Here is a 230,686-nt window from a genome sequence, read left to right as displayed (position 1 = left end):
ATTAATCACCGTGGTGAACTATTGAAAGGAGAAGAGACGCGCCTTGCGGGGCAGATAACCACACTCGCGCTAACGCTTTCATTTTTGACAGGACATTAACCAGAGGTAACCGATGACTAATCCACCTGCCAGTGAAAAAAACAGAATTAATGGGGTAGTGTTTTACACCTCAGCCGCGCTGATTCTGACTTTTTCACTGGTCACCATTTTCTTCAGCGAGCTGTCCGCCGCCTGGATCCAGATCGCGGTCAACTGGGTCTCGGCGACGTTTGGCTGGTATTACATGCTGGCCGCCACGCTCTATATCGTTTTCGTCATTTACATGGCCTGTTCGCGCTACGGTGATATTAAACTCGGGCCGGAGCAGTCAAAACCGGAATTCAGCCTGCTGAGCTGGTCGGCGATGCTGTTTGCCGCAGGCATCGGCATCGACCTGATGTTTTTCTCGGTGGCGGAGCCGGTCACGCAGTATATGCAGCCGCCGACGGGGGCAGGGCAGACTATCGAGGCCGCGCGCCAGGCGATGGTCTGGACGCTGTTTCACTATGGGCTGACGGGCTGGTCGATGTACGCGCTGATGGGGATTGCGCTGGGTTACTTCAGCTATCGCTATAATCTGCCGCTGACCATTCGGTCCGCGCTGTACCCGATTTTCGGCAAGCGCATTAACGGGCCTATCGGCCACACGGTCGATATCGCGGCGGTGATCGGCACCATTTTCGGCATCGCCACTACCCTTGGCATCGGCGTCGTGCAGCTTAACTATGGCCTGAAAGTGCTGTTCGATATTCCGGAAGGGCTGACGGCGCAGATGGCGCTGATTGTGTTATCGGTAGTGATTGCCACCATTTCTGTCACCTCGGGCGTTGATAAAGGCATTCGTTTCCTCTCTGAGCTGAACGTCATCCTGGCGCTGGGGCTTATCCTGTTTGTGCTGTTTATGGGCAAAACGGATTTCCTGCTGAATGCGCTGGTGCTCAACATTGGCGATTACATCAACCGCTTTATGGGGATGACGCTCAATACCTTCGCCTTTGATATGCCGCGCCAGTGGATGAATAGCTGGACGCTGTTTTTCTGGGCCTGGTGGGTGGCGTGGTCGCCGTTTGTCGGGCTGTTCCTGGCGCGTATTTCGCGCGGGCGCACCATTCGCCAGTTCGTGCTCGGCACGCTGATTATTCCGTTTACCTTTACGCTGCTGTGGCTCTCCGTGTTCGGCAACGCGGCGCTGTATGAGATCATTCACGGCGACGCAGGCTTTGCGCAGGAAGTTATCGCCCATGCCGAACGCGGCTTTTACAGCCTGCTGGCGGAGTATCCGGCGTTTAAACTGAGCGCCTCCGTCGCGACTATTACCGGTATGCTGTTCTATGTGACGTCCGCCGATTCCGGCTCGCTGGTGCTGGCGAACTTCACCTCGAAACTGAAAGACATCAACAGCGACGCCGCCAACTGGCTGCGTATTTTCTGGTCGGTCGCCATCGGCGTGCTGACCATGGGGATGCTGATGACCAACGGCATCTCGGCGCTTCAGAACACCACGGTGATCATGGGGCTGCCGTTCAGCTTCGTCATTTTCTTCATCATGGCCGGGCTGTATAAATCGCTGAAGGTGGAAGATCACCGTCGCGCCAGCGCCAGCCGCGATACGGCGCCTTATATTCCGTCGGGTAATGACCGCCTGAGCTGGAAAAAACGGCTGTCACGCCTGATGAACTATCCGGGAACACGCTATACCCAGCAGATGATGGAAACGGTCATTTTCCCGGCGATGGAAGACGTTGCCAAAGAGCTGGAACTGCGCGGCGGCCGCGTGACGCTGAAAAAGGTGGAGCCGGATGAAGAGACGCCGCTGGGGTATCTGGATCTGCGCGTGCATCTGGGCGAGGAGCAGGATTTCGTCTATCAGGTGTGGCCGCAGCAATATTCAGTGCCGGGCTTTACCTACCGCGCCCGCCGTGGGAAATCGCACTATTTCCGCCTGGAAACCTTCCTGCTGGAGGGCAGCCAGGGCAATGATCTGATGGATTACAACAAAGAGCAGGTGATCATCGATATTCTCGATCAGTACGAGCGCCACCTGAACTTTATTCATCTTCATCGCGAGGCGCCGGGGAATAACCTGGTGTTCCCGGAGGTGTAATATTAAAAAGGCCGCGCGAGTGGCCTTTTTTAATTCCGGCTCTGGGAGGAGAAGCCGCAATGAAACACTGGACGCTGCACTGGCTGGAGGCGCAGGGCGATTTACGCGATGTTTGCGACCGGATCGCACAAGAAACGGACGCGGCGTGTCAGACGCTGGCAAACGCCGTAACCCCGCCGCGACTCGATATGCTTGTGTACCGCGCGCCGGGTCAGGTTATCCCGGAAATCGGTATCGCGGGCCGCGCGTACCACGGCGCGTTATTCAGCATGGGCGTTGACCCGGATAACCCGCAGCTCTGTTCATCGCTGACTGACGGGACGTTCCGGCGGCAGATCCTGCATGAGGTGCATCACTGCATGCGCATGGCGGGACCCGGCTATGGCTGGACGCTCGGTGAAGCGCTGGTGAGCGAAGGGCTCGCCGGGCATTTCGTCACCTGGCTGATGCACAGCGCGCCGGAGCCCTGGGAATGCGCGGTTGAACGTGCCGCGTTAACCGCCGCGGGCGTCAGCAGCGCCGCGCTCAATGACACGCATTATGACCATGCGGCCTGGTTTTTTGGCAGCGGCGCGCTGCCGCGCTGGTACGGCTATACGCTCGGCTTTGAAATGGCGGCGGCGTGGCTGAGCGAGGCGGGCGCCCCGGATGCTGAAAAGCGGATTAGCGTGCCCGCAGAAGAGGTGATTGCCGCCGCGCGGCGTTGCGGCTTACTCAGGGAATAGGCGCGTCAACAGTACTGGCCGTGTTTACCGCGCATGAACCTGGCAGGGCAAAAGCAGTCAGGATTGCCCCTGGCTCTGCTGACGCGCAGAGCGTTTGTCGTTATCAATTCGCGCGCCCGTAAAGGGTTAGCGCTCGCCTGCAAAACCGCTCTCCGCCATCATGAGGATTTTCCGAAACCGCCATCCAGCCGCATCGTTAAAACATTTTGCGGCACGCGTTCAGGCAAAAATCAGCGATACAGGCAATACTGAAAGTCTTTTTATTATATTCGTCAGCGGGATGGGCCGCTGATGAATAAAACAGATGAGGGACGTCTGATGCTGAAACCCAGCGATTATTCTAAAGCCGACGGTTACAACGAACTGGTTCACGCCATTGGCACCGTACCTGCCAGCAATCTTATTACGCATACCGTCCGCGCGCTGGATGTGCAGGACAAAGCGATGCTGGGCGTGCTGCTGACGCTTGAATGCAAGAAGCTGGCCCGGCTGACGGGACACTTCGCGCGGCTCGCCCCTGCGCATCCGGGGACGCCCATGCAGATAACCGAAGAAGAGGCTATCGAAGAAGCGGCGCAGTGGATTGCCGGGGCCTCGACGTCATCGGCAGGGACCGCGCCGCTGATTAAGAGCTATCTTTCGCATTACCTGAACTTTGGGTTTTCGATTTCATCGATTGCGGATGTCGAAGAGCTGCATCGCCGGGTCGCGCCAGGCGCCAGTTCGACGCCTCGCGGTATCGTGCCTAATGATACGCCGGTGCCTTCCTCCTTTTCCGGACGTGAGTTGTTCAGCCACCAGCTCGGGATGAGCGCGGTCTCGGCCGGTTCGCCGCACTACCCACAATGCCTCTTCGCCTGGATAACCGGCTGGCACCCATTCCCTGACGGCAACGGCAGAACGGCGCGCGCGGCCTACGCGATCACTTCCATCAGGAACGGGACCTGGCGGCCGCTCAGCAAATCGGATGAAGATCTCTTGAGCGGGTTGTAACAGGCTGTACGAACGCATGCTTTGAAAATATAAAACATCATTTTTCTTCGCCGGTGACGGATGCTCTCCGGCGCGACACGGCGTTAATGCCAGTTTCAGGAGCCACGTGATGAAACTGACTCCATCTCGCGTGTTAATCGGCTGTGTAATGTTCAGCGTTCCTGAGCTTGATGGCTTCCTGATGGGGGCGTTGAATCCACCTCTATTCAGCGTAATAAATCAATAATGCTGCTTTGTTGTTTTGATTATTGCTTGTCGGCAAGAAGATATTTCAAATATAAATAATAATTAGGCGTGTATTAATATTTAAAATGTATTTCTGTTATGAATTTAATTTTATAAAAAGAGTGCTGCTTTCACACTAAATCTGCGTCTACAGAAATGAGATTTTGGCTGGGGAGGTTTTCTCATGTCCGGAACTGGATGTTTTTTGCAATGATATGTGGTTATTATTGATTATTAATAGACAGAGTATGGTTTTTTAAATGTAGTATTGGGTGATACATGTAATTTTTATTTGTCTTTGAAATGCGGTGTAACATATATAGATAGTGAGCCCCTTGTTAACGTCAGCGCCGGGCGTAACATATTCAAGTAATTGTTTTTTAACTGCCGTAAAGGATACGGCAGAGAACGCGGCAGGGATTGTCGCTGACGCTCCCTGTTCTTTCCGTCAACGTCAAACTGCCTTTATGAAGGAACATGTCATGTCTGGTTCATTTCAGGAAGAAATTCCTAAAGCCCGTATTAATCTCAAATTAAACCTGCACACTGGCGGCGCTCAGAAAAAAGTAGAGCTTCCGCTGAAATTATTAGTCACCGGCGATTTCAGTAACGGCCAGGAAACAGACCCGCTTTCCGAACGTAAAAAAATCGACGTCAATAAGAATAATTTTGACAGTGTGCTTTGCGAATTTGCGCCTGTCGTGAATCTGGCCGTGGAAAATACGTTGGCGGGTAACGGGTGCGAAGAAAACGTGCGCCTGACATTCCGCCAGATGAAAGATTTTGAACCGGAGCAGGTGGCGCGGCAAATTCCCCAGCTTAAAGCCATGCTCGCGATGCGCAATTTACTGCGCGACCTTAAATCGAATCTGCTTGATAACGCCACCTTCCGAAAAGAGCTGGAAACCATCTTAAAAGATCCGGCGCTGAGCGATGGCTTACGCGCGGAACTGGCTTCGCTGGCCCCGAAAAACGCCTGAGGCGGACCGGGTTTATTACGGATTAATGAGAGAAATGCTGATGTCTGTTCAGAATACCCCTTCTTCTGCCGGCGAAACGCAGGTGCTGGAAACCACTGGCGGCGTGTACGCCTCGCTGTTTGAAAAAATCAACCTGCATCCGGTCGCCGCGCTTGGCGATATCGATACCTGGCAGGACAGCCAGAGCCTGGCGGACGCCTCTGCCGATGAGCGCGTGACCGCCGCGGTACAGGTCTTTCTGGAGCGCCTGAAACAGTCTGGCCAGAAAGTCGAAAAGCTCGATAAAACGCTGCTCGATCACCATATCGCCGATCTGGACTGGCAAATCAGTCGCCAGCTGGATGCGGTGATGCACCACAGTGAATTTCAGAAAGTGGAATCGCTGTGGCGCGGTCTGAAGCATCTGGTGGACCGTACCGATTACCGCCAGAACGTGCGCACCGAAATTCTGGATATTTCCAAAGAAGATCTGCGTCAGGATTTCGAGGATGCCCCGGAAATTGTGCAGAGCGGCCTCTACTGGCACACCTACACGGCGGAATATGACACGCCCGGCGGCGAGCCGGTGGGGGCGGTGATTTCATCCTATGAATTCGACGCCAGCGCGCAGGACATGGCCCTGCTGCGCAATATTTCCAAAGTTTCCGCCGCGGCGCACATGCCGTTTATCGGCGCCGTCGGCCCGACATTCTTCCTGAAAGACACGATGGAAGAGGTGGCGGCCATCAAGGATATCGGCAACTACTTTGATCGCGCGGAATACATCAAATGGAAATCCTTCCGCGATACCGACGATGCCCGCTATATCGGCCTGACCATGCCGCGTGTGCTGGGCCGTCTGCCGTATGGCCCGGATACCGTGCCGGTGCGCAGCTTTAACTACGTGGAAGAAGTGAAAGGCCCGGACCATGAGAAATACCTCTGGACCAACGCCTCGTTCGCCTTCGCCGCCAATATGGTGCGCAGCTTTATTAATAACGGCTGGTGCGTGCAGATCCGCGGCCCGCAGGCGGGCGGCGCGGTGCAGGACTTGCCGATCCATCTCTACGATCTTGGCACCGGCAATCAGGTGAAAATCCCGTCGGAAGTGATGATCCCGGAGACCCGCGAATTTGAATTCGCCAACCTCGGCTTTATTCCGCTCTCGTATTACAAAAACCGCGATTACGCCTGCTTCTTCTCGGCGAACTCCGCGCAGAAACCGGCGCTGTACGATACCCCGGACGCTACCGCTAACAGCCGCATCAACGCGCGCCTGCCGTATATCTTCCTGCTGTCGCGTATTGCGCATTACCTGAAGCTTATCCAGCGCGAAAACATCGGCACCACCAAAGATCGCCGCCTGCTGGAGCTTGAGCTGAATAACTGGGTGCGTGGGCTGGTCACGGAGATGACCGATCCGGGCGATGAGCTTCAGGCGTCACACCCGCTGCGCGATGCAAAAGTGGTGGTGGAAGACATCGAAGACAATCCGGGCTTTTTCCGCGTCAGGCTCTATGCCGTGCCGCATTTCCAGGTGGAAGGCATGGATGTCAACCTGTCGCTGGTGTCGCAGATGCCGAAAGCGAAAGCCTGACGCGCGGAGAGGTAATGAAGATATATCGACCATTATGGAACGAGGGGGCACTGCTGTCCCCTCAGCAGTTCCAGCAACAGTCTGCCTGGGAAGCCTTCACGAACGCCGGGGTGTCGGCCCTGTCATCGCCTTTTCCCTGGGGTGTGGAGAAAGTTGAACTGGATGACGAGCTGCTGTCATCCGGCCGCATTCAGGTGCGCGCGCTGCGTTTATGGCTACCCGATGGCACGCTGGTAGATACGCTGAATAGCGATCTTGCGCCGCCGCCGCGCGAACTTAACCCGAGTGAGCTGGCGGGTCAGGACACCCTTACTTTGCTGCTGGCGTTGCCGCTGATGCAGCCAGGCATCGTTAATGTGCAGAAGGCGTCCGCAGCCTCTGAGCGGCCGTTACGTTACCGCGAGGAGTGGGTTTCTCTGCCCGATGTGTTCGGGACAGAAGAGGAATCAGTGGCCGTGGCTCACTTTAATCTCTCTTTACGCTTTGGGCACGAAAGCAATGCATTCTGGCAGAGTTGTCCTGTCAGCCGACTTGTCCGTGACGGACAGGGCGGCTGGCGGCAAGATGCAGCTTTTATTCCGCCGATGGCGCTGTTTTCCTCGAACGCGATGTTGCAGGAGCGCCTGGTCTTGCTTAACCGTCAGTTGCGTTCCCGACGCCAGCGACTGATGTCTATGCGTCGCGAAAGTAACGAACGGCTGGCCGATTTTGCCGTCGCGGATGTGTCGTTATTCTGGCTGCTCAATGCGCTTAACTCTCATGCGCGTGTGCTTAGCGAATATGAGCGCTTTCCGGCTCGTCATCCTGAGCAAGTCTGGGCTGAACTGGCAAGGCTGGCAGGCAGTATGCTGACGTTTTCCCTGGAACACGACCTGGACACTATTCCTGGTTATGACCATGACGAGCCGGAGCACACTTTCCCCCCGCTGTTCGATCTGATAACCGAATTGCTGGAAGCAAGCCTGCCTTCACGGGTTATCGCGCTGCCCATGTCCCGCATTGACGAACTGACATGGAAAACCTCGCTGCATGATATGCGGCTGCGTGAAGAAGCGGATTTCTATCTTTCGGTACGCTCCGATATTCCCGCCTGGGAGATTGCTGAGCGTTTCCCTGGCCTGTGTAAAGCCGGCTCCCCGGATGAGGTGAACTCCATTTCTATCAATGCGCTAAACGGGATACCGCTTATTCCTGTCACGCGCGTGCCTGCCGCGCTGCCGGTGCGTCTGGAAAATCACTATTTTGCGCTGGATATGGAAAGCGCGGCGGCGCGCGACATGCTGGAGCAGGGCGTCTGTATGTTCTATGTGCCCTCGCTGCTGGGGGCGCTGGAGATTGAACTGTTTGCGGTACTGCGCTCATGAGAGAAGAAATCGACATAGATAAATTGATGGCCGATACCTGGCTTACGGTCACGCTGTTGCGATATGGCTCTTCGGTTCCTGACGGCAAATCGCTGTATCAACGCTGCTGCGATCAGGTAGAAAGCGTCCGCGACGCGCTTCAAAAGGCGGGTTATGACGACACCAGCATAGACCATATCTCTTATGCCCAGTGCGCGCTGCTTGATGAAACCGTCATGAGCCGTAAACCAGCGTTGGGAGAGGGCGGTGAAGATCCTGTTACGGATGAAGGGCAGAAAGAATGGCGTACGGCGCCGCTGCAGGCCCGTTACTTTGGTTCCTTACGCGCCGGGGAAGCTATCTGGGATCGCATCGCGGAAGTGTTACGCCAGCCTGCTCCATCACAGGCGGTACTGACCTGCTATCACCGCGTCCTCTCGCTCGGTTTCCAGGGACTGTATGGTGTGAAAACGGTCAGTACCACTCAGCGTGAGGAGACGCTGAAAGCGCTTAGCGCACGGGTTTCACCGATCAATACGGATATTTCACTGGTGGTCCGCAGAACTAAGAAACGTCGCTATAGTCTGTTGCGATCCGTTGGATTCTGGATCCTGTTTTCGGTCGTCGTCACGGGCGCTGTCTGGTGGTGCGGACACCTCTGGCTCCAGGCGCTGCTGTCTGCTCAACTTCCGGAGCAGCATTGATATGCGTAAACCGCTCATTGTCTCCGGCATCCTGCCTGTCCTTATTAGCCTTATGGCACTGCTGTGGTTACTGTGGTGTTTTTTTCCACTGCCAGTGGTGATGAAGTGGCTGATCACAGTAGTGATGTTGGCTGTCGCCTGCCGCCTGCTGTGGATGGCGTGCAGGCGTAAAACCTCACCATCAGAGGCCGCAACGGTCATTGCTTTACTACCTGACTCGCACCAGGGGCCGGTTGTGCTGGTCTGCGGCGATGGGCTGGATGAGCTGTTTTCCGGGCAACCGGTTCGCCATACCGCACAAGGGTACTGGCTGCGTGTCGATAATGTCAGCGAACTGCACACTCTTATCCGTAGGTTTCAGGCTCACCAGCCCGCGCTGACAGGGCAGCTTTCGGTGATGTACTGCTGCCTTCCGGATAAGCACCAGGATGAAGCGGTATTACGCGCGGGGCTTAAAACATTACGTCAGGCGATCCGGCAGTTAACCGCGCTTACGGGATCCCTGCTTCCGGTCGTGCTCAGCTGCCGGTTTTCCGGGCCGGATACGCCATGGGTCATTGTGCGCGGCGATAAGCCCTTCGTGTGTCCTGAGAATGCACCGCAGGCGTCGCTGGATGAATGGCAGCAGGACGAAAATAACATCATGGCGATTCCTGTACTGAATGAGGCTTTTGCTTTTATTCGCCAGGTTGTCATGAGTGAGTTGATTAACCCTGACCGTTTGTTTCCACCTTTGCACCCGTTTGCAGTGGCATTCCGCACTGGCGCCTGCACCGGTAATCGTTCAGCTCTGTGGCCGCAGTGGTTATATCAGCGAACCCGGTTGCAGTTGCCTGACGTTACAACGCATACGGCGCCAGCCTCACGGTTTGCCGATCCGTTGCTTCCGCTTCTGGCACCCTATGCGGCACCGATTCCAGGCGGGAAAACAGGCTGTCGTGTCACCGTCCTTCTGCTGGGTTGCGCACTGGCTGCAATTGCTTTTTCTGTTGCCAACAATCACCGGTTGATTCAGCGAATAGGCGGCGATCTCGCACGCTGGAACGCCATCCCCATGACGCATTACGCCCCCAAAGCGCATTCGCTTGGCATTCTTAAGCGTGACGCGCTGCTACTGGAACGCTGGCAGCGGCAGGGTGAACCCCAGCGTTATGGGTTGGGCCTGTACAACGGGCAGCGCCTCTGGCTCGCTTTACAACAGGCGATCGACTCGTATGTCTCTCAGCCAACACCGCGGGATTCCATACCCCACACCGTTCGTCTCGATAGCCTCTCACTGTTCGATACCGGCCAGTGGCGGCTGAAGCCCGGCTCCACGAAGGTACTGGTCAATGCGCTGGTAGGCATTAAGGCCAAACCAGGCTGGCTGATTGTGGTTGCCGGGCACACCGACGATGTGGGCGACGAGCGCGCCAACCAGCAACTGTCGCTTAAGCGCGCCGAATCGGTGCGCGACTGGATGCGCGACACCGGCGATGTGCCGGAGAGCTGCTTTGCCGTGCAGGGCTACGGCGAAAGCCGTCCGGCAGCCCCCAATACCACCACACAGGGACGGGCGCTGAACCGTCGCGTTGAAATCAGTCTGGTGCCGCAGGCCGACGCCTGCCGGCTGCCGGACATCCCCCTGCCGCCCTCACAGGATGAGAGCGGTACTCAACCTTAAATGGAGACAATCCAATGGCAATTCCTGTTTATCTTTGGCTGAAGGACGATGGCGGCGCGGACATCAAGGGTTCCGTTGACGTGAAGGATCGCGAAGGCAGCATCGAGGTGGTGGCGCAGGAGCACACCCTGTACATCCCGACCGACAACAACACCGGCAAGCTGACGGGTACCCGTATTCACACGCCGTTCCTGTTCACTAAGGAGATCGACGCGTCCAGCCCGTACCTCTACAAGGCGGTGACCACCGGCCAGACCCTGAAATCGGCAGAGTTCAAATGGTACCGCATTAACGACGCGGGCCAGGAAGTGGAGTACTTCAACACGAAACTGGAGAACGTGAAGCTGGTGAAAGTGGCGCCACTGATGCACGACATCAAGGACCCGTCCAAGGAGAAGCACAACCATCTTGAGCGCATTGAACTGCGCTACGAAAAAATCACCTGGACCTACAAGGACGGCAACATCATTCATTCCGACTCCTGGAACGAACGTACCACCGCCTGATTACCCGTCACACTTCGCGCCGCAGGTGCGTTGGCTGCATGTGCTCGCCCGGTCACATAGTTCACTGTGCTCCCGGAGACTCACACTTTTGCCGCCTTCCTGCAGCGCGAATTATTTAGGGTAATCCGCCCGTGCGGGCAGGACTCTCTGCCCGCAGTTTTTGTTTCCTGAGTGGCCGGTAGTCGGCGGCTGAGCAAACAAAAACACAATTCGGTACTGACCTGATGCGCTTTGGTAAATAAACAGCGAGGGGCGGTAGCGTGTCTGCAATCAGAGGGAAGATGAATATGGAACACCAGTCAGCCGTATTACTGCGCCGTTTAAATCCTTACTGCGCCCGCGCGCTGGAAGCGGCGGCCACGCTGTGTCAGACCCGCGCTCACGCCTCTATTGCGCCTGAGCACTGGTTGCTCAAGCTGCTGGAACTGGGCGAAGGGGATATCACGGTGATCGCCCGTCGCTACGAATGGGATATGGATGGGCTGTGGCAGAATTTACTCGCGCATCTGGACAGGCTGCCTCGCTCGGTGCGCGGACGCCCGGAGCTTGCTGATCATCTGCAAAGCCTGCTGCAACAGGCCTGGCTGTATGCCTCGCTGGAAGATAACAGCCAGATACGCGGCGTACATCTGCTGATGGCGATAACCGAAAAACCGTCGCTGATTCAATGCGACGGCATATGGCCGCTACAGAGCCTTTCACGCGCGCAACTTGAGCGTCTGCGCCCGATGCTGGATGCGCAGTCGGATGAACGTCCCGAGGCGCAGCAGGAAGCGCAACTCACCCGCGACTCTGGCGACGGCGTGGCGTTTGCCGGTCATGCGGAAAAAGAGCCGGTAAAAGAGGGCGGACTCAACCCGGCGCTTCAGGCTGTGCTGGATAAGTTCACTCTTGATATCACGGCGAAAGCGAAAGCCGGAGACATCGACCCGGTCTTTGGCCGTGACAACGAAATCCGCCAGATGGTGGATATTCTCTCACGGCGTCGCAAGAACAACCCGATACTGGTCGGCGAGCCGGGGGTCGGCAAAACCGCGCTGGTGGAAGGTCTGGCGCTCAGAATCGCGGAGGGCAACGTGCCGGATAACCTGAAACCGGTATCGGTACGCACGCTTGACCTCGGCCTGTTACAGGCGGGCGCGGGTGTGAAAGGCGAATTTGAGCAGCGGCTGAAAACCATCATTGACGCGGTGCGTCACTCCTCTGCGCCGGTACTGCTGTTTATCGACGAGGCGCATACCCTCATTGGCGCGGGCAACCAGGCGGGCGGCGCAGACGCGGCCAACCTGCTGAAACCGGCGCTGGCGCGCGGCGAACTCAGAACCATCGCGGCCACCACCTGGAGCGAGTACAAGCAATACTTTGAGCGTGACGCCGCGCTGGAGCGCCGCTTCCAGAGGGTGAAAGTCGATGAGCCGGACGACGACACCGCCTGCCTGATGCTCCGCGGCCTGAAACCCCGCTACGCGCAGCACCATGGCGTGTACATTACCGATGAGGCTGTCCGGGCCGCCGTCACGCTCTCACGGCGTTATCTCACCGGGCGCCAGCTACCGGACAAAGCGGTGGACCTGCTGGATACGGCGTCAGCCCGTGTGCGCATGAGTCTCGATACCGTACCGGAGCCGCTGACGCAGCGGCGCGCCCGCATTACCGCCCTCGAACTCGAAAAGCAGGCGCTGCTGGAAGAGATCGCGCTGGGCAGTACCGCGCATGGCGAGCGACTGGCGGCGATTGAACAGGAAGAAGTCTGCATTATTCTTGATCTTGATTCGCTGGAAACGCAGTACGATCAGGAGCTCGCCGCAACGGAGCGGTTGCTGGCCTGCCGGCGCGATATTTCCCGCCAGGCGGAGCGTGCGGCAGTGCAAGAAGAACTGGCGATCGCTCAGCAGGGCAACCCGCTGCTGGGGCTGGATGTGGATGCGCGTACCGTGGCGACGGTGATTGCCGACTGGACCGGCGTGCCGCTCTCATCCCTGATGAAGGATGAACAGACAGAGCTGCTGAGCCTTGAGCAGAAGCTGGGCGCGCGCGTGGTTGGTCAGACGGCGGCTCTGGAGGCGGTCGCGCAGCGGCTGCGCGCGTCGAAAACCGGGCTCACGCCAGAAAATGGCCCACAGGGTGTGTTCCTGCTCACCGGCCCGAGCGGCACAGGCAAAACCGAAACGGCGCTGGCGCTGGCGGATGCGCTGTTCGGCGGCGAAAAATCGCTGATAACCATCAACCTTTCAGAATATCAGGAGCCGCACACCGTTTCGCAGCTTAAGGGGTCGCCGCCGGGCTATGTCGGTTACGGCCAGGGCGGCATTCTCACCGAAGCGGTGCGCAAACGTCCCTACAGCGTGGTGCTGCTCGATGAAGTGGAAAAGGCGCACCGCGACGTCATGAACCTCTTCTATCAGGTGTTTGACCGCGGCTTTATGCGCGACGGCGAAGGATGCGAAATCGATTTTCGCAATACGGTTATTTTGATGACTTCCAACCTTGGCAGCGACCACATCATGCAGTTGCTGGAAGAAAAGCCGGATGCCACCGATACCGACCTGCATGAACTGCTGCGCCCGATATTGCGCGACCATTTCCAGCCTGCCTTACTCGCTCGCTTCCAGACGGTGATTTACCGCCCGCTGCACCCACAGGCGATGCGTGCCATCGTGGAAATGAAGCTGTCGCAGGTAAGCCTGCGCCTGCATCGTCATTACGGCCTGACGACAGAAATCAGAGAAAGCCTGTACGACGCCCTGACGGCGGCTTGCCTGCTGCCGGACACCGGCGCGCGCAATATCGACAGCCTGCTGGCGCAGCAGATCCTGCCGGTGCTGAGTCAGCAGCTATTAAGCCACATGGCGGCGAAGCAGAAGCCGCTCTCTCTGACGCTGGGGTGGAGTGAGGAAGAGGGTGTGGTGATGGAGTTTGATGTGGCGATAAAGGAGCGCGGAAATGAGTGATGTTACGCTGGATACAACCGTCGCTCAGGCGGCGCAGCTTCTGGGCCAGTCCCGATATCGGGTCGATATTCATGGCTGCAGTGACTTTCTGGACGTGCTGAGTTTCAGCGCGGAAGAAGCGCTTAGCGCACCCTGGTATTACGACATCGCGCTCACCTGTGCGAACCCCGATATCGCCTGCGACACGCTGCTGCTCAAACCCGGTTCCTTTACTTTCCAGACGCCGCTGTTTACCGGCGCGCCCGCAACAGAAGTGCGCAGCGTTTATGGCGTGGTGCAGTCGTTCCGGCGTGTTTCAACCTCGGCAGACGAAACGCGGTACACCCTGCGCCTGGTGCCGCGTATCGCCCTGATGCAGCATACCCGACGCAGTGAAATTTACCTTAATCAGTCGGTGGTTGAGGTGGTGGAGAAAGTACTGCGTGAGCATGAGCTGGAAGGCGCTGATTTCGAGTTTCGCCTGTCGCGTGAATACCCGCAGCGTGAACTGATCACGCAGTGGCGCGAAACCGATCTGGCGTTCATCCAGCGCCTGCTGGCAGAAGTGGGTATTTTCTGGCGTTTCGAGATGGACAGCCGGCTTGGTCAGGATGTCGTGATCTTTCAGGACTCCCAGGCGCAGTACCAGTTTGGCGTGACGATGCCGTTGCGACATCCGTCGGGCATGAGCGACAGCGGACAGGAAAGCGTCTGGGATCTCCAGACCGCGTTTGATGTGGTGAGCGGCAGCGTCGCCACTCGCGACTATAACTACCGCGAGGCGCTGACGCCGCAGGACAGCACGCAGTCCGTCAGCAGCACAGACGGCATTACCACCGGTGAGGTATATCACTATGCCGAACCGTTTCTGACCGAAGGCGACAGCGACAGCCCGGAGACCGGCGCGTATTACGCCAGGCTTCGTCATGAGCGACTTCTCAACGGGCAGTCGCTGATAACCGGTCGCAGCACCAGCCCGCATCTGTTACCCGGCCAGGTGCTCGAGGCGGATGGCAGCCTGCCGGAGACGCTGAAAGCGGGCATCGTCATTACCCGTATCCGCAGCCGCGGTTCGCGCCGGGCCAGTTTCCTACTGGATTTTGACGGCATTCCCTACAGCGAAACAGTCTGCTTTCGCCCGCCGCTGCGCAGGCGACCGGTGATATCCGGCACGCTGCCTGCCCGGGTGGAGAGCACGCAGAAGGGTGACATTTACGCCTGGCTGGACGAGACCGGGCGCTACCGGGTGAAGCTGGATGTTGACCGCACCGGCCGCGAGCCGGGTTATGCGTACCTCTGGTTGCGGCTGGCGAAACCCTATGCGGGCGATAATTACGGCTGGCACGCCCCGCTGCTGGACGGCACGGAGGTGTCGGTGGCCTTTGACAGTGGCGACCCGGACCGTCCATATATCGCCCACGCGCAGCATGACTCCGCACACCCGGACCACGTCACCCGCGACAACCACACCCGCAACGTGCTGCGCACGCCCGCGAACAACAAATTACGGCTGGAAGACCAGCGGCAGCAGGAGCACATCAAGCTCGCCACGGAGTACGGCAAGACGCAGCTGAACATGGGGCACCTGGTGGATGCCCGGCGACAGGCGCGCGGCACCGGTTTTGAGCTGCGCACGGATGAGTACGGCGCGGTGCGGGCGGCGAAGGGGATATACCTGTCGGCGCATGAACAGATGAAAGCGCAGGGACCGGTGCTGGAAATGACGCAGGCGCTGGGCCAGATACATCAGGCGAACCGTGAGATGCAGGCGCTGAATAACGCGGCGAAGGTGGCGCAGGCGCTGACCTGCGATATCGGCACGCAGCTGTCTCTGGTGCAGGACCGGCTGGCGCAGCTGCATTCCGCCGTGGTGCTGGCAAGCGCGCCACGGGGGATGGCGCTCAGCTCCGGGGAACATCTCCAGCTGACCAGCGCCGGAAACACCATGATAAACGCCGGTCAGCATCTGGATGTGGGGGCGATGAAAAACCTGTCGGTGACGGTGGAGAAAGCGCTGGGGCTGTTTGTGCATAAGGACGGCGCGAAGGTGGTGGCGAATCAGGGTGAGGTGGAGATACAGGCGCAGCACAACACGATGTCGCTGTTCGCGCGTGACCGTTTCACCGTCACGAGTAATGAGGATGAGATTGTCATCAGCACGCCGGAGACGCTGACGCTGAACGGCGGCGGGTCGTATCTGAAGCTGAGCAAAAGCGGCATTGAGCACGGCTCACAGGGTGACATGCTGATGAAGGTGGCGACGTATCTGGTAACGGGGACGGGGGCAACGCTTCCCCATGAAGCGCCTGAATTCAGCATGAAAGATATTACTCAGGAAAACACCATGAGCAGCAAAGCTTTTAACGACTGAGGGAGGCTGAATAGTGCCTGTATTACCCAAAATTGCCTGGCCTGTTCCTTCCGGTAAGAGCGGGAATGAATTTGCCAGTCTGGACGATATTCTTTCGCATCTCGCGGGCGAATCAACCGGTCAGTATACGATTGGCCGCAACGGGATGTGGCATGGCGGGATTCATATCACTCATGCCACAACGCCCTGGTGCGCCCTGAGTGGCAAAGCGACATCAGAAATGATCGACTTCCCGGTCGCTTATAAAGGTGAGCAGGCGATTCGCTGTATGGCCGACGGGGAAGTGGTTGCGTATCGTATCTGTAGGGACTACCTGACGCTGGGCTGGGAATCCGGTCCGCTGTATTTTTCGGGTTCATTTGTACTGGTAAAACACTATATCCAGCCGGGCGAGAAAAAAACGAGCGGGCTGCATTTCTGTACCCTGTATATGCATCTGGCACCGTACTCGGCCTATGAAAGCGCTAAAAATGTCCACTGGATCACCCAGGACACTCTCTCCGGTTATTCTGAAGCTGACTGGTTAATCATGAGCCTGAGTCGCAGTGACCAGAAACCTGCGAGTGCTGGTACGGTCAAAAAGGAAATGCCTGTGACCTGGGATCCCTCTGATCAGTCACTGATATCCACTCATGGAGGGCGCACTTACGGGCTGGCAACTCTCAATGCTGACAGCGGAAAGCTGAAAGCCGGGCAACGGGTATGGATGCTGGTCGATAATAACAACATAAAACCCGCGCCGGGCAGTGGCCCCGGGTGGTGGGCGCATCTGCTTCCTCCCTCGAAAGAGATCATGGTATTTGATAAAACGGTCAGCCTCAGTAAACCGTTTGCCATAAAGGCTGGCGACCCCGTCGGGCATATGGGGTATTTTCAGGCGCCCACAGAGGGCGGCTATGAGGCACGTTATCAGGTACATATCGAATGCACGAGCATGGATGATAATCTGGAAAAATTCCTGACCAATCCAGAAAAATCGGGGGAGAAAAATCCCCTCTGGCTGAAGTATTCACCGGGGCTTGCGCTGTACACAAAAGATGTCGCGAAAGGCACCTTTGCAAAAGGGACGACGTCGGCAACGCGGACAGGGATCCTGCCACTGAGTAAAGTCACTACTGAAACGGATAAATCCACAAAGCAGGAATACTGGCAGCTTTTGCCGGAAAATGCCTACGCGCCCAAAGGGCAGGCGGAGCCGCAGCTTTTGTCACAGTATGATCTGGCAAAGCTGGGCTTCAGAACGGAAATTGTGCAGTCAACCAGTTTTGATTACCTGGATGGAGAAAACCAGCCTGTCGGCTTCTTCCGCAGCCTTATCAACGCACTCTGCGAGGCGGCGACCGGTGATACCCGCACAAGCCATGCGCTGGTGAGGCATAATTATCAGCGGCTGCTGGATAAAATTGACAGCGGAAGCGATCGTTATTCTCCGGTGGAATACAGGAGTGCGCTGCATAATCCCGACTACCGGGACGTCATTCAGAAAACAATCGTCAGACATCCAAGCGACTGGTATTTCAAAAAAGATGACGCCATCTGGAAACCGTTCCTGAACGCGCTGGAGAAAGAAGCACCGGAATGGAAGCAATACAGTGAAGATTTTCTCGATAAGATGGTCTGGATGCAGGATGTGACCACAGAAAAACTGGGGCCAGCGCTGTGGCATATGCATCCGATATTTTTTCTTGGCTCTTTGAAAATTCAATCAGTTTCTATATATAGACATTATACCCCCTCAGATGCTAAAGAAGCATTAAAAACTATTTATGAAGAATACGGCTACGATATGGCTAAAACAATCGAGCAGCTATATAGGGATGAAACAGGTCATTTTCTATCAACGCAGTACAAACGATGTGGTGCAGGTGGCATGGAGGTATCTGGGAAAAATCCTCAACCGCCAGGGTATGGTTGGAATGAGTCTCTATTTTTACGCCACCCTGAATATTCACCTATTGGAGTTTGGTGGGCCTTCGAAAATAAAGGGTTAAGTGGCCAAGGGGGTAATCAGCAAATCACAAGCAGAAAAAAGGGATATATTATATTCCCATCTGTCTTGGCTGCAATGGAATATAAGGTTGATTACATAAAAAGGAATGGGGGTAATTGGGCGAATTGGCACTCACGAAACCCAACAGTACAAGAGCACTATAGATCTGCCATTTCGAAAATGAGGCATACTTTTGTTGATGAAATCAAAGGGGAGAGCAAATGAAAGCTCATAAAAGTATAATGATTCTGTTATTTTATGTGTTGCCGTTACCTATGTCATTTGCTGCAAGCCCAGAGCAATGTTACTCATATTTTACTGAATTAGTGAGGAGTAGTAGTTATCCGTTTAACGAATGGAATGTTAAACCCAAAGAAGTAAATTTGATGATTGATGATGATAACGATTCTATTATTAGAGCAAAACTAGTTATTGATACTAATGGCACGGGGACGATAGGGTGGGTTTTGTTTAAAAAAAGCAAGGCAGAATTGTTTGATATAACTGTCGATCCCAAAAAACCAATAAAGCTGTCCTACAATAATGAGTATAATAAAGCTCAGATATACTGTCTTTCAGGTGAGGTCGTTTATCAGGTTCGTAGCAAAAAGCGTGTGTATTTTTTTGATAAATCTAACTCTGGAATGAAAAAAACAAAGGCATTCATTGTGAATGGGGATTATGTGCAGCGGTTAGAAACGCAGGGCAATTATACCAAAGTTATTTATCAAACAAAGTCAGGTGGTAAAGTTACTGGCTGGGTTGAATTGGCATCACTGAGTCAAATAGATTTTAAAAATAATTGGTAAAAATGGTTATTGCAAAGGTATGTCTTAGATATATTTCCAAGGAACACACAGATAAAAGGTAAATTTTTGCTTAAAATCCTTCATGAGTTATGAACCCATCTTCGGCGACTCGATACTGTTTAATTCTGAAACAATAAAATTCATTGGTATCAGAAGGTGACCCCGACAGCCCGGAGGCCGGCGCGTATTACGACTGCGCAGGCTATATTAGAAACGGGATATGGAAAATCTGTACCTACTGACATAAATTCAAAAAAATACAGTTACAATATATTTTGAATAAAAGCACATGGAAATCCTGATTAGTTGAAGATTATACCCATGAAGTTGAAAATGGAGTAAGAGCTAGGATTGTTGATAAATTTCAAGCGTACGACTCTTATGAGACGAGTATTAATGGACGAGCGGAATTTTTCCAAAAAAATCCGAGATACCATTTTTTATTTAACAGTAACGACCCCATGGAATGGGCCAGAGATTTGCAAAGAGCCGGATATGCAACTTCTGGCTGCGGCTGGCAAAACCCTACGCGGGGGATAATTACGGCTGGCACGCCCCGCTGCTGGACGGCACGGAGGTGTCGGTGGCCTTTGACAGTGGCGACCCGGACCGTCCATATATCGCCCACGCGCAGCATGACTCCGCACACCCGGACCACGTCACCCGCGACAACCACACCCGCAACGTGCTGCGCACGCCCGCTAACAACAAATTACGGCTGGAAGACCAGCGGCAGCAGGAGCACATCAAGCTCGCCACGGAGTACGGCAAGACACAGCTGAACCTGGGGCATCTGGTGGATGCCCGGCGACAGGCGCGCGGCACCGGTTTTGAGCTGCGCACGGATGAGTACGGCGCGGTGCGGGCGGCAAAGGGGATATACCTGTCGGCGCATGAGCAGCTGAAAGCGCAGGGACCGGTGCTGGCGATGACAGAGGCGCTGGGCCAGATAAATCAGGCGAACCGTGAGATGCAGGCGCTGAATAACGCGGCGAAGGTGGCGCAGGCGCTGACCTGCGATATCGGCACGCAGCTGTCTCTGGTGCAGGACCGGCTGGCGCAGCTGCATTCCGCCGTGGTGCTGGCAAGCGCGCCACGGGGGATGGCGCTCAGCTCCGGGGAACATCTCCAGCTGACCAGCGCCGGAAACACCATGATAAACGCCGGTCAGCATCTGGATGTGGGGGCGATGAAAAACCTGTCGGTGACGGTGGAGAAAGCGCTGGGGCTGTTTGTGCATAAGGACGGCGCGAAGGTGGTGGCGAATCAGGGTGAGGTGGAGATACAGGCGCAGCACAACACGATGTCGCTGTTCGCGCGTGACCGTTTCACCGTCACGAGTAATGAGGATGAGATTGTCATCAGCACGCCGGAGACGCTGACGCTGAACGGCGGCGGGTCGTATCTGAAGCTGAGCAAAAGCGGCATTGAGCACGGCTCGCAGGGTGACATGCTGATGAAGGTGGCGACCTATCTGGTGACGGGGACGGGGGCTGACATGCCAAATGAAACCGTGAATTTCAGAAAAGGCGATATTTCGGTACAGGATGATTTCAGCAGTAAATCGAGGAATGACTAGGGGTGAAAAACATGCACTATATCGCAGTGATAGCTACATTAGTTTGTCATGTAAACAGGATGTGCAGGACTTTGAAAATTAATAATTCCATTTCAAGGTTAGCTACCGTTTTAATGATGGCTGCCTGCTTTTCTTCTGTTTCATTTGGACAGGAATCTGAGGTTGCCGGGAGTAGCATTTCATCCCCGGAGGAGACGGTTAAGCAATTTTATTTCGCATATCTTACTGCCTGGGGTGACCCAGATATTAAACGTAGTCTGGCAGACAGTGAAAAGGCTGTAAGTGAATATACGACGCAACATCTCAGAAATCTTATGCAAGATAACGACACTGGTGCGGATTATTTCACCAGCGCTCAGGAAGCATGCCGGGACTGGGCTTATAACATATTCACGAATAATCTGGAGCTCAAAAAAAACACAGCGGATATAAATCTCATCCTTGGTTATAACAGAAGTAAGTCAGTCTATCAGATACACCTGATAAAGAAACAGGGGCGATGGTTAATGGATTCAGTGAAACTTTACTCAAGGGTTAGTGAAACTTGTAACCAGCAGTAATGGTGGTGAAATGATCGATATAGAAAGAGCTATTGCCACGTTAAATAAAAACGCAGAAATCCTTGCCAGGAAATATAAATATGGTAACGGACAGTGTGCAAGATATGTTAAAGCTGCATTAATTTCAGGAGGAGCATCGTCTGCTGGTTCTGATATTAATGCCGCTAAAGATTATGGAGCATGGCTGGAGTCAATCGGTTTTGAAGCGGATAAGTCAGCCACGACGGTTAATACGGGTGGCGTGTATTCAGTTTCATCCCAGAGAGCAGGGGACGTTGTCGTTATCCAAAACGCGCCCGGTCATCCGCATGGTCATATGACCATGTTTAATGGCACAAGTTGGGTGTCAGATTATGTTCAGGACAAGGGATTTTATCCAGCTCAGGTTTATCGTGACCAGAATACAAAATATGTACTTTATCATTATAAAGATTCTGGCTCAGAGAATATGCCGGAGAACTCTTCGCAGAAAAGCATAATTAACATTTGCTACCCCATCCGTAAGGAAAGCGGACAGGAATTTAATCATACCGATGAAATTCTGGCGCATCTGGAGGGCGAATCAACCGGGTTCTTTCTGATTGGTCGTAACGGGATGTGGCACGGCGGCATTCACATCACGGATGCAACGACACCGTGGTGCGCGCTCAGCGGTAATGGCGCGGGCGAAACCGCACAGTATAACGGCCAGCATGCGGTACGCTGTATGGCAGACGGTGAGGTGGTGGCTTACCGGCTTTGTAAGAATTATATCCCGGTCAGCGGGATAACCGGGCCGCTCAGCGTTTCGGGTTCTTTTGTACTGGTCCGGCACTATATCCAGCCGGGTAAAACGGAAAAAAGTGGCCTGCATTTTTACACGCTGTACATGCATCTGGCGCCGTATTGCGCTTACCCGCAGGACAGTAAACTCATGAAAGTGGCGGACGGTCAGCACATTAACGCGTATATCGATGACACGCTACTGTGGTGTGTGCGCTTGCTGCCCGGCGGAACGCGGGTGTCATGGGATAAAACCGATGCGGCGGCCACCCAAAAGGCCAAAAACGGCCGTCAGTATGCCCGCGTCACGCTGGTTGACGGGCTGGAGGGTAATCCGGCGCTGAGCGCAGGCGACAGCGTCTGGGTGGTGTGCGACCGGGGAAATCTGGTGCCTGAATATGAGGGGCCTGTGCGTCCGGCGTGGTGGGCGCCCCTGATGGCATCAGCGAAGGATAAAATGCAGTTTGACGATGTGGTGTGTGTGAATGAACCGTTTGCCATTGCAGCCGGTGCCCCGGTCGGACATCTGGGGTTTGTGCAGGCACCGACAGACGCGGGGAAGGAATCCCGTTATCAGGTGCATATCGAATGCCTGAGCGCGGATGACAATCTGGAAACCTTCCTGACTAACCCGGAGGCGGCAGGGAAAGATAATCCGCTGTACATCAGATGCACGCCCGGTCTCGCGCTGTATCAGCACGACGTGAACACGGGTTTTATTAAAACCGCCGACAACACAAAAGAAGACACCCTCCTGTTGCTGTCACAGGTGCCGGTGGAAACAGGCGGCACCAGGGATAAACCGGAGCAGTACTATCATTTCCCGGAAGGGTTTGTGCTTAAAGGCGAGACATCACCGGAGCAGCTGTCGCAGTATGACCTCGGAAAACTGGGCTTCACTGTAATGAAAGACACGCCGGAGAGCTTTGTTCATCTCGACGGAAAAAAGCAGCCGAAAGGGCTGGTAAGGCAGCTTTACGAAAAGCTGCTTGAGGTGTCGCAGAAGGACCGGCGGGTCAGCAATGCACTGGATCCCCATAACTACCGGCGGCTGCTGAATAAAATAGACAGTAACCGTGACGGCTTATATTCACCGGATGAATACCGGCGTGCGGTTCACAATCCGTCTTACCGGGATACGCTGTATAAAACCATCGTCATGCATCCGAGTGACTGGTATTACAGAAGTGACGAGGATATGTGGGCAGGTTTTATTAAAACGCTGGAAAAGTATGCACCGGACTGGGTGCCGTACACGCAGCAGTTCACTGACAGGCTCTGCTGGATGCAGGAACTGAAGAAATTAAAACTGGGGCCGGTGTTATGGCATATGCATCCGCTGATGTTTCTGGGTTCATTTATTAAAAGAGATAAAATTATATGGATGAAAAAATTTACAGAAAAATTTGGGGTAATCAAAGCAGAGGCATTTAGGTCTAAACTATTAGAAGTTTCCAAAGAGTTAAATATTGATCCTAATTACATAATGGCCTGTATAGCACTCGAAACGGGGAAAACATTCAGAACAGATATCAAGAATCCTGGCTCATCTGCAACGGGTCTAATTCAGTTTATGGATGATACGGCTAAAGATCTTGGAACTTCAACCCATAAACTCAGGTTGATGAACCATGTAGAGCAAATGGAATATGTTAAGAAATACTTTAAAATGCAGGCAGACAATGTTGGAGTTCCAACAGAAAAATGGACTCTTGAAGATGTTTATTACTCTATTTTTAGACCTAAGACGATATTGCTTGGACCAAATGACATTGTTTATGAAACAAGCGATGGAGACTATTATAGCAAAAACCTTTATCACGATAGAAACAATGACGGTAAAATCACTAAAAATGAAATAGCTGAGAATATCAGAATTAATTACAAATTAGGCATTCCTGAGGCTGGATGATATGGACTTACGATTAAAATATTTTACAAGAGCATTGTGCATGTTAGTTATATCTACAAAAGCATATTGCATTAATAGGAATGATATATTAGTTAGCGCCAGTGGATTAAAAGACACAGGTTTTGTGGATGGGCAAATGGGAACAGTAAATGTTGACCTGAATGGTGATGGATATAAAGATGTTATTAAATATATATTTTCAAATACAACTCCACCTGGTACTTGTGAGCAATTAGATTGTATGTCCAGCCTCGATAGCTCGCCAATCTTAACGTTTGATATAAATATGCATGATGGAAAATCTATTGACGGAACATATATGTGTACTTTTTTAGGGGTGACCAAGCACTTTCATAATGGAATGAAAGATATATTTTGCGGACCTAAGTATATACTACGTTGGAACGGTGAAGAATACGATGCAGACTAGAGATAAGTCCTAATTACGGCCAAGGCTATATTAACATCAAAGGTTTGCCATGACAACCTTTACAAATGATATAAAGCTATGATTTAAAAATAAACAACTTATATTTCAAGAAAGTTAAAGCTAGTCGAAATCGTTTTTTAATTTACTAAAAATCTCTGGAACAGAAGAAATAAAGTGAACATTTTCTAGACATGATAGCCTGGATCAAGCAAGCACTTGTATCAGGATTATAAACGCCGGTCAGCATCTGGATGTGGGGGCGATGAAAAACCTGTCGGTGACGGTGGAGAAAGCGCTGGGGCTGTTTGTGCATAAGGACGGCGCGAAGGTGGTGGCGAATCAGGGCGAGGTGGAGATACAGGCGCAGCACAACACGATGTCGCTGTTCGCGCGTGACCGTTTCACCGTCACGAGTAATGAGGATGAGATTGTCTCAGCACGCCGGAGACGCTGACGCTGAACGGCGGCGGATCGTACCTGAAGCTGAGCAAAAGCGGCATCGAGCACGGCTCGCAGGGCGACATGCTGATGAAGGTGGCGACGTATCTGGTGACGGGGACGGGGACGGGGGCGTCGATGAAAGGTGAGTCACCTGATTTTCAAAAGTCTGATGTCAGCGTGGTGTCATCTGACTCGCAGAAGTCTGACACCAGCGTGGATGAAAAGAATACCGGGAAATGGGCCAGTAACTAACACGGAGCACGGATGCAATGTCAGTCTTACCAGCAATCACTTTCCCTGTTCCGTCAGATGGTCAGGGTAAAGCGTTTAACAGCCAGGAAGAAATACTGACTCACCTGGATGGTGAAAATTCCGGCCCCTATCTGGTGGGAACGCAGGGAATGTGGCACGGGGGCATACATATCACCAACCTCACAACACCCTGGTGCGCCCTTAGCGGTAACAACAGTTCCGAAGTGAAGTACGTGGCGGGTGAGCCCTGTAAAGGGGAGCAGTCTGTCAGATGCATGGCGGATGGCGAGATAATTACGTACCGGGTATGTAAGGACTATGCATCCGTTCAATGGCACGGCAGTCCGCTCTTTTTTCCGGCTCCTTTGTGCTGGTCAGACATTACGTGCAGCCCGGAGAGAAAAAAGAAAGCGGGCTGACATTCTTTACGCTGTACATGAACATGGCGCCTTTCAGCGTTTACCGGCAAGGTGATGAAAATGAAAGGGTGACGGCCAGCGCACTGACCTATTACGCCAGTGCTGAGGATGTGATAGCGGGAAAAAAGCAGGCTCACTTCCCGCCGGAAGCCATGTAACACTGGGAAATGAGGTCATCAGCGCGTCACGTAATCAGCAAAACCGTCAGTACAGTGAGGTCACGCTGGTGAACGTGCCTGAAGGGTCGCCTCTGGCATCCGGTACGGCAGATACACCGTCATGGTGGACTAACTGCACTCCGGCCTACAGTCCGGCGGGCGGCTCACTGACACGTTACAGAACGGCAAAAAACTGGCGCTACTATCTGAGCCGGGACGATGTGCTGGCAAACCATAGCGCCGGCACGCTGCAGGCCGGTTTTCCGGTATCAGCTGACCTGAGCAATACAGCATTCCAGGTGATACGCAGCAGCGACAGTCACACCTTCAGTCTGGTCACGCTCGGTCAGGTCGCGGGAAAGGAGGCAAAAGGTAACCGGGTCTGGATGGTATCTGATGGTGACAGCCTGACAGCAGAAAACGAAAGTACGTCAGACGGTCAACCTGTGTTTGACAGGGTGGTCAGTCTGAGCACGCCGTTGAAGATTATGGCGGGAGACAGTATCGGGCACCTGGGGTTTTTTGAGCTGCCAACGGATAACGGCAAGCTGTCGCGCTATCAGGTGCATATTGAGTGCCTGAGCACGGATGAAAACCTGGAGAACTTCCTGACCATCCCGGAAAAGGTGGGGGAAGACGATCCTGTCTGTCTGAAATATGACAAGGATGTGCCGCTGATGATGCCGGACGCAAAGGGCGTCATGGTGGATGCGCAGCGGAAAACCACGGCGCCGGGAGTGGTCGAGATGTCACAGGTGACAGGCGTGGACCGGGACGGCCACAGTGTGACGGATAAAAAGCGCGCGGCCTATTATGAAATCGAGCCGGAAGCAGGCTGGCTTGCAGCAGAAAAGGCAGAAAAAATTTCGCGGTATGCCTTCGCGGCGCTGGGTTTTACAACGCTGAAGAGTACAACAGACAATTTTGACCTGATAGACGGCATACATCACCCGGCGGGCGTGGTGAAGAGTATTCTGGAGCAGTTATATGCGGCCGCGCAGGCGGAAACGCGCAGTGAATATGCGCTGAATGCGTTTAACTACCGGCGGCTTCTGGAGCAGGTGGACAGTAACCGGGATGGGTATTATTCAGAAGAGGAATATGTACAGGCGATACATAACCCCTCTTACCGGAATCAGTTATTCCGGTTAATCGTGAAACATCCGGGAGAGTGGTACTACAGCAAAGGTGATGCGCCGTGGAAGAATTACCTGGATTCGCTGGGCGAAGATGCTCAGGCGTGGCGGGATTATACCGAAGCCTTTCTGGATAAGATCGTCTGGATGAAACAGGTGCCGGAAATGGTGGCGGAGCCATGGCATATGCATCCGGTAATGTTTCTTGGGGCTTTACGTGTTGAGTTGGATTGTGCCAAGCTCATCTGGGGTCAAATAGTTGATAATGTACATGGCAAAGAAAAAGGCTGTAGGTTTAGAAAGAAAACTCTTCAAATTTGCAACGAACTTTGGGGGAGAGAGAAAGGTAAGGATTATGCGGATGTACTAATGGGGTGCATGTCTGTTGAAACAAGTCGAATGTTTTCTTCTTCAGTAATAGGATACAGGGAAGTCAAAGATAAAAATGGTGATGTAATATATGTGCAAGGTGCTAATGGGCCAAGACCAAAAATAGAACTTCACGCATATAGCAATTCAGAGATAAACCGTAACGATGATTTGGTTTCTAATCACGCGGTTGGCTTAATACAATTTACACAAGCCGCCGTAGATCAAATAAATCAAACGCATGGCTGTAATGTTACAAAAAAAGATCTGGCATTAATGGATGAGATTGAGCAACTAGAATACGTTAAATTTTATTTTACTTCTAATAAAGATAAATTTGATCTCATTAAGAAACCTGAGGATGTTTATACATATATATTTTGCCCGGAAGGTGTAGGGAAACCAGATGATGCAGCATTGTATTCCCAGCGTGATAACCAAAGATCCTATAACAGTAATGCCAGTTTGGATACATCTGTGAATGGAAATCATGGTAATAATGATGGCATCATACAAAAAAGAGAACTCTTGTCTCGTCTACATGCTTTAATAAAAGAGGGTGAAGTTTATCGTAATCAATGTAATTGTTTGAAAAAATTCAAAGCCGGACCTGACTGGATGCCAATTGCTATTGAAGAATATCAAGCTTATAAAGCATTGATTGAAACAGATGATGTCTTAAATGATAGAATTAAAATATATCATAATACCACAAATGCGAGCGGAAATGATGGTTCAACTTCATGGTGTTCATCCTTTGTAAATTGGTGCATGATCCAGGCTGGATATTCTTATTGTGCAACTAATAGTGCCTTAGCTAATTCATGGAGTGCAATAAACTGGCAAGGCGGTGAGCAGGTCGACAAACCCTTTTATGGTGCAATAGTTGTGATGAATTACAGTCACGTTGCTTTCGTCTATGGTATTAATAAGAGAGGATATTTGTTGCTTTTAGGCGGCAATCAGGGAGGGGGAAGAATCGGAACAGCAAATTGCATGTCCATTAGGCCTAATAGTCTATCTGATGTTTCTTATATCATGAAGCCTAAAGGATATGAAATATCTGATGATGATTATAAGTTGCAAGTTATTGATATGGATGCGCCTGAATTGAATTTTTCTAGTACACATTAAGGATGTTATAGTGAAAAATGTTTTTTTATAATGCTCTTATTTTCGACAAGTTTACTTGCTGATGATAATTGTTTTAATGATTATTTTCTAAAATTTTCATCTGTTTTTTCATCGAAAAAAATTAGTGAAAAAGATTACATGAGTCTTGTCAATTATTTTCCGGATGTAAATATGTTTATAAACTATGGAACCAAACCACCACGAGCATACATTCAAAGAGATGGGGTGTCCTTGGCGTTGCAAAACCCTGGGGTTATCTTTAATGGAGATGATTCAAAAAATTATTTTTTGGAATATATAAATGCAGAAATCATAAACAACCAAGATATTATACTTGATAAGCCTGTTGTATACAAAAGGAAAAGTGTAACTTATACGTTTCGTGTAAAGGAAGCTAATGGCAAAAGAATTGTTTTAACGGAGGATATTTTGGCTTCTGTAGATAATGAGACTTTCTCTGAGCATGACTGTTCATACTTTTTTTCGAAAACGTTGGGTGGGGTAATAAAGCTGACAAATATTAATTGTGCTGGATAAGGAAGAGTAATGCTGCGAATCATTTTTTTTGTCGTACTTAATCTTTTCTCACCTTTCTGTATCTCGAATGAAGTTAGCATGCCTGAATCGGAATGGGTGGGAAAATATTTTTTTGAAGAGCAAGGGGAGATGCTTATAAATGGAAGTCGGGTTTATTTACGATATGATATAACCATTTCCAATGAAATGATTGCTAATATTAGATTAACTACGTGGCATGCACCTCTTTCATGTGTCGGTGATTATAGAATGGTTCACAAAGAAAATAAGTTTTTTTTGAGTTACATAGATGGGGTAGAAAATTGCCCTTATCCTGCGCCACAGTATGAAATAAAAAAAGAAAATGGGCAGTATTTTATTAAAGGTATTATCATTGCCTATGCGAACAATAAATGGGTGAAAATGGTTAAATTTTAGGGGGCTAATGCAAATTACAGGATATGAAAAATATAATGGTTTTTTCGAAGATTATAATACTTATTGGGAGGGATCGGCTCCAGATGTAGTAAATTCACCCGAAATGATAAACGAGATGCCGTCTGCTATTCGAAGTGCTATTTGGTTTTGGGTGAAATACAAGCCGTACATGGCTGATTTAGGCAAAGGTTATGATGATGTTGCAGGGGTTACTAGAATGGTGAATGGTGGCGCTATGGGGCTTGCTGAGAGAAGAGATGCTTACAAATTATGTGAAAAGGTTTTTTTATGAAATTTATATTTTTTATTTTTTCATTATGTTTTTTTATAATTGCCATGCTGCTGGATGCAACGTTGAAGAAAATCTTGTGGCGTCATGTGACCTTCCGGGTCAAATAAAACGGACCGCTGCATTTTGTGCTGATAAAAATAACAAAATTAAATATTATTTTAAAGAGTCTCATGCTATCAAATTTAAAATAGAATTCAACTCTGAAAGGAAGTTAAAAAGATGGTTGGATCTTGGAACTTATACCACATACTTTGGTTTTAATAATGCATCTTATACTTATGTTCTTGGGGTTCCTGAAGAAAAACCCGGAGCCTTGGCATTTCTTGAAATCAAAAAAAACGGGAAGACTATAAGCTCTAAAGAATGCTCTTCTAATTCATTTGGTGAGAAAAATATTGAAAGTGACAGTATTGAGGATGTACCAGATTCAGTGGTGAGGGGTGATTTTTTTAAATTTCCTTAATTAAAAATCAAAACAACTCTTTGGTTTTGAACGGGCCAATTTTATATCACCCGCTAAGTGTTTAATTACTCGGATGCAGGGGCGGCAATGAGGGGCGTCACGCAGACATTCGGGAAGGCTGACACGGAGCTGGTTTCGCCCCCGCAGCGCGGCCGGTTTTCACGCTAGGGAGGCCGTATGAAAATCAGTTACCCCGTCAGGAACACGGACGGTCAGGTGTTTCGTTCATGTGATGACGTGATGCGGCTTGTTGATGGCGAGGCGCACGGTACCTGGCTGCTGGGCGCAAACACCCTGTGGCACGGTGGCATTCATATCAGCGATGTCACTAATCCTTTCTCGGCCCTGAACCCGGAGGCACAGAATACCGGCGAGCCGGTCCCGCTTCAGTTTATGGCCGACGGGACGGTGGTGGCGTACCGGCTGAACAATACGTACCTGACCGCCCCGTACTGCGGAAAGCCGCTGCGTTACAGCAGCAGCTTTGTGCTGGTGAAATCGGTCTGTCAGCCCGACCCGCAGAAGGAAAAAAGCTGGCTGGAATTTTACTGTCTCTACATGCATCTGGCAGCGGTGGAGGATTATCCGGTGTCGCCCTGTTATAAAGTGCGTGAAGGGCACAGCGGGATACGGCTGCGTAAATATACCCCCGGACAGAACGGTCTGCCGGAGGGCGCTGCGGAAAACGGGGCCGCCGGAGATTATGCCGCGCCGCCGAAAACGAAGCGGAGTCTGAAGGCCGGCGACCGGTTCTTGGTGTCGCGGACGGGACGCTTTTATATCACGACAAAAGGCAAAGCCACCCTGGCCACCTTCGGGCTGGCCCGTCTGCTGAACGGGGATGTGCCGGGAGCGGAGCAGTACTGGGTGACGCTGGACGCCACGCTGACGGAGCCGGACGGCGACCTGCAGTTACTGATGCCGGAGTGGATGCGCCGGGCCGTACAACAGGGTGTTTACGATACCGTGGTGGTGACAGGGGAAAAGGAAGCGTGGACCGTCAGCGCGGGCACGCCGGTCGGGTTTATGGGGTGTACGGAGTCGCCCTCAGAGAGCCGCACGCTGGTGGACAAAGAGTGGTATGTGCATCTGGAAGTGCTGAGTACCGACAGCCGGATGCCGGCGTTCCTGGCCAACCCGGAAAGGGTGGAGGGGGAGAAGCGCTGGCTCCTGGTCGGCAAGGGAAAGACGCTGTATGTCCGCCAGGACACAGAAGGGCAGCCGGTCTTTACTGCCACCACCGTCAGCGCTGGCGCGCAACGTCTTCTGTCGCGGGAGGCGGCGACGCCAGTGGCGGATGCGTCACAGACCTGGTGGTACAACATCACCGGCGAGGGCTGGCTGCCCCAGAGCGATGTGGAAGAGATAAACCAGTACGAACTGGTGAGGCAGGGGTTTCAGCCGCTGGAGGAAACGGGCGGTGGCGACGTGATGAACAGCCCGTATGAGGGCTGGGTGCCGGCAGCATTCGGGGAGATAAGCCGGTCTGCGGAGCAGGAGACGGAGCATCAGTACAGTCAGGTACCGGCGTTTTACGGGGACCTGATGACAGAGATGGACGGCAACCGTGACGGGAAGGTGACGGCGGAGGAAGTGCGGCAGGCGCTGACGGTGCGCGATCCGCTGGTCAGGACGGTGGTGAACCGCCTGGTGGTGAAACATCACAGCGAGTGGTGCAAGGGACGTTCAACGGGTCGCTGGGAAGGATTTTATAAGGATCTGGATCCGCTGGAAGTGGATTACTGCGAGAAATGGCAGGCAGATCTGGAGTGGATGAGTCAGGTGCCGCCTTTTGATAAGGATGAGGCGGTGTGGCATTTTCATCCGGTGATGTTTTTGGAGGAATTAAGTGATGATGAGATGGCTCTTAAATGGCTCACGGTTCCTTTTGGCCAATTAACATTTGATTCAGAGGGTAACGATATAGAAGATAGCATATACTTTTCCAGGCATCCACATGTGCCTAATAACAGAGGAATTGTTATTGGTAGATCTGGCGTTACGTTTGGAAGAGGCCTTGATCTTGGTCAGCAAACAACTACGTATATAAAAAGTCTTCTACAAGAAATGGAAAAAGACTCAAGGCCATTGTCGGAAGCGTTAAAGATTTGGCTATTAGGAAGTGTTGGCAAACAAGGTTCTGAAGCTCTTATATATTGTAATGACATTAACAAAACAGTTCCGCTGAATGAGCAATCTCTTACACGAAAACAGCAGCACTTTCTTTTTAAAGCAGTATATAAACATCAGTACGAGGTAACTAAGAGAGTGCTTTCAAAAGGTGTTGATATTGACAATGTTAGGGTGACAGCCGATCTCGATAGCTTTGACCAAAAAACTCAAGATGTTTTGGTGGATTTAACTTTCAGAGGAGATAATTCCCCCTCAACCAGAAGGTATTTCATGAGTGACTTGAATGAAGGCGCACAAGCTTTCAAAAATAACATATCCAATACGCACTGGCGAACTGCTTTCGGTGTTCCACTAGAGAGATTTAATGCAAGGAAGAGGTATTTGTAATGAAAGCTTTATTAAGTGTAGTGTTTCACTTTTTTTTAATAATGTGTAATGCAGCGCAAGCTGCGTCCTCTCATGATGAAGATATGTATTATAGTGAAATTAGCCGGGACTATTCAAAAGCAGATAAAGAGCTTAATCAGGTTTATACGATTCAAGTTCAGCAATACAGAAAAGAAGGTGCTGATTTTTATGGGCAAGTACAGTCGCGTGACGTTTTTCTAAAAAAATCTCAGCAGGCTTGGATAAAAATGAGAGATGCTAGTTGTGACTACGAAACTTATGAGTCAAGAACAGGGACGGGTTTTTCAGGTATATATATAAAATGCCTGCTTGATAAAACAAATGAGCGGATAAAATATTTAAAATCATATAATTAGCGTATATTCTTAACGGGGTGAAAAAGTGCCTCTGATATTTATTGTATAATTTTCTTTTCTAATAGCGGTGGTGAACCGTCTGGTGGGGTAACATCACAGCGAGTGGTGGAAGCGGCGTTAAATGGGGCGCTGGGAAGGGTTTTATCGGAATCTGGAGCGGCTTGAGTTGAGCTACTGCGGGAAATGGCAGGCGGATCTGGAGTGGATGAGTAAGGTGCCGTCTTGACGGTATCACCACCAGTGAGGTGTATCACTTGTGGTGATACCGTTTCTGACCGAAGGCGACAGCGACAGCCCGGAGACCGGCGCGTATTACGCCAGGCTTCGTCATGAGCGACTTCTCAACGGGCAGTCGCTGATAACCGGTCGCAGCACCAGTCCGCATCTGTTACCCGGCCAGGTGCTGGAGGCGGATGGCAGCCTGCCGGAGGCCCTTACCGCGGGCATCGTCATTACCCGTGTCCGCAGCCGCGGTTCGCGCCGGGCCAGTTTCCTACTGGATTTTGACGGCATTCCCTACAGCGAAACGGTCTGCTTTCGCCCGCCGCTGCGCAGGCGACTGGTGATATCCGGCACGCTGCCTGCCCGGGTGGAGAGCACGCAGAAGGGCGACATTTACGCCTGGCTGGACGAGACCGGGCGCTACCGGGTGAAGCTGGACGTTGGGCCGCGAGCCGGGTTATGCGTACCTCTGGTTGCGGCTGGCGAAACCCTATGCGGGCGATAATTACGGCTGGCACGCCCCGCTGCTGGACGGCACGGAGGTGTCGGTGGCCTTTGACAGCGGCGACCCGGACCGTCCGTACATCGCCCACGCGCAGCTTGACTCCGCACACCCGGACCACGTTACCCGCGACAACCACACCCGCAACGTGCTGCGCACGCCCGCGAACAACAAATTACGGCTGGAAGACCAGCGGCAGCAGGAGCACATCAAGCTCGCCACGGAGTATGGCAAGATCCAGCTCAATCTCGGGCACCTGATGTGGGTGAAAAGTTAAACAGGTAGAATTCATTAATAAATAATCTTTTTTAGCCTCAATCTTTAAAATGCTAAGGGGCTAAGATTAATAATTAAAAATAATAAATGCACATGCCACCTGTTTTTATTGTTATAGGTTTTTATAAATAAATTCCGAATTAAAACGATCTGCATCGGACAGCAATCAAAAAATCATTCAACATCATAATCTTCCTGTTCTCACAAACCCGTTCAACGCAATTGAGGCCATTAATTCTATGCTACCCATTATTCGTAAAGGCGATAAAACCACTCACGGTGGATTTGTTATGACATGCTCTTCAGCAATGAAATTCGGCGGGATTGGGGTTGCCAGAAAAGGGGATGAGGTCTCATGCCCTATTCCCGGGCACGGTATAACCCTCATTATAGAAGGCAACCCCAATTATCTGGATAACGGTATACCGGTTGCTTTCCATGGTCATAAATGTGCTTGCGGTTGCAGCCTGATCAGTTCATTTGTTCCCGCGAAGGTTGCCTAATCATGCCCGTCTGGCTGGACGCTGTGCCGGAAAAAGCGCCTTTAGCTAAACGCCCCGTGACGCGACGATGGCTGCTGTTGCTGGTCATTTTTATCCTGGCAGGATCGGCGTTCACATTCTGGAACTGGCCGACAGCGCGTACCGGTTTTGTATTCTGGTTTACCGCGTTGGGTCTGCCTTTCTGTCTCTGGGGGGTAATGTTCAGCCTGCGCCGTCTTGGTTACAAGGCTGAACAGAGGGCGACGGAATCCAGAAATGTGGAGCGTGACATTCTGCTGGCTAACGAAATTCGGCGTGGGCAACGGTGCGCCTGGATCCTGGGAAGTACCGTACAGACCCCGGCGGGAAGAGAAGCCTCAAGGCTGGTTCATGCCATTGCCGACGCAACGCCGGTTCCTGCGCTGATAATGCCGCGGGGTGGCAGGAGGATGATTCGCTACGCCGAGCTTTCCGGCTTTCAGGATAATTTCGCAGAGGCGCTGGAGAGCGCCGTCGTCAAAATCTTAGCCTGCATCACGCGTGTCGCAGAGAAATTACCGTCAGGCATTCCCTGTTGGTTAATCATTGACGGCGACGATCAAGTCGCGCTTCAGGCAGGCGAATCCATCAAGCGCGACTTTACCGCAAGAACGGGACTGCAGTTTTGTAAGTTTTCGGGTTCCGGTATGGAAGCGTTCGATAGCTGGCTGGACCGGTACTGGGATATCCCGTCATTACTGATTGTGATTACGCTGTCATTTCCACCTGTGCCAGAGGAAGGAGGAACGGATGCTATTACCGCCGTCATCCTCTGCAATCGCCAGTCCATGGAATTTCCTCAGGCGATCCAGCTGCACCGCCCGGAAAAGGGGCACGCTGCCACGCTCACCAGCACACTGGCAAAAGCGCTGCTGTGGTCCCGGCTTTCTGCTCAATACCTCCGTGGAGCCTGGGTTACTGGCCCATTATTACTTGCAGGCTCTGAATGGAACACTGCCTGCGAACAAAACGGCGTCACGTTCAGCCTGACTGAAAATAACTCTTGTCTGGATCCGGTGCTCGGTTATGCCGGAAAAGCCTCTGTGTGGCTGGCTGTCACGATGGCGGCCGCCGCGTTCGATGAACGCGGTGAACAGGTAGTCGCGGCACAGACGGTTGCCGACAAAGATGAGATTTGGGTTGTGGTTCTTTCCCGTCAACATGGATTAAAGGAAACGCCAGGGAATGTCTAAGGTAAAGAAAAAATCGCTTATTGGCGCGACGGTGGCCGCGTTGTTTTTTCTGGAGGTACTCGTCGCTTTTTTGCTGTACGCCTGTCCGCAGTGGGTGGCGAGAAATATCGGGCTCGGGCCCTTTGATGGCCCAAGGATCCTGACGGTCTGCTCAGTGCTGGCTTTTTTCATGCTTCTTATGGGGTGGTTGATAGATAAAGCCTTTGAATATGCGGGTAAATCGGGGCTCTATCTGGAGTGGGGAAGGAATAAAACACAGGCTTCCGGGAATGATGAAGAAATACTACGCGGCCCGGAAGATAAAAGCGGAGCCGTGTTCAATGAAACGCCCGTTATAGAGCATCTTCGCCTGCGCTATGGTCGATTCTGGCAGCATAACGTCCGCATCTTGCTGGTGATTGGCAAGGCGGACGATACGGAAAAAGCGGCGCCGGGGCTTTGCAGCGTATGCTGGCAGGAGGGCGATGGCAATGTGCTGATTTACGGTGGCGACGGGCAATCGCCACAGGATGAGGCTCTACTTCATGCCCTGAAACGTTTGCGCGCACGCCGTCCGCTGGATGGCATTGTTCATGTGCTCGACAGCCAAAAAATGCCAACTGACATAGAGCGTGATGCTTTTGTCCGCTGTCGTCAGCAAGCCGCGCAATGGCTGGGCTGGCAGGCGCCGGTCTGGTTATGGCTAACGGATAATGCGCGCTGGTCACAGGAGACGCGCGAAGATATGGCAACGGGAATACTCTTTGGGCCGGATGCCACGACAGACGACGCGATGAACGTTCTCGATGCGCTTACGCCTCGCCTGCGTCGGGCAGGTATCGCGCAGATGCTGGCGGAGCCGCGACATGACGCCTTACTGCATCTGGCTTCCCGATTACAGGGGGAGCTGAAATCACAGCTCAACGTATTGATCGAAGGCTTAATGCGCGGGCCTGCGGCTTACCGGTTACGTGGCGTAATGTTCAGCCCGGCAGCGGCACACCATCCCGTTATTCCTCATACTCGCCTGAATACGCCTAACTGGCAGGCGGTAGCGGAGGACTGCGTGCAGGTACTTCCCCAAAAAATGGGTCTTGACGGGGTCAGGATACTATCACTTTTTCTGCTGGCTTTTGCGGTTTGCTGGGGAGCGGGGACGCTGCTGTCGCTCGGCATTAACCGTACCGATATTTATCTGGCGCAGGAGACAAGCCGCCTCGCTGCGGATAGCACGCAGCCGCTTTCAGAACGCCTGAAACACCAGATGGGGCTCCAGCAGACTATGGCGCGTTTGCAACACAGGGAAGCAACCGGCGCCCCCTGGTATACCCGCTTTGGGCTGAATCAGGATCATGACATGCTCGCGGCGCTGTGGCCGCTGTATGGCAGGAATAATACCCAGTTGATGCGTGACGCCGCCGCCGCGCAACTCCAGCAGCAACTGGAAGCGTTTGTTCGACTTCCGCCGCTCAGCAGAGCCAGAGTTGAAGGGACGCAACGGGCCTATGATGTACTGAAAGGGTATCTGATGCTGGCGCAACCGGATAACGCAGATGCAAGCTGGCTTGCCAGAACACTTGTGAATATCTGGCCGAAGCGTCAGGGCGTACCGGATGGTCTCTGGCGCGAGCTGTCGCCAAAATTAGTGGCGTTTTATGCGCAAAACCTTCCGGCGCATCCGGAATGGAAAATCAAACCTGATGTTGAACTTATCAGCACCGTTCGCCAGATCCTGCTTAAACAGATAGGCCAGCGTAACGCAGAAACCGGGCTCTATCAGGCGATGCTGAAGCGCATTGCCAGTAACTGGCCAGACTTACAGCTGGCGGATATGACGGGCGACACCGATGCGTCCACGCTGTTTACCACAGATGAGGTAGTGCCGGGCATGTTCACCCGTCAGGCCTGGGAAGAGCAGGTCCAGGGCGCCATTGATGAGGTGGTGAAATCCCGTAACGATGCCATTGACTGGGTACTCACCGATAAAGCCCACCAGCCCGATGCCGACATTTCGCCAGAGGCGCTCAAAGCACGCCTGACAGAACGCTACTTTACCGATTTCGGCAATGCCTGGCTCAATATGCTCAACAGCATCCAGTGGATTGAAGCGGATTCGTTATCTGATTCCATCGCGCAATTGAATCTGCTGGCAGATGTGCGTCAGTCTCCGCTAGTCGCGTTGATGAATACCCTGAACTATCAGGGGAAAACGGGTCAGCAGAGTGAGGCGCTGGCGGATTCACTGGTGGATTCTGCTAAAAAATTGATGGGGAGTAAAAAAAGGGCAAAGCAATTCCTTAAACAGGCGCAGGGGCCGGAAGGACCGCTCGAGAGCGTGTTCGGCCCGTTAAACGGATTAATGGAAGGCAAAGACGGTGCCGGGGCGAGCGGCAATCTGAGCTTTCAGTCCTGGCTTTCCCGCGTTACGCAGGTACGCCTTAAGCTTCAGCAGGTGACCAGCGCACCTGATCCGCAAGCCATGGCGCAGAAGCTGGCGCAAACGGTCTTTGAGGGCAAAGCCATCGATCTGACTGATACCCGCGATTACGGCAGCCTTGTCGCGGCCAGTCTTGGCCAGGAGTGGAGCGGTTTTGGGCAGGCCTTGTTTGTCCAGCCGCTGGATCTGGCCTGGCGTCAGGTTCTGGCCCCGGCAGCCAATGGCCTGAATGATCGCTGGAAGACCACCATTGTTGAGCAATGGAACAACGCATTTGCCGGGCGTTATCCGTTTAAATCTACCGGTAGCGATGCCTCGTTGCCGATACTGGCGCAATTCCTGCGCGCTGACTCCGGGCGTATCGCCACCTTCCTGAAAAATAATCTCGGGGGAATTTTACATCAGGAGGGTAACCGCTGGGTGGTGGACCCCTCTGCCAGCCAGGGAATGACGGTGAATCCGGCGTTTCTTACAGCAATCAATCAACTGGCGGCTATTGCCGATACGGTTTTCGCGCAGGGAGACGCCAGTGCGCGTTTTGAGCTGATGGCGCGTCCCTCGCGCGATGTCGCCCGCGTGCAGTTGACGCTTGACGGACAAAAGCTCGATTACTTCAACCAGATGGAGAGCTGGCGAAGCTTTGTCTGGCCGGGAGAGACCTGGTATCCGGGCGTTGATCTTAGCTGGCGTACCGTAACCAGCGGTATGCAGCTTTACAGCAACCAGTCCGGGAAGTGGGGATTTATTCGTCTGCTGAGCAAGGCGCAGATTACGCCAATTGACAGCAGCCGGATTCAGCTGGTGTGGCTTACGCCAGACGGCAGCCCACTGAAATTTATCATGCGAACCGAAATGGGCGACGGGCCGCTCGCACTACTGAAACTGCAGGATTTTCATCTGCCTGAAACGATTTTCAACACGGAAGAATTAACGCCTGTCGAGAATGCATTGGAGCAAGGGGCGGAATAAATAACCCCCATGTTGCTGACGATCTCCGCCTGTGTATCCGTCTTGATCCGCACGACGAAAGGATAACAGCGGCGCCTTAGGGCCGTGCAGGCAAGGCCGGGCGTCAATCACTCTTTCTGCATGCCGCGTCGCGTCGTGCAGCTTTTTTCCAAATCTAATGACATTCAGGAATTTGTGCATGGATGATTTAACCTTGCGCTACTACGAGGCTGAAATGCGCTATTTGCGCGAAGCCGGAAAGGAATTTTCCCGCACCCACCCTGACCGGGCGGCGATGCTGAATCTTGATAAACCCGGCGCCCGGGATCCGTACGTCGAGCGCCTTTTTGAAGGGTTTGCGTTTTTAATGGGGCGGCTTCGCGAGAAGCTTGACGACGATCTTCCCGAACTTACAGAAGGGCTGGTAAGCCTGCTCTGGCCGCACTACATGCGCACCATTCCTTCACTGTCGATTGTTGAGTTTTCGCCCGACTGGCGCGGGCTTCGGCAGGCCGAATCGCTGCCGGAGAGCTTTTCCGTATTATCCCGCCCGGTCGGACCGCACAAAACGGCCTGCCAGTATCGCACCACTCGCGAAGTAACGTTGCAACCGCTGAGTCTGACTGAGGCGCGTCTGCATACTGAATCTGACGGGCGCTCCGCCATTCGTCTGCGCTTTACGTGCAGCCAGAAAGTTGACTGGGCCAAAGCCGGAATAGATAACGTGGCGATTTTCCTCAATGCGGAAAGCCCGGTGAGCTCGGCGCTGCACCTGGCGTTGACCCGCCAGGTGCATGCCATCTATGCGCGCCATAGCGGAACCCACGCCGAGCGCCTGCGTTTTGATGGCTGGTTTCGCCCGATGGGTTTCGACGATACAGACCGGCTATGGCCGAAAGGGGATTCTGCGTTCAGCGGTTATCAGTTGCTGCTGGAGTATTTCAGCTTCAGGTCGAAATTTCTGTTTGTTGAATTGCGCGGTCTTGACACCATCGGTCTGACGGCTGAAAGCGACTGGTTTGAAATTGATATCGTACTCACCGAGGCATGGTCTGCCGACCTGCCGTTCGAAACCGAAAACTTCCGTCTGCACTGCGCGCCTGTGATCAACCTCTTTACGCTGGAGGCCGATCCTCTGACGCTCAATCCCCTGGAAAATGAGTACCTGCTGCGGCCATTACGCCTTCAGGATGGTCACACTGAAATCTACAGTGTCGATAACCTTCACGGTGCCGTGAAAAACGGCAAACACGCTTATGTCCCCTTTACCAGTTTTCGACACCGTGGCGGCATGATGCGGTTCGATGCGCCTGAGCGCTATTTTCATACCCGCGTGAAGCGAGGCCCTTCCGGCTTGCACGATACGTGGCTGATTCTCGGTGGTCGCTCATTTGAAATGGAACAACTGGCCGAAAAACCAGAATCGCTGTCGATGCGTATCACCGGCACCAATGGTCAACTGCCCCGTAAAGCGCTGCAAAGCACCCTGATTGACAGGGTAGTGAAAATCGGCAAAGTGCCGGTCAGCGTGCTCAACCTTACCGCGCCCACCCAGCCGCTTTATCCTCCGGCCAGCGATCGTTTTCACTGGCGCGTAATGAGCCATCTGGGCTCGAATTTTCTTAGCATGATGGATAACCCGGAAGTGCTGCGCGGCACGCTGGCGCTATACGACTGGACCGATGATGAGATGAACCGTCGTCGTCTGGACGCGATCGTCGCGGTTAAACACACCCTTATACGCCGCTTTGAACAGGGTTTTATGCAAAGAGGCGTGGATATAGAGGTGACGCTGGACACTCAGCATTTTGCGGGTGAAGGCGATGTCAATCTCTTTGGTGAAATGCTGCATCGCTTCTTTGCGCTTTACGCGGATATTCATCTTTTTAACCAGCTCACGCTGGTGTTGCAACCGACAGGGAAACGACTGAGATGGCGCGAGAACCACAGTCAGCGCATACCGGGCTGACAGAGCAATTAGGCGATGATATCTGGCGTGTTAATTTCTACCGTTTCTGCCAGTTGCTGGAGCAAGAACATCCCGCAAGGCCGCTCCTGGGAAGCACCAGCCACCCGGGTAATGATCCGGTACGTTTTCGTCCCTGGCCGGGGATGGGGTTTCCAGCCAGCGAACTGCGCAAGGGAGAAATTGATGCGGAACATCCCGACGTTCCGCCCACGGTGCGCACAACGTTTCTTGGCATGTACGGTGTCGATTCGCCGCTGGCAGGAGGCTATCTCGATGATGTCGCCCAGCGACGTGAAGGTTATGAAGCGGTTTCTTCGTTTCTGGATATCTTCAGCCACCGCGTCGTCACGCAGTATTACCGCATCTGGCGCAAATATGCATACCCGGCGACATTTGAACCTGGTGCCACGGATGCCACCTCCCAGTGCCTGCTGGGGCTGGTTGGGCTTGGCATTCCCGGTACGGCGCAGCATGTCGCTACGCCAGTTTCGCGTTTTCTGGCTCTGCTGGGCGCCATGCGCTTACCGACGCGCAATGCCGAAGGGATCCGCGCGCTGGTGAGCCTGCTGGCGCCAGATACACATGCTGATATCAATGACCATGATCCCGTGCAAGTGCGGGTGACGAACCGCTGCGGGCTGGGGGCTGGTCGTCGCGTTCATCTAAGGCAGCGGGCTACGCTTGGGAAAACCGCTCGCGAAGCAAACAGTCGGGTGCTTATTACATTATCCACCCACCATGCGCAGGAGGCGACAGACTGGCTACCGGGCGGTCAGTTGTACATGGATCTGCTGGCACTGATGCGTGTGTATCTCGGTTATCGCAGCGACGCACGATTACGTCTGACGGTGCCGGTACATTTGCTACCGGATCCTGCGCTCACTAAACACCGCCGCATCCAGCTGGGTCGAACTGGCCTGCTGGGGTTGAAAAACGGGAAACTCAGCGATAACCGTCAGCTCATCACGGTCAGCCTGGGGTGTTACGAAAGCCTGAACTGCGCTGCATTACCATTGGCTATGAAAGGCAACTACCGCTTCGATTAATCACTTTTCATAAAGGAATAAGTCTATGCCAAATAAAGGATGGCATGCGCTCCCCCTGGTGTTCTGCTGCCTCATGGCCGGTTGTGGTCTTACCCAGGCGGTGAAAGACGGTACGGTCAGTATGGCGAAATCTGTGTTTTACAAAAAAATCAAAACGCTGCACCTCGATTTTGCGCCTCGCTCGGCGCTTAACGTGGATGGCGATCAGACGCCGCTGGCAACCATGGTAAGGATTTACCAGCTCAAGGATCGTAAAAACATGGATGCAGCCGATTACGGCACGGTGTTGCAAAACGCAGACACCGTGCTGAAAGACGAACTGCTGGCTTCACGCGAGGTGCTCATCATGCCCAACGGCAACGTCTCGCTGGATATGCCAATGGATGAAAACGCGCAATTCGTGGCAGTGGTGGGGCTGTTTAACCACCCGGAGATGAAAGACAACCGCTGGCGGCTGGTGCTGTCCCGCGACGATCTTGACCCGGATAAACCTCGCCGGGTGGAGCTGGGCGATGGCTGGCTGAAGCTGGTAGAGAGAAAGGAGTGAGCAATGGATAAGGATAACGAGGTTAAGCCGCCTGAGGGGCTGTCGCGGTACGTGCTTACGATCCATCACAGCACGATCTCTCCCGACGTGCTGCGCTTTCGCGGGCGCGAGGCGTTAAGCGAACCGTTCTGCTGGAACATTGAATTCACCACACCACAGGCGAACATCCTGCCGGAACAGGTGCTGATGAAGTATGCCAGTCTGCAGATGCAGGGCGGCCGGACAGTTTACGGCATCATTACTCGCCTGGAGTGGTTCTCCACCAGTGCGGACCAGTCGCACTACAGCGTGACGCTATCCTCCCGGCTGGCGCTGTTGTCGCACGCGCGCCAGTGTCGCGTATTTCTCAACCAGTCGGTGCCGGAAGTGGTGGAGCAGGTGTTGCGCGAGCATGGCTTCGAACGCGCGGATTTTGATTTCCGGCTGGAACGGGAATATCCGGAGCGCGAGTTAATCACCCAGTGGCGCGAATCCGACCTTACGTTTATTCAGCGCATCCTTGCCGGAGTGGGGATCTGGTGGCGTACGGAAATGGACGGTGCCCGTGGGCTGGATGTCACCCTCTTTGCCGACAGTCAGCTTAACTATCATTTTGACGTCCGTCTGCCGTACCGCGAGCCGTCTGGCCTGCATGACGACGCGCAGGAGGCAGTCTGGGGCGTGCGCACCTGGCATAACGCCGTTACCGGTGGCGTGCAGACGCGCGACTATCACTATCCCGCCGCCACGACACCGCTGGACGCCACCGTCAGGGTGCGCAGCCCGGCGGTCACCACCGGTGAGCACTATCGCTACGCGGAGCCGTACCGGGAGCAGGGCGATGACACTGACCCGGAGCCTGCTGGTGAGACCGGGGCGTTTTATGCCCGGATCCATCACGAGCGGGAACTTAATAATTCGCTGCGTGTACATCTCTTCAGCAACGCCTGCTCGCTCACGCCGGGAATCGTGCTGGAGCCGCAAGGCGACGTCATCCGCGCGCTGAAAGAGGGGGTGATTATCACGCTCACCACTTTTCGCGCCTCGCGCGATTCGCGTCTGCACGTGTCGGTGTGGGGGATGCCCTACAGCGAACGCTACTGCTACCGTCCGCCTGAAATCCCGCGCCCGGAAATTCACGGCACCGTGCCGGCGCGGGTGGAAAGCCGTGACCCGAAAGACACCTATGCCTGGCTGGATGACGCAGGACGCTACCGGGTGAAACTGGACATGGACCGCGAGGGCGGCGACAGCGGTTACAGCTACCTGTGGGTTCGCCAGGCGAAGCCGTATGCCGGGGAGACGTACGGCTGGCACACGCCGCTACTGACGGGTACGGAAGTAGCCATCGCCTTTGATGGCGGCGACCCGGACCGGCCTTATATCGCGCACGCGTTTCATGATTCCGCGCACCCGGATGTGGTCAACCGCGACAACCGCAGCCGGAATATTCTGCGCACGCCCGCGCAGAATGAACTGCGCATGGAAGATAAACGGGGTGAAGAGCACATCCACCTGACCACCGAATACGGGAAAACGCAGCTTGGCGAAGGCCGGCTGGTGGACGCACAGAATAAAGCACGCGGGGCGGGCTTTGAACTGCGCACCGACGAATACGGCGTCATCCGGGTGGCGAAGGGGCTGTTGATCAGCGCCGACGGGCAGCAGAAGGCGGCGGGTGAGGTACTGGACCGGGAAACGGCGCTGAAGGAAATTGACCTCTGCCTGCAGCAGATAGCGCAACTCTCCGCTGCGGCAGACGCGGCGAACGCGCTGCAGGCGGACATCGCGAGCCAGAGCGCGATGTTCAGCGAGCGGCTCAAACCGCTGAACGAGATGATTCACGTGTCGGCGCCGGAAGGGATAGCGTTCACCAGCAGTGAGCACATGCAGCTTGCGGCCGCGAAGAACCTGGCGGTGAGTGCGGGTGGCGACATCAGCGTGGGCGTAATGGGCAACATGACCGCACTGGCGGGTGAGAAACTGGGGCTGTTTGCCCACAGCGGGCCGCTGAGCCTGAAATCAGGCGAAGGCCCGGTGGATGTGCAGGCACAGAACGGCGGCATGCAGCTGGCGGCAGAGAAGAAGCTCACCCTTACTTCACTGAAAGACATTTCCTTTGCGGGCAAAAAGCGCATCACGCTTATCGGCGGAGGAAGTTACCTGAAGCTGGAAGCCGGGAAAATAGAGTACGGAACGCCACAGGTGTATCTGAGGAAGGTGGAGAAGACGTTTGCGGCGAAGGCGGCGACCATGCCGATCACGAGTAAAAGGTTATGTCTGAGCTGCCTGATTCATGCCGCGCTGAATGGAACACCTGTTGTATTGAGAGGAAACTAACATGACAGATCAGCACTATGCTTTCCGGGAACTATTGAAAATCAGGGAATCGTCAGAATTAGCAAGGTTATATGCCCTGGTTGACGGTATTCAGTACGAGCGGGCTACCTGTGCAGAGCTTCATGAAGAGGGGGGCGTTTGTTCCCTTTTCAGTTTACCGGAAGATAAAGTACTGGCTTTTGCAGGACCGTGGTTGATGGATATGTCTGCTTTAACAGAGGATGTTTTTGTAAAGATCTGCCAGCTGGAAAAAGAATATCCGGCTGTCTCATGGATTATCAGCGCCCAGCCTCTTTTATCACTGTCTCAACATTTGCAGTCATGCCTGATGATTTCGTTCCCTTCGAAACAAACAGGTGTTTTTCGTTTTTATGATTGTCGGGTTTTGAAAGCACTTCCTGAACTATTGTCACAAGAGCAGAGCACACATTTGATGAAATATACAATGCGATGGCTTTTCCTTAGTGACAATAAAATAAATATATACCAGAGTGATAAAGATGCGCTGAATGTGAGTATTTCGGCTAACAATATCGGGAGCAAAGAGGTGCTGTAATGACTGTGAACTCATTAGATCCGACAACTATGTCTGACTGTACTGGTGAAGCAGGCGAACCTGTTGCAAGTTGCAATAAGGAATTTACACATCAGATTAAACTTGTATCTGTTAATGGAGAGCCAGTTGATCTCAGGCATATTCCATGGTCCGTCCATTTTGATGATGAGAAACTTAATAATCATGGTAATACAAACGAAGCTGGAAAGACTGCTAGAGTGAAAACTCCACAGCCTAAGGAGTTTTTTGCAATGGTTGGGAAATTGGCTGAGGGATATAGACGGCGAGGAAATAGCTTTGGTTCATTAAAGGAGATCGCAGAAAGAAAAATATCACTAGTGACTGCTCCGAATTATCCTGAAAAAGAGGTCCCTTATTGTAATGGTTATGATTATATCGCGGTAGTGGCTGCGAGAACTGCCCCAAGAGACTGGCGCTGGCAGGGAGGCTTTGGTTTGACCGAAGACAGTCCGGGTAACCAGTACCGTTTCATAAACTGTGGTATAAGGCAGCTAAGAGATTTTCCTGCTGCCAGTGAAGGGAATACAACGATACAACGCATTCTGGTGGTTTTTCAGGCTGGTTACACAAGCTATGATATTGGAAAAATTAATGAATATGCGCATGAACAACAAAGTCGTGTTGTGTATGTGAAAAACAAAAATGAATTTATTGATTTTCTTAATCAGCGTAAGGTAAAAAAGAGACTTATTAAAAAAATGGTCTTCTTTTGTCATGGTGTAATAAATATCGCTTCTTTTCATTATGCAGGGGATGATGAAAGTGCGGGGGGATTTGATATCACAGATATTCAATGTGTATATGAATCAGTCTTTGATTATGATGCGGAAATTACAACTTATGCCTGTCGGGCTGGGATATCAGTTGATGGAGATGATTTTACAGGAAAAGATGCCGGGCAAAAGAATAGTCCAGCACAGAAAATGGCTGATGCCTGGGACGTGAAGATACACGCATTTGAAAAGCGTTCCAGTTATGTAGGGATTTATGGAACGCAGGAGGAAATAATACAGGCGGGTAATTATTATAAAGTAATAAAAGACTATACAGAAAAAATTAAAAGACATGCAGAAGAAGTTGCGAAAGGCAATAAGAATATGACTCAACCCCAGAAGCCAGATGATTATGAGGAAAACATAAAGAGAATGCAGGACTTAATTGAGAGGACCAAGAATGAAAAAAATGAGGGGGGGCCACTATCGCCAAATGGAGCCTGGCGATATCCGAGAACAGGAAACACTCCAACAGGACTGAAGCGAGGACTGCAGCAATATACGCCATGCGAGTGGGATAATGATAAAGTCAAAGGATAAATTCAATTCTTGCGCCATTATGTTAATTTGTATACTTATTTTGGTTATTAGAGGTTGTCATATGTATCAGCAACAATATAAAATGGCCGTTATCGTTTCAACAGGTAATGAAAATGATCCACAATGGCCAAGCAAGCGGATATGGTTTGATGCCAGTGATTGGCTTAGAGATCCTCAATATATAAAAATAAATGATTTTTATTTGCTAATATTAAAATACCATCCCATTGATAATTTGAATGATTTTGGAATAACCCTCAGCCTACAGGAGGCAATAAAAAATTCAGTGGGCACTCAACCGCAATTGAAAAGCTTAAATAACATGAATAACCAAGATTTTTTTCATTGCGTAAAAAATAAACTTTCATATGAGTATTTAAGGTCTGAGTTCAATAGTGAAAATTTTAAGCCAACGGAAGATTATTTTCTTATTTTCTTTTCTTACGACGGAGTTAAGTATGAGGTGGAATTGTTAAGGACGTTTTATAAAGGTGATTTTTTATTCATGACTTATGGTCTTGCTATGGTAAACAAAGCGGGATATTGGCATGCAGTATCACCGGCACAATATTCTTATCGAGATTACATAAAAGAAAACTCAATTAAATAAATTTTGCATATCAATAATCATAAGCGTTATTGCACCAGCAGGAGATTTGTAATTATGGAGTTTAGTCAAAGCCAAGTTGACTTACTAAAAAGAATGTCATTCGATAGTTATGTAAGTGAGTTGACTGAACACGCTCAGAGTGTGCTTCCAGGACTGATTTCCTCTGTGAGATTGGAAGACGTCCGCACTTATATAGAACAGGGTATTTTATTTGCGCAAAAGATGGGTTATACCCAAAGAGGACCTGTTCGGTTGTATATTGATATGATGTTGATGTTCGGTGCTAATTTCGGAAAAGATCCACTATATCAATGGTTGACAGGTGAATGTAGAGAAAACCATTTAACCCAAATTGAAAAAAGTATGATTCTTTATTCACGATTAGATAAATATATTAAAGTGGTTTATGGTGACGATGGTTTTTTCTTTAAGGAGAGTTATGATAGATTCCGTTTTTTTAGCATGGAAAGGTTTTCTGTTAGTTCAAAATATAATCATGCTTTACTGCGTAATATATTAAGAGAAATTTACCCTCAACGTTTTGACTTTATTGGCATTAATTCGATTAGTAAATTTACAGATCTTGCGGAACAGCACTGTGATTTTTTAAAATTAAAGCGATGCAAGCAAAAAATTTATTTTATTATAGTCATGTTTTTATTTGGTTGCTCGTTTGGAAATGATTTTATTCGTGATCGTCTGATTAAGGCACATTTGCTCAATTATCTACATAATGAAAATGAAAGAAGTCGCCATTCTATTGCCTCATGTTACGCATCTTTTCAAATTAAAAATAATTAGTATTTAAGTGAGGGCGAAGGCTGGCTAAATCTGGTGCAGGTAAAGGAGTGACGTAATGTTCGACATGCATGCGCTTTCAACAGCGAGAAACGTTATCGGCTGCCAACTACTCTCTGGCAATATGTTACCGGACGCGAGGCGTTAAGCGAGCCGTTTTGCTGGAATATCGAATTTACCACCCCGCAGGCAGACATCCGGCCAGAACAGGCGCTGATGAAATACGCAAGCCTCGGAATGCAGGGCGGCAGAACGGTTTACGGCATCCTTACCCGACTGGCGCTGCTGTCGCTTACGCGCCAGTGTCGGATCTTTCTCAACTATTCCAGAACTCGAAATACCTAATATATCGTCCGAAAAAAAGGATCCTGTCAGGTACAGGTATTGCGCAGTGCTTCGCTGAATATGCGCCGTGACGAATATAAAAATAACCCTGGAGTTATGGCTGAGCCGAAACTCAAACAAGATGATATCTTACGCAGCCTTCTTCTGCTCATCAGTAAAGCAGAACATTATATTTATATTGAAAATCAATTTTTTGTATCGGCATTTGGGACATCATCAATTGGTGAAGATACCCCTCTGAGTCCAGTAGCCAGGAATATTAATCCGTCAATAAGTGCATGGGCTACCCGACTCTTTCCGGATAAAGATATGCCCCAAAACCCGATAGCCGAATGGCTTGGTGAACGTATTAAGCGTGCAATTTTGAGCCACATGGTACAGCCATTTCATGTTTACATCGTATTGCCGGTTCATCCCGAAGGTCGGCTTGATGATCCGTCAATAGTTGCACAGATACATCTGACACGCCAGTCACTGATATTCGGTTCTCGCAGCCTTTTAAATCTTGTTCGACGTAGCCTGTGGGTCAGACAGCAACTTGAATTACAGGCGACACCCCGTAAAGAATGGGCCAAAAAAATAAAAGAACTCGAGGGGCAAAGTGAAAATTATTATACCGATATTCCAATGGATGCGTGTAATCAATATGTTACATTGTTAAATCTGCGTGACCATGCACAAATAAACGGAATGGTAGTGACGGAGCAGATATATGTGCACAGCAAGCTGACCATTGTGGACGATAGATATGTTCTGATAGGAAGCGCGAATATTAATGACCGTAGTCTGGATGGCGACAGGGATTCTGAACTTGCAGTGCTAATATCAGATACAGAACACGGTTATACCGACCTTGATGGAAGTGGTAATTCAGTGCCGTATCGCAACTTTGCCCGTGAATTGCGAAAAAAGGCGTGGCATAAGTGGCTGGGGAGCGCGGCAGATGAATGTACAGAAGTAATGAATAAGCCTGCTTCACCCAGCACCTGGAAAAAGATACAGGAGTTAGCGATTTATAATACAAAAATTTATGAAGATATTTTTGATTTCATACCGAGAAACACGTGTCAAGACGGCGATATGCATAATGAAAGTTACCACGAAGATAACGGTTCAGAAACTACAGTTCAAGGCTCAGTAAAAATGGCATCGATCTGGCCATAGCAACGGTTAATAATATAGCTAAAGAAGAAAAAATGCCGTTTTCGATAACCTTTTGGGAAGGATATAAAAATTCTGGCCTTATTAATACCAAAGACTTTATTCATCAACTACCTTTACATTGGACGGAAGGAGAAAATAATTTAATACCATATAATATGAGGCTTATTGCCGATAATAATTTAAACGATAACGATCAAACCTTGATTGTACAAAATGAAGAACAAAAACTGGATGGCTTGATTTAAATGAAAAAAATTATGTTGCTTTTTTTTTATACTGTCATCGGTTATTCAAAGGTAATTCCAAATTCTATTTGGAAGGATGAGTGTGTTGGGTATTATACCTTTTCATTGCCGAGCGCTGCGGACGTTGCATTATATCCTTTAAAAGGCTTTCTTGATCCAAAACCAAAGTTAGAAAGTAATGGTTTTTTTATTGTTAGCCGATATGCAGCAAATGGAATAACATTTGGAGGTGAGTATGACATTTCAAGAAAGGATACTACTCAGGCTCAATTTTCATCGTTTTATTATGGGAAATATAGGTTGGGTATATCGAGCAAAAGTAGTGGGGCTATAGACTTTAATTTATATAAGGAAAAAAGGATAGACAGTTTTAACTTTAATATAGAAACAGCAAAACATAAAGAAGAACTCGATCTTGATCTTATTGATAAGCCAACCGCTATGGATGCTGAGTTTAAAAGGAAATACCAGTACATTATAAAGGATTACATTAACGCTTTTGTGAATTATGATTACAGAGGGTATACGATTTATATAAACAGTGAGGGGCGCCTTTATCATTTCTGGAGCATGAACTCTAAAGATACAGGTAATAAGTCTCAGACGGCCGAAGCGCAGTTACGTTATTCTGAACCAGAAGTTATTTCACTTCTGAAACGCTTCAGATCACGTGATCTTTATGAAGTTCCAGTGGAGCCGGGCTTTTGTTTACCTTATGGATTTATTGCAGGCGATTCCGGGCACGAGCCTCGTAATATGGCGGTCACTTACCGTCTGAAAGATCATCCGGATGTTACAATTTTTTTCAGGATCTTGGGATGAAACCCAAAGCGGGTAAAGAGGATGACCTGAATGATAAAGATTATGTTACGTGGTTATGGAACTGGCAATATCAGTGGTCTGCTGTGTCAAAGGAGTTAATCAAGCCGAAATGGCGAACAATTAAAATGGACGGACGTACCGGACAAGGAACTTTCGTTAAGGCAACGTACAAAAATGTTCCAGTCTATGACTCCGAAGGACATGTGATTAACCACCTGAATTATATTAATTATGGTTATGTTGCTTATGTTCGCGGGGATCACCAGGCCCGAAATTTGCAGCCAGATTTATTGCTTTATGTGATGCAGGACAGTCGACAGGCCAAAAATAATCCGCCCATGAATGCGCAGGAGCTTGAACAGATGGCAGAGCATATTATCAGCTCTGTCAAACGGCGATAACTTGCCTGTGCCCGGTATGATTATTTCTCTCTCACGCTTACCACCTTTCGCGCCTCGCGCATGCTGGTGTGGGAGCGAATACACTGTTATCGTTTGCCTGGCAGGGCAAAATTGCCTGCCAGCGCGTGTTAAACGAACGGCTGAAACCGCTGAACGAGGTAATTCACATCAGGCAGCGGAAAGATGACCTTCACCAATTTGACCAGAAACTTTCACCGCATCTGCATAACACCAAATGATGTGAATACACAGTCCGAAAGGCTGACTGAGATTAATTGCATCAGAAGGTTTAGGACAAAACAGAAAAATGAAACCTGAAGACTACTGAATGGTGCGTCCGAGTGGACTCGAACCACCGACCCCCACCATGTCAAGGTGGTGCTCTAACCAACTGAGCTACGGACGCACATTAGGATGGTGCGTTCAATTGGACTCGAACCAACGACCCCCACCATGTCAAGGTGGTGCTCTAACCAACTGAGCTATGAACGCAATGCTGTGTGACAGCGGGGACGAATATTAACGGCAGCCCCGGCGCCTGGCAAGGGGCAAACGTCAATTTTCTTTCATATTTCACGCGATTGCCGTGTATTTGCGCAGAATGATGGCAAAGTGATCGGCATCGCGGGCTGGCGCACATCAAGCGGATAAAAAAACGCCGCCCACAGGGGCGGCGCGGGAATTAGCGCGCGGCGCGCGCCAGGATGGTTTCCGACGGCTGGCGTTGCAGGTAACGCATACGCCACATCATCATGATGGCGGCCGAAGTCAGGCCGAGGATAAAGCCGAACCAGAAACCTGCCGGGCCCATCGGCTCCACAACCCAGTCGGTGAGGCCCAGAATGTAGCCGCTCGGCAGGCCCAGCACCCAGTAGGCGATAAACGTGATAAAGAAAATTGAACGCGTATCTTTATAACCGCGCAGCACGCCGCTGCCGATCACCTGAATCGAATCCGAAATCTGGTATATCGCCGCCAGCAGCATCAGGTGCGAGGCAAGGGTGACCACTTCCGGGTTGTCGTTGTAAAGCAGGGCGATAGGCTCGCGGAACACCACGGTAAAGAGCGCGGTCATGACGGCGAGGCAGATACCGACCGCGATGCCGGTGCGTGCGGAGGTCTGCGCCTCAAGCGCCGAGCCCTGGCCCAGACGGAAACCCACGCGAATCGTCACCGCCGCGCTCATCGACATCGGCAGCACGAACATTAGCGAGCTGAAGTTGAGCGCTATCTGATGACCCGCCACATCGACAATCCCGAGCGGCGACACTAACAGCGCCACCACCGCGAAAAGCGTCACCTCGAAAAACAGCGCCAGCGCCACCGGCATCCCGATCTGAGCCAGACGACGAATGACCGGCCAGTCGAAGCGGCTGGCGTCCGGCTGCAGGCGAATATCACGCATCGAGCGCGCGCGTTTGACCCAGTAACGCATACAAAAGAACATCACCCAGTACACCGACGCCGTCGCCACGCCGCAGCCCACACCGCCCAGTTCCGGCATACCGAAATGGCCATAAATGAAGATATAGTTCACCGGAATATTCACCAGCAGGCCGATAAAGCCCATCGCCATGCCAGGCGTGGTTTTGGCAAGCCCTTCGCACTGGTTACGCATCACCTGGAAGAAGAGATAGCCCGGCACGCCCCACAGCAGCGCGCGCAGGTAATTCACCGCTTTGTCGGCGAGCAGCGGGTCGATGTTATGCATCGCGCGGATGATATGCCCGGCGTTCCACAACACAATCATAATAAGCACAGAGACCAGCCCGGCCAGCATAAAGCCTTGCTGTACCTGATGGGCGATACGGTCGCGGCGGCCTGAGCCGTTAAGCTGGGCGATGACCGGCGTAAGCGCCAGCAGCAGGCCGTGGCCGAACAGGATAGCAGGCAGCCAGATGGAGGTCCCGATAGCGACCGCCGCCATATCCGTGGCGCTGTAGCCGCCGGCCATAATGGTATCGACAACCCCCATCGAGGTCTGGGCGATTTGCGCGAAAATCACCGGGATTGCCAGAGCTAATAACTGACGCGCTTCGACAAAATACTTCTGCACGTGAACACCTGTATATTGTTGTTATTTGAGAGACAAAAAAGCCGCCGCAACGGGCAGCAAGAAGAAAATGCAGGGGAATTAGTCAGACTATTGTAGCGAGAGTTCACTATTAAGCCAGTGAAATAATGCGCTTAAGACCGCTCAGGCTGGCAAGGGCATATTCCACCTGTTATTGTTCTCGTTATGAATCTCGCGGCCGCGCGCCGCCATGTTAGCGAATCCAGGAGTGGCAAAATATGTTTACCGGTATTGTTCAGGGCACCGCGAAAGTCGTGGCTATCGATGAAAAACCGAATTTCCGCACCCATGTAGTGGAGCTGCCGGACGCGCTGCTGCCGGGGCTTGAGACCGGCGCATCGGTGGCGCACAACGGCTGCTGCCTGACGGTAACGGAAATTAACGGCAACCGCGTCAGCTTCGATTTAATGAAAGAGACGCTGCGTATTACGAATCTCGGGGATTTACAGACTGGCGATGTGGTGAACATTGAGCGCGCCGCGAAATTCAGCGATGAAATTGGCGGTCATTTAATGTCCGGGCATATTATGACCACGGCGGAGGTTGCGAAGATCCTGACGTCGGAAAATAACCGGCAGATCTGGTTTAAAATTCAGGACCCGACGCTGATGAAGTATATCCTGCACAAAGGCTATATCGGCATTGACGGTATCAGCCTGACGGTCGGTGAAGTAACGGCGACGCGCTTTTGTGTTTTCCTGATCCCGGAAACGCTCCAGCGCACCACGCTTGGCGCAAAAAAACTGGGCCAGCGGGTGAATATTGAAATTGACCCGCAGACCCAGGCGGTCGTGGATACGGTTGAGCGTGTATTAGCCTCTCGCGAAGCCGCCGCGGCGATTACCGCGCAGCTGCACCCCACAGAATAATGCTCTGCTGGTGGGCTCAGGCGCTCACCAGCGTACCCCGCACCCGTTCGCCCGGCGCGCCGCCGGAAAGCAGCGCTACCGCCTGCCGGGCGATACTCTCCAGCGAATAACTGATCGCCGGAACGCTCTCCAGTCCCATGCCGCGCCCCGAACTCTCAAGACTAAACACCAGCACCTGCTCCGGCACCGCGAAACGGTATTCCCGCAGCATCGCCACGGCTTCACGCGCCTGGCTGTCGTCCGTTACCAGCAGCGCGCTGAATTTCACGCCGCTGTTAATAAGCTTTTGCAGCGCGATACGCAGTACCGGCTCATCTTCAATCACACGCTGGCGGTGAAACGGGATCAGGTGGTTTTCCGCCGCCTGACGATACCCCTGTAAAATCTCTGCCGCCGCGTCGCCCGCCGGGAAGTTAATCAGCGCGATATCGCGGCGCTGGTGGCTGCACAGATATTGCACCGCCGTCTGGGCCGCAAAGAGCCAGTCAAACTGAATGCCCTGCGCCGTGGCGGCGCTTAAACAATCGACAAGAATCACATCATCATCAAGCGCGGGCAGGGGAAAGCGGGCGCCGACAATCATCAGCGCGTCGCACAGGCCGGAATCCAGCTCGGCGCGGGCGCGCGTTACCTCTGGCGCGGAACTCGCAAAGCGCAGCAGCAGATGTTTACCGTGCTGGCTGAGCTCTTTTTCCAGCGCCTGTAGCCAGCAGGTGGCCTGCTGAACATGTTCGCTGGCGCAAATCACGCCGATGCAGTGGGTCATCTGGCTGGAGAGGGACTGCGCAATGGCGTTTGGCTGATAGTTCAGCATCTCGGCGGCGCGCAGCACCGCAAGACGGCTCTCTTCCTTCACGCCGCGATTGCCGCTCAGCACGCGGGAAACGGTGGCTTTTGAGACGCGCGCCAGGCGCGCGACATCATTAATGGTGGACATCGTATTTTCCTGCAAAGCGTGGCGGCGCCGGGGCCGCCACTCGGTTACTCATCAAACCCGTTCTTTGCCGCCACCTGGCGGTACCATTCACCGCTCTTTTTAATCGTGCGTTTCTGGCTTTCCAGATCGAGTGACACAAAGCCGTAACGGTTCTTGTAGGCGTTGCACCAGGACCAGTTATCGATAAAGGTCCACATGTGGTAGCCCAGACAGCGGCTGCCTTCGCTCATGCCCTTGTGCAGCCATTTCAGGTGATCGCGCACAAACTCGATGCGGTAATCATCCTGAATCTGTCCGTCGCGCTCGAAGCGCTGTTCGTTCTCAACGCCCATGCCGTTTTCAGAGATATAACAGCGCGGGTTGCCATACTCTACACGCAGGCGGGTGAGGATGTCGTAGACGCCTTTCTCATAAATCTCCCAGCCGCGATACGGGTTCATTTTGCGGCCCGGCATTTCATAAGCGCTGAAGAACCACTCCGGCATAAACGGGCTGTCCGGGTTGACTTGAGAATCACGGCACTGAATGCGACGCGGCTGATAGTAATTGATGCCGAGCAAATCCACCACACCTGCCGCCAGCAGCTCTTTGTCGCCAGGCTGGCAGACGGGCAACTGATCGTACTGCGCCAGTAACGCCACTAACTCTTCCGGGTAACTGCCGTGCAGCGCCGGATCGAGGAAGCTGCGATTAAACATCAGATCGGCGATATGCGCCGCTTTCACGTCCGCCGGGTTTTGCGAACGCGGGTAAGAGGGCGTGAGGTTCAGGATAATGCCGATTTCGCCGCCGTCGTTACGCTCGTGGTAGGCCTTCACCGCGCGGGCGTGGGCCAGCATCGTGTGGAAGGCGACCGTCGCCGCGCGCCGGAAATCGACCACGTTCGGGTAGTGGAAGTCATACAGGTAACCGCCTTCCACTGGCACAATCGGCTCGTTGAAGGTAAACCAGTGCGTGACACGGTCGCCAAACAGCTCAAAGCAGGTGCGGGCGTAAGCCTCGAAGGCGTCGATAACCTTGCGGTTCTCAAAGCCGCCCTGTTCCTGAAGCGACAGCGGCATATCGAAATGGAACAGGTTGATAAATGGCGTAATGCCCTGGCGCAGCAGTTCATCAATCACCTGGTTATAGAAGGCGACCGCCTCCTGATTCACCGCGCCGGTTCCGTCCGGGATAAGGCGCGCCCAGGAAATGGACGTGCGGAAGGTATTGTGGTTAAGCGCCTTCAGCAGCGCGATGTCTTCTTTCCAGTGCTGATAAAACGTGGAGGTTTGCGCAGGGCCAACGCCGTGGTGAAAACGCTCCGGCTGCAGGCGGAACCAGTGGTCCCAGGTGGTGGGCGTTTTGCCGTGGCTCAGGCTTTCACCTTCGGTCTGCGGCGCCGAGCTGGCGCTGCCCCACCAGAATCCTTCGGGAAATGAGTAGTGCATATCCATCCTCATAGCTCAGTCAGGCGCCTGCCGGAAAGGCAGGCGCAGTAAAATCAGGCATTGTTAGTGACAGTGTCACCATTAGCGGTATCCTGTGCCGCCTCCTGTTTTTGGAGTGTGCGCTCGTAGGCTTTCACAAACGGGTAGTACATCAGCGCCGACATCACCATGCAGATAAGACACATGACGACCGGGCTGAAGGCCCAGTTAGCGGCCCATGATGCCCCGATGGGCGCGGGCGTAGTCCACGGCGTCAGCGAGACTACCTGCGCCAGCCAGCCAAGTTTGGTCGCAGTCCAGGCAAGAACGGCGTTCACCATCGGCACCAGAATAAACGGCAGGAAAAAGACAGGGTTCATAATAACCGGTGCGCCGAACAGAATCGGTTCGTTGATGTTAAACATGCTCGGCACGACGCCCATTTTACCGATGGTGCGCAGGTGCACCGCGCGGCTGCGCAGCAGCAGGAACGCCAGCGGGAGAGTCGAACCCACGCCGCCAATCAGCAGGTAGTGATCCCAGAACCCTTGCAGGTAAATATGCGGCAGCGCCTGGCCGGCCGCCAGCGCAGCCTGGTTGGCGGAGAGGTTCGCCATCCAGAACGGGTTCATGATGCCGGTGACAATCAGCGCGCCATGAATGCCCGCAAACCACAGGATCTGGCAGATTAAAACGGAGATCAGAATCGCTGGCAGGGAGTCGGACGCGGCCACCAGCGGAGAGAGCAGATGCATAATCGCTTCCGGCAGGATCATGCCGGTAGTGGATTCAATCAGCAGGTTGAGCGGATGGAGCGTAAAGACAATCACCACCACCGGGATCAGAATTTCAAACGAGCGCGCGACGCCGGTCGGCACCTCTTTCGGCAGGCGGATAGTAATATTGTGGCGCTTCAGGAAAGCGTACATTTCGCTCGCGTAAATCGCCGTGATAAGCGCGGTGAAAATGCCCTGGCCTGAGAAATATTGCGTGGAGATCTGCCCGTCTTTATAAGGCGCCGCCACCAGCAGAAACGCCATAAACGCCAGCAGGCCGGTCATGATCGGATCAAGCTGGTAGTGCTTGCCGAGGCTTGCGCCAATGCCAACCGAGATAAAAAACGTCATCACGCCCATGCTGAGGTTAAACGGCAGCATCAGTTGGTCGCGGTATTTCAGCGAAATATCCAGCCACGCGCGGCAGAAGCCGATTTGCGTATCCGGCGAGAAGGGCGGAAAGATAAAAACCAGCAGGAACGAACCGATGATCATAAACGGCAGGGCGGCGAGAAAACCGTCCCTGATCGCGACCACGTGACGCTGCGAACCCATCGCGCCCGCCAGCGGCGTGATTTTGTTTTCAATAACATGGACCATACTCTGGTACAGACTCATGAGGCGTTTCCTTTATCAGGCAGGGGGGAATAGCGCTCAGTTTGAAACAAAATGGAAACCGGTTTCCATGTGTCTGTGGCCTGATTGTTGCCGCGATCACTTTTATGAAAGGAAACGTCGTGAAAGCGTGAGTAGTATCACAAAGCGGGGAAGAGTGAGTGGCAAAAAGCCCCCGGCATGCGCCGGGGTGAATGCTTAACGGGCGACGCGCAGGCCGTTTTCCACGCCGCGGCTAAAGACCACTTGCCACAGCTGGATATCCCGCGCGCGAAAGGCGCCCGCGCAGGCGTTGAGATAATAGGTAAACATGCGTTTAAACCGCTCAGAGTAGTTATCGGCTATCTCCGGCCATGCGTCGAGGAAACGCGCATACCAGGCCATCAGCGTTTTATCGTAGTCCGCGCCAAAGTTATGCCAGTCTTCCATCACGAAGTGCGGCTCGCTGGCGGCCGCAATCTGGCGCGCCGACGGCAGGCAGCCGTTCGGGAAGATATACTTGTCGATCCACGGGTCAACGTTGTTATCGGTTTTCCGCGAGCCGATGGTATGCAGCAGGAAGAGACCGTCAGGCTTGAGGTTACGGTCGGCGACGTCAAAATAGGTGGCGTAGTTTTTCGGGCCGACATGCTCAAACATACCGACCGACACGATGCGGTCGAACTGGGAATCGAGATCGCGATAATCCTGCAACAGAATGGTGACGTCCAGCCCTTCGCAACGCGCCTGGGCCATTTTCTGCTGCTCCGCGGAAATGGTCACGCCGGTGACCGACACGCCATAGTGCCGCGCCGCGAACGCCGCCAGACCGCCCCAGCCACAGCCGATATCCAGCAGCGTCATGCCAGGCTTAAGCGCCAGTTTATCGCAGATAAGCTTCAGCTTCGCCTGCTGGGCGTCCTCAAGGTTATCGGCCTCTTTCCAGTAGCCGCAGGAGTACTGCATATACGGGTCGAGCATCCGACTGAAGAGATCGTTGCCAAGATCGTAATGCTCTTTGCCGACAATCCAGGCGCGTTTTTTGGATTGCAAATTAAACAGACGCGCGCTGAGAATGCGCAGCGTATCTTTCAGATGGTGCGGCAGCTGATCTTCCAGCCCCGCGCGCAGCACTTTGGTGAAGAAGAGATCGAGACGCTCGCACTCCCACCAGCCGTCCATATAGCTTTCGCCAAGACCGAGAGAACCTTCCTGCAAAACTCGCTTAAAAAAGTCAGGGTTTTTCACCTGAATGTCGGAAGGGGCTGCGCCGTTAACGGCGATCCCGGCCCGGCTGAGCAGTTCAGTTGCGATGCGATACCAGTGATTGTCCGGTATGCTGACTTCTTCTATACACGATGAACTCATAGCTTCTCCATCACTGATGTGATCAGAACCTTCAAACAGCGTAGTCGCAATTTTCGGTATGTGAGAAATATCACGGAAAGGTCCGCGAGCCTGATATCCGACGTAGAACAGAGGAAGGGAGATGACCCTTGCCAGAAATGTCATTCCAAATAAAAACGGGAGCCAGCGGCTCCCGTTACTACATAATATTTATGCTAATTATCGTAGAGCCGCGAACCAGTATAGGCCTCGCTTTACGATGATTCAACCGTTGACCGTTAGCAAGCTAATCACAAAATTTCATATTATCACGCGACTGATGACTGCGTGACCCGATGACGCCCGCGCAGCAGGAACCCAAGCCCCGCCAGTAGTACGGTTGCCAGCATGACGCTGGTGGTCGAAAGCAGCGGCGTGGCGACCAGCCATGACACCACCAGACTTGCCACAAAACAGAGCCCAAGCTGGAGCGTATTTTGCAGCGCGGCGGCGCGTCCGGTGGCCTGCGGGAACGGCAACAGCGCAGCGGCGACCACAATCGGGTAGATGGCGCCGTTCGCCATGGCCATCAGGCAGAAGGGGATGAGCAGGGTGGTGAGCGTAACCGCCTCGCTTAATCCCACAAGCCAGGTGGCGAGTACGCTCAACGCAAAGCCTGCCAGCAGCCACGGCAGCAGCGTCTCACCCTGCCATTTTTGCAGCGCGCTGCGACAGCCGTAACCGCCTATCAGAAATGCGATGGTTTGCGGCACATAGCTCAGGCCAATCACCGCCGGGCTGTAGCCCATCTCATGCAGGATAAACGGCGAGCCGGTGAGCCAGGCGAAAAAGCTGGCGGAGCAGGCGGCGTAAATCAGCACATTGCCGCTGTAGACGCGCGAGCGCAGCAGCATCATAAAGCTCAGCGGTTCGCCGCCTTTATTGCCCTGCGGCGCGCCCGAAGGCAGACGCAGCGCCGGAATAATCAGCAATACCGTGATGGCAAACAGCACCACGAAAATCGCCTGCCAGGAAAAGTGGTTCAGGATCCAGCTGCCCAGCAGCGGCGCCAGCGCCGGAGAAAGGCCGACCAGCGGCATGATGGTCGCGAAAATGCGGCGCGCCTGCTGCGCCGGGTAGCGGTCGGTCACCAGCGCCTGCCAGCTCACCGCGGCGGAGCAGACCCCCACGGCCTGAATAAAGCGCAGCGCCAGCAGCGCGCCTGCGCTCTCTACCCAGACGGTGCCAAGGCAGGCGAGGGCGAAAATCCCCAGCCCCGCCAGCAGTACCGGACGGCGGCCAAAACGGTCAGAGAGGGGGCCCCAGACCAGCTGCGCCAGCGCGAATCCCGCCAGAAACAGGCTCAGCGAGGCGCTGATGGCCGATGGCGCCGTGTGTAAGTCCGCCTCGATAACGGCGAACGCGGGCAGGTACATATCGGTCGCCAGAAAGCCGAGCACGCTCAGCCCGGCCAGCCAGCAAAGAAATCCTTTATCAGGTCGCATCACAATGACTCACTTCTTAATACGCGAAAGAGCCCGGAGTGTACGGAGTGCAAACCGGCTTGTGAAACGCTAATATTTGCCGTTTCCATTCAAAAATTTTGCAGGCAGAAAATGTGGTCTGAATATTCTCTGGAAGTCGTCGACGCCGTCGCGCGCACTGGCAGCTTCACCGCGGCGGCGGCGGAACTGCACCGCGTGCCTTCTGCCGTGAGCTATACGGTGCGTCAGCTTGAGGAATGGCTCGCGGTGTCGCTCTTTGAGCGACGCCATCGCGATGTGGTGCTGACGCCTGCGGGCGCCTGGTTTTTACGCGAGGGGCGTTCTGTTATCAAAAAAATGATGATCACCCGTCAGCAGTGCCAGCAGATAGCCAACGGCTGGCGCGGGCAGCTTTCCATCGCGGTGGACAATATCGTGCGGCCTGAGCGCACCCGCCAGCTGGTGCTCGATTTCTACCGGCACTTTTCCGATGTCGAGTTGCAGGTGTCGCAGGAGGTGTTTAACGGCGTCTGGGATGCGCTGGCGGATGGGCGCGTGGAACTTGCCATCGGCGCCACGCAGGCGATCCCGGTGGGCGGGCGGTTCGCGTTCCGCGATATGGGCATGCTGAGCTGGCGCTGCGTGGTGGCGCATCATCATCCGCTGGCGCAGCATGAAGGCGCGCTAAGCGATGACAGGCTGCGTGATTACCCGTCGCTGGTGCTGGAAGATACCTCGCGATCGCTGCCCAAACGCATCACCTGGCTGCTGGATAACCAGCGACGCGTGGTGGTGCCGGACTGGCACTGCGCCGCTGATGCGCTTAGCGAAGGGCTCTGTATCGGCATGGTGCCGACGCATTTCGCCAAGCCATGGCTGGATCGCGAAGAGTGGCGCGCGCTGACGCTGGAAAACCCGTTCCCGGACGCCGCCTGCTGCCTGACGTGGCGACAAAGCGACGCCTCGCCCGCGCTGCGCTGGCTGCTTGATTATCTGGGGGACAGTGAAACGCTGAACAAGGAGTGGCTGCGGGAGCCGCAGTGATACGGCTCCCGGAAGGGATTAACGACGATAGTCGCGGAACGGGCCGTCCGCCACCGAGCGGCGTTCGATAAGGCGCGGGTGCACCTCGATGGTCTGCGACTCTTCGCGTTTGTTAACGATGCGATCGAGCAGCATATTGAACGCGGTCTGGCCCAGCGTCTCTTTCGGCTGATGGATTGTCGTCAGCGCCGGGCTGAAGAAGCGGGCGTTGCGTACGTTATCGTAGCCGATAATCGAAATATCCTGCGGCACGCGCAGGCCCATCTCATCGGCCGCGCAGATAGCGCCCATCGCCATGATATCGCCGCCGCAGAAGACGGCGGTAGGGCGCTGCGGCTGCGAGAGGATCTGCTGCATCGCGCGATAACCGGATTCCGGTTCGAAATCGCCCTGCACGATCCAGTTCTCCGGCACCTTGATGGCCGCTTCTTCCAGCGCTTTCATGAAGCCGGAAAAACGCCCGACGCCGGTGTTGCGCTCAAGCTGCCCCGGGATCACGCCGATATCGCGATGGCCGCGCTCGATAAGATAACGCCCCGCGAGATAACCGCCCTGGAACGCGTTATCGATAACCGAGTCGGTGAAATCCGCTTTAGCTTCGCCCCAGTCCATCACCACCATCGGGATATGACGGTACTCTTCGAGCGTGGACAGCAGCGGCTCCGGGTATTCCGAACACATCACCAGCAGGCCGTCGACGCGCTTTTGCGCCATCATCGACAGATACGCGCGCTGTTTTTCCAGATTGTTATGCGCATTACCGAGGATCAGCGTATAGCCTTTTGCAAAGCAGCTGTTTTCTACAGCTTCGATGATTTCTGCAAAGTAGGGCGCTTCGCTACTGGTCGCCAGCAGCCCGATAGATTTGGTGTGGTTCACCTTCAGGCTGCGCGCCACGGCGCTTGGCGAATAATGTAATTCTTTGATAGCCGCCCATACCGCGTTGCGCGTCTCTTCCGCCACAAAACGGGTTTTGTTAATTACATGTGAGACTGTTGTTGTGGAAACGTTGGCTCGCTTCGCGACGTCTTTAATTGTTGCCATTAATAATCACTCCAGACCCCTGGCTGAGCCCTGCAAAATCACGGGTTAATCGTTTGCCTGTACACACCCCTGTTTGCCACGAGGGGACGTGCGGCATGCCGGGAAACGCGACATTTATCGTGAGGAGGGGTCGATGGCCGGTACCGAATAAAGTAGCGACGAATTTTGGCTTATCTTTATCGAAAGGGGAAGAGGGAAAACGCATATCTGGTTAAATGTCGCAGGATTTTTCGGCCCGTTTATGCAAAAATGCGCACTACCTGATTTTTATGGGGTCTTTAAGGAGAATACCATGAGTACCGATCTGAAATTTTCGCTGGTCACTACCCTTGTTGTGCTGGGTCTTATTGTGGCGGGCGCTTTTACCGCCATCCTGCATTAAGCGCCAGGCGGGAGTGCGCCTGCGTTCTCCCGCTTTCTTATACCATTCCTGCGCTTAAACGCCTTTCGCTCGCCGTTCCCTTTCTTTTTCACGCTATTTCCTTATGATTCGCTAATAACAATTTTTGCGTGTTCTTTAACACTCGCGCAATAATATTTTGCTGTTTTTGTCACTTATCTTTTCCGACTGAAAGTGCCATCCTTTCTGCATCCTGCTGTAACGTCGGGCATTCCCCGGCGCTGTTGTACAATTTCTGGAGCAATGAATGAAAGTCAATTTCCCGTTACTGGCACTGGCGATTGGTGCTTTTGGCATTGGCACGACCGAGTTTTCCCCGATGGGGCTGTTGCCGGTAATAGCGAACGGCGTCAACGTCTCGATTCCGGCCGCCGGTATGCTGATAAGCGCTTACGCGGTTGGCGTGATGGTGGGGGCGCCGTTGATGACGCTCCTGTTGTCGCACCGCGCACGACGCAGCGCGCTGATTTTCCTGATGGCGATTTTTACGCTCGGCAACGTGCTCTCGGCGCTGGCGCCGGATTACATGACGCTGATGGCCTCGCGTATTCTCACCAGCCTTAACCACGGCGCGTTTTTCGGGCTCGGCTCGGTCGTGGCGGCAAGCGTGGTGCCGAAGCATAAACAGGCGAGCGCCGTCGCGACGATGTTTATGGGGCTGACCATCGCCAATATCGGCGGGGTGCCGGCGGCGACCTGGCTTGGCGAAACTATTGGCTGGCGGATGTCGTTCCTGGCGACCGCGGGCCTTGGGCTGGTGGCGATGGCGAGCCTCTGGCTCTCCCTGCCGAAAGGCGGCGGCGGCGAGCGTCCGGATGTGAAAAGCGAACTCGCGGTGCTGATGCGCCCGCAGGTAGTGAGCGCGCTGCTGACCACGGTGCTCGGAGCGGGCGCGATGTTCACGCTCTATACCTATATCGCGCCGGTGCTGCACCATATCACTGACGCCAGCGCGGCGTTCGTCACCGCCATGCTGGTGCTGATAGGCGTAGGGTTTTCCATCGGCAACTATCTGGGCGGCCGCCTCGCGGACCGCTCGGTGAGCGGCACCCTGAAGGGGTTCCTGATGCTGCTTATCATCATCATGGCGGCGATCCCGTGGTTGGCGCAGACGGAAATCGGCGCGGCCGTTAGCATGGTGGTGTGGGGCGCGGCGACGTTCGCCGTGGTGCCGCCGCTGCAGATGCGCGTGATGCGCGTCGCCAGTGAAGCGCCAGGCCTGTCGTCATCGGTCAATATCGGTGCGTTTAACCTTGGCAACGCGCTTGGCGCGGCGGCGGGGGGCGCTGTTATTCACGCGGGCTTCGGCTATAGCGTGGTGCCGGTGATGGGGGCGCTGATTGCCGCGCTCGGCCTGCTGCTGGTGCTGCTCTCCAGCCGTCGCGAGGCGCAAACGGCGTGCAGCGCCGAATAACATAAGCGCAGTAAAAAAAGAAAACGGAGAAGGGCGACCTTCTCCGTTTTTTTGATGTGCATAAACCGATTAGCGAATGGTGCGCGGCGTCATCACCCGGCGCGCGCCGACATAGTGACGCTGCCAGTAATCTTCGCTCAGCGATGTTATCTGGATTTCCTGACCGCTACGCGGCGACTGAATAAACTTGCCGTTGCCGACATAGACGCCGACGTGATCGGCAGTGCCGCGGCCCTGGGTGCGGAAGAACACCAGATCGCCGCTTTCGAGCTCGCCACGGTTAACCGGGGCGGCGTCGCGCAGGTGATACATTTCGTTGGCGGTGCGCGGAATGCGGAATTTCACCAGATCTTTATACGCATACCAGACCAGGCCGCTGCAGTCGAAACCGGTGCGGGGCGAAGCGCCGCCCCAGTGATACGGCTTGCCGATCTGGTTCATCAGCTTGTTCATGGCGGTCGTCTGGGCTTTTTTCACGCGCGCTTTGTGGGCATCCGCGATAGTCAGCGGCCCGCTGACGCATTTAGTTTTGCGATTTTTACGCGTTTTGCTACAGGTCTGCGCACTCAGTCGGTTGCTGGCCTGTTTAACGGAAGTAGTGGAAGCGCGGCGGGAAGCGGTTTTACTGACGGTAGAAGTGGTCTTGCTGGTGCGTTTTGCGGTGGTGTTTCGCTTCTCGCTGGCGGTTTTCGCCGTTTTCGTTTTAGTCTTCGTTTCGTTGTTGCTTTTTTTGGCGGTTTTTGTGCTGGTTTTCTTTTTCACCGTACTGGCGTGCGCCTTTTGTACCTTCGAGGCGCGCGTCTGCTCCGACGCCTGCGCGCATGGCGCAAATGCCAGTGATGAAGTCATTAATAAAGCACAGAGCGTAAGAGCAATTTTTGTTTTGCGCGCCACTGAGCATTCCCCTGCATAAAGCCGGCAATCATGCCAACGGATGAATTTTAAGAGCTTGCTGATTCTAATCTAAAAAATTGTCCGAAGTTAAGCAGCAAATCGTCTTTACCGCGCAGTTTCGTTAACCGGCGCACTCTTTTTAGCCAGTTGCCGCTGCGTGGATGCGCATTTTAGCGCGCCTCCTCAGAGGAGAATATCGGCAGCATACAGAAAAGTGTTATTATTTGCTTCTCTTTCACCACGGCACGGCGCCGGGCTTAAGCGCAAGATTATGCATTTTCGGGACGCTCCGGAGCCGCTACAATGTAAAGCTAACGCCGTAATGACGCTTGAGGAAGTAAGACAATGAGCACTACGCTTGAAAAAATTCAACGCCAGATCGCTGAAAACCCGATTCTGCTGTACATGAAAGGCTCCCCGAAACTGCCGAGCTGCGGCTTCTCCGCGCAGGCGGTACAGGCGCTGTCCGCCTGCGGCGAGCGTTTTGCGTATGTCGATATCCTGCAAAACCCGGATATCCGCGCGGAACTGCCGAAATACGCTAACTGGCCGACCTTCCCGCAGCTGTGGGTGGATGGCGAGCTGGTCGGCGGTTGCGACATCATTATTGAAATGTATCAGCGCGGCGAACTGCAGCCGCTGATCAAAGAGACGGCAGCGAAGCACAACCCGGCAACCCCGGACGCGGAATAATCCCGTCGCGCCTTATCGCGCAGATAAAAAAGCGGCCCTGGAGGCCGCTTTTTTTTTGCGCTGCGTTAGCTCACTCGCCGTCTTGCGGCGTCGCGTCTTCTGCGGCGAGCGGCGGCACCGGCCAGCCGCCCAGGCGTTTCCAGCGGTTGACGATTTCGCAAAACAGCAGGGCGGTTTGTTCTGTGTCATAGAGCGCCGAGTGCGCCTGGGCGCTGTCAAACGGCATGCCCGCCGCGATGCACGCTTTCGCCAGTACTGTCTGACCCAGCGCCAGCCCGCTTAACGCCGCGGTGTCGAAGGTCACAAACGGGTGGAACGGGTTTCGTTTGAGCGACGCGCGCTCCGCGGCCGCCATCATAAAGCTGTGATCGAACGTGGCATTATGCGCCACCATGATCGCGCGGTTGCAGTTGCTCTCTTTCATGCCCTTGCGCACCATTTTAAAAATAGCGTGCAGCGCGTCATATTCGCTGACGGCGCCGCGCAACGGGTTATGCGGATCAATACCGTTAAACGCCAGCGCTTCGGGCTGGAGGATGGCGCCTTCAAAGGGCTCAACGTGAAAATGCAGTGTTTCATCGGGGGTGAGCCAGCCGTCGGCATCCATTTTCAGCGTCACGGCGGCGATTTCCAGCAGCGCGTCGGTTTTGGCGTTAAAACCGGCGGTTTCCACATCGATGACAACAGGGTAAAAGCCACGAAAACGGTCGGACAGACCGGTCAGTTGAGCGTTATCGGACATCAGCGTCTCTTAAGTTTGGGGAATTAAAGCAGCGCGCATTATGGCAAATTTCACGACGGGATGCAGCAAGGCGGGCAGAACGCCCGCCGGAGGGATCAGTTGCCGAGGCCGCGACCCGCGTCTTTCTCTTCGATAAGCTCGATTTTGTAACCGTCCGGATCTTCAACAAACGCGATAACCGTGGTGCCGCCTTTAACCGGGCCCGCTTCACGGGTGACGTTGCCGCCGTTGTTGCGGATGCGCTCGCAGGCTTCTGCGGCGTTGTCCACGCTGATGGCGATATGACCGTAAGCCGTGCCGAGCTCATAGCTCTCCACGCCCCAGTTGTAAGTCAGCTCGATCACCGCTTCTTCGCTCTCCGGACCGTAACCGACAAACGCCAGCGAATATTTGTATTCTGTGTTTTCACTGGTGCGCAGCAGTTTCATGCCCAGAACGTTGGTGTAGAAATTGATGGAGCGTTGCAGGTCGCCAACGCGCAGCATGGTGTGAAGTAAGCGCATAAGATCCTCTTAAATAAACGGCTTGTGATGATGCTTTTGGGTGAAACAGGATTTTAGTATAGCGGCGGAAGGCCGCCGCTATCAATTTGGATCACAGGGTAGGGTAATCGATGTAGCCTTCCGCGCCGCCGCCGTAGAAGGATTCCGGGCGCTGCGGGTTGAGTTCGGCTTTTTTACGCAGGCGCTCGACGAGATCCGGGTTAGCGATATAGTCGCGCCCAAACGCCACCGCGTCGATAAGCCCTTTCTGGATCAGCGCTTCGGCTTTCTCGCGGCTGTAGGCGCCTGCGCCGATGATAGCGCCGTCGAAACGCTCGCGGACTTTCTGGCGGAATTCGTCAGTGTAAGGCACGCCGCCCGCCCAGTCCGGCTCGGACATATGCAGGTACGCGATGCCGCGTTTGTTCAGCTCTTCAATCAGGTACAGCGCGTCGGCTTCTTCGTTCGGGCCGTTGTCGACGTTCTGGAAGCTGCCAATCGGCGACACGCGGATGCCGATGCGGTCGGCGCTCCACTCTTTGCTTACGGCGTCGACCACTTCCAGCACCAGACGCGCGCGGTTTTCCACGCTGCCGCCATACTGGTCGGTACGTTTGTTAGAGGACGGCGACAGGAACTGGTGCAGCAGGTAACCGTGGGCGGAGTGCAGCTCTGCCATATCGAAACCGGCGTCGCGCGCATTGCCGACGGCTTTGCGGAAATCATCAACGATGCCCGGGATTTCGTGCGTTTCGAGCGCGCGCGGGGTGGTGGTGTCGACGCGAATAGCCTTGCCGTTTTCATCACGCAGCGAGGTGCGGGTGCCCGCATTAATCGCGGAAGGCGCAACCGGCGCTTCGCCACCCGGCTGAATGCTGCTGTGCGAGATACGGCCAGTGTGCCACAGTTGTACGGCGATACGGCCATCGGCCTCGTGTACCGCGGCGGTGATTTTCTTCCACGCTGCGATTTGCTCATCACTGTGCAGACCCGGCGCGCCCGCATAGCCTTTGGCCTGTGCGGAAATCTGGGTGGCTTCGCTGATGATAAGCCCGGCGCTGGCGCGCTGGCGGTAATATTCCGCCATCATTGCTGTCGGAATATCGCCTGGCTCAATGCTGCGCAGGCGGGTCAGCGGCGCCATAAATACGCGGTTAGGGGCGGTAATGGCACCCACTTTCAGCGGGGTAAACAGCTTTTCGTCTTGCATAGTCACTCCTGAGTAGACCGGTCGTCTTGTAACGAGCGAAATAAAAAAGCGCTGCCTTTCGGCAGGCGCTCTGTTCAAAGCATTTCTTTGACGTGCGCCAGCGCGTTTTCAAGCGGCGTGCCGCTGCGCGAGACTTTGGCCTGCAGGCTTGCGCCAAGCCAGAGCACGTATAACACCTGCGCCCGCTGCTGGGCGCTGCCGTTAAAGGTCAACGCCTGTGCGTCGCGGCCGCGCTCCAGCGCGCCTGCCAGCAGGGCGATAACCTGCACCGCGCCTTTATCGAGCGCGCCGCGCATATCTTCCGACAGATCGCACACTTCGGCTGAGAGCTTCACCGTCAGGCAGCCCGTCATTTTGCCCGTCTGGCAGTAGTGACGAAGCGTATCTTCAAACCAGGCGATCAGCTGTTCGCGCGCCGGACCTGCCGGGTTGAAGTGCTGCTCAAGGCAGGCCTGATACCGGGCGTAATGGCGCTCCAGCATCGCCACGCCAAACGCCTCTTTAGAGCGAAAGTAGTGGTAGAAGGAGCCTTTCGGTACGCCCGCGGTTTTTAACAGCTCGCTTAACCCCATGCCGGTAAAGCCGCGTTGCAGGCAGAGCTGCTCGCCGGTGGCAAGAAGGTGTTCGCGCGTATCGTGTTCAGGTGTTCGGTTCATACAATCCAATCTAATAGACCAGTCGGTCTAATGCAAGTCGCCTTAGTGAAAACCGCCAGAAACGTTAATTTTTCCGGCAGGCGCTAAGCATATCCTCCTGCGGCTGATAAAGCGAAGTCTGGATATTCATGATGCCCAGCACGGTGGAGAAGAGGTTGTCCTGAGATACCTCATCCGTTGCCGCGCGCTTGCCAAGACAGCCGGTATCCACGCCGTACTGGCGCGCGTAATCGCCGGAGAGCCAGAAGAGCAGCGGAATGTGCGTCTGCTGATCGGGCGCCAGCAGGTATGGCGCGCCGTGCAGATAAATGCCGTTCTCGCCGAGCGATTCGCCGTGATCGGAGAGATAGACCAGCGCCGTGTTCATCGTGTCCTGATGCTTACGCAGCGCGTCAATGGTGCGACTCAGTACATCGTCGGTATAGAGAATGGTGTTGTCATAGGTGTTAATTAGCGCCTGACGGTCGCAATCCTGGATCTCGTTGGTGTCGCAGGTCGGGGTGAAGCGGCGGAAATTATCCGGGTAGCGGCGGTAATACGCCGGGCCGTGGCTACCCATCAGGTGCAGGACAATCACGGAATCCTGTTTCAGGCCATCCAGCACGTTATCGAAACGCCACAGCAGCGCGTCGTCGAGGCAGGAGCCGTCTTTACACAGCTCGTTAAGCTTCCATTCAGTCATGTCTGTATGTGGAATGCGGTTGCAGGCGCCTTTACAGCCGCCATCGTTATCCCGCCACAGCACGTTAACGCCCGCATGCGCCAGTACGTCCATCAGCCCTTCCTGATGATGCGCCAGTCCGGCGTCGTAATGCGCGCGCGGCATCCCGGAGAACATGCAGGGCACTGAAATGGCGGTTTCCGTACCGCAGGAGGTGGCGTGCGGATAAAACACCACACCCTGTTTTTTCAGCTGCGGGTTAGTGTCGCGATCATAGCCGCCGAGCGAATAGTTCTGCTCGCGGGAGGCTTCGCCAATCACCACCACCAGTACGGTTTTTTTGGTCTGCTGGCGAATGATTGGGCCTTTTTTGGCATCTTCGCCGATGCGCACCAGCGTCTGGTCGCCCGCGAAAAAGCGTGAATGAGTATATTTGACGATGCCGCTGATGTAGTTGGCGGGCGTAACCATCTTGGCGATGTTTTTATTGTTGCGAAACAGCGAGGCGTAGTCCTTATAAAATAGTGACGCCACGAGAATGATCACCAGCAGGCTCGCGAGAATACTGACCAGACGGCGCAGCGCCGTCCAGAGTAAACTGCCGGACACCACCTCAATGCGGCTCAGCAGCAACGCCGGTACGAGGCCCGCAACCACAAGCCATCCGACAAGCTGCGGCGTTATCAGCGCCCCGGCTTCCTGAGAGTTGGTCTCGAAAATATTGACCATCATGTTCTGGTCAATTACCGCCCCGTAGGTATACATAAAATAGCTGCTGGCCGCCGAGCCGAGGAGCAATATGGCCAGGACCGGTTTGCGTAGCCACGGCAGGTTAATGATGCTGAAAATCACCAGCCAGGCGCAGAACAGCACCAGCGGTACGCTCGCGGCGAACAGCATGTCGTGCAGATGATGTGGGGCGATAAGCGTCCAGCAGCGGCCAATAAACAGCGCATTCATCAGCGTGAAGATCAGGGCGCTGAACAGGTTGAAACGCAAGTCGCTCCAGCGCAGTTTTTTAATAGTTGGCATTATAAAAACTCCATTAATGATGCAGGCAGTCTACGGCGCAAAGATTAGTGAAACCTTAACCTGCCTTTAACAGCACGCCAGGCAGATTCAACGAAAGCTCAACGGCAACACAATTGTTGCAATTACGTGGCGCTCTGGTGAGCAAACTTGCATCCCGGCGCAGTTCAGGCTTCAATTGTAACTATCATGTTAACGAGGAGCCGTTGTGGCCGAGCAGCTCGAGTTTTTCCCAGTTCCCAGTCCGTGTCGCGGGATTTGCCAGTCGGATGAACGCGGCTACTGCCGTGGCTGCATGCGCAGCCGCGACGAGCGTTTCAACTGGCAGAAGATGAACGACGCTCAGAAGCAAGAGGTGTTGCGCCTCTGTCGCCAGCGGATGCTCCGTAAACTGCGCGCCGGTCGCGCCGAACCTGACGAAGAACCGCAGCAGCCTTCACTGTTTTAACCGCGTCTCTTGCGTATAATCCCCGGCAGTTTTCCTTTCTGAGGTAAGTACTTATGGTTGAGCGTATTCTTATGGCGCCCCAGGGGCCGACGTTTTCACGTCTGGTAATGGGGTACTGGCGTTTAATGGAGTGGAATTACTCCGCCCGCGAGCTGGTGGGGTTTATCGAGCAACATCTGGAGCTGGGCATTACCACGGTCGATCACGCCGATATTTACGGAAACTATCAGTGTGAAGCCGCTTTCGGCGAGGCGCTGCGTCTGGCGCCGCATCTGCGCGAAAAAATGGAAATCGTCACCAAATGCGGTATCGCCACTACGGCGAAGCCGGAAAACGCCCTGGGGCATTACATTACCGATCGCGCGCATATTGTGCAGAGCGCGGAAAACTCCCTGCGCCACCTCAGTACCGATGTGCTGGATCTCCTGCTGATCCATCGCCCCGATCCGCTGATGGATGCCGATGAGGTCGCCGAAGCGTTCCTTGCTCTGCATAAAAGCGGCAAAGTCCGCCATTTTGGCGTCTCGAACTTCACGCCAGCGCAATTCTCGTTATTGCAGTCGCGCCTGCCGTTTACGCTCGCGACCAATCAGGTTGAGATTTCGCCGGTACATCAGCCGCTGCTGCTGGACGGAACGCTGGATCTGCTCCAGCAGTTACGCATTCGCCCGATGGCCTGGTCATGCCTTGGCGGCGGGCGGCTGTTCAGCGAAGAAAGCTGTGGGCCGCTGCGCGCAGAGCTGCGGCAGGTCGCAGAAGAGACGGGCGCGCAGACCATTGAGCAGGTGGTCTACGCCTGGGTGATGCGTCTGCCGTCGCGCCCGCTGCCGATTATCGGTTCCGGCAAAATCGATCGCGTCAAAAGCGCGATGGGCGCGCTGTCGCTTGAGCTGTCGCGCCAGCAGTGGTTCCGCATCCGCAAGGCCGCGCTCGGTTACGACGTTCCCTGACGGCGCTATTCCCTCCTTTCCGGTGAAAATCGCCAGTCTGATATAGACTTAACGAGAATCACCTGAACCTGGAGGGAATATGAAGCGATTGACTCTGGCGGCGATGGCGCTGCTGACATGCGGCGTCGTACAGGCCGCCAGCCAGGAAGTGGACCTGCATCTGGCTACCGACCAGGGCGTCGGCCAGTCGGTCGGTACGGTCAAAATCACTGAAACCGATAAAGGCCTCGAATTCGCGCCCGATCTTAAGGGGCTGCCGCCAGGCGAGCACGGTTTTCACATCCACGCCAACGGTAGCTGCGAGCCCGCCATGAAAGACGGCAAAATGGCGGCGGCAGAAGCGGCAGGCGGTCATTTCGACCCACAAAAGACCGGTAAACACGCCGGGCCTGAGGGCGACGGGCATTTAGGCGATCTGCCGGCGCTGGCCGTCAATAATGACGGAAAAGCCACCGAGCCGGTGACCGCGCCGCGAATTAAAACGCTTGATGAAATCAAAGGCAAAGCGCTGATGGTGCATGTCAGCGGCGATAACATGTCCGATCATCCGAAACCGCTTGGCGGCGGCGGCGCCCGTTACGCCTGCGGCGTTATTTAACCACTCCCCGGGCGTTGCTCTCCTGCGGTGAGGGCGACGCCTGCTCCAGCTGTGACAGCGAACACCACAGACGCCAGATAATCCCCGCCAGCCGTCGGGCATCGGGCTGATGATGACGTGCGAGCGTCAGGCTGATGCGCTCAAGCTCGCCGAGCGCGGCCGCCAGCGGACGCTGACGCACCCCTTTGACGCTCATCACATCCCGGAGTGTTTCAATGCAGACATCACGCACCTGCGAGAGCGGATCGGCGCGGGTTTCCCATTCGCGCAGTTGCCAGACCACGTGAGAGCAATTCAGCAGCACCACGCCCCAGCGCAGCAGCCAGCGGCGGGTCGCCTCGTCCTTGCTGTTACTGAGCTGGCTAATATGGTGATAAACCAGTGATTCAAACGCCGCTTCGCCCCGCTGGGGAACACGACTGAGCTGATCGATAAACCCGCGGCGCAGGGCGCGAATATGACGCAGCCCTTTGCGCCGGTCGGAGCCCGGACGCAATACCGCAAACGCCACCCAGCAGCACGCCACGCCGCAAATCTTCGCCAGATTGTCATTCAAGAAATCCGCCAGATCGTAAACCGGCGGGTTAGTCACCGAGATAAACGAGCCCATAAACACAATCAGCTGGCCCCACAGCCCGGCAAAACGCGGCTGTTGCAGCTTCATGAGCTGCATCGTGGTCAGGAGCGGAAATAAAAACAGCAAAAACTGCCAGAGATCGGTGACCTGAACCATCAGCCCGAACTTGACCACAAAGCTGAACAGTGTCAGCAGCAACAGCGTGCGCAGCAGCAGATTGAGCGAGTTGTGCGGCGACGGCGAGGCGGAGTAGAGCACGCAGCTTATCGCCGCCAGCGTCAGCGCGCCGCTGCCCGCTTCCCAGCGGGTATTGATCGCCCATGCGCCGATAAGCGTGATGACGCAAAAGGTACGCAGCGCGCTCCAGAGCGCTTCGGCGTTGTCGGTGTGGCGCGCCAGCGGCGGCGCGGTGGGTACGCTGATGCTGTCGTCAGGAACAGCCGTGTCGAGCCGCGCTATCCAGCGCTGGCAGTTCATCCACACGCGGCAGAAATCGCGCAGCCGCAGCCAGAAGGCCTGATGGCGAAAATCGCCGTCCTCAGGCGGTGCCAGCGCCGCCAGCAGACGAGCTACCCGTAACGGGCAGGGCCTGGGTTGCCCGAGTTCGTCAAGCAGCGCATCGAGACCCGCCCAGAGGCTTTGTGGCGGTTCAGGCCAGTTCATCAGCAGGCGGCGCAAACCGGAAATATAGCTGGTCAGGCGCAGCTGCTGGTGTAGCAGATAATTGAGCAACTGATTCTGCTGGCGGATGCGGTAATGGCTCCAGAAAGCCTGAATACGCAACAGGTTAAGGGTTAACACCTGCGTAATCACGCCCTCATGGGCGGTACGGATGGCGTCGGTGGTTTGCGGTTTCCACAGCAGGCTGGCATGCTCCAGCAGCCGCGCCTGCATTTTGCGCAGCGCCCCGAGAAATGTCACGCTGTCGGGCTGGCCGGGCATCATCATCATCATCAGTCCGCCGCACAGAATGCCGACGATCACCTCGCAGACGCGCGACTGGGCGATATCCCACAGCTCCGTCGTTTCAATGGTATTGACCAGCGGAAAGGCGATGATGGCGGCCGTGTATCCCGCCAGCTGGAAGGCGTAAGCCGCGTTATTGTGGAAATACCCGGAAACCCAGGTGCAGAACGCCAGCCACAGCGCCATCGCCCACGTGAACAACCACGGATCGTTAAGCGTGTGCCCGGCGATGATCAGCGCGGCGCTGGCGCCAAGCAGACTGCCCACGATGCGCCCGAGACTTTTGCTGATAACGCCGCCTACTGTCGGAAAACTCACCACGGCGGCAGACGTCATCGCCCAGTAGGGCTCGTCGAGATCCAGCGCGTAAGCGATCGTCAGCGCGAGCGACATGGCGATGCCGTTGCGCAGCGCGTAACGCCACTGCGCGGGCGTCGCTTTGCCCCACGGGGAGCGCTGCCAGGTGAGCCAGTCAAGATTCATGCGCGGCGCTTAGTCGGTGAGCGAGACGGTGCAGGTGGTGCCGGACACCAGCGTGACGCCGTCTGGCAGGTTGTCGAGCGCGATGCGCACCGGCACGCGTTGCGCGAGCCGCACCCAGGGTACGTTAGGTTTGATATCCGCTACCAGGCTACTGTCGCTCTCGACGCTCTGATCGTAAATGGCGCGCCCGATGCTTTCTACCTTGCCATGCAGCGGCGTATGGGTGCTGTAGAGCAGGATCTGCGCGCGGGCACCTTCGCGGATGTGACGCAGTTTGGTCTCTTCGAAATAACCCACCACATAGAACGAGCGGCTGTCCACCAGCGCGAAGACCGGCTGGCCCTGCGTGGCGTAATTCCCCACGCGACTGGACAGGTTCGTCACCCAGCCGTCAACCGGGGCGACCACGCGCGTCTGTTCCAGCTGCCAGCGCGCCTGCTCAAGCGACGCCTCGGCCATTTTCAGCGCCGCCTGTGCGGCTTTGACGCTGATGTTGGCGGTATCGAGATCTTCGGCGGAAATATAGTTATGCGGCAGATGGCGGCGGCGGTTTGCTTCGTTATTCGCTTTGGCGAGATCGGTCTGCGCGCGGGCAATCTGGGCTTCGGCATTCAGCACGGCGATGCGGTAGGGCGTATCGTCAATGGCAAACAGCAGTTCGCCTGCTTTGACTTTCTGGTTATCGCGCACCAGCAGGCGCGTAATGGTGCCGGAAACCTGCGGCGTAATATTCACCTGTTCGGCGCGTACTTTGCCGTCGCGCGTCCAGGGCGACTGCATGTAGTAATTCCAGACCAACCAGCCTGCCAGCAGGGCGGCGGTCACCACGAAGAGGGTAGAAAAATATTTCAGGGTTTTCAGGCGCATGCGGTTACCACACAATCAGAATGACCAGCCCGAGGCTGACTGACAAGATAAACAGGGAGAGATCCATCAGGGTCGGGTGCCAGATATCGCCCGCGTACATCCAGTCGCGCAGCAGGCGATGCACCATCAGCCAGATAAAAAAACCTAGCATCACGGCCTTAAACAGCGGCGGGAAATAGACCGACGCGCCAGCGATAAGATCCGAAAGCGCAAACCCTGAAGTGAACAAGTGCGATATCACGAAAGATTAATCCTTGAAAATCGAAGAGATGGTAGCCGTTTCAGATACGCCGTTGTGGTCTAAAATTATAGACGTTGCGGTATTCATCGCCAGGGCGGTTATTTGTTTTAGCTACCTAAATACTGCACACTAGTCTAAAATCAGCATAATAACTTAGCAAGCTAATTATAAGGAGATGAAATTGGAATCGCCATTAGGCTCTGACCTGACAAGACTGGTGCGCATCTGGCGTGCTCTGATTGACCATCGCCTGAAGCCTCTGGAATTAACGCAGACCCACTGGGTGACACTTCATCATATCCACGCGCTGCCGCCCGATCAGTCGCAAATTCAACTGGCCAAGGCCATCGGTATCGAGCAACCGTCGCTGGTGCGCACGCTCGATCAACTCGAAGAGAAGGGGCTGATTGCCCGCCATACCTGCGCCAGCGACCGACGCGCCAAGCGCATCAAGCTGACGGAAAAAGCCGCGCCGATCATTTCGCAGCTGGAAGACGTTATTCTGAAAACGCGCGGTGAAATTCTCTCCGGCATTTCGCAGGAAGAACATGACCAGATGCTGCGCATCGTGGCGCGCCTTGAGAAAAATATTCTGGCATTGTCGGCGAAAGAGTAAACGGTCTCTTTGACCGGCGTGTGAAGGCACAACATCACAATCAAAAATAGCGCATAAAAAAACGGAGGAGCTGATGCTCCTCCGTTCTTGTTTGTAAACCGGTATTCCGTGCGACTTAACGCGGAGAGACGGTAACCTGGCTGCCGTTGCTGGCCAGCACTACGCGCTGACCTGCAGAGAAATGGGTATTGCCCTGTTTCTGAACCACCATAATGGTGTTGCCGTCGTCTTTGCGGATTTCCAGTTCAACGCCTTGCGTTTTGTTCACCGCGCCCTGAACACCCTGACCGGCTACGCCGCCTGCGATAGCGCCCGCCGCCGTGGCAAGCGAACGACCGGTGCCGCCGCCGACGGTGTTACCCAGCAGGCCGCCCAGCACCGCGCCGCCCAGTGCGCCGATTACGTTGGTATCATCCCCGCCCTGGATTTTCACCGGACGAACGTTCACTACGGTGCCGTAAGTGACGTTCTGTACCTGTTTGGCTTCAGAGGCGGTGTAAACATCACCCGAAAGGCTATCGTTGTTGACGCAGCCCGCCAGCGTTAAACCTGCCAGTGCAACAACCAGTACACGTGAAATCATGTAAATCTCCTGTTCACCAACAAATGCTCACCTGAGCATCCATCATGTTCAAATTATATGGCATAAGACCGCGATATTTCACATTCTTCACGGAGCCGATGATAAAAATCGTAAAATAATCTGCCTGAACGGTAAATCAACGGCGCGGCAAAAGCGGGCTTTTTGCGCCGGGCGGGATTATTCCGTTGCTCAATCAGGGTGAATGTTTATGATTGAGGGTCGCGAGCGCGGGCTCGTTGTTCCGCACGTTTTCACACAGGGGTTAAGGATTGCGTATGAAATCAGGTCGCTACATTGGAGTGATGTCCGGCACCAGCCTCGACGGGGTGGACGTGGTGCTGGCCGCCATTGATGAACATATGGTGGCGCAGCAGGCGAGCCTGAGCTGGCCGATGCCGCAGGCCATTAAAACGGCGATCCTCGATATCTGTCAGGGACAGCCGCTGACGCTCTCCCAGCTCGGCAGGCTTGATAACCAGCTCGGCTGCCTGTTTGCTGATGCGGTCAACGCGCTGATGCAGCAGCAAAAACTTAACCCGGAAGATGTAATGGCGATTGGCTGCCACGGCCAGACGGTCTGGCATGAGCCTGTCGGCAGCGCGCCCCATACGATGCAGATAGGCGATAACAATCAGATTGTGGCGCGTACCGGCGTAAGCGTCGTGGGCGATTTCCGCCGTCGCGATATGGCCCTGGGCGGGCAGGGCGCGCCCCTGGTGCCCGCGTTTCATCAGGCGTTGCTGGCGCATCCGACGGAGCGGCGCATGGTGCTGAACATCGGCGGCATCGCGAATCTTTCACTGCTCTTTCCGGGCCAGCCGGTAAGAGGCTTCGACACCGGGCCTGGCAATATGCTGATGGACGCCTGGATTTGGCGCCAGAAGGGCAAACCTTTTGATAAAGACGGCGAATGGGCCGCCAGCGGTAAAGTGGTGCAGCCGCTGTTGCAAAAGATGCTGAGCGACCCGTATTTCTCGACGCCCGCGCCCAAGAGCACCGGCCGGGAATACTTCAATTACGGGTGGATAGAGCGCCAGCTTTCCTCCTTCGCCGGGCTGCCTGAGCAGGATGTGCAGGCGACGCTGCTGGAGCTGACCGCCAGCACCATCGCGCGCGATGTGCTGCTAAGCGGCGGCGCGGAGCGGCTGATGATTTGCGGCGGCGGCGGGCGCAATCCCCGGCTGGTGGCGCGTCTCGCCGCGCTGCTGCCGGGCACCGAAGTCTCCTCAACGGATGAGATGGGGATTCGCGGCGACGACATGGAAGCGCTGGCCTTTGCCTGGCTGGCGTACCGCACGCTGAGCGGCAAATCAGGGAATCTGCCCTCCGTCACCGGCGCGCGCGAAGCCAGCGTGCTCGGCGCGGTTTTCCCGGCCAACCCCTTAAATAATCGGAGTTTGCCGACTTTTCCTGCTCCGCTAAGCCGATAGACTGAATGCGTTACGGGGGCGTCCTGCCCCCTTCAGAAATACGCTTTCAGGATATGCCATGAAGAAACTGCTTGTCGTTTTGCTCCCCACGCTGCTTGCTGGCTGTAGCTACTATGACGCTATGGTTGAGCGCATGAACACCGATACCCTCGAATATCGCTGCGATGAAAAACCGCTGACGGTCTCGCTCAATAAACCGCGCGAGCAGGTCAGTTTCGTGCTGGACGATAAAATGCTGCACCTGAATCAGGGACGCGCCGCCTCGGGCACGCGCTATACCGACGGCATCTATGCGTTCTGGTCGAAAGGAGATGAGGCGACGGTCTACTATCGCGACAATATTGTGTTAAATCACTGTCAGTTACAAAATCCGAAGCGTTGAGATTTTAGCGGGTGGGGCGCACAATAGCGCCTCCCGATCCTCACTGGTTCAACGCTATGTCTGATATTGACAACCTGCAACAGATTGCGCATCTGCGCCGCGAATATACCAAAGGCGGGCTGCGCCGCCGCGACTTAACCGACCAGCCGCTGCCGCTGTTTGAACGCTGGCTCGCGCAGGCGTGTGAGGCGAGGCTCGCCGATCCTACCGCCATGGTCGTCGCCACCGTCGATGAACAGGGCCAGCCGTATCAGCGTATCGTGCTGCTTAAGCATTTCGACGAGCGCGGCATGGTGTTTTACACCAATCTGGGCAGCCGCAAGGCGCACCATCTCGAAAATAATCCGCGCATCAGTCTGTTGTTCCCGTGGCATATGCTGGAGCGCCAGGTGATGGTCACCGGCAAAGCCGAACGTCTCTCGACGCTTGACGTCGTCAAATATTTCCACAGCCGCCCGCGCGACAGCCAGATTGGCGCCTGGGTCTCTAAGCAGTCGAGCCGTATCTCTGCGCGCGGCGTGCTGGAAAGTAAATTCCTCGAACTCAAACAAAAATTCCAGCAAGGCGAGGTCCCGCTGCCCAGTTTCTGGGGCGGTTTTCGCGTCTCGCTTGACCAGGTGGAATTCTGGCAGGGCGGCGAACACCGGTTGCATGACCGCTTTTTATACCAGCGCGATGCCGACGGCTGGAAAATCGACCGTCTCGCCCCGTAAGTGAGCGATTTTCTTATGCAAGCGCTGGCGCTCCCAGGGCTTGCGCTTTATTCTATGCCTCCCTGAATTTTTTCTTTCGCCAGTGGGCGAAAAGCCGTGTACCGGCAAAGGTGCAGTCGTAAATACATGGAGAAATCGATGGCAAGCAGCAATTTGATTAAACAATTGCAGGAGCGGGGCCTTGTGGCTCAGGTGACGGATGAAGAAGCGTTAGCGCAGCGACTGGCGCAGGGGCCGATCGCCCTTTATTGCGGCTTCGATCCCACCGCCGACAGCCTGCACTTGGGCCATCTGGTTCCCTTGTTGTGCCTGAAACGCTTTCAGATGGCGGGGCACAAACCGGTTGCACTGGTCGGCGGCGCCACCGGTCTGATTGGCGACCCGAGTTTTAAAGCGACCGAACGTAAACTCAATACCGAAGACACCGTCCAGGAGTGGGTGGATAAAATCCGCCGCCAGGTGGCGCCGTTCCTCGATTTCGACTGCGGCGAGAACTCCGCTATCGCGGCGAACAACTATGACTGGTTCGGCAGCATGAACGTGCTGACTTTCCTGCGCGATATCGGCAAGCACTTCTCGGTCAACCAGATGATCAACAAGGAAGCGGTGAAGCAGCGCCTGAACCGCGACGATGTGGGCATCTCCTTTACCGAATTCTCCTACAACCTGTTGCAGGGTTACGACTTCGCTTGCCTGAATGAACTGCACGGCGTGGCGCTGCAAATCGGCGGTTCCGATCAGTGGGGTAACATCACCTCGGGCATCGATCTGACCCGTCGTCTGCATCAGAACCAGGTATTTGGCCTGACCGTACCGCTTATCACCAAATCTGACGGCACCAAGTTCGGCAAAACCGAAGGCGGCGCGGTATGGCTGGATCCGAAGAAAACCAGTCCGTACAAGTTCTACCAGTTCTGGATCAACACCGCCGACGCCGATGTTTACCGCTTCCTGAAGTTCTTTACCTTTATGAGCCTTGATGAGATCAACGCGCTGGAAGAAGAAGACAAAAACAGCGGTAAAGCGCCGCGCGCCCAGTATGTGCTGGCCGAGCAGGTCACCCGTCTGGTACATGGCGAAGAAGGCCTTGCCGCGGCGAAACGCATTACCGAAAGCCTGTTCAACGGTAATCTTAATGCGCTGAGCGAAGCGGATTTCGAGCAGCTCGCGCAGGATGGCGTGCCGATGATTGAGATGGAAAAAGGCGCGGATCTGATGCAGGCGCTGGTCGATTCCGAGCTGCAGCCGTCCCGCGGCCAGGCGCGTAAAACCATCGCCTCCAACGCCATCACCATCAACGGCGAGAAACAGGCCGATCCGGAATATACCTTCAGCGACAGCGACCGCCTGTTTGGCCGTTACACACTGCTGCGTCGCGGTAAGAAAAACTACTGCCTCGTCTGCTGGAAATAACATTCAGCCAGTCAAGGGCGTGGGAAACCACGCCCTTTATTTTTAACCCGACCTCTCGTTTCACCCGGAAAATCATGAAGAACATTCTCGCCATCCAGTCTCACGTGGTGTTTGGTCACGCCGGCAACAGCGCGGCTGAATTCCCGATGCGCCGTCTCGGCGCCAATGTCTGGCCGCTAAATACGGTACAGTTCTCCAACCACACGCAGTATGGGCAGTGGACCGGCGCGGTGATGCCGCCGTCGCATCTGACCGAGATCGTGCAGGGCATCGCGGCTATCGGCCAGCTGTCGCGCTGTGACGCGGTACTGAGCGGCTATCTGGGGTCGGCGGAGCAGGGCGAGCATATTCTGGCGATTGTCCGCCAGGTGAAAATGGCCAATCCGCAGGCGAAGTATTTCTGCGATCCGGTGATGGGCCACCCGGAAAAGGGCTGTATCGTGGCGCCGGGCGTGGCGGAGTTTCACGCACGTTTCGCGCTGCCGGCAAGCGACATCATCGCGCCGAATCTGCTGGAGCTGGAGATGCTGAGCGGCCATGCAGTGGCGAGCGTCGACGAGGCTGTCGCGACCGCACGCGAGCTTATCGCGCGCGGCCCGCAGATTGTGCTGGTGAAACATCTGGCGCGCGCAGGCTATCATCAGGACCGTTTTGAAATGCTGCTCGTGACATCTGACGAGGCCTGGCACATCAGCCGTCCGCTGGTGGATTTCGGCGCGCGTCAGCCGGTCGGCGTCGGCGACGTGACGAGCGGTCTGCTGCTGGTGAAACTGTTACAGGGCGCGACGCTTCGCGAGGCGCTGGAACATGTGACGGCGGCGGTCTACGACATCATGGTGACCACCAAACGCATGGAAGAGTATGAATTGCAGGTCGTGGCGGCGCAGGACGGCATCGCGCAACCGGAGCACTACTTTACCGCGGTAAAACTGTAAAAAACGCCGCGCCTGAAGCAGGCGCGGCGCTTCACTGCTCTGTTACGCGCTCAGGCCTTCCGCCTTCAGCGCCGCCGCGACGGCAGGACGCGCTTTCACGCGGGCCTGGTAGTCGGCGATATTTTCAAACGCCTGCATCTCAAGCCCAACCGCGTTCGCCCAGTTCAGCACGGTAAACAGGTAAGCATCCGCCACGCTGAAGCGCAGCCCCATCAGCCACTGTTTCTGCGCCAGCGCCTCATTCACATACTCAAACTTCTTCTGCAACTGCTCGCGCGCGGTAGTTTTGTACTCGTCCGGCGTACCGGGGCGGAACAGGGGCGTAAAGCCCTTGTGCAGCTCTGTGGCGATATAGTTCAGCCACTCCAGCGTATGGTAGCGGGTCATGCTGCCGACAGGCGCCAGCAGCTGGCGGTCCGGCACTTTATCCGCGATATACTGTACGATAGCAACGCCCTCTGTCAGCAGCGTATTGTCATCCAGCAGCAGCGCCGGCACCTGACCTTTCGGGTTGATAGTCAGATAGTCTTCGCCGTTCTCCGTGCGCTTCGCGGCCAAATCCACCGCCACCAGCGTAAAATCGATATCAGCTTCGCGCAGAATGATGTGCGGCGAAAGCGAACACGCGCCGGCTTTGTAAAACAGTTTCATGGCAATACTCCCTTCTCATGAATGAACCAAATTATGGTAGAGCGCGATCGGGTAAAAAAAAAGCCGTCAGCATAAAATCTGACGGCCTGAATAACGTTTCCCGAATAATTATGCGTGCGCGGTATCCGTTTCTTTCGGTTTGTCTTCCTGCGTCATGCGGTTAAGCAGCGGCGCAGTGAGCAGCATCAGCACAGCGATAACGCCAGTGGCGATACCAATCTGCATGAAGACGCGGCCGTAGACTTCCAGCGACTGCAGCGGGTCGGACACGTTTTCCGGCACCGCCATCAGGTTCGCCACTTTACCGGCGATCATCGCCGCGCCAGCGGTAGTCAGGAACCAGCTGCCCATAATGAAGCCCATCAGACGCTGCGGCACCAGCTGTGCGACCATCGCAAGGCCAAGACCCGAGATCATCAGCTCCCCGATACTTTGCAGCGCGTAGCTCAGGATCAGCCAGTTTACGGAGACGATACCGGCTTCAGAGGCGAATTTCGCGCCCAGCGGCAGTACCAGGAACGCGCCAGAGCACAGCAGCATACCGATGGTGAATTTAAACGGCATCGGCAGACGGTCGCCCATTTTGTTGTAGATAGCCGCCAGAATGGGGCTGCCAATCATGATCCAGAACGGGTTCAGCGCCTGGAACTGCTCCGGCTGGAACGCGATACCCAGAATGGAGTGCTCAACGTTGCGGATGGCGAAGAAGTTCAGGGACGTCGGCATCTGCTGATACAGCACGAAGAACACAATCGCTTCGAGCATCAGGATAAACGCGACGATCATTTTGCGGCGCGCGGCGCCCTGCATGGCGAACGCTTCTTTCGCGAAAATAATCACGATACCGAGAGCGACAACGCCCAGCACCAGACGCGCGATGCCCTGGTTATGGAGCAGCCAGGTGGCGATGGCGACCAGTACGACGATACCCACGATAGTCGCCAGCAGTTTACCCACATGCAGCGGGGCGAAGTCGGGTTTGGAGCCGTAATCTTTTACCCACTTTTTGCAGAAGATGAAGTTGACCAGCGTTATCAGCATCCCGACGAAGCTCAGCGAGAACGCCACGCTCCAGCCGAATTTCTCAGCCAGCCACGGGGTCGCCAGCATAGAGAAGAACGAACCGATATTGATAGCCATGTAATACATGGTGAATGCGCCGTCGAGACGCGGGTCATCTTTCTCGTAGCAGGTTGAGAGCAGGGCCGACGGGTTGGCTTTAAACAGGCCGTTACCCACCGCGATGGTCGCCATACCGAAGTAGACGATTGCCGCGTCGTGACCGGACCAGGCCACCAGCGCATAGCCGATAGCCAGCACAATCGTGCCGAGCATAATCACGCGTTTGGTGCCGAGCACTTTATCGCCCAGCCAGCCGCCGATAGCCACCAGGCCATACACCAGCGCGCTGAAGGAGGAGAACAATGTAATGGAATCCGCTTCCGACATACCCAGCTGTTTAACCAGGTAAACGGCCATGATCCCTTGCAGGCCGTAGAAACCGAAACGCTCCCATAACTCAATAGAGAAAATGAGATAGAACGATCTCGGTTGTTTGAAAGCGTTCATACTCACGCTTTCTGCTGGTTTTTTGTTTGCAGTCGACACATATACCTCTTTTTTTACAGCCCGCATTAACCGCGGGGGTGGTATGCGCGTGGTGCCTGGCGGCATGCGCTTTTATTGTTATATGAAGTGAGAAACGGCGGGTAATGTTCACTATCCTGACCGCTGGCACAAGGCTTTTGTAATAATCTGTTACATATAAGCCGGGCGGGATAATCAGCCATTCGTTTCGCTAACAGTCAGCGTTAAATTTCATGATAAGAGCAATTGTAGATTTTTTAACTGCTGAAGTGCGAGCTGAAGCGGCTCATGGTTATATGTTCTGCTGATTAACCTTTCAGGCAGTCAGATAGACCTGAATATCAGAGAAAGCCCGATATTTATGTTATTGGTGACAGTGATAACCGAGGTGCCGCAAGGCTTACAGCCGAATATTGCAACGGAAATTTAACAGAATGTTGCAAATGTGATGATTCTCACAAATCTATAGAAAATTCCTGTCGAAAAAAAACGATTAACCTGACGAACTGATTTAAGGCGGGATAATGGACGTGACAACGAGGTGATGAAAAAGCCTTCCGCGACGATAATCGCGCGACGATGGTGTCTGAGATGACCACCGTCGCGCCGTTAACTACTCGTACACTTTTTCTGCGTATTCGCACAGATCTTCTATGATGCAGGAGCCGCAGCGTGGCTTACGGGCAATGCAGGTGTAGCGTCCATGGAGGATGAGCCAGTGGTGGCAATCAACTTTAAATTCCGCTGGCACCACTTTTAACAGCTTCTCTTCGACGGCTTCGACATTCTTACCGGGCGCAAATTTGGTGCGGTTGCTGACGCGAAAAATATGCGTATCAACGGCGATCGTCGGCCAGCCAAACGCGGTATTAAGCACCACATTCGCCGTTTTACGCCCGACGCCCGGCAGCGCTTCCAGCGCCGCGCGATCTTCCGGCACCTCGCCGCCGTGCTGCTCAAGCAGAATACGGCACGTTTTTATCACGTTCTCCGCTTTGCTGTTAAACAGCCCGATGGTTTTGATGTATTCCTTCACGCCGTCAACGCCGAGCGCCAGCATCGCTTCAGGCGTGTTGGCGACAGGGTAGAGCTTCGCCGTGGCTTTATTGACGCTCACGTCGGTGGCCTGCGCCGAGAGCAGAACGGCAATTAAAAGCTCAAACGGGCTGGTGAAATGCAGCTCTGTCGTCGGATGCGGATTGTTCTCGCGCAGTCGGGTAAGAATTTCGATGCGTTTTGCCTGGTTCATGACGCTTTTTCCGCAGCCGCCTCCACCACAACCGGTTTCGCGGCGCGGCGTTTCATTCGCTCGTCAATCAGGTATTTCACTGCCAGCATCATACCGAGGCCGATAAAGGCGCCCGGCGGTAGCATCGCCAGCAGGAACGGCGTATCCGTATGGAACACTTCGACACGCAGCACGCGCGCCCAACTGCCGAGCAGGCCGTCAGCGCCGTCAAACAGCGTGCCGTTGCCGAGAATTTCACGCAGCGAGCCGAGCACGAACATCGCGCCGGTGGCCCCCATGCCGATGGCAAAGCCGTCGAGCGCCGAGAGCAGCGGGCCGTTTTTGGCGGCGAACGCTTCGGCGCGGCCGACCACAATACAGTTCGTGACGATAAGCGGGATGAAAATGCCGAGCGACTGGTACAGCCCGAACGCATAGGCGTTGATCAGCATCTGCACGATGCTCACCACCGCCGCGATAATCATCACGTAGATGGGAATACGGATCTCGCCCGGCATCCAACGGCGGAATGTCGAGACAGAGGCATTGGTCAGCACCAGCACCAGTGTGGTGGCAAGGCCGAGGCCGAGCGCGTTGGTGGCGGTAGAGGTCACGGCCAGCAGCGGACACATGCCGAGCAGCTGCACCAGCGCCGAGTTATTTTTCCATAACCCGTTAACCAGAATTGATTTCACGTCATTCATGGGTGTCTCCACAGGAAGGCAGGGTGGCAAGCTGCGGCGCCAGCGTCTGGGCGTACAGGCCCGCGCGTTTTACCGCGTTCACCACCGCGCGCGGGGTGATCGTCGCGCCCGTAAACTGGTCGAACTGGCCGCCATCTTTTTTCACCGCCCAGCGGGTATCATCCGGCCCGTGGATCACCTGACCGGTAAAACCGGTGATCCAGTTGCTGATGCGGGTTTCGATTTTATCGCCAAGCCCTGGCGTCTCATGATGCTCCGTGACGCGGGTGCCGAGCACGGTGCCGTTGAAATCCGCGCCGACCAGCAGTTGTATCGCGCCGGAATAACCGTCTGGCGCCGTCGCCTGCATCACGACCGCCACCGGCGTATCGCCTTTACGCGCCACCCACAACTGCTTTTCGCCGCGGCCGAGCGCGGCCGCACTCACAAGATAGCAGCTTTGCTGAATATCGTTGTCATACATCTCGGGCGGCAGCACCTGATCGAACAGCTGTTTCTGCTGGAGCGCCGCCTGGCCTTCAATCGTGGTTTTCGTCAGTGCGTTGACCATTGCCGTAAGACCGGTCGTCAGCGCCGCGAAAACGGCGAGCGTCACGCCATGTTTCTGAATCGTTTTTAGCATAGGCTCCCCTTACCGGTGACCGTAAACCCGCGGGCGGGTGTAGTAATCGATGAGTGGCACGGTGATATTCGCCAGCAGCACGGCAAACGCCACGCCGTCCGGGTAGCCGCCGAAGCTGCGAATCAACCACACCAGCAGGCCTGCCAGCGCGCCGAAGACCAGACGCCCTTTGTTGGTAGTGGAGGCCGTCACCGGATCGGTAAGGATAAAGAACGCGCCAAGCATCGTCGCGCCTGACAGCAAATGCATCAGCGGCGACAGGAATCTCTCCGGCGCGATAAGCCAGCCGAGCGTCGAGCACACCGCAAGCGTGACCAGGAAACTGGCCGGGATATGCCAGCGGATCGTGCCGCGCGCGAGCAGAAACAGACCGCCCGCCAGATAAGCCAGATTGACCCACTGCCAGCCGAGGCCCGCCAGCGCGCCGCCGTAAATCGGCGCTTCCAGCAGTTCGCCTGCCGGATGGCCGGCGTGCAGGCCGGTTTTAAAGGTATCCAGCGGCGTGGCCTGGCTTACGCCGTCAATGCCCATACGCAACTGTGACATGGTATCGCCGCTGGCGGTTACGCCGTGGAAAATGACCTGTAGCGCGTCGAGAAAACCCGGTGCCGTGGCGGCGATCTGCTGCGGCGGCAACCAGTTGGTCATCTGTACCGGGAATGAGATAAGCAATACCACATAGCCAATCATCGCCGGGTTAAACGGGTTGTGGCCAAGCCCGCCGTAGAGCTGTTTGGCGATGATGACCGCGAATACGGTGCCAAGCACCACCATCCACCACGGCGCCAGGGGGGGAATGCTCACGCCCAGCAGCAGACCGGTCAGCAGAGCGGAGTTGTCGCCAAGATGGCTTTTCAGCGGCAGTTTGCGCATGCGAACCACCAGCGCTTCGCTGGCAAGCGCGCTGACGATGGCTAACAGAATCTGCACCAGGCTGCCGTAGCCGAAAAAGTACCACTGCACGGCGATGCCCGGCACGGTGGCCAGCGTCACCAGCATCATGATACGCGACGTCTGGCGCTGGTTATGGGTATAAGGGGAACTCGCGATTCTGAAAACCATTTAATCCTCGTTAACAACCTTTTCAGCAGCCTTGCGCGCCTGCACACGAGCAATCGCGGCGGCAACGGCGGCCTTGCGCGGATCGTCCGCTTCATCTTCTTCTTCGTTCGCCGCCTGCGCGCGCTCATTCACCTGCGCCGCTTTGCGGGCTTTGGCGCGCTCAATAGCGGCTTCCACGGCCGCTTTGCGCGGGTCGACCGGCTCGGCCGGTTTTCCGTCTGCGGTCGCGTTTTCCCCGGCCTGCGCTGCTTTGCGGGCTTTGGCGCGGGCAATGGCGGCTTCCACGGCGGCTTTGCGCGGGTCGACCGGCTCGGCCGGTTTTTCGTCTGCGGTCGCGTTTTCCCCGGCCTGCGCCGCTTTGCGGGCTTTGGCGCGGGTGATGGCGGCTTCCACGGCGGCCTTGCGCGGGTCGACCGGCTCGGCCGGTTTTTCATCTGCGGTCGCGTTTTCCCCGGCCTGCGCCGCTTTGCGGGCTTTGGCGCGGGTGATGGCGGCTTCCACGGCGGCCTTGCGCGGGTCGACCGGCTCGGCCGGTTTTTCATCTGCGGTCGCGTTTTCCCCGGCCTGCGCTGCTTTGCGGGCTTTGGCGCGGGCAATGGCGGCTTCCACGGCGGCTTTGCGCGGGTCGACCGGCTCGGCAGGTTTTTCGTCTGCGGTCGCGTTTTCCCCGGCTTGCGCTGCTTTGCGGGCTTTGGCGCGGGCAATGGCGGCTTCCACGGCGGCTTTGCGCGGGTCGACCGGCTCGGCAGGTTTTTCGTCTGCGGTCGCGTTTTCCCCGGCCTGCGCCGCTTTGCGGGCTTTGGCGCGCTCAATAGCGGCTTCCACGGCGGCCTTGCGCGGGTCGACTGAGTCTGCTGTCGCGTCAATTTCAGGCTCGGTCGCTTCGTGCGCAGGCACGGAGCTGTTGGCGGCCATCGCCTGCTGGACTTTCTCCGCCTGACGCGCACGCGCCTCCGCCTTACGGGCTTCACGCGCGGCGATCATGGCGCTGTTATCCGGTTTTTCGCCAGCGGCGATCACAACCGGCTGGTCATCGGTTTTCTTCCCGCGCACGCGGGCCAGCGCCGCCTGAATGGCGTCCTGATCCTGGCCGGAAGGCTGTGCAGCCGATTTTTTATGACGTTCAAGGCGCGCGGCTTTTTCACGTTCGAGACGGGCCTGGCGCGCCTCAAAGCGCGCTTTGGCTTCGGCGGCGCGTTTTTCTTCTTCGGCGATGGCGCGAATTTCCGCTTTTTCCTGACGGAAATATTGCACCAGCGGAATATTGCTCGGGCAGACATAGGCGCAGGCGCCGCATTCGATGCAGTCAGCCAGATTGTGGGCGGTGGCTTTGTCGTGCTGCTGGCCGACGCTGAACCAGTAAAGCTGCTGCGGCAGCAGATCGGCCGGGCAGGCGTCAGCGCAGGCGCTACAACGGATGCAGTGCTGCTCTTCCTGCGGCGCGCCCATCTCGGTTGCCGAGGGAGCCAGCAGGCAGTTGGTGATTTTCACGACCGGCACGTCAAGGCCGGGCAGGGTGAAGCCCATCAGCGGCCCGCCCATGATCACCAGTTGTTCGCTGGTCGGGATAAATCCTGCATGTTCCAGCAGGTGGCGCACCGGCGTGCCGATACGCGCCCAGACGTTACCCGGGCGGCCCACGGCTTCGCCTGTCAGCGTCACCACGCGCTCGGTCAGCGGCTCGCCGTCAATGATGGCGCGCTTGACGGCAAAGGCGGTGCCGACGTTCTGCATCAGTACGCCGATGTCAGAGGAACGACCGCCGTGCGGCACCTGTTTACCGGTCAGGATCTGGGTGAGCTGTTTCGCGCCGCCCGACGGGTATTTGGTCGGGATCACGCGCAGGCGGATTTTATGCTCGCCATGCAGTACGGCGCGCATCATCGAGATAGCCTGCGGTTTGTTGTCTTCAATGCCGATCAGCACTTCGCGCGGCTGGAGAATGTGCGCCAGGATGCGCACGCCGTCGATAATCTGCGCGGCGCAATCCTGCATCAGGCGGTCATCGGCGGTGATATAGGGCTCGCACTCCGCGGCGTTGATAATCAGCGTTTCGATTTTATCGCCGCCGCCCTGTAGTTTGGTGCCGGTCGGGAAGCCGGCGCCGCCGAGGCCCGCTACGCCGAACTGATGAATACGTTCAATCAGCGCCTCGCGGCTGCGGCACGAATAGTCGCTCCAGCCGTCGCGGGGGATCCACCTGTCTTCGCCGTCGGCATCGATAATCACGGAAAGCTCCGGCAGAGCGGAAGGGTGCGCTGTCGGGTGCGGCATAATCGCCGTCACGGTGCCGGAGGTCGACGCGTGTACCGGCAGCATCCGGCCGCGTCCCAGGGTCAACGGCTGGCCGCGCAGGACTTTATCGCCCGGCGCCACGCAGATCTCGCCTTCGCTGCCGATATGCTGTTTAAGCGGAATAATAAAACGGCCCGGCAGCGGCAACTGACGCAGCGGGGTGCCGTTAGACTGGGTTTTCATCTCCGGCGGATGAATGCCGCCGTTGAAATCCCAGACTTTCTCTTTTCTGAACGCAGAAAATAACTTAAGCATGTTGTTCCACAGGAATGTTACGCACCGGAATGGTGTTGAGATCCCACTTCCAGTTATCCGTTGTGGTGGCGGCCGGGCGCAGTTCAATACACTGCGTCGGGCAGGGGTCTACACAGAGATTACAACCGGTGCAGAGGTCGCTCATCACGGTGTGCATGGCGCGGGTGGCGCCGACGATGGCATCTACCGGACAGGCCTGAATACATTTGGTGCAGCCGATACAGTTCGGCTCGTCGATAACGGCCAGCATGCGTACCGGCTCGGCCATCGCGGCGTCGCCGTCGAGCGGCTGCGGTTCGACATTAAGCAGCGTGGCGATTTTCTGCATGACCGGCTCGCCGCCAGGCACGCAACGGTTGATCTGCTCGCCGTTATTGGCGACCGCTTCGGCATACGGGCGGCAGCCCGGATAGCCGCACTGGCCGCACTGGCTCTGGGGCAGCAGTTCGTCGACCTGATCGACCACGGGGTCTTCTTCGGCGGCGAAGCGGCGCGAGGCGTAGCCCAGCAGCATGCCGAACAGCAGGGCAAGTAGCGTCAGCGCGATCACCGCGATAACAATCATTTCCATCAGAACTTCACCAGCCCGCTAAAGCCCATAAAGGCCAGAGACATCAGGCCCGCCGTCACCAGCGCGATCGCGTTGCCGCGAAACGGCAGCGGCACGTCGGCGACGACCAGGCGCTCGCGAATGGCGGCGAACAGCACCATGACCAGCGAGAAGCCGACCGCGGCGGAAAAACCATACAGCGCCGACTGCAAAAAGGTGTGGTTCAGATTGATGCTCAGCAGCGCCACGCCCAGTACGGCGCAGTTCGTGGTAATCAGCGGCAAATAAATGCCCAGCAGGCGATAGAGCGCCGGGCTGGTTTTGCGCACCACCATTTCAGTGAACTGCACCACCACGGCGATAACCAGAATAAAGGCCATCGTACGCAGGTAGACCAGCTCAAGCGGCACCAGAATCAGGTGATCGATGATCCATGACAAAATGGTCGCCAGCGTCATCACGAACGTCGTCGCCATGCCCATGCCGATCGCGGATTCAAGTTTTTTGGAAACACCCATAAACGGACACAGGCCGAGAAACTTCACAAGAACGAAGTTATTGACCAGCACCGTTCCAACAAACAACAGCAAATAATCAGTCATTATTCGACCTGAAACGAAAAAAGCCGCTCATTATCGGACATCCGACAACGCGCGACAACGGGGAATCTGTAAGGTTATTTTGCCCTGACAAACGTCTGCTTCACGCGCGCCGAGCGCTTGAAATAGGGCACCAGCAGCGCGGCGGCCAGTAATGGGAACAGCAACTGACGCACCGCCAGCGCGTCGCTCACCGGCGAGAACGCGAAAGATTTAATCGCCAGCAGGACGGTGAGCAGCAGCCAGATAATATAGTGGCGCGGCACGCCCTGACGGCGCCTGAAAAAAGCGATAGTCAGCCAGAGCGTATAGCCCCACATCGCCATGGCGCACAGCATCGAGCCATACCAGAAAAGCACATCCGACGTGCCTTGCGCGCTGAGCATTTGGTGCACCTGCGGGGAAGCCAGCCCCATGACATAGAGCGCGACAGCAAGCGAGGTGCTGAGTAAAGACATCAATAACCAGGCGAGAGGGGCGAGCAACCAGCCTCCGATGCGCACTGGAGACGCGTCGGTCATATAACCTCCCGGGATATAAGTTCAACAAATGGCTAAAGAATAATTACAGCGCAAAGATTATAAGGATTTTCTGTCTGATTGCTACCTTTGCGGCTTACTGCACGTAACGCCAGACGGTTTTCGGCACCTGACCGAGATCGTACAGACGACCGCCGGACACCAGCTCCGCGCGGCGGTGATCCGCGGCACGATACATATTGATAATTTCCTGATTATCAGTAAGGGTGTAATTAAGGTGATCGAACAATTTCTCCAGACTTTCAAGCGTGCTGATTTTACGAAACTTTAATAAATAGTCCTGAACGGTCATGTTAAACGTTATCCGCGCAATAAAATAATAAAGGAATGTCGCCGTAAAAGGCGGGCCGGGTAAAGAATAAACGCAAAAACGGGGTTATGCAGGTTTAATAAAAGCCTGAATAACATTTAAGAGTTTTCCTTGAGAATTAACGCAGGCCCGGCGCCCAGAGAGAAAGAGTAACGCGCTTCGCCAGCGCTGGCAATATCCCGTTCGTGCCGGTTTTCCGCCTTTTTACGACAATATGTAAACCACAGCTGGAAACCGTGCACGCCGCACGCGCCTGGCCTATTGATAGCAGACCTGCTATTTCCAGGGGTTTTCAGCCGAGCGGATTGCGCGTTCATATTTTATTCACTCCTGTTACGCGTCAATAATGACGAGATAAACGCCACGCTATTTCTTTTAAGTCGTGTTGCTTATTTCATCAAAACAATAAAGCGCTCACGTCTCGCCGGATGATGGCTTGTTGTTAATGGAATGCGGCAGAAGGGGGATGTCTTCACCTGCTCGCCAGAATGATTCTGACCCTTGTGAAAAAAATGATGAAAATTCTGAAATAAGCCGTTTATTTTCGTTTGGTTGTGAAAGCGTTGAGGCCGCATTGGGAATGGTGTCAAATACGAGGGTTAACTCAGCAGAGGAATGAACATGAAAGATAACGTCCGGGTGGGATTAATCGGTTACGGCTATGCCAGTAAAACCTTTCACGCGCCGCTTATCGCCGGCACGCCAGGGATGGAGCTTGCCGCCGTCTCCAGCAGCGACGCCGCGAAAGTCCACGCCGACTGGCCGGGAATGCCGGTGGTATCCGATCCCAAACAGCTGTTCAACGATCCGCATCTCGATCTGATTGTCATTCCCACGCCGAATGATACCCATTTCCCGCTGGCGAAAGCGGCGCTGGAAGCCGGTAAACATGTGGTGGTGGATAAACCCTTTACGGTCACGCTGTCGCAGGCGCGCGAGCTTGAAACGCTGGCAAAAAGCTTAGGCCTGGTGTTGTCGGTGTTTCATAACCGCCGCTGGGACAGCGATTTCCTGACGCTCAAACAGATTATCGCCGAAGGGCAGATAGGCGAAGTCGCCTATTTCGAATCACATTTCGACCGTTTCCGTCCTCAGGTGCGCGACCGCTGGCGCGAGCAGGCCGGGCCGGGCAGCGGCATCTGGTACGATCTGGCGCCGCATCTGCTGGACCAGGCGGTACAGCTGTTTGGATTGCCGGTGAGCATTAACGTCGATCTGGCCGAACTGCGTCCGAGCGCGCAGGCGACTGACTATTTCCACGCGGTGCTGGCGTACCCGGAACGTCGCGTCGTGCTGCACGGCACCATGCTGGCGGCGGCGGAATCCGCGCGCTATATCGTGCATGGCACCCGGGGCAGCTATGTGAAGTTCGGGCTTGATCCACAGGAGGAGCGCCTGAAGGCGGGGGCGCGTCCGCCGCAGGCAAACTGGGGCTACGATATGCGCGACGGCGTGCTGACGGTGGCGCGCGGCGAGATGCTTGATGAGCAGACTCTGCTGACGGTGCCGGGCAACTATCCGGCCTATTACGCTGCCGTACGCAGCGCCATTCGCGGCGAAGGCGAAAACCCGGTGCCGGCAAGCCAGGCCATCGTGGTGATGGAACTGATTGAAGCGGGCATTGAGTCCGCGAAACGCCGCGCCGCGGTCTGCCTGCGCAGCTAAGGTATGACGCCCCGGCGCGGGTCGTCGGGGCGTCGCTTTTCCCGCCTTATTAAACGGCGCGTCACTCAGGCGCGCGGTTTCACCCGCATCACTCGCCAGGATCGGCTTTTTGTTGCAAAGTAGATTAACCTGCAACACTACAAGGAACTGACAATGAACTGGCTGAAGCGCCTGAAAATCGACACTTTTTTACTGGTTATGATTGGCGTCGTGATTGTCGCGTCGCTGTTTCCCTGCGAAGGGCGAGTCAAAACGGTGTTTGAATACCTCACGACGGCCGCTATCGCGCTGCTGTTTTTTATGCATGGCGCGAAACTCTCCCGCGAGGCGATTCTGGCCGGAATGGGGCACTGGCGTTTGCATCTGATGGTGTTTCTCAGCACGTTCGTGCTTTTCCCGCTGATCGGTCTGGCGATGAAGTTTATTCCGCACAGCATATTGCCGCCGTCGCTCTATATGGGTTTTCTCTATCTCTGCGCGCTGCCTGCGACGGTGCAGTCGGCCATCGCGTTTACCTCCGTTGCGCGCGGCAACGTGGCGGCGGCGGTGTGCAGCGCCTCGGCGTCGAGCATTCTCGGGATTTTCCTCTCGCCGGTGCTGGTGGGCGTGATGATGCAGGCCCAGCAGGGCGACACCAATACGCTGGACGCCATCGGGAAAATTGTGCTGCAGCTGATGGTGCCGTTTGTGGTAGGCCATCTGTCGCGCCCGCTGATTGGCCGCTGGGTCGACCGACATAAAAAGCTTATCAATATGACCGACCGTTCATCGATTCTGCTGGTGGTCTATGTCGCCTTCAGCGAAGCGGTGGTGGAGGGGATCTGGCATCAGGTGACCGGACTGGCGCTGCTGGCGGTGGTGGTGGTGTCGCTGGTGCTACTGGCGATTGTGCTGGTGGTGAATGTCTGGATGTCGCGCCTGCTTGGCTTTAATAAAGAAGATGAGATAACCATCGTCTTCTGCGGCTCCAAGAAGAGCCTCGCGAATGGCGTACCAATGGCGAATGTGCTGTTTCCGGCAAGTCAGGTGGGGATCATGGTGCTGCCGCTGATGATTTTCCATCAGATCCAACTGATGGTCTGCGCGGTGATGGCGCAGCGCTATGCGCGCCGTCACGAGCAGAAAACAGGTCAGAAGGCCTCAGCCTCCTGACCTGACCGCGCGGCTCAGGCCGCGCTGACTTTAGCGACCAGCGCCTGTTTTTCCGCGTCTGTCAGGAACGCGATTTTCAGGCCGTTCTCCTGTGCGGTGCGGATCTGCGCCGCGCTCAGCCCCGCCGCCGGTGCCGCCACCTCGTATTCATGACCGATATCCACGCCCTGTACGCCCGGATCGTCGGTATTAATGGTGGCCAGAATATGGTGCTCCAGGAATGTCTTCAGCGGATGATGCGTCAGCGACGCCACCGTGCTGGTCTGAATATTCGAGGTCAGGCAGGACTCAATGCCGATCCCCTGTTCCGCCAGGAAATCCATCAGCGCCGGATCTTCTACTGCTTTCACCCCGTGGCCGATACGCTCGGCGCCCAGCTCGCGAATCGCCTGCCAGATGCTCTCAGGGCCTGCGGCTTCACCGGCGTGAACGGTGATATGCCAGCCCGCGTCACGCCCGCGGTTAAAGTGATTCAGGAACAGGCTGCCAGGGAAGCCCAGCTCATCGCCCGCCAGATCCAGCGCGGTGATGTGATCGCGATGCGCCAGCAGGCCCTCCAGCTCGGCCACGCACGCCTCTTCACCAAAGGTACGGCTCAGGATGCCGATAAGACGGGCGTCCACGCCGTAGTCGCGGCTGCCCTGACGCACGCCGTCAATCACGGCTTCGACCACGCCCGCCACCGACAGGTTGTGCGTCATCGCCATATAACCCGGCGAGAAACGCAGCTCGACATAATGCAGACCGTTGCGAGCGGCATCTTCCATATTTTCATACGCCACGCGGCGGCAGGCTTCGAGCGAGCCGAGCACCTTCACGCCCCAGTCGAGTTTGGCAAGAAAGCTCACCAGATCCGGTTCGTTTTTGGTTATCTGTACGTGCGGGCGCAGCGTCTCCAGCGTATCGGCGGGCAGGGCGAGATTAAACTGGCGGCCCAGGTCAAGAATGGTTTGCGCACGGATGTTGCCGTCAAGATGGCGATGGAGGTCGGTAAGGGGAAGGCGGGTATCAATCATGATGGCACTCTTTTTTTAGAATAAAGTGCATAACATTATAAAAATAATTACCGCCTAAATGCTACGTTGCGCAACAAAAGAGGGGCCATAAAGGCCCCTTTTGCGGTTAAAGTGAACGAATTGCGCAAATTAGCCGCTCCACGCCCTGCTCAAGTTTGCTGCGTGGGCAGCCCACATTCAGGCGAAGGAAGCCGCGTCCTTCCTCACCGTAAGTGTATCCGGGCATGACAGCCACATTCTCACGCTCAATCAGCGCCTTTTGTAGCGCCTCGTCATCAAGGCCGAGAGGGCGTAAATCGATCCACGCCAGATACGTCGCCTCGGGCGGCTGCCAGTCGAGTTGCGCAAACGCGCCATTGAGTCGCTGTGCCACAAACCGCAGATTCTCCTGAAGGTAGTCGCGCAGCGCATCAAGCCAGGGCGCGCCGTCGCGATAGGCAGCGATATGCGCGACCAGTGATAACACGGCAGGCGACGAGAGCCCATCGCGGCCTTTCAGCGCCTGAAGATACGCCTCGCGGTCGTCTTCCAGCGCGATAAGCCCCCAGGCCCCGGTCAGCGCCGGAATATTGAAGCTTTTCGACGCCGACGAGAACAGCGCCCAACGCCCCTGTCCTACAGCGTTCCAGGGGATATGGGGATGTTCGCTCCAGACCATATCCATATGAATTTCGTCACTCACCACCCGCACGCCGTGACGCGCGCAGAGCGCCGCCATCGTCTCCAGCTCGTCGCGTCGCCATACCTTGCCGGTTGGATTATGCGGGCTGCACAGGAGCATGATTTTGCACGCAGGGCGCGCCAGCAGCGCCTCAAGCGCCGTCATGTCGCACTGCCAGCCATGCGCGCTTTGCGTGAGCGGGGCGCTGAGCACGCGCCGCCCGTTGCCTTCAATGGTTTTCCAGAACGCGTCATAGGCGGGCGTGTGGATCAGCACTTCGTCATCGGGCGCGGACCACTGGCGAATCAGCTGCGACACCATCCAGATAACCGACGGCCCATAGACCAGCGCCTCGCGCGGAATACCGCAGTGAAAGCGCGTGGCGTACCAGTGCGCAATCGCACCGGTAAACTCAGGGTTCTGCCAGCGGCTGTAACCCAGCACGCCGTGGGCCAGCCGCTGCGACACTGCCTCCAGCACGCAGGGCGCGGTCGGGAAATCCATATCGGAAATGGTAAAGGGCAGGAGATCGTCTGCGCCAAACCGGTCGGCCACGTAATCCCACTGGGTACACCAGGTGCCGCGACGATCCACCGCCTGTGAAAAATCGAACATATCGCCTCCCGCTTTACGCCTGCACCGTGTGCATCAGGCTGTCCATCTCATCTTTGACCGACTGCACCTGCGGGCCGATCACCACCTGCAAATTGTGCTGGTTAAGCTGCACCACGCCGATGGCGCGATTGGCCTTAAGCGCGGCGCTGTCCACCCGCGACATCTCCTTCACCGTGAGACGCAGGCGGGTGATGCAGTTATCGAGCGACGTAATATTCTCCGCGCCGCCGAGCGCCTGCAAAATGGCCGGGACGTCATAGCCCGATTTGCCCGTATGGCCTGATGGCGCGACATTCACCGCCGCGGTTTCGGCTTCGCGGCCCGGCGTTTTCAGGTTAAAGCGGGCGATGGCGAAGCGGAAAATCGCGTAGTACGCCACAAACCAGACGCCCGCCACAACCGGCACCCAGTACCATTTGGTGGAAAGCCCGTGCAGCACGCCGAAGACCACAAAATCAATAATATTGCCGTCGGTGTTGCCAATGGTCACGCCAAGGATCGCCATCATGGTAAAACCGAGCCCGGTCAGCACCGCGTGGATGAGATAGAGCGCAGGCGCCACAAACAGGAACAGGAACTCCAGCGGCTCCGTGGTGCCGCCCACCACGCAGGCGATCACGCCGGAAATCAGCAGCCCTTTGATCTTGTGACGGTTCTCCGGACGAGCGCAGTGGTACATCGCCAGCGCAGCCCCGGGCAGACCGCCCAGAAACGCCGGCATTTTTCCCTGCGACAGGAAGCGAGTCGCGCTTTCGGCAAAGCCGTGCGATGTCGGGCAGTTAAGCTGCGCCTGGAAAATAGTCAGTGCGCCGGAAACGCTATGCCCGCAAACGTCCAGGGTGCCGCCCGCCTCGGTAAAGCGGATCAGCGCCACCAGAATATGCTGCAGGCCGAACGGCAACAGCAGGCGCTCGCCGGTGCCAAAAATCATCGGCGCGAAGCTGCCGGTGCTGTTAATCAGCCAGCCCAGGGCGTTAATGCCTTTGGCGAAGAACGGCCAGATGAGCGGAATCGTCAGCCCGACCAGGCCCATCACCACGGTGGTGACGATAGGCACGAAGCGCGTGCCGCCGAAAAACGCCAGCGCATCCGGCAGACGCACTTTATGAAAGCGCTCATGCAACAGCCAGATGATCACGCCTGCGATCACCGCGCCCAGAATGCCGGTATCGATGGACTGAATGCCGAGCACCGACTGCACGTTGTTGGCTTTCAGCAGCGCCGCGTCCTGCGTCGGCAAAATGCCTTTGGCGGTGAGCCAGAAATTGACCGCCAGGTTCATCACCGCGTAGCCGACGAAACCGGCAAACGCCGCCACGCCTTTGTTTTCTCGCGCCAGCCCCAGCGGGATGGCGATACAGAACATCACCGGCAGAAAACTGAAGGCGAAAGAGCCCATTTTGCTCATCCAGGTGAAGATGAGCTGCAACACGCCGTTGCCAAGAAACGGCATCAGCGTAATCACGTCGTGACTGCTGAGCGAACTGCCGATGCCCATCAGAATGCCGCAAAACGACAGCAGCGCCACCGGCAACATAAACGTTTTGCCGAGCTGCTGCATAAATCCCCAAAGCGTATTTTTTTGACCCGTATTCGCCGTCATAAACGACACCTCGCGTTAAATGATCCCATCGCCTGAACGAAGGATCGCAAGATAAAACGTTTTATCAAAGTTTAATGCGCGTTGAATCACAGAACATTACCCAGGCCTGACCGTTATAATAGTGGGACAGGTAAAAGGTTTTATCTGCCAGTAATGGAGCAAAAAGCGTAGCCAATGACACAGGCGAAAAGAATCACTATCAATGATGTCGCCCAGGCGGCGGGGGTCTCGGTCGCCACCGTTTCGCTGGTGCTGAGCGGCAAAGGACGGATTTCCAGCGCCACCGGCCAGCGGGTAAATGACGCCATTGAGCAGTTAGGATTTGTGCGCAACCGGCAGGCCTCGGCGCTGCGCGGCGGGCCAAGCGGCGTGATTGGACTTATCGTGCGCGATCTCACCACGCCGTTTTACGCCGAGCTAACCGCCGGGCTGTCTGAGGCGCTGGAAGCGCAGGGGCGAATGCTCTTTCTGCTCCAGGGCGGGCGTGATGAAGCCCGGATGCAGCGCTGTTTCGATACGCTGCTCGATCAGGGCGTGGATGGGGTTGTGGTGGCAGGCGGTACGGGCCAGGTCGCCGCGTGGCAGACGCAGGCCCGCGCGCGCAACATCCCGCTGCTTTTTGCCTCGCGCGCCAGCCATCATGATGAAGTGGACACGGTACGCCCGGATAACCAGCAGGCGGCGCGACTGGTGACCGAACATCTTATTCATCGCGGCCATCAGCGCATCGCGTGGCTGGGCGGCGCGAGCTCGTCGCTCACCCGCGCCGAACGACTCGGCGGCTACTGCGCCACGCTGCTGCAGTACGGCCTGCCATTTCACAGTGAATGGATTGTTGAATGTCCCGCAGGCCAGAAACAGGCGGCGGAAGCCATTACGGAACTGCTACGCGTTAACCCGACTATCACTGCCGTGCTGTGTCATAACAGCACCGTGGCGATGGGGGCGTGGTTCGGCCTGATGCGCGCCGGGCGACAGAGCGGTGACGGAGGCTATGAAAGTTATTTTGAAAACAGCGTGACGCTGGCGGCCTTCGCGGAAGTCCCGGAGGCGCGGCTTGATGACGTGCCGCTGACCTGGGTGACGACGCCCGCCAGGGAAATGGGGCACTGTGTGGCGGAGCGCATGTTACAGCGTATTCAGCTCGGTGAGGAATCCACCGGCAGCCTGATTCTCGGGCCACGGCTGGTGGCGCGGCGCTGACAGGCGCAATAAAAACGGCCTCCTGAGAGGCCGTTTGCTTTTTTACTGCTGCGGAACCAGCTGCGGCGCGGTTTGCGGCACTGCGCCCGGTTCCGGCATCCCCTGCGGCTCTGGCGCGGTCAGACCTGGCATACCGAACATGCCGACAAACTCCGCCAGCGGCATTTTCTGCCCGTTCAGGTTGACCTGGCCGTTGGCGTACTGAAGGCTGGTGACGATGCTGTTGTCCTGCATCGTGGTGATGCGGAACATCTGGCCCATCGCCGCGAGACCTTTCACCTGCTGCGCCGCCAGCTTCTCGGCGTCCGCCTGCTGGTAGCCTTCCAGTTTCGCCACCTGCGTCATCATTTCGGTCGCCATATCTACCGGGATCACCAGCTTGCTGTCGAGGGTTTTCACCACGCGATCCAGCTGTTCGGCAGGCGCGTCCTGCGTCGCGCTGACCGGCGCCTGGCTCGGATCCTTCAGGAACAGCGACAGGTTAAAAGTGCTTTCGCCTTTGGCGTTTTTCCAGCTCAGCGGCGCGATAGTGATAACCGGGTTGCCTTTAAGCAGCAGCGGCAGGGACGAGAGCAGGATTTCGGTGGCCTGCTGCTGATACTGCTCCGGATTATCCATAATGCCCGGCTGCGCCATCAGCGCGCGGCTGCGCTCGTTATACTGCTGGCTGAACTGGTGCCACGCCTGGCCGTCGATGTTGCCGATTTTCAGCGTCATTTTGCCGCTGCCCAGATTCTGGTTCTGCACCTTCAGGCTGTTCATGACGTAATCCATCTGGCTGTCGATGCTCTTGCCATCTTTCGCCACTTCGGATTTGCCGTTCAGGCTGATGCCTTCCAGCAGCGCCATCTCCTGGCCTTCAATCGCGATAGCCAGTTTTTCGAGATCCAGCTTCTGCTCGCCGACGCGCTCGTTAAAGGTGGTCATTTTGGTATTGCCGTCAGCTTTCAGGCCATTGAAAGTGAGTTGAACGTGCTGGCCGTACTCATTGACCGCGTTAACGAGGCCGCTTCCGGCTTCGCCTTTCAGGCTCACTTCATTGCCGTCTTTATCGGCATCCAGCTGGAATTCGCCGCCGCTGAACGACACTTTCTCATCCGGCGTGTCGTAGTTCAGCGCCTGGAGCTGGATATCGCTGGAGGTCGCGCCGCCGTAGCCGATGCGGGTCTGGACGTCAGCGAACGATTTACCTTTCGCGATATCAAACAGCGCTTTGGTCGTGGCGTTGTTCACAAGCGTGGTATGCACGGACGCCATCGCGGGCAGGATATTCAGTTTTTTCAGATCGGCGAGCGGGATGGGGCCGTGGCTCACCACCTGCTCCAGCACCACGCTCTGACCCGGCTTCAGCAGCGCTTCCTGCTGGCCTGCCGCAGGTTTCACCACCAGTTGCAGATGACTGCTGAAAATCCCTCGCTGGTAATCCTGGTAGCTCAGCTCAAGCCCCGCCTGCGGCGCGCTGCGCTTAAGCTGCGCGTTGGCTTCGGCCACCATTTCGCCGACATGTTTTTCAAACTGCTTACCGGTGTACCACGCGCCACCTGTCCAGATAATCCCGAGAGCGACAATCACGCCCACGGCGACCAGCGATTTTTTCATGATTCAGTTCCCTTAAAACGAAGCCAGACGGCGGTCCGTCTGGCATGACTGGCAAAGATGTTACCAAGCTTAGCAATCCTTGTTTAAAAGATCAGTAACTTAGTTGAGCTTATTATAGACGCGCGCAAGACGCCCCACGCCGCTCACGTTGACCGGCGATTCATTCGCCGCCACGAAGGCCGATTCGCCCGGTTTCAGGGTCAGACGCTCGTCGCCTTTGCTGAGTACCGCTTCGCCCTCGACACAGAACAGAATCGCGGCGCTCTCCTGCGCCAGGCGCTGCGGCTGCGACTGAAGATCGTGCAGCGAGAAGGCGAAATCCTCGACCGGGATCGGGAATTCCAGCGCCGCGCCATCTTTCTCAGGCTGCGTCAGCAACTGCGCCGCCGGTTTGGCGACAAACTTCACGTTGGCGACCAGTTCCGGAATATCGATATATTTCGGGGTCAGGCCCGCGCGCAGCACGTTGTCCGAGTTGGCCATGACTTCCAGCGCGACGCCCTGCAGGTAGGCGTGCGGCGTTTCAGCAAACAGGAACATCGCCTCGCCGGGATTCAGTTTCACTACGTTCAGCAGCAGCGGGGAGAAGAGACCGCTGTCGTCCGGGTAGAACTGCGCGATAAACCGAATGGTGTCCCACGGCTCGCCCTGCTGGCTCGCGACGGTCGCTTTCAGCACCGCCAGCGCGCGGGATTTCTCCTCGCCCTGCATATTCAGCAGCCCGGCGAAGAGATCGCGCAGGCGGTCGGCATTCGGCTCGGCCAGGAAATGCGCGATAGCGGTATGCGCGCCCGCGACCGGCTGCAGCAGGGAGACAATCTCAGAAAACTCACGAAACGCGTTCATGGCGAGGAACGGCGTCAGGGCGAAGACCAGCTCCGGCTTGTGGTTCGGATCCTTATAATTGCGCTCGGCGGCGTCCAGGGGAATGCCCGCCGCATTTTCGCGCGCGAAGCCTTCTTCGGAGGCCTGCTTGTTCGGATGGACCTGGATTGAGAGCGGCTGGTCGGCGCACAGCACTTTAAACAGGAACGGCAGTTCGCCGAAGCGCTCCGCCACCGGCGCGCCGAGCAGGGCGGTTTTATCCGCGTCGATTACCTCGCGAAGCGCGCGGGTCTGGCCCTGGTCATCCTGAATTTTCGAGCTGCTTTTCGGGTGAGCGCCCATCCACAGCTCCGCCATCGGCAGGCCTTCCGGGTTCGCCACGCCATAGAGTTCCGTTAACGCCGTTTTGCTGCCCCAGGCGTAGTTTTGCACCGAGTTAATGAGTTTCTGCATGATCAGTCCCTGTATTCGAAGGAAAACATTTTTCGGTATTAAACCAATAAAGCGACGCGAAGTAACCCGGCTGGGTAAAAAGTCGGTTTAGTCTCAGTTTTTGTTAAAAAATTGTGTACGATGTAGCGACTCGCTTTTTCATGCCGCACACGGAATCAGTGGCGGAACGACGAATTTCTTAACTGTAGCTGTAAGTGAGAGTGCAATGTCTGGCAAACCCTTCTTCTGGCAAGAGCCTTTTCCACTGAAAAAGGACGAGACCGAGTATTACCTGTTAACCCGCGATCACGTCTCCGTTTCCGAATTTGAAGGTCAGGAAATCCTGAAAGTCGAGCCGCAGGCGCTGACCCTGTTGGCCCGCCACGCGTTCCACGACGCCTCGTTTATGCTGCGCCCGGCCCACCAGCAGCAGGTGGCGGATATCCTGAGCGACCCGGAAGCCAGCGAAAACGACAAATATGTCGCGCTGCAATTCCTGCGCAACTCGGAGATTGCCGCCAAAGGCATTCTGCCGACCTGCCAGGATACCGGCACCGCCATCATCATGGGCAAAAAAGGCCAGCGCGTCTGGACCGGCGGCGGCGATGAAGCCGCGCTGGCGCAGGGCGTCTACGAGACCTATACCCAGGATAACCTGCGTTATTCGCAAAACGCGGCGCTTGATATGTACAAAGAGGTCAACACCGGCACCAACCTGCCGGCGCAGATTGACCTCTACAGCGTTGACGGCGAGGAGTACAAATTCCTGTGCATCGCCAAGGGCGGCGGCTCTGCGAACAAAACGTATCTGTACCAGGAAACCAAAGCGCTGCTCACCCCTGGCAAACTGAAAGCGTACCTGGTGGAGAAAATGCGCACGCTCGGCACCGCGGCTTGTCCGCCGTACCACGTGGCGTTTGTAATTGGCGGCACATCGGCGGAAGCGACGCTGAAAACCGTTAAACTCGCCTCGACCAAATATTACGACGGCCTGCCGACCGAAGGTAACGAACACGGCCAGGCGTTCCGCGATGTCCAGCTGGAAGACGAGCTGTTGCAGGAAGCGCGCAATCTCGGCCTCGGCGCGCAGTTCGGCGGCAAATATTTCGCGCACGATATCCGCGTGATCCGCCTGCCGCGCCACGGCGCGTCCTGCCCGGTAGGCATGGGCGTCTCCTGCTCGGCGGACCGCAATATCAAAGCCAAAATCAACCGCGACGGCATCTGGATCGAGAAGCTCGAAAACAACCCGGGCAAATACATTCCCGAAGCGCTGCGTCGCGCAGGCGAGGGCGAGGCGGTGCGCGTCGATCTCAACCGCCCGATGAGCGACATTCTGGCGCAGCTGTCGCAGTACCCGGTCTCCACGCGGCTGTCGCTCTCCGGCACCATCATCGTGGCGCGCGATATCGCGCATGCGAAACTGAAAGAGCGCATCGACAGCGGCGCGGGGCTGCCGCAGTACGTGAAAGATCACCCGATCTACTACGCAGGCCCGGCCAAAACGCCGGAAGGGTACGCCTCCGGTTCGCTCGGCCCGACAACGGCCGGACGTATGGATTCTTACGTGGATCTGCTCCAGGCCAACGGCGGCAGCATGATCATGCTCGCCAAAGGCAACCGCAGCCAGCAGGTGACGGACGCCTGTAAGCAACATGGCGGTTTTTATCTGGGGAGCATTGGCGGCCCGGCGGCGGTGCTGGCGCAAAACAGCATCCGTCATCTGGAGTGCGTCGAATATCCCGAACTCGGCATGGAAGCTATCTGGAAAATCGAAGTTGAAGATTTCCCGGCGTTTATCCTTGTGGATGACAAAGGCAACGATTTCTTCCAGCAAATCCAGGCCGGACAGTGTTCGGCGTGCCTGAAGTAATGTAAACGACCCTGATGCAGGCCGGGTAAGGCGCAGCCGCGCCCGGCCAGTCAACCGCAAAAAGAGCGCACAAAGCGCCATACAAATTCTCTGAAGCCATCAATACTTATTCCTGAAGCATGCGAGCAATCCCATCTTTGTTATCAAGGAGAAAGTAATGACCGCCTACCGCAGTGAAAAAGATTCCATGGGCGCTATCGACGTGCCGGCAGATAAACTCTGGGGCGCGCAGACGCAGCGTTCACTGGAGCATTTTCGCATTTCTACCGAGAAAATGCCGACGGCGCTGATTGAGGCGCTGGCGCTTACCAAACGCGCCGCCGCGAAGGTCAATATGGATCTCGGCTTACTGCCCGCTGAGCGCGGCGACGCCATCATTAAAGCCGCCGACGAAGTGCTGGAAGGCGCGCATCCGCAGGAGTTCCCGCTCGCCATCTGGCAGACCGGCTCCGGCACCCAGACCAACATGAACATGAACGAAGTGCTGGCTAACCGCGCGAGCGAAATCCTCGGCGGCGAGCGCGGCATGGCGCGCAAGGTGCACCCGAACGATGACGTCAACAAGAGCCAGAGCTCGAACGATGTTTTCCCGACGGCGATGCATGTCGCCGCGGTTATCGCGCTGCGCGAACAGCTGATCCCGCAGCTAAAAGTGCTGCATAAGACGCTCAGCGATAAGGCGAGCGCGTTCAGCGATATCGTGAAAATTGGCCGTACCCATCTGCAGGACGCCACGCCGCTGACGCTCGGTCAGGAGATCTCCGGCTGGGTGGCGATGCTTGAGCATAACCTGAAGCATATCGATAACAGCCTGCCGCATCTGGCGGAGCTGGCGCTCGGCGGCACGGCGGTCGGCACCGGGCTGAACACGCATCCGGAGTATGCGCAGCGCGTGGCGCAAGAGCTCGCCGCGTTTACCAGCCAGCCATTCGTCACCGCGCCCAATAAGTTCGAGGCGCTCGCCACCTGCGATGCGCTGGTGCATGCCCACGGCGCGCTGAAAGGGCTCGCCGCCTCGCTGATGAAAATCGCCAACGACGTGCGCTGGCTCGCAAGCGGCCCGCGCTGCGGCATCGGCGAAATCTCGATCCCGGAAAACGAGCCCGGTTCTTCCATCATGCCGGGGAAAGTGAACCCGACCCAGTGCGAAGCGCTGACCATGCTGTGTTGCCAGGTGATGGGCAATGACGTGGCCGTCAACATGGGCGGGGCGATGGGCAATTTTGAGCTCAACGTATTCCGCCCGATGGTCATTCATAATTTCCTGCAATCGGTGCGTCTGCTGGCGGACGGCATGGAGAGCTTTAACCATCACTGCGCTATCGGCATCGAGCCGAACCGCGAGCGCATCAGCCAGTTGCTTAACGAATCGCTGATGCTGGTGACGGCGCTGAATACTCATATCGGCTACGACAAAGCCGCGGAGATCGCCAAGAAGGCGCATAAAGAGGGGCTGACGCTGAAAGCCGCCGCGCTGAAACTCGGTTATCTCAGCGAGGAGGAGTTTGATGCCTGGGTACGTCCGGAAGAGATGGTGGGCAGCATGAAGCCCTGATTAGGGCGCGAGGTAAAGGTGCAGGCGGGGGATCATCATGACGAGTTCTTCCGCCTGCGGCTTATAGCGGTGCTGTACGTTTTCCGCATCATAGTTCAGCAGTTCGCCGATATCCGGCACCGCGCCGCCGCGCGTCTCATGACACAGCACAATCAGCGGCGACGGGCAGGCGTACTGCACCTGCCGCTGGTTTTGCGCGTACCAGACGCGCGCTACCGGCTGCACTTTCACCGGACGCTTAATTTTCAGTCGCGCCTTCTGGGGGAGCGCGGCGATATCGTTGTACTCCTGCGTGAGGCGCGCATGCCACTGCTCTTTGGTTAACCCGCCCACCGCGCGCGGCGCTTTCAGCCCGCGCTCCAGCGTCGCCAGCACCTCATCGCGCGTCAGATTTTTAATAATGTGCTTATTCGCCCAGCCGAAACGCAGCGTGGCCGGGTTATCCAGCACCGTGAGCCGACGATAAGCATTGAGCGTAATCAGCCCCGGCAGATAGCGGTGCACCCATTCAAAACGCTGGGTGGAGGGCAGGCCAGACTCTACGGTGATAATCTCTTCCAGCTGCGCTTTCAGCGCGTTGATTTTCTGCGCCAGCGCGTGCAGCGCCTGATGCTGCGCGTCATCGACGCTGAAACAGACCGCGCCCGGCAAGCGCACTGCCGCTTTACTGCTGCGCTTTTCCGACTGCTGCTGGATGAACAGGTGCGTAAAGTGACGCAGCGCCGCCTCCAGCGCCTCTTTACCGATTTTTTGCGTCACCGCAATGGAGAGCAGCGGATCGTGCTCTTTGCCTTTTTCCACCTCAGGCAGGCTAAATACCCGCGCCGCCAGCAGACGACAGGCCGCGAGGCCATCCCGCATCTCCATTAATGCATGTTCTAATTCGCGAAAGGTGACGTTAAGGCGTTCAACAAGATCGTAACGGGCCATGATGCGCTCACATTAGTTACAACATACTTTATGTGTAGCACAGTTTTACCGGGTTTGACCATAGCGAGTTAAAAGCCGGACAGGAAAAAAGCGGGCGGGGAAGGTGGGGGATGCAAATGGTGGGTGCGCTGCGCTTACCCACCCTACGTATTTATGAACGCGTTAACAACGTCTGTAGGGCGGGTAAGCATCGCGCGCGCGCCAGAATAACCCCGTACCGCTACATGCCCTCTGTCATCGCCACCACCGGCCAGCGAAAACGAAAATGCGCGCCGCCGAGGTCGCTTTGCGTCACGCTCACTTCGCCGCTCATGGCCGTCGCGATGGAATGCACAATCGCGAGTCCCAGACCGCACCCGCCGGTGGCGCGGTCGCGGCTCGGATCGAGGCGCACGAACGGCTCAAACACCCGGCTGCGCTCATCTTCCGGAATACCGGTGCCGTCATCTTCCACTTCAAGCGTCGCCTGCGCGCCATCCAGCGACAACCCGATCCGCAGCCGCTGCTCGCTGTAGCGCAGCGCGTTATTCACCAGATTATCCAGTACGCGCTCCATCAGGCGCATATCGAGTGCGCCATAATCACCGTCATCGACGCGCGTGACGATAAGCTCGCGCTCCGGGTGCAGCAAGCGCACGTCGTCAACATAGTCATGCAGCCAGCGCGGCAGCGCCGGGTGCGTCAGATGTAGCTCGGTTTGCGGCCGGTCAAGCCGCGCGTAAGTCAGCAGCTCCTCAATCAGCGCTTCCAGCTGGCCGATATCGCGGTTCAGCGCCTGCGATTCTGACGCGCTCAGGTTATCGCTCATCTCCAGCCGGTAGCGCAGCCGCACCAGCGGCGTGCGCAGCTCATGGGCTATCCCGTCAATCAACTGTTTTTTACTGACAATCAGCGCGTTAATGTTGTTCGCCATCTGGTTAAACGCCACGCCGAGCCGCGAAAAACTCGACGCCTTATCAAAATGAATACGTTCATCCAGATGTCCCTCGCCAAGCCGTTGCGCCGCCGACTCAAGACGCAGCATCTCCTGCCAGTGCGGGCGTATCCAGATAAACACCGGCAGCGCCAGCGAGATGGCGATCAGCGCAATCAGAGCGATATCCAGAAGACGCATCTGATGCAGGAAATAGAGATAGGGTACGGGGCCGACGGCCAGCACATAGTGGCTGCGCGGGATTCGCTGGATAAACGTATATTCGTCGTCCAGCGCCACGATTTCGCCCTCGCGCAGGCGGCGGTTGTTAATGTCATCAAGGTGAAACTGGTTCATTGGCTGAATGCGCAGCTTAAATGACAGGTTCAGATCCAGCTCTTTGATGGTTTTATTCCACTCGTGCGGCGGAATTTCACGCAGTTCGCTGCGCATCAGGTAGAGCGAGCTTTTCATCAGGTCGTCCAGCGACTGACGTCCGGCGCGCTCGGCGGTGAACTTATAGACCAGCCCGACCAGCATCGTCATCACCAGAAAACAGACAAACAGCAGCAAATAGAACTGAATAAAGAGTTTTTTCATGAAGATATCTCACGCCTGCGGCGCGGTTACTGGATAGCCGATGTCGTGTGCGGAAAGTGCGCGGCCAGATGGTCGATAAAGGCTCTGACCGCGGGCGGCAGTCCGCGACGCGTGGTAAACACCAGATGCACAATCCCGCGCTGGCCCTGCCAGCCGCGATAAACATGCACCAGCTCACCGGTTTTCAGCGCCTGCGCGCAGACGTGATCCGGCAGCAGCGCAATCCCCAGCCCGGCGATGGCCGCCGCGCGGATCGCCGTAAAATCGCTGCAGCTGAGCCGCGGCTGATGGCGAATCAGACAGCGCTTTCCCTGTTCATGTTCCAGCGTCCAGCTCAATTCGCCGGGTTCGTCGCTGGTGCCGAGCGTCGGGTGGCAGGCGAGGGTGTCGATGGCGCCGCTAAGTTTACTCGCAAGCGTAGGGCTTGCCACCAGAATGCGGTTCGAGGTTCCCAGCGAGCGCATGATCAGCTCGGCGTCGCTGGTGAGTTCCGTGCGCACGCGCAGCGCCACATCCACGCGCTCTTCGATCAAATCGACAGGGCGATCGATGGCGATGATTTGCAGCTTCACCTGCGGGTAGCGGCTCATGAAGTCGGGCAGCAGGGCCTGGATAATTTCCACCATGCCCGTCGGACAACTGAAACGCACCACGCCCTGCGGTTCCTTACGCGCCTGGGCGATGACCGCCTGGGCTTTTTCAGCCTCCAGCAGCATCGCACGGCACCGGTCGTAAAACGCCTGGCCGATATCGGTAACGCGAAAACGGCGGCTGGAGCGCTCAATCAACCGCACGCCAAGCTGCGCCTCAAGCCCCGCCACACGCCGGCTAAGCTTCGATTTCGGCTGCTTCAGCGCCCGGCTGGCGGCGGCGAAACCGCCGTGGTTCACCACTTCGGCATAGTAAAAATAGTCGTTAAGATCGGGTTGCATTATCGTTCCTCAGACAGAACGCAGGGTGCCATTTTGTCCTGGTACACAGCCTGATGGGAAGCGCTTATTCTCAGCCCCTGACAGCCGCTCATCATTCACTGAGGATAAAATCATGAACGCACGTTTCAGTCATAAAGTCGTTATCGTCACCGGAGGCACCAGCGGTATCGGTCTTGCCACCGCTAAAGCGTTTTCCGATGAAGGCGCGCATGTGTTTATTACCGGGCGCCGGCAGGCGGCGCTGGAGAACGCGCTGCAACAGCTAGGTGACAACGTCACGGGTGTGCGCGGCGATATGAGCCAGCTTGCGGATATCGACCGCCTGTATGAGGCAGTCCAGCAGCGCCACAGCCATATCGATGTGATCGTTGCCAACGCGGGCGGCGGTGAGCTGGCGCCGCTCGGCGCGATTTCCGAGGCCCATTATCATGAGACCTTCGATACCAACGTCAAAGGCGTGCTCTTTACGGTGCAGAAAGCGCTGCCGCTCCTGCGTGACGGCGCCGCCGTGGTGCTGACGGCGTCTACCGCCGGTTCCAGCGGCACGCCCGCGTTCAGCGTTTACAGCGCGAGCAAAGCCGCGGTGCGCAGTTTTGCCCGCAACTGGATACTCGATTTGAAAGACCGGCATATTCGCGTGAACGCCATCAGCCCGGGGCCGGTTAACACGGCGGGACTGAATGAACTGTTCGGCGGCGGCGACCAGGCCGAAGACGTTAAAAACGAACTCACCGCGCAGATCCCGCTCGGGCGCGTCGGCCAGCCGGAAGAGATAGCCAAAGCGGTGCTGTTCCTGGCGTCTGACGAGGCGAGCTTTGTGAATGGCGTCGAGCTGTTCGCCGATGGCGGGATGGTGCAGATTTAACGCAGCCAGCGCCGCGCGGGGGAGCGCGGCGCATACGTTACGCCTCGCTTTCCCAGGCGTGCGGCGCGAACAGATACCCTTTGTTGCGCACTGTTTTTATACGATAAGGCTCGGTTGCGCTGTCATTGAGCTTTTTACGCAGCCTTGAAATCGCTACATCCACGCTGCGATCCAACCCGTCATACGTCACGCCGCGCAGGTTTTTTAACAGCGCGTCGCGATCCATTATCTGCCCGGCATGGGTCGCGAGCTCCCACAGCAGGTCAAAATCGGCGGTAGAGAGCGCCACCTGTTCGCCCACGAGCGTAACCTGGCGGTTTAACGGATCGATACACAGCGTGCCGAAACGCAGCGCCTTATGGGGCTGTAGCGTTGGGGCGCTATCCGTCGGTCCAGGCGCGGCCATATGCTGGCGCAGGTGCAGACGCAGACGCGCCAGCAGCACGGCGGGCGGCGTGGTTTTAAGAATGTAATCGCTTGCGCCCATTTCGAGCGACAGAATATGGTTCATATCGCTGTCGAGTGAGGTCAGCAGTACCACCGGCCCCGGCCAGCGGGCGCGTAAATCGCGGCACAGCGTCATGCCGTCTTTGCCTGGCAACATAATATCCAGCAGCACCAGATCGGGGTTCTCGCGCTCAATGACCGCTTCGGCGCGATCGCCGCGGCTTTCGACAACCACATCGATATCGTGGCGGCCCAGATAGGCGGCGATAAGCTCGCCGACTTCCGGGTCATCTTCAACAAAAACGATCTTGCTCATAGGTTTCTGCGTTGCGGTAAAAACACCAGGATACACCGGGCCGGCGCGACGCGCCAGCAATGGCGGCTCAACAGGTTAACGCAACGGACGACCGCCGTTCACCGGGTAGCTGTGGCCGGTCACGTAACGGCTGGTAAGGAGATAATCCACCAGATCGATAATCTCTTTTTCGCCGGGGGCGATTTTCATCAGTGATTTATTGAGCGCCTTCTGGCGGTACTCCGGGTCGTCATGCTCGTTAAAGAGAATTTGCGAGGGCGCGATGGCGTTCACTTTCACTTCCGGGGCGAGCTTGCGCGCAAACGAGCGGGTGAGATTATCGAGCGCCGCTTTGCTCGCGGCATAGGCGATGTATTTCGCGCTGCCGCGCTCCACGACGTAATCGGTAAAGTGAATAATATCGCAGGCGGCGTGGCCCTGGCCGCGCAGCAGCGGCTCAAGGGCGAAGTTCAGGAGATAGGGCGCATGCACATGAATTTGCAGCATGGCGTTCAGCACATCAGCGGGCGGAACAGGCGGGCTTTCATCCTGCCAGGTGCTGGCGTTGTGCAATAGCGCGCGAATATGCGTGGTGCGCGCTTTAACGGCCTCGGCAAACGCCAGAATGCCGTCGTCATGGCAGAAATCGGCTTCAATGCAGACCGCGCCCGCCTCTTCCAGCACGTCAATCGCCGGGTAATGGGTGCGATAGCTGACAATCACATCATGCTGTTGCGCCAGGAAATGGTGCGCCAGCGCAAGGCCGATACGGCGGCCCGCGCCGGTGATAACGATGGGTTTATCCAGTTTTTTCACCATAACTCTCCTTAAGCGTTAGCGGCAGGAGATTAGCGCACCAGCATCCAGGTCGCCGGCAGCGCGGCAATCAGCAGCAGGCCGATGACGATTTTCTCCTGACCTTTCAGCGCCACGTTATCCACATGGGTGCGGCGCGCATAGAGGAAGAACACGACCCCAGGCGCGTACAGCACGACGGAAAGCAGCAGATGCATCGGGCCTGAGGCATACAGCAACCATAGGCCATAAATGCATGCCCCGACAGCAATCGCCTGATGTAACGGACGCTTCGCGATTTTCAGCAGATAAGCGCCGACCAGGAAATAGGGCACCAGAATCATCTCGGAGGCGATGGTCAGTAGCGTGTTGTAATCAGAGCCGGTGGCCCAGATCAGCACCAGACAGATCTGCACGCTGATATTCGTGAGCCACAGCGAGGCCGACGGCGCGTTACGCGCGTTCTGGCGAGCAAACAGGCGCGGAAACGCCTTATATTGCGCGGCCAGCAGCGGCACTTCAGCCGCCATAATGGTCCAGCTCAGGTATGCACCGCACACCGAGACAATCAGCCCGGCGGCGATAATCACTTCGCCCCACGGGCCCATCATTTGCACCATCAGACCCGCCATCGACGGGTTGCGCATCTGCGCCAGCTCCGGGCGCGCCAGCACGCCAAGCGATAACAGCGTCACCAGCAGATAGACCGCAAGCGCCGCGAGAACGGCCAAAAGCGTCGCCATGCCGACATCTTTTTTGTGCCGCGCGCGGGCGGAAACCACCACCGCGCCTTCCACGCCGATAAACACCCACAGCGTAATCAGCATGGTGTTTTTCACCTGCTCCCAGACGGGCACACCCAGATCGACGCCGGTGAAATCCAGCGTAAAGGTCGGCAGGCGGAACGCGATGGCGGCCAGCACCACAAACAGGCCAAGCGGCAGGAGTTTAGCAAGCGTCGCGGCCAGGTTGATGCTCGCGGCGGTCTGCACGCCGCGCAGCACCAGAAAATGCACCACCCACAACAGCACCGACGCGCCGACGATGGCCTGCCAGGTATTGCCGTCGCCAAAGAGGCGCAGCTGCGGCGTGTCGGTAAAGAAGCTCAGCGCGGAGAAGACGATAACCAGATAAGAGACGTTGGCGATCACGGCGCACAGCCAGTAACCCCAGGCGGAACAGAAACCGACCAGCTCGCCGAATCCCTCACGGGCGTAGGTAAAAATGCCGCCGTCAAGATCGGGGCGCAGGCGCGTTAAGAACAGCATTGCCAGCGCCAGCAGCAGGATCCCCGCGCCGGTAATGGCCCAGCCGATAAGCAACGCCGCAGGACTTGCCACCTCGGCCATATTCTGCGGCAGACTGAATACTCCGGCACCCAGCATGGAGCTTAAAACAAGCGCGGTTAACGCGGCGAGGCCCAGCTTCTTTTCCATAGACAACCTGTTTTGCAAAAGGAAAGATCCAGAATAATTATTGTGCCAGAGCGCATAAAAATGGTGGATCGCACTAAGGCGCGGGATTTTACGGAGTGCGAAGCTCGCTTGCAATGCGACGTACACAAAATGTAGCGGAAAAACAAAAAAAGCGGCCGTAGCCGCTTTGTTTTGAGAATCTGTCTTACTTGTAGAGGTCGGCGCTGATGGTCATATTGCCGCCGCGCTCTTCCCACTGACGGGTGATGTGATAGTACTTGGCGCCTTTCTTCGCGGCACGTTTCGCCACGTTGTAGGAGATATCGGTCATACTGCTGTAGTGGCCGGTAAACTTCACGCTGTCGAACGGCACCATCTGCGCGGCGGTGATTTTGTTTACCTCTTCGACTTTCGTACCGTCCGGCAGAGTGACAGTGTAACGTCCGCCTTTCGATTCCTGCGTTTCAAAGAAGCGACCCACATCGCTGCTTGGCGAGGCGGTGGTCGCGACGCCCGGGATTTCTACTTTTTTGGCTTCTTCGCCGCCTTTAGCGAGCGCCGCGCGGCCTGCTTCGGAATCCGCCGGGATCGCGTCCGGGCTTTGCAGTACGCGTTTTTTAGCGTCGGCTTTATAGATAAACGCGGTGATGCGCTGGTTGCCGCCCTGGTTGGTGTCAACCTGGCGCACAATCCAGAAAGAGGCCGCGCCTTTGGCTTTCGCCGCTTTGGTGATGGCGTCGTTCACTTCCGGCTGGCTGCGGTAGAAGCCCTGGACGGTCACGGTGTCATACGGCTCAAGCGCGATAGCCTGATCTTTCGGCAGTTCTGTCACGCCATTGATCACACGGTTTTTCGGCGCGTCGGCTTTCGGCGCGTTTTCGTGGTAGACATCGGCCACCACGCGCCAGTTGCCGCTGTTGCCGGTATCGCTGGTGTCCTGAATGTAATAAGACGCCGCGCCCAATGCGTCTGCGCGACGGGAAACGGCGTTGGCCGCTTCGTTAATGGCGTTGAAACGGCCCGTAATGACGATACGGTCAAACGGTTTCAGCGCCGAGGCTTGTTCCGGCGTTAACTCTGTCGCCGCCTGAGCGGACAGCGAAGCCGCGGAAAACAGAGCGGTCGCCAGAAGGGTATGCTTGAGCTTCATAAAAATAGTCCTTCGCCTTGCGCAAAACAGGTACTGATACAGCCTGTGTGAAATGGTTAGTCGTTGATTATTGCATTGAAAGGTGCCGGATGTCTGCGCCATTTTTCACACCTGGTGCTGCCGCTCGCGGTTTATAAATAACTTCAGGTTATGAATAGCGAAAATCGTCATCTGACCACTAAAATTGATAAAGCTTATGACTTTTTAAGTTAAATCATTGTTAAACCAGTGCGCGCTGGCGGCGCAGAATCGTTTTTTCCTCCCCGTAAAGAGCGTAAACGTAGCGGCTGACCACACATTTTAAGCAAAAATCCCTGCCAGACGGGAAGGACGCTACACTTTCACGCATTAACCGTTAAATAGTTGTCCCCGACGGTGGATCGAAGGCGTTTATTTCAGTAGGTTATAGAAAGTTTGTGACAACGATATGGATGGCGAACACCACGGCGCTGCGCTTTTTCGCCGGGCGTTTTCGTCTGCTAAGCGAGTGACAGACCATCTTAAAAATCGATGGAAGGGAATACTATGCGTATTGGTGTACCAAAAGAGCGGGTGGCGCTGGAAACCCGCGTCGCGGCGACCCCAAAAACGGTGGAGCAGCTGCTGAAACTGGGATTCAGCGTCGCGGTGGAGCGCGATGCCGGTAAGCTGGCGAGTTTCGATGACGACGCGTTTATCGCCGCAGGCGCAAGCGTCGTGGAGACCGTCGAGGTCTGGGAATCGGACGTTATCCTGAAGGTTAACGCGCCCCAGGATGACGAAATCGAGCGGTTGCGCCCCGGCACGACGCTGATTAGCTTTATCTGGCCTGCCCAGAATCCCCAGCTGCTGGAAAAACTGGCCGCGAAAAACGTCACCGTGATGGCGATGGATTCCGTGCCGCGCATCTCCCGCGCGCAGTCTCTGGATGCCTTAAGCTCAATGGCCAATATCGCCGGTTACCGCGCGATTGTGGAAGCCGCCCATGAGTTTGGCCGCTTCTTTACCGGCCAGATCACCGCCGCCGGCAAAGTGCCGCCTGCCAAAGTCATGGTGATTGGCGCAGGCGTCGCGGGCCTTGCCGCTATCGGCGCCGCCAACAGCCTTGGCGCTATCGTGCGCGCGTTCGACACCCGCCCGGAAGTAAAAGAGCAGGTGCAGAGCATGGGCGCCGAGTTCCTGGAACTCGATTTTAAAGAAGAAGCTGGCAGCGGCGACGGCTACGCCAAAGTGATGTCCGAGGCCTTTATTAAAGCGGAAATGGCGCTGTTCGCCGCCCAGGCGAAAGAGGTGGACATTATCGTCACCACGGCGTTGATCCCAGGCAAACCGGCGCCGACGCTCATCACCCGTGAAATGGTCGATTCCATGCAGCCGGGCAGCGTGATTGTCGATCTCGCGGCGCAAAACGGCGGCAACTGTGAATACACCGTGCCGAATGAAATTTTCGTCACCCCCAACGGCGTGAAGGTGATTGGTTATACCGATCTGCCGGGCCGCCTGCCGACCCAGTCGTCGCAACTTTACGGCACCAACCTCGTCAACCTGCTGAAACTGCTGTGCAAAGAGAAAGACGGCGCGGTCGTGGTTGATTTCGACGATGTCGTGGTGCGCGGCGTGACGGTAATCCGCGAAGGGGAAGTGACCTGGCCTGCGCCGCCGATTCAGGTTTCCGCGCAGCCGCAGGCTGCCGCGAGCGCGAAACCGAAAGCCGCGCCGGTTGAGCCGCCTGCGCCATCGTCGCCGTGGCGTAAATATGCGCTGATTGCGCTCGCTATTATTCTGTTTGGCTGGCTGGCGAACGTGGCGCCGAAAGAGTTCCTCGGCCACTTCACTGTCTTCGCGCTCGCCTGCGTGGTCGGCTATTACGTCGTCTGGAACGTTTCCCATGCGCTGCATACGCCGCTGATGTCGGTAACGAATGCTATCTCCGGGATTATCGTCGTCGGCGCGCTGTTGCAGATTGGCGACGGGGGCTGGATCAGCTTCTTTAGCTTTATCGCGATCCTCATCGCCAGCATTAATATTTTTGGTGGTTTCACCGTCACTCAGCGCATGCTGAAAATGTTCCGGAAGAACTAAGGGGTAAGTTATGTCTGGAGGATTAGTTACGGCTGCGTACATCGTCGCCGCAATTCTCTTTATTTTCAGCCTGGCGGGGCTTTCGAAGCACGAAACCTCACAGCAGGGCAACCTGTTCGGCATCGCGGGGATGGCGATTGCGCTGATCGCCACTATTTTCGGGCCGTACGCCAGCAATGTGGGCTGGATAATCATCGCGATGGCGATCGGCGGGGCTATCGGTATTCGTCTCGCTAAACGCGTTGAAATGACCGAAATGCCGGAGCTGGTGGCTATCCTGCACAGCTTCGTGGGCCTTGCGGCGGTGCTGGTGGGCTTTAACAGCTACCTGCATCATGAGCCGGGTCTCGCGCCGGTGCTGGTGAATATCCATCTGACCGAAGTGTTCCTCGGCATTTTCATCGGCGCGGTGACCTTTACCGGCTCGGTGGTGGCGTTTGGCAAACTGCGCGGCAAGATCTCTTCAAAACCGCTGATGCTGCCGAACCGTCACAAGCTGAACCTGGCGGCGCTGGTGGTTTCTTTCATTCTGCTGCTGATTTTCGTGCAGACAGAGAGCGCCGGAATGCAGGGTTTCGCGCTGTTCGTGATGACGGTTATCGCGCTGGCGTTCGGCTGGCATCTGGTGGCGTCTATCGGCGGCGCGGATATGCCGGTGGTCGTCTCTATGCTGAACTCCTACTCTGGCTGGGCGGCTGCGGCGGCAGGCTTTATGCTGAGCAACGATCTGCTGATCGTCACCGGCGCGCTGGTGGGTTCTTCAGGCGCGATCCTCTCTTACATCATGTGTAAGGCGATGAACCGTTCGTTTATCAGCGTGATTGCCGGGGGCTTCGGCACCGACGGCTCCTCCACAGGTGAAAGCGACGAAGTGGGCGAACACCGTGAAATTACGGCGGAAGAAACGGCAGAAATGCTGCGCAACTCCACGTCGGTGATCATCACTCCAGGCTACGGCATGGCGGTTGCGCAGGCGCAATATCCGGTGGCGGAAATCACCGAGAAGCTGCGCGCGCGCGGTATCAAGGTGCGTTTCGGCATTCACCCGGTGGCGGGCCGTCTGCCAGGGCATATGAACGTGCTGCTGGCGGAGGCGAAAGTGCCTTATGACATCGTGCTGGAGATGGATGAAATCAACGACGATTTCAGCGATACCGACACGGTGCTGGTGATTGGCGCGAACGATACCGTCAACCCGGCCGCCCAGGACGATCCGAAAAGCCCCATCGCCGGGATGCCGGTGCTGGAAGTGTGGAAGGCGCAGAACGTTATCGTCTTTAAACGCTCGATGAACACCGGCTATGCCGGCGTGCAGAACCCGCTGTTCTTCAAAGAGAACACGCAGATGCTGTTTGGCGATGCGAAAGCGAGCGTGGATGCCATCCTGAAAGCGCTGTAATTCATCTCAGCGTTCAGAACCGCCAGCCTGCTGGCGGTTTTTTTTCGCCTGTCGCGCTCGTTTTAGTTTTTAGTAATAAAAAACCCGCCGGGCGGCGGGTTTTCTTCAGACGAGAGACCTCAGTCGTCATCGTCCTCTTCATCATCAAGCTCAACGGTGCTCTGGAAATCGTCCGGCTTAATCACCAGCAAATCGCAGCGCAGATGGTCGATGACCTGCTCGGCGGTGTTGCCGAGGAACGCCGCGGAAATCCCGGTGCGCCCGATGGTGCCCAGCACTACAATCCCGGCCTGCAGATGCTCTGCCAGATCCGGGATGACTTCTTCAGGCAGCCCTTTTTCGACATGCGTAACGCGCTCGCCGATGCCGAATTTCTGGCGCAGGGCTTTCATCGCCAGCAGATGCTGGCCGCGAATGGCGTCGTTATAGACGCTCGGGTCGAAATCGGGAAGTTCGATGGCGATATTAATCGGCGTCGCCGGGTAGGCGCCCACCAGATGCACTTCGGTATGGTTAACCTGTTCGGCCAGGTGCAGCGTTTCACGCACCAGTTTCTCGTTCAGGCCCGTATGGTAAGGCTCTTCGCTGGCGAGATTTACCGCCACCACGGCTTTACCGCCTTCCGGCCACGGCTGGTCTTTCACCATCCACACCGGGCAGGGGCATTTGCGCAGCAGGTGCCAGTCGGTCGGCGTGAAAATCACCGATTCCAGACGGTCGTGCTGGTGCGCCATTTTCAGCAGCAGATCGTGTCCGCCGCTGATCACTTCCTGGATGATGGCTTCAAAGGGGCGGTTATGCCAGACCACTTTGATATCAATGGGGACGCCCGCGTCTAAATAGTATTTCGCCTGCTCGCGGATCCACGCGGCGCGCTGGCTGATAACGCCCTGGCGCATCGCGGTGCGCTCATCAGGCGACAGCAGGGTGGTCATTTCGTAGGAAAAATCATAGATCGGCAGAAAGGCTTTGATTCGCCCGCCAATGCGCTGGTGTAGATAAACTGCACGCCGTAGAGCCGGTTGGTCATCCTGATTGGGGTCGATGGCCACCAGCATATTTTGATACCTTGCCATACAGGGTCTCCTTACAACTGCTTACCCACAGTTTGTCATTTAAGAGTAACCCATATGATGTGAATGAAACAGGAGAGAATTCCCAGCCGGATCAATAAATCACGAAAAATTAACGATCCGGCGGGAGAGGAAAAGCTTATGCCACGTTGCGCGATTGTCCGGCGAGTTCCGCCAGGATTTCGTGATTTTCGATGGTGATGTATTTGCCTTTTACCGCCAGCATTCCGCTCTTCTGGAAACGGCCCAGCAGACGGCTGATGGTTTCTACCGTCAGGCCAAGGTAGTTGCCGATATCGCCACGGGTCATGGTCAGGCGGAATTCGCGAGGCGAGAAACCACGTTCGGCGAAACGGCGCGACAGATTGTAAATAAAGGCCGCCAGGCGCTCCTCGGCGTTCTTTTTAGACAGCAACAGGATCATATCCTGGTCGCCTTTGATCTCGCCGCTCATCAGACGCATCATCTGCTGGCGCAGGCTCGGCATTTTGCCGGAGAGATCGTCGAGCGTCTCGAACGGGATTTCACAAACCATGGAGGTTTCCAGCGCCTGAGCGAAGCTGGGGTGATGCGCGGTGCCGATAGCATCAAAGCCCACCAGATCGCCTGCCAGGTGGAAGCCAGTGATCTGCTCGTCGCCCTGTTCGGTGATGGTGTAGCTCTTAATCGTGCCGGAACGGATAGCGTACAGCGATTTTAATTCATCGCCCGCTTTAAAGAGCGTTTGCCCTTTCTGGATGGGCTTTTTGCGCTCGATAATATTATCGAGCTGATCAAGCTCATGCTCATTCAGAGTAAAAGGGATACACAACTGGCTGATACTGCAATCCTGGCAATGGATGGCACAACCGCCAGACTGAATGCGTCGTATAATTCGCTTTTCCGGGATCATAAGTTCGCTCAAGCCTTAATTGATATTAGTCAATTTTAACATAAATTGAACGTACAGGTAAATCGGGCTAATGAGCAATTAGGCAAAAGATCCTGGTTCAAATCTGGCGTTTACCGCCATCCAACTGAATTACGACGTGTTTAATAATTTCCAGAAAACATTATTTTCCAGTTTGAATTAAATCAGTAAATAGCCTTCATGGCGCAACAGCCATTCTTTACGCGCCACGCCGCCCGCATACCCGGTTAGCGTGCCGTTACGGCCGATAACGCGATGGCATGGCACGACAATACTAATGGGGTTTGAGCCGTTCGCCGCCCCTACGGCGCGGGCAGCGCCCGGACGTCCCAGCCGCTGCGCCATCTCACCGTAATGCATCACCTGGCCGCACGGGATCGTGCGCAGCATCTGCCACACTTCACGCTGAAACGGCGTGCCGCCGGTAGCGGTGGGCAGGGTGTCAATCACCGCCAGATCGCCGGCAAACCACGCGCGCAGCGCGTCTGAGAGCCCGCCGGGATTTTCACAACCCACGCGGCGAAAGCCTTCAGAACGGTAGTGAATCGCCAGCAACTGCTCCATGCGATCGCTGTGTTCTTCCCATTCCACGGCGCGCAGGCGCGACTGTTCATCGGCGATAACCCACAGCGGGCCTAAGGGGGTATCGATTTTATCTTCCAGTAAGGTCAGCATTCGCGGTCTCCTTGTTGAGGCGTCAAAATAGCATGGCGGCCAGCGGCTCGCCATACCGCCACAGGAGGAGCGGAGGGGGGATAAACCGGGCATTCCGTTGCCCGAAGCGGCCGCTAAACGGCGCGCCCATGTCACTGCGGGAGCAGAATAAGGGATACAAATTCGCGCTGCGCCGCCTGCATTCCCAGAAAAAACAAAGCGAACTCTCTTTTTTCTGGAAAATAAAAAATAGAGCCTGAAGACATCATATTCAGGCCCCACAGTACACACAGCAGCGCTTCCTGGCTTTGGTACCGCTTTATTATTCCTTAACATGCGGATAAGAAATATATAGCAACATAAATGCCCGTTGTCACAGCGAAGGGGTGATTTATTTCACATATATTTAACATGAAGCATTAGCGAAACTGAATAATGTGATCCCGCATCGCCTTGTTTGCTGCGTCATTATCGGGGAGATATGCGATTTATTTTTACTGTTAGCGTTTCGCTTTAACGAAGCGCGAAAAATGCCCGCAGAAAATAGTGCGCGCAGCGCGGCACATTGAGCCATTCTGAAAGGGAAGCTATAGTGTGCGCCCTGACGAAGTCCCGGAGGATTGACCGTGAACCCTGACGACAAATCACTCTTTCTTGACGCCATGGAAGATGTCAAACCCCTGAAAAATGCCAACGTCGCGCCGTGCCTGAAACCGAAAGCCCCGCGTCTTGCGCCGCGCATCGATACCTTACAGCTCGACAACCCGCTGACCACCGGTTTTCTGGATCTTATCCCGCGCGAACAGCCGCTTGAGTTCCGCCGCGAGGGGCTCCAGCAGGGCGTGCTGGATAAACTGCGCCTCGGTAAATATCCCCAGCAGGCGAGCCTGAACCTGCTGCGCCAGCCGGTGGAGCAATGCCGCCAGAGGCTTTTTGCTTTCATTCACCAGGCGAAACGCGACGGGCTGCGCAATCTGCTTATCATTCACGGCAAAGGGCGCGAGGATAACGCCCACGCCAATGTGATCCGCAGCTATCTGGCGCGCTGGCTGACCGAGCTTGATGACGTTCAGGCGTTTTGCACCGCGCTTGCCCACCACGGCGGCAGCGGCGCCTGTTACGTGGCGCTGAAGAAATCCGCCGAGGCGAAACAGGAGAACTGGGAGCGCCACGCCAAGCGCAGCCGTTAATCCGCACCGGGCACACATCGCCCGGTACGTCTGCATGAGACTTCCCGTTAGCCGCGCTACGGTTTCCGCTATCTTTAAACAGAGACGATTCGCTGTAACCTGAAGCTTTCATATGAAAATGATTCCACCTTTACTCATATGGCAAGCGAATAAAACAGTGATAGCATGAGCCGCTTATGTGGTAACGACTAAATGAGGCAGTATGAAAATTCAGCTCATCGCAGTAGATATGGACGGCACCTTTCTTAACGACAACAAACAGTACGATAAAGAAAGGTTTACAACGCAGTATGCGGCGCTGAAGCAGCAGGGCATTAAATTTGTGGTGGCGAGCGGCAACCAGTATTACCAGCTCATCTCGTTCTTTCCGGAGATCAAAGACGAGATAGCGTTTGTCGCCGAAAACGGCGCGCTGGTTTATGACCATGGCGAGCGCATCCACCACGGCGAGCTGACCCGCGAACAGTATCATCAGGTGGTGAATACGCTCTCGGCGCAGGGCGATTTCAACTATGTGGTGTGCGGGCTTGCGAGCGCGTATTACCAGGCAGGCGCGCCGGAGGCGTTCATCAGCCTGATGTCGAAGCACTATCATCGCCTCAAGCCGGTGGAAAACCTGCTCGATATCGACGACATCATCTTCAAATTTTCCCTCAACCTGCCGGATAACCAGATCCCGGCGCTGATTGAGAACCTGCATAACGAGCTGGAAGGCGTCGTCAAGCCCGTCACCAGCGGCTACGGGTTTGTCGATCTGATTATCCCCGGATCGCACAAAGCCAGCGGGCTTGAGCGCCTGATGGCGCGCTGGAATATCTCGCCGGAAGCCTGCGTGGCGGTGGGCGACAGCGCCAACGATCTCGAAATGCTGCGTCTGGCGACCTATTCCTTTGCGATGGAGAACGCGGCGGCGGAGGTGAAAGAGACGGCGCGCTTTGCGACCGGCTCCAACAACCAGAGCGGCGCGCTGCAGGTTATCGACGCTGTGTTGCATCACCACAGCCCGTTTAACGCGCAGTAGCCGGTCGCACTGACGCCCGGCGCCAGATCAGGCTGGCACAAAAGGCTCGCCGAGCGTCAGCATCAGGCGGTTCGCCCAGGCGAAAAAGGCGGTGGCCTGCACCAGATCCAGCAGCTCCAGGTCGGTCAACCCCTGTTCCCGAAGCGCCGCCACGTGCGCCGCCCCTGCCGAGGCGGGAGTGGCCGACAGCGCGGCGCTGAAATCGATAATCGCCTGCCAGCGGGCTGACTGCCCGGCGCTCAGGCTTCCACCCGGCGCCACTTCCAGCAAACGTTGCACCGCGTCGTTATCTTTCGACAGCTGACTCGCCTTACGGGCATGCACCGAGGCGCAGTAAATGCAGCCATTCACTTTGCTCGCGACCGTCGCCGCCAGCTCCCGCTCCGCTCGCGCCAGCCCGCCCGGCGTATAGAAAATCCCTTTATCCGTCAGCGTCCGGGCTTCCAGCGCGGGCAGGTTACGAGCCAGCAGGCGGAAATACCCGGAATCCTGATGCCCGAAACGGTGCAGCGTCTCCTGCTCGTCGGGGCTGAACGCGGCGAGCGCTTTCGGCGCAAGCCACGGCTCCCAGTCCAGTTCAGCCTGTGTAAAGGCGGTCGGGGCGGGTTGACCGCGCTGCGTGGTGGCCGTGGTATGCCAGCGGCCTGCGGGCGGTATGGCCGTCTCGCCCGCCACGCGCCCGCCGTTAATCAACCTGTAGCCGCGAAGCAGGCGGCTTTGAAAACTCACAAACGCCGCCACCTGGGCGAGCGTCACAATGGCTTCTTCACTGAATCCGGCTTCCGTCAGCGCCGTTATCGCCTGCGCGGTCGCCTGTACCGGGCGAAACGCCAGGATCTCCGCATGACCGAGGGCAGCGGAGAGACGCGCTGCTGGTGCCGGTTCGTTTTCCACCGCCGCCGAATAGTGCGCGTACAGCGCCTCATCCTCATGCCAGCGCGCCACCTCGCGGGCGAGATGCAGGCGCTCCGCGCGGGTGAGATCGCTTGCGCCGCTAAACAGCGCCTCGTGGCTGCGGACAATGTTCAGCGTCGCGGCGTCGCGGGTGGCGCGCGCCAGTGCCAGCGGGGAGCCAGGGGCGATATCCGCCAGGGTATCGAGAAGATCGGGCGAGCGGGTCATAAAGTTTCCTTGATCGGGTTAAGGGAGATGACATCAGCGAACGGTGCGCCCTGTTTCCAGCCCAGCGCGGGCGCCACCTGCTGCGCCAGCAGCGAGATGGAGCGCAGAATAAACGGGTGCGGCGGATCGATGGAGTGCACCTGGAACGACAGATCGGTGGCGCGCGCCAGCGCCGTATCGGCTGATAGCGTGGCGAGCGTTTCCTGCGGCGTGCCGAGATGCACATCGAAGGCGGCGATATAGTCTTCCAGCGTTTCGCCCGCGAGCCGGTGGCCCTGGGCGCGGAACTGCTCCGCCTGGGCCGCAAGCCCCGTTTGCGCGAAGCGGCGGGCATCGTCGCTGCTGTCCGTCACAAACGCGGTGCGCGAGGCCATAATGCGCGGCGCGACGCCAGCGGGCAGCGCGTCGAGATAGGCGTCGATAATCGGGTTTTGCAACGCGTCCAGCGGCATATCCGGCTTGCCCGGCGGGCGCGGCTGGGTGCGTGACAGCATCAGGCCGTCACCGTCGCGCCCGGCGCGCGCGCCGCCGTCCACCGAGAAAGTCGCCTGCCAGAGCCGCTGACGTAACCCGCGCGCGGTCGGGTAGAGATGATTATCAGTGCCCGCCAGCGGCTCATCGTTCAGCGCTGCGCGCAGCAGCGCCAGATGGCGGCCATAGGCCTCGCCGCGCGCCTCGCTTCGCAGCCCGAACGGCGGAAATGAAGAGGGCGTGCCGCCAGAGCCCAGCCCCAGTTCGACGCGCCCGTCGCTGAGCAGATCAAGCACGGCGGCGTCTTCCGCCACGCGCAACGGCGACTCCATCGGCAGCGTAATGATCCCCGTGCCGAGCCGGATGCGCCGGGTCTGCGCCGCCACGTGCGCTAAAAATAGTAGTGGCGAGGGCAGCCCGCCTTCCGCTTCATGAAAGTGGTGCTGCGCCACCCAGGCGGTGTCAAAACCGCAGCGCTCGGCGTGCAGGATCTGCTCGGTGGCGAGGCGGTAGCGCTCGGCCGCGCTGACGCGGTCCAGCAGGCGGGTGAAAAAACCTAAACGTTTTATTGTCATGCGACATCCTTATTAAACGGGCGGGGCGCCGGAATGGCGTCCAGTAACTGGCGCGTGTAATCGCTCTGCGGCGCGTGGAACACGGAGGCGACATCGCCGTGCTCCACAAGCTTACCGGCGCGCAGCACCGAGACCTGATGCGCGAAGCGGCGCACGGTCGCCAGATCGTGGGAGATAAACAGGTAGGTGAGGCCGAGCTCATCCTGCAATGTTTCAAGCAGCGTCAGGATTTGCGCCTGCACGGTGACATCCAGCGCTGACGTCGCCTCATCAAGGATGACGATTTGCGGGGCCGCGATCAGCGCCCGCGCAATCGCCACGCGCTGACGCTGGCCGCCGGAGAGCTGATGCGGCTTGTGCGCCAGCAGCGCAGGGGCCAGCGCGACGCGCGCGGCCATGTCATAGACTTTCTCGCGCCGTTCCGCGCGGGAGAGGCGGGTAAAATTGCGAAGCGGTTCTTCGATAATCGAGAACAGACTCTGGCGCGGATCGAGCGACGAAAACGGGTTCTGCCAGACCATCTGGATCGTCTGGCGCAGCGGGCGGCGCGCTTCGCGGCTGAGCGTGGCGTACTCGGTGCCATTAACCGTCACCGTGCCGCTGACCGGCGTCTGAAAGCCGAGCAAAATGCGCGCCAGCGTGGTCTTGCCGCTGCCGGATTCGCCTACCAGCGCATGGGTAAGGCCGCGCTCAAGCGTCAGGTTTACCGCGTCCAGCGCGGTCAGCGTATGGCCGCCCAGCGTGAAGCGCTGCGTCAGCGCGCGGATCTCCGCCGCTGGCGGGCCATTCAGCGCTGGCCGCGTCCGAAAGCTGTCGGCAAACGCCGGGGCGTCGGCAAAGAGCTGCCGGGTATAGGCCGCGCGCGGCGCGTGGGTAATTTGCGCCGCGCTCCCCAGTTCCTGAATTTCGCCGTGACGAAACACCAGCAGGCGATCGGCGCGGGAGGCGGCCAGCGCCAGATCGTGCGTAATAAACAGCACGGCGGTGCCGGCGTCGCGGCGCAGTTCATCCAGCAGATCGAGAATGCGCGCCTGCACCGTGACGTCCAGCGCGCTGGTGGGCTCATCGGCGATGATAAGCGCGGGCTTCAGCGTCAGCGCAATGGCGATCAGCACCCGCTGCTTCATGCCGCCGGAGAGCTGGTGCGGATACTGCTTCGCCCGCAACGCCGGTTCGCTGAGGCCGACGCGCGCAAGCAGCGCCACCACTTCTGCGTCGCGCGCGCGTCGCCCCAGCCCGGTGTGAAGCTGTAAGACTTCGGCAACCTGTTCGCCGATGGTTTTCACCGGGTTCAGCGAACTGCCGGGGTCCTGCGGCACCAGGCTGATAACTTTGCCGCGCAGGGCGTTCATCCGTCGCTCGCTCGCGTGGGTAATCGTTTCGCCGTTCAGGCGGATATCCCCGCCCAGCCACACGCCGTTTTCGCCCGCAAGCCCGATAATTGTCTGCGCGAGTGTGGTTTTGCCGGAGCCGGATTCGCCGACAATCGCCAGCACTTCGCCGGGGGCGACGGAAAAAGAGACGTTATGGACCACGCGGCGCACGTCGCGCCCGTGACGCCAGCCGAGGCTCAGAGTGCGTACATCCAGGACGGGTTCGCTCATCATGCTCTCCGGGTGTAATAGTGGCTGAGGGTATTAGCGGCCAGCACCACGGCGATTGCCGCAAGGCCGGGGAAGGTGGTGAGCCACCAGGCGGTCGAGAGATAGTTGCGCCCTTCGGCAATGAGCAATCCCCATTCCGGCGTGGGCGGCGGCGTGCCGTAGCCGAGAAAGCTCAGGGTGGAGAGCGCAAGAATGGCGTTGCCGAACTGGAGCGCGGCGTAAGCCAGCACCGAGGTCAGAGAATTGGGCAAAATATGGCGCCACAGCGTGCTGAAGAAGGTGCCGCCACAGGCGATCGCCGCCTCGACATAATCGGTATGCCGCACCCGGACGACTTCAGCGCGGGCAAGACGCGCAAAGCTCGCCACCGAGGTAATGCCCACCGCCAGCGCGGCGTTCACCGTGCCAAAACCGAGCAGAATAATGACGCACAGCGCCAGCAGCAGGCCGGGGATCGCGAGCAACACATCCACCAGCCGCATCAGCCACTGTTCGGTGCGCCCGCCCGCGGCACCGGCGACGACGCCATACAGCGTGCCTGCGCCAAGCCCCAGCGCGACGGCCACCAGCGCGCCGCTGAGCGTATGCGACGCGCCCCAGACCAGCCGGGCGTAAAGATCGCGCCCCAGTTGATCGGTGCCGAGCCAGTGTTCGCTTCCCGGCGGCAGGCGCTGCGCGCCCGGCGTGCCGGTGAGCGGATCAAACGCGGTGAAAAGCGACGGAAACAGCGCCCACAGCGCGGTCAGCAACAGCGTGAGCCAGGCGAGCGTCAGCCCTGGCGGCAGAGGCGGACGCCGCAAAAAACGCCCGCGGCGCGCCCTGACAGGAGTGAGATCGAGCGTGGTCATCAGGCGGCCCTCCGCGACAGTGACAGCCGGGGATCGAGCAGCGGATAAAGTAGATCCACCAGCAGATTGATGAGAACAAACCCGAGCGCCGCCACCAGTACGATGGCCTGTAACACGGCCAGATCCTGATTGTTCACCGCGTCGCGGGTCAGTTGTCCGAGTCCATTTAAGCCAAACACGGTTTCCGTCACCAGCGCGCCTGCGATGAGTTCACCCAGCAGCAGGCCCGCGACGGTCAGCACCGGCAGCAGGGCGTTGCGCGCCACGTGACGCCACAGCACACCGCGGTGGCTGGCGCCTTTGGCGCGCGCGACGGTGACAAACGGCTGGTGCATAACGACGTCAATATTGCGAATCAACAGTTGCGCCAGCGGGGCGCTGATCGGCACCGCAAGCGTCATCACCGGCAATATCAGTCCCTCCCAGAACCCTGGATTTATCACCGGGATCAGCCGCAACTGGAAAGAAAAGAGCTGAATGAGCGTGATCCCGAGCCAGAACGTCGGCACCGCGACAAACAGCGACGGCAGCGCCGCGAACGTCCGGCGCAGCACGCGTGCGTGGCTAAGCGTGGAGAGCGCGGCGAGCAGGACGGCAATAACCAGCGCCAGCGTAAACCCGAGCGCGGCGAGGCGCAGCGTGGCGGGGAGGCTGGCGGCGAGCAGGGCACTCACCGGCACGCCCGCCTGGAGTGAAAAGCCGAAATCGCCGCGCACCGCGCCGCCGAGGCTTTCCAGGTATTGCCGCCACAGCGGCGCGTCGGCGCCATAGGCGGTGCGCATTTGCGCTATCTGGGCGGCGTTTAACCCCAGCTCCGGGTTCTGAAACTTAATGGCGATCGCATCGCCCGGCAGCAGTTGCAGCAGTACGAACGAGACCGTAAAGCTGGCCCACAGCACCAGCAGCGCCTGACCGACGCGCGCGCCGAGATAACGCCCGTCCATCAGTGTTTCTCCAGCCAGGCGCCGTAAAAGCTCGGACGGCCTACCGCCTCGAACGCGAGGTTTTTCACCCACGGCGCGGCGGCGTAAACCTGCGGCTCTTCAAAGATCGGAATGATATAAGCGTTATCGATGAGATACGTCTGCGCGTCGCCTGCCGCCGCGAGGCGTTTTTGCGGGTCGACTTCCGAGGCGATGGTGGTGAGCAACGCATTGAGTTTGTCGTCGATAAAGTCGGTTTTCTGGCTCAGGCCGCCTTTTTGCAACAGCGCGTCGCGGTTCAACGGATGAAACTGGCTTTTGATGACGTCCGGATCGGCGCGGCCCACTTCCACCACATTCACGGGGGTTTTGGCCGGATCGAGGCTGTCCTGCGCTTTGGTGCCCGCGTCGCCCGCCCGCACGTTGAGTTGGACGCCCACCTGTCTCCACTGCTGCGCCACCAGTTGCAGCACCTCTTTATTCTGCGGCTGCGGCAGCGATTCATAGACCGTCAGGCTCAGCGGCTGTCCCGCTTTGGCCCGGATGCCGTTCGCGCCTTTTTGCCAGCCCGCCTCGTCCAGCAGACGGTTCGCAAGCGTCGGATCGAAGGTCAGTCTGGCGCTTAAATCGCGGTAGCCGGGCGCGCTTTTCGCCACCACAGAGGTGGCGACCGGATAGTTCGGCGAAAACAGCGTGTCGACAATCTGGCGCGCGTTGGTCGCATGGAGCAGCGCCTGACGCACTTTCAGATCGGCCACCAGCGGGTTGGCGGGTCGAAAGGCGATACTGTCATTGACGCCGCGGGTCGGCGCGGCATAGACCGGGAACTGCTGATCCGCCGCCTGTTTTTCATCATAGGCCTGCACCTGGCGAATGGCGTCCGCCTGGCCTGCCAGCAGCGCGCCGATGCGCACGCTGTCCTCCGGCGTCACTACGATTTTGATGCCATCAAGATTCGCCGGGCCCTGCTGCGCGCTGTTCTGCGGGCCCCACTGGTAATCCTTGCGCGCGGTAAGATTCACCTCACGGCCCAGCGTCTCGCTCTGCACCACAAACGGGCCGGAGCCGATGATATGGCGCGCGTCGCCAAGCTCATCAAGATTGCGCGCGAGCGTACTGAGCGACACCAGCCCGGAGCCAATCGCCGACGTTCCCTGCAAAAAGCCGGGCGAGGGTTTGCTGAAGTAAAACTTCACCGTCAGCGGATCGACGACTTCGCTGCGCTGGTAGTTATTGATGACCTCGGAGACCGGCAGGCGCAGCGCTTTATTGCCAAGCCCATACGTATCGAAGTTTTTCGCCACGGCAGTTGCGTCAAGCGGCGTGCCGTCAGAGAACGTCACGTTTGGGCGGATTTTAAAGGTGTATTCGGTTTTATCCGCGTTACTGCTCCACGACTGCGCTATCCATGGTTCTATCTCCAGCGTTTTCGGGTTCTGCCAGGTGAGCTTATCGGTTATCTGGTTCAGGATGCCGCCGTTGGGATAAAAGCCGCCCGCGGGCGGGTAGAGCGTGGTGTGCGCCTGCTGCTCCAGATAAATCAGCGTGCCGCCTTTCACCGGCGCCGCGCTGGCTGCGGTTATCAGGCTGAACGCGAGGCCGAGCGCCACGCTGCGCGCGGTAATGGAAAAATGCATGGTGAATGTCCCTTATCGTCCGTTGTTATTTGTTGTCTGTCGACGTAATAAAAACGCAGGGCGACGGGGATGAGAACCAACAAAAATCGCTATCTAAATGCGGAAAATATATTTGGCCCCTCCGCGGGCGCGAAGGGGCGAGGGCGTCAGAAGAAATATTTAAAACGAACGCGCGCGCCGTAGCGGTCTTTATCGCCTTCGTTGTCGTAGTCGCTCTCTTTGAGCGACAGCTGCGACCAGTAGGCGCCGAGATAGATATTGAAGTTATCCATATCCATTACGTTGGTGAAGCCGTATGAAAGGTGCACGGTGTGGATGTCATATTTGCCGGGGTATTTCAGCTGGCCGTCTTCTTCACCGACGCTCGTCATATTGAAATCATCAATATTGTTATGCGCGTAGATATAACCGAGTTCCAGATGACGCCACAGGACGTTGGCCCCGGCGCTGAAGTCGGTTTCATCATCGGCGTCCATATACGCGGTGTTGAGGTTAATCACCGTCCCGTCGTCCGGATCGTTTTTCAGGCTGTTCCAGGTAAAGGTCGCGCCATAGCCGGTGCGGTCTGACTGATCCTGAAAACGCCCCTGGGCGTCGTTATAACCGTAAGCATTGCTCACCACGTTCGTTTCCATCGCCACGGCGGCGGAGAAGTGGTCGTCGCGCCACGCAATCACCGGGCGCATATAGATGACGTTCTTTTTGTTCTCCAGCGCGTTGCCGTGGTAGGTGTCGTCGGCAAACAGCGTGGTGCCGTCTTTCACCATGTTGTTCAGCTCAAAGTACCAGTTGCCGTATTCGCCGCTGAACTGCACCGCGCCGCCGTTGCTACTGCGCCCGCGGCCTTCTTTCATCATATAGACATAGCCGAAGCCGTCGCCGTAGATATCGTTCGCGGTATTGCCGGAGTATTGAATAAAGGTGTCCTGGTTGAGCGGGAACATGTCGTAGGCTTCAAAACGGCCCACTTTGATTTTCCAGGCCTGCGGCTGGCCGAAGTAAAACGCCGCGTCATCCAGATTGGTATGCCCTGACAGATCCGCGAGCGGCTGCACCGTGAACCCGGCGAAATTGCCGTTTTTCTCGCGGTAGCCATCGACACCCAGCAGAATACGTCCATTGACGTCCCACTTTTCGTGGTCGCCCGGTTTCCAGTCTTTATCGTCAGACGTGCGCAGCGACGTAAGTTGTCCGGTGCGGCTCGCCGCATCGACGTTAAACTCCACATCGCCGTAGAATTTCAGATCGCCCTGCGGCGTATTCACTTTCATTTCCGCCATCGCGCAGGGCGCCAGCAGGCTGAATACACAGGGCAGTACCATCATCTTTTTCATCGTGTCTCTCTTATTGTTTTCAGTTTTCAGGCATACAGCGGCCCTGCCGCCGTCCGAAAACGGCGGTTCGGGCCTGTCAGAGGTTCTTCAACGCGCGCGGGCGCGCGGCGTTCTCCTTACGCGCGGGCGACCGACAGCGTGATGCGGTTCCAGGTCAGCGGCGAGAGCATGAGCGTGTTCTCGCGCAGGCTGCCGTGCGGGTAATCGATAATCTCCGGATGCACGCGGTTGGGATCGTCGAACGTGTTCTTCGCGTAGAGATCGTCGCTGCGCAGTACTTTGTGTTCCTTCAGGCGGCAGTCGCTGAAGGCCGGCAGGTTGATGTCCAGCTCAAAGGCGGTGGTGAAATCACAGTTGACGGCAAATATATAAATTTCCCCGCGCGCGTCGTTATACACGACCGACGACTGAACGCTGCGGGCGTCGCCATATTTACTGCTGAACGTCGGGACCGGCAGCTGGTGGCGCAGCACCACGCCGTCACTGACGCTCGCGACCATCTCGAACGGCCAGTAAAGCGTCTGGCAGAGCGCGCCTTTGCCCGGCTCGGTGAAAATCGGGGCAATCACATTCACCAGCTGCGCCAGGCTCGCCATTTTCACCCGGTCGGCGTGGTTCAGCAGCGAGCAGAGCAGGCCGCCCATCACCAGCGCATCGAGGAAGGAGTAGCGGTCTTCAAGCAGCGGCGGCGCCTCGCGAAAACGGTTCGCCGGATCTTTCATCGGCGCGTCCCACGGATCGCCGCGCAGATACCAGACGTTCCACTCATCAAAGGAGATCATCATCTCTTTATTGCTGCGCCGCACCGCTTTGGCGTAATTGGCGGTGCTGACGATAGTTTCGATGAAATTGTCCATATTGACGAAGGAGGCGAGAAAATCGGTCTCGCTGCCTTCGTTCTCGTAATACTGGTGGCAGGAGATGAAATCGACGTAATCGTACAGCTCCTCCAGCACGACGCGGTCCCACTCCGGGAAGGTCGTCATCGCCGAGCTTGAGCTGCCGCACGCCACCAGCTGCGCCTTAGGGTCGATACAGCGCAGGATCTTGGCGGTTTCGCGCGCTTTGTGCGCATATTCGCGGGCGTTCATCTGCCCGGTCTGCCACGGCCCGTCCATCTCATTGCCAAGACACCACAGGCGGAAGTTATACGGCTCGCGACGGCCATGCTGAATACGCAAATCGCTGAGCGTGGTGCCGCCGGGGTGATTGCAGTACTCGGCGAAATAGCCCGCCTCCTGCGGCGTGCCGGTGCCGAGGTTCACGGCAATCATCGGCTCGACGCCGGTCTTTTCGCACCAGCGGGCAAACTCCTCAATGCCAAACTGGTTGGTCTCTTTGCTAATCCAGGCGTAGTCGAGGCGCACCGGGCGCTCTTCTTTCGGCCCGATGCTGTCGCGCCAGTTAAAGCCGGAGACATAATTCCCGCCAGGGTAGCGCACCGTGGTGACGTGCAGCCCTTTGACGAGGTCAATCACATCCTGGCGAAACCCGTCTTCATCCGCGAGCGGGTGCTCCGGCTCATAGACGCCGGTATAAACCGCGCGGCCCAGATGTTCAATGAACGAACCGAACAGGCGCGGGTCGATGGCGGAAATCACGTTCTGCGGGTCGAGCGTGAATGAAAGCGTGGTCATAACGTCTCCTTATTAACGAAGGGCGGCATCGCTGGCATATTTGCCGACGCTCAGGTCGTCCTGAATTTTCTGCATCGTCTTTTTGTCGAGCTTATAAAACAGGAATATGATGGAAGTCAGTACGCCGCCGATAGCCGGAATAAAGGTAATCAGCATCATAATGGCCTGTTGGGTGGCCGGAGACTGCACGGCGGCTTCCGGGACATAATGCGTGGCGGAAAGCACCAGCGCGGTGATAGCGCCGCCAATAGCCAGGCTGACTTTCAGCGCAAACAGGTTGCCGGAGGCGTAAATACCGGACATGCGTTTTTTCAGTTTCCACTCGCCGTAATCGTCGGCATCGGCGATAAACGACCAGAATACCGGAACGGTAATCGCCCCAATCCACGCGCGCAGGGTATTCAGAATAAAGATCAGCATCACATTTTGCGGGTCAACAAAATAAATCACGACGGAAATGGCAGCCGTAATAAAGCCCACCGCGATATACAGTTTCACCTTGCAAATATAACGGGTGACGAAACTCGTCGCGAGATTGCCGAGCACGCAGGCGACCACGCCAATACTGATAAACAGCGTCGTCATGGTGTTATCGAGGTGCATTAAATATTTGGTGAAATAGATAGTGGCGCCGCCGCAGACAAACGCCGGAATACAGCCAATAAACATCCCGGCGACCACCATCAACCACTGATCATTTTTAAAGGCCGAGCGGAAATTGCGGACAATATTTTCCTGTTTTTCGCGCTGGGGGATAACGCGCTCGCGGGTATTAAAAAAGCAGAGTAAAAACAGACACAGGCCGATGACCGAGAACATCGCGTTGGTAATAAAAAAGCCTTTCTGCTGATTGCCGCCGCCGAGGTAATCCACCAGCGGCAGTAGCGTCAGCGAGCAGAGCAGCACGGCGCTGTTAGCCATCGTGAACCGGTAAGACTGGCAGGCCACGCGGTCAACCGGGTTTGCGGTAATCACGCTGCCGAGCGAGCAGTAAGGAATATTCACGGTGCTGTAGAGTACGGAGAGCAGTAAATAGGTGACGAAGGCGTAAATCTCTTTGGCGCCCGTGCTTAAATCGGGCGTATAAAACGCGAAAATACAGATGGCGCAAAAAGGCACGCATCCGTAGAGGATCCACGGACGAAAACGGCCGTGGCGGGTGGGATAACGGTCAGCCAGCGCGCCGATCAGCGGGTCAATAAACGCATCCAGCAGACGCACCACTAAAAACATGGTGGCGATCAGCGCGGCGTTTAAGCCAAATATATCGGTATAAAACCAGGTTAAAAACATGGTTACCGGGCCCCAGCTCATATTGCAGGCCGCATCACCAAATCCGAAACCTAATTTCTCCCGGACCGTCAGGCGGTCCTGGGCAGGCGTCACTTTATCCAGCACTGCTGATTGCTGCACCATGATAAACCTCGTTGAATGAAATACCTGAAAGCCAGGGTGAGCATAAGGTAGCGGAGGAATACCCGGTGCGATGTGGCGCGCTTTTTATATTTTATAAGTGCCGCATCTCATCCATATAAATGACAAAAAATTACATACCGCTATTTCGAATGAAAATTCGCGTTTTTAAGTAATTATTTCTGGTGGTGATTATAATTTTTGGAAATAGTCGCGGTTATGTTTGCAGCTATTATTTTGCCGCTGCGTTTATAGGCATAATAATATTGTGCCTATATGTGATGGCGGCCTGACAATATATTTTTAGTGCTTAGGATTATCCTTAGGTTCGGAAATCAATAAGCCCAGGCCTGGCCGTGAGAGAACAATAAGAAAAAGCGATAGCCGGGCGCGAGTCCCGGCAGGAGATTAATGCGCGACCGCGCGGGAAAAGAGGTTTATCACGATGACGCCTGCGATAATCAGCCCCATGCCGAGCATGGCGGGCAGATCGAGCTTTTGACCGAGGAAGATCCAGCCGACCACGCCAATCAGCACGATGCCAACGCCGGACCAGATGGCGTAAATAATGCCGGTCGGGATGGTGCGCATGGTGACGCTTAAACACCAGAAGGCAATGCCGTAACAAACCGCCGTCACCAGCGTCGGCAGCAGGCGGCTGAAGCCTTCGGAAAGTTTCAGAAAGGTCGTCCCAATCACTTCACACACAATCGCCACAGAGAGCAGCAGCCAGGTCATAACGTCACTCCGTCATTGCCAGTAAGGTTTCGATTAACGCCGCCCGATCGTCAGGCGGCACCGTGTGGTCGCCACACAGCGCGGCGAACCAGAGCCCGTCTGCCGTCATGCGGCAGAGTAGCCGACGCCGCGCCTGCTCAGGCGACGCGAGGTCGTCGTCACGCGGCAGGGCGTCCCGTAAAAAGACGCCCCAGCGCTGCTGAAGCGCCGGATCGGCAAAAATCGCCGTCATCAGCGCGCGGTTCATCGCCTGCTCACTGTCGGGCATTTTTCTGACACAGGTATGAATGTAGGCGCGGGTGGCGCGGCCGTTCGGGTTTGGATCCTGCGCCATTAACGTCTGGATCTCCTCCAGCAGCATGTGCTGAAGATGCTGCATCACGCCATCCACCAGCGCCTGGCGGGTAGGGAAGTGGTGCTGTAAACCGCCTTTGCTGATACCTGCGCGGCGGATGACTTTTTCCTGCGTAAGGCCCGTCAGGCCTTGCTCGGCGATAACCTGGACGGCGCACTCCAGCAAGGTCTGGCGCAGCGCCTCTGGTGATTTAGAACGATGGTGTGCCTGGCTCATTATTAAACAATCCGTCTGGATGGATTGTTTAATTGTATCGGGAGTTCAGCGGTTGATCAATCAACCTGAGTTAAACGTGGCGGGGGAAGTAAAAAACAGGGCCAGCGCGAAGGCTGGCCCGAAGAGAGATTAATGCGCTTTTAAGCCGGCGGCGCTCATCAGCAGGCGCAACATCATGCTGACCACGCCGAGCGCCAGGACGCTGGCTGCCCAGATTACCACCAGCCACATCAGCTTTTTCCAGCGCGGCGAATCGTGATGTTCCATCAGTGATAGCCCTCCCCATGCTGAACTTTGCCGCGGAACACGTAATAGCTCCAGAAGGTGTACACCAGAATTATCGGGATAATCAGCAGGGCGCCCACCAGCATAAAGCCCTGGCTTGCAGGCGGCGCGGCGGCCTCCCAGAGCGTGATATCAGGCGGAATGATATTCGGCCAGATACTGATGCCGAGCCCACTGAAGCCTAAGAAAATCAGCCCCAGGGTAAGCACGAACGGCAGCGTGTGGCTCTGTGTGTCCGCCAGTTTGCGCCACAGCCAGACGCTGAACAGCGCCACCAGCACCGGGACCGGCAGCAGGAACCAGAGGTTCGGCAGCGTAAACCAGCGCTCGGACACCGCCTGATGCGCGAGCGGCGTCCAGGCGCTGATGATGACGATCACCGCCAGCAGCGCCAGCAGCAGCGAGCGCGCCAGGCGACGCATATTATGGTGCAGCTGGTTTTCACTCTTCATCACAATCCAGCTCGCGCCGAGCAGCGCATAGGCGACCACCAGGCCCACGCCGCAGAAGAGGTTGAACGGCGTCAGCCAGTCGAGCGCCGAGCCGCTGAAGGTGCGGCCGGTAACTTTAAAGCCGTTAATCACCGCGCCCACCACAACGCCCTGGCAGAAGGTGGCGAGGATCGAGCCGCTCAGAAACGCCTTATCCCAGAAAGGCCGGTGGGCGGGCGTCGCCTTAAAGCGGAATTCAAACGCCACGCCGCGAAAGATAAGGCCAATCAGCATCAGCGTCAGCGGAATGGTCAGCGCGTCGATAATCACCGCATAGGCCAGCGGAAACGCGCCGAACAGGCCCGCGCCGCCCAGTACCAGCCAGGTTTCGTTGCCGTCCCACACGGGGGCGACGCTGTTAACCATTACATCGCGGTCGTGGCCGTCGCGCACAAACGGGAACAGAATGCCGATGCCGAGATCAAAGCCGTCCATCACGATATACATCAGCGTGGCGAAGACGATGATAACGAACCAGATGATGGAGAGATCGATGCCCATTATGCTTTCTCCTCTGCGCTATCAAGAGATTCGCCCGCCGCAGAAAGCGGACGCGCTGGCCTGCCGTCGGTGCTGGAGGGGATATCGTCCAGCGGCTGCGGCCCTTTTTTAATCAGTCGGATCATGTAGCTATAGCCGACGCCGAAGACCGAGGTGTAGACCACGATAAAGGCGATGAGGCTCAGGCTCATCTGTAAATCGCCGTGGCCGGAGACCGCATCGCGGGTGCGCTGCAACCCGTACACTACCCACGGCTGGCGGCCTACTTCGGTCGTCACCCAGCCCGCGAGGATAGCAATCAGCCCGGCGGGGCCCATCCAGAGCGCAAAGTGGAGGAAGGGTCGCGAGGTATAGAGCCGGTGCTTATAGCGCAGCCAGACGCTCACCACGCCCAGCAGGATCATCAGCAGCCCCATCGCCACCATGATGCGGAACGACCAGAACACGATAGTGGAGTTCGGGCGTTCGTCTTTCGGAAACTCTTTGAGCGCCGGTACCTGTTTATCAAGGCTGTGGGTCAGAATAAGGCTGCCGAGTTTCGGCACTTCCAGCGCGTATTTGGTGCGTTCTTCATCCATATCCGGGATGCCGAACAGCGTCAGCGGCGTCGCTTCGCCCGGCGGGTTCTCCCAGTGGCCTTCGATGGCCGCGATTTTGGCTGGCTGATGCTTAAGCGTATTCAGCCCGTGCATATCGCCGATCATCGCCTGAACCGGGGCGACAATCAGCGCCATCCACAGCGCCATGGAGAACATGCGGCGAATGGCGGGGGTATCGTTGCCGCGCAGCAGATGCCAGGCGGCAGACGCGCCGACAAAAAACGCGCTGCTCAGGAACGCCGCTATCGACATATGCAGCAGACGGTACGGGAAGGAGGGGTTAAAAATCACCGCCACCCAGTCCACCGGCACCACCTGGCCGTTGTGGATCTCAAAGCCCTGCGGCGTGTGCATCCAGCTGTTGGAGGCGAGGATCCAGAAAGTCGAGATCAGCGTGCCGAGCGCCACCATGCAGGTGGAGAAAAAGTGCAGGCCGGGGCCGACTTTGTTCCAGCCAAACAGCATCACGCCGAGGAAACCGGCTTCCAGGAAGAACGCGGTCAGCACTTCGTAGGTCAGCAGCGGGCCGGTAATGCTGCCCGCGAATTGCGAAAAGCCGCTCCAGTTCGTGCCGAACTGATAGGCCATCACCAGGCCTGAGACCACGCCCATCCCGAAGTTAACGGCGAAGATTTTTGACCAAAAATGGTACAGCGAGCGCCATACCGGGTTTTTTGTTTTCACCCACAGCCCTTCCAGCACCGCCAGATAACTGGCGAGACCGATAGTGATAGCGGGGAAAATAATGTGGAAAGAAACAGTAAAGGCGAACTGAATCCTTGCCAGATGAAACGCATCTAAACCAAACATGCAAACCTCATGACATATCGTTGTCCGCGATCATGGTAATCAGGAGCAGCACGAACGTGCAGAAACAGAAAAACGTTATTTGACTATAACAGTTAAATAAAAAGTTGCGATTTCGCTTGCCTGATCTAACCAGACGGCACGATGATACGCGCTTTGCGTTAACCCCTTGTGAAAGCGGCCGGATGCCGCGAGGTGCGATGAAAAAATATCAGCGGCTGGCTCAGCAGATTACCGATCAGATTGCCCTCGGGGTGTGGCACCCCGGCGACCGGCTGCCGTCGCTGCGCGAGCAGGTGGTCAGCAGCGGCATGAGTTTTATGACCGTGAGCCACGCCTATCAGACGCTGGAAAGCCAGGGGATCATCGTGGCCCGCCCGCAGTCTGGCTACTACGTGGCCCCGAAACCAACGCCGCGCGCGCCGCAGGCTGTCGAACAGGTCACGCGCGACGAGCAAGTGGATATCAACACCTATATCTTTGACGTGCTCCAGGCGAGTACGAATGCCGCCGTGGTGCCGTTCGGCTCCGCGTTTCCCGACCCACGGCTTTTTCCCCTGGCGCAGCTCAACCGCTCGCTCTCAAGCGTCAGCCGCTCGGCCAATGCCATGAGCGTGATTGAGAACCTGCCGCCGGGCAATGAGGCGCTGCGTAACGCCATCGCCCGGCGTTACGCCATGCAGGGGATGAATGTGTCGCCGGATGAAATCGTCATCACCGCAGGCGCGCTTGAGGCGTTAAATCTGAGTCTCCAGGCGGTGACCGAGCCGGGAGACTGGGTGATTGTCGAAAACCCCTGTTTTTACGGCGCGCTTCAGGCGCTGGAGCGCTTACGGCTCAAAGCGTTGTCTGTCGCCACCGACGCGGTGCAGGGGATCGATCTCGCGGCGCTGGAAAAGGCGCTTCAGGAATACCCGGTCAAAGCCTGCTGGCTGATGAGCAACGCCCAGAACCCGCTCGGCTTTACGCTGAGCGCGCAGAAAAAGCAGCAGCTGATGGCGCTGCTTTCGCGCTACAACGTGGTGCTGATTGAAGATGATGTCTATAGCGAGCTTTATTACGGGCGCGAAAAACCGCTGCCGGTGAAAGCCTGGGACGACCAGGGGCTGACGCTGCACTGTTCTTCCTTCTCTAAATGTCTGGTGGCGGGTTTTCGCATCGGCTGGGTAGCGGCGGGGCGCCATGCGCAACGTATCCAGCAGCTACAGCTGATGAGCACCGTTTCTACCAGCTCGCCGATGCAAATGGCGCTGGTGGATTATCTCGCCACCCGGCGCTACGACACTCACCTGCGACGACTGCGCCGCCTGCTGGCGGAGCGCAAACAGGCGGCATGGCAGTCGCTGCGCCGGCACTTTCCGCAGGCGGTCAAAATTCATCGCAGCGAGAGCGGCTATTTTCTGTGGGTAGAACTTCCCACGTCGCTCGACGCAGGCAAGCTGCACGAGCGCGCGCTGGCGCACCAGATAAGCATCGCGCCGGGGAAAATGTTCACCACCAGCGCGCTCTGGCATAACTATTTTCGCTTTAACGCCTCCTGGGCATGGGGCGAGCGTGAAGAGCAGGCGGTTAAAACGCTCGCGCAGCTTATCCGCGAGGCGATGGCGACCTCGCCGCAATGCGAAATTAAACGCGCAAAATAAGCCGTCTTTTTTGCGCGTTTATATTCTCAAATAAAGAAAAGGTTATTGCCGAAATAAAAAACCATGGCTGAGCAGGGCTTATTCCAGAGGGATTATTTCTGTGAATCGTATTTCCTGTGGGGCATAGGAAATCATAATAGTTAACGCAAAACGCTTCACATCGCTAAGCGCCTGTCTACACTGTGAAAAACCGCTGCCAGATTTATGCAACTTAAGCACCGAAACAATAAAGAGTGCGCGGTTTGTCACAACCTGAATAAATTCCGCCAGCGCCCGCAGGCGCGTTTATCCGTGCCTGTATATGGTTATTTTGGGAGATATTTTTACGGCACGGCGGCCGACTCATCATTCAGACAGGAGTATTGACCATGACCAAATCCTTCGCGCTTAGCGCGGCCGCCGCGCTGTGCCTGACGACCGGCATCGTCAGCGCCGCCGAGCCGCCTTCAGCACTCGGCCAGGGGGAAGGCCGCCTCGATATCATCGCGTGGCCGGGCTATATCGAACGCGGCCAGACGGATAAAGCCTATGACTGGGTAACCGAATTCGAAAAATCGACCGGCTGCGCCGTCAATGTCAAAACCGCCGCCACGTCAGATGAAATGGTCAGCCTGATGGCGAAAGGCGGTTACGATCTGGTCACCGCCTCCGGCGACGCCTCGCTGCGCCTCATCATGGGCAAACGCGTGCAGCCGATTAACACCGCGCTCATTGCGAACTGGAAAAATGTCGACCCACGCCTCGTGAAGGGCGAATGGTTCAACCTCGACGGTAAAGTCTACGGCACGCCGTACCAGTGGGGACCCAACCTGCTGATGTACAACACCAAAGCGTTCCCGACGCCGCCGGACAGCTGGGCGGTGCTGTTTGTGAAGCAGGCGCTGGCGGACGGCAAATCAAACCAGGGCCGCGTGCAGGCCTACGACGGGCCGATTTATATCGCCGACGCGGCGCTCTACGTTAAAGCGACCCAGCCGGAGCTCGGCATCACCGATCCTTACCAGCTTACCGAGGCGCAGTATGGCGCGGTGCTGAAAGTGCTGCGTGACCAGCATCAGCTTATTCACCGTTACTGGCACGACACCACGGTACAGATGAGCGATTTCAAAAACGAGGGCGTCGTGGCCGCGAGCGCCTGGCCGTATCAGGCCAACGCGCTGAAAAACGAAGGCCAGCCCATCGCCACCGTCTTCCCGAAAGAGGGCGTGACCGGCTGGGCCGACACCACCATGCTGCACGCCGACGCGAAACACCCCAACTGCGCCTATCAGTGGATGAACTGGTCGCTGACGCCGAAAGTGCAGGGCGACGTCGCCGCCTGGTTTGGCTCGCTCCCGGCGGTGCCGGAAGGCTGCAAGGCCAGCACATTGCTCGGCGAGAAGGGCTGCGAAACCAACGGCTTTACCTTCTTCGACAAAATCGCCTTCTGGAAAACCCCGGTGTCGCAGGGCGGGAAATATGTGCCCTACAGCCGCTGGACCCAGGATTACATCGCCATCATGGGCGGGCGCTAAGTGCGGGGGACGTATGGCTTACGCAGTAGAGTTTCAGCAGGTCTCGCGGCGCTACGGCGACGTGCGCGCGGTCGATAACGTCAGCATGACCATCGAAGACGGGGAGTTTTTCTCTATGCTGGGGCCGTCCGGCTCCGGCAAAACCACCTGTCTGCGGATGATTGCGGGCTTCGAGCAACTGAGCGACGGCGCGATTCGCCTGTTTGGCCGGGAGGCCAGCGAGCTGCCGCCGTGGGAGCGCGACGTTAACACGGTCTTTCAGGACTACGCGCTGTTTCCGCATATGTCGGTGCTGGAGAACGTCGCCTATGGGCTGATGGTGAAAGGCGTCGATAAAAAAACGCGGCTTACCCGCGCCCGCGAGGCGCTGGAGCGGGTGGCGCTCGGCTTTACCCATGCGCGCAAACCGTCGCAGCTCTCCGGCGGTCAGCGCCAGCGCGTCGCCATCGCCCGTGCGCTGGTGAATCAGCCGCGCGTGCTGCTGCTCGACGAACCGCTCGGCGCGCTCGATCTCAAACTGCGCGAGCAGATGCAGGTGGAGCTGAAAAATCTGCAACGCTCGCTCGGCATTACGTTTGTGTTTGTCACGCACGATCAGGGCGAAGCGCTGTCGATGTCCGACCGGGTGGCGGTGTTTAACAACGGGCGAATCGAGCAGGTAGACGCGCCGCGCGAGCTCTATATGCGTCCGCGCACGCCGTTTGTCGCGGGCTTCGTCGGCACCGCCAATGTGCTGAGCGACGCCATGATGCGCGAACTCGGCGGTGAGCCGGGTACGTTTTCGCTGCGCCCTGAGCATATCCGGCTTAACGAGCCTGGCGATATTCATGTCCGCGGCACGGTGCAGGCGGTGCAGTTCCAGGGCGCGGCCACGCGCATAGAACTGATGCTGGAGAGCGGCGAAAAACTGCTGGTGAGCCAGGCGAATCCCTCGCCGGTCGCCGATGCGGCGCTGCCGCGGGCAGGCCAGGCGGTGACCGCCTCCTGGGCGCGCGCCGCCATGATCCGGCTGCATGGAGAGGGGTGAGATGGACATGACGCTTTCGCCCCCTGCACGCGCCAGTGGCCCGCTGCGACGCGCGGCGGCGCTGCTCTGGCGGCGTCCAAATTTATGGTTATTTCTGTTACTGCTGCCGCCGCTGATGTGGTTCGGCATTATCTATCTCGGCTCGCTGCTGACGCTGCTGTGGCAAGGTTTTTACACCTTCGACGACTTTACGATGTCGGTGACGCCGGATTTAACGCTCGCCAACCTGAGCGCGCTGTTTAACCCCGCCAATTACGACATCATCGTGCGCACGCTGGTGATGGCGATCGCCGTTTCCATCGCCTGCGCCATTCTCGCGTTCCCGATGGCCTGGTATATGGCGCGCTATACGCGCGGCTCGCTGAAGGCGTTTTTTTATATCGCCGTCATGCTGCCGATGTGGGCGAGCTATATCGTCAAAGCCTACGCCTGGACGCTCCTGCTGGCGCGCGACGGCGTGGCGCAGTGGTTCCTGCAACATCTGGGGCTGGAAGGGGCGCTCACCGCGCTGTTGACGCTGCCGGGCATTGGCGGCAATACGCTCTCCACCTCCGGGCTCGGGCGGTTTCTGGTCTTCGTCTATATCTGGCTGCCGTTTATGATCCTGCCGGTTCAGGCGGCGCTGGAGCGTCTGCCGCCGTCGCTGTTGCAGGCGTCCGCCGATCTCGGGGCGAAGCCCTCTCAGACGTTTCGCCACGTGGTGCTGCCGCTGGCGGTGCCGGGCATCGCCGCCGGTTCGATTTTCACCTTCTCGTTAACGCTCGGCGACTTCATCGTGCCGCAGCTCGTCGGCCCGCCGGGCTTTTTCATCGGCAACATGGTCTATTCCCAGCAGGGGGCGATCGGCAATATGCCGATGGCGGCGGCGTTTACGCTGGTGCCGATTGTCCTGATTGCCATTTATCTGGCGTTCGTGAAGCGCCTGGGAGCATTCGATGCACTCTGACCGCGCGCCGTGGCCGCTCAAAATCGCCGCCTGGGGCGGGGTAATTTTCCTGCACTTCCCCCTGGCGATTATCGCGCTTTACGCGTTCAACACCGAAGAGTCAGCTTTCAGCTTTCCGCCGCAGGGCTTCACGCTGCGCTGGTTTCACGTCGCGGCGCACCGTTCAGATATTCTCGATTCGGTGACGTTGTCACTTAAGGTCGCGAGTCTGGCGACGCTTCTGGCGCTGGTGCTCGGCACGCTGGCCGCCGCCGCGCTCTGGCGGCGCGAGTTTTTCGGCAAAAGCGCGGTGTCGCTGCTGTTGCTGCTGCCCATCGCGCTGCCGGGGATCATCACCGGTATCGCGCTGCTGACGGCATTTAAACAGCTCGACATTGAACCGGGGTTTCTCACGATGGTGGTGGGCCACGCCACGTTTTGCGTGGTGGTGGTCTTTAATAATGTGATTGCCCGGTTACGGCGCACGGCGTACAGCCAGATTGAGGCGTCGATGGATCTGGGCGCCGACGGCTGGCAGACCTTTCGCTATATCGTGATGCCGAATCTCGGCACCGCGCTGCTGGCGGGCGGCATGCTCGCGTTCGCGCTCTCGTTTGATGAAATTATTGTCACCACGTTTACCGCAGGCCACGAGCGCACGCTGCCGCTGTGGCTGCTGAACCAGCTTGGCCGTCCGCGCGACGTGCCGGTGACCAACGTGGTGGCGCTCTGCGTCATGCTACTCACCATGATCCCCATCCTCGGGGCCTGGTGGCTGACGCGCGATGATGAAACTGTCGCCGGTAGCGGCAAATAACCTCAAAGGAACACGCTATGCAGAGTCAATTACTGATTAACGGCGCGCTGGTGGAAGGCCAGGGCGAGCGCCTGCCGGTCTATAACCCCGCGACGGGCGAGGTGCTGCTGGAGATTGCCGAAGCCAGCGCTGAACAGGTGGATGCGGCGGTTAATGCTGCCGATGCGGCCTTTGAACACTGGCGTCTCACCACGCCCAAAGCGCGCGCCGAGGCGCTGCTGAAACTCGCGGAGGTGATTGAGGCTAACGCGCAGATTTTCGCGGAGCTGGAGTCGAAAAACTGCGGCAAGCCGCTGCACTGTGTGGCGGGTGACGAAATCCCGGCGGTGGCGGATGTGTTTCGCTTCTTCGCCGGCGCCGCGCGCTGTTTAAACGGCCTTGCCGCCGGTGAATATCTGGCGGATCACACCTCGATGATCCGCCGTGATCCGGTGGGCGTCGTGGCCTCTGTCGCGCCCTGGAACTATCCGCTAATGATGGCTGCCTGGAAACTGGCCCCGGCGCTGGCGGCGGGCAACTGCGTGGTGCTCAAGCCGTCTGAAATTACGCCGCTGACGGCGTTTAAGCTCGCGGAGCTGGCGAAAGATATCTTCCCGGCAGGCGTACTGAACGTGCTGTTTGGCCGCGGCCAGACGGTGGGCGACCCGCTGACGGGCCATGAGAAAGTGCGCATGGTGTCGCTCACTGGCTCTATCGCCACCGGCGAGCACATCATCAGCCGGACTGCCTCATCCATCAAGCGCACCCATATGGAACTCGGCGGCAAAGCGCCGGTACTGGTGTTTGATGACGCCGATCTCGACGCCGTCGTCGAAGGCATCCGCACCTTCGGCTTCTATAACGCGGGCCAGGATTGTACGGCGGCGTGTCGTATCTACGCCCAGCAAGGGATTTACGACGCGCTTGTTGAAAAACTTGGCGCCGCAGTGGGCAGTCTGAAAACGGGCGCGCCGGAGGATGAAACCACCGAACTCGGGCCGCTCAGCTCTCAGGCGCATCTGGAGCGCGTGAGCCAGGCAGTGGAAGCCGCGAAAGCGCTGCCGCATATTCGCGTGGTCACCGGCGGTCAAAAAGTCGACGGGCCAGGCTATTTCTTCCAGCCGACCGTACTCGCCGGCGCGAAGCAGGAGGACGCTATCGTGCAGCGCGAGGTGTTCGGCCCGGTCATCAGCGTGACGTCGTTTGAGGATGAAGCCCAGGCGCTGGCCTACGCCAACGATTCGCAATATGGGCTGGCGTCATCCGTCTGGACCCGCGATGTTGGCCGCGCGCACCGCCTCAGCGCTCGCCTGCAATATGGCTGCACCTGGGTGAACACGCATTTTATGCTGGTCAGCGAAATGCCTCACGGCGGCCAGAAACTCTCCGGCTACGGCAAGGATATGTCGATGTACGGGCTTGAGGATTACACCGTGGTGCGGCATGTGATGATTAAGCACTGAAACTGCGAAGTGGCTGATCGGGCGTACTTTTAACTATCAGCCACTTTTCCCTGGGGCATCAGCGGGGCATTCATTCTGCGTTGAGGTTTAAAATGGCTATCGGGTCTATGTTTTTGATGGATATCCACTTAGCATAGAAATTGAAAACCATCTGTGCATTTGTATGCCCCATCTGATTTGCAATGAAGTTTGGGTTTACGTCGGCACTGGCCTGCAACCTGGTGGAAATCTTAAGAAGGCATCTACAGCACTGCAAAGCAGTAACGTAACTTTTGAGAGAGGTATAGAGGCATTTGAAGGGACTCACATGGTGATGTTTCTGGATTGTACGCTCACAGCAAATCTCTATTTCTTAAATGATTATTTCTATGCCTCTACGGCAGGTTCACAGGGCGCTACAGCGGCAATGGATTCTTTGATGGCAAGGACTACGCCACTCATTGGCTCTTCAGCCAGAGCGTTTTACTTCACCAATGGCGCGCGAAATTCATTAACATTAATTAATCCTGGTTTTTTGGGAGCAATATAACAACTGACCCGATCAACACTCGGTGTTTGTATAATTTTTCTGGTACATCAAGGCGTGACCTTATTGGTGGTTACTTCAATGAGGCAGCAGGCAAACTGATAATGACACGGAATAATTATTCTGCCGTTAACACATTTGGTTGCCGAAACGCAGATGCAGCTTCTGTGCCATCAGGATTTAAGTATCTGGGGAAAGGAGTATGTGAGCGCATTGCAACAGCAACAAAAGCATTATCTGGTGGCGACGGCAGGGTTAATATCAATGCTACTACTGGATATAAAATTTTAAGTGCGGATACTCCTGTCATCTCCAGCACTCTGTCTACAAGCATGAGTTTAAGGATTGTAAGCCAGGATACAGAGCTTACGTATCAGACCAAAGTCACAGCAACAGGCTCTCGCATAATCTACAGGGAACGATTGCAGGTGACAAAGTAGGTTGGCATAATTATTAAAAAAGGGCTGCAACCTTCTATTGCAGCCTTAATTCTATTTTATGCATAGGTGAACACGTGAGTAAGGGAAGGCTTGATAGCATACAAGTACTGAGGGGAGTAGCAGCAATGCTCGTTGTGTTGTTCCACTTCAGACATTATTTAAATGATGTATATCCTCTGAAAGATCTTGGTGACAGACTTTTCCTGTTTGGTGAGGCTGGAGTTGATATATTCTTTGTTATTAGTGGTTTCATAATAGTCTATTCATCACGAAACAGAGAAAAGAATACATTTTCAGAATTTGCCATTAAAAGGTTCTTCAGGCTTTACCCTCTGTATTTTGTTGTGCTTTCAGCATACCTTTTATCATATCATGATGAAGCTTTTAATTATATTGATGTTATTAAAAGCTATCTTCTTATACCAATAGACTACAATGGCAAGGCTCCATGGTTTGGGTTAAGCACCATATATTCAGCATGGACACTTACCTATGAATCATATTTTTATTTCGTGTTTGCTTTATCAATTTTATTATCTCATAAATATAGAGTGGCGATTTGCTCTGCTGTGATTATTGTTGTCATGTACGTAGTGCAAGAAAATCTATATGGTGAGTTTTCATTGGTCGCAGTAACAGGTAAAAATGAATTCAGTGGACTTATCTATAACTTTATGTTTGTATCTAGTCCGCTTATACTGGACTTCGTTATGGGGATGGTTGTAGCATATATATATGTTTTTTACGAAAAGCATGTAAAAGCTAATGAAGTTATAACCTTCCTTTCATTGATTGTACTTACAGTTTCTGTTATTTTTATGGTATCTCACGCGACAGCATCTATAGGTCCTTTGTTTTGGGGTTGGTGTTCTGTTGGCATTGTTATTTCAATCCTAATTATTTCGAAAAACCTAAATATAAATTACCCCAAATTTTTAATATACTTGGGGGAAATGTCTTATTCAATATATATAAATCATGTTGTAGTTAAAAAGGTTTCATTATCTTACATTGGGCCATTAGGTCTTTTCAAAAGTGGAGATGGGGCAGTCATACTCTTTTGCCTTGTGGTTGCAACATTATGTATGTCTTATGGGACGTATAATTTTATAGAGAAACCAAGCATAAAACTTGGACACAGACTCGCTGAGCACATAAGAAAAAATTGCCTCAGGAGAGAAAAAGAAGAATCGATAGCTTAGCAAGAAGCCCACTTACGTGGGCTTTTTATTTTTACTAACATCATCAACGATGCACGTTATGGTGAGTTTGATGAGTGTGCGGAGATACCGGGACAGAAGTAAGACATGCAAGGCTTTGTACCCTTTATCAAGCAGTGGTGCTTATTAATTGAGATCTTTATGAGGGTGTTGTAATGGAGTATGGGCGGGGCAAGAAATTAACGCAAAACAACTCAAAAACTCTGAAGATGTCGACTTGCCTTGCGCTAATTCATTGCTGAGAACCTGATTTTGTACCACATCAACACAGTTCCGTAGAAAAGGGCCATTCATGATGATTAAGCACGGATAAATACACAGGCTGATTTGCCGTAAACAGGCAAATCAGCTTTTTGTCATGGCGGCCAGCGCATGCGGATTTAAATTTCCGGGTAAGAAATAATGGTATCATCTGAAAAAACGACATTGACATTATTTTCTTTTTATTTGTTTTTCATAAAACTTTGTCACAGCGTTGGCCTGAGATTTTAAAGTATCGTTTCTTGACTTCTTTGCCGCATTTTTATCTTTCAGGTCAACCCAGATAGTTGCGTGCAATATGTCAAAAAAATAGTCTTTAAGATCCTCAATCTTTGAATCTCTTTTGTTTTTAAAATAATCAATTCTGTTTATAAGCGGTATGCCTTTGCCGATGCTTTCACAGTCTTTCATAGAAAGATAAAGCAATGTATATATACGAGAGGTGTCTCCCATTTTATCATCTTCATATATCATTGAATGGTGGTTCTTAATAATCAGTGCGTTACACTCTTCTGCTTTTTTTATGAGTCTGTCCAGAACTGGCTTATCCAGCGCGTCCATTCTGTTTTTATAACCGATGTAAGCATTAATCCCTGCAGCAATCGCTGCACAGGTTGCTGCTATCGCTGAATACGTTGCTGGCTCAGGCATGTCTCTTCCTTTGTAGGGTCTCGTAAAAGAGAAATAATAAGCTTTTATTATTATTTTTCACCTACGGGAAATAACAGGGTTATCACAATAACAGGGGCCAAACAGGAAATATTAACGGTATGGAAAAGCCGTTTTCATTAGCTTATAGTAAACCACTGCCCCCAGAAACCGCAGGTGACACAGCCGCTTATCACGACCAGGCTAACGTCACCTCACCACCATCCTGTATTTTACCTGCACAGAAAACGGATAACGATGATAACGACCCGAGCCGCGACACCTGCTGATGCCCCGGCCATCAGCGCCTTATTAACCGAACTGGATTACCCGGATACGGCACACTTTATCGAACGACGCATCGCTGAACTGCTGGCGCACCCTGATGAAAGGTTGCTGGTCGCCGAAGAAGATGGCGCGCTGCTGGGCGTGTTGTCGCTGCATTTTATTCCCCAACTGGCGGTGGAAGGGGATTTCTGCCGCATTAGCTATTTCTGCGTTAACAGCCGCGCCCGCAGCAAAGGCATTGGCAGGCTGCTGGAAAGCGAAGGCGAGGCGCTCGCCCGCTCACGCGGTTGCGATCGCATGGAGGTTCACTGCCACAGCCGCCGTAGCGACGCGCACCGTTTTTATTACCGTCAGGGATACACCGAGTCGCCGAAGTATCTGTGTAAATCGCTGGCTGATGACGGGCGCGAAGGAGACAAACAGTGATGATTTGCTACGTGAACAGGATTACGCTCCTGCGCGCTGACGCGTTGTGAATCACGCCCTTTATTTGAGTATATGAAACGCCGCGCTAAAGGTGCGGCGGGTCGATTTTGTATGCGTGCTGGCGCCGTTAGCCTCAGTCACCGCCAGTATACCCGCAGCCCGGCGCGAACATTCACATCCCTTTACCCTTTAGCGGTTTTACTGGTTAAATCGAGGTTATGAATCAGTTAGCATTTTGAGCAGTCCTGATACTTTCCACTCATCTGAGAACACATGAAACGACTGTTAACTCTCTTCGCGCTCGCGTGCGCGCTGTTTATCTCCTGCGCGCGGGCGGATATCGCGCCCGTGTCGCTCACTGACGTGCATTTTGTGAAAACCGAGGCCGGTAAGCTGCGCCTTGAAGGCATGGTCAAAAACCTCACCGACCGATCCTTACGGCAGGTCTATGTCGCCTTTAATCTCCTGCGCAACGGCATGGTGGTGGGCTACAGCACCGCCATCACTTTTAACCTGGCGGCGGACGACACCTGGCATTTTGAGGCACCGTGCCGCACGCGCGTGTTTAAACCCGATCACTTCCGGCTGGCTGAGCTTTCGGCGATCCCCTGACGCAGTGCGCGAAAATACTCTACCTTTTAAGAGATAACGACTGAAAGGAGGATGTATGTCACTGTCTATCGACAAAAAACAGCAGCCGGGCGGAACGTATGAATATACGGCCACCTGCCGCGAGGAAAACTATCACTTCGTGATAACCGGCAAAGGCGCAACGGCCACCGAGGCCGATAACAATCTGCTTAATAACCTGAAAGAGATGCAACAGCGGCTGGATGAAGTCGCGCAAACCGGCAAACTTTCCGCCTGAATCTTCCGCAATCCCACGCCTGCCGGGGTGCCTGGCAGGCAAAAATTCTGTACCATTATATAACAAACTGAAAACAATAATTTTTGTCCTTTAAGGAAGTTCTATGGCAATCACCCGCCGTGATTTTCTCAATGGCGTCGCCATTACCGTGGCCGCCGGAATGACGCCGTGGCAAATTTTGCGCGCCTCGCCGCAGACGGCAGCTCAGTCGCTCTACTATCCGCCGACGCTCACGGGGCTTCGCGGCAACCATCCGGGCTCGTTCGAACAGGCGCACGCGCTGGGGCGTGAGGGCAAGCGGTTCGATCCCGCCAGCGTCCCGGTGGAGGAGGAGTACGATCTGGTGATTGTCGGCGCGGGCATCAGCGGGCTTGCCGCCGCCTGTTTCTGGCAGGAGCTGCGCGGTAAACAGCAGCGCATCCTGCTGCTCGATAACCATGACGATTTTGGCGGCCACGCCAAACGCAACGAATTTCACGTCGACGGGAAAACGCTGCTCGGCTACGGCGGCAGCGAGTCTTTTCAGTCGCCCGCCAGTAATTTCAGCGAAACCGCGATGGGGCTTTTGAAAACGCTGAACGTCAGCATTGAGCGCATGGCGAAAAGCTTCGACCAGACGTTCTACCCGGATCGCCACTTAAGCCGCGGCGTCTATTTCGATAAAACCAACTTCGGTGTTGATAAAATCGTCAGCGGCGATCCGGGACGCGCGGTGGCGGACGATATTCCGCCCGATCGCATGAACGCCCGCGATATTCGCGCGTTCATTAATGACTTCCCGCTGCCGCAGGCGGATCGCGACGCGTTAATCGCGCTGCACACGGAGAAAAAAGATTATCTCGCCGGGATGAGCGTTGAAGATAAAGTCGCCTGGCTCGATGCTCACAGCTACAGCCAGTTCCTGAGCGAAAAGGTGGGGCTCAGTGCCAGCGCCATTCGTTATTTCCAGCAGCGCACCAACGATTTCCAGGCCATCGGCATCGACGGCACCTCGGCGAGCGACGCGCGTATCTGCGCGCTGCCGGGGCTTGACGGCATGAATCTGCCGCCGCTCGACGCGGAATCGCTGGCGGATCTCGAAGAGCCGTATATCTACCACTTCCCTGACGGTAACGCCGGGCTGGCGCGCCTGATGGTGCGTCATCTTATTCCGGCCGTGGCGCCGGGCAGCAGCATGGACGATATCGTGCTGGCGACCTTCGACTACAGCCAGCTTGATAATGCAGAGCATCCGGTGCGCCTGCGCCTCAACAGCACCGGCGTCCACGCCGCCAATGTGGCGGACGGCGTGGAAGTAATGTACCTGCGCGACGGTAAACTGCACAAAGTCAAAGCCGGCCAGACCGTGATGGCGGGCTACAACATGATGATCCCGTATCTGGTGCCGGAGATCCCCCATGACCAGCAGGAGGCGCTGAAGCAGAACGTGAAAGCCCCGCTGGTCTACAGCAAAGTGGTTATCCGCAACTGGCAGCCGTTTATGAAGCTCGGCGTACATGAAATCTATTCCCCCGCCGCGCCGTACAGCCGGGTCAAACTCGACTACCCGGTAGATATGGGCGGCTACCAGCACCCGCGCGATCCGAACGCGCCCATTGGCCTGCATATGGTCTATGTGCCGACGTTCCCCGGCAGCGGGCTCAGCGCCCGCGAGCAGTTCCGCAAGGGCCGCGCGTTTCTGCTCGGCACGCCGTTCGAAGTGCATGAGACGATGATCCGCGATCAGCTACAGGGCATGTTTGGCGCGGCCGGTTTCGACCACGAGCGCGATATCGCGGCGATCACCGTCAACCGCTGGTCGCACGGCTACTCCTACTTCTTCAGCGGCCTGTTTGACGACGAAGAGGGCTCGCAGAAAGTCATCGAAAAAGCCCGCCAGCCGGTCGGGCGCATCACCATCGCCAACTCGGACGCCGACTGGAGCCCGTATGCCAACTCGGCGATAGACCAGGGCTACCGCGCGGTGAAAGAGCTGCACGAGATGGCGAAGGAGGGCGCATGAAACAGATAACGTTACTAGCGTTAAGCCTGTGGGCGGCCCAGGCGGGCGCGCAGGAGATGTCGCGTGGGGAATATGTGGCGCGCGCGGGCGACTGCATGGCCTGCCATACGGCCGCGGACGGCGCGCCGCTGGCGGGCGGGCTGAAATTCGCCACGCCGCTCGGCGATATTTACTCCACCAACATTACGCCGGACACCACGCACGGTATCGGCAACTACAGCTACGATGAGTTTGCCCGCGCCATGCGTGAAGGCATCGCAAAGGATGGTCATCATCTCTACCCGGCGATGCCGTATCCGTCGTACGCGAAAATGAGCGATGACGATCTGCGCGCGCTCTATGACTATCTGATGAACGAGGTCAAACCGCAGGCCACCGCAAACCGCGAAAGCGACATTCCGTGGCCGCTTTCGATGCGCTGGCCGCTCGGCATCTGGAACCGCCTGTTTGCCGACGATCAGCCGTTTACGCCGCGCGCGGACAAAAGCGCCGCCTGGAACCGCGGCGCGTATCTGGTGCAGGGGCCGGGCCACTGCGGCGCGTGCCATACGCCGCGCGGCGTGGGGATGCAGGAGAAAGCCTTCGACGAGCGTGACGAGCAGTTCCTCGCAGGCGAGGAACTCAACGGCTGGTACGCGCCGTCGCTGCGCGGGCTGAAAATGTCCGAGGACGATCTCGCCGTGCTGCTGCGCGACGGGCGCAGCAAACACGCGGCGCTCAGCGGGCCGATGGATGAAGTGGTCACCAACAGCACGCAATACCTGAGCGATGACGATAACCGCGCCATCGCGGGCTATCTGTTAAGCCTGCCGGGCAGCGAGCCGGTGAAGCGTGATGCGCCGAAGGTGGCGAAAGCGGAAATGGAGAACGGGCATCAGCTCTATGCCCGCTACTGCGCCACCTGTCACGCCAGCAACGGCGAGGGAGCAGAATACGCCGTTCCGGCGCTGAAAGATAACCTGACGGTGAATGCCGATAACCCGCTGACGCTGCTGCGCGTGGTGCTGGAGGGCGGCAAAACCGCGGTGACGCAGGGCCATCTGCCGTACAGCATGCCGGGCTACGGCTGGGCGCTCAGCGATCAGGACGCGGCGGACGTCACTAACTACATTCGCGGCAGCTTCGGCAACCACGCCGCGCCCGTCACGCCAGCCCAGGTGAAAGACGCCCGCGAGCAACAGCATAACGAGTAACGCCACGGCGTCGTCGGAACCGGCGGCGCCGTTTGTCTCTTTTTCGCCTTTCTTCCCGCCCGTTTTTCTGAAACTTTCCGCTACGCGCCGTTCAGTTTTTTCCTGTTGATACTCATCAAGCTTTCCCGTCTCAGGGCTTTGCAGAATACGCCCTTTTGATGAGGGAACAGGATGAAACCACTAACCCAAAAGGACGGGCCGGGCGAGGGCGGGCTGACGCGCCGCGACTTTCTGCGCGCCACATCGGCGCTGGCGGCCGCGCCGCTTTTTGTCCAGGCAGGCACGGCTAACGCTGATGAGCCTGAAGTACAGCCGCAGGCGGCGGAGAAAATCGTGCCGACATGCAGCACCTTTGACTGCGGCGGCAAATGCGATATCCGCGCGCACGTCAGAGAGGGCGTGGTGACGCGCATCTCCACGTGTCCGGATAACGAGGTTGACCCGGCCATGCCGCTGATGCGCGCCTGCGTGCGCGGGCGCGGCTACCGGCAGTTTGTCTATCACCCCGACCGGCTGAAATACCCGATGAAGCGCGTCGGCAAACGCGGCGAAGGCCAGTTCGAGCGCATCAGCTGGGATGAGGCGACGACGCTGATTGCCGATAACCTGCGGCGCATTACCGCGAAATATGGCCCGGCGTCGCGCTTTATGCACACCGACACGGCGGTGTCCGGCGGCGCGTTTTCCGGCGACAAAATGGCGCGTCGCTTGCTGAATATGACTGGCGGCTATCTGGAGTCATACCATTCCGTCAGCATGGGCAACACCGCCGCGGCCACGCCTTACACCTACGGCACCGCCGCCAGCGGCAGCTCGCTCGATACGCTCTCAGACACAAAACTTGTGATCCTCTGGGGCCATAATCCGAACGAAACCATCTTCGGCCACACCAATCACTATTTTCAGCAGATGAAGCGCAACGGCACCCGGTTTATCGTGGTTGACCCGCGCTACTCCGACACCGTGGCGTCGCTCGCCGACCAGTGGGTGCCGCTGCTGCCCACCACCGACAACGCGCTGATGGACGCGATGATGTTCGTCATCATCAGCGAAAACCTGCATGACAGCGCGTTTATCGCGCGCCACGTCATCGGCTTTGATGAAAATACGATGCCGGAAGGCGTACCGGCGGGCGAATCGCTGATGGCGTACCTCTTCGGCGAGAAAGATGGCGTGAAAAAAACGCCGGAGTGGGCGGAGCGCATTACCCATGTGCCCGCGCAGACCATTCGCCAGCTGGCGCGCGACTACGCCACCACCAGACCGGCGGCGCTGATTCAGGGCTGGGGGCCGCAACGCCATATCTGCGGCGAGCGCACCGCGCGCGGCTCCACGCTGCTTGCCACGATCACTGGCAACGTCGGCGTTAAAGGCGGCTGGGCGGCAGGCTACGGCGGCATCGGCAACCGGCTTTTTTGCGCCGATCCGTACAGCGTGCCGAACCCGGTGACGGCGAAAATCTCCATCATGAACTGGGTGCAGGCCTGCGATGACGCGGCGAAAGTGACGCCGGATAACGGTCTGAAAGACGCTGAAACGCTCAGCAGCAACATCAAATTCATCTTTAATCTCGCGGGCAACTATCTGGCGAACCAGAACCCGGATATCAATCAGACCGTGAAAGTGCTGGAAGATGAAAGCAAGGTCGAGTTTATCGTAGTGAGCGATCTCTTCCTCACGCCCAGCGCCCGCTATGCCGACCTGCTGCTGCCGGAAACCAGCTTTATGGAGCGCTGGAACATCGGCGAAACCTGGGGCACCGGCAACTATCTGCTGCTGTCGCAAAAGCTGGTGGAGCCGGAGTTTGAACGCCGCTCGGACTACGACTGGCTGCGCGACGTCGCGCGCAAGCTCGGCATTGAGGCGCGCTTTAGCGAAGGGCGCAGCGAAAAAGAGTGGATAGCGCATATCTGGGAGAAAACCCGCGAGGCGCTGGCAGACCACGACCTGCCGGATTTCGCCGGGCTGTGCCGCAATCCGCACGTCTACCTGAAATCGCCGCCGTATGTCGCGTTTGAAGAGAACATCCGCGACCCGGACAACCATCCGTTCCCGACGCCCTCCGGCAAAATCGAACTCTTCTCAAAGCGGCTCTGGGAGATGCAACACCCGGAGATCCCGGCGCTGTCCCACTATGTTCCCGCACAGGAAGGGCCGCAGGATACGCTGCGCGCGAAATACCCGTTACAGCTCATTACCTGGAAGGGAAAAAACCGCGCCAACTCCACGCAATACGCGAACCCGTGGCTACAGGAAGTGCAGCGCCAGCAGCTCTGGATAAACCCCCAGGACGCGCAGGCGCGCGGCATTCAACAGGGGGATAGTGTGCGTATTTATAACGATCGCGGCGTGGTGCAAATTCCCGCGGAAGTGACGCCGCGCGTTATGCCCGGCGTAGTGGCGATGCAGGCGGGCGCCTGGTGGCAACCGGACGCTGACGGCGTCGACAACGGCGGCTGCCCGAACGTGCTGACCAGCGCGCGCATCACCCCGCTTGCCAAAGGCAATGCCCATCAAACCCTGCTGGTTGAGGTAACCAAACATGCATCAGTTTAAGGATTATCCCCCGGTCAGCCGGGAGCAACTGGGCTTTTTTATCGATTCATCTCGCTGTTCGGGCTGCAAAGCCTGCCAGGTGGCGTGTAAAGACAAAAACAATCTCGACGTGGGGCGTCGTTTTCGCCGCGTCTATGAAGTTCACGGCGGCGGCTTCACGCCGACGGGCGCGGGCGGGCTTCTCCATAACGTTTTTGCTTACACCTTGTCGATTTCGTGCAATCACTGCGCCGACCCCATCTGCACGCGCAACTGCCCGACCACGGCGATGCACAAACGCGAGGGCGACGGAATTGTGCGGGTGAATACCGATAAGTGCGTCGGCTGCGGCTACTGCGCCTGGTCGTGTCCTTACGGCGCGCCGCAGCGCAATACGCAAACCGGGCAGATGTCGAAATGCGATTTCTGCATCGATCGGCTGGCGCAGGGCGAACCGCCGGTGTGCGTTGCGACCTGTCCCCTCGGCGCCATTCAGTTCGGGCCGATTAGCGCGCTGCGCGAACGCTTCGGCGCGCTCTGTGACGTAAAAGGGCTGCCGCCGTCATCCATTACAAAGCCGAATCTGGTTATCAAGCCGCATCAGGGCGCACAGCAGGAGGAACAACATGATGCATGAATTTCCGTTAGTGATTTTCACGCTGTGCATGCAGGGCGCGGTGGGCTTTACGCTAATGCTCTGCCTCACGGCCGGGCAGATGCCGCGCGCCGGACAACGCATGTTTGCCACACTGCCTGCGCTCCTTGGCGTGGGCGTTGCGGCGGCGCTCGGTTTGCTCGCCTCAACGCTGCATCTGGGGTATCCGCTCAATGCGTTTAACGCGCTGCGCCATCTCTCCAGCTCCTGGCTCAGCCGGGAAATCGCGCTGGCGGGCGTGTTTATGGCGCTGCTCGCCATCAGCATTTTGCTGCTGATGATGAAGCGCGCCGTGTCGTGGTCGCTCCTGTGGTTAACGGTAATGGCGGGGCTGGCGGATATTGTCGCGATGGCGTCTATTTATTGCCACGCGTCGGTCATGACCTGGCAGCACGTCAACACCTGGGCCATGTTCCTGGGCTCGGTGGCGTTAATCGGCGCGGCGATATTACAGCTGCGTCTTGCGTTGCGTCCGGCCTTTAACGTCCAGGCAGAACTCGCGGTAAGCCGTCGTCTCTCGCTGCTGGCGCTTTCGGCTGTGCTGATCCGGCTGCTCATTCAGCCTGCCTATCATCACTATTTAGCGCATGCCGTGGTGCCAGTGACGTTTCCGCTGCATCCGCTGGCCGCCTTTGACGCCTGCGCCGGGCTGCGACTTGCGGGGTGGTGCAGTTCGGTTGGCGGCGCGTTGTTGTTGATGATAGGGCTAACACGTCCTCACGGGGGCCGAACGCCGCAAATTGCCGGGTGCGGGCTGATCCTGCTCGGCGAACTGTTGCTGCGCCTGGCATTTTTTTGCATCGATGTCTGATGAATCTTTTTGACATGATTGCGCCCGCACAACCCTGTGTGGGCGCGCGCTGCGCCAGAAAACGGCTGCCCCGCAGCCGCTGCGATTATTGCGTCACCCGCTGCCCGACCGGCGCGCTCGCCCTTCACCACCATGACGTTATCCTTGCGTCGGATCGCTGTACCGGCTGCGGGATCTGCCTGTTTGTCTGCCCGGCGGACGCGCTGGAATATCTCTCGCCGCTGATGCGTCGTCACCGCGACGGCGTGCTGCTCGGGCCGTTCACGCTGCCGGTCGCCGCAGAAGAGCTGATGCTCTGGCATACGCATTACGCTATTCGCGCGGTCGCGGTGGATCTCACACAGAACCCGCACTGGCTGCGCCCGCTGGCTGAACTTAACCTGTGGCTGCAAAGGCGCGGCGAGCCGGGCTGGCAGTGCGTGACGGTTTCACCTGAGGCCGGTGAGGCAAGACGTCGGCTTTTGCGCCCGGAAGGCGCTCGCGTACCGCATGATGCCGCCGGGCGCCGCGCGGCGGAGGCGTTTTCTACGGCGTACCGCATCACGCTGGACGCCACGCGTTGTCTGCTGTGCGGCGCCTGTGGTCGGGTGTGCGCCCGCGGCGCGATCCGCTTTAGCGAACCGTCCGTTACGCTTGATTCGTCGCGCTGTGATGGCTGCGGCGACTGCGCGGCGGTGTGCCCGGTGGAGGCGGCAGAGGTCGTGGCGGGTGAAGCCGTGCCGCCTGTGCGCATGGCGCTGTATCCGGCGCGATGCGAACGCTGCGGCGAGCCGTGGCGCGCGTGGCAGCCGGGTGAGAAACACTGCCCGGTTTGTCGCCGTCACGCTTTCAGTATGCGTGGCGGTTAACGCTGTGAGCTGCTGAATCCACAGGGGAAAGTGGCGCTGTCATTAATCTGTCACGCACGCGCCTTATAACAGTGCCACCCCGACTCTGGATCTGAGAATAATGAAAATCAAACCCCTTACGCTTGCGCTCGCCGCGCTGTTCCCGCTCTGCGCCCTGGCCGCCGCGCCGCAGGTCGAACGCTATGTTGTGACGTTCCCGCAGGAAGATCATGTGGTCTATTCCGGTAATTATTCCAGCGCGTTTCCGGATGGCCTGCCGGTGGGCGTGGGCTCCGGGCTGCTGTTTTTACGCAAAGAGGGCGATGACCTGATTTTCGCGACCGTGACCGACCGCGGCCCGAACGCGGACTCGCCGAAAATGGGCAAGCAGGAGTCGAAAATTTTCGCGAGCCCCGAGTATACGCCGCTGATGATGACCATCCGCGTCAGCAAAGATAAAGCGCAGGCGAGCGACCCGATGCCGCTGCATGACGATCAGGGCAACATCAGCGGGCTGCCGCTGCCCGCCGGGCTTATCGGCGCGACGAATGAACTGGCGCTCAACGACGCGCTGCAAACGCTCAGCGGCGATAAACGCGGGCTGGATACCGAAGGGATCACGCCTGACGGCAAAGGCGGCTACTGGCTGTGCGACGAGTACGGCCCGTTTATCATCAATGTGGACGCCAGCGGCGCGATCCTCGCCAAACATGGCCCGCAGGCGGGTAAAGGCGAAGAGGGCGTGGCGGGCGGTTTGCCGAATATCATTAAATGGCGTCAGCCTAACCGCGGCTTCGAAGGGGTGACCCGTATGCCGGACGGACGCATTATCGCGGCGGTGCAAAGCACGCTGGATATCGACGGCAAAACCAAAAACACGGCGCGCTTTACCCGTCTGGTGAGTTTTGATCCGGCGACCGGCAAAACGGCGATGTACGGCTACCCGATTGACATTGACGTCTATAAAAAAGCCAAAGACGCCAAAATCGGCGATATCGTGGCGCTGGACGACCACCGCATTCTGCTCATCGAACAGGGCGGCGATAAAAACAAAACCATGCGCAACCGCATTTATGTGGTCGATCTCAGCAACGCCACCGATCTGAGCACGCTGGATGACACCCAGCCGCCGGAATTTGACGATGCGCAAAAACTTAACGCGCGCGGCGTGAAGCTCGCCACAAAACAGCTGGCGGTGGATTTGCGCGAGGCGGGCTGGCAGCAGGAGAAAGCCGAAGGGCTGGCGCTTGTCGACCCGCAAACTATCGCGGTCATTAACGACAACGATTTTGGTTTGCAGTCAGCGCTGCTGGAGCCGCAGGGCGATAAAAAAGCGATGGACGACTATAACGTCGACGGTAAAGGGCATCTGACCCTGGACGGTCAGCCGGTCGCAAGCAAAATCGGCATTAAGCCGCTGGAAAAACCCGCCTCGCAGAATGAACTGTGGGTGATCAAGCTCGATAAACCGCTGTAAGCGCAATAAAAAAGGGCAGGCCGAAGCCTGCCCTGTCGTCACGGTATCAAGCTTAGTTCAGCTTAAATACCGCCACGGCCTGATTGAGCAGCTGTGACTGCTCTTTCAGCGAGTGGGCGGCGGCAGAAGCTTCTTCCACCAGCGCGGCGTTCTGCTGGGTAACCGAATCCATCTGCGCGACGGCCTGGTTAATCTGCTCAATCCCACGGCTCTGCTCGCCGGTTGAGAGCGCGATTTCTGACATCAGTTCAGAGACCTGCTTAATCGAGCCGATAATACGCTTCATGCTTTCGCCTGCGCGCGCCACGCGGTCGCTGCCCAGCACCACCTGTTCGCCGGACTGTTCGATAAGCTCTTTGATCTCTTTCGCCGCGACAGACGAACGCTGCGCCAGGTTACGCACTTCGCTTGCCACCACCGCAAAACCACGACCCTGTTCACCTGCACGTGCGGCTTCCACCGCGGCGTTAAGCGCCAGGATATTAGTCTGGAAGGCGATATCTTCGATAATGCCGATAATGTTGTCGATTTTGCTGGAGCTGGACTCGATCTCCTGCATGGACACCACAACTTCTTCGACGATAGCGTTGCCTTCCTGCGCGGCGCTGCGCATATTGCCCGCGAGTTTATTCGCCTCAGCGGTGTTCTCCGAGGTGTGCTTCACGGTGGACGTCAGCTGTTCCATGCTGGCGGCGGTTTCACCGAGAGAAGCGGCCTGCTCTTCGGTACGCGCCGAGAGATCGACGTTACCGGCGGCAATCTCTTCCGCGGCGTGGGCAACGCTCTGGCTGGAGTCGCGTACCTGGGCGATGATATCGACCAGCGACAGACGCATCTGCTCAAGCGAGCCGAGCATATCGCCAATCTCATCTTTCGAACCCGAGAGCACCGGGGTGTGCAGTTCGCCTTCCGCCATCTGCTGGCAGTGACGACGTGCCGCATCAAGCGGTGCCAGCACGCGGCGCTTCAGCAGAATAAACATCGCGCCAATCAGCAGCGTAAACAGCAGGGCAAACACCGCGATGGTGATGATGCTGTTCACGAAGCGTTCCTGCGCCTCATGGTTCAGACGCTGGGCATATTTCTCACGGAACGCCAGCAGTTGATCGAGCGTAATTTCAAACTGGCGATCCAGTTGCGGGATCGTCGTGCTCACCAGCTGGTTAAAACGCGCGGTATCGTTGCGGCTTGCCGCATCCATCAGCGGACGCAGGCCGTCATCGACATACGCCTGCCATGCCTGACGGTACGGGGCGGCCAGCGCCTCCTCACCCTCAACAGCAGGGGCTGCTTTATAGTTATTAAACGCTGCGACAGCTTTTTGCATCACTTCGTTGGCGCTCTCAAGCGATGCCTGCGTTTTCTGGGTATCGCCGATAGAAGCGTTGATCATCGCCTCCATCAGGCGCACGCGCAGCGTACGGCTGTGGTTAATCGGGTCAATCACCGAAAGCACTACGCGAATCTCTTTGTTCACGTTATCCAGCGACTGGTTGCTGCGGGTGAGCGACCAGAGGTTGGAGACGGTGCTGACGAGAAAGATAAAAAGTAACAGACTGAAAACGAGAAATGAAAAACGCCTTACTGACATGTTGTTCCCTTGCGTGAGGTTGTAACACAACGACCCGGCATCCCGAAAAAGAGGAGTGCCACCAGACGGTTATCGGTTTATCTTGCAAAAAATTTAGCTTAAATAAATTTTTACCTACCAAAACAAGGGGTTATATTTGTAGCGGGGGCCATGCGGCAAGCTTATGGCTCGCCAGGCTATGCTTTACGCTGGCATCAGCGTATTCGCGCGCAGGCGCATAAGGAGCGAGAATGAAAACGCTACAGGGGCCTTCCCTTTTTCTTTCGCAATTTATCAGCGATCGTCCACCGTTTAACCAGCTCGATACGCTGGCGGCCTGGGCGGCAGGGCTTGGCTATAAAGCGGTGCAGCTTCCGACCCATCTGCCGCATATTTTCGACCTCGCGAAAGCGGCGGAAAGCCTCGATTACTGCGCGCAGGTGCGTGAGACGCTCGGTAATCTCGGGTTGCAAATCAGCGAACTGTCGACGCATTTTCAGGGGCAACTGGTGGCGGTACACCCGGCGTATGACCAGGCTTTTGCCGGTTTCGCGCCAGACGCGCTACGCCACGATCCGGTTGCGCGCCAGCAGTGGGCGGTCAGCACGCTAAAGCTTGCGGCGCGCGCCTCGCAAAACCTCAATCTCACGGCGCACGCCACCTTTTCCGGCTCGCTCGCCTGGCCCTTTTTCTACCCATGGCCGCCGCATAATCCGCTGCTGGTGGAAGAGGCGTTTGAGGAGCTGGCGAGCCGCTGGCTGCCTGTCCTGCACAGCTTTGACGAGGCGGGGGTGGATCTCTGCTTTGAACTTCATCCTGGCGAAGATCTGCACGACGGCGTGACATTCGGACGTTTTCTGGAACTGACGGACAATCACCCGCGCTGCCATATCCTCTACGATCCGAGCCATATGCTGCTTCAGCACATGGATTATCTGGGGTTTATCGACCACTGGCATTCGCGCATCAAGGCGTTTCACGTCAAAGACGCGGAGTTCAGGCCGTCAGCCAATAGCGGCGTCTATGGCGGCTATCAGCCCTGGATTGACCGCCCGGGCCGTTTTCGTTCACCCGGCGACGGGCAAATTGATTTTAAGGCCATTTTCAGCAAGCTCGCGCGCTACGACTATTCCGGCTGGGCAACGCTTGAATGGGAATGTTGCCTGAAAGAGGGCGAGACTGGCGCGCGCGAAGGGGCGAGGTTTATCGCCGAACATATCATTAAAGTCTCCGGGCAAAACTTTGAGGATTACGCCCCTGGACGACACGATCGCGAGGCGGCGCGCGCGATGCTGGGTTTAGCGCCTGGCAAATAAAAAGCCGGGCGCAGTGCCCGGCTTTGATGTGCGTAAAACCTGGTTTAGTCAAATACGTTGTTGATTACGGCGGTCACCAGTGCCGTACTGAGCGCAATCAGCACCAGGTCATCGCCGACCATTTTCCATTCATAGCCAGGATAATAGGGCAGTTCGTTCAGCATGCTGGCCGGCACCGTTTTCTTCGCGATACCCGGCGGCAGTGGTTTACCGCGCGCGAGGTTTTTCGCGATGCCCGGCGGCAGCGATTCATAGCCGGTGAGGCCATAATTCACGGCCAGGCTGCGGGCGCGACTGAAGCTGATATCTGATTCAACGTGGTCGGGTTTGCCGTAGTTTTTACGCCCCGATGCGTTGCCTTTTTCTTTGTCTTTATTGTCGGCGTTTTTACCGTTGTTACCCTTATTACCGTTGCCATGATTGCCGCTGTTGCCATGGCCGTTACCATTACCATTCCCGTTGCCAGGGTTAGCCAGCGCCGGTGTGGCGCAGACGGTAAAAGCCGCAAGCAGGAGCGCCAGCGCGCTCAGACGTTTCGTTTTCATAACCCTTCCTCAGTCAGATGGAGCAACGCTATTTCAGCACAACGGCAACAAAAATCGATTGCGCTTTTTCCTGGATTACAGACTTCTGAAGACGGCTCGCAAAATCGCAACGACGGTTTGCCTGTGTCGCTTGCAGGCGGCATTATGGCTGTATAAATAAACAGTTATCCAGTGCGCGAAACGCGTCGCAGGAACAACGCGCGTTCCGGGGCCAGAACCTCACAGCAGGCAAAACAGGGCAGACAGGAGAACAGGATGACGGCTGTACAAGGAACCCCTGAAGAAACCGGGCCGGAAAGCGCACAGCGCCCGGTGCTCAGCGATTCTGAAGCGTTACGCTATACCCCGGAAAATCTCTTCGCGCGGGGCGGCTGGCTACATTCGCCGGACGGCCCCTGGAGGCCTGAAGGCATAACCCCGCCGCCGCCCGGGCGCGCGTGGGTGGTCGATGCGCGGCGCGGACCGTTCCGTACCGTGCAGCAGGCGGTGAACGCCGCTTTTGATGGCGCACAGAGCAGGGCGCGCGTCTGGATTGCCGTTGCGCCCGGCGTCTATCGTGGCGTCGTGTATTTGCCAGCGGATGCGCCCCCCATCACCATTTACGGCACCGGCGAATCACCGGAACAGGTGCGCTTTGAGTTGACGCTGGATGCGCGTTTCACGCCGCAGCAGTATCAGGCAGCGGTCAATGCCTGCGGCGAGTTTCAGCCGGGCGATCCGGCATGGGAGCATTATCAACGTATCGCCGCGTCTGGCGCGTCTGAGATTGGCACCGGCGCGTCCGCGGTCGTATGGGCGCAGTCAGACGGCTTTCAGTTGCTGAACCTGAGCGTGGTCAACACCTTGCTGGATAGCGTTGACGGGCAGGCGCATCAGGCCGTGGCGCTGCGTACCGACGGCGACAGGGTGCAACTTGAGCGCCTGCGGCTTATCAGCCGTCAGGATACGCTCTGGCTTAACAGCCGTGGCGCGCCGCAGGGTGAGGCATCGCACATCAGCCGCGTGCGGGTGAAAGAGTGTTATATCGAAGGGGATGTCGATTATGTTTTTGGTTCGGCAAGCGCGTGCTTTGAAAACGTGCGCTTTCATACGGTCTCCTCACGTGGCGCGGGCGAAGCGTTCGTGCTGGCGCCTTCCACACCCCACGATCTTCCCTTCGGGTTCCTCGTTCAGCAGTGCCGCTTTACCACCGATAACGGTTTTGGCGAAACCTTATTCGCGAAGCTGGGGCGCGCATGGGATCACGGCGCGCGGGAAACAGGCTACCGGCCGGGCCATACCGCCAACGGGCAGGCGCTTATTCGCGATTCCTTCACAGAGGCGGGTTTTGACGCGAAAGCCCCCTGGGGCGCGGCGGCCACCACCGGGCGTCCGTTTGCGGCCAGCCGCAGCGCTCTGCGTGACGACGTGCGCTACAACCGCCTGGTGGAATACCACAACCGGCAAAGGGTGGAAAACCGGGGTAAAACGCCGGCGCAGAAGCGCCGGCGTCAGGGTTAACGCGGGCCGATGATTTTCGCCAGCGCTTTACGGTCGGCAGGTTTGATATCGAGCGGGTGCTCATAGCCGATGTTTTCAATCGCGCGGGTGTAAAGCGCCACCAGCCAGTCGTAGACGTAGCGGGTGGCGGCATGTACCGGCTTTTCGCCCAGGCGCGTCAGGCGCTTATCATGCGCGACGGCAGAGGCGAAGAGGCGCTCGTTCGGGTTGACGCGGCTTGCCGGACGCTCCGCCTGCGGCATGCGCTCGAAGCCCAGCCAGCTCACGAAGTTACCCAGCTCGGCACGCAGCTGCGCGCCGGAAAGCCCTTCATGGGCAGCCAGCGTTTCCAGGCGGGCCGTCAGACTGAGCCGATAGCTCGCGATAATCAGCGTATCGCCGAGCCAGTGCAGCGTGGCGGCGTCGATACCGAGCAGCGCGGCGTGTTCCTCGTTCTGCATCCACTGGCGAACGTGGTTCACCCACAGGCGATGCGCGCGGCGCGCCAGCGAGGCGCCAGCGGCGGGGTCGGCGGGGCGCACGGAGGCAGACTCGCCGAAGAGATCAATCTCGGCGCTAAACAGCCCCTGCGGCGTCTCTTCATGGCGCTCTTCGGTTTCACACAGCGCCTGCAGGGCGGCCGGATCGGGCAGCAGCGCCTGAAGGAGATCCCCGTGCCGCGCGGCCTGGCGCTGCAATGTGCGCACACCGTTTTCCGCCGTGGCGCGCAGCGTCGCTTCATCGGCAGTCAGCGGAGCCAGATAACGGCTGAAAAGCAGTGCGGGCTGGGCCTGCGCCTGTGCGGTCAGCAGCGCCAGACGGCGTTCGCGGCTGCTCTGGCTCAGCGCCTGCGACAGCCATTCGGTCAGGCGTTGCAGATTACGCCCGTCGAGCGCCTGCAACGTGCCCCAGGTGTGGCCCGGCTTGCCGAGCAGACGCTGTACGCCCTCGTCCAGATGCTGGCCATCAAGGAAACGGGCATCGTGCGGCGTAATGGCCCACACCAGGCCCGGCAGCGCGTCCGGGGAGGCGGGTTGCGTGGCGTTCACCCAGCGCAGCAGCGTGCGCGCGACCGGCGCGATATCGGCGCGGCTCTGCACGGCGTTACACACCATCAGCACGTCCGGCTGCTGGTGCTGGCGATAGTAGTCGAGCAGAAACGCGATTTTGCTCGCGTTCAGGCTGTCGTTCTGGCGATACGTCGCGCCGGGAATATCCAGCAGATCCACGCCTTCCGGCACCGATGGCGTGGCGAGCGGCAGCGTCAGCTCGGCGCACAGCAGCGTCAACGTCGTCAGCGGCAGGCTGACCATGCCCTGCAACTGATGCTGTTCGAGGGCGCGCACCAGCACTTCGTCGGGCAGCGCCTCTTCGCCGGAGCCAGCCGGGAGCAGAAAGCCTTCCACCGGCAGGGAGAAGTTATCGACCAGCAGGCTCAGCGGCGCGGCCACTTCGCGGGCATGGCCCAGCAGCAGCAGGCCTTCGGCAAGCGTCATAAACTGCTGCGTCAGTTCAGCGATATCGCCCCACAGCAGCGCGTACAACCGCACGCGTTCGGGCAGATTCAGCGCAGGCAGCAGTTCAGCAAGCTGATGCCACGCGTCGTCGCTCAGCGTGCGCTGGCGAGCAGGCGTCACTTCCCGCCAGCGCGCGGCGAGCGTCATTACGTCCGGCGCGCTGATGGCCGGGTGGCTCTGCGGCTGGCCGAGGCTCTGGAACTGGGCTAAACGCTGGCGCAGCTCCTCTTCGCTGACGGCGCGCGCCTGACCGCTGGTCTGGTAATGCGCCAGGAAAATCTGTACCAGCTCCGCCTCGCTGAAAAGCCGCAGGCGCAGCGGAAATTCTTCCGGCAACGCAGACGGCGTGCGGGTAAAGCGTACCGCCATTGCGGTCGCGCTGTGGCCGGGGTTGATATGCGTTAGCCAGTCGAGATGTTTATCGCCAGGCGCGACGGCCACCTGGCCCTGTGAGCCATTGGCCAGCGTCGCCAGCAGGTGCGCTTTGCCCGCCTGGGAGTGCCCGTAAAGGCCGAGCGTGCGCGGTTCGCTGACAAGCGTATTGAGCGTTTGCGCGCCGGCACGCAGCGCGCTCAGGCGCGCCAGCAGCGGGCCTGCTTCTTCATCCAGCAGCGGCGCATGCGCGCGGGTGGTTTCGACCCAACGGGTCAGGGCGACAGGTGTAGTGAGTGTCTGGTTAATGAGGGTAGAAACTGTCATTTCAGATAAACGCTCCCGCTGTCGATCCAGTAGTGGCTGCCGGAACTGCGACGGTCAGCCAGAGTATTAAGTTTAAACGTGACCTGCTCCGGCGGCACGCGGGTGCCGTCGGAAAGCCAGGCCTCGCTGAGCATGAAGCCTTCCGGCGCTTCATGTTTGCCGCCGCCGGTCAGTTCCAGGCGCACGTTGAGCACGCCGTCGCCGGCGATCGCTTTCGCCAGCTCCGGCGCGTTGACCGAGAGCGTGTAAAGCGGCGTGGCGGGCCAGCGGGCGTTATCGAGCTGGCGGAAGCCGAGCGTCACATTGCCGCGCAGCGGGAAGTGCAGGCGGGCGTCGAGTTTAGCGCCCGGCGCGTCGAGATCGATCTCGCGATACCAGACGTTCTCGTCGCGCAGCGTGTTGACCACGTTATCCAGTACGCCGAGATAACGCACGGTGGAGTACGCGCCAATGTCCGCCGCTTTAAAGTTAAAGCGCGGCAGGCGCAGGTCGAGCGCCAGGCTGCACAGCATGGCGCCAACGGCGGCGGTGGATTTCGGGTTGCCCACGCGGCGGTGCTGACTGAAAGGATACCACTCATGCACTTCATAGTTATCGAGCCAGACCATACGGCTGACCGGCACCGGCTGAAGCAGACGAATCAGCGACTGCAGGCCCGGCAGGCAGCCCGGACGGCCCGTTATCAGCAATACGTCACAGCAATAGTGCGAGATGGCCTCGCACAGCGCCTGGATGGGCGCGCAAATGCTGAACTTTCCGTTATGCAGCGCCTCTTCAAGCTCGCCGAAGCTCACCTGCAGCGGCACGTCCAGCACGTTAAACGCCGGGCTGCCTGCGGGCAGCGCATGCTCAATCGCCTGGTGGAGATAGTTATGCACGTTGCGGGTCGGCGGCTGTTTCAGCAGCTCGCCGAAGGTGGTGTAAAGGCCGCTTTGCGTGTCAGCCGGATCGCTGTTTTCCCACGCCGAGAGTATGGCGTGACCCAGCGGCATAAAGAGCTGCAGCGCGGTCTGCTGGCGCAGGATAGCCTGCGTGTCCATGCGGCCGGAATCGCCGAACAGCGTGGACATCAGCGTCGCGGCGTCGGCCACGCCCGCTTTTTGCAGGTGTTCCTGCAAGGCAGGCAGCACGCAGCGCTGAATGACATCCAGCAGAATGTCATCGCCCGCCACTTTAAACCCTTCGCGGAACAGCAGGGTCGGGCTGATTTTCACGTTGCTGCCGACGCCGTCATCGAGCTGGTATTCGGCAATCGCCATATCCGTCGTGCCGCCGCCGATATCAATCGAGGCGACGCGCAGCTGACGGCCCGGCGTGGCGCCCGGCGGCGTTTCGCGGTCGGGGCGGGCGAGGCTTGCGAAAAAGCGCTCGGTCTGCCCGGCGAAATGCACCATTGCTTCGTTATAGAGCCATACCAGCTGACCACAGCTCGCTTCATCCCATTCCATCTGGATCTCAGGCACCGGCACGCGGCTCTTACGCTGGCCTTTTTCGGCGCTGAAATCGTCGTCGTGCGGGTGCCAGCCCAGCGCTTTCCAGACCAGCGCGATGGCCTCCTGCATACGGCGGCGGAAAATCTCGCGTTCCTGTTTCGGCATCGCCGACGGCAGCGTCAGGATCAGCTGACGCAACTGGCGCGGCGAGCTGGCGTTGCCCATGCGCAGGCGGCTGGCGACGCTGTTGATCTGGCAGACCGCCTGGGCGAGCAGCTCGCACAGCATATGGGTCATCAGAGAGCTGCGGCTGTATTGCGGCGAAAAGACCGGCAGGCGTTCTTCCGGCGGCAACTGCCAGAGCGGTTCGCCGTCGTCGTTCATCAGGTTCATCAGCGGACCCGCGGTCGCCAGCGGCTCGCGCTGGGTTTTCGGGGTCATCAGGTTAAAACGCCACTCCTGGGCCGCCGGGGTTTCATCCCACAGGTAACGGCGAGGGCTCGAAATCCCGCTGTTGCCCTCGGTGCCAAGACGCTGCATCGCCAGTTTGCGCGCTTCGTCGCCCACGCGAACAATAGAAGGCCAGACGAACGCTTCGTCGCGCCCGCTCTCCACCGAAAAATGCTGTTTGCCGAAACGCGCCTCGGCGAAGGCCAGGCGGCTGGTGAACATCAGCGCGTTCATAAACTGCGGCTCGCTCAGCGAACGTACCTGCAGCTCCATCGTCTGGCGCAGGCCGTCGTTCGCTTCGCCATGATCTTCAATAATCACCCCGCAGGTATGGGTGTTTCCCACATCCAGAATCAGATCCACCGCCACCGGCTGAGAGCTCAGCGTGCCGGTCACGATTTTCAGCTCTGGCACGCTCAGCTGGTTGCCGAGGAGCGACATCATATTGAGCCAGTGGGCCTGATATTCGAACACTTTCAGCGCGCGCTGGATCTCCTGTTCGCTGCGGCCTTCCTGAGCGCCTGCAAACTGGGTAAACGCTTCGCGCAGCCAGCCGTCGACCCAGGTCTGGTCGAGGAAATCGGCGACTTCATCATCGCGCCAGGCGAGGGCGAAACGCGTTCCGTTGCGCACGTCGTTCTCGACCGGCGCGAGCTGAGAGGCCGCGCCTTCATCGGTCTGGATCTGGGTGTCGAAGGCCAGCGTCACGCGGTGAGTATTGCCTGCGCCGTCCGGCTCGCTGAGCCTGCGGATTTGCACGCGCGCCCAGTTATCCGGGCCCTGTACGAAGGTGCGCGGCGGGTTAAAGCGCAGCACCGGCAACGGCAGCCAGATGCCATCCATCATCGCGAGCGACTGGCTCAGCGAGACGCTGCTTTCTGGCTTCACCACTTCAGGCTGACCGCCTTGGCGCGCGGGCAGGGTGAATTTGCCGGAGGCGATATCGTAATCGAGGCGCAGCAGCGGCCCGTTGGCGGTTTTACGGACGAAACGCCCGTCGTGGGGCGCTTCAATCGGCGTCAGGCCGAAATCAAGAAATTGCACCCCGCTGTTTTCAATCAGGGTGACGCTCTGTTTGTAATCACACAGGTTAGCCAGCATAAATCAGGCGCTCACTTTCTTCATGGTCAGGGGCAGAACGGTCTTTTCATCATAGCGACCGGTACACTCGGCAACATCATTGGGGCCAGCTTTACAGGCGATTTCCGGCATCGGGTAGCGGGAACCGTCGCTGCAACGGGCTTTGCCGCGCGTCTTAATCATCAGCTCGCCGGTCTGGTGAAGGCCAGAGAACAGCTCGGCTTTACAGACGACGTTATCGCCAAGCGTCACGCGCGCCATGCCTTTGTTGTTTTTCATATCGATACGCATCGAGGTCGCTTTGCCGGTAAGCGGGTCCGGACTGCCGATGCTAAGCCGCCAGGTGCCGTTCAGGAAGCGGGTGGTCCCGGCTTTGACCTGATTCGCGTCCATCACCAGCGCGTTTTTATCGACCGGTGCTGGCGCAACGACAGGCTTCTCTTCCACCACCGGCGCAGGTGGCGTTATCTGGGCTGCAGCGAGCGGCAAGGTAGTGGCTGGCGCGATGACGGGCGCCACAGGAGCGGGAGCAGCCGCGGGCGGCGCATCGACCGATTTCACCGGCGCAGGCGCGATTTCCTGCGCTTTGATCTCTGCGACCGACACGGTCGGCGCGGCCGCTTCTTTCTCCTGCAACATATACCAGGTGACAGGGGCGGCTACGGCGCCGATGACGACGGCCGCGGCGAGCGGCCATGTCCAGAGCGGAACACGCGAGCGGCGGGCGGGCGTCCGGGCTTTCACCGGTACCGGCTCGGCGTCTTCTGGCGCGGCGTCGGCGTCGGCGGTATAAGCCGCCAGCGCGGCCGCGGAGGCCAGGACGGACACCGCAGGCGCCGGGACAGGCGTGGGCGCAACAGGGGGCGTTGCCAGCAGCGGCGCGTCCGGCTCGGCCATCATCACTGGCGTGGGTTCCGGCTCCGGCTCTTCCTGCGGCGTCATGATGATTTCCGGCTCGACAGGCTCGGCTTCGTGTAAACATTCGAGCACGTCATCGCGCGCGCCCTGGTTTAAATTCACGAAGCCCCAGAAGGTGATGACCGGCTTGCCGTCCACCAGATAGAGGAAATTCGCGCCGGGGAACTGCACGGCCTTGGCGAGCAGCGCGCCAAAAAGCTGCTGGGCGGTTTTTTCCGACTCCAGGCAGCGTTTGCTCAGCGCGCGAGCGCTGGAGAGCGCGCTTTCCAGAAAGCGCAGGGCGCGCTCGCGCTCCTCGCTGCTGGCGGACGCCCAGCCCATTACCTTGCCGCTGACCGGCGAATACCAGTCCACGCGGTCACCCTCTTCGTTAAGCTGAGGGATAGCAAGAGACTCCACCAGCGGCTGTTTGCGCAGGCGAAGAGTTTCACGGATTTGCAGTGCAGACTCGAAAACCGCCTGACCGTTTTCGCCTACCGACTGGAAGTCGTCAAGGTCGCCACTGCGCAATAGAATTTTTGCCACGTCATTCTCTCTGCTGGGAAAACTTTTTCACGGCTCTACTTTGAACGATAGACGGGTCAAGCAAAGGGTGAAAGAAACGCGAAAAAGCGTAAATTCTCGGGTCATTGAATCTTAGGAATTTTCTTGACTTAAGCAAAAATTCGCGGTGATAACGCGACTTAACCGGAGCGTAAATCATTTTTATCTAAAATTGACTGATATTCAGGCGGAAAATGCCGGAAAGGCATAAAGGTACAGTTTTTTGTTATTTGCCACTCAACGCAGGCTATGATGAGATGGCTTTCCTCCTGAAAAGTAAAATAAAAGGCACAAGATGAAGACAGGAAAAACATTGCTCGGGCTGCTGTTGAGCGCCCTGTTACCGGCAAGCGCGATCGCGGCGAACAGCGATACCCTGATTTACTGCTCCGAGGCGTCCCCGGAATCCTTCAACCCGCAAATCGCGAGTTCCGGCCCAAGCTTCGTGGCAAGCTCCCAGGTGCTTTATAACCGCCTGGTGAATTTCGATCCGAAAACCAATACGCCGGTGCCGTCGCTCGCCACCGAGTGGAAGGTCAGCCCGGACGGTAAAACCTGGACGTTCACGCTGCGTCAGGGCGTGAAATTCAACAGCAATAAATTCTTTAAACCGACGCGCGATTTCAACGCCGACGATGTGATTTTCTCGGTGATGCGCCAGAAAGACCCGAATCACCCGTACCACAAGGTGTCGCAGGGCAATTACGAATATTTCCAGGATGTGGGTCTCGATAAGCTCATCACTGAGGTGAAAAAGCTCGACGACTATCACGTCCAGTTCACCCTGAGCGAGCCAAACGCCGCGTTCCTGGCCGACTGGGGGATGGATTTCGCGTCTATTCTTTCAGCGGAATATGCTGATGCGATGATGAAAAAAGGCACGCCGGAGAACGTCGATAACTGGCCCATCGGCACCGGTCCGTATGCGCTGCAACAGTACAAAGTCGATTCGCTTATCCGCTACATCGCCAACCCGAACTACTGGGATGGCGCGGTGCCGACCAAACACCTGATCTTCTCGATTACCCCGAACGTCGAGACGCGCCTTGCGAAGCTGAAAACCAACGAGTGCCAGATTATCCCGGCGCCGAGCCCGGTGCAGTTTGAGCCGATCAAAGCCGATAAAAACCTGACGCTGCACAGCGTCGAGGCGCTGAACGTCGGTTATCTGGCGTTCAACACCGAGAAAAAACCGTTCGACAACGTGCTGGTGCGCCAGGCGCTGAACTACGCCGTCGATAAAAAATCGATCATCAATGCCGTGTTCATGGGCAGCGGCACGGTGGCGAAATCACCGATCCCGCCGAATATGCTCGGTTACGATAAAGACCTGAAAACCTACGATTACGATCCTGAAAAAGCGAAAGCGCTGCTCAAGCAGGCGGGGCTGGAGAAGGGCTTTGAAGCGACGCTGTGGTCGATGCCGGTGCAGCGCCCGTATAACCCGAATTCGCGCCGCATCGCCGAGATGATCCAGAGCGACTGGGCGAAAGTGGGCGTGAAGGCGAAAATCGTCAGCTACGAGTGGGGTGAATATCTCTCCGGCATCCGCAAGGGCGAGCATGATACCGCGCTGTATGGCTGGATGTCGGACAACGGCGATCCGGATAACTTCGCTGATGTCCTGCTGAGCTGCGACAGCATCCAGAGCGGCTCGAACGCGGCCCGCTGGTGCGATAAGAAATACACTGACCTTATCGATCAGGCCAAACGCGTCAGCGCGCCGGAAGAACGCGCGAAACGCTACGTACAGGCGCAGGAGATCTTCTACCAGCAGGCGCCGTGGGTGCCGCTGGCCAACGGCCGCACCTTCTACGCGACTCGCAGCAACGTCACGGGGTACAGCGTAAGCCTGATGGGCAGCGACTTCTCGAAAGCGAAAATCAACTAAGCACTGCGCCGCGGCACCTGCCGCGGCGACGCGTTTAAGGAGGTTTTATGACACATCGTGATGAAATGCAGCGCCGCGTTGACGCGGTGATTGAACAACATGTTATTGCTCCTATGAATGAGCTGCTGATTGCGCTCAGCGATGACGCGCAACTAGGCCGCGAGGAGCGTTACGACCTGCAACAGCAACTGCGCAACGCGATCGCCCATCATGGTCGTCAGCACAAAGAAGACCGCGAGCGCGAGGCGGCGGAGCGCCTGGCCGAGCTGACCCGCGGCGGCAAAATTTTATAATTTACAAGGAATTCTCATGCATATTGCTTTTCTCGGTCTGGGCGGCATGGGCCAGCCGATGGCGCAAAATCTGGTTAAAGCGGGCTTTACGGTCACGGTCTGGAACCGCTCGCCTGCGTCTGCAGAGGCGCTGCGCGCGTCCGGCGCGCAGGTTGCGGCAAGCCCGAAAGAGATTCATGGCGCTGATATCTTAATCACTATTCTTGCCGACGACGCGGCCACCGAAAACGTGGTGGTGGAGCAGGGCGCGCTGGCGTCGCTCGCGCCGGGCGCGCTGTGGATTAATATGGCGACCGTTTCCGTGGCGTTTACTGAGGCAATGGACGCGCTGACGCGTCAGCGGAACATCGGCTATCTCGCCGCCCCGGTGCTTGGGCGTGTGGATGTCGCCGCGGCAGGCAATCTGAATATTCTCGCGGCGGGCGAGGCGCAATGGCTCGCGAAAGCGCAGCCGATTTTCGACGTGCTGGGCCAGAAAACCTGGACCTTTGGCGACAGCCCGGCGCAGGCCGCGGCGGTGAAGCTCGCGGCGAACTTTATGCTGGCGAGCGCGATCGAGACGATGGGCGAGGCGTCGGCGCTGGTGGAGGCTTATGACGTCGGCAAAGGCGATTTTCTCGGTATGATGACCAGCACGCTGTTTGCCGCGCCCGCGTATAAAAACTATGGCGCGATGATTGCCGAAGATCGCTACACGCCCGCCGGTTTCACCATGAAGCTGGGGCTCAAAGATGTGCGTCTCGCGCAGCAGGCCGCCGAGAGCAAAAACGTGCCGATGGGAGTAGCGGGCGTGCTGCGCGATAACTACCTTGACGCGCTGGCCCACGGCGATGAACAGCTCGACTGGGCGGCGCTGGCGACCGTCAGCGCGCGCCGCAGCGGGCAGAAACCGAAAGCGTAACCTTCAGAACGTGCGCCTGGCGACCAGCCAGGCGCCAATCACCAGCAGCACCGCGCCCGCCGCCGGCCCTGCCACCATCCGCAGCGTCAGGCCGCTACTGCGCGCAATATCGAACAGCAACCCGCCAATCAGCTGGCTTGCGACCAGCACCGCAATAGTCGTGGCCGCGCCGAGATGCTGATAGCCGTTAATACTCGCGAAGACGAAAAACGACCCGAGCAGCCCTGGCAGCAACGTCCACCAGCGCACGGTGGCGATAAGCTCGCTGAAGCCCGCCGTGCCGTTACGCAGCAGGAGAATGGCGCAGAACAGCACAATCCCTACCAGCGAATTGAGCAGCATGGCGATAAGAATGGTGGAGGCCGACTGCGTGATGCGCACCATCAGCATGTTTTGCACCACCAGACCCGCCCCGGCGGCGGTCAGAAACAGCAGGCTGAGCGACGAATTCATCCGATGGCGTCCGGCTCGTTGCGATTGTCGAGCTGAAGCTGCATAAACGTCAGATCCAGCCAGCGGCCAAATTTGGTGCCCACCTGCGGCATCTGCGCGGTGATGGTAAACCCGAGTTTTTCATGCAGCGCGATGGAGCCTGCGTTGCGCGATTCAATCCCCGCCACCATCACATGCTTGCCGATGGCCTGCGCCTCGACAATCAGTCGCGTCATCAGCGCCTTGCCGATGCCCTTGCCATGGTGATCAGGATGCACGTAGACCGAGTGCTCAACCGTATGGCGAAAGCCGTCAAAGGCGCGCCAGTCGCCGAATGAGGCGTAGCCCACCACGGTGTCGCCCAGTACCGCCACCAGCACCGGATACCCGGCGTTGCCGCGCTGATAAAACCAGGCGAGGCGGTTTTCCGTGTCGACGGTGGAATCGCTCCAGATGGCGGCGGTATGTAATACCGCATCGTTAAAAATGTCGGCGATAGCGGCGCAGTCGTCCGCAGTGGCATGGCGAATCAGCATGGTTGAACCCCGGCAGTCGTACACTATAATGTTACGTTATGAATAATATAATCGACACATTAAATCAACGGATTGGTGAGCGTATCCGCGTCGAGCGCGAAACCCGCGGCTGGTCGCTGAGCGAGCTTGCAGAGCGCGCCGGGGTGTCCCGCGCCATGATCCATAAAATCGAGCGCGGGGAAAGCAGCCCGACCGCCACGCTCCTGGGGCGGCTCTCCGGCGCGTTGGGGCTGAGCATGTCCACGCTTATCGCCCGCGCGGAGATGAACGAAGGGCGGCTGTTGCGCTTTGCCGATCAGCCGGTCTGGCGCGATCCGCAAAGCCACTATCTGCGCCGCCACGTCTCGCCAAAATCTGACCTGCCGCTGGATCTGGTTCAGGTGGAGCTGCCCGCCGGCAGCGATATCCCGATGCCCGCCTCGGCCTATGCGTTCGCGCGCCAGCTTATCTGGGTGCAGCAGGGCGAGCTGGTGTTTCGCGAAGGCGAAACCCGCCACCTGATGCGCGAGGGCGATTGCCTGGAGCTTGGCCCGCCGAACGAATGCCATTTTATCAACCAGAGCGACGCGCCGTGCGTCTATCTGATCGTGCGTCTGAATAACGTCGCCAGTTGACGTGAATGCACTACGCTTTCTGGATGCCCTGAAAACTAAGGAGAACATCATGACCCAACCATCGTCCCGTAATCGCCGCTGGGTGCTGGCCTCCCGTCCGCATGGCAAACCCGTGGCGGAGAACTTCCGTCTGGAAGAAGATACCATCGCCGAACCAGGCGAAGGTCAGGTGCTGGTGCGCACCGTCTATCTGTCGCTCGATCCGTATATGCGCGGTCGCATGAGCGATGAGCCGTCTTATTCTGCCCCGGTGCAGATTGACGAAGTCATGGTCGGCGGCACCGTCGGCGTGGTGGAGAAATCGCTTCACCCCGATTTCAACCCCGGCGACTGGGTGGTCGGTTATAGCGGCTGGCAGGATTACTGCATCTGCGATCCGAAACAACTGACGCCGCTTGGGAAATCGCCTGAGCATCCGTCGTGGTTCCTCGGCGTGCTGGGGATGCCCGGCTTCACCGCCTATATGGGCCTGCTGGATATCGGCGCGCCGAAAGCGGGCGAAACGCTGGTGGTCGCCGCCGCGACGGGCCCGGTGGGCGCAAGCGTCGGGCAGATCGGCAAAATCAAAGGCTGTCGCGTCGTCGGCGTGGCGGGCGGCGAAGAGAAATGTCGTTACGCGGTGGAGCATCTTGGCTTTGACGAGTGTATCGACCACCGCGCGCCGGATTTTGCTGAGAAACTTGCCGCCGCCTGCCCGCAGGGCATTGATGTTTACTATGAAAACGTCGGCGGTAAAGTTTTCGACGCCGTGATGCCGCTGCTTAATACCGGCGCGCGCGTGCCGCTGTGCGGGCTGGTTTCCGGCTATAACGCCACCGACCTGCCGCCTGGCCCGGATCGTCTGCCGCTCCTGATGGGCACGCTTTTGAAAAAACGCATCCGGATGCAGGGCTTTATCATCAACCAGGATTATGGCCACCGCATCGAAGAGTTCCAGCGCGAAATGGGCCAGTGGGTTTCTGAAGGGCGAATTCACTACCGCGAGCACATTGTGGATGGTCTTGAGAACGCGCCGGAGGCGTTTATCGGCCTGCTGGAAGGGAAAAACTTCGGCAAGCTGGTGATCCGCGTCGGCCAGGACGAAGCATAAACCAGCTAAATAACAACTTGTTAACCACGGCGGCTGCCGATATGCTCGACCAAAGCCTGTTGTCGGGAGCCGCCTGTGCCGCTGTTAACCGTATCTCATCTGAGCCTGCAAAGTCGCCAGGCAACCTTACTTCATGATGTCAGTCTGACCGTCGAACGCCGCGAAATGGTCGCGCTGGTCGGCGAATCCGGCTGCGGCAAAACGCTCACCTCTTTAGCCGTCACCGGCCTTCTGCCGCGCGGCGTCTGGCAGAGCGGCGGTGAGATTTGCTTCGACGATACCATCCCCATTCTTCCCGATGCGCCATACCCGGCGGGCCTGCGCGGGCGGCATATCGCCATGATTTTCCAGGAGCCGATGAGCAGCATGAATCCGGTGCTGAAAGTGGGCGAGCAGATTGCCGAAGTGCTGGTGCGTCATCGTGGGCTGGGCTGGAAAGCGGCCTCCCGCGAGGCGGTGGCGCTGCTGGGCCATGTCGGCATCGGCGAGCCGGAAAAGCGGGCGCGTCAGTATATTCACCAGCTCTCCGGCGGGATGCGCCAGCGCGTCATGATAGCGAGCGCCATTAGCGGCAAACCAGACCTGCTGATTGCCGATGAACCCACCACGGCGCTGGATGTCACGCTTCAGGCGCAAATCCTCGGCCTGCTGAAAGATCTCCAGCAGGAGATGGGGATGGGCGTATTGCTGGTAACGCACGATCTCAGCGTGGTGGCGCGCTATGCCGATCGCGCCTGTGTGATGAACGGCGGCGAAATTGTCGAGCAGGGGCCGGTGGCGCCGCTCTTTACCGCGCCTGAGGCCGACTGGACGCGGCGGCTGATTGCGGCTTCCACGCCGCAGGAGCCGCCCGAGCGCGTGGTGGCGCGCGATGAGACGCCGCTGTTGCAAGTGACGGGCATCGTGAAAAGCTTTCCGCGCCGCCCGCGGCTGCCGTTTATTCCGGCGGAGCGCCAGCGGGTGCTGCATCCCACCACCTTTAGCGTGGCGCGGGGCGAAATCGTCGGGCTTATCGGCGAATCCGGCTCCGGCAAAACCACGCTCGGGCGCGCGGCCATCGGGCTTATCGACGCAGACAGCGGGGCTGTTTTCTTTGACGGCATTGAGATGGCGCAGGCGAGCCGCGCTGAACGACACCGCGTGCGCCGCCGCGCGCAGATGATTTTTCAGGACCCTTACGCCAGCCTCGATCCACGCATGAGCGTCGGCGATCAGCTCGCCGAGCCGCTGCGGGTGCACGGGCTGCGCCACGGCCCGGCGATTGCCGAACGGGTGAGCGAACTGATGACGCTGGTCGGGCTGAAACCGGAATGGGCGCAGCGGCGTCCGGCGGCGTTCTCCGGCGGGCAGCGCCAGCGAATCGCCATCGCCCGCGCGCTGGCGCTGGAGCCGGAACTGCTGGTGGCGGATGAAGCAGTAGCCGCGCTCGATTTGCCGGTGAGAGGCCAGATCCTGCGCCTGCTGGCGGAGCTTCGCGACAAGCTCGGGCTGTCGGTACTGTTTATCAGCCACGATCTCCAGGCGGTGCGCCAGCTCTGCGATCGCGTGTTAGTGCTCTACCTCGGGAAAGTGGTGGAAGAAGGGCCGACGCGGCAGGTGTTGCAAACGCCCGCCCATGCCTATACCCGGCGGCTTATCGACAGCGCGCCGGATATCCACCAGGCGCTGCGCCTGCGCGAAGACGCTTAAGAGACGCTAAATAACGGCAGGGCGGTACCGACGTTTTCTTGCGCCGCCTTCTGCAACACCCGCGCGGCGAGCGCGATATCAAACACGTTCAGCCCGAACGATGAAAAGTAAACGCAGTCGTCCGGCATCGGTCGCCACGCGCCGGTTAAGAGCGCGGCGAGATCCGCCGCCCAGCCGTCATCGGCAAATTCGCCCGCGCGATACATCTGAAACAGGCTTTTGGCGCTGGTATGGCGAAACTCCCCCCAGGCGTCCACCACCACCTGCGTGGCGCGGTTGATCGCCGCAAAACTCACTTCATGATAGCCAATCTGCAGGATTAACCGGCCCGGCTGGAACCATTCGGGGCCGAGAAAAGGCTGCTGCGCGCCGGTGCAGGTGATAACGGCATCCCACGGCTGTTTCTGCGCCTCATTCAGATCGCGGTAGATTTCACACGGAAACGGCAGCGTCGCCGTGGGCATCTCCTCAAGCCGCGCGGGCGTGCGGTTCCACAGGCCTGCAACAGCGAGCGACGGGAAGTGCGCGCGTAACATCGCCAGATGCGCGCGCGCCTGTACGCCCGCGCCCAGCAGCAGCACGCGTTTCACCTCGCGGGGCGCGGCGTGGCGCAGGGCGAGCGCCGAGACCGCGGCGGTGCGCACCGCCGTCAGCCCGCCGCTCTCTACAAGCCCCACCGGCACGCCGCTGTCGGCGCGGTTGATGATCGTCATCGTCAGCGCCATCGGAAGATTGTCCTGCGGCTGCGGGCGGTGCGCCGTCCACTTGACGCCGGTGGCGTTAAACCGCCCGCCGACGCGCGCAGGCAGGGCGTAAACCTTACCGGGCGCGGTATCGAGCGGCACGTGCGTTTCGGCGGGCATCACGGCGTCGCCTGCCGCCATCAGCAGCGTCGCGTCGGTGACATCCTTCAGCGCCGCGTGCGGGTCAAGCCCGCCGAGCTCCGCCACCTGCTGGCCGGTGAGAAATCGCATGGTTATCTCCTGAATCCGTCAGAATGAGAGCAACCAGTCGCGCAGCGACCGGGTATAGCGCGACAGCCCGCGCAGGGTGACAAACTCGTTCACGCCGTGCGCGTTGCCGCCATAGCCGAGCCCGCCGATTAGAAACGCGGGCGCGACGGGCGCGAAAGCATACGCCGGGGCGCAGCCGGGCGCCCAGGGCCAAATCTGCGGGCGGGCCTGCTGCTGGTGATAACTGTTCAGAAGTTCCATCACGCCCGCGTCGTCAGCCGAAAAACGCCTGCCGGGATAGCTGTCATCAACGACCAGCTCTACGCCGGTAATGGCCTGATGAGAGAGCGACGCGCGCATGGCGTCCAGCAATCTCTCCGGTGAACTCCCCGGCGGCGTGCGCAGCGCGAATTCGGCGCAGGCGAGCGGGGGAATAATGCCGCGGCCCGGCAGGGGCGTAGTGCGGATCTCGCTGAGATTCAGCACCGCGCTGCCGAGTAAAAACGCCAGCGCTTCGCGACTGTCGCCGCTAATCGTCAGCCGCTGGCTTTTGCGCATCGCCAGTTCGTCTGCGATGCTGAATTGCGGGGCCAGCTCGTCGAGAATGTGCAGGGCGGCGTCGTCAAGCGGCAGGGTTTCCAGCACCCCGTTGCGCCCCGCGGGGGCGATGGCGGCGAGCGCCTGCACCAGCCGCCACGCGGGGTTCGCTATCCACGCCGCGTTGCTCGCGTGAATGGCGGCCTGCGGGCCGCCCCAGTCGCCGCCCGCGACGCGCAGACGCCCGGTGGTCATGCCGGTAAAGCCGAGATAGAGCCGTGGCGCGCCGCCGCCATATTCGCACAGCGACGGGAACAGCACGGCGAGCGCAGGCGACACCGGGCACGGCGTACGGGCGAGATAGCGCCGGAGCGTGCCGCTGCCGCACTCTTCTTCGCCCTCCAGCAGGATCTCCAGATTGGTGGTCAGCCTGCCGCTCTCCCACAGCTCCCGCACCACGGTAAGCATACCGGCGAGCGGGCCTTTGTTGTTTTCCGCGCCGCGCGAGATAAACACGTCGCCCTTATCGGGCCAGCGGCGGATGCCGCCGGTAAACGGGTCGACCTGCCAGCCCTCGGGATCGGCGGGCATCACGTCATACATGTTGTAAAGCACCAGCGTGTCCGGCGCGCCGATATCCACGCGCACATGCACCAGCGGCGGGCGGTCGTCAGGCTGCTGCGCCACCGGCAGGATCACTTCTGCCTCCAGTTCGTCGGCAAGCCAGGCTTCGAGCCAGGCCGCGAGGGAGCGCTGTTCGTCCGGCTCGTCGGCCACGCTTTGCCAGGCGGTGAGCGACGAGAGCAGCTCGATCGTCGCCTCCAGGCAGGCATTCGGCTGAACGGTCATAAACGTATCCTTGGGTTCAGTACCAGGTAAAGCAAATCAATCAACAGGTTCACCACCACAAATGTCAGCGCGGCGAGCAGCACCACGCCCTGCACCAGCGGAAAATCACGGTTCTGAATAGCCTGTACCGCCAGGCGGCCAATGCCCGGCCAGGCAAAGATGATCTCCGTGACCAGCGCGCCGCCAAGCAGCGCGGCCAGCGAAATCCCCTGAACCGTCACCACGGGGATCAGCGCGTTGCGAAGCCCGTGGCGGACCAGCACCCGCCAGGCGCTGAGGCCTTTGGCGCGCGCGGTGCGGATGTAATCCTGGTCAAGCACGTCAATCAGGCTCGCGCGCACCAGTCGCGCCATCGCGCTCATGTAGTAAGCGCCCAGACAGACCGCGGGCATGATGAGCTGTAACGGTTCGCCGTAGCCGCCGGAAGGCAACAGACGCAGTTGCAGGCTGAAGAACAAAATCATCAACAGCCCCAGCCAGAAGACCGGCACCGCCTGGCCGCTAAAGGCCACCAGGCGCGCCAGCAAGTCCCAGATTGTGTCGCGCCACAGCGCGCTTAGCAGCCCCAGCGCGAGGCCCGCGAGCGTGCTCCAGGCGAGCGCCGTCAGCGCCAGCAGCGCGGTGGCGGGCAGGCGTTCGGCAATCAGCGTCGCTACCGGCTGGCCAAAACGCAGGGACTCGCCCAGATCGCCGCGCAGAAGGTGGGCCGCGTAATCGGCGTATTGGGTCAGCAGCGGCCTGTCAAAGCCCATCGCGTGGCGGAAATCGGCAATCTCCTGCGTGGTGGCGCCGGGCGGCATCATGACCGCCGCCGGATCGCCCGTCAGGTGCAGGCTGAAGAAAATCAGCAGCGAAACGCCGAACATCACCAGCAGCGCCTGGAAAAACCGTGAAATCAGATAGCGCGCCATTATTCGACCCTCGCCTGGGTGGTGCGCAGCCAGTAGTCGCCGAGCAGGTTACAGCCCACCACCAGCATGGCGATGGCGCAGCCAGGCCAGACCACCAGCCACGGCGCGAGCAACATATAGGCGCGACCTTCGCCAATCAGATTGCCAAGCGTCGGCGTCGGCGGCTGGATGCCCATGCCGAGAAAACCGACGGAGGCTTCCAGCACAATGAGGCGCGGGATATCGAGCGTCAGCAGCACCAGTAGCGGTGTCGCGAGCGCCGGTAAAATATGGCGCAGCATAATGCGCAGGTGCGAAAAACCCATGGTTTTCGCGGCCTCGATATACTCCAGCTCGCGAATTTCCAGCGTCCTGGCGCGCGCTACGCGGGCGTAAATCGCCCAGCTCGTCACGCCCATGATAACGATAATGTTAGCAAGCGAGGTGCCGAACAGCGCCATTACCAGCAGGATCAGCAGAATAAACGGCACCGCCAGCTGAATATCGATAAGCCGCATGATAAGCGCATCGACCCAGCCGCCGAAGTAGCCCGCCACCATGCCCATCAGCGTGCCCATGGTGGCGGCGATGAGTGCGGCGATCATCACCACGAACAGCGAGAGACGGGCGCCGGCGAGAATGCGCGCCAGCACGTCGCGGCCCAGTTGATCGGCGCCCAGCCAGTGTTGCGGGCCAGGAGCCTGAAAGACCGCCGCGAGATCGCTTTGCAGCGGGTCGGGTAACGGGAGCCAGGGGGCGAGGAGCGCTGCCAGGATGAGTACAGCCAGCAGCGCGCCGCCAAGAAGGCCGTCCCCCGGCAGGGGACGGCGGCGTGAACGGGATGCGTAACGGCCAGGGAAGATCATTTCACCCTCATATCGAACAACGACACGCGGGCGTCTTCACGGCCTTTAAACGTGACGTTGTCACTGGAGGCGTAAATCGCGTCTTCCCGGTAGAGTGGAATCAGCGGCTGTTCAGTGGCGACGCGGTCCTGAATCTGCTCCAGCAGCGCTTTACGTTTCGCGGCATCTACCGTGGCGCGGCTCTCGTTTAACAGTTTATCAAGCGCCGGATCGCTCACCGTGGAGTACGGCTCGCCTGCGTGCAGCACCGGATAGAGCGCGGCGTCGGCATCCAGCGTCTGGGTGGAGCCCCAGCCCAGCATATAGAGCGGCGCCTGTTTGCCGGACGCCACCTGTTGGGTGTAAACCGACCATTCCGGCACTTCGAGCTGCGCTTTCACGCCGATGGCGGCGAGATCGGCCACAATCGCCTGGCCTACGTCAGCGCTGGCGATATAACGGCGCGGCGCCTGGAATTTCAGGGTAAAGCCCTGCGCGTAACCGGCTTCTTTCAGCAGCGCTTTGGCTTTTTCCCGGTCCTGTTTCGGCGCGGAAATGGCTTTATAGCCATAATCTTTCGGGCCTGCCAGCGTACCGGTCGGCGTGCCGAAACCGTGCAGCAGCGACTGCGTATAGGCATCGCGGTTCAGCGCCAGCGACAGCGCCTGACGCACGCGCACGTCATTCAGCGGCGGCTCGCTGTTTTTAATGCCGAGATAAATCGTCAGCCCGCCGCCTTTCACCTGCTCAAGCTTCACGCCGGGTTTGCTCTTCACCAGCGGGGCGAGATCCGCCGGAACGCCTTCTACCAGCTGCGCTTCGCCGGTCAGCAGCGCGGTAATGCGCGCGGTCGCCTCGGGGATCGGGCGCCAGGTCACTTCATCAATCGACGGCTTGCCGCGCCAGTAGTTCGGGTTGGCTTCCATCACAACACGTTCATCGGGAATGAAAGTTTTGACGATATAAGCGCCACTTCCGACAGGTTTTCGTGCAAATTCCGCAGCACCGACTTTACTTACATAACCAGGCGGCACGATATAAGCCGGATAACGACTCATGCGGGTGGGCAGGAGCGGATCGGGGCCGTTGGTGTGAATACGCACCTGATAGTCGCCGACAACGTCCACGGATTTGATGGTGCGAATGTAAGAAATGGTGGGCGCGTGGTTGGCCGGGTCGAGAATTCGGTCGATGGAAAATTTGACCGCGGCGGCATTCACTGGCTCGCCGTTGGTAAATTTGACATCCTTACGCAGGTCGAACTGCCAGGTGGTGTCGTTGACGGCTTCCCAGTGGGTGGCAAGGCCGGGTTTCAGTTGCATCTGCGCGTCGCGCAGCACCAGCGTATCGAAAACGTTATCCACCAGCGTCGCGGCTTCTTTCAGAAAGCCGGGATCCATGGCGGTGGCGGAAGTGGGCTGCGCGATGGTCAGCGAACTGGCCTGACTGAGCGGAGCGAATAAAGAAAGCGCCACAGAAAGAGAGAGAAGCTTACGGGACAGTCGTTTCATTAGGTCAATACCTTAATGGTTGTCGTACTGGTCAGTGAAAGTTTTGATTATTTTCGGTTTTCCTGACCACAAAAACCGTGTTATCAAGGATATAAGATATATCCTCTGGTCAGGATGACGAGACGTCAGTTAAGCGCCTGCTAATACAAAGTAAATTTTTTACGACAGGAAATAAACATGCTGGATCTGGAAAAAGCGCAACGCTTAAGTTTAACCATGCAAGTGGAAGTAAGATTGAAAAACGCCCTTATCGTTGGCAGCCTGCGCCCGGGCGCCCGTCTGGTCACGAAGGAAATCGCCGATCAGCTGGGGATCAGCATCACGCCGGTACGCGAAGCGCTGCTGCGACTGGTCTCTTCCGGCGCGCTGAACGCCACGCCTGCGCAGGCGTTTCTGGTGCCGGAAATCAGCGAGGCGCGTTACGACGAAGTCACGAAGATCCGCAAAAATCTGGAGGGGATGGCGGCGGAAGCGGCAGCGCAAAATATCACCCCGGCGCGTATGGCCCATCTGCGCGAACTCTGCGATGCGTTTCGCGAAGCCAAAATGTCCGGCAATGTTGAGCAGGCGTTGCAGGCCAACCGGGCGTTTCGCTTTCAGCTCTACAACTGGGCGGAGATGCCGACGCTGGTGTCGCTGATTGAACAACTCTGGATGCGCATTGGTCCGTGCTTTAACTATCTCTATCCGCAGTCAGACGATTTTGTGCGCGGACATCATAATTATGACGATCTGCTGGAAGCGCTTGAGGCAGGCGATGGCGACGCGGCCGCACGCGCGATACATAAAGCGATTAACGACGGCGCGTTGATCCTGAAAAAACAATATTTCGGCTAAACCGCGCACCGGCAAAACATTGCCGGAATGCGTATTTCCTTTTTCGTCTCCCCGGCGCTTTACTGACAGGGCAGCACAACGCTGCGCACCGCCGAGGAGGCGATCATCATGCAGCACCCTGTCCGCCGTCATGCGTCGCGCTCACGCCTTCGTCGCATACTCCGCTCCTGGCTCCAGCCGCAGCCGCCCGAGGCGCGCGCGCTGATGCTGGAATCCTTTATCCCTTACGGACATCTCTATGGTCTCGATTTCGGCAATGTCGATCCGGGCCTGCATCGCCCGCGCTAACCGATACCGCCGCGGTATCCGGCTGCGTTACTGGAATGAGTTATGCACGCGCCTGATGGCCTTTGTCACGACAGCTTCCCGCGAGGCTGTCGGGTAAAAGGCCATTTTTATTAGCGGGTATTTAACGCACGCCTGCTCAGGCTGACCGCTGAGAGATGCCACGCGCTTTGCGGCAAATCAGAATAACGAGGCGTGTCGTTACTGCCGCGCAGAGCAGGGAGAGCGTGATATCAGTAAAAAACCACAGTTCGTCATGGTTTTCCTGATTAGCGCTACCATGTAACCAGCTGGCGAACGCGTTGGCCGCATCCAGGCTGATAAACCGGGACGTATCAATAACACACGCAAAGACGCAAAAAAGCGCCACAAACAGCAGCGTCTTAGCTGCGCGTCGGACAAGTGTCGCCATATAAATTTTGTTTTTGCAAAACAGCGCCATAGTGCTCCCTGTTTAACATTATTTATGGATAAGAAATGATAACGGTCACCTGGAGAAAATGGCGTTACAGAAAACGCGATGCACTCCTGTGAGGAGTGAATCAGAATTTCACCGGTGTAACATTCTTAGCATTTCGCCTGATAATCCTTTAACGTCGCCGCGCGGCCTATTTTATTGCCGTTTTTTTCCACATTTTGCTAAAAAAAACGACGGGTTAGCCGATAACCTCCTGGGGCTTTTTAACGAGGCCCGATTATCGTAAAACAGGAGGCAGGATGGCTGTACTGGTAAACCGATTACGGAACGTTCGCATAACCCGCAAGCTCGCCGCCGGATTTGGCGTGGTGCTGCTGCTGGTGGCGCTGGCGACAGCGCTTTCTGTGGCGCGTTTTATGGCCATCCACGACGTTTCCGTCAAAAGCAATCTTATCTACGACATCAATATCGATGTCTTTCAGGCCAAAATTAACCGGCTCAAATATTTCTATACCGGCGATGACGAAGCCCGCGTGCTGATGCGTCGCTATGTCGATGACGCGCTCGCGAAAACCGGTGAAGCCAGCGCGCTCGACTGGCCGGCTAACGAACGCGCGATCGTCGCCGATATCCAGCGTTATCTGGAAAGTTTTCGGGGCAGCGTGACCACCATGAGCGACGCCACGGCAACGCTCAACCAGCTTCGCAGCCAGCTCGACGCGCTGGCAGGCCAGGATGAAACCGCGCGCTATACCCAGCTCATCCGCACGCCGGTGGCCGACACCGAACTCTCCTTTGCGATTTACGATCTCCTGTTCGCTATCAGCGACCTTCGCGATTACGCTTATGCGCTGCGCTTTACCGGCACAGCGCAGGCAAGCGAGGCGCTCCAGCGCCGTTTCAGCGCGGTGGAAGGGCAATATCAGGCGCTCGTAAGCCGTCTTTCGCCGGAGCTGTTACCGCCGTTCGCGGGCCTCTGGCAGGATACGGTGCGCTACCAGACGCTGAGCCGTGACTACTACACCGCCTGGGAATCGCTTAAGGGCGCGGAAAACACGGTGAAAACCGCAGGCGATCGCAGCAGCAGCGCGATTAAACAGATGGTGGCGTTCACCAAAGCGCAGAATGACGACCTGGCGTCAGGCTCCTCAACGCTTGCCCTGATCCTGGGAGCGCTTGCGATTTTACTGGGCGTTATCGTCGCCTGGGCCATCAGCCGTCAGATAATCCGTCCGTTGATGATAAACCTGGCGTTCGCCGAGCGTATCGCCGACGGCGATTTAACCACGCAGATTGAAACCGATCGCCATGACGAGTTCGGCAGGCTTACCGGCGCGATGGCGCGTGTGAACGCCAGGCTTCGTGAGATGACCGGCGAGCTGCGCGCAAGCGTCGGGCGTCTGACCCATACGGCGGGCGAAATCGCCTCCGGCAACAGCGCGCTGTCGGCGCGTACCGAACAGCAGACCACGGCGGTAGTACAGACGGCGGCCAGCATGGATCAGCTCACCGCGACCGTGAAAAACAATGCCGATAACGCCCGCCACGCCAGCCAGATCGCCGCACAGGCGTCGCAGACTGCCGAACGTGGCGGCGAGGTGGTGCGCGATGTTGTGCAGACCATGCAGGATATCTCCGCCAGTTCGCGCAAAATCGCCGACATTACCGAGGTGATTAACAGCATTTCGTTCCAGACCAATATTCTGGCGCTGAACGCGGCGGTGGAAGCGGCGCGCGCGGGCGAACATGGCCGCGGTTTCGCGGTGGTCGCCTCGGAAGTGCGCAGCCTCTCTCAGCGCAGCGCGCAGGCGGCGAAAGATATCGCGGTATTGATTGATGAATCGGTCAATCGCATCAAAACCGGCAGCACGCTGGCGACCCGCGCCGGTGAGACGATGGATGACGTGGTGAGTTCGGTCACCCGCGTGAACGATATTATGGAAGAGATTTCGTCGGCCTCGCAGGAGCAGAGCCGCGGCATTGAGCAAATCGCCCGCGCGGTCGGCGAGCTGGACGCCACCACGCAGCAGAACGCCGCGCTGGTCAGCGCGTCTTCCACCGCCGCAAGCGATCTTGACGCCCAGGCGGCGCGTCTGCGCCAGCTGGCGGGCGCGTTTCGCCTGAATGCGCAACCTGCTGCGCTGCGCCCGAACGCCGCGCAAGGTCGTCCGGCAGCGCCGGCGCCAGCCGCCGCGCGTAAACCTGTTACGGAAGAGGGCTGGACGACTTTCTGACCTTTCGCCTTCGCCTTTCGCACTTTCTTCTCTCGCGCCCGGCTTGCCGGGCGCCCACTTTTCCCGCGCTGTACTAAGCTTTCGTTACCCTTAACGCAAATCAGGATAACGACATGACAAAAAACGCCTTTGTTGCTGTCGTGACCGGCGGCAGTTCAGGAGTCGGGCGCGCGACAGCCAGTTACTTTGCGGCCTCTGGCTATGATGTGGCGATCATTGCCCGTGGAGAGCAGGGCGTGGCGGAGGCCACGGAAGATTTAAAGCGTTACGGCGGGCGGGTGCTTGGCATCTGTGCCGACGTAGCGGACCCGCAGCAGGTCAGTAATGCGGCGCAACGTATTGAGGAAGAGCTGGGGCCGATGTCGGTCTGGGTGAACTGCGCCATGACGACCGTGCTCGCGCCGGTAGAGGACATCAGTTTTGACGAGTTCCGCCGCGTCACGGAAGTTACTTATCTCGGCGCGGTGAACGGCACCCGCAGCGCGCTGCGCTATATGCAGTTGCGCGACAGCGGCACCATCATCCAGGTGGGTTCAGCGCTCGCGTGGCGCTCTATCCCGTTGCAGTCGGCCTATTGCGGCGCGAAAGCGGCGATCCGCGCGTTTACCGATTCCCTGCGCTGCGAACTGCTGCACCAGAAAAGCGGCGTGCGGGTTTCAATGGTGCAGTTGCCTGCCATTAACACCACGCAGTTCAACTGGGCGCGCAATAAATTTCATCACCGGATGCAGCCGATTGAGCCTATTTACCAGCCGGAAGTCGCCGCCAAAGCGATTTATGACGCCGCCGTGGCGCGCCGTCCGCCGCGCGAAGTGTGGCTGGGCAAGAATACGGTGATGTCGATTATCGGCAATATGTTTTTCCCGGGGCTGCTGGACCGCTATGTAACGAAAACCTGGGAAGGGCAGCTGACCGACGAAGCTGAACCAACACAACGCCCCGATTACCTGTTTCAGCCGCTGGAGAACGGCCATCAGGCGCATGGACGCTTCGACAGCCACGCGAAGAACAAGGCGGTGGCCGTCGATTCACGTGTGATGGGCGTGGCGGCGGTGGCGGTGGCCGGGCTGCTGTTAAAAAGCCTGTTCCGCCGCCGATAACTTACCGTACCCGCAGCCAGCGGTAGCCGTAACCGTTGATGCGAAGCTCGCAGGCGACTGGCGGATAATCATCATCCGCCAGTATTTCGCGGGCGTCCTCCAGATTCAGCTCGCCTAAATCCACCGTCACCGCCTCATGGCTCAGGTTCGTCAGCATCAGTGTGGCGACGTTATGGTTCTGATAGCGCACCGCGAACACGCTCTTTTCCCGCACCGTGAACGGATGGAAATGCTGATAGCAGATTTCCGGCAGGGTGCGCCAGACCGCGATAATCTGCCGGATGCGGTGCAGCAGCGAGCCGTCGCGCGCCTCCTGTTCTTCCACGTTAATCGCCTGATAGCGAAACGGACCGTCGGCGATGAGCGGCTCCACAAATCGCGCCGGATCGCAGGCGGAAAACCCTGCGCCCGGCCCCGCGCGCCACTGCATCGGCGTGCGTACTGATTCGCGCTCCGGTTGTGAGAGCAGATCCCCCATGCCGATCTCCGCGCCATAACGGACCACCGGCGTGCCGGGCAGCGAAAAGAGCAGGGCATGCGCCATCGCCTGCTGGCGCTCGTTGCCGTCGAGCATCGGCGCCAGGCGGCGGCGAATGCCGCGCCCGTAAATCCGCATGTCCGGATCGGGGGCGTATTTCTCCATCACGAAGTCGTAATCTTCCGGCTCCAGATCTTCAAGGTCCAGCTCGTCATGGTTGCGCAGCCAGAAACAGTACCCGCCGTTCGCGGGCGGCATCGGCAGTTCGTTAAGCGCTTTGACCAGCGGCGCCGCCTCTTCGCGCGCCAGCGCCAGAATCGTGTTTTTGTTGATCCAGAAATTTAGCAGCGTGGTCAGGCGTTCGCCGCCGCCGAAGAAATCCTTAAATTCCGAGACGTTTACGTCTACTTCGCCGAGCAGGATCATATCCGGATGATCTTCCGTCAGCAGGTCATAGAAGTGGTTAAACAGCCGGTAGCCGCTCTCCCGGTCGCCCGGCAGGCTGGCCTGCTCCACCATGTGCGAAGCGGCATCGATGCGAAAGCCCGCGACGCCTTTCTCCGCCCAGAAGCGCAACACGCGATCCACAGCCCCAATGACATCCGGATGACGCAGATTGAGATCCGGCTCGTGATGGTAGAAGAGGTGGCGATAGTAGCGCTGCGCCTCGTCATCCCGGCGCCAGATGTGCGGCTCAATGGTCGGAAACATCGGCGCCGGCTCGTCCGGCCCTGGCGTGTCGCGCCACAGATAGTAATCGTGAAACGGGTTGTCGCGCCCTTTGCGCGCCTCCTGAAACCAGTCGTGCGTATCGGAGGTGTGCTGCGCCACCAGTTCGATGATCACCCGGATATCGCGATTGCCCGCTTCGGCTATCAGCCACTCCACGTCCTCCAGCGTGCCAATCCGCGGATCCGGTTCGGTGTGATTCTCGACGTCATAACCATTATCGCGTCGCGGCGAAAGATAAAACGGGGTCAGCCAGATGGCGGTCGCGCCAAGCGATTCAACATAGTCGAGTTTTTCAACAATGCCGCGCAGGTCTCCCCAGCCGTCGGCGTTGCTGTCAAAAAAGCGGGTGGGATCTATCTGGTAAATGACGGCGTTCTGGTGCCACAGACGGCTCATAAGCGGATTCCTTTTGGCGGTTAAACGGAATTCGTCGAATGTTAAGTATAGGCGCGACGGCATGGCCTGCATGGCTAACGACGTGTCTTTGCGCCGGAAAGAGGGAAAGCGTTGTTATCAGAAATGCGAGCCGTGCCGAAGGGTTTAACCGTCATTCAGCATCAGGCTTCTGGCGTGTGCGCATGGTTGATAAGGTGCTGCGCAGTGGAAAGCGTAAGCCGTGACTTGACGCTTATTTAAAGTGTTGCGTATAGCGCAACAGTGATTTACGATCTTCATCAGGAGCGAGGCGACAGGGATGATCAGAAGCTTCAGGCATAAAGGCCTGCAACGCTATTTCGAGACGGGTTCTACCGCAGGCATTCATGCCCGGCATGCCAGGAAGATTTCTCTTCGACTGGCGGTGCTGAATCAGGCGATAAGACCCGCTGACGTCGACTTACCGGGCTTTTTCCTGCACCCCCTGACGGGGGACCGCAAAGGTATATGGGCTGTGACCGTCAGCGGAAACTGGCGCATCACGTTTACGTTTCGGGATGGCGATGTCTTTATCGTGAATTATGAGGACTACCACTGATGGCAACGATGTTTAACCCACCACACCCTGGCAGGCTGGTGCAGGAGTCAATGGAAGCGCTTGGGCTCAGCGCCCGCGCGCTGGCTAAGGCGCTGGACGTCGCGCCGTCGACGGTGCAGCGGCTGCTGGTCGGCAAATCTGACGTCTCCCCGGAAATGGCGCTGCGTCTCTCTGCGGTACTCGGCAGCTCGGCGCATGTCTGGCTGGGGTTGCAGAACGAATACGATCTGTGGCAGGCGCGCCAGTCGGTTGATTTCTCGCATCTGCAACGGTTGCAAAGGGCATAAAAAAACGGGCTGTTAAGCCCGTTTTTTGCATTACGCCGTCGCTGAAAGCTCCCGCCAGCGTTACTCGAAGCGGTAGCTGAGGCTTGCGCCGACGCCGTAATTACGGCCTGGCGCGGGCTCGTAGTAGCGGCCGTTGGATTCGTTAACGATGACCGATCCGACATACGATTTATCGAACAGGTTATCGACGCGGCCAAACACATCCAGCAGCCAGTTGCCGCGCTGGAATTTATAGCCGGTGTTGAGGCCTACGGTGGTATACGACGGCGCTTTGGCGCTGTTGGCGTCATCGGCCATGATGCTGCCCATATAACGCACATCGCCGCCCGCGTACCAGCCGGTTTCCGGCTCGTAACCGAGCGAGGTGTACAGCATATTGCGCGCAATGCCAGGCATCCGGTTGCCGTTGCAGTCGCCGGTGCGGCAGACGTTGGTGCGGTAGGTGGCGTCAAGGTATGTCCATGCCGCTTTTACCTTCCACGCGTCGCCGAACTGCTGGTCAAGCGCCAGCTCAACGCCCTGACGACGGGTTTTCCCGGCGTTTTTATAGCTGCTGCGCCCGCTGCCAACGCTCTGATCCACCACAATTTCATTGTCCGTATCGGTCTGGAACAGCGCGGCGGTCAGCAGACCATTGCCGATACGCGTTTTGCTGCCGATCTCGACCGTATCGCTGGTGGATGGTTTGAGCGCAAAATTCAGGCCGCTCTGACCACCAGAACGGTAAGAGAGCTCGTTGATGGTCGGCGTTTCAAAGCCGCGGCCATAAGAGGCATACACATTCCAGGCGTCGGTCAGCGCATATTTCAGCGATCCTGCCGGCAGCCATTTGTGATAATTCGCCTCGCCGCTGTCGTCGCCATTGCCCGGCGCCACGTAAAAATCGTTCGAATCGAACCAGATATTGCTGTAGCGCACGCCCGCGTCGAGGCTCAGTTTGTCGGTAAGCTGCCACGAGGTTTGCAGGTACGGATCGACGTTCCACATCAGGTTGCGTTCATTGCGGCGCAGATTGCCTTTCTCGCCATACTGCGGCGCGCCGTTCACCAGCCGGAAGTTTTCATAGCCCTTGCGATCTTCGCTCAAATTTTCGTAATCAAGACCGAGCGTAAAGCTCACCGGCAGGCTGAGCAGCGCGTCGCGGTGCGTCCAGCGGCTGTCGATGCCCTGATAGTGGCGGGTGAGGTCGATAACGCCGCCAGGGTTGGTAGGTGCGGTCTGAAAGCCCTGTTTGAATGACTGAAACTGCGTGGTTTCGCGCTCGCCCGCGTACGCCATGACGCTGATGTCGTCATTGGCCGTAAGCGCGCGCTCGTAGCGCAGTCCCGCCTGAGTCTGTTTCGTGGTTTTACGGGTGTTGAATTCATCGCCGCGCGGCGACTGGCGCGGGTTTTCACGCCATTCGTCGCGGGTCAGACCGCCAGGATCGTTGGCTTTGATGTCGACGCTGTTAAAGAGCAGCGTCAGTTTGCTGGCCTCGTCGAGGCGCACGCCGAGTTTCGCATTGGCGAGATTTTTACGCGCGCCGCTGTGATCGCGATAGCCGTGGGTGGTAAAGCGGGTGGTGGAGACGGTGTAATCAACATCGCCCGCCTGGGTGCCGTCGCCGGTCGCGCCCGACGCTTTCAGCCCGTAGCGCACGCTGCCGAAGCTGCCGTAATACGTACCCGCTTCAATCTTCGGCGGTTGCGCGCCGGTTTCGGTTTTGACATTTATCACGCCGCCGGAGGCGTTGCCGTAAAGCGCCGAGAATGGCCCGCGCAGTACGTCGATGCTCTCAACGCTGTTGAGATCGAAATTCGAGGTGTAACCCTGGCCGTCCGGCATCGTCGCCGGAATACCGTCAACATACATCCGGATGCCGCGCACGCCGTAGGTGGAACGCGAGCCGAAACCGCGCATCGACAGCTGTAAATCCTGGGCGAAGTTCTGCCGGTTCTGGATTTGCAGGCCTGGCACGCTGCCCAGGTTTTCAGAGAGGTTCACCTGCGGCGCGGCATGGCGCAGATCGTCACCGTTCACGACGCTGACAGACGCGGGCGTGTCCAGCTCAGAGATCCCGCCGGGGGCGGCGGTGACGATCATGGTTTGTTCATCGGCAGCGGCGGCCTGGGCGTGTGTGAACGCGACCGGCAGCAAAAAAGCGAAGGGCGCATAGACAGCGCGGGAGATATTCATGCGGTTTACAAAGTCCCGGAAGTAACAAAAATAATAAAATCTGTGACGTAATCTTAAACGTTATGTAAATTTTTGAAAAACTTAACGGCACGTAGCGTTAACTCTGGCAAGTGTAGCGGCCTCGTGTCATTTCGCGAGCCGTAAAAAGGCTTCCCTTCACGAAAATAATGATTATTATTCTCATCCATAATAAAACGCCACGGCCAAACCGGGCGACGTTTTGCTTTTGGTTCCAGTGTGATGCAACCCATTCTGTATGTTTAAAAGGGAGTTCTTATGCCGTTACGTCACCTTTCCATGCCGCGCGCACTGCTTGGCGCGCTGTTCATCGCCGGTACCTTTGCGACCTTCACGACAGAGGCGGCCGATGAGATGCTGCGCAAGCCGGTCGGCAAAGGCGCGTATGAAATGGCTTACAGCCCGTCGGAGCAGGCGCTGTTTGTCGCCACCTCCCAGAGCCGCAAGCTGGATAAAGGCGGCGTGATTTACCGCCTCGACCCGACGACGCTTGATGTCACTCAGGTGATTCATAACGATCTCAAACCGTTCGGCGCCGCTATCAATACCAAAACCAACACCAACACGCTGTGGTTCGGCAATACCGTTAATGGCGCGGTGACGGCGGTAGATGCGAAAACGGGCGATGTGAAAGGGCGCCTGGTGCTTGACGGGCGCGTGCGTTCAGAAAGCGTGAAGCCGTTGCAGCCGCGTGAACTGGTGGTCGATGAAAACACCAATACCGTGTATATCGGCGGCATTGGCGACGAGAGCGAGATCTGGGTGGTGGATGGCGAGACGGTGAAACCGCGCGCCAGCATTACGGGGCTCGGTAAATACAGCGCGGGGCTGGCGCTCGACGCCGCGGCGAAACGTCTCTATACCACTAACGCCGACGGCGAATTTATTACCATCGATACCGCGACCCATAAAATCCTGTCGCGCAAAAAGCTGGCCGACGACGGTAAAGAGCACTTCTTTATCAACCTGAGCCTGGATACCGCTAGCCATCGCGCGTTTGTGGCGGATTCGAAGCAGCCGCAGTTGCGGGTTGTTGACACCCGTACCGGCGAGGTTATCAAAACCGTAGAGGCGCCTAAGGCGCTCGCCGTATTGTTTAACCCGGCGCGCAACGAAGTCTATCTGACGCACCGCGAGGCGGGCAGCGTGAGTGTGATTGACGCCAAAGGTTACGCTGTCACTAAAACCTTCCAGACGCCGGTGCATCCGAACAGCCTGGCGCTTTCAGCGGACGGCAAAACGCTGTTTGTTACCGTGAAGCAGGCTTCCAGCCGCCAGCAGGAAGCCACCCGCCCGGATGACGTCATCCGCATCGCGCTGTAAAAAAAGCCCCGCGTCTGCGGGGTATTTTTTTAACGCTGCATGCCCCAGCGCCGAACGGTCGCTTTTTCCAGCGTGGCGAACACCAGTCCTTCCACCAGCAACCCGATGATAATCACGGTTGCCAGACCGGCGAACACCCTGTCCGTAAACAGCTCGTTGCGGTTCTGGAAAATATACCAGCCCAGCCCGCCGTCGCCGCTCGACGCGCCAAACACCAGTTCGGCGGCGATAAGCGTGCGCCAGGCGAACGCCCAGCCGATTTTCAGCCCGGAGATAATGGACGGCAGCGCCGCCGGGATCAAAATGTTGAGCACCAGCCGCGGGCCGCTCAGCCCGTAGTTTCGCCCGGCCATTCGTAAGGTTTCCGGCACGCTCTGAAACCCCGACCAGGTATTGAGCGCAATCGGCCACATCACCGAGTGGACCAGCACAAAAATCAGGCTTCCCTGACCGAGCCCGAACCAGAGCAGCGCCAGCGGCAGCAGGGCAATCGCGGGCAGCGGGTTAAGCATCGCGGTCAGTGTGCTGAGCAGATCCCGCCCGAGCTGTGTTGAAATCGCCAGCGCGCTGAACACCAGCGCCAGCACGCTGCCAATGGCGTAGCCTTTTAACAGCGTGCCGAGCGAGTTGAAGATTTTCGCCGGCAACTCGCCGCTGTGCATGTCTTCGCTGAAGGCGCGCAGCGTTTGCAGAAACCCCGGCAGCATCAGATCGTTATTCTGGATACGCGCCACACCTTCCCAGAGGGCGAGCAGCAAAATGACCAGCAGCGTTTTGCGTACCCAGGCCTGGTTCCACAGTCGGGTGCTTAACGGCAGCGGCGTGTCCAGCGGCAGCGCGCCGGGCAGCGCGGTTTCACGCTGATACTCGGGACGGACGGGGGGCAGTGGCGCCATAGCGGGTCTCCTTCGCCGGTTGGGTGGCATGAACGGGGAACAGCAGGTCGTGAATGTGGCGTGCGGCCTGTGCAAACGCCGGGCTGGCGGCATCATCCATCCCAAACTGATGACAGTTGATCTCCGCGCGTACCTGGCCCGGATGCGGCGAGAGCACCAGAATGCGGCTGCCGACCATCAGCGCTTCTTCAATGGAATGGGTCACGAACAGCAGGGTAAAACCGGCATCCTCCCAGAGTTCCAGCAGCTCTTCCTGCATGTGGCGGCGCGTGAGCGCATCCAGCGCCGCGAACGGTTCATCCATCAGCAGGATTTTCGGCTTCATCGCCAGCGCGCGGGCAATCGCCACGCGCTGTTTCATGCCGCCGGAGAGCATATGCGGCAGCGCGTCGGCAAAGGCGGCAAGCCCCACTTTGTCGAGAAAGTGCAACGCCCGCTCGCGCGCGTCGGCTTTGCTGGCCTGACGGCTCGCCACCAGCGGGAACATGACGTTCTCCAGCACCGTTTTCCACGGCGGCAGCTGATCGAACTCCTGAAACACCATCATGCGATCCGGCCCCGGTTTAGTGACAACGTCACCTTCAAGGCGAATGGTGCCGCTGACGGGCGTCAGAAAGCCGCCAATGGCTTTCAGCAGGCTTGATTTGCCGCAGCCCGACGCGCCAAGCAGGATGAACCGGTCGCCGGGCCAGACGTCAAAAGAGACCTCATGCGCCGCGCGAACGCGGCTGTCACGGGTGCGGTACTCCAGGCTCAGCGCGTCGAGACGCAGCAGCGGGCCATCAGTCTGTGCATTCAGCATGGCTGTCTCCGTTAAAAGGGCGCATCGCCTTCGATAGTGGTGCGGTACAGCTTGCGGCGCAGGTGCGCCGGGCAGCCGGTCGCAAGATGAATCAGCGAACGGTTATCCCAGAACACCATATCGCCGGGTTGCCACTGATGGCGGTAGATATGTTCCGGGCGCACGCTATGGGCCCAGAGCGCCTCCAGAATCTCGCGACTCTCCGTCTCCGGCAGCCCTTCGATATGCGTGGTGAATCCTTCGCTGACGAACAGCGCCTTGCGCCTGGTTTCGGGGTGGGTACGCACCACCGGATGCGACACCGCCTGCACCTCGGCCAGCTGCTGTTCCGTTAATTGCGGTCGCCAGTGGCTGCCGAATTTCGGGCGGCTGTAAGTGGCGGTGTACGAGTGCACCGCTTTTTTGCCCTCTATAGCGCGCCGCAGTTCGGCGGGCAGCGTTTCATACGCCAGCTCCATGTCGGCGAACAGCGTGTCGCCGCCTTCCTCCGGCAGCTCCTGCGCATAGAGCATGGAGCCGAGACTTGGCAGCGTTTTATAGGAGAGATCGGAGTGCCAGAATTTACCGGCGTCGCCAAGACCAGTCGGCTGACCGTTCTCAATAATGTTTGAAACGATGAGAATTTCCGGGTGGTCAGGCAACAGGAACTGCTTCAGCACATGGATTTGCAGCGGCCCGAAGCGGCGGCTGAAATCAATCTGCTGACGCGGCGTGAGTTTCTGGTCGCGAAAGACCACCACGTGATGGTCGAGGTGCGCCTGATGAATGCGCGCGAAGTCGGCGTTATTGACGGGAAGGCGCAGATCCAGCCCTGTGATTTCCGCGCCGAGTCGCGCGAAGGGCGTAATGGTAAACGACTGCGCGGCAACCGGCGTGGCGTTAAGCGTTGTGGTCATCTGTTTTTCCTTTATCGTCGCAGGTGAATTAACTGCCGGGATTTTCCCAGGCCTCGTTAAAGAAATAATCTTTCCAGCTGTCGGCTTTATTTTTTAATACGCCAAGCTCATGCAGCTTTTCGGCATAAATAAAGGTGCGTTGCGGCGAGACGGTGAATTCAATTTCAGGATCATTCACAATTTTTTCGACCAGCGCTTGCGGCAGGCGCGATTTTTCGGTGCGGATATACGCCGCGGCCGCCGCCTTTTTATCGGCGTTAATAATTTTCGCCGCCTCGCTTAAGGCGCGGTAAAACGCACGGTAGGTTTTCGGGTTGTCGTCGTGGAATTGCTGGGTGGTGTAGAGCACGTTGAAGGTGGCAGGGCCGCCCAGCACGTCGTAGGAGCTCAGGATCTTGTGGACATTGCCGTGCTCCAGCGCCTGGTACTGAAACGGCGGGCTGGAGAAGTGCGCGGTGATTTCCGACTTCCCGGCGATAAGCGCCGCGCTGGCGTCCGGGTGCGGCAGGCTCACGCTGAGTTTATCAAAGCGCTTATAGTCGCCGTTGCCGTAAAGCCGCGCGGTTTCGATTTGCAGCGTACGGGACTGGAAGCCCACGCCCGCCGCCGGTACGGCGATGCGGTCTTTATCGGTGAGATCGCGAACGCTTTTCACGGCCGGATTGTTGCTCAGCAGATAATTAGGCATCGAGCCGAGCGACGCGATGGCTTTGACATTCTGGCGGCCTTTGGTGCGATCCCAAAGCGTGAGGAGCGGCGGCACGCCCGCCGAGGCGACGTCCAGCGCGCCGGAGAGCAGCGCTTCGTTCATGGCGGTGGCGCCGGAGAGCGTGCGCCACTCCACCTTAATATCGAGCCCGTCTTTTTTGCCTTCTTTTTCGATAAGCTGCTGGTCGCGCACCACATCCAGCAGTAAATAGCCGATGCCGAACTGCTGGGCGATGCGGATATTGCCTTCAGCCTGCGCCAGTCCGGCAGCCGTCATTAACGCCAGCCCCAGCCAGGCGCGCCCGGTCATTTTTTTCATAACTATCCCGCTAATAATAAAAGTGAAGGGTGATATATCGTTCTGGCTTTTATCGTGCAGGGGCGGGAATAAAAATGAAAAGTGTTTATTGGAATAACTTAGCGCGAATAAATAAATGCTTTTTTTAGCGAAGCTTTGCCGGAAATGAAAAAAGCGGGCCGCAGCCCGCTCTGATTATTTCGCCGGAATGACCTCGGTGACCAGCGTCGGCATCTCCCAGGCGCCGCCTGAATGCACCAGCCGGCACTCGCCGGTATTCTCGTCGTTGCTCTGTACAAACGCTTCGCCGTTCCAGGTCCAGCTGGCGATCCCCATGCAGTCGCCGATGCCGCGCCCGCGCTGTACGGAGGTGATAACGCCTTTGTCATAATCGCTGCCGATAAGCGTCACCAGCGTCGGCTTGCCTTTCAGCGATTCGTCAATGACCCAGTAGCCATTGCCTTCGTTATAGGCGGCGCGCCAGCAGGTGGCGGAGATCAGCGCTTTGCCGTTGCCGAGCGGCGTGACGGTAACCGGCTCGTTACGCAGGATGTCATCGCTGAACCCGTCGCAGCTGTCGCCATCGAGTTTCGTGGCTTTCAGGCGCGGCAGCAGCGTGGCGAGCGCCGCCCCGGTGAGCGTGGTGGGTTGCGCGTCGCTGACGGCGGCGGCGTGGATAACCGGGGCGGGGACCGGCGCCGGTACGGAGCTTTCAGGTTTATCGCCTTTTTTTATGATGGCGCCGGGCGTACCGATACGTCCCTGGACGTCGTCCATTTTCAGCAGCACGGCGCTGGCGCCCGCTGCGGAGAGCGCAAAGCGGCGGTTGTCAGAGTGAAACACCACGCCGCCTTTGCCTTTCACGGCTTTCAGTACGGCGGCGGTCTGCGCTTCATCAAGCTGCCAGGTTTCTTCTTTGCGGTTTTCGCTCAGCGTGCCGAGAGTTTTACCGTCAATTTCAAGGCGCATCGGCCCCTGCGACGGTTTGTCGTCGTCATTCATATCGCCAAGGCGGATCTGGCCGGTGACCGGCGCGTCCGGCCCGGCCTTGCGCGTCAGCAGCAGCGAGCCGCCGGTGCCTTCATCCGCCTCATACGCATCCACGCGGCAGGTGCCGGTGTTATCGCAGACCATGCTCCAGTCTTTATGGTTGAAGTAAGGCGGCTTTGACGTCGCGGCGGCGACGCTTAGCGCGACGCAGAGCGGCGCCAGGGCCAGCGCCCGGAGAGTTGCAGATTTCATAACGGTTCCTTGTAGACGGAGTGCAGCGCCATAGCGTGAAGGGCGGCGGCGTTTCGGACAAGCTACCAGTAATAGTACGCATAAAAAAGGAGCCTTTCGGCTCCTTTTCACCACACGCTATTTACTCCTGATGCGGTTGCGGCGCGGTGCTGTGGATCTCTGCCACGCGCTTACGCACGCCAAACCAGCCCGCAATCAGCAGGACAGCGATAAGCGGTATGGAGGCGACGGTAAAGGTGCCGTTCGGGTAGTCAAACGCCATCAGCACGATGACCGCGGCCAGGAACAGCAGCGTCAGCCAGGACGTAAACGGCGCGCCCGGCAGCTTAAAGGCGATATCATCCGCTTTGCCTTCTTTGATAGCTTTACGCAGGCGCATCTGGCACACCACGATAAACGCCCAGGAGGAGATAATGCCCAGCGACGCGACGTTCAGGACTATCTCAAACACCTGCGACGGCACCAGATAGTTCAGGAACACGCCGACGATGTAGACGCAAACGGTGACCAGAATACCGGCGAACGGCACCTGGGATTTGCTCATCTTCGACATAAACTTCGGCGCGGAACCGCCCATCGACATGGAGCGCAGGATACGGCCGGTGGAGTAGAGGCCGGAGTTCAGGCTGGAGAGCGCCGCGGTCAGCACCACCATGTTCATGATGTCGCCGATATACGGCACGCCAAGCTTCGAGAAGACGGTGACGAACGGGCTCTGGCCCGCCTGGTAGGCGTTCCACGGCAGCAGCAATACCAGCAGCACGACGGAACCGACGTAGAACAAACCGATACGCCAGATAACGCTGTTAATCGCCTTCGGCACCATCGTCTGCGGGTCTTTACATTCGCCCGCGGCGGTACCGACCAGCTCGATAGACGCAAAGGCGAAGACCACGCCCTGAACCAGCACCAGCGCAGGCAGCAGGCCATGCGGGAACAGGCCGCCGTTATCGGTTATCAGATGGAAACCAGTGGCGTTGCCGTCCAGCGGTTTACCGGTGCCAAGAAACACCACGCCGACCACCAGAAACACCACGATGGCCAGCACTTTGATAAGCGCAAACCAGAACTCCATTTCGGCGAACCATTTCACGCCAATCAGGTTCATGGTGCCGACAATCGCCAGCGCGCCCAGCGCGAAGACCCACTGCGGCACATCGCCGAACGCGCCCCAGTAGTGCATATAGAGCGCCACGGCGGTGATATCGACAATACCGGTCATCGCCCAGTTAACGAAATACATCCAGCCTGCCACGTAGGAGGCTTTCTCGCCGAGAAACTCACGGGCGTAAGAAACAAAACTGCCGCTCGACGGGCGGTGGAGCACCAGCTCGCCCAACGCACGAAGGATAAAGAACGAGAAAATACCGCACACCAGATACACCAGCGCCAGCGACGGCCCGGCCGCCTGAAGACGCGCGCCCGCGCCTAAAAACAGACCGGTGCCGATAGCGCCGCCGATGGCTATCATCTGCACCTGACGGTTGCCCATCGCTTTGTGATAACCCTCTTCATGAGAGTTCAACCAGCGTCGTTTCGCGGCGCGATGCTCAGCCGCGTTTTGCTTCGTTGTTTTCATTGGTTTTCCTGTAATCCTGTCTGAACCTGAACGAGCCAAAATAACCGACCGCCGTAAACCAACCAAACGTTTGCCTGTGCTGGTTTTTTGTACGGCAAATGTTCGTCTTTCCTGTGATTATGTTGTACGGATAAGACAAAACATGGCGCAGCATCCTAACCTCAAACTTCGGGCTACGCAAAGCCTACCAGTGAGGGTGTGAGCCAGAACGGATTAGCACGCAAAACACTCAGGGTTGTTGTTTATAACGCGCGCAAAATCCAACGCTTTATACGCGGCGGCATGGCGCCTTGTCTTGTCACCCGAAACCCTGATAATGACGTTTTTCTGTGCAAGCATGAGGCGAGGAGAGCCGATGAAACGCAAAGTCAGCGTGCTGTTAATGATGATAGTGCTCGGGAGCGCCGCGCAGGCCGCGCCCGTTTCGCGCCCGGATGATGTAGTCGAACCACTAATGGCGCGCTACCAGATCCCCGGTATGGCGGTGGCAGTTTCGGTGAACGGCGAGACCCATTTCTGGCATTACGGCGTGGCGTCGAAAGCGACGCGCAAACCGGTGGATGAAAAGACGCTTTTTGAAATCGGCTCGCTCAGTAAGACCTTTACCGCGACGCTGGCAAGCGCGGCGCAACAGGAGGGCAAACTCGATTTCAGCGCGCCCGCCAGCCGGTATCTGCCAGCACTCAATGGCAGCGCGTTCGACCGCGTGACGCTGCGTCATCTCGCCACGCACACCTCGGGGATGCCGCTGTTTGTACCGGATGACGTGAAAAACACCACGCAGCTGATGGCGTGGTATCGCGCCTGGCAGCCCGCGCAGCCGGTGGGGACCGAGCGCGTCTACTCGAATCTTGGGATTGGGATGCTCGGGATGATCACCGCGAAGGCGCTCGATAAGCCCTTCAGCGAGGCGATGGAGCAGGGACTGCTCGCGGATTTCGGTATGACGCACAGCTTTATCAACGTGCCGGATGCCGCGATGGACGACTACGCGCAGGGCTATAACAAAGACGATAAACCGGTGCGGGTCACGCCCGGCCCGCTGGATGCCGAATCCTACGGGCTGAAATCCAGTAGCGCCGATCTGCTGCGGTATCTGCAAATTCAGCTTGGCGAACGTGATGTTGCTCCGCGCTGGCGGCAGGCGATTAACGCCACGCACAACGGCTACTACCGCAGCGGCGAATTCACGCAGGGGATGATGTGGGAATATTATCCGTGGCCGTCGCCGCTCTCACGACTTGTGGAAGGCAACAGCAGCCAGCGCATCATGAAAGGGCTGACGGCGACCGCTATCGTGCCGCCGGAGCCTGCGCCGCAGGCGGCGTGGTATAACAAAACCGGCTCGACGAACGGGTTCTCTGCCTACGCGGTGTTTATTCCGGAAAAACGCATCGCGCTGATTATGCTCGCCAACAAGTGGTTCCCGAATGACGACCGCGTCAGAGCGGCTTATGACATTATTCAGGAACTCGATAAGTAGCGCCGTAAAAAAAGGCCGCCCGTAGGCGGCCTGTTCGTGAAGCCACGCTGTCAGAGCTGCGTGATCACCACATCCTGGTCCAGACGGGATTTCGGCAGGGTGGCGTTGAAATCCGCATCGCTGCGATAACCAATTGTCGCCACCACCACGCTACGCAGACCTTTTTCCTTCAGGCCCAGCACTTCATCCATTTTCTCCGGGTGGAAGCCTTCGATAGGGGTCGCGTCAAGGCCCATCGCGGCCGCGCCCAGCAGCAGGAAACCGAGCGCCAGATAAGCCTGACGGGTCATCCACTCGCGCTGTTGCTCCGGGGTCTGGCTGTTCAGGCCCACAAAAAAGCGGCGGCCTTTGTCATTACCGGCGCGCGCTTCGTCGCTGTCGTAACGGCCATCCTGCTGCTCTTTTTCCAGCAACTGCAGCAGATGCGCTTCGTTTAGCTCTTCTTTAATGGTGAAGACTACAGTCATGGCGGCGTTCTTCGCCTTCACCTGGTTGGCGTCCATCAGCGCCGGCAGGATCTGCTGTTTGCCTTCCTCGGTGGTAACGGCAAAAAAGTGCCACGGCTGGGAGTTGACGGAAGAGGGGCTAAAGCGCAGCAGATCCAGCAGTTCCTGCTGTTGTTCTGCCGTCAGCTTACGGCTGTTGTCATAGGCTTTGCTGGTATGGCGCGTGCGGATAATTTCATTAAGGTTCATAAACGTTTCCCGGTTGAATGCCGCGCCGTCCGTGACGGCCGCGGGCAGGTTACACCATTGTTATCTTCATTAAGGGCAGGATAGTAGCCTAAACCAGACGGCAGAAAAACCTGCCGCCAGCGCCAGGCCGCGTTGAGGGCAAAAAATGCCAAAATTCGTGACAACGTCACGTATGCGGCGTTTGGCCAGGGGTAAAAAACGTGAATTCCGCGAGAGATTTCAGGCATGATGAAAGGCCGTTCACGTTTAAGGAACCGTTATGCCGCATATTGATGTGAAGTTCTTTCCGCGCGATCTCAGCGATGCGCAACAGCAGGCGCTTGCCGACGAGCTGACCCAGGTCATCGTAAAGCATCTGCAAAGCAAAGAGAGTTCGGTGTCGGTGGCGCTCAATGAAGTGCAGCCGGAGCAGTGGAAAAACGACGTATGGGATAAAGAGATAGCGCCGCAGCTCGACACGCTGGCGCGCAAGCCTGGCTATGAGATGTAAGCCATAAAAAAACCCTGCCGGAGCAGGGTTTGTTGTTTAAGCGCGGTTATTTTTTCTCAACCGGCTTTTTCGACTGGCGTTCTACCGGGGGCACAGATGCGCCCATTTCCGCGCCGGTCACCGGGTTGATGCCCGGATCGGACTGTAAACGCTGTGCCATGGTCAGTACGCTCGCCTGCTGTTCCGGCGAAAGCTGGATATCAATCATACCGTCGCCTCCATTAACTGCCGGCTGCGGATCGGCGACGTACTCGAAGTTCTCGTCGCTGTTCCAGCTACCGCGCAGGTCGTCACCTTTGGACATGTTGTAATAAACATTCGCATACTGTTCCACCGGCGGCAGTTTGCCCGGCGGGAAGTTATTACGAATAGAGTAGAGCGCTTTTTCAAATGACAGCATATGCGCGACTTCACGGGTCATCAGGAAGCCCAGCGCATCTTTAACGCCCGGATCGTCCGTCAGGTTTATCAGTCGCTCATAGATGATCTTGGCGCGCGCTTCGGCGGCGATGTTTGAGCGCAGATCCGCCGTCACTTCGCCGATCGTATCAATGTACGCCGCAGTCCATGGTACGCCTGCGGAGTTAGTCAGCGGCGGCCCGCCTCCGTAGAGGACCTGGGTCAGGTGGCTGTCGTTACCCGCGCCGGTAATGGAGCGATAAATTTCGCCTTCGGCTTCGGTGGCTTCCGCCAGGTCACCCTTAGCGCCTTTGTTGAGCATCCCCACAAGGGAACCGATAATTTCCAGATGGCTCAGTTCTTCTGTGGCGATGTCCATCAGCATTTCTTTACGTGCCGGATCTTCATCTCCCAGACCCTGGGTGAAGTAGCGGGTGGCGGCGGCGAGTTCGCCCTGCGGCCCACCAAATTGCTCCAGCAAAAGATTTGCCAGACCCGGATTCGGTGCCGCGACGCGGACCGTATATTGCAATTGTTTTACATGTCGGAACATCAGGTTCTCCTGTTTTACACGACAACACTCAATTTGTGCCTGCCAGAAAACTGGCAGGCAAATTAATCAAGAATTTATTTTTTCGCTTCAACGCCAGGCGCGGCGGCGCGATTAAGGAATTGCTGAGTGACATCCGGTAAATGGTTCAGACACCATTCGGCCATCGCAATTTCCTGTTCAAGGATTTGTTTAAATACCACTACGCCCTGTTCGTCACCCACCGCTTTTGCTGCAGCAATTAGCGAGGTATAACAGGCAATTTCAAACTGTTCGAAGACATAGCCGCTGATAGCGCCTTTAACCACTTCGTCAGAGGCGAACATGCCGCCAACGGCCTGGCCCATCGCGGACATTTTGCTCATGGTGTCTTTTACGACAGAGGTCGATACGTTATTTCTTTCAATAACAGAATTAATCAGTTGTTGCTGGTGGCGCGTCTCTTCCAGATGCTGCTCAAGACGTGATTTGAGGTCAGGATAGTGCTCAATACGGGAGGCCATTGACTCCAGCATCTGTTCCGCTTGTTTCTCCATCGCATGAGCGTCACGCAGCCAGTCATGATAATTTTCTTCGTATGTCGTCATAAATCACCTCTTCCGAAATATACAGTTACCTGTAAAGAAATATTTATGCGTCCTCTACAGAATTTATAAATTTGATACGCACTAAAAAGCGTAGCAGATATTTTCGAAAGGGAGCGGTAATCCGGGATATTCTGTTTTTTGAGAGTAATCCTAAGTTAAATTAACTGGATAATAATTATTCACTTGCGTCGTAAATATGTACGCCCAGCCGCATATTGTATAACTTCAACAAATAAATAATTGCAATTGAATTTTATTTTTACATTGCCTTTACATAAAAGGAAATAAAGGAAAATCATTCCCCTAAGCGAAGCGGTAAAAAGCGCTGCGGGTTTTATCATCGACGTGGTAATAGCGTCGCCGTGCGGCACTGGCTCTCGCGCATACGGTTATGATTCAACAACCTGAACACGCCATGTCACATCGCTTCACGCTAAAGCAGCTATTATCAGACAGGCTAAGGACGCAGAATAAGGAACCCTCATGGCATTCAGACGACAGGATTATTACAGCCGTATCGGCTACACCGGCGAGTCGCGCCCGACGCTTGAGACGCTCAACGCGCTACACAGGCATCACACCGCCGCCATTCCCTTTGAAAATCTCGATGTGCTGTTAGGGCGTGAGATCCTGCTCGATGACGACGCGATTTTCATCAAGCTGGTGGAGGCGGGGCGCGGCGGCTACTGTTTTGAGCAAAATGCGCTCTTTGCCCGTGCGCTGGCGGAATGCGGGTTTGCCGTGGAGGCGCTTGCTGCGCGGGTATTGATAGCCGACCCCAACGACATGCCGCCGCGCACCCACCGGCTGGTGCAGGTCATGCTTAATGATGAACCGTGGATTGCCGATGTTGGCTTTGGCGGCGCGACGCTCAGCGCGCCGATCCCGCTCGCGCATGGCGCTGAGATAACCGGCCCTGAAGGACGATTTCGTGTTGAGAGCCAGCAGAGCGAATTTTTGCTGTTGAAAGAAGAGGGCGACGACTGGCACGCACTTTACCGCTTTGACCAGGCGCGTCAGTACCCTGCGGATTACCTGATGGCCAACCACTTTATCGCCCACTGGCCCGATTCCCATTTCCGCCATCATCTGCTGGCGGCGCTGCATCCGCCAGGGCAGAAACCGTTAAAACTGCTGAATCAGCATCTCACTGTGAATGGCGATCGCCAGACGCTGGCGGATGACGACGCGGTATATGACTGCCTGCAACGGGATTTCGGGATGCGCTTCGACCACCCGGAACACGGCGTCACCCGCGAGGCGTTCTGCGCGATGATGGCGCAGCTGCCTCGCGATAACCCCTAAATGCGGGCGTGCTGCTGGCGAAACTGACCGGGCGTAACGCCCCAGGCGCTTTTAAACGCTTTGCTGAACGCGGCCTGGGTCAGATAGCCACACGCCTCGGCCACCCGCCCGATAGCGCGTTGTTCGCGCTCCAGCAGCCGGGCCGCGCGCGCCATGCGCACCTGGTTCAGCCAGCCCTGCGGGGTGAGCGGGTAACGGCTTGCAAAGTGTCTCGCAAAGGTGGATCGGGAAAGAAAGCAGCGCGCCGCCATGCTCTCCAGCGTCCAGGGGTGTTCGGGGTTCGCCAGTACCGCGCTGACGGCGGGCGCCAGCCGTTTATCCGCAAGCAGCGGCAGCATGCCCGGCGCGGCGTTTTCCTCGCTTAACAGCGCGCGCAGGACCAGTGTCAGTAAGGTCGAGGAAAGTTCGCGCACAATCGCCGCCGCGCCCGGGCGCCCGCTCAGGCTCTCATCCGACAACATTGTTAATAATGCCGTCAGCGAACGGCAGTCGTCCCGCGCGCCTGTGGCGATACGTTGCACCGCAGGCTGCCCGCTGAACAGCAGCGCGCCGCTGACGCCGGTGCGAAATTCACCGCACAACATGACCAGCGGCGCCTCGTCGCCTTCGGTGACGACTTCGGTGATGACTCCATTCTCGTGCCGCTGCGCGGGCGCGCGGGCGCCGTCCTGCTTATGGCTTTCCAGGCGGTGCGGCGCGCCATGCGGCAGCAGAAAAATATCGCCCGCCTGCGCCGTGATAACCTCGCCATTAAGCACCAGACGCGCGTTGCCGGAGAGGATCGCATGCCATGGGATATGACCGGCCGGGCTTTGCGCGTGATCTGACGCCCAACGCCCGGCAAAACGGCAGTGTAAATCAATGGAGCTTTCCGGCGCGAGGAGGGCGATAAGCTGGCTGAGGCTGTCCATAGAACTCCTGAGACGATAAGACAAAAATCCGGGACGCCGGACGGCAGATAGCGCCGGGCGTCATGCGTACTATGCACGGAACGCCCGCAGACGGGCATTCATTCACGAAGGAGTGCATCATGAGCCGTTTACAGACCATTGCGACAGACACCGCTACCGGTAAAACCGCCCAGCTGTTTGATACGCTGAAAAGCGCGATGGGTAAAGTCCCGAATGCGTATGCCACGATCGGCAGCAACGCCCCGGAGATGCTGTCACAGGCGCTGCAACATACTATGGCGCTGAAAAAAGGCGCGCTGAGCGCCCGCGAGCTGGAAGCCATTAATCTGGTGGTGAGCGAGACCACCGGCTGTGATTACTGCCTTGCCGCGCATACGCTGATGGCGAAAAAAGCGGGCTACAGCGCTGAAGAGACGCGAGCGTTGCGTGCCGGACAGTTCGCCCAGGACTCGCATATCGACGCGCTGCTGCGCTTTGTGAAAACCGTCATCACGACCCGCGGCACGCTGCCGGAAAGCGACGTGACTGCGCTGCGCGCTGCCGGTTTCGACGACCGTCAGGTCATTGAGATCCTGAGCGCCGTCAGCGCCATCCTGTTTACCAATATGGTGAACCGGGTGAATGACACTGTGGTGGATTTTCCGAAAGCAGAATAATCCGCAGACGGCGGGGGAGGGGAGCGGTAATAACGATATCAATGCGTTAGCGTATTTCTCCCCCGCGATGCTTTAACGCGTCTTTGCCCGGTGCCTGGCAAAAGTCACCGATGCGCAGTATAAGAAGTAAACACCGCTGATACGCGTAACCGGAGATGATAATGACTATGAAAGTGCTGGGCTATGCCGCGCAGAGCGCCGAAGCGCCGCTGGCTCCCTTTGAATTTACCCGCCGCGCCCCGCGCCCCGATGATGTGGTGCTGGAAATTCTCTACTGCGGCGTTTGCCATTCCGATCTCCATCAGGCGCGCAACGACTGGGGCTTTAGCCAGTATCCCATCGTGCCGGGCCATGAAATCATTGGCCGCGTCACGGCGGTCGGCAGCGACGTGAAAAAATTCAAACCCGGCGATCTCGCGGGCATCGGCTGTATGGTCGATTCCTGTCGTACCTGTCACCCGTGTCGCGACGGGCTCGAACAATATTGCCTCGAAGGCTGCATCCAGACGTATAACGGCATTGACCGTCACGATGGCGAATTCACGTTCGGCGGCTATTCGCAAATCATTCTCGCATCGCAGGATTTCGTGCTGCGTCTGCCGGAAGGGCTGGATCTTAAGGGCGCCGCGCCGTTGCTGTGCGCCGGGATCACTACCTGGTCGCCGCTGCGCCACTGGAACGTCGACAAAGGCAGCCGTGTCGCGGTGGTTGGTCTTGGCGGTCTCGGGCATATGGCTATCAAGCTTGCCCATGCGCTCGGTGCCGATGTCACGCTGTTCACCCGCTCACCGGGTAAAGAAGAGGACGCCCGCCGCCTCGGCGCGCATCATGTGGTGCTCTCTGAAGAACAAAGTCAGATGCAGCAGGTAGCTGGACATTTCGATTTGATCATCGACACGGTGCCTTATGCGCATGATATCAACCCGTATCTGTCCACGCTTAAAATCGACGGCACATTGGTCTTTGTCGGCCTGCTCGGAGAAGTGCAGCCCGCAGTCAATACGGTACCGATGATTATGGGGCGGCGTAGCGTGGCGGGCTCCTGCATTGGCGGGATCGCGGAGACGCAGGAGATGCTCGACTTCTGCGCGAAACACCATATTTCCGCCGATGTGGAAGTTATCAACATTCAGGAAATCAATGAAGCGTGGGAAAGGATGCTGAAAAGCGACGTGAAATATCGCTTTGTCATTGATATGGCATCGCTCCAGCAGGGCGCGCGTCTTGCGCCTGTGACGGCCGCTTAACGACACGGTCATCAACGTTATAAAGCGGGCCTGATGGCCCGCTTTTTTATTACGCCTGTTTCGGCTGGCCGTTCGACGCTGTCAGGCCGCCATCCACCGGCAGATTCACGCCAGTGATATAGCGGGCATCGTCGCTGGCGAGAAACGCAATCGCATCGGCGATATCTTCCGGCTCGCCCGCGCGCTTCATCGGGATACGCTCATAGAATTTTTGCAGCAGCGCGTCATCCTGCTTTGTATCTTCCGTCAGGTCGGTAAAGGTAAAGCCCGGACAGATGGCGTTTACGCGCACGCCGTCAGCGCCGTAATCCATCGCCAGCGATCGGGTAAAGTTCGTCACGGCGCCTTTCGCCGCGTTATAGACGCTCATCCCCCAGTCGCCGCCAAGCCCCGAGACGGAAGAAATATTAATCACGTTGCCTTTGGTCTTCAGCAGGCCCGGCATAAACGCGTGCAGACAATAGAAAACGCCATTGAGATCGGTGCCCATCAGTGTTTCCCAGTCCTCAAGCGAAATCTCATGAATTTTACCCTGCACAATCACGCCGGCGTTATTCACTAACACATCAACGCGACCAAACTCATCCGTGACGCGCTGAGCAAGCGCCTGCACCTGTGCCGCATCGGAGACATCGCAGGGCGCTACCAGATGTTTGCCTTGCGCAAGCGTCGCCGCCACTTTATCGAGTTTTTCTTTGGTACGGCCAACCAGCACGACGCTTGCGCCTTCACGGGCAAACCGACGTGCCGCCGCCGCGCCAATCCCTGATCCTGCACCCGTCACGACCACGACTTTTTCTTGAAAACGGTTCATACATCCTCCTTTCCAGTGTCTGGCACAATGCTGTGCTTAATCATCAAGTCCTTGTTAACTCTGGCATTCATTACGCGCTTCGCAAGTTGATGCTCTCAGAATCCACGTAACTGTCTGATTTCGCTTAAATAAAAAGTCATTTAAAAATGTGACGTAACCCAAACTTTCGCGCTGCGAATTAACCGGGGTCAAAAGAGAGGGGCTTTAGCTTTGCGTATCAATGGCTTACTCATTTATCATAAAGCTATTATTGTGCGGCTCCGCTTACCTGTGGATAACATGTGCAAAGTGAACAAAAAATATCCTGAGCGGTGATCCCATTCGATCCCGCCGCATGCAGAGCCGTCAACCCTGTCACTTTTAAAGATCCTTTGAGATTAAGTTGATCTTAATTTCGATCCCGACCTTTTTAAGCTGGCGTTAATTTCCATGCCCTGAGCCGGGCGGAGGAGAGCAATGAGCATTTCCCGTGAATATGTGACTTTTCTGTTGGATCAGCTGGCGCCCCTCGGTGCGGTTGACACCCGCCGCATGTTTGGCTGTGTGGCGCTGTTTCAGGCGGGGCGGATGTTTGCGCTGGTGGACGGCGATGCGCAGGTGTATATCAAAGCGGACGCGCAGAACCGCGAGCAGTTTATCGCGCAGGGGTTCCTTCCTTTTACCTATATCACGACGCGCCGTAGCGGCGGCCAGCAGGCAGTGGCGCTTGGTTATTACCACATATCAGAGGAGCTGGTGGAGGATAGCGCGGAATTATTACGCTGGGCGCGCGAAGGACTTGCCGCCGCGAGGCGTGCGCCAGAGAAAAAACCGCGTAAAACCTCGCGATAAATTGGCGCACTGCCTTAAGCGAACGATAATCTACTGCTTTAGTTACAACATACATTAAAGGATCCAAGTATTATTCTGTAACGTCAGCGCCGTCTCAAAAGCTTCGCAAGATAAAAAAGGGCGCAAACAGCAGGGGCGGCGTGTGGGAAACAGGCATAAAAAAAGCCAGACGCGCTGGCTTTAAAAGGGGAAAGAAGGGCGTTTAAATCTCGCTGCCGGGGCGGGCGAACGCCTCGCCGATGGCGTAGAAATGCCCGCCCGCCACGTGATGAAGACTACGCAGCTCCGGCGGCGCCTCTTCGAAATGCCAGCGGCCATCGTGAAATACGCGGGTATCGGCCCAGGCGGCAGTCACCTGGCCGATAAACAGATCGTACTGCTGCTGATTATGCGGCTCGGGAATCAATTCGCAGGCGAGCCACGCGGAACAGCCCGCGACGAGAGGCGCCTCAACGCCCTCCATCCGAAACAGCTCCGCACCGGCGAGTTTCAGTTTTTCAGGTTCGTTATGCAGGCTCAGCGTGCCTAACTCATACGTCATTTCACGCTGCGCGACGGTCGGCACCTGCAATACAAAAGTGCCGCTGCGCTCCAGCAATTCACGGGTGCGGGCGATTTTGTCGATAACCACCGTCACTTTCGGCGGCGAGAAATCGAGCCCGCAGGCCCAGGCCGCCGCCATGACGTTTTCCACGCCGTCATGGCGGGCAGAAACCAGCACCGTCGGTCCGTGGTTGATTAACCGGTACGCTTTATCGAGCGGCACCGGCGCCATAAAGGAGTGACTGTCATTCATACGCATAACCCTGTGTTGACGTAAGCGGGCAGGGTAACACACCCGCCCGCGAGGCGTTTTGCGCTACGTGTCCCGCATGCCGAGCGCGAGAGACTGCGCCGGATCGAACAGCGACAGGCTCTCAATCTGGTTCAGCAGAATGACTTTGCGATAGGCGAGCGCCGATTTCTCCCCGGCCTGAAGGGTGATGTCATGGCTGTCATACCAGGCGCTGTAGTTATGCTCGACGCGCAAATCCAGCGTTTCGCGATCGCGGTAGCCGCTCAGCATCGGGATTAAGACCAGGTTACTGATGTCGCTGCGGGTGCTGTCGAAGGTCGCGCTGTGGATCATCCCGATGTAAACGCGCTGGGATTTCATCGTTATCCAGATAAGCTCGCCCTCTTCCATACATTCATAGAGCAGCCCCTCGATGCCGTTCGCGCGTGACAGCGTGCGGTAGAGCGAGCGACGCCCGCTGTTGTCGAGCTTTGCCGTGGGCGACCAGTTCGCGCGGTAGAGACAAAACACAATGGCAAAGCCCAGCATCAGCACAACCGGCGCCTGGATGCCGAGAAAGCTCCAGTTCATAAACGCCATCTGGTAGTGATAGTCGTCGCTGCCGGACCATGCGGGGAACGCATTTAGCAGCGTAGAGACCCCAAGCAGCCCCAGCCATAACAGACCGGTCGCGATAATGCCCTGCAACACGAAAATACAGCCGTAGAGCGCCACCAGGAAATAGACATCCCACCCTGAGGTGCGCATAAATTTAAAACGGGTGGAGAGGTCGCGGCTGGTATACCAGTAGCCGCACACCATCAGCACCATAAATATCGCCGTTCCCATCTTAAGCCCTCTTCAGCATTTCAACATGACGGGCGAAATCTTCCTGTACGGCGAGACACGCAACGTTAACCGAGGCGTTGCCGTCCTCATCGATGATAATGCGTTCTCCTTCGTCAATGGCATCCTGGATATGCGCCGGATGAACGGCATGAACCAGCTTTTCCGGGCTGGTAAAAAGCGAGCGAAATATTCTTAGCATGTAAAACCTCCCGGCCAACAGTATAGAAAGCCTGGTGGATGCAGGGAGAAAGAAAGGGGTTTTACGGTTTTATCTGATGAAAAAGGCCCGCCTGCGCAGCGGGCAGTTGATTATTTCAGCGTATTCAGACCATCCAGCAGCGCTTTATGGAGCCGCTCCGGCGCCTGAATTTGCGGGGCGTGGCCGAGATCGTCAAAGGTCACGAGCGTCGCGTGTGGAATGGCGCGCGCCGCCGCTTTGCCAAGCGCCGGATAGTCGCCCAGCGTCTTTTGCACCTCTGGCGGCGCGGCGTCTTTGCCCGGCGCGGTCGTGTCCTTATTGCCAATCAACAGCAGCGTCGGCATTGTCAGTTGCCCGAATTCATAAATTACTGGCTGGGTATAGATCATGTCGTAGAGCAGCGCGGAGTTCCACGCCACTTTCTCTTTGCCCGCGCCCTGATACATGCCTGCCAGCATCGTGACCCAGCGATCATATTCCGGTTTCCATTGCCCGGCGTAATAGGTGCTCTGTTCATAGTGGCGAATGCTCTGCGCGCTGGTTTTCAGTTCGCGCTGATACCACGCCTCCACCGACTGCGCCGGCACGCCTTTGGCTTTCCAGTCCTCAAGGCCTATCGGGTTAATCATCACCAGTTGTTCTGTCTCATTGGGATACATGAGCGCGTAGCGCGCAGCCAGCATCCCGCCGGTAGAGTGGCCAATAAGGGTTGCCTTTTTCACGCCGAGTTTTTCCAGCAGCGCGTGGGTATTCTGCGCCAGTTGCTGAAAGCTGTACTGGTAGCGCTCGGGTTTGGTGGATTTACAAAAGCCAATTTGATCCGGCGCGATAACGCGATACCCGGCGTCGCGCAGCGTGCGAAGCGTTGTATCCCAGGTTCCGGCGCAAAAGTTTTTGCCGTGCATCAGCACCACGGTGCGGCCGTTGGGTTTATTCGGTTTCACATCGATATACGCCATCTGCATTGGCTGGCGCTGGGAGTCAAACTCAAAGCGCGCGACCGGCCAGCCGTAATCGAAACCTTCAAGTTCCGGGCCGTAAGCGGGCGTTTCGGCAAGCGCAGGGACGGCGAGGGCGCAAAGCAGCGCCGCGCAGGAAAGGCGTAAAGACACAGGCGGTTCTCCATAACGGTTTTATCAGCATTCGTTTTTGACTATAGCCAACGGGCGCGCCGCGCCGGGTAAACGGGCCTGTAAAAAAACGCAAAGAACGTGCGCAGGCAAAGCGCCGGGGCGAACCCCGGCCTGAAACGATTAATACGGGCTGGCGGTCGGACGCACCACGATTTCGCTCACGTCAACGTTATCGGGCTGTTCGATGGCGTAGGCTATGGCGCGTGCAATGGCATCGGCGGGCAGCGCGATGCGGCGGAAATCGTCCATCGCCACACGGGCGGTTTCATCGGTGATATGCGTCGCCAGTTCCGATTCCACGACGCCCGGGCTGATTAACGTCACGCGGATCGTTTCATTCTCCTGGCGCAGCCCGTCGGTAATGGCGCGCACCGCATATTTGGTGGCGCAGTAAACCGCGGCCGTCGGGGAAACACGATACGCGCCGATGGAGGCGATATTAATAATCTGCCCGCGGTTTCGTGCTTGCATCACTGGCAACACGGCGGCGATGCCGTGCAGCACGCCGCGCACGTTGACATCGAGCATCTGATTCCACTCGTCCACCTTAAGAGAGGCCAGCGGCGAGAGCGGCATCACGCCCGCGTTATTGATAAACGCGTCGATCTGGCCATATTTATCCAGCCCGGCCTGCACAAAGGCTTCCATGCTGTCGAGCATGGTGACATCCAGCGCCGCGTAGTCTATCTGCGCGCCGTTAAAGCGCAGTTCCTCGCACAGCGCCGCGAGACGGTCGGTGCGGCGCGCGCCAATCAGTAAACGGTAGCCCTGGGCGGCCAGCAGGCGCGCCGTCGCTTCGCCGATACCGCTGCTGGCGCCAGTGAGCAGGATAACTTTGCGTTCTTCGGTCATCGTCATGGTGCTTACTCCTTCACAGGAAGGCCCGGCGGGCTGCCGGTGCCGTATGTCTAAAGCCTACGCCCGTGAGGTATCCTTCAGTAGCGCCATTCCTCTCGCTGTATTGCCTGATCCTATTAACCCTGGTGAAGCTTTGCGCGCAACGTGCCACAATCGTTGCAGGAAAATATAACGGAGATGCCGCGATGACAATGCAGCCCGTCCAGCGTGAAACGATAGCGCTGCTGGAACAGCTGGCCCCGCAGGAGGGCTACACCCGCTCACAGCTCGATGCCGTGCGCTTTATGCGCTCCAACCGGGCGCTGGCGCGCACGCCGGTGCTGTATGAGCCGTGTATTGTTATTGTCTGCCAGGGCTGCAAGCGCGGTTATCTCGCCGATAAGATCTATACCTACAATGCCAGTCACTATCTGGTGCTCTCGGTGCCGTTGCCGTTCTCAACCGAAACCGACGCCACGCCGCAGAAGCCGCTGCTGGCTGTGGCGGTGCGGCTGGAGATGACCGTGATTGCCGAACTGGTGCTGGCGCTTGATGGCGAACGAGGGGCGGGCGCCGCGCCGCCGGAAGGTATTCTCTCGACGCCGCTGGACGCGCCGCTTGCCGATACCACGCTGCGTCTGCTGCGCGCGTTAAGCCACCCGCAGGAGGCGCAGATCCTGGGCCCGGCCATTGTCAAAGAGCTCTACTACCGCGTACTGATTGGCGAGCAGGGCGGCGCCATCCGCGCGGCGCTGGCGAGTTTTGGCAAATTCAGCCGCATCTCCCGCGTGCTGCAACGCATTCACGCCGACTACGCCGGGCGGCTGGATGTCGCGACGCTTGCCGCCGAAGCGGGCATGAGCGCGCCCGCTTTCCATGCGCATTTCAAAGCGGTGACCCGCAATTCGCCGGTGCAGTACATCAAAGCCGTGCGGCTACACCAGGCGCGGCTGCTGATGATCCGCGATAATCTCAGCGCCGCCACGGCGGCGTTGCGCGTCGGCTATGAAAGTCCGTCGCAGTTTAACCGGGAGTTTCGCCGCCTGTTTGGCCGCACGCCCGGGGCGGAAACCCGTGAAATGAAACAGTCGTTCGCGCTGCTGCCGCCGACGCAGTTCGAGGCGATAACGGCGAATCATTAACGGCCAGTGGATTAATTGCCTTCAACGGGTGCGCGTCGCTTACCCGCCCTACAAATACACCGGTCAGGTTTAATCCCCGACCACGCCTTTTAAAAGCGCATAATCATAAAGCCGGTCGCGGGCGATATTTTTCATCTTCACCTCGCACATGAGGTCGAAATCGGTAAACGAGAGCGCCCAGTCGTTCAGCGTGCTGTTGAAATAATAATCGGAATGCGCGCGCAGTTTGGTTTTCGGGACGCCGAGTTGTGACTGCTCAGGAAATCCCTGTTCAGGAATAAGCCCCTCCTGAGAGATGGAATAATGCAGAACCGGGCGCACGCCGCGCCATGACGCTTTTATTTGCTCGATGCGCGGATCGTCCGGCGTAATAAACGCATTCTCTTTTACCCAATAGTGGTGAATATCCAGCACTATCGGGCACAGCGCCTGCGCCTGGAGTACATCATCCAGCGAGCAGGATATTTCGTCGTTTTCCACCGTCAGCATCCGCTGCGCCTGCGGGCTTAACCGGCCAAACGCCTCGTGAAAACCCGCGAAACCGCGTTTACCGTTCATATGAATATTGATTTTAAAATCCTGAAACTGCTGGCCGTACCCCATCATTACCGCACAGAGGGCGTGATATTCCACATCCTCAAGCGCGCGTTCGACAACGTCAGGATTATCTGACGCTAAAACCGAATACTGGCCAGGATGAAAGGAGAGGCGAATATCATGCTCGCGCGCAAATTCACCGCAGCGGGTAAATAACGGCGCCAGATCGTCGAAAAATTCCTGATAGACCGGGCCTGCCTCCGGCACGGTATAGAGCGGCAGGAGATCGCTGCCGATGCGCATCATCCTTAAAGCGGGGGGGAGTTGTGCAAGCTGCTCCAGCGTCAGATAAAGGTGGTTGAGATTCGTCTGCGCGAGCTGTGATAACAGCGTCAGACGCGTCGCATGATCGAGACTTAAAAAGCGGGTGCGGGTGGTCGATTTAAACGGGAATTCCTGTTTGAGTCCTGAATCTAAAAACTTACATGCGAAACCTAATTTCATGCACCCTCCGGTTGTCTGTGATTTCAGTGTAGCAGGCTGTAAACCGGGCGTTTCGTCAGGCCGTAGAGCCTGAGTTTAAGCAAAACCGTTATACTGTCCGTTTGCGGCGGACATGCCGCGTTTTCACGGACTTATCAGAAACGACTTATGAAATTACTCTCCTGGCGCGTTGTTCTTCCTGTTATCGCCTGCGCGGCGCTGGCGTACTGGTGGCTGACGCCGCACTTCAGCGATGAAGATAAAGCGTATTACGCCTCGGTGTTTTGTACGCTGCAGAACCAGCATCAACGCCCTGATGACTGGGCGGCGGGGATGGAAAACGTGATTGAAGGCAGCAACAACGATTACGCGCTGCAACGCCAGCACTATTCCGCCGCGCTTGGCCGCGAAGTCATCAGCACCTGGCAGGGGCTGGATGACGCGAAACGCGCTGCGCTTATCGCCGCGCCGCAAACCTGCGGCGAACAACTTGCTCACCTGATGCGCTGATCATGCGCCAACGGGCGGCTACACTCAGTGGAGGATATTTACTTCGCTGAGGTCGCCTTGCTGTCCGGACATAAATTTCTCGCCCTGAGCGGGTTTTCGCTTATTGCCGCCGCCTACGGACTGGCGCGTTTCTCCTGGGGATTACAGTTACCCGATGTTATCCGGGATATCCCGATGTCCCCGACGCGGGTTGGCGCGCTCTCGGCGGCGTCGTTCGCGGCCTATGGCGTGGCGAGCGTGGCGTCATCTTTTTGCACTGCCCGCACCGGGCCGCGGCTGCCTGCGCTGCTTGCGGGTCTGTTCGCGATTATCGGGTTGATCGTGCTCGCCCAGGCGACAGGGCCGCTCTGGCTGGCCGTGGGGGTGATATGCGCCGGAATTAGCGCCGGGCTGGTCTCGCCGCCGATGGCCGAAGCGGTTAACCGCGAGGTGACACCGGCGCAGCGCCCTGGCGTCAATACGGTTATCAATGCCGGAACGGGCGGGGGCATCATTTTATCGGCGCTGGCCGTGCTGCTGATGCCGGGGCAATGGCGTGAGATCTGGCTGGTCTTCGCCGCACTCGCGCTTATCCCGACGCTGATGGCCTGGCGCGCTATGCCGTCCGGCGCAGTGGGTGAGCGCCTCTCGCTAAAAACCCAACTGGCGGCGTTACGGCGGCCCGCACTGCGCCCGCCGCTGATTGTCGCCCTGTTAAGCGGCGTGGTGAGCGCGGCGTACTGGTCCTTCGGGCCGTTGATGTTTCAGTCGCTGGCGGGGATGGAAGGCCGCGATGTCACGCTGCTCTGGCTGGTCACTGGCGTGGCGGGTTGCTTTGGCGTATTGACGGGCGTGCTGATTGTCCGCGTCGGCATTAACCACGCGCACCGCCTGATGCAACTCCTTACCGTGGCCGCGTTCGGCCTGCTGGCGCTCTGCGCCTCACACCCCTGGCTGTGCTGGGGCGTGGCGGCGCTCTATGGTTTTGCCTATATCACGCTCTCCGGCGTACTGCTGGTCAGCGGAGTGGCGGCGACAGGAGAGTTTCCGGCGGCGGGCCTCGGCGCGGTATTTCTGCTGCTGGCGACCGGCCAGATGGCGGGCTCCGCGCTCTTTGGCGCGCTGCTGGACACATTAAGCGCCGTACCTGCGCTCACCATTTTCGGGGCGCTGGCGTTACTCGCGCTCTTTTTACCCGCTGAGCAAACGCCAGCGCGTGACCCGGATATATGCTCAAGAAAGCGAGCCGCACGCCGATAAATATCTTATAAAGCCGCGCTTTAATGGCGCACAGGGCGTAAGCGTTATACCTCGGGAGCTTACGTATGGCTTGCGGTTCTGCCGGCTGAGTGCCGGAAGAGTGTATTCAGGAATGTTTTAGTGCCGGTCGAACAAGCAGCGCATCGCTGTAATGGACGTCGAAAAAACGAAACCGGAGGTTGAAATGTATTCCTTCATAGCGCGGCAGCCTATCTTTGACGCGTCGTTGAACACGGTGGCTTACGAGCTACTCTACCGGGACGGGCTGACCAACGCCTTTCCACCCGTTACCGCCGAGTTCGCCACCAGTCAGCTGCTTGCCGATCATTTTCTGGTCACGCCATTACAGCGCCTGTCCGGGAGACATACGTCATTTATCAATTTCCCGTATGAAATGATCGTCAACGGGCTGGCGCAGTCGCTGCCGCGCCAGAATGTCGTGATAGAGATTCTTGAGAACAGCGTGCCGGATAACGCGCTGTTTACCACCGTGCGTGAGATGTACGAGCAGGGCTACTGCTTCGCGCTGGATGATTTCACGCTGGAAAGCGAGTGGAGCCGTTTTTTACCCTATATCAGCGTCATTAAGTTTGATATTCAGTCCACAAGCGTTGAACAGATCAAAACGTTCCTGAAAGCGCACCCGAATCTGCGCTGTAAACTGCTGGCTGAAAAAGTCGAGCAGCGCGAGGAATTTGATCAGTATCTGCAGCTGGGTTTTCATCTTTTCCAGGGCTATTTCTACAGCAAGCCGGAACTCATCAAGACGAAAAAGCTTCCTGAACAAAAAGTCTTTATCCTGGAGCTTATCCGCGAGGTGAACGCGGCCCGCCCGGATATGGCGAAGCTCGAAAAATTGATCAGCCGGGATGTGGCGATCACCTATAAGCTGATGCGCTACGTTAATAACATCAAGTATCAGCATAACTATCACGCTAACGCCGAATCGTTGCCGTTTCGCAGCATTTTCGCGTTTCTTGGGCTCTATGAACTGAAAAGGTTCATTACGATCCTCGCGGTCACGCACATCAGCGATACCTCGGTGAGCGAGCTCTACAACGTCAGTCTGGTGTACGGGCGCTTCTGCGAACTCGCGGCGCACCGCATCGGCGACGTGAGCGAGGATGACGCGTTTATCACCGGGCTGTTCTCGCGCCTCGATGCGATTATGGATATCCCGATGGAGACGTTGCTTGAGCAGATTTACGTCTCGAAGGAAGTCAAAAAAGCGCTGCTTAACCGGGAAGGCGTGCCGGGCGCGCTGGTCCGGCTGTGCGAGGCGTTCGAGTGCGCCGACTGGCCGGAGGTAGTCAATGTGGCGCAGGAACTGAATCTTACCGAGCGGGATATCATCGATATGACGCATGAAGCGGTGAAATGGGGTGACGCCATCGTCTGATATTTTTGACGCCAGCGGCCCGGCTGGCGCCGCCTGCGCGCCATCTGGCTAAAACACGGTTTCGATTATTCCGTCATTCTCGCGCATCTTGACTACGCTTTTACAGGCACGCTGACGTGCGGCGCCTGGGCGCTGCCGTCGCTGGTTCTGGATGACGTCAGGAGACGGATATGCACCCGCACACGACCGCACGATCCCCGGCAGCCGCCGTGGCGCTTTATGAACTGTTCAATCCCCTTCCTTTAGGCTTCTTCACGGCCGCCTGGATTTTCGACATCCTCTATATGAAAAGCTACGTGCAGATGTGGACCGATGCCGCAAGCTGGCTTATCGCCATCGGCCTTGTGATCGCCATTATTCCGCGCTTAATCAGCCTCGGGCAGATCTTGCCGGGACGTCGCCATCTGCATGGCCCGGCGCAGCGGCTACACTTCTGGCTGAATCTGGTGGCGATCGTGCTGGCCATATTCAACGCCTTTATTCACAGCCGTGATGCTTACGCCGTGGTGCCTGCGGGCGTCATTCTCTCAACGCTGGTTGTGGCGCTGATGCTGCTGGCCAATGTTCAACTCGCGTTACGCCAACGCACTGCTTAAGGAGAAGCCTGCATGAACAACATTCATCGTCTCGCGCTGGCCGTCTCGCTGGGCGTTCTGCTTAGCGGCTGTGATAACAGCGCCACGCTCGATCCGCAAAAACAGGTCGGGCCCAACCCGGAACTCCCGGAAGCGAAAAACTTCCTTCTGCCGCCGATGCAGGTGCCGGAAGGCGTGGCGTGGAAAGAGGGCGAAATGCCGAAAGTGGCGCAGGGTCTGAAGATTGAAAAAATCGCCGACGGACTGATGCATCCGCGCCAGGTTTATGTGCTGCCCAATAACGATATTCTGATTGCCGAATCCAACGGCACGCCAAAACCGACCACACGCCCCAAACAGCTGATTATGGGCGTGGTGCAAAAGGCGTCGGGTAAGGGCGGACCGGGCGGTAATCGCATCACGCTGCTGCGTAACGTTAACGGTAAATGGGAGAAGCATACCTTTATTGAAAACCTTAACGCGCCGTTTGGCATTCAGCTCACCGGCAATACGCTGTGGGTAGCGAACGCCGACAGCCTGGTGAAGTTCCCGTATCAGGAAGGACAAACGGCGATCCGCTCGCCGGGCGAGGAAGTGACTGAACTGCCGGGCGGGCCGATTAACCATCACTGGACCAAATCGCTGCTGGCAAGCCCGGACGGCAGCAAGCTCTATGTGGGCGTCGGGTCTAACAGCAATATCACGGAAAACGGCATCGGCGCGGAATATCGCCGCGCGGCAGTGCTCGAAGTGGACGCCGCTACCGGCGCCAGCCGTATCTATGCGAGCGGCCTGCGCAACCCGACCGGCCTCCAGTGGGAGCCTGTGAGCGGCAAGCTGTGGGCGATTGTCAACGAACGCGATGAAATCGGCTCCGATCTGGTGCCCGATTATATGACGTCGGTACAGGAGAAGGGCTTCTACGGCTGGCCGTACAGCTATTTTGGCAATCACGTCGATAAACGCGCTGAACCACAGCGCCCGGATCTGGTGGCAAAAGCGATCAAGCCGGATTACGCGCTCGGCTCGCACGTGGCGCCGCTTGGCCTGCATTTTTACACCGGCGATAACATGCCGCAGTATCGCGGCGGGGCGTTTGTGAGCGAACATGGCAGCTGGAACCGCTCGCCGCTCAACGGCTATCAGGTGGTGTGGGTGAAATTTGAAAACGGTAAACCGGTCGGGATGCCGCAGCCGGTCGTGACCGGTTTCCTGACGGAGGATCAGAAACAGGTGCGCGGGCTGCCAGTCGGCGTGACGCAGGATAACAGCGGCGCGCTGCTGATTGCCGACGACGCCGGTAACGCTGTCTGGCGCGTCAGCGCAGCGAAGTAAAAACAGGCCGCCGTCGGGCGGCCTTTTCCCTTCAGAAGAGGGCGCGCTGCCGCCTGCTATACTTTTATTTCATTCATCAGCAAGGAGTTCACGATGCCGGAATCCACCCAACGCGACGGGATGCCCTATTTTCTGTTTCTCTGCGATGGCCGCGTGCTGGCGCAAAACATTGACGGCCGGATTATCGACCTGGGCGAAGCCCGCGACGAGAATGGCACGTTCGCCTGGCGGCTTGATGGCAACGATGAGCATGGCGAAGGGCTGAAGAGCGCCTCCGCGGTGCTGGAAGATATCGCCGCACATCTGGAGTTTCTGTTTATCGACGGGCAGTTTACCAGCCTGCCGGATGTCTCTGGCGACTACGCAGGCAGGCTTGATGACGCGCCCGCTAAAGAGATTGTGCTTAATGAACTGAGTGACAAAGGCGGCGACGATAATCCGCCAGCCGTATAAAGCCCGCGCAGGGCAGGGGCCAGCGAGGCCACAGAAGACGGTGGCCTCAGGATCACCCGCGGTTGCTGGCGAGATCGGGGGCGGAATTATGATTCATCGTCACCACCTGGCTGATATTATCCGGCAATCGACGCGCTTCTAAATATACGGTTTGCCAGTAAGGGTTTTCTAATGATGATCGGGTAACGCCTTTACTGGTTGAAGCATGAATAAATTCACCGTCAGAGTCATAAAAGCCGACATGCAGCGCGCCCTTAATACGGAAGAACACCAGGTCGCCAGGGCGCAGTTTATTTTTATCAACGCCTTTCCCCATCTGAATTAATTCCCGCGTGGTGACGCGCGCCATCGGCAGATTAAATCTGTCGTGCAGGGTACGCCAGACAAAACCCGAGCAGTCGATCCCGTCACGCTCTGTGCCGCCCCACTGATAAGGCGTGTCGCGCCAGGTGTTCATCTGGTCGTGAAGGGCGGCGATAACGGGTATCAGGTCCGGCCGGTGTTGGCTTGCGGTGGTATCAGGGAGCGGGGCGTTGGCTTTCGGTTTTGGCGACTGGTGAGCGCATCCTGTCAGGTAAACACAGAACAAAAGGGCGAAAAAAGGTTTGGCGCGGAAATCCATATCGTCTCACTGACAAGCGGTTTTATATACTGGGTGCCGGAATTTTTACTAAAAACGGGGCTCATCGCCAGCGCTTTCTCATCCTTTACACTTATTGACATTAAGCCGTAATAATATTTCTCGCGAGAAGTGCTTCGGCGCGGATATTCATATTCAGAAACAACTTAACCCGAAATAAAGGCTTTACAGCAGGCAGTAGTGCTAATTATTGCGTTATTAAATAACGCCCAGTAATTATCCCCAAACATAATTAATGTCACCATGGATACCTGTGTCCAGAATGACGTCCGCGGGTGCGCTCCGCTTACCCGCGCTACGTGCGTCGTCAGCAGATGTTAAAAGTGTCGCGGTCGGTTGCTGAAAGAGCGAAAGCGATCAACCCGCGCATACAGTCAGAGTTGGTCGCAAGCTCAGGACATGCGCCGTTGATGGACGAAGCCGCGCGGTTTAACGCGCAACCGGAAGAGTTTGCTGATAACGCCGTAGCGCGGGTAAGCAGAGCGCACCTGCGAAAGGCAATGTAAAAACGGTGCGCTACGTGAAATCTGAGAAAAGTTGTGAGGCTCAGACCAACGGATTTCGCGTAGCGCACCGGGAGCAAGGCAGAGGTTTGGCGTTATCCCGGTTGAGATATGCAGGGCAGGTAATAAGGAGTCTGACAGCCAGGGCTGATATGCGTGGTTCCGATGCCAAATCCAATTTAACATAATATACATTATGCGCACCAAAGGAGACTCCCGGCGATGTTCAGTAAGTTCGGCCCGAGCTCCCACGCCGCTATAAGATTTTGCGGGTGCGCATGACGCCTGAACACAACCGCGTTCCATATCCAGAGACGTTGAGAGAAAACGTATTCCGTTAATGGCCGGATGCTCGCAGCAATCGGACCCGGCGACATGGGCTGCTGCTTGGCTGCGCGCCTTTACACTTCATCTGTCACGTTGAATGAATTGCCCTCCGCGGGTGCGCTTTGCTTACCCGCGCTACGGGTTCAATCGCTGATGTACGAAATCAATAAACGCTCTTGTTTTCGCGGGCAAAAAACGCCGGTTTGAATACACGGCGAATAATTGCAACGGCGCTGCCGCTTGTTCAAACTGAACCTCGATAAGCCGTCCATCGTTAATGTAAGGCTGGCAGGCTTGTTTCGCCAGAATGGCAAAACCGACTCCGGCTACGGCCGCGCGTCCTGCCATCTCTCCGCTATTGACGCGATAATGCCCTTTAACCTTTATCGTCTCGAAATCCCCTTTTGTATTCACAAATTGCCAGGGCGCCCCTTTCAGCGCGCTAACCGTTGTAATACAGGGCAGTTCTTCAAATTGCCGTATATGAGAAGGCGTGCCATAGCGCTGGATCACCGAGGGCGCGGCGACAATAGTGCAAGGAATGGTCATCAGATGACGGGCTATATAGTCACTGTCGTCCATCTGTCCTCGGGTAATAATGATTGCTACATCAAGATCGTCTCGCAGGGATTCAAAACCTGACAAATTGGTGACGCAGCTGATTTCCAGTTCGGGATACTGACAGGCGAAATCGGCGATAGCAGAGCCCAGCAATGCAGGCCCTGATTCACTGGGAATACAGATACGCAGTGGCCCCCTGAGCTGCATTTGCCGCAACGTCAATTCTGTCTCCGTTTGCTCAAGCGCCTCCAGTAATGGCTTCGCCCGGCTATAAAGCAGATGACCCGCCTGGGTCAGTTTCATATGCCGGGTGCTGCGCTCAATGAGCTGCAGACTCAGTTTTTCTTCTAACTGCGCAATACAGCGGCTGACATTGGAGGTCGGCATTTCAAGGAGTTTCGATGCCCCGACAAAACTTTCTTTTTCAACCACCGCAATGAACACTTTCAGAGTTTTAAAATCCAGAACCGGATGCATCAACTATCCCATATATGATAATAATGATTGCCATTTCTACCATATAACCATCAGCATTGATAGCAGTTACAATCAGGTATCTTTTAATCGCCGGGTTGCTTGCTATGCCACTGAATACACAAATCTTTAATCATAAATCTCTGATGCGGATAGCCCTTGTCGTGGCTTTTATCCAGTTCACGAATGCTCTGGAATATATGGCATTAACGCCCGTTTTTGCCTTTATGGCTGACGGATTTTCGGTTCCTGTATCGTTTTCTGGTTATGTCTCAGGTATGTACACGCTGGGCGCGGTTCTTTCGGGGATGGCGGCCTTTTACTGGATTGACCGGTTTAATAAAAAACAATTCTTGTTGAGGAATATGCTGCTACTGGGGATTCTCACGTTTTTGTGCACCATCACCCCGCATTTTGAGGCGCTGCTGACAATACGGTTTTGCGCAGGCCTGGTGGGTGGAACGACAATGGGAGTGGGTATGAGTATTTTGATAAATTATGCCCCTGCCCATTTACGCGGAAAAATGCTGGCAACGGTAATCGCCTCATTTTCGATCGTAAGTATCGTCGGCATGCCAGCGGTCATGTTTTTATGTACGTATTATGGCTGGCGGGCGTCGTTGTGGTTAATCAGTGTGTTATGCCTGCTTTGTTTGCCGCTAATCGTATTTATCCTTCCCCGTGACGCGGTCTCATCGGGCGTAAAGACCAGACTCTCTTTTGATATTCATACTCTACTCTTCGCTTCCTGTACTGCACTGGTGCAGTTCAGCCCGATGCTTATCATACCTATTTTGACGCCATTAATGATTTATTATATGGGCGCGCAAGCACATCTCTTGCCCTTATTATTTTTAAGTGGAGGAATTGCAGGTTATGCAGCTACAAAAATAACTGGCGTTCTTACGTCGCGTATATCTCCTCTGGCCCTGTCCACCTTTTCAACGCTGTTATTGGTAGCAAGTTTGCTCATTCCTGCGATGGGCTATCACAGCGTATTTCTCTTTATTACCCTGTTTCTGGGCGCCTCATACAGCCGACTGGTTTGCGCAACAGCGGTGGTGGTTGGCTATCCTGCAGATGCGCAACGGGCCAGTTTTTCTTCACTACAGACAGCAATCATGTATCTGATAACCACGCTCGCGTTCTTTCTCTCTTCCTTATTACTTCCTGAACATGCAATAAACCCGCAAAACCTGGACAGGCTACTGGTGATAAGTGCTATAAGCGCTGCGGGATTTCCTGTCATGGTCGTCATACTTCAGAAGAAACTGGCTAAACGCGCCGTCAGTCATAAAGCCAGCGGCCCGCCCGCGCGGAGTCAATAAGCATGCCGATGGTAAAAAACGGCACCTGCGGGATTTCGCGTTTGCGCAATGGATTGAGCATGACGCTCAGCGGCGGATCGGGCGGATAATAAGTGGTAATGGAGAAATTGCCGCGCGCCACGCCAAACGTCGTAAAGAAATCCTCCCTCAGCGCTTATCGCTGCGCCAGCGCCTGGCGTTCAACCCGCGCGATAAAATCGTTCTTCAGTTCGCAGTAGATGTCGGACTGGAACCCGCTGTCGCGTGCGGCGGCGAATTTGACCTGCGCATATTCCTGCATAACAACATCGTGACGGCGCAAATAATCGCGAAACGCCAGGTGGCGCGTCACGTGCTCGCTTGCGGCGACGAACGCGTGGAGATGATGCGTGCGCACAACGTCGCCTTTGATGAAATAACGCCTGCCCGGAATACCGAATTCACCGCGCGGCGTGTAGCCCAGCGCCCGCATCGCATCATTACGGGCGTCAAGTTCAGCAAGACCGGTAACTTCAATCAACATGTCGATAACCGGTTTGGCCGCAAGCCCCGGCACCGACGTACTGCCAATATGATGAACGGCCAGCGCAACGTCGCCGAGCGCTTCGCGCACCCTTTTCTCTTCCTCAGCAAATTGCGCAGGCCATGCCGGATTGTAAGGTTCCAGCGTAATCTGTCGTCCGGCCATCCTGTTCTCCTTTACTGATTCAGGCTGGCTGAATCGTTTCTGTGGTGATTTCGGCACCCGGCATCATCGCGGTTAAACCGTCAGCGAGTTCACGGGCGGCGGCTTCTGCGGCCGCCACCGGCATTTCGGGTAAGCACTCCAGAATAAACCACATCGCCTGCGCCTGCGAATCCAGCCGTGTGCGCACGCCCTGACGCCAGTTCCAGCGGCGGCAGGTGACGCCCGCATCGTCGCGCCAGACGGGTTCGCCGGGATCCGGCGATTCATTCACCGGTTCGCCATCTTTAAAGGTATCGAATACTTCGCTGCCGCAGGCGATCACCAGACGGGGCTCGCCCCGGTACGCGGCGCGGTTCTCCCCGCCGATCGGCACGGCGTATTTAATACTCACGGCGTTATAGAGATCAACGACCGGATCGAGTGATGCCATCGTGCCGTCGCGCGCGACCCGTTTGCGCAGCGCCTGCGCGGAGCACGGCGTGCGTTTTGGCTTCGCGCCGAACGCCTGAAAAACGGCGTCCCAGGCGGCAAGATGCGCCTGCGCCCACGGAAAATCGTTCTCTTGTACGTGGCGGCAAGCGGCTTCCAGCGCCCTTCTTCCGACGGTTTCATCAGCCAGCGGCGCGGCAATGACATTAATGCTGATGGCGCGGAACCCCGGCGCGAGCTGGGCAATTTCCGGGGCAATTGACGGTCTTAAGGGTTTCATCGGATAATCCTGTAATGACTATTTTATTTCATGGTAATGACCAGTGACCCAAAAAGTCAATATAATGACTGAACCAGGCGCCGATATTGACTCGCTCAGCGTTGCCCTGGCACAGCGGCTGAAAAGCTGGCGCAAAGAACACAATGTCACGCTGGATACGCTTTCGCGTCGCGCGGGCGTCAGTAAAGGCATGCTGGTCGAGCTTGAAAAGGCCGCCGCTAACCCGAGCATTGCAATCCTTTGTAAGATTGCCGCCGCGCTGGGCCTGTCGGTCGCGGATTTACTGGATGTGGCGAGTCAGCCCGCGGCGCGCCTGATTGAGGCCTCGCAGATCCCGGTGCTGTGGACGGGAGACTCTGGCGGTACGGCACGGCTGCTGGCCGGAACCAGCGGGCCCAGTATGGTGGAGCTGTGGCGCTGGGAGATGCGCCCGGGCGAGCGGTTTACCTCTCCGGGGCACCCTCAGGGGACGGCGGAGCTGCTGCACGTTGAGCAAGGCATTCTCACGCTTTCCGTCAATGACGAACGTTTGCACATTAACGCGGGTGCCTCCGCTGTCGCCCGGACTGACGCGCCGCACGGTTACGCCAATGAACACCAGGCGACGCTAATCTTCACCATGACGGTCTACGAACCGCATTAACGATCACTATAAAGTGACAACGTCACCTTAAAGCCGCTTGCTCAGCGTCAGGCGGTTAACCCCGCCCGCGTGATACTCCACTTCATCGACACAGGCGAAAATCAGCATCAGCCCTCGCCCGCCTTCACTCATCAGCGCCGTGTCGTCGTCCTGCGCGCAATCGCGCGCGGCATCCAGTTTGTCATCGGGAATAGCGTTACCGTCATCGGTGAACGTCACGCTTGCGCTCGCGTCGTCGTGCTGAAACTCAACGGTAAACTCACGCGTCGGCGTCTCTTCCAGCGCATGACGGATGACGTTTGCCGCCGCTTCGCACACCGCTAAATCGAACGCGAAACGCCAGTCGTCATCCACCGGCAGCGACGCCATAAACTGCGCCAGCGCGTCGGCGAGCGGGCCCAGCGCATCGAGCCGCGCGGGAAGCGTCAGGGCGGCGCTCATCGGCTCACCCTTTTTGCAACCGGGCAAGCGCAGCGGCGCGGTCCGGGCAGAGGATAAACACCCTGTCCATGCGGGTCAGCTTAAACATATTCATGATGTTGCTGTTCAGCGAACAGAGCGCCATGTCCCCTTTGCCGTTCATCTGTTTAAAGAGCGCAATCAGGGTGCCGAGGCAGCTACTGTCGATAAAATCCACGCGCGAGAAATCGATAATCAACCCACCCGTAGTACGGCTTATCTCTTCACTTACGCCCTGGCGAAACGCGGCGGCGACCGAGGCGTCAAGCCGTCTTACCACCGGCGTTATCACGTTCACGCCATCAAGATGTTCAGTTTCAAGATTCATCGCGCACTCCCTCAAGGCTTCGTTCAATAATTAACAGTGATACGTCGTCGGCCATCGCCACCTGATCGCCCTGCTTTCTGGCGCGCCAGTCAACCAGCTTCTCGTGCAGCGCGGGGAAAATGGCGTCCAGCGGGCTGGAAACGTGACGCTGTAACCACTGCTCCAGCCGCTCATGCCCAAACTGCTCCTGCTGTGGGTTCTCACACTCCGTGATGCCGTCGCTGTAGAGGCATAACCGGTCGCCTGGGCGCAGCGTAAACGAAGCCTCTTCCCAGCTTAAGCTTTCCAGTAAGCCCACCGGCGCCCCGCCGCTGCCGACACGGGTAATGGAACCGTCCGGATGTGTGATAAACGGCGTCGGGTGCCCGGCCTGACACAGTTTTCCCTCGCCGGTTTCGATGTCGATAACGCCGTATATCATCGTGAAGTAACTGACGATTTCCGTATCGTCATGGCAGAATCGCTCGTTCAGAATACGGATAACCTCATGCGGCGCGGTCACGCCG

At 57.2% G+C, this 230,686-nt stretch carries 208 protein-coding genes, 2 tRNA genes and 5 pseudogenes (1 of these 215 only partly in view); 115 read left to right on the top strand and 100 right to left on the bottom strand.

Annotated features, from left to right (window positions below; genetic code table 11):
* Window positions 1-112: 112 nt before the first annotated feature.
* From AB8W27_RS11225 to AB8W27_RS11015, 43 genes and pseudogenes are all read left to right on the top strand, one after another.
* Window positions 113-2,143: a choline transporter gene (locus AB8W27_RS11225; protein WP_007760674.1), complete on the top strand. Its 2,031-nt coding sequence runs from the start codon at window positions 113-115 to the stop codon at window positions 2,141-2,143.
* A 59-nt stretch (window positions 2,144-2,202) separates the two neighbouring features.
* Window positions 2,203-2,868 (top strand): DUF2268 domain-containing putative Zn-dependent protease, encoded by a 666-nt coding sequence (locus AB8W27_RS11220; protein WP_015741062.1) that lies wholly within the window; start codon window positions 2,203-2,205, stop codon window positions 2,866-2,868.
* A gap of 291 nt (window positions 2,869-3,159) precedes the next feature.
* Window positions 3,160-3,861: a hypothetical protein gene (locus AB8W27_RS11215; protein WP_015741064.1), complete on the top strand. Its 702-nt coding sequence runs from the start codon at window positions 3,160-3,162 to the stop codon at window positions 3,859-3,861.
* 707 nt (window positions 3,862-4,568) lie between these two features.
* On the top strand, window positions 4,569-5,066 hold the full coding sequence (gene tssB / locus AB8W27_RS11210; RefSeq protein WP_015741066.1) for a type VI secretion system contractile sheath small subunit: 498 nt from the start codon (window positions 4,569-4,571) through the stop codon (window positions 5,064-5,066).
* Between the two features lie 34 nt (window positions 5,067-5,100).
* Window positions 5,101-6,642, top strand: coding sequence for a type VI secretion system contractile sheath large subunit (tssC, locus tag AB8W27_RS11205; protein WP_007760679.1), 1,542 nt, complete (start codon window positions 5,101-5,103; stop codon window positions 6,640-6,642).
* A gap of 14 nt (window positions 6,643-6,656) precedes the next feature.
* On the top strand, window positions 6,657-8,006 hold the full coding sequence (gene tssK / locus AB8W27_RS11200; protein WP_015741067.1) for a type VI secretion system baseplate subunit TssK: 1,350 nt from the start codon (window positions 6,657-6,659) through the stop codon (window positions 8,004-8,006).
* Window positions 8,003-8,689 (top strand): type VI secretion system protein TssL, short form, encoded by a 687-nt coding sequence (gene tssL, locus AB8W27_RS11195; protein ID WP_015741068.1) that lies wholly within the window; start codon window positions 8,003-8,005, stop codon window positions 8,687-8,689. The genes tssK and tssL overlap by 4 nt, the downstream gene beginning before the upstream one ends.
* A gap of 1 nt (window position 8,690) precedes the next feature.
* A complete protein-coding gene (locus tag AB8W27_RS11190) occupies window positions 8,691-10,352 on the top strand; it encodes an OmpA family protein (protein ID WP_282914005.1) in 1,662 nt (553 codons plus the stop codon).
* A 14-nt stretch (window positions 10,353-10,366) separates the two neighbouring features.
* The gene (locus tag AB8W27_RS11185) at window positions 10,367-10,858 is read left to right on the top strand and encodes an Hcp family type VI secretion system effector (RefSeq protein WP_015741070.1); all 492 of its coding nucleotides are present in this window, start codon (window positions 10,367-10,369) and stop codon (window positions 10,856-10,858) included.
* A gap of 287 nt (window positions 10,859-11,145) precedes the next feature.
* Window positions 11,146-13,809, top strand: coding sequence for a type VI secretion system ATPase TssH (gene tssH / locus AB8W27_RS11180; protein ID WP_041923492.1), 2,664 nt, complete (start codon window positions 11,146-11,148; stop codon window positions 13,807-13,809).
* Complete coding sequence (locus AB8W27_RS11175; protein ID WP_015741072.1) at window positions 13,802-16,159, top strand: type VI secretion system Vgr family protein; 2,358 nt, start codon at window positions 13,802-13,804, stop codon at window positions 16,157-16,159. Before tssH ends, AB8W27_RS11175 begins: the two co-directional genes overlap by 8 nt.
* A gap of 13 nt (window positions 16,160-16,172) precedes the next feature.
* Complete coding sequence (locus AB8W27_RS11170) at window positions 16,173-18,374, top strand: hypothetical protein (protein WP_015741073.1); 2,202 nt, start codon at window positions 16,173-16,175, stop codon at window positions 18,372-18,374.
* Window positions 18,371-18,958, top strand: a complete 588-nt coding sequence (locus AB8W27_RS11165; RefSeq protein ID WP_049787144.1) for a hypothetical protein — start codon at window positions 18,371-18,373, stop codon at window positions 18,956-18,958. Before AB8W27_RS11170 ends, AB8W27_RS11165 begins: the two co-directional genes overlap by 4 nt.
* 389 nt (window positions 18,959-19,347) lie before the next feature.
* Window positions 19,348-20,537 (top strand): annotated as a pseudogene (locus AB8W27_RS11160) (DUF2345 domain-containing protein); the annotation flags it as partial.
* A gap of 71 nt (window positions 20,538-20,608) precedes the next feature.
* On the top strand, window positions 20,609-21,097 hold the full coding sequence (locus AB8W27_RS11155) for a DUF3828 domain-containing protein (RefSeq protein WP_282914003.1): 489 nt from the start codon (window positions 20,609-20,611) through the stop codon (window positions 21,095-21,097).
* A gap of 10 nt (window positions 21,098-21,107) precedes the next feature.
* A complete protein-coding gene (locus tag AB8W27_RS11150; RefSeq protein WP_015741077.1) occupies window positions 21,108-23,771 on the top strand; it encodes a hypothetical protein in 2,664 nt (887 codons plus the stop codon).
* Between the two features lie 40 nt (window positions 23,772-23,811).
* A complete protein-coding gene (locus AB8W27_RS11145; RefSeq protein WP_161577677.1) occupies window positions 23,812-24,201 on the top strand; it encodes a hypothetical protein in 390 nt (129 codons plus the stop codon).
* 193 nt (window positions 24,202-24,394) lie between these two features.
* A pseudogene (locus AB8W27_RS11140) lies at window positions 24,395-24,894 on the top strand (DUF2345 domain-containing protein); the annotation flags it as partial.
* 331 nt (window positions 24,895-25,225) lie between these two features.
* Window positions 25,226-25,471, top strand: a complete 246-nt coding sequence (locus AB8W27_RS11135; RefSeq protein ID WP_049787146.1) for a hypothetical protein — start codon at window positions 25,226-25,228, stop codon at window positions 25,469-25,471.
* A 68-nt stretch (window positions 25,472-25,539) separates the two neighbouring features.
* Window positions 25,540-28,110, top strand: a complete 2,571-nt coding sequence (locus AB8W27_RS11130; RefSeq protein ID WP_282914001.1) for a CHAP domain-containing protein — start codon at window positions 25,540-25,542, stop codon at window positions 28,108-28,110.
* Window positions 28,111-28,140: 30 nt separating this feature from the next.
* Window positions 28,141-28,647 carry a hypothetical protein gene (locus AB8W27_RS11125; protein ID WP_369832969.1) on the top strand — a complete coding sequence of 169 codons (507 nt, stop codon included), beginning with the start codon at window positions 28,141-28,143 and terminating at the stop codon, window positions 28,645-28,647.
* 9 nt (window positions 28,648-28,656) lie between these two features.
* The gene (locus AB8W27_RS11120) at window positions 28,657-29,064 is read left to right on the top strand and encodes a hypothetical protein (RefSeq protein ID WP_015741083.1); all 408 of its coding nucleotides are present in this window, start codon (window positions 28,657-28,659) and stop codon (window positions 29,062-29,064) included.
* A 7-nt stretch (window positions 29,065-29,071) separates the two neighbouring features.
* Window positions 29,072-29,356, top strand: a complete 285-nt coding sequence (locus tag AB8W27_RS11115; protein ID WP_282914000.1) for a hypothetical protein — start codon at window positions 29,072-29,074, stop codon at window positions 29,354-29,356.
* Window positions 29,289-29,819: a hypothetical protein gene (locus tag AB8W27_RS11110; RefSeq protein ID WP_015741084.1), complete on the top strand. Its 531-nt coding sequence runs from the start codon at window positions 29,289-29,291 to the stop codon at window positions 29,817-29,819. Before AB8W27_RS11115 ends, AB8W27_RS11110 begins: the two co-directional genes overlap by 68 nt.
* Before the next feature lie 177 nt (window positions 29,820-29,996).
* Window positions 29,997-32,339, top strand: coding sequence for a hypothetical protein (locus AB8W27_RS11105; protein ID WP_282913999.1), 2,343 nt, complete (start codon window positions 29,997-29,999; stop codon window positions 32,337-32,339).
* Window positions 32,339-32,716 carry a lysozyme inhibitor LprI family protein gene (locus tag AB8W27_RS11100; RefSeq protein WP_081469646.1) on the top strand — a complete coding sequence of 126 codons (378 nt, stop codon included), beginning with the start codon at window positions 32,339-32,341 and terminating at the stop codon, window positions 32,714-32,716. Before AB8W27_RS11105 ends, AB8W27_RS11100 begins: the two co-directional genes overlap by 1 nt.
* A gap of 224 nt (window positions 32,717-32,940) precedes the next feature.
* A pseudogene (locus AB8W27_RS11095) lies at window positions 32,941-33,702 on the top strand (type VI secretion system Vgr family protein); the annotation flags it as partial.
* Window positions 33,703-33,955: 253 nt separating this feature from the next.
* Window positions 33,956-34,219, top strand: a complete 264-nt coding sequence (locus tag AB8W27_RS11090; protein ID WP_015741088.1) for a PAAR domain-containing protein — start codon at window positions 33,956-33,958, stop codon at window positions 34,217-34,219.
* Window positions 34,220-34,221: 2 nt separating this feature from the next.
* On the top strand, window positions 34,222-35,430 hold the full coding sequence (locus AB8W27_RS11085; RefSeq protein WP_015741089.1) for a membrane protein: 1,209 nt from the start codon (window positions 34,222-34,224) through the stop codon (window positions 35,428-35,430).
* Window positions 35,423-38,815, top strand: a complete 3,393-nt coding sequence (locus AB8W27_RS11080; RefSeq protein WP_041923493.1) for an ImcF-related family protein — start codon at window positions 35,423-35,425, stop codon at window positions 38,813-38,815. The genes AB8W27_RS11085 and AB8W27_RS11080 overlap by 8 nt, the downstream gene beginning before the upstream one ends.
* Window positions 38,816-38,993: 178 nt before the next feature.
* Window positions 38,994-40,763, top strand: coding sequence for a type VI secretion system baseplate subunit TssF (tssF, locus tag AB8W27_RS11075; protein ID WP_041923494.1), 1,770 nt, complete (start codon window positions 38,994-38,996; stop codon window positions 40,761-40,763).
* Window positions 40,727-41,809 (top strand): type VI secretion system baseplate subunit TssG, encoded by a 1,083-nt coding sequence (gene tssG / locus AB8W27_RS11070; protein WP_015741092.1) that lies wholly within the window; start codon window positions 40,727-40,729, stop codon window positions 41,807-41,809. Before tssF ends, tssG begins: the two co-directional genes overlap by 37 nt.
* A gap of 25 nt (window positions 41,810-41,834) precedes the next feature.
* Window positions 41,835-42,356, top strand: a complete 522-nt coding sequence (gene tssJ, locus AB8W27_RS11065; RefSeq protein ID WP_015741093.1) for a type VI secretion system lipoprotein TssJ — start codon at window positions 41,835-41,837, stop codon at window positions 42,354-42,356.
* A 3-nt stretch (window positions 42,357-42,359) separates the two neighbouring features.
* A complete protein-coding gene (locus AB8W27_RS11060) occupies window positions 42,360-44,675 on the top strand; it encodes a type VI secretion system Vgr family protein (protein WP_015741094.1) in 2,316 nt (771 codons plus the stop codon).
* A gap of 1 nt (window position 44,676) precedes the next feature.
* Window positions 44,677-45,231, top strand: a complete 555-nt coding sequence (locus AB8W27_RS11055; RefSeq protein WP_015741095.1) for a DUF4123 domain-containing protein — start codon at window positions 44,677-44,679, stop codon at window positions 45,229-45,231.
* On the top strand, window positions 45,231-46,565 hold the full coding sequence (locus AB8W27_RS11050; RefSeq protein ID WP_282913998.1) for a hypothetical protein: 1,335 nt from the start codon (window positions 45,231-45,233) through the stop codon (window positions 46,563-46,565). The genes AB8W27_RS11055 and AB8W27_RS11050 overlap by 1 nt, the downstream gene beginning before the upstream one ends.
* 61 nt (window positions 46,566-46,626) lie before the next feature.
* Window positions 46,627-47,175: a hypothetical protein gene (locus AB8W27_RS11045; protein ID WP_041923495.1), complete on the top strand. Its 549-nt coding sequence runs from the start codon at window positions 46,627-46,629 to the stop codon at window positions 47,173-47,175.
* A 54-nt stretch (window positions 47,176-47,229) separates the two neighbouring features.
* Window positions 47,230-47,976 carry a hypothetical protein gene (locus AB8W27_RS11040; protein WP_015741099.1) on the top strand — a complete coding sequence of 249 codons (747 nt, stop codon included), beginning with the start codon at window positions 47,230-47,232 and terminating at the stop codon, window positions 47,974-47,976.
* 99 nt (window positions 47,977-48,075) lie between these two features.
* Window positions 48,076-48,300, top strand: a pseudogene (locus AB8W27_RS11035) (hypothetical protein); the annotation flags it as partial.
* Between the two features lie 57 nt (window positions 48,301-48,357).
* A complete protein-coding gene (locus AB8W27_RS11030) occupies window positions 48,358-49,482 on the top strand; it encodes a phospholipase D-like domain-containing protein (protein WP_282913997.1) in 1,125 nt (374 codons plus the stop codon).
* 32 nt (window positions 49,483-49,514) lie between these two features.
* Window positions 49,515-49,727, top strand: coding sequence for a hypothetical protein (locus tag AB8W27_RS11025; RefSeq protein WP_015741102.1), 213 nt, complete (start codon window positions 49,515-49,517; stop codon window positions 49,725-49,727).
* Window positions 49,728-50,549, top strand: a complete 822-nt coding sequence (locus tag AB8W27_RS11020; protein ID WP_369832968.1) for a T6SS immunity protein Tli4 family protein — start codon at window positions 49,728-49,730, stop codon at window positions 50,547-50,549. It abuts the gene before it with no gap.
* The gene (locus tag AB8W27_RS11015) at window positions 50,546-50,950 is read left to right on the top strand and encodes a hypothetical protein (protein ID WP_369832967.1); all 405 of its coding nucleotides are present in this window, start codon (window positions 50,546-50,548) and stop codon (window positions 50,948-50,950) included. Before AB8W27_RS11020 ends, AB8W27_RS11015 begins: the two co-directional genes overlap by 4 nt.
* A 329-nt stretch (window positions 50,951-51,279) precedes the next feature.
* Here the strand turns inward: AB8W27_RS11015 and AB8W27_RS11010 are convergent.
* From AB8W27_RS11010 to mdtK, 3 genes are all read right to left on the bottom strand, one after another.
* A tRNA-Val gene (locus AB8W27_RS11010) sits at window positions 51,280-51,356 on the bottom strand.
* 9 nt (window positions 51,357-51,365) lie between these two features.
* Window positions 51,366-51,442, bottom strand: a tRNA-Val gene (locus AB8W27_RS11005).
* 190 nt (window positions 51,443-51,632) lie between these two features.
* Window positions 51,633-53,006, bottom strand: a complete 1,374-nt coding sequence (mdtK, locus tag AB8W27_RS11000) for an MdtK family multidrug efflux MATE transporter (protein ID WP_015741105.1) — start codon at window positions 53,004-53,006, stop codon at window positions 51,633-51,635.
* A 236-nt stretch (window positions 53,007-53,242) separates the two neighbouring features.
* On the opposite strand from mdtK, the gene AB8W27_RS10995 reads away from it, so the two are divergent.
* Entirely contained in the window at window positions 53,243-53,893 is a 651-nt protein-coding gene (locus AB8W27_RS10995) for a riboflavin synthase (RefSeq protein ID WP_015741106.1), read from the top strand.
* Window positions 53,894-53,909: 16 nt separating this feature from the next.
* Here the strand turns inward: AB8W27_RS10995 and AB8W27_RS10990 are convergent, their stop codons facing one another.
* The 5 genes from AB8W27_RS10990 to punC all read right to left on the bottom strand — a co-directional run bounded on the left by AB8W27_RS10990 (window position 53,910) and on the right by punC (window position 60,440).
* Window positions 53,910-54,830, bottom strand: a complete 921-nt coding sequence (locus AB8W27_RS10990) for a LacI family DNA-binding transcriptional regulator (RefSeq protein ID WP_041923496.1) — start codon at window positions 54,828-54,830, stop codon at window positions 53,910-53,912.
* A 44-nt stretch (window positions 54,831-54,874) separates the two neighbouring features.
* Window positions 54,875-56,260: a glycoside hydrolase family 1 protein gene (locus AB8W27_RS10985; protein ID WP_041924162.1), complete on the bottom strand. Its 1,386-nt coding sequence runs from the start codon at window positions 56,258-56,260 to the stop codon at window positions 54,875-54,877.
* A gap of 53 nt (window positions 56,261-56,313) precedes the next feature.
* Entirely contained in the window at window positions 56,314-57,633 is a 1,320-nt protein-coding gene (locus AB8W27_RS10980) for a PTS sugar transporter subunit IIC (RefSeq protein WP_015741109.1), read from the bottom strand.
* A 195-nt stretch (window positions 57,634-57,828) separates the two neighbouring features.
* A complete protein-coding gene (gene cfa, locus AB8W27_RS10975) occupies window positions 57,829-58,977 on the bottom strand; it encodes a cyclopropane fatty acyl phospholipid synthase (RefSeq protein WP_041923497.1) in 1,149 nt (382 codons plus the stop codon).
* Between the two features lie 287 nt (window positions 58,978-59,264).
* Window positions 59,265-60,440, bottom strand: a complete 1,176-nt coding sequence (gene punC, locus AB8W27_RS10970) for a purine nucleoside transporter PunC (RefSeq protein WP_015741111.1) — start codon at window positions 60,438-60,440, stop codon at window positions 59,265-59,267.
* Between the two features lie 111 nt (window positions 60,441-60,551).
* Between punC and punR the strand changes: the two genes are divergently transcribed.
* A complete protein-coding gene (punR, locus tag AB8W27_RS10965) occupies window positions 60,552-61,463 on the top strand; it encodes a DNA-binding transcriptional activator PunR (RefSeq protein ID WP_015741112.1) in 912 nt (303 codons plus the stop codon).
* Between the two features lie 18 nt (window positions 61,464-61,481).
* Here punR and purR read toward each other — a convergent pair whose 3' ends face one another.
* A complete protein-coding gene (gene purR, locus AB8W27_RS10960) occupies window positions 61,482-62,507 on the bottom strand; it encodes an HTH-type transcriptional repressor PurR (protein WP_015741113.1) in 1,026 nt (341 codons plus the stop codon).
* Window positions 62,508-62,799: 292 nt separating this feature from the next.
* Between purR and AB8W27_RS10955 the strand changes: the two genes are divergently transcribed.
* Both AB8W27_RS10955 and AB8W27_RS10950 read left to right on the top strand, forming a co-directional pair.
* Window positions 62,800-62,889 (top strand): YnhF family membrane protein, encoded by a 90-nt coding sequence (locus tag AB8W27_RS10955; protein WP_015386754.1) that lies wholly within the window; start codon window positions 62,800-62,802, stop codon window positions 62,887-62,889.
* Window positions 62,890-63,154: 265 nt separating this feature from the next.
* Window positions 63,155-64,321: an MFS transporter gene (locus tag AB8W27_RS10950; protein WP_015741114.1), complete on the top strand. Its 1,167-nt coding sequence runs from the start codon at window positions 63,155-63,157 to the stop codon at window positions 64,319-64,321.
* Between the two features lie 69 nt (window positions 64,322-64,390).
* Here AB8W27_RS10950 and AB8W27_RS10945 read toward each other — a convergent pair whose 3' ends face one another.
* Window positions 64,391-65,215: a C40 family peptidase gene (locus tag AB8W27_RS10945; RefSeq protein WP_041923498.1), complete on the bottom strand. Its 825-nt coding sequence runs from the start codon at window positions 65,213-65,215 to the stop codon at window positions 64,391-64,393.
* Between the two features lie 345 nt (window positions 65,216-65,560).
* Here AB8W27_RS10945 and AB8W27_RS10940 point away from each other — a divergent pair, with 345 nt between their 5' ends.
* On the top strand, window positions 65,561-65,908 hold the full coding sequence (locus tag AB8W27_RS10940; protein WP_007760793.1) for a Grx4 family monothiol glutaredoxin: 348 nt from the start codon (window positions 65,561-65,563) through the stop codon (window positions 65,906-65,908).
* A gap of 70 nt (window positions 65,909-65,978) precedes the next feature.
* Here AB8W27_RS10940 and rnt read toward each other — a convergent pair whose 3' ends face one another.
* The 5 genes from rnt to eptA form a co-directional block, all read right to left on the bottom strand.
* Window positions 65,979-66,650, bottom strand: a complete 672-nt coding sequence (gene rnt, locus AB8W27_RS10935; protein ID WP_015741117.1) for a ribonuclease T — start codon at window positions 66,648-66,650, stop codon at window positions 65,979-65,981.
* Window positions 66,651-66,745: 95 nt separating this feature from the next.
* On the bottom strand, window positions 66,746-67,153 hold the full coding sequence (gene gloA / locus AB8W27_RS10930) for a lactoylglutathione lyase (protein ID WP_007760795.1): 408 nt from the start codon (window positions 67,151-67,153) through the stop codon (window positions 66,746-66,748).
* 91 nt (window positions 67,154-67,244) lie between these two features.
* Window positions 67,245-68,342: an alkene reductase gene (locus AB8W27_RS10925; protein WP_041923499.1), complete on the bottom strand. Its 1,098-nt coding sequence runs from the start codon at window positions 68,340-68,342 to the stop codon at window positions 67,245-67,247.
* A gap of 74 nt (window positions 68,343-68,416) precedes the next feature.
* Window positions 68,417-68,998, bottom strand: coding sequence for a TetR/AcrR family transcriptional regulator (locus AB8W27_RS10920; protein ID WP_041923500.1), 582 nt, complete (start codon window positions 68,996-68,998; stop codon window positions 68,417-68,419).
* Window positions 68,999-69,062: 64 nt separating this feature from the next.
* On the bottom strand, window positions 69,063-70,691 hold the full coding sequence (eptA, locus tag AB8W27_RS10915; RefSeq protein WP_015741120.1) for a phosphoethanolamine transferase EptA: 1,629 nt from the start codon (window positions 70,689-70,691) through the stop codon (window positions 69,063-69,065).
* A 205-nt stretch (window positions 70,692-70,896) separates the two neighbouring features.
* Here eptA and AB8W27_RS10910 point away from each other — a divergent pair, with 205 nt between their 5' ends.
* From AB8W27_RS10910 to sodC, 3 genes are all read left to right on the top strand, one after another.
* Window positions 70,897-71,136, top strand: coding sequence for a DUF1289 domain-containing protein (locus AB8W27_RS10910; protein WP_015741121.1), 240 nt, complete (start codon window positions 70,897-70,899; stop codon window positions 71,134-71,136).
* Window positions 71,137-71,189: 53 nt separating this feature from the next.
* Window positions 71,190-72,086 (top strand): aldo/keto reductase family oxidoreductase, encoded by an 897-nt coding sequence (locus AB8W27_RS10905; protein ID WP_015741122.1) that lies wholly within the window; start codon window positions 71,190-71,192, stop codon window positions 72,084-72,086.
* 79 nt (window positions 72,087-72,165) lie between these two features.
* Entirely contained in the window at window positions 72,166-72,684 is a 519-nt protein-coding gene (gene sodC, locus AB8W27_RS10900) for a superoxide dismutase [Cu-Zn] SodC (RefSeq protein WP_015741123.1), read from the top strand.
* Here the strand turns inward: sodC and AB8W27_RS10895 are convergent.
* From AB8W27_RS10895 to AB8W27_RS10885, 3 genes are read right to left on the bottom strand one after another with little or no spacing between them, the layout of a single operon-like run.
* Window positions 72,677-74,710 carry an FUSC family protein gene (locus AB8W27_RS10895; protein WP_015741124.1) on the bottom strand — a complete coding sequence of 678 codons (2,034 nt, stop codon included), beginning with the start codon at window positions 74,708-74,710 and terminating at the stop codon, window positions 72,677-72,679. The two genes, sodC and AB8W27_RS10895, sit on opposite strands and share 8 nt — an antisense overlap.
* A 9-nt stretch (window positions 74,711-74,719) precedes the next feature.
* Window positions 74,720-75,577, bottom strand: a complete 858-nt coding sequence (locus AB8W27_RS10890) for an HlyD family secretion protein (RefSeq protein WP_015741125.1) — start codon at window positions 75,575-75,577, stop codon at window positions 74,720-74,722.
* Between the two features lie 4 nt (window positions 75,578-75,581).
* Window positions 75,582-75,818 (bottom strand): DUF1656 domain-containing protein, encoded by a 237-nt coding sequence (locus AB8W27_RS10885; RefSeq protein WP_041923501.1) that lies wholly within the window; start codon window positions 75,816-75,818, stop codon window positions 75,582-75,584.
* Between the two features lie 175 nt (window positions 75,819-75,993).
* On the opposite strand from AB8W27_RS10885, the gene slyA reads away from it, so the two are divergent.
* Window positions 75,994-76,434: a transcriptional regulator SlyA gene (gene slyA, locus AB8W27_RS10880; protein ID WP_015741127.1), complete on the top strand. Its 441-nt coding sequence runs from the start codon at window positions 75,994-75,996 to the stop codon at window positions 76,432-76,434.
* Window positions 76,435-76,549: 115 nt separating this feature from the next.
* On the opposite strand, the gene slyB is transcribed toward slyA, so the two are convergent.
* Window positions 76,550-77,017 carry an outer membrane lipoprotein SlyB gene (gene slyB / locus AB8W27_RS10875; protein ID WP_007760837.1) on the bottom strand — a complete coding sequence of 156 codons (468 nt, stop codon included), beginning with the start codon at window positions 77,015-77,017 and terminating at the stop codon, window positions 76,550-76,552.
* A gap of 275 nt (window positions 77,018-77,292) precedes the next feature.
* Here slyB and anmK point away from each other — a divergent pair, with 275 nt between their 5' ends.
* From anmK to pdxY, 5 genes are all read left to right on the top strand, one after another.
* Window positions 77,293-78,447 carry an anhydro-N-acetylmuramic acid kinase gene (gene anmK / locus AB8W27_RS10870; protein WP_015741129.1) on the top strand — a complete coding sequence of 385 codons (1,155 nt, stop codon included), beginning with the start codon at window positions 77,293-77,295 and terminating at the stop codon, window positions 78,445-78,447.
* 58 nt (window positions 78,448-78,505) lie between these two features.
* The gene (gene mliC, locus AB8W27_RS10865) at window positions 78,506-78,829 is read left to right on the top strand and encodes a C-type lysozyme inhibitor (RefSeq protein ID WP_007760847.1); all 324 of its coding nucleotides are present in this window, start codon (window positions 78,506-78,508) and stop codon (window positions 78,827-78,829) included.
* A 56-nt stretch (window positions 78,830-78,885) separates the two neighbouring features.
* Window positions 78,886-79,542, top strand: coding sequence for a pyridoxamine 5'-phosphate oxidase (gene pdxH / locus AB8W27_RS10860; protein WP_041923502.1), 657 nt, complete (start codon window positions 78,886-78,888; stop codon window positions 79,540-79,542).
* 138 nt (window positions 79,543-79,680) lie between these two features.
* Window positions 79,681-80,955 (top strand): tyrosine--tRNA ligase, encoded by a 1,275-nt coding sequence (tyrS, locus tag AB8W27_RS10855; RefSeq protein ID WP_015741131.1) that lies wholly within the window; start codon window positions 79,681-79,683, stop codon window positions 80,953-80,955.
* A 74-nt stretch (window positions 80,956-81,029) separates the two neighbouring features.
* Window positions 81,030-81,890 carry a pyridoxal kinase PdxY gene (pdxY, locus tag AB8W27_RS10850; RefSeq protein ID WP_015741132.1) on the top strand — a complete coding sequence of 287 codons (861 nt, stop codon included), beginning with the start codon at window positions 81,030-81,032 and terminating at the stop codon, window positions 81,888-81,890.
* 42 nt (window positions 81,891-81,932) lie between these two features.
* Here the strand turns inward: pdxY and gstA are convergent, their stop codons facing one another.
* The 11 genes from gstA to ydgT all read right to left on the bottom strand — a co-directional run bounded on the left by gstA (window position 81,933) and on the right by ydgT (window position 92,274).
* Window positions 81,933-82,541 (bottom strand): glutathione transferase GstA, encoded by a 609-nt coding sequence (gene gstA, locus AB8W27_RS10845; RefSeq protein ID WP_015741133.1) that lies wholly within the window; start codon window positions 82,539-82,541, stop codon window positions 81,933-81,935.
* A gap of 108 nt (window positions 82,542-82,649) precedes the next feature.
* Entirely contained in the window at window positions 82,650-84,149 is a 1,500-nt protein-coding gene (dtpA, locus tag AB8W27_RS10840; RefSeq protein ID WP_041924163.1) for a dipeptide/tripeptide permease DtpA, read from the bottom strand.
* 592 nt (window positions 84,150-84,741) lie between these two features.
* Window positions 84,742-85,377, bottom strand: a complete 636-nt coding sequence (nth, locus tag AB8W27_RS10835; protein ID WP_007760863.1) for an endonuclease III — start codon at window positions 85,375-85,377, stop codon at window positions 84,742-84,744.
* Complete coding sequence (locus AB8W27_RS10830; RefSeq protein ID WP_041923503.1) at window positions 85,374-86,060, bottom strand: electron transport complex subunit E; 687 nt, start codon at window positions 86,058-86,060, stop codon at window positions 85,374-85,376. Before AB8W27_RS10830 ends, nth begins: the two co-directional genes overlap by 4 nt.
* Window positions 86,053-86,682 carry an electron transport complex subunit RsxG gene (rsxG, locus tag AB8W27_RS10825; protein WP_015741136.1) on the bottom strand — a complete coding sequence of 210 codons (630 nt, stop codon included), beginning with the start codon at window positions 86,680-86,682 and terminating at the stop codon, window positions 86,053-86,055. Before rsxG ends, AB8W27_RS10830 begins: the two co-directional genes overlap by 8 nt.
* A 9-nt stretch (window positions 86,683-86,691) precedes the next feature.
* A complete protein-coding gene (gene rsxD, locus AB8W27_RS10820) occupies window positions 86,692-87,744 on the bottom strand; it encodes an electron transport complex subunit RsxD (protein WP_015741137.1) in 1,053 nt (350 codons plus the stop codon).
* Window positions 87,745-90,294, bottom strand: coding sequence for an electron transport complex subunit RsxC (gene rsxC, locus AB8W27_RS10815; RefSeq protein WP_015741138.1), 2,550 nt, complete (start codon window positions 90,292-90,294; stop codon window positions 87,745-87,747).
* On the bottom strand, window positions 90,287-90,865 hold the full coding sequence (gene rsxB / locus AB8W27_RS10810) for an electron transport complex subunit RsxB (protein ID WP_007697469.1): 579 nt from the start codon (window positions 90,863-90,865) through the stop codon (window positions 90,287-90,289). The genes rsxC and rsxB overlap by 8 nt, the downstream gene beginning before the upstream one ends.
* The gene (gene rsxA / locus AB8W27_RS10805; RefSeq protein WP_015741140.1) at window positions 90,865-91,446 is read right to left on the bottom strand and encodes an electron transport complex subunit RsxA; all 582 of its coding nucleotides are present in this window, start codon (window positions 91,444-91,446) and stop codon (window positions 90,865-90,867) included. The genes rsxB and rsxA overlap by 1 nt, the downstream gene beginning before the upstream one ends.
* A 74-nt stretch (window positions 91,447-91,520) precedes the next feature.
* Complete coding sequence (locus tag AB8W27_RS10800; RefSeq protein ID WP_015741141.1) at window positions 91,521-91,964, bottom strand: DUF2569 domain-containing protein; 444 nt, start codon at window positions 91,962-91,964, stop codon at window positions 91,521-91,523.
* A gap of 94 nt (window positions 91,965-92,058) precedes the next feature.
* The gene (ydgT, locus tag AB8W27_RS10795) at window positions 92,059-92,274 is read right to left on the bottom strand and encodes a transcription modulator YdgT (RefSeq protein WP_007663080.1); all 216 of its coding nucleotides are present in this window, start codon (window positions 92,272-92,274) and stop codon (window positions 92,059-92,061) included.
* A 639-nt stretch (window positions 92,275-92,913) separates the two neighbouring features.
* Here ydgT and AB8W27_RS10790 point away from each other — a divergent pair.
* Together AB8W27_RS10790 and AB8W27_RS10785 are read left to right on the top strand one after the other, a co-directional pair.
* On the top strand, window positions 92,914-93,957 hold the full coding sequence (locus AB8W27_RS10790) for an oxidoreductase (RefSeq protein WP_041923504.1): 1,044 nt from the start codon (window positions 92,914-92,916) through the stop codon (window positions 93,955-93,957).
* A 153-nt stretch (window positions 93,958-94,110) separates the two neighbouring features.
* On the top strand, window positions 94,111-95,109 hold the full coding sequence (locus tag AB8W27_RS10785) for a bile acid:sodium symporter family protein (protein ID WP_041923505.1): 999 nt from the start codon (window positions 94,111-94,113) through the stop codon (window positions 95,107-95,109).
* A 14-nt stretch (window positions 95,110-95,123) separates the two neighbouring features.
* On the opposite strand, the gene add is transcribed toward AB8W27_RS10785, so the two are convergent.
* The 3 genes from add to malX form a co-directional block, all read right to left on the bottom strand.
* Window positions 95,124-96,125 (bottom strand): adenosine deaminase, encoded by a 1,002-nt coding sequence (gene add, locus AB8W27_RS10780; protein ID WP_015741145.1) that lies wholly within the window; start codon window positions 96,123-96,125, stop codon window positions 95,124-95,126.
* A gap of 106 nt (window positions 96,126-96,231) precedes the next feature.
* Entirely contained in the window at window positions 96,232-97,401 is a 1,170-nt protein-coding gene (locus tag AB8W27_RS10775) for a MalY/PatB family protein (RefSeq protein ID WP_015741146.1), read from the bottom strand.
* Between the two features lie 13 nt (window positions 97,402-97,414).
* Window positions 97,415-99,004: a maltose/glucose-specific PTS transporter subunit IIBC gene (gene malX, locus AB8W27_RS10770; RefSeq protein WP_015741147.1), complete on the bottom strand. Its 1,590-nt coding sequence runs from the start codon at window positions 99,002-99,004 to the stop codon at window positions 97,415-97,417.
* 174 nt (window positions 99,005-99,178) lie between these two features.
* On the opposite strand from malX, the gene AB8W27_RS10765 reads away from it, so the two are divergent.
* Complete coding sequence (locus tag AB8W27_RS10765) at window positions 99,179-100,207, top strand: Mal regulon transcriptional regulator MalI (RefSeq protein WP_015741149.1); 1,029 nt, start codon at window positions 99,179-99,181, stop codon at window positions 100,205-100,207.
* Between the two features lie 42 nt (window positions 100,208-100,249).
* Here the strand turns inward: AB8W27_RS10765 and AB8W27_RS10760 are convergent, their stop codons facing one another.
* Window positions 100,250-101,806, bottom strand: coding sequence for a YdgA family protein (locus tag AB8W27_RS10760; protein WP_015741150.1), 1,557 nt, complete (start codon window positions 101,804-101,806; stop codon window positions 100,250-100,252).
* A gap of 99 nt (window positions 101,807-101,905) precedes the next feature.
* On the bottom strand, window positions 101,906-103,084 hold the full coding sequence (gene manA / locus AB8W27_RS10755; RefSeq protein WP_015741151.1) for a mannose-6-phosphate isomerase: 1,179 nt from the start codon (window positions 103,082-103,084) through the stop codon (window positions 101,906-101,908).
* Between the two features lie 205 nt (window positions 103,085-103,289).
* Between manA and fumA the strand changes: the two genes are divergently transcribed.
* Both fumA and fumC read left to right on the top strand, forming a co-directional pair.
* On the top strand, window positions 103,290-104,936 hold the full coding sequence (gene fumA / locus AB8W27_RS10750) for a class I fumarate hydratase FumA (protein ID WP_015741152.1): 1,647 nt from the start codon (window positions 103,290-103,292) through the stop codon (window positions 104,934-104,936).
* Between the two features lie 157 nt (window positions 104,937-105,093).
* Window positions 105,094-106,491 (top strand): class II fumarate hydratase, encoded by a 1,398-nt coding sequence (gene fumC, locus AB8W27_RS10745; protein WP_015741153.1) that lies wholly within the window; start codon window positions 105,094-105,096, stop codon window positions 106,489-106,491.
* On the opposite strand, the gene tus is transcribed toward fumC, so the two are convergent.
* From tus to AB8W27_RS10730, 3 genes are all read right to left on the bottom strand, one after another.
* On the bottom strand, window positions 106,492-107,421 hold the full coding sequence (gene tus / locus AB8W27_RS10740; RefSeq protein WP_015741154.1) for a DNA replication terminus site-binding protein: 930 nt from the start codon (window positions 107,419-107,421) through the stop codon (window positions 106,492-106,494).
* Between the two features lie 220 nt (window positions 107,422-107,641).
* Window positions 107,642-108,934 (bottom strand): two-component system sensor histidine kinase RstB, encoded by a 1,293-nt coding sequence (gene rstB, locus AB8W27_RS10735; RefSeq protein WP_015741155.1) that lies wholly within the window; start codon window positions 108,932-108,934, stop codon window positions 107,642-107,644.
* Window positions 108,935-108,960: 26 nt separating this feature from the next.
* Window positions 108,961-109,866: a LysR family transcriptional regulator gene (locus AB8W27_RS10730; RefSeq protein ID WP_015741156.1), complete on the bottom strand. Its 906-nt coding sequence runs from the start codon at window positions 109,864-109,866 to the stop codon at window positions 108,961-108,963.
* A gap of 112 nt (window positions 109,867-109,978) precedes the next feature.
* On the opposite strand from AB8W27_RS10730, the gene AB8W27_RS10725 reads away from it, so the two are divergent.
* Entirely contained in the window at window positions 109,979-110,731 is a 753-nt protein-coding gene (locus tag AB8W27_RS10725; RefSeq protein ID WP_041923506.1) for an SDR family NAD(P)-dependent oxidoreductase, read from the top strand.
* A 37-nt stretch (window positions 110,732-110,768) separates the two neighbouring features.
* Here the strand turns inward: AB8W27_RS10725 and rstA are convergent, their stop codons facing one another.
* The 4 genes from rstA to ydgH form a co-directional block, all read right to left on the bottom strand.
* Window positions 110,769-111,494, bottom strand: a complete 726-nt coding sequence (gene rstA, locus AB8W27_RS10720) for a two-component system response regulator RstA (RefSeq protein ID WP_041924164.1) — start codon at window positions 111,492-111,494, stop codon at window positions 110,769-110,771.
* 75 nt (window positions 111,495-111,569) lie between these two features.
* Window positions 111,570-112,292 (bottom strand): dihydromonapterin reductase, encoded by a 723-nt coding sequence (gene folM / locus AB8W27_RS10715; RefSeq protein ID WP_041923507.1) that lies wholly within the window; start codon window positions 112,290-112,292, stop codon window positions 111,570-111,572.
* A 29-nt stretch (window positions 112,293-112,321) separates the two neighbouring features.
* A complete protein-coding gene (locus AB8W27_RS10710) occupies window positions 112,322-113,704 on the bottom strand; it encodes an amino acid permease (RefSeq protein WP_007760918.1) in 1,383 nt (460 codons plus the stop codon).
* Between the two features lie 184 nt (window positions 113,705-113,888).
* A complete protein-coding gene (gene ydgH, locus AB8W27_RS10705; protein WP_015741160.1) occupies window positions 113,889-114,833 on the bottom strand; it encodes a DUF1471 family protein YdgH in 945 nt (314 codons plus the stop codon).
* Window positions 114,834-115,358: 525 nt separating this feature from the next.
* Between ydgH and pntA the strand changes: the two genes are divergently transcribed.
* Window positions 115,359-116,894: a Re/Si-specific NAD(P)(+) transhydrogenase subunit alpha gene (pntA, locus tag AB8W27_RS10700; RefSeq protein WP_015741161.1), complete on the top strand. Its 1,536-nt coding sequence runs from the start codon at window positions 115,359-115,361 to the stop codon at window positions 116,892-116,894.
* Window positions 116,895-116,904: 10 nt separating this feature from the next.
* Complete coding sequence (pntB, locus tag AB8W27_RS10695) at window positions 116,905-118,293, top strand: Re/Si-specific NAD(P)(+) transhydrogenase subunit beta (protein ID WP_015741162.1); 1,389 nt, start codon at window positions 116,905-116,907, stop codon at window positions 118,291-118,293.
* A gap of 119 nt (window positions 118,294-118,412) precedes the next feature.
* On the opposite strand, the gene uspE is transcribed toward pntB, so the two are convergent.
* The 3 genes from uspE to ogt form a co-directional block, all read right to left on the bottom strand.
* Window positions 118,413-119,369 carry a universal stress protein UspE gene (gene uspE / locus AB8W27_RS10690; RefSeq protein ID WP_015741164.1) on the bottom strand — a complete coding sequence of 319 codons (957 nt, stop codon included), beginning with the start codon at window positions 119,367-119,369 and terminating at the stop codon, window positions 118,413-118,415.
* A 136-nt stretch (window positions 119,370-119,505) separates the two neighbouring features.
* The gene (gene fnr, locus AB8W27_RS10685) at window positions 119,506-120,258 is read right to left on the bottom strand and encodes a fumarate/nitrate reduction transcriptional regulator Fnr (RefSeq protein WP_004385865.1); all 753 of its coding nucleotides are present in this window, start codon (window positions 120,256-120,258) and stop codon (window positions 119,506-119,508) included.
* A 177-nt stretch (window positions 120,259-120,435) separates the two neighbouring features.
* A complete protein-coding gene (gene ogt, locus AB8W27_RS10680; RefSeq protein WP_041923508.1) occupies window positions 120,436-120,951 on the bottom strand; it encodes a methylated-DNA--[protein]-cysteine S-methyltransferase in 516 nt (171 codons plus the stop codon).
* Window positions 120,952-121,556: 605 nt separating this feature from the next.
* On the opposite strand from ogt, the gene smrA reads away from it, so the two are divergent.
* Both smrA and AB8W27_RS10670 read left to right on the top strand, forming a co-directional pair.
* Complete coding sequence (gene smrA, locus AB8W27_RS10675) at window positions 121,557-122,120, top strand: DNA endonuclease SmrA (RefSeq protein WP_041923509.1); 564 nt, start codon at window positions 121,557-121,559, stop codon at window positions 122,118-122,120.
* 202 nt (window positions 122,121-122,322) lie between these two features.
* A complete protein-coding gene (locus tag AB8W27_RS10670; RefSeq protein WP_015741168.1) occupies window positions 122,323-123,141 on the top strand; it encodes a Cof-type HAD-IIB family hydrolase in 819 nt (272 codons plus the stop codon).
* Window positions 123,142-123,168: 27 nt separating this feature from the next.
* Here AB8W27_RS10670 and AB8W27_RS10665 read toward each other — a convergent pair whose 3' ends face one another.
* The 14 genes from AB8W27_RS10665 to AB8W27_RS10600 all read right to left on the bottom strand — a co-directional run bounded on the left by AB8W27_RS10665 (window position 123,169) and on the right by AB8W27_RS10600 (window position 138,700).
* On the bottom strand, window positions 123,169-124,263 hold the full coding sequence (locus tag AB8W27_RS10665; RefSeq protein ID WP_015741169.1) for an alkylhydroperoxidase domain protein: 1,095 nt from the start codon (window positions 124,261-124,263) through the stop codon (window positions 123,169-123,171).
* Window positions 124,260-125,309 (bottom strand): putative FMN-dependent luciferase-like monooxygenase, encoded by a 1,050-nt coding sequence (locus AB8W27_RS10660; RefSeq protein ID WP_015741170.1) that lies wholly within the window; start codon window positions 125,307-125,309, stop codon window positions 124,260-124,262. Before AB8W27_RS10660 ends, AB8W27_RS10665 begins: the two co-directional genes overlap by 4 nt.
* Complete coding sequence (locus tag AB8W27_RS10655) at window positions 125,306-126,913, bottom strand: ABC transporter ATP-binding protein (RefSeq protein WP_041923510.1); 1,608 nt, start codon at window positions 126,911-126,913, stop codon at window positions 125,306-125,308. Before AB8W27_RS10655 ends, AB8W27_RS10660 begins: the two co-directional genes overlap by 4 nt.
* The gene (locus tag AB8W27_RS10650) at window positions 126,913-127,761 is read right to left on the bottom strand and encodes an ABC transporter permease (protein ID WP_041923511.1); all 849 of its coding nucleotides are present in this window, start codon (window positions 127,759-127,761) and stop codon (window positions 126,913-126,915) included. The genes AB8W27_RS10655 and AB8W27_RS10650 overlap by 1 nt, the downstream gene beginning before the upstream one ends.
* Window positions 127,761-128,705, bottom strand: coding sequence for an ABC transporter permease (locus AB8W27_RS10645; protein ID WP_015741173.1), 945 nt, complete (start codon window positions 128,703-128,705; stop codon window positions 127,761-127,763). Before AB8W27_RS10645 ends, AB8W27_RS10650 begins: the two co-directional genes overlap by 1 nt.
* Window positions 128,705-130,321, bottom strand: a complete 1,617-nt coding sequence (locus tag AB8W27_RS10640; RefSeq protein WP_015741174.1) for a TIGR04028 family ABC transporter substrate-binding protein — start codon at window positions 130,319-130,321, stop codon at window positions 128,705-128,707. The genes AB8W27_RS10645 and AB8W27_RS10640 overlap by 1 nt, the downstream gene beginning before the upstream one ends.
* A gap of 146 nt (window positions 130,322-130,467) precedes the next feature.
* Window positions 130,468-131,655 (bottom strand): carbohydrate porin, encoded by a 1,188-nt coding sequence (locus tag AB8W27_RS10635; RefSeq protein ID WP_007760943.1) that lies wholly within the window; start codon window positions 131,653-131,655, stop codon window positions 130,468-130,470.
* A gap of 116 nt (window positions 131,656-131,771) precedes the next feature.
* A complete protein-coding gene (locus tag AB8W27_RS10630; RefSeq protein ID WP_015741175.1) occupies window positions 131,772-133,292 on the bottom strand; it encodes an alpha-N-arabinofuranosidase in 1,521 nt (506 codons plus the stop codon).
* A gap of 12 nt (window positions 133,293-133,304) precedes the next feature.
* Window positions 133,305-134,708 carry a glycoside-pentoside-hexuronide (GPH):cation symporter gene (locus AB8W27_RS10625; RefSeq protein ID WP_007760949.1) on the bottom strand — a complete coding sequence of 468 codons (1,404 nt, stop codon included), beginning with the start codon at window positions 134,706-134,708 and terminating at the stop codon, window positions 133,305-133,307.
* A gap of 405 nt (window positions 134,709-135,113) precedes the next feature.
* Entirely contained in the window at window positions 135,114-135,443 is a 330-nt protein-coding gene (locus AB8W27_RS10620; RefSeq protein WP_007760952.1) for an SMR family transporter, read from the bottom strand.
* 4 nt (window positions 135,444-135,447) lie between these two features.
* On the bottom strand, window positions 135,448-136,014 hold the full coding sequence (locus tag AB8W27_RS10615; protein WP_041923512.1) for a TetR/AcrR family transcriptional regulator: 567 nt from the start codon (window positions 136,012-136,014) through the stop codon (window positions 135,448-135,450).
* A gap of 129 nt (window positions 136,015-136,143) precedes the next feature.
* Complete coding sequence (locus AB8W27_RS10610; RefSeq protein ID WP_015741177.1) at window positions 136,144-136,281, bottom strand: DUF2474 domain-containing protein; 138 nt, start codon at window positions 136,279-136,281, stop codon at window positions 136,144-136,146.
* On the bottom strand, window positions 136,281-137,291 hold the full coding sequence (gene cydB / locus AB8W27_RS10605; RefSeq protein ID WP_015741178.1) for a cytochrome d ubiquinol oxidase subunit II: 1,011 nt from the start codon (window positions 137,289-137,291) through the stop codon (window positions 136,281-136,283). The genes AB8W27_RS10610 and cydB overlap by 1 nt, the downstream gene beginning before the upstream one ends.
* Entirely contained in the window at window positions 137,291-138,700 is a 1,410-nt protein-coding gene (locus AB8W27_RS10600) for a cytochrome ubiquinol oxidase subunit I (RefSeq protein ID WP_007760967.1), read from the bottom strand. Before AB8W27_RS10600 ends, cydB begins: the two co-directional genes overlap by 1 nt.
* 197 nt (window positions 138,701-138,897) lie before the next feature.
* Between AB8W27_RS10600 and AB8W27_RS10595 the strand changes: the two genes are divergently transcribed.
* From AB8W27_RS10595 to AB8W27_RS10560, 8 genes are all read left to right on the top strand, one after another.
* Complete coding sequence (locus tag AB8W27_RS10595; RefSeq protein ID WP_015741179.1) at window positions 138,898-140,340, top strand: PLP-dependent aminotransferase family protein; 1,443 nt, start codon at window positions 138,898-138,900, stop codon at window positions 140,338-140,340.
* Between the two features lie 368 nt (window positions 140,341-140,708).
* Window positions 140,709-141,854 carry a putative ABC transporter substrate-binding protein YdcS gene (gene ydcS, locus AB8W27_RS10590; RefSeq protein ID WP_041923513.1) on the top strand — a complete coding sequence of 382 codons (1,146 nt, stop codon included), beginning with the start codon at window positions 140,709-140,711 and terminating at the stop codon, window positions 141,852-141,854.
* A 13-nt stretch (window positions 141,855-141,867) separates the two neighbouring features.
* A complete protein-coding gene (locus AB8W27_RS10585; RefSeq protein WP_041923514.1) occupies window positions 141,868-142,881 on the top strand; it encodes an ABC transporter ATP-binding protein in 1,014 nt (337 codons plus the stop codon).
* A gap of 1 nt (window position 142,882) precedes the next feature.
* Window positions 142,883-143,827, top strand: a complete 945-nt coding sequence (locus AB8W27_RS10580; protein ID WP_041923515.1) for an ABC transporter permease — start codon at window positions 142,883-142,885, stop codon at window positions 143,825-143,827.
* A complete protein-coding gene (locus AB8W27_RS10575; RefSeq protein ID WP_015741183.1) occupies window positions 143,817-144,623 on the top strand; it encodes an ABC transporter permease in 807 nt (268 codons plus the stop codon). The genes AB8W27_RS10580 and AB8W27_RS10575 overlap by 11 nt, the downstream gene beginning before the upstream one ends.
* A gap of 17 nt (window positions 144,624-144,640) precedes the next feature.
* Window positions 144,641-146,065 (top strand): aminobutyraldehyde dehydrogenase, encoded by a 1,425-nt coding sequence (gene patD / locus AB8W27_RS10570; RefSeq protein ID WP_041923516.1) that lies wholly within the window; start codon window positions 144,641-144,643, stop codon window positions 146,063-146,065.
* 163 nt (window positions 146,066-146,228) lie between these two features.
* Window positions 146,229-146,594, top strand: coding sequence for a hypothetical protein (locus AB8W27_RS10565; RefSeq protein WP_282913969.1), 366 nt, complete (start codon window positions 146,229-146,231; stop codon window positions 146,592-146,594).
* Between the two features lie 511 nt (window positions 146,595-147,105).
* Window positions 147,106-148,233, top strand: a complete 1,128-nt coding sequence (locus AB8W27_RS10560; RefSeq protein ID WP_282913965.1) for an acyltransferase — start codon at window positions 147,106-147,108, stop codon at window positions 148,231-148,233.
* A 450-nt stretch (window positions 148,234-148,683) separates the two neighbouring features.
* Here the strand turns inward: AB8W27_RS10560 and AB8W27_RS10555 are convergent, their stop codons facing one another.
* Window positions 148,684-149,163, bottom strand: coding sequence for a hypothetical protein (locus AB8W27_RS10555; RefSeq protein WP_015741189.1), 480 nt, complete (start codon window positions 149,161-149,163; stop codon window positions 148,684-148,686).
* Window positions 149,164-149,418: 255 nt separating this feature from the next.
* Between AB8W27_RS10555 and AB8W27_RS10550 the strand changes: the two genes are divergently transcribed.
* The 10 genes from AB8W27_RS10550 to AB8W27_RS10505 all read left to right on the top strand — a co-directional run bounded on the left by AB8W27_RS10550 (window position 149,419) and on the right by AB8W27_RS10505 (window position 160,242).
* Window positions 149,419-149,874, top strand: coding sequence for a GNAT family N-acetyltransferase (locus AB8W27_RS10550; RefSeq protein ID WP_041923517.1), 456 nt, complete (start codon window positions 149,419-149,421; stop codon window positions 149,872-149,874).
* 273 nt (window positions 149,875-150,147) lie between these two features.
* Window positions 150,148-150,486, top strand: a complete 339-nt coding sequence (locus AB8W27_RS10545; RefSeq protein ID WP_015741191.1) for an FxLYD domain-containing protein — start codon at window positions 150,148-150,150, stop codon at window positions 150,484-150,486.
* A gap of 55 nt (window positions 150,487-150,541) precedes the next feature.
* Window positions 150,542-150,742, top strand: a complete 201-nt coding sequence (locus AB8W27_RS10540; protein WP_015741192.1) for a hypothetical protein — start codon at window positions 150,542-150,544, stop codon at window positions 150,740-150,742.
* Window positions 150,743-150,845: 103 nt separating this feature from the next.
* Window positions 150,846-152,744, top strand: a complete 1,899-nt coding sequence (locus AB8W27_RS10535) for an NAD(P)-binding protein (protein ID WP_015741193.1) — start codon at window positions 150,846-150,848, stop codon at window positions 152,742-152,744.
* Window positions 152,741-153,937, top strand: coding sequence for a cytochrome c (locus AB8W27_RS10530; protein ID WP_041923518.1), 1,197 nt, complete (start codon window positions 152,741-152,743; stop codon window positions 153,935-153,937). Before AB8W27_RS10535 ends, AB8W27_RS10530 begins: the two co-directional genes overlap by 4 nt.
* A 171-nt stretch (window positions 153,938-154,108) precedes the next feature.
* Complete coding sequence (locus AB8W27_RS10525) at window positions 154,109-156,493, top strand: DMSO/selenate family reductase complex A subunit (protein WP_015741195.1); 2,385 nt, start codon at window positions 154,109-154,111, stop codon at window positions 156,491-156,493.
* Complete coding sequence (locus AB8W27_RS10520; protein ID WP_015741196.1) at window positions 156,480-157,109, top strand: DMSO/selenate family reductase complex B subunit; 630 nt, start codon at window positions 156,480-156,482, stop codon at window positions 157,107-157,109. The genes AB8W27_RS10525 and AB8W27_RS10520 overlap by 14 nt, the downstream gene beginning before the upstream one ends.
* Complete coding sequence (locus AB8W27_RS10515; RefSeq protein WP_041924165.1) at window positions 157,102-157,938, top strand: DmsC/YnfH family molybdoenzyme membrane anchor subunit; 837 nt, start codon at window positions 157,102-157,104, stop codon at window positions 157,936-157,938. Before AB8W27_RS10520 ends, AB8W27_RS10515 begins: the two co-directional genes overlap by 8 nt.
* Window positions 157,938-158,786, top strand: a complete 849-nt coding sequence (locus tag AB8W27_RS10510; protein ID WP_015741198.1) for a 4Fe-4S binding protein — start codon at window positions 157,938-157,940, stop codon at window positions 158,784-158,786. The genes AB8W27_RS10515 and AB8W27_RS10510 overlap by 1 nt, the downstream gene beginning before the upstream one ends.
* A gap of 100 nt (window positions 158,787-158,886) precedes the next feature.
* Window positions 158,887-160,242: an esterase-like activity of phytase family protein gene (locus AB8W27_RS10505; protein ID WP_041923519.1), complete on the top strand. Its 1,356-nt coding sequence runs from the start codon at window positions 158,887-158,889 to the stop codon at window positions 160,240-160,242.
* A gap of 52 nt (window positions 160,243-160,294) precedes the next feature.
* On the opposite strand, the gene AB8W27_RS10500 is transcribed toward AB8W27_RS10505, so the two are convergent.
* Entirely contained in the window at window positions 160,295-161,833 is a 1,539-nt protein-coding gene (locus AB8W27_RS10500; RefSeq protein ID WP_041923520.1) for a methyl-accepting chemotaxis protein, read from the bottom strand.
* Window positions 161,834-162,063: 230 nt separating this feature from the next.
* On the opposite strand from AB8W27_RS10500, the gene AB8W27_RS10495 reads away from it, so the two are divergent.
* Window positions 162,064-163,128 (top strand): sugar phosphate isomerase/epimerase, encoded by a 1,065-nt coding sequence (locus AB8W27_RS10495; RefSeq protein WP_015741201.1) that lies wholly within the window; start codon window positions 162,064-162,066, stop codon window positions 163,126-163,128.
* Between the two features lie 44 nt (window positions 163,129-163,172).
* Here the strand turns inward: AB8W27_RS10495 and AB8W27_RS10490 are convergent, their stop codons facing one another.
* Complete coding sequence (locus tag AB8W27_RS10490; protein WP_041923521.1) at window positions 163,173-163,673, bottom strand: anti-virulence regulator CigR family protein; 501 nt, start codon at window positions 163,671-163,673, stop codon at window positions 163,173-163,175.
* A 255-nt stretch (window positions 163,674-163,928) separates the two neighbouring features.
* On the opposite strand from AB8W27_RS10490, the gene AB8W27_RS10485 reads away from it, so the two are divergent.
* Window positions 163,929-165,173, top strand: a complete 1,245-nt coding sequence (locus tag AB8W27_RS10485) for a putative acyl-CoA thioester hydrolase (RefSeq protein ID WP_041923522.1) — start codon at window positions 163,929-163,931, stop codon at window positions 165,171-165,173.
* On the opposite strand, the gene AB8W27_RS10480 is transcribed toward AB8W27_RS10485, so the two are convergent.
* The 3 genes from AB8W27_RS10480 to AB8W27_RS10470 are packed head-to-tail and all read right to left on the bottom strand — an operon-like array spanning window position 165,170 to window position 171,774.
* Complete coding sequence (locus AB8W27_RS10480; protein ID WP_041923523.1) at window positions 165,170-167,368, bottom strand: virulence factor SrfC family protein; 2,199 nt, start codon at window positions 167,366-167,368, stop codon at window positions 165,170-165,172. The genes AB8W27_RS10485 and AB8W27_RS10480 overlap by 4 nt on opposite strands.
* On the bottom strand, window positions 167,365-170,352 hold the full coding sequence (locus AB8W27_RS10475) for a virulence factor SrfB (protein WP_015741205.1): 2,988 nt from the start codon (window positions 170,350-170,352) through the stop codon (window positions 167,365-167,367). Before AB8W27_RS10475 ends, AB8W27_RS10480 begins: the two co-directional genes overlap by 4 nt.
* Before the next feature lie 3 nt (window positions 170,353-170,355).
* Entirely contained in the window at window positions 170,356-171,774 is a 1,419-nt protein-coding gene (locus tag AB8W27_RS10470; RefSeq protein WP_015741206.1) for an SrfA family protein, read from the bottom strand.
* Window positions 171,775-172,087: 313 nt separating this feature from the next.
* Here AB8W27_RS10470 and AB8W27_RS10465 point away from each other — a divergent pair, with 313 nt between their 5' ends.
* Genes AB8W27_RS10465 through AB8W27_RS10455 form a run of 3 tightly spaced genes read left to right on the top strand, consistent with a single transcriptional unit; the run spans window position 172,088 to window position 174,877 of the window.
* Window positions 172,088-173,683 (top strand): ABC transporter substrate-binding protein, encoded by a 1,596-nt coding sequence (locus AB8W27_RS10465; protein ID WP_015741208.1) that lies wholly within the window; start codon window positions 172,088-172,090, stop codon window positions 173,681-173,683.
* 47 nt (window positions 173,684-173,730) lie between these two features.
* The gene (locus AB8W27_RS10460) at window positions 173,731-173,976 is read left to right on the top strand and encodes a DUF2526 family protein (RefSeq protein WP_015741209.1); all 246 of its coding nucleotides are present in this window, start codon (window positions 173,731-173,733) and stop codon (window positions 173,974-173,976) included.
* A 16-nt stretch (window positions 173,977-173,992) separates the two neighbouring features.
* The gene (locus AB8W27_RS10455) at window positions 173,993-174,877 is read left to right on the top strand and encodes an NAD(P)-dependent oxidoreductase (RefSeq protein ID WP_015741210.1); all 885 of its coding nucleotides are present in this window, start codon (window positions 173,993-173,995) and stop codon (window positions 174,875-174,877) included.
* 3 nt (window positions 174,878-174,880) lie between these two features.
* Here AB8W27_RS10455 and AB8W27_RS10450 read toward each other — a convergent pair whose 3' ends face one another.
* Window positions 174,881-175,330, bottom strand: coding sequence for a DMT family transporter (locus AB8W27_RS10450; protein WP_007761039.1), 450 nt, complete (start codon window positions 175,328-175,330; stop codon window positions 174,881-174,883).
* Window positions 175,327-175,845: a GNAT family N-acetyltransferase gene (locus tag AB8W27_RS10445; RefSeq protein ID WP_007761041.1), complete on the bottom strand. Its 519-nt coding sequence runs from the start codon at window positions 175,843-175,845 to the stop codon at window positions 175,327-175,329. Before AB8W27_RS10445 ends, AB8W27_RS10450 begins: the two co-directional genes overlap by 4 nt.
* Before the next feature lie 38 nt (window positions 175,846-175,883).
* On the opposite strand from AB8W27_RS10445, the gene AB8W27_RS10440 reads away from it, so the two are divergent.
* From AB8W27_RS10440 to AB8W27_RS10430, 3 genes are all read left to right on the top strand, one after another.
* Entirely contained in the window at window positions 175,884-176,459 is a 576-nt protein-coding gene (locus AB8W27_RS10440; protein WP_015741212.1) for a helix-turn-helix domain-containing protein, read from the top strand.
* A gap of 49 nt (window positions 176,460-176,508) precedes the next feature.
* Complete coding sequence (locus AB8W27_RS10435; RefSeq protein ID WP_015741213.1) at window positions 176,509-177,549, top strand: NADP-dependent oxidoreductase; 1,041 nt, start codon at window positions 176,509-176,511, stop codon at window positions 177,547-177,549.
* A 75-nt stretch (window positions 177,550-177,624) separates the two neighbouring features.
* The gene (locus tag AB8W27_RS10430) at window positions 177,625-179,238 is read left to right on the top strand and encodes an ABC transporter ATP-binding protein (RefSeq protein WP_081469647.1); all 1,614 of its coding nucleotides are present in this window, start codon (window positions 177,625-177,627) and stop codon (window positions 179,236-179,238) included.
* Here the strand turns inward: AB8W27_RS10430 and AB8W27_RS10425 are convergent.
* From AB8W27_RS10425 to AB8W27_RS10405, 5 genes are read right to left on the bottom strand one after another with little or no spacing between them, the layout of a single operon-like run.
* A complete protein-coding gene (locus tag AB8W27_RS10425) occupies window positions 179,235-180,212 on the bottom strand; it encodes an ornithine cyclodeaminase family protein (RefSeq protein ID WP_041923524.1) in 978 nt (325 codons plus the stop codon). The two genes, AB8W27_RS10430 and AB8W27_RS10425, sit on opposite strands and share 4 nt — an antisense overlap.
* A gap of 18 nt (window positions 180,213-180,230) precedes the next feature.
* Window positions 180,231-181,577, bottom strand: a complete 1,347-nt coding sequence (locus AB8W27_RS10420; RefSeq protein ID WP_041923525.1) for a M20 family metallopeptidase — start codon at window positions 181,575-181,577, stop codon at window positions 180,231-180,233.
* Window positions 181,574-182,488, bottom strand: coding sequence for an ABC transporter permease (locus tag AB8W27_RS10415; RefSeq protein ID WP_041923526.1), 915 nt, complete (start codon window positions 182,486-182,488; stop codon window positions 181,574-181,576). The genes AB8W27_RS10420 and AB8W27_RS10415 overlap by 4 nt, the downstream gene beginning before the upstream one ends.
* Window positions 182,488-183,333 (bottom strand): ABC transporter permease, encoded by an 846-nt coding sequence (locus AB8W27_RS10410; RefSeq protein ID WP_041923527.1) that lies wholly within the window; start codon window positions 183,331-183,333, stop codon window positions 182,488-182,490. Before AB8W27_RS10410 ends, AB8W27_RS10415 begins: the two co-directional genes overlap by 1 nt.
* Window positions 183,330-184,823 (bottom strand): ABC transporter substrate-binding protein, encoded by a 1,494-nt coding sequence (locus AB8W27_RS10405; RefSeq protein WP_041923528.1) that lies wholly within the window; start codon window positions 184,821-184,823, stop codon window positions 183,330-183,332. The genes AB8W27_RS10410 and AB8W27_RS10405 overlap by 4 nt, the downstream gene beginning before the upstream one ends.
* Before the next feature lie 177 nt (window positions 184,824-185,000).
* Here AB8W27_RS10405 and AB8W27_RS10400 point away from each other — a divergent pair, with 177 nt between their 5' ends.
* Both AB8W27_RS10400 and AB8W27_RS10395 read left to right on the top strand, forming a co-directional pair.
* Window positions 185,001-185,660: a GntR family transcriptional regulator gene (locus AB8W27_RS10400; protein WP_041923529.1), complete on the top strand. Its 660-nt coding sequence runs from the start codon at window positions 185,001-185,003 to the stop codon at window positions 185,658-185,660.
* Between the two features lie 108 nt (window positions 185,661-185,768).
* Window positions 185,769-185,948 (top strand): hypothetical protein, encoded by a 180-nt coding sequence (locus AB8W27_RS10395; RefSeq protein WP_015741221.1) that lies wholly within the window; start codon window positions 185,769-185,771, stop codon window positions 185,946-185,948.
* A gap of 136 nt (window positions 185,949-186,084) precedes the next feature.
* On the opposite strand, the gene AB8W27_RS10390 is transcribed toward AB8W27_RS10395, so the two are convergent.
* Window positions 186,085-186,357 carry a hypothetical protein gene (locus tag AB8W27_RS10390; protein WP_237656628.1) on the bottom strand — a complete coding sequence of 91 codons (273 nt, stop codon included), beginning with the start codon at window positions 186,355-186,357 and terminating at the stop codon, window positions 186,085-186,087.
* A 305-nt stretch (window positions 186,358-186,662) separates the two neighbouring features.
* Here AB8W27_RS10390 and AB8W27_RS10385 point away from each other — a divergent pair, with 305 nt between their 5' ends.
* Window positions 186,663-188,597: a methyl-accepting chemotaxis protein gene (locus AB8W27_RS10385; RefSeq protein WP_041923530.1), complete on the top strand. Its 1,935-nt coding sequence runs from the start codon at window positions 186,663-186,665 to the stop codon at window positions 188,595-188,597.
* 113 nt (window positions 188,598-188,710) lie between these two features.
* Entirely contained in the window at window positions 188,711-189,697 is a 987-nt protein-coding gene (locus tag AB8W27_RS10380; protein ID WP_041923531.1) for an SDR family oxidoreductase, read from the top strand.
* A gap of 1 nt (window position 189,698) precedes the next feature.
* Here AB8W27_RS10380 and AB8W27_RS10375 read toward each other — a convergent pair whose 3' ends face one another.
* Window positions 189,699-191,303, bottom strand: coding sequence for an alpha-amylase family protein (locus AB8W27_RS10375; RefSeq protein ID WP_041923532.1), 1,605 nt, complete (start codon window positions 191,301-191,303; stop codon window positions 189,699-189,701).
* A 298-nt stretch (window positions 191,304-191,601) separates the two neighbouring features.
* Between AB8W27_RS10375 and AB8W27_RS10370 the strand changes: the two genes are divergently transcribed.
* Window positions 191,602-191,880: a type II toxin-antitoxin system RelE/ParE family toxin gene (locus AB8W27_RS10370; RefSeq protein WP_015741226.1), complete on the top strand. Its 279-nt coding sequence runs from the start codon at window positions 191,602-191,604 to the stop codon at window positions 191,878-191,880.
* Complete coding sequence (locus AB8W27_RS10365) at window positions 191,880-192,167, top strand: HigA family addiction module antitoxin (protein WP_015741227.1); 288 nt, start codon at window positions 191,880-191,882, stop codon at window positions 192,165-192,167. Before AB8W27_RS10370 ends, AB8W27_RS10365 begins: the two co-directional genes overlap by 1 nt.
* 60 nt (window positions 192,168-192,227) lie before the next feature.
* On the opposite strand, the gene pqqU is transcribed toward AB8W27_RS10365, so the two are convergent.
* Window positions 192,228-194,345 (bottom strand): TonB-dependent receptor PqqU, encoded by a 2,118-nt coding sequence (gene pqqU / locus AB8W27_RS10360; RefSeq protein WP_015741228.1) that lies wholly within the window; start codon window positions 194,343-194,345, stop codon window positions 192,228-192,230.
* Between the two features lie 276 nt (window positions 194,346-194,621).
* Between pqqU and AB8W27_RS10355 the strand changes: the two genes are divergently transcribed.
* Window positions 194,622-195,686, top strand: a complete 1,065-nt coding sequence (locus AB8W27_RS10355) for a YncE family protein (protein WP_041923533.1) — start codon at window positions 194,622-194,624, stop codon at window positions 195,684-195,686.
* Window positions 195,687-195,715: 29 nt separating this feature from the next.
* Here AB8W27_RS10355 and AB8W27_RS10350 read toward each other — a convergent pair whose 3' ends face one another.
* The 6 genes from AB8W27_RS10350 to ansP form a co-directional block, all read right to left on the bottom strand.
* A complete protein-coding gene (locus AB8W27_RS10350; protein ID WP_041923534.1) occupies window positions 195,716-196,582 on the bottom strand; it encodes an ABC transporter permease in 867 nt (288 codons plus the stop codon).
* Window positions 196,542-197,384 (bottom strand): ABC transporter ATP-binding protein, encoded by an 843-nt coding sequence (locus AB8W27_RS10345; protein WP_041923535.1) that lies wholly within the window; start codon window positions 197,382-197,384, stop codon window positions 196,542-196,544. The genes AB8W27_RS10350 and AB8W27_RS10345 overlap by 41 nt, the downstream gene beginning before the upstream one ends.
* A gap of 11 nt (window positions 197,385-197,395) precedes the next feature.
* Window positions 197,396-198,280: a TauD/TfdA family dioxygenase gene (locus AB8W27_RS10340; RefSeq protein ID WP_041923536.1), complete on the bottom strand. Its 885-nt coding sequence runs from the start codon at window positions 198,278-198,280 to the stop codon at window positions 197,396-197,398.
* Between the two features lie 28 nt (window positions 198,281-198,308).
* Window positions 198,309-199,307, bottom strand: a complete 999-nt coding sequence (locus AB8W27_RS10335; RefSeq protein WP_041923537.1) for an ABC transporter substrate-binding protein — start codon at window positions 199,305-199,307, stop codon at window positions 198,309-198,311.
* A 174-nt stretch (window positions 199,308-199,481) separates the two neighbouring features.
* Complete coding sequence (locus AB8W27_RS10330; protein WP_041923538.1) at window positions 199,482-200,528, bottom strand: DUF1176 domain-containing protein; 1,047 nt, start codon at window positions 200,526-200,528, stop codon at window positions 199,482-199,484.
* Between the two features lie 121 nt (window positions 200,529-200,649).
* Window positions 200,650-202,107 carry an L-asparagine permease gene (ansP, locus tag AB8W27_RS10325; protein WP_041923539.1) on the bottom strand — a complete coding sequence of 486 codons (1,458 nt, stop codon included), beginning with the start codon at window positions 202,105-202,107 and terminating at the stop codon, window positions 200,650-200,652.
* A 355-nt stretch (window positions 202,108-202,462) separates the two neighbouring features.
* Between ansP and ampC the strand changes: the two genes are divergently transcribed.
* The gene (gene ampC, locus AB8W27_RS10320) at window positions 202,463-203,590 is read left to right on the top strand and encodes a class C beta-lactamase (protein WP_041923540.1); all 1,128 of its coding nucleotides are present in this window, start codon (window positions 202,463-202,465) and stop codon (window positions 203,588-203,590) included.
* Between the two features lie 50 nt (window positions 203,591-203,640).
* Here the strand turns inward: ampC and nfsB are convergent, their stop codons facing one another.
* A complete protein-coding gene (gene nfsB / locus AB8W27_RS10315) occupies window positions 203,641-204,285 on the bottom strand; it encodes an oxygen-insensitive NAD(P)H nitroreductase (protein ID WP_041923541.1) in 645 nt (214 codons plus the stop codon).
* Between the two features lie 259 nt (window positions 204,286-204,544).
* On the opposite strand from nfsB, the gene pptA reads away from it, so the two are divergent.
* On the top strand, window positions 204,545-204,775 hold the full coding sequence (pptA, locus tag AB8W27_RS10310) for a tautomerase PptA (protein WP_015741238.1): 231 nt from the start codon (window positions 204,545-204,547) through the stop codon (window positions 204,773-204,775).
* 46 nt (window positions 204,776-204,821) lie between these two features.
* On the opposite strand, the gene AB8W27_RS10305 is transcribed toward pptA, so the two are convergent.
* Window positions 204,822-205,727, bottom strand: a complete 906-nt coding sequence (locus AB8W27_RS10305) for a manganese catalase family protein (RefSeq protein ID WP_041923542.1) — start codon at window positions 205,725-205,727, stop codon at window positions 204,822-204,824.
* Window positions 205,728-205,801: 74 nt separating this feature from the next.
* Window positions 205,802-206,311 (bottom strand): ferritin-like domain-containing protein, encoded by a 510-nt coding sequence (locus AB8W27_RS10300; protein ID WP_015741240.1) that lies wholly within the window; start codon window positions 206,309-206,311, stop codon window positions 205,802-205,804.
* Between the two features lie 483 nt (window positions 206,312-206,794).
* Between AB8W27_RS10300 and AB8W27_RS10295 the strand changes: the two genes are divergently transcribed.
* Window positions 206,795-207,616 (top strand): arylamine N-acetyltransferase, encoded by an 822-nt coding sequence (locus tag AB8W27_RS10295; protein ID WP_015741242.1) that lies wholly within the window; start codon window positions 206,795-206,797, stop codon window positions 207,614-207,616.
* On the opposite strand, the gene AB8W27_RS10290 is transcribed toward AB8W27_RS10295, so the two are convergent.
* Window positions 207,613-208,527, bottom strand: coding sequence for an AraC family transcriptional regulator (locus AB8W27_RS10290; protein ID WP_041923543.1), 915 nt, complete (start codon window positions 208,525-208,527; stop codon window positions 207,613-207,615). The genes AB8W27_RS10295 and AB8W27_RS10290 overlap by 4 nt on opposite strands.
* Before the next feature lie 119 nt (window positions 208,528-208,646).
* On the opposite strand from AB8W27_RS10290, the gene AB8W27_RS10285 reads away from it, so the two are divergent.
* Window positions 208,647-209,183: a carboxymuconolactone decarboxylase family protein gene (locus AB8W27_RS10285; RefSeq protein WP_041923544.1), complete on the top strand. Its 537-nt coding sequence runs from the start codon at window positions 208,647-208,649 to the stop codon at window positions 209,181-209,183.
* Window positions 209,184-209,344: 161 nt separating this feature from the next.
* Window positions 209,345-210,430, top strand: a complete 1,086-nt coding sequence (locus AB8W27_RS10280) for an NAD(P)-dependent alcohol dehydrogenase (protein ID WP_015741245.1) — start codon at window positions 209,345-209,347, stop codon at window positions 210,428-210,430.
* A 49-nt stretch (window positions 210,431-210,479) separates the two neighbouring features.
* On the opposite strand, the gene AB8W27_RS10275 is transcribed toward AB8W27_RS10280, so the two are convergent.
* Window positions 210,480-211,244 carry an SDR family NAD(P)-dependent oxidoreductase gene (locus AB8W27_RS10275; RefSeq protein WP_015741246.1) on the bottom strand — a complete coding sequence of 255 codons (765 nt, stop codon included), beginning with the start codon at window positions 211,242-211,244 and terminating at the stop codon, window positions 210,480-210,482.
* Window positions 211,245-211,700: 456 nt separating this feature from the next.
* Here AB8W27_RS10275 and AB8W27_RS10270 point away from each other — a divergent pair, with 456 nt between their 5' ends.
* A complete protein-coding gene (locus AB8W27_RS10270; protein WP_015741247.1) occupies window positions 211,701-212,075 on the top strand; it encodes a TfoX/Sxy family protein in 375 nt (124 codons plus the stop codon).
* Window positions 212,076-212,277: 202 nt separating this feature from the next.
* Here the strand turns inward: AB8W27_RS10270 and AB8W27_RS10265 are convergent, their stop codons facing one another.
* From AB8W27_RS10265 to AB8W27_RS10245, 5 genes are all read right to left on the bottom strand, one after another.
* On the bottom strand, window positions 212,278-212,871 hold the full coding sequence (locus tag AB8W27_RS10265; RefSeq protein ID WP_007761132.1) for a flavin reductase family protein: 594 nt from the start codon (window positions 212,869-212,871) through the stop codon (window positions 212,278-212,280).
* Between the two features lie 63 nt (window positions 212,872-212,934).
* Complete coding sequence (locus AB8W27_RS10260; protein ID WP_015741249.1) at window positions 212,935-213,699, bottom strand: hypothetical protein; 765 nt, start codon at window positions 213,697-213,699, stop codon at window positions 212,935-212,937.
* 1 nt (window position 213,700) lies between these two features.
* Entirely contained in the window at window positions 213,701-213,898 is a 198-nt protein-coding gene (locus AB8W27_RS10255; protein WP_015741250.1) for a hypothetical protein, read from the bottom strand.
* Window positions 213,899-214,008: 110 nt separating this feature from the next.
* Window positions 214,009-215,010, bottom strand: coding sequence for an alpha/beta fold hydrolase (locus tag AB8W27_RS10250; RefSeq protein WP_041923545.1), 1,002 nt, complete (start codon window positions 215,008-215,010; stop codon window positions 214,009-214,011).
* 141 nt (window positions 215,011-215,151) lie between these two features.
* Entirely contained in the window at window positions 215,152-215,889 is a 738-nt protein-coding gene (locus tag AB8W27_RS10245) for an SDR family oxidoreductase (protein WP_041923546.1), read from the bottom strand.
* 185 nt (window positions 215,890-216,074) lie between these two features.
* Between AB8W27_RS10245 and AB8W27_RS10240 the strand changes: the two genes are divergently transcribed.
* Window positions 216,075-217,010 carry an AraC family transcriptional regulator gene (locus tag AB8W27_RS10240; RefSeq protein WP_041923547.1) on the top strand — a complete coding sequence of 312 codons (936 nt, stop codon included), beginning with the start codon at window positions 216,075-216,077 and terminating at the stop codon, window positions 217,008-217,010.
* Window positions 217,011-217,079: 69 nt separating this feature from the next.
* On the opposite strand, the gene AB8W27_RS10235 is transcribed toward AB8W27_RS10240, so the two are convergent.
* On the bottom strand, window positions 217,080-218,051 hold the full coding sequence (locus tag AB8W27_RS10235) for a UV damage endonuclease UvsE (protein ID WP_041923548.1): 972 nt from the start codon (window positions 218,049-218,051) through the stop codon (window positions 217,080-217,082).
* A gap of 147 nt (window positions 218,052-218,198) precedes the next feature.
* Here AB8W27_RS10235 and AB8W27_RS10230 point away from each other — a divergent pair, with 147 nt between their 5' ends.
* From AB8W27_RS10230 to AB8W27_RS10205, 6 genes are all read left to right on the top strand, one after another.
* Window positions 218,199-218,540: a hypothetical protein gene (locus AB8W27_RS10230; RefSeq protein ID WP_015741255.1), complete on the top strand. Its 342-nt coding sequence runs from the start codon at window positions 218,199-218,201 to the stop codon at window positions 218,538-218,540.
* Window positions 218,541-218,567: 27 nt separating this feature from the next.
* Window positions 218,568-219,779: an MFS transporter gene (locus AB8W27_RS10225; protein ID WP_015741256.1), complete on the top strand. Its 1,212-nt coding sequence runs from the start codon at window positions 218,568-218,570 to the stop codon at window positions 219,777-219,779.
* A gap of 184 nt (window positions 219,780-219,963) precedes the next feature.
* A complete protein-coding gene (locus tag AB8W27_RS10220; protein ID WP_041924167.1) occupies window positions 219,964-221,178 on the top strand; it encodes an EAL and HDOD domain-containing protein in 1,215 nt (404 codons plus the stop codon).
* Window positions 221,179-221,348: 170 nt separating this feature from the next.
* The gene (locus tag AB8W27_RS10215; RefSeq protein ID WP_015741258.1) at window positions 221,349-221,774 is read left to right on the top strand and encodes a DUF2231 domain-containing protein; all 426 of its coding nucleotides are present in this window, start codon (window positions 221,349-221,351) and stop codon (window positions 221,772-221,774) included.
* A gap of 12 nt (window positions 221,775-221,786) precedes the next feature.
* Complete coding sequence (locus tag AB8W27_RS10210; RefSeq protein ID WP_041923549.1) at window positions 221,787-223,088, top strand: sorbosone dehydrogenase family protein; 1,302 nt, start codon at window positions 221,787-221,789, stop codon at window positions 223,086-223,088.
* A 93-nt stretch (window positions 223,089-223,181) separates the two neighbouring features.
* Entirely contained in the window at window positions 223,182-223,541 is a 360-nt protein-coding gene (locus AB8W27_RS10205) for a hypothetical protein (protein ID WP_015741260.1), read from the top strand.
* Between the two features lie 52 nt (window positions 223,542-223,593).
* Here the strand turns inward: AB8W27_RS10205 and AB8W27_RS10200 are convergent, their stop codons facing one another.
* Window positions 223,594-224,163: a C40 family peptidase gene (locus tag AB8W27_RS10200; RefSeq protein WP_015741261.1), complete on the bottom strand. Its 570-nt coding sequence runs from the start codon at window positions 224,161-224,163 to the stop codon at window positions 223,594-223,596.
* A gap of 983 nt (window positions 224,164-225,146) precedes the next feature.
* Window positions 225,147-226,049, bottom strand: coding sequence for a LysR family transcriptional regulator (locus AB8W27_RS10195; RefSeq protein ID WP_015741263.1), 903 nt, complete (start codon window positions 226,047-226,049; stop codon window positions 225,147-225,149).
* 104 nt (window positions 226,050-226,153) lie between these two features.
* Here AB8W27_RS10195 and AB8W27_RS10190 point away from each other — a divergent pair, with 104 nt between their 5' ends.
* Window positions 226,154-227,374 (top strand): MFS transporter, encoded by a 1,221-nt coding sequence (locus tag AB8W27_RS10190; protein ID WP_015741264.1) that lies wholly within the window; start codon window positions 226,154-226,156, stop codon window positions 227,372-227,374.
* Here AB8W27_RS10190 and AB8W27_RS10185 read toward each other — a convergent pair.
* From AB8W27_RS10185 to AB8W27_RS10175, 3 genes and pseudogenes are all read right to left on the bottom strand, one after another.
* Window positions 227,334-227,528 (bottom strand): annotated as a pseudogene (locus AB8W27_RS10185) (DUF1493 family protein); the annotation flags it as partial. The gene AB8W27_RS10190 and the pseudogene AB8W27_RS10185 sit on opposite strands and share 41 nt — an antisense overlap.
* Window positions 227,529-228,041 carry a GrpB family protein gene (locus tag AB8W27_RS10180; RefSeq protein WP_041923550.1) on the bottom strand — a complete coding sequence of 171 codons (513 nt, stop codon included), beginning with the start codon at window positions 228,039-228,041 and terminating at the stop codon, window positions 227,529-227,531.
* Window positions 228,042-228,060: 19 nt separating this feature from the next.
* Complete coding sequence (locus tag AB8W27_RS10175; protein ID WP_015741266.1) at window positions 228,061-228,750, bottom strand: B3/4 domain-containing protein; 690 nt, start codon at window positions 228,748-228,750, stop codon at window positions 228,061-228,063.
* A gap of 43 nt (window positions 228,751-228,793) precedes the next feature.
* On the opposite strand from AB8W27_RS10175, the gene AB8W27_RS10170 reads away from it, so the two are divergent.
* Window positions 228,794-229,393: a helix-turn-helix domain-containing protein gene (locus AB8W27_RS10170; protein WP_015741267.1), complete on the top strand. Its 600-nt coding sequence runs from the start codon at window positions 228,794-228,796 to the stop codon at window positions 229,391-229,393.
* A 27-nt stretch (window positions 229,394-229,420) separates the two neighbouring features.
* Here AB8W27_RS10170 and AB8W27_RS10165 read toward each other — a convergent pair whose 3' ends face one another.
* The 3 genes in view from AB8W27_RS10165 to AB8W27_RS10155 are tightly spaced (at most 4 nt apart) and all read right to left on the bottom strand, a layout consistent with a single transcriptional unit that may run on beyond the window.
* Window positions 229,421-229,834, bottom strand: a complete 414-nt coding sequence (locus AB8W27_RS10165; RefSeq protein WP_015741268.1) for an ATP-binding protein — start codon at window positions 229,832-229,834, stop codon at window positions 229,421-229,423.
* Window positions 229,835-229,838: 4 nt separating this feature from the next.
* Window positions 229,839-230,180 carry an STAS domain-containing protein gene (locus tag AB8W27_RS10160; RefSeq protein ID WP_015741269.1) on the bottom strand — a complete coding sequence of 114 codons (342 nt, stop codon included), beginning with the start codon at window positions 230,178-230,180 and terminating at the stop codon, window positions 229,839-229,841.
* Window positions 230,170-230,686: the 3' portion of a PP2C family protein-serine/threonine phosphatase gene (locus AB8W27_RS10155; RefSeq protein ID WP_015741270.1), read on the bottom strand. 704 nt of this gene lie beyond the right edge of the window; the window shows 517 of its 1,221 coding nt (coding positions 705-1,221); its start codon lies beyond the right edge, outside the window — the gene reads right to left on this strand; it ends in the stop codon at window positions 230,170-230,172. The genes AB8W27_RS10160 and AB8W27_RS10155 overlap by 11 nt, the downstream gene beginning before the upstream one ends.

This window comes from Cronobacter turicensis (assembly GCF_041222865.1).
Classification (GTDB): Bacteria; Pseudomonadota; Gammaproteobacteria; order Enterobacterales; family Enterobacteriaceae; genus Cronobacter; species Cronobacter turicensis.
The sequence above is the reverse complement of the archived record's forward strand: the minus strand, read 5'-3'. Positions and strand labels throughout refer to the sequence as shown.

Bases quoted from the DNA above. Each gene is read 5' to 3' on its own strand.
- AB8W27_RS11225 (WP_007760674.1), top strand. From the start codon at position 113: ATGACTAATCCACCTGCCAGTGAAAAAAACAGAATTAATGGGGTAGTG.
- AB8W27_RS11220 (WP_015741062.1), top strand. From the start codon at position 2,203: ATGAAACACTGGACGCTGCACTGGCTGGAGGCGCAGGGCGATTTACGC.
- AB8W27_RS11215 (WP_015741064.1), top strand. From the start codon at position 3,160: ATGAATAAAACAGATGAGGGACGTCTGATGCTGAAACCCAGCGATTAT.
- tssB (WP_015741066.1), top strand. From the start codon at position 4,569: ATGTCTGGTTCATTTCAGGAAGAAATTCCTAAAGCCCGTATTAATCTC.
- tssC (WP_007760679.1), top strand. From the start codon at position 5,101: ATGCTGATGTCTGTTCAGAATACCCCTTCTTCTGCCGGCGAAACGCAG.
- tssK (WP_015741067.1), top strand. From the start codon at position 6,657: ATGAAGATATATCGACCATTATGGAACGAGGGGGCACTGCTGTCCCCT.
- tssL (WP_015741068.1), top strand. From the start codon at position 8,003: ATGAGAGAAGAAATCGACATAGATAAATTGATGGCCGATACCTGGCTT.
- AB8W27_RS11190 (WP_282914005.1), top strand. From the start codon at position 8,691: ATGCGTAAACCGCTCATTGTCTCCGGCATCCTGCCTGTCCTTATTAGC.
- AB8W27_RS11185 (WP_015741070.1), top strand. From the start codon at position 10,367: ATGGCAATTCCTGTTTATCTTTGGCTGAAGGACGATGGCGGCGCGGAC.
- tssH (WP_041923492.1), top strand. From the start codon at position 11,146: ATGGAACACCAGTCAGCCGTATTACTGCGCCGTTTAAATCCTTACTGC.
- AB8W27_RS11175 (WP_015741072.1), top strand. From the start codon at position 13,802: ATGAGTGATGTTACGCTGGATACAACCGTCGCTCAGGCGGCGCAGCTT.
- AB8W27_RS11165 (WP_049787144.1), top strand. From the start codon at position 18,371: ATGAAAGCTCATAAAAGTATAATGATTCTGTTATTTTATGTGTTGCCG.
- AB8W27_RS11150 (WP_015741077.1), top strand. From the start codon at position 21,108: ATGATCGATATAGAAAGAGCTATTGCCACGTTAAATAAAAACGCAGAA.
- AB8W27_RS11145 (WP_161577677.1), top strand. From the start codon at position 23,812: ATGTTAGTTATATCTACAAAAGCATATTGCATTAATAGGAATGATATA.
- AB8W27_RS11135 (WP_049787146.1), top strand. From the start codon at position 25,226: ATGGCACGGCAGTCCGCTCTTTTTTCCGGCTCCTTTGTGCTGGTCAGA.
- AB8W27_RS11125 (WP_369832969.1), top strand. From the start codon at position 28,141: ATGCTCTTATTTTCGACAAGTTTACTTGCTGATGATAATTGTTTTAAT.
- AB8W27_RS11120 (WP_015741083.1), top strand. From the start codon at position 28,657: ATGCTGCGAATCATTTTTTTTGTCGTACTTAATCTTTTCTCACCTTTC.
- AB8W27_RS11115 (WP_282914000.1), top strand. From the start codon at position 29,072: ATGCAAATTACAGGATATGAAAAATATAATGGTTTTTTCGAAGATTAT.
- AB8W27_RS11110 (WP_015741084.1), top strand. From the start codon at position 29,289: ATGGTGGCGCTATGGGGCTTGCTGAGAGAAGAGATGCTTACAAATTAT.
- AB8W27_RS11105 (WP_282913999.1), top strand. From the start codon at position 29,997: ATGAAAATCAGTTACCCCGTCAGGAACACGGACGGTCAGGTGTTTCGT.
- AB8W27_RS11100 (WP_081469646.1), top strand. From the start codon at position 32,339: ATGAAAGCTTTATTAAGTGTAGTGTTTCACTTTTTTTTAATAATGTGT.
- AB8W27_RS11090 (WP_015741088.1), top strand. From the start codon at position 33,956: ATGCTACCCATTATTCGTAAAGGCGATAAAACCACTCACGGTGGATTT.
- AB8W27_RS11085 (WP_015741089.1), top strand. From the start codon at position 34,222: ATGCCCGTCTGGCTGGACGCTGTGCCGGAAAAAGCGCCTTTAGCTAAA.
- AB8W27_RS11080 (WP_041923493.1), top strand. From the start codon at position 35,423: ATGTCTAAGGTAAAGAAAAAATCGCTTATTGGCGCGACGGTGGCCGCG.
- tssF (WP_041923494.1), top strand. From the start codon at position 38,994: ATGGATGATTTAACCTTGCGCTACTACGAGGCTGAAATGCGCTATTTG.
- tssG (WP_015741092.1), top strand. From the start codon at position 40,727: ATGGCGCGAGAACCACAGTCAGCGCATACCGGGCTGACAGAGCAATTA.
- tssJ (WP_015741093.1), top strand. From the start codon at position 41,835: ATGCCAAATAAAGGATGGCATGCGCTCCCCCTGGTGTTCTGCTGCCTC.
- AB8W27_RS11060 (WP_015741094.1), top strand. From the start codon at position 42,360: ATGGATAAGGATAACGAGGTTAAGCCGCCTGAGGGGCTGTCGCGGTAC.
- AB8W27_RS11055 (WP_015741095.1), top strand. From the start codon at position 44,677: ATGACAGATCAGCACTATGCTTTCCGGGAACTATTGAAAATCAGGGAA.
- AB8W27_RS11050 (WP_282913998.1), top strand. From the start codon at position 45,231: ATGACTGTGAACTCATTAGATCCGACAACTATGTCTGACTGTACTGGT.
- AB8W27_RS11045 (WP_041923495.1), top strand. From the start codon at position 46,627: ATGTATCAGCAACAATATAAAATGGCCGTTATCGTTTCAACAGGTAAT.
- AB8W27_RS11040 (WP_015741099.1), top strand. From the start codon at position 47,230: ATGGAGTTTAGTCAAAGCCAAGTTGACTTACTAAAAAGAATGTCATTC.
- AB8W27_RS11025 (WP_015741102.1), top strand. From the start codon at position 49,515: ATGCCGTTTTCGATAACCTTTTGGGAAGGATATAAAAATTCTGGCCTT.
- AB8W27_RS11020 (WP_369832968.1), top strand. From the start codon at position 49,728: ATGAAAAAAATTATGTTGCTTTTTTTTTATACTGTCATCGGTTATTCA.
- AB8W27_RS11015 (WP_369832967.1), top strand. From the start codon at position 50,546: ATGAAACCCAAAGCGGGTAAAGAGGATGACCTGAATGATAAAGATTAT.
- AB8W27_RS10995 (WP_015741106.1), top strand. From the start codon at position 53,243: ATGTTTACCGGTATTGTTCAGGGCACCGCGAAAGTCGTGGCTATCGAT.
- AB8W27_RS10990 (WP_041923496.1), bottom strand. From the start codon at position 54,830: ATGTCCACCATTAATGATGTCGCGCGCCTGGCGCGCGTCTCAAAAGCC.
- AB8W27_RS10985 (WP_041924162.1), bottom strand. From the start codon at position 56,260: ATGCACTACTCATTTCCCGAAGGATTCTGGTGGGGCAGCGCCAGCTCG.
- AB8W27_RS10980 (WP_015741109.1), bottom strand. From the start codon at position 57,633: ATGAGTCTGTACCAGAGTATGGTCCATGTTATTGAAAACAAAATCACG.
- cfa (WP_041923497.1), bottom strand. From the start codon at position 58,977: ATGAGTTCATCGTGTATAGAAGAAGTCAGCATACCGGACAATCACTGG.
- punC (WP_015741111.1), bottom strand. From the start codon at position 60,440: ATGCGACCTGATAAAGGATTTCTTTGCTGGCTGGCCGGGCTGAGCGTG.
- punR (WP_015741112.1), top strand. From the start codon at position 60,552: ATGTGGTCTGAATATTCTCTGGAAGTCGTCGACGCCGTCGCGCGCACT.
- purR (WP_015741113.1), bottom strand. From the start codon at position 62,507: ATGGCAACAATTAAAGACGTCGCGAAGCGAGCCAACGTTTCCACAACA.
- AB8W27_RS10955 (WP_015386754.1), top strand. From the start codon at position 62,800: ATGAGTACCGATCTGAAATTTTCGCTGGTCACTACCCTTGTTGTGCTG.
- AB8W27_RS10950 (WP_015741114.1), top strand. From the start codon at position 63,155: ATGAAAGTCAATTTCCCGTTACTGGCACTGGCGATTGGTGCTTTTGGC.
- AB8W27_RS10940 (WP_007760793.1), top strand. From the start codon at position 65,561: ATGAGCACTACGCTTGAAAAAATTCAACGCCAGATCGCTGAAAACCCG.
- rnt (WP_015741117.1), bottom strand. From the start codon at position 66,650: ATGTCCGATAACGCTCAACTGACCGGTCTGTCCGACCGTTTTCGTGGC.
- gloA (WP_007760795.1), bottom strand. From the start codon at position 67,153: ATGCGCTTACTTCACACCATGCTGCGCGTTGGCGACCTGCAACGCTCC.
- AB8W27_RS10925 (WP_041923499.1), bottom strand. From the start codon at position 68,342: ATGCAAGACGAAAAGCTGTTTACCCCGCTGAAAGTGGGTGCCATTACC.
- AB8W27_RS10920 (WP_041923500.1), bottom strand. From the start codon at position 68,998: ATGAACCGAACACCTGAACACGATACGCGCGAACACCTTCTTGCCACC.
- eptA (WP_015741120.1), bottom strand. From the start codon at position 70,691: ATGCCAACTATTAAAAAACTGCGCTGGAGCGACTTGCGTTTCAACCTG.
- AB8W27_RS10905 (WP_015741122.1), top strand. From the start codon at position 71,190: ATGGTTGAGCGTATTCTTATGGCGCCCCAGGGGCCGACGTTTTCACGT.
- sodC (WP_015741123.1), top strand. From the start codon at position 72,166: ATGAAGCGATTGACTCTGGCGGCGATGGCGCTGCTGACATGCGGCGTC.
- AB8W27_RS10895 (WP_015741124.1), bottom strand. From the start codon at position 74,710: ATGAATCTTGACTGGCTCACCTGGCAGCGCTCCCCGTGGGGCAAAGCG.
- AB8W27_RS10890 (WP_015741125.1), bottom strand. From the start codon at position 75,577: ATGCGCCTGAAAACCCTGAAATATTTTTCTACCCTCTTCGTGGTGACC.
- slyA (WP_015741127.1), top strand. From the start codon at position 75,994: ATGAAATTGGAATCGCCATTAGGCTCTGACCTGACAAGACTGGTGCGC.
- slyB (WP_007760837.1), bottom strand. From the start codon at position 77,017: ATGATTTCACGTGTACTGGTTGTTGCACTGGCAGGTTTAACGCTGGCG.
- anmK (WP_015741129.1), top strand. From the start codon at position 77,293: ATGAAATCAGGTCGCTACATTGGAGTGATGTCCGGCACCAGCCTCGAC.
- mliC (WP_007760847.1), top strand. From the start codon at position 78,506: ATGAAGAAACTGCTTGTCGTTTTGCTCCCCACGCTGCTTGCTGGCTGT.
- pdxH (WP_041923502.1), top strand. From the start codon at position 78,886: ATGTCTGATATTGACAACCTGCAACAGATTGCGCATCTGCGCCGCGAA.
- tyrS (WP_015741131.1), top strand. From the start codon at position 79,681: ATGGCAAGCAGCAATTTGATTAAACAATTGCAGGAGCGGGGCCTTGTG.
- pdxY (WP_015741132.1), top strand. From the start codon at position 81,030: ATGAAGAACATTCTCGCCATCCAGTCTCACGTGGTGTTTGGTCACGCC.
- gstA (WP_015741133.1), bottom strand. From the start codon at position 82,541: ATGAAACTGTTTTACAAAGCCGGCGCGTGTTCGCTTTCGCCGCACATC.
- nth (WP_007760863.1), bottom strand. From the start codon at position 85,377: ATGAACCAGGCAAAACGCATCGAAATTCTTACCCGACTGCGCGAGAAC.
- AB8W27_RS10830 (WP_041923503.1), bottom strand. From the start codon at position 86,060: ATGAATGACGTGAAATCAATTCTGGTTAACGGGTTATGGAAAAATAAC.
- rsxG (WP_015741136.1), bottom strand. From the start codon at position 86,682: ATGCTAAAAACGATTCAGAAACATGGCGTGACGCTCGCCGTTTTCGCG.
- rsxD (WP_015741137.1), bottom strand. From the start codon at position 87,744: ATGGTTTTCAGAATCGCGAGTTCCCCTTATACCCATAACCAGCGCCAG.
- rsxC (WP_015741138.1), bottom strand. From the start codon at position 90,294: ATGCTTAAGTTATTTTCTGCGTTCAGAAAAGAGAAAGTCTGGGATTTC.
- rsxB (WP_007697469.1), bottom strand. From the start codon at position 90,865: ATGGAAATGATTGTTATCGCGGTGATCGCGCTGACGCTACTTGCCCTG.
- rsxA (WP_015741140.1), bottom strand. From the start codon at position 91,446: ATGACTGATTATTTGCTGTTGTTTGTTGGAACGGTGCTGGTCAATAAC.
- AB8W27_RS10800 (WP_015741141.1), bottom strand. From the start codon at position 91,964: ATGACCGACGCGTCTCCAGTGCGCATCGGAGGCTGGTTGCTCGCCCCT.
- ydgT (WP_007663080.1), bottom strand. From the start codon at position 92,274: ATGACCGTTCAGGACTATTTATTAAAGTTTCGTAAAATCAGCACGCTT.
- AB8W27_RS10790 (WP_041923504.1), top strand. From the start codon at position 92,914: ATGAAAGATAACGTCCGGGTGGGATTAATCGGTTACGGCTATGCCAGT.
- AB8W27_RS10785 (WP_041923505.1), top strand. From the start codon at position 94,111: ATGAACTGGCTGAAGCGCCTGAAAATCGACACTTTTTTACTGGTTATG.
- add (WP_015741145.1), bottom strand. From the start codon at position 96,125: ATGATTGATACCCGCCTTCCCCTTACCGACCTCCATCGCCATCTTGAC.
- AB8W27_RS10775 (WP_015741146.1), bottom strand. From the start codon at position 97,401: ATGTTCGATTTTTCACAGGCGGTGGATCGTCGCGGCACCTGGTGTACC.
- malX (WP_015741147.1), bottom strand. From the start codon at position 99,004: ATGACGGCGAATACGGGTCAAAAAAATACGCTTTGGGGATTTATGCAG.
- AB8W27_RS10765 (WP_015741149.1), top strand. From the start codon at position 99,179: ATGACACAGGCGAAAAGAATCACTATCAATGATGTCGCCCAGGCGGCG.
- AB8W27_RS10760 (WP_015741150.1), bottom strand. From the start codon at position 101,806: ATGAAAAAATCGCTGGTCGCCGTGGGCGTGATTGTCGCTCTCGGGATT.
- manA (WP_015741151.1), bottom strand. From the start codon at position 103,084: ATGCAGAAACTCATTAACTCGGTGCAAAACTACGCCTGGGGCAGCAAA.
- fumA (WP_015741152.1), top strand. From the start codon at position 103,290: ATGTCTGGCAAACCCTTCTTCTGGCAAGAGCCTTTTCCACTGAAAAAG.
- fumC (WP_015741153.1), top strand. From the start codon at position 105,094: ATGACCGCCTACCGCAGTGAAAAAGATTCCATGGGCGCTATCGACGTG.
- tus (WP_015741154.1), bottom strand. From the start codon at position 107,421: ATGGCCCGTTACGATCTTGTTGAACGCCTTAACGTCACCTTTCGCGAA.
- rstB (WP_015741155.1), bottom strand. From the start codon at position 108,934: ATGAAAAAACTCTTTATTCAGTTCTATTTGCTGCTGTTTGTCTGTTTT.
- AB8W27_RS10730 (WP_015741156.1), bottom strand. From the start codon at position 109,866: ATGCAACCCGATCTTAACGACTATTTTTACTATGCCGAAGTGGTGAAC.
- AB8W27_RS10725 (WP_041923506.1), top strand. From the start codon at position 109,979: ATGAACGCACGTTTCAGTCATAAAGTCGTTATCGTCACCGGAGGCACC.
- rstA (WP_041924164.1), bottom strand. From the start codon at position 111,494: ATGAGCAAGATCGTTTTTGTTGAAGATGACCCGGAAGTCGGCGAGCTT.
- folM (WP_041923507.1), bottom strand. From the start codon at position 112,292: ATGGTGAAAAAACTGGATAAACCCATCGTTATCACCGGCGCGGGCCGC.
- AB8W27_RS10710 (WP_007760918.1), bottom strand. From the start codon at position 113,704: ATGGAAAAGAAGCTGGGCCTCGCCGCGTTAACCGCGCTTGTTTTAAGC.
- ydgH (WP_015741160.1), bottom strand. From the start codon at position 114,833: ATGAAGCTCAAGCATACCCTTCTGGCGACCGCTCTGTTTTCCGCGGCT.
- pntA (WP_015741161.1), top strand. From the start codon at position 115,359: ATGCGTATTGGTGTACCAAAAGAGCGGGTGGCGCTGGAAACCCGCGTC.
- pntB (WP_015741162.1), top strand. From the start codon at position 116,905: ATGTCTGGAGGATTAGTTACGGCTGCGTACATCGTCGCCGCAATTCTC.
- uspE (WP_015741164.1), bottom strand. From the start codon at position 119,369: ATGGCAAGGTATCAAAATATGCTGGTGGCCATCGACCCCAATCAGGAT.
- fnr (WP_004385865.1), bottom strand. From the start codon at position 120,258: ATGATCCCGGAAAAGCGAATTATACGACGCATTCAGTCTGGCGGTTGT.
- ogt (WP_041923508.1), bottom strand. From the start codon at position 120,951: ATGCTGACCTTACTGGAAGATAAAATCGATACCCCCTTAGGCCCGCTG.
- AB8W27_RS10670 (WP_015741168.1), top strand. From the start codon at position 122,323: ATGAAAATTCAGCTCATCGCAGTAGATATGGACGGCACCTTTCTTAAC.
- AB8W27_RS10665 (WP_015741169.1), bottom strand. From the start codon at position 124,263: ATGACCCGCTCGCCCGATCTTCTCGATACCCTGGCGGATATCGCCCCT.
- AB8W27_RS10660 (WP_015741170.1), bottom strand. From the start codon at position 125,309: ATGACAATAAAACGTTTAGGTTTTTTCACCCGCCTGCTGGACCGCGTC.
- AB8W27_RS10655 (WP_041923510.1), bottom strand. From the start codon at position 126,913: ATGAGCGAACCCGTCCTGGATGTACGCACTCTGAGCCTCGGCTGGCGT.
- AB8W27_RS10650 (WP_041923511.1), bottom strand. From the start codon at position 127,761: ATGACCACGCTCGATCTCACTCCTGTCAGGGCGCGCCGCGGGCGTTTT.
- AB8W27_RS10645 (WP_015741173.1), bottom strand. From the start codon at position 128,705: ATGGACGGGCGTTATCTCGGCGCGCGCGTCGGTCAGGCGCTGCTGGTG.
- AB8W27_RS10640 (WP_015741174.1), bottom strand. From the start codon at position 130,321: ATGCATTTTTCCATTACCGCGCGCAGCGTGGCGCTCGGCCTCGCGTTC.
- AB8W27_RS10635 (WP_007760943.1), bottom strand. From the start codon at position 131,655: ATGAAAAAGATGATGGTACTGCCCTGTGTATTCAGCCTGCTGGCGCCC.
- AB8W27_RS10630 (WP_015741175.1), bottom strand. From the start codon at position 133,292: ATGACCACGCTTTCATTCACGCTCGACCCGCAGAACGTGATTTCCGCC.
- AB8W27_RS10625 (WP_007760949.1), bottom strand. From the start codon at position 134,708: ATGGTGCAGCAATCAGCAGTGCTGGATAAAGTGACGCCTGCCCAGGAC.
- AB8W27_RS10620 (WP_007760952.1), bottom strand. From the start codon at position 135,443: ATGACCTGGCTGCTGCTCTCTGTGGCGATTGTGTGTGAAGTGATTGGG.
- AB8W27_RS10615 (WP_041923512.1), bottom strand. From the start codon at position 136,014: ATGAGCCAGGCACACCATCGTTCTAAATCACCAGAGGCGCTGCGCCAG.
- AB8W27_RS10610 (WP_015741177.1), bottom strand. From the start codon at position 136,281: ATGGAACATCACGATTCGCCGCGCTGGAAAAAGCTGATGTGGCTGGTG.
- cydB (WP_015741178.1), bottom strand. From the start codon at position 137,291: ATGGGCATCGATCTCTCCATCATCTGGTTCGTTATCATCGTCTTCGCC.
- AB8W27_RS10600 (WP_007760967.1), bottom strand. From the start codon at position 138,700: ATGTTTGGTTTAGATGCGTTTCATCTGGCAAGGATTCAGTTCGCCTTT.
- AB8W27_RS10595 (WP_015741179.1), top strand. From the start codon at position 138,898: ATGAAAAAATATCAGCGGCTGGCTCAGCAGATTACCGATCAGATTGCC.
- ydcS (WP_041923513.1), top strand. From the start codon at position 140,709: ATGACCAAATCCTTCGCGCTTAGCGCGGCCGCCGCGCTGTGCCTGACG.
- AB8W27_RS10585 (WP_041923514.1), top strand. From the start codon at position 141,868: ATGGCTTACGCAGTAGAGTTTCAGCAGGTCTCGCGGCGCTACGGCGAC.
- AB8W27_RS10580 (WP_041923515.1), top strand. From the start codon at position 142,883: ATGGACATGACGCTTTCGCCCCCTGCACGCGCCAGTGGCCCGCTGCGA.
- AB8W27_RS10575 (WP_015741183.1), top strand. From the start codon at position 143,817: ATGCACTCTGACCGCGCGCCGTGGCCGCTCAAAATCGCCGCCTGGGGC.
- patD (WP_041923516.1), top strand. From the start codon at position 144,641: ATGCAGAGTCAATTACTGATTAACGGCGCGCTGGTGGAAGGCCAGGGC.
- AB8W27_RS10565 (WP_282913969.1), top strand. From the start codon at position 146,229: ATGCCCCATCTGATTTGCAATGAAGTTTGGGTTTACGTCGGCACTGGC.
- AB8W27_RS10555 (WP_015741189.1), bottom strand. From the start codon at position 149,163: ATGCCTGAGCCAGCAACGTATTCAGCGATAGCAGCAACCTGTGCAGCG.
- AB8W27_RS10550 (WP_041923517.1), top strand. From the start codon at position 149,419: ATGATAACGACCCGAGCCGCGACACCTGCTGATGCCCCGGCCATCAGC.
- AB8W27_RS10545 (WP_015741191.1), top strand. From the start codon at position 150,148: ATGAAACGACTGTTAACTCTCTTCGCGCTCGCGTGCGCGCTGTTTATC.
- AB8W27_RS10540 (WP_015741192.1), top strand. From the start codon at position 150,542: ATGTCACTGTCTATCGACAAAAAACAGCAGCCGGGCGGAACGTATGAA.
- AB8W27_RS10535 (WP_015741193.1), top strand. From the start codon at position 150,846: ATGGCAATCACCCGCCGTGATTTTCTCAATGGCGTCGCCATTACCGTG.
- AB8W27_RS10530 (WP_041923518.1), top strand. From the start codon at position 152,741: ATGAAACAGATAACGTTACTAGCGTTAAGCCTGTGGGCGGCCCAGGCG.
- AB8W27_RS10525 (WP_015741195.1), top strand. From the start codon at position 154,109: ATGAAACCACTAACCCAAAAGGACGGGCCGGGCGAGGGCGGGCTGACG.
- AB8W27_RS10520 (WP_015741196.1), top strand. From the start codon at position 156,480: ATGCATCAGTTTAAGGATTATCCCCCGGTCAGCCGGGAGCAACTGGGC.
- AB8W27_RS10515 (WP_041924165.1), top strand. From the start codon at position 157,102: ATGCATGAATTTCCGTTAGTGATTTTCACGCTGTGCATGCAGGGCGCG.
- AB8W27_RS10510 (WP_015741198.1), top strand. From the start codon at position 157,938: ATGAATCTTTTTGACATGATTGCGCCCGCACAACCCTGTGTGGGCGCG.
- AB8W27_RS10505 (WP_041923519.1), top strand. From the start codon at position 158,887: ATGAAAATCAAACCCCTTACGCTTGCGCTCGCCGCGCTGTTCCCGCTC.
- AB8W27_RS10500 (WP_041923520.1), bottom strand. From the start codon at position 161,833: ATGTCAGTAAGGCGTTTTTCATTTCTCGTTTTCAGTCTGTTACTTTTT.
- AB8W27_RS10495 (WP_015741201.1), top strand. From the start codon at position 162,064: ATGAAAACGCTACAGGGGCCTTCCCTTTTTCTTTCGCAATTTATCAGC.
- AB8W27_RS10490 (WP_041923521.1), bottom strand. From the start codon at position 163,673: ATGAAAACGAAACGTCTGAGCGCGCTGGCGCTCCTGCTTGCGGCTTTT.
- AB8W27_RS10485 (WP_041923522.1), top strand. From the start codon at position 163,929: ATGACGGCTGTACAAGGAACCCCTGAAGAAACCGGGCCGGAAAGCGCA.
- AB8W27_RS10480 (WP_041923523.1), bottom strand. From the start codon at position 167,368: ATGACAGTTTCTACCCTCATTAACCAGACACTCACTACACCTGTCGCC.
- AB8W27_RS10475 (WP_015741205.1), bottom strand. From the start codon at position 170,352: ATGCTGGCTAACCTGTGTGATTACAAACAGAGCGTCACCCTGATTGAA.
- AB8W27_RS10465 (WP_015741208.1), top strand. From the start codon at position 172,088: ATGAAGACAGGAAAAACATTGCTCGGGCTGCTGTTGAGCGCCCTGTTA.
- AB8W27_RS10460 (WP_015741209.1), top strand. From the start codon at position 173,731: ATGACACATCGTGATGAAATGCAGCGCCGCGTTGACGCGGTGATTGAA.
- AB8W27_RS10455 (WP_015741210.1), top strand. From the start codon at position 173,993: ATGCATATTGCTTTTCTCGGTCTGGGCGGCATGGGCCAGCCGATGGCG.
- AB8W27_RS10450 (WP_007761039.1), bottom strand. From the start codon at position 175,330: ATGAATTCGTCGCTCAGCCTGCTGTTTCTGACCGCCGCCGGGGCGGGT.
- AB8W27_RS10445 (WP_007761041.1), bottom strand. From the start codon at position 175,845: ATGCTGATTCGCCATGCCACTGCGGACGACTGCGCCGCTATCGCCGAC.
- AB8W27_RS10440 (WP_015741212.1), top strand. From the start codon at position 175,884: ATGAATAATATAATCGACACATTAAATCAACGGATTGGTGAGCGTATC.
- AB8W27_RS10435 (WP_015741213.1), top strand. From the start codon at position 176,509: ATGACCCAACCATCGTCCCGTAATCGCCGCTGGGTGCTGGCCTCCCGT.
- AB8W27_RS10425 (WP_041923524.1), bottom strand. From the start codon at position 180,212: ATGCGATTTCTCACCGGCCAGCAGGTGGCGGAGCTCGGCGGGCTTGAC.
- AB8W27_RS10420 (WP_041923525.1), bottom strand. From the start codon at position 181,577: ATGACCGTTCAGCCGAATGCCTGCCTGGAGGCGACGATCGAGCTGCTC.
- AB8W27_RS10415 (WP_041923526.1), bottom strand. From the start codon at position 182,488: ATGGCGCGCTATCTGATTTCACGGTTTTTCCAGGCGCTGCTGGTGATG.
- AB8W27_RS10410 (WP_041923527.1), bottom strand. From the start codon at position 183,333: ATGATCTTCCCTGGCCGTTACGCATCCCGTTCACGCCGCCGTCCCCTG.
- AB8W27_RS10405 (WP_041923528.1), bottom strand. From the start codon at position 184,823: ATGAAACGACTGTCCCGTAAGCTTCTCTCTCTTTCTGTGGCGCTTTCT.
- AB8W27_RS10400 (WP_041923529.1), top strand. From the start codon at position 185,001: ATGCTGGATCTGGAAAAAGCGCAACGCTTAAGTTTAACCATGCAAGTG.
- AB8W27_RS10395 (WP_015741221.1), top strand. From the start codon at position 185,769: ATGCAGCACCCTGTCCGCCGTCATGCGTCGCGCTCACGCCTTCGTCGC.
- AB8W27_RS10390 (WP_237656628.1), bottom strand. From the start codon at position 186,357: ATGGCGACACTTGTCCGACGCGCAGCTAAGACGCTGCTGTTTGTGGCG.
- AB8W27_RS10385 (WP_041923530.1), top strand. From the start codon at position 186,663: ATGGCTGTACTGGTAAACCGATTACGGAACGTTCGCATAACCCGCAAG.
- AB8W27_RS10380 (WP_041923531.1), top strand. From the start codon at position 188,711: ATGACAAAAAACGCCTTTGTTGCTGTCGTGACCGGCGGCAGTTCAGGA.
- AB8W27_RS10375 (WP_041923532.1), bottom strand. From the start codon at position 191,303: ATGAGCCGTCTGTGGCACCAGAACGCCGTCATTTACCAGATAGATCCC.
- AB8W27_RS10370 (WP_015741226.1), top strand. From the start codon at position 191,602: ATGATCAGAAGCTTCAGGCATAAAGGCCTGCAACGCTATTTCGAGACG.
- AB8W27_RS10365 (WP_015741227.1), top strand. From the start codon at position 191,880: ATGGCAACGATGTTTAACCCACCACACCCTGGCAGGCTGGTGCAGGAG.
- pqqU (WP_015741228.1), bottom strand. From the start codon at position 194,345: ATGAATATCTCCCGCGCTGTCTATGCGCCCTTCGCTTTTTTGCTGCCG.
- AB8W27_RS10355 (WP_041923533.1), top strand. From the start codon at position 194,622: ATGCCGTTACGTCACCTTTCCATGCCGCGCGCACTGCTTGGCGCGCTG.
- AB8W27_RS10350 (WP_041923534.1), bottom strand. From the start codon at position 196,582: ATGGCGCCACTGCCCCCCGTCCGTCCCGAGTATCAGCGTGAAACCGCG.
- AB8W27_RS10345 (WP_041923535.1), bottom strand. From the start codon at position 197,384: ATGCTGAATGCACAGACTGATGGCCCGCTGCTGCGTCTCGACGCGCTG.
- AB8W27_RS10340 (WP_041923536.1), bottom strand. From the start codon at position 198,280: ATGACCACAACGCTTAACGCCACGCCGGTTGCCGCGCAGTCGTTTACC.
- AB8W27_RS10335 (WP_041923537.1), bottom strand. From the start codon at position 199,307: ATGAAAAAAATGACCGGGCGCGCCTGGCTGGGGCTGGCGTTAATGACG.
- AB8W27_RS10330 (WP_041923538.1), bottom strand. From the start codon at position 200,528: ATGAAATCTGCAACTCTCCGGGCGCTGGCCCTGGCGCCGCTCTGCGTC.
- ansP (WP_041923539.1), bottom strand. From the start codon at position 202,107: ATGAAAACAACGAAGCAAAACGCGGCTGAGCATCGCGCCGCGAAACGA.
- ampC (WP_041923540.1), top strand. From the start codon at position 202,463: ATGAAACGCAAAGTCAGCGTGCTGTTAATGATGATAGTGCTCGGGAGC.
- nfsB (WP_041923541.1), bottom strand. From the start codon at position 204,285: ATGAACCTTAATGAAATTATCCGCACGCGCCATACCAGCAAAGCCTAT.
- pptA (WP_015741238.1), top strand. From the start codon at position 204,545: ATGCCGCATATTGATGTGAAGTTCTTTCCGCGCGATCTCAGCGATGCG.
- AB8W27_RS10305 (WP_041923542.1), bottom strand. From the start codon at position 205,727: ATGTTCCGACATGTAAAACAATTGCAATATACGGTCCGCGTCGCGGCA.
- AB8W27_RS10300 (WP_015741240.1), bottom strand. From the start codon at position 206,311: ATGACGACATACGAAGAAAATTATCATGACTGGCTGCGTGACGCTCAT.
- AB8W27_RS10295 (WP_015741242.1), top strand. From the start codon at position 206,795: ATGGCATTCAGACGACAGGATTATTACAGCCGTATCGGCTACACCGGC.
- AB8W27_RS10290 (WP_041923543.1), bottom strand. From the start codon at position 208,527: ATGGACAGCCTCAGCCAGCTTATCGCCCTCCTCGCGCCGGAAAGCTCC.
- AB8W27_RS10285 (WP_041923544.1), top strand. From the start codon at position 208,647: ATGAGCCGTTTACAGACCATTGCGACAGACACCGCTACCGGTAAAACC.
- AB8W27_RS10280 (WP_015741245.1), top strand. From the start codon at position 209,345: ATGACTATGAAAGTGCTGGGCTATGCCGCGCAGAGCGCCGAAGCGCCG.
- AB8W27_RS10275 (WP_015741246.1), bottom strand. From the start codon at position 211,244: ATGAACCGTTTTCAAGAAAAAGTCGTGGTCGTGACGGGTGCAGGATCA.
- AB8W27_RS10270 (WP_015741247.1), top strand. From the start codon at position 211,701: ATGAGCATTTCCCGTGAATATGTGACTTTTCTGTTGGATCAGCTGGCG.
- AB8W27_RS10265 (WP_007761132.1), bottom strand. From the start codon at position 212,871: ATGAATGACAGTCACTCCTTTATGGCGCCGGTGCCGCTCGATAAAGCG.
- AB8W27_RS10260 (WP_015741249.1), bottom strand. From the start codon at position 213,699: ATGGGAACGGCGATATTTATGGTGCTGATGGTGTGCGGCTACTGGTAT.
- AB8W27_RS10255 (WP_015741250.1), bottom strand. From the start codon at position 213,898: ATGCTAAGAATATTTCGCTCGCTTTTTACCAGCCCGGAAAAGCTGGTT.
- AB8W27_RS10245 (WP_041923546.1), bottom strand. From the start codon at position 215,889: ATGACGATGACCGAAGAACGCAAAGTTATCCTGCTCACTGGCGCCAGC.
- AB8W27_RS10240 (WP_041923547.1), top strand. From the start codon at position 216,075: ATGACAATGCAGCCCGTCCAGCGTGAAACGATAGCGCTGCTGGAACAG.
- AB8W27_RS10235 (WP_041923548.1), bottom strand. From the start codon at position 218,051: ATGAAATTAGGTTTCGCATGTAAGTTTTTAGATTCAGGACTCAAACAG.
- AB8W27_RS10230 (WP_015741255.1), top strand. From the start codon at position 218,199: ATGAAATTACTCTCCTGGCGCGTTGTTCTTCCTGTTATCGCCTGCGCG.
- AB8W27_RS10220 (WP_041924167.1), top strand. From the start codon at position 219,964: ATGTATTCCTTCATAGCGCGGCAGCCTATCTTTGACGCGTCGTTGAAC.
- AB8W27_RS10215 (WP_015741258.1), top strand. From the start codon at position 221,349: ATGCACCCGCACACGACCGCACGATCCCCGGCAGCCGCCGTGGCGCTT.
- AB8W27_RS10210 (WP_041923549.1), top strand. From the start codon at position 221,787: ATGAACAACATTCATCGTCTCGCGCTGGCCGTCTCGCTGGGCGTTCTG.
- AB8W27_RS10205 (WP_015741260.1), top strand. From the start codon at position 223,182: ATGCCGGAATCCACCCAACGCGACGGGATGCCCTATTTTCTGTTTCTC.
- AB8W27_RS10200 (WP_015741261.1), bottom strand. From the start codon at position 224,163: ATGGATTTCCGCGCCAAACCTTTTTTCGCCCTTTTGTTCTGTGTTTAC.
- AB8W27_RS10195 (WP_015741263.1), bottom strand. From the start codon at position 226,049: ATGCATCCGGTTCTGGATTTTAAAACTCTGAAAGTGTTCATTGCGGTG.
- AB8W27_RS10190 (WP_015741264.1), top strand. From the start codon at position 226,154: ATGCCACTGAATACACAAATCTTTAATCATAAATCTCTGATGCGGATA.
- AB8W27_RS10180 (WP_041923550.1), bottom strand. From the start codon at position 228,041: ATGGCCGGACGACAGATTACGCTGGAACCTTACAATCCGGCATGGCCT.
- AB8W27_RS10175 (WP_015741266.1), bottom strand. From the start codon at position 228,750: ATGAAACCCTTAAGACCGTCAATTGCCCCGGAAATTGCCCAGCTCGCG.
- AB8W27_RS10165 (WP_015741268.1), bottom strand. From the start codon at position 229,834: ATGAGCGCCGCCCTGACGCTTCCCGCGCGGCTCGATGCGCTGGGCCCG.
- AB8W27_RS10160 (WP_015741269.1), bottom strand. From the start codon at position 230,180: ATGAATCTTGAAACTGAACATCTTGATGGCGTGAACGTGATAACGCCG.